This is a genomic window from Ensifer adhaerens (assembly GCF_002007205.1).
Lineage (GTDB): Bacteria > Pseudomonadota > Alphaproteobacteria > Rhizobiales > Rhizobiaceae > Ensifer > Ensifer adhaerens_D.
Genome location: NZ_LAZS01000009.1, coordinates 55669 through 286354, shown reverse-complemented (window position 1 = coordinate 286354; position 230686 = coordinate 55669). Strand labels below are relative to the sequence as shown.

Genomic DNA, 230686 nt, shown 5'->3' with positions numbered 1-230686 from the left:
GCGACGCCGCTGCCGCTATAGGGCTCGAAGCGGATCCCGCCCTCGGTATCGGTCGGCAGCGTCGATGCGTCGATGCCGTAGACCTGGACGCGCGCGCCGTGCGCGGAAACGTCCTCGATCGTCGCCGGATACCATTTGTCGGCGACCCCAAATTCGCAGCGGCGGCTGACCTTGACGCGCCGGGAGGCTGCCCGCTCGCCGCGCTCCGAAACGACGCCAAGCACGCAGCCGGCCATGATGAGGTTCAGGAGGTTCCAGCCGCCGACGACGAGCGTCACGTCTGCCTTGTACGGCTCGGTGTAGACCCGGTAGACGGTCATGAGCAGGGCGACGAAAAGCACCGCGAAGATGACGAAGAACGGCCGGGCAATCTCGGACAGCCGGCTTTCCAGGATCGATTCATCCTTTGCCGTCACCTTGAACGTCGGCCGGCTTGGGCGCAGCAGCACCGAAATGACGGCGGGCAGCAGATGTACCGTCTGGGCGAACTCGTAGAGTTCGGAGATCCAGGGCCAGCGGAACGAGCCGTAGAGATAGTTCTGCATCATCAGGTTCACGACCATGTAGGCCAGCGTATAGGCGAGAAATTCGCCGCCAGACGCCGTGAAAATCTCAAGGTCGAAGAACAGATAGAAGAGCGGCGCGAAAAGGAAAATCGTGCGCGGGATCGGAAACAGCCAGAAGAGCGTCGACGACATGTAGCAGAGGCGTTGCGGGATCGACAGGCCGCCCTTGAACAGCGGGAATCGGAAGATGAGGATCTGCATCATGCCCTGCGCCCAGCGGCTGCGCTGGCCGATGAAGCTTGCGAAGGTGGCCGGCTGCAGGCCGGCGATCAGCGGGCGATCGACATAGATGCTGTTCCAGCCGCGCCCGTGCAGGGCAAGCGCCGTTTCGCAGTCCTCGGTGATGCTCATGCCGCTGAAGCCTTCGGTATCCTCCAGCGCCTTGCGGCGCAGAACAGCGGCCGAGCCGCAGAAGAAGGCGGCGTTCCACTTGTCGAGACCGCGCTGGATGATGCCGTAGAACATCTCGTTCTCGCTCGGCATCTTCTCGAAGGTGCGCAGATTGCGCTCGAGCGGGTCCGGGTTGAGGAAGAAGTGCGGCGTCTGCACCAGGAACAGCTTCGGGTCCTGTTCGAAATAACCGACGGTCTCCAGCAGGAAATCGCGCGCCGGTGCGTGGTCGGCGTCGAAGACCGCGATCAGTTCACCATCGGAATGCAGCATGCCATTGTTGAGGTTGCCGGCCTTGGCGTGCTCGTTGCGCTCGCGCGTCAGATAGCGCACGCCGAGATCATCGCAGAGCGCCTGCAGTTCGGCGTTGCGGGCGGATGCGCGCTGCGCCTCGACGAGATTTGCCGAGTTGCGCTTCTGCAGGGTACCGCCGTCGTCGAGCAGCCAGACAGTCAGCCTGTCGGCGGGATAGTCCATCGCCTTGGCCGCCGCGAGCGTATTGGCCAGCAGGCCAGCGTCCTCGTTGTAGGAGGGAACGAAGACATCGACCTTCGGAAATTTGCCCTCGGAGATGGAGCTCGCCTTGCGCGGCGGCAACGGCATGGCCACCACGAACAGGCTGAGCGACAGCATCATCACGCTGTACATTTCAGCGAGGTAGAGCAGGAAGCCCGGGATGAAGTTTTCAAGCTGGTTGAGCGGCGGCAGCGTGCTTGTCGTGCGCCAATAGACATAACGCAGCACGATCGCCGTGCCGAAGGCTAGCGCGATCAGCCGCCAGCGGCCGCCGGCATTGGCAAGCTTGAGCACGGCCATGAAGGTAACGATGAGAACGCTGACGATGAGCTGCGTCTGAAGGTTCACCGGCAGTGTGATGACCGCCATCACACAAAGCGAGAAAAACGCCCAAGCGGCAACCGATCCGACCTTGCTCATACATTTGCCTTCCAGCGTTCGGCATCATGCCACTGGTATTGCCCGGCCCATTTTCGACCGAGTCTCCCGTACCGACACCAGCCCTTAACAAAGGATGGTTAGCGCTCGATTAAGGGCAAGCTCCTCCGGCCTGCTGCCCTACGCACGCCGGAGCCGGTACGATCACGTTCGGCAAGGGTTTCGTCGCAGTCTCCGTCTGCGGCATCGCCACGGTTCCATCAGGCTGCGGAACCGGGATCGACGTCACCGCGGCGGGCGCAACGACCTGCTGTTCGGCGCGCGCCGGGACGCTGCTGACTTCACGCCGTGCCACGGGCTGCACCTGGCGCCGCGGAACCGCCACCGGAGCGCTCGTGGTCACTGCCTCTTCCTTGTGATAGATCGGGTTGCCGGTTCGCCCGAGGCCCGCCTCCAGAGGGGGCGGCGCACCATAGGGGTTCCAGGCGGGATCGCCGAAGGTTCCGGTGATCGTATAGCCGTAGACCGGAGCGAGCAGTTCGGTCTCGCTCGCGCCCGTCGCGCAATAGCGAAGCCTCACCTGGATCGTACCGTAGCCCTTGAGTGGCGAGCGGTGGTTCTCCGGCTGGCGGATCTGCTGCCAGGCGAAGATACAGGCATCGTTCGCCCGCCCCCGGCCGAAGGCATAGCCGAACGGGCCGTAATTGTTCTGCAGAAAGTAAGGATTGAGCGACAGCGAAACGCCGGGCAGCGCCCGGCGCGCCTCCGCCATCATCCTGTTGTCGCGAACGCCGGCATAGTTCGAGCGCGACTGCTGGTCGAACTTCGCGTTCATCGGACCGAAGAACTGGGCGCGCAGCAGGTTCTGTCCCGGCGTCGCCGCCGAGGTGTAAAGATAGATATCCTGCTCGATCGCATTGGTGCTGCGCCGTTCGACGACGTTCAGCACGGCGGGCCCGCCGGGCGGCGGCAGGATCAGCGCGTTTTCCGACGGAACCATGATGCTGCCGGTCGGTGTGCCGACGTCCTGGCGCGTGTTGCAGCCCGACAGCACGGTCGCTGCCACCAGCGACAACGCAGCCACGCGCCAACCTTCCGCAGGGCGCAGCCGTCTCTCCGACGTGCCGAATCTCCGACTCAGATATCGTTGCATCATGGCTGAGCATTAGTTGATTCACCCCGTTTCGCAAACCCGAGAAGAATGGGGGCGCAGGTGCAGCAGGGCGACGGGACGTGGTTTCGCCCCCTGAAAACCGTTTGTTTTGTTGGGGCGACGACGCTCCTCCGGCACTCAGCGAAGGCTTCCGGCTGCACTTCAGCAAGCCTTTCCGGCCGGGCCGTTTCAAACCGCTGCTCGGGGACGGGCAAGATCGTTGACGCCCTCATCGTCCGGCGCCTGGCCATAGCTCATGCGGCGCATCTGCGCGATGACGCGCTCCATTTCATCGTCGGGCAGGACCGGCGGTTCTCCAAGCGTCAGCGCCTGGACATACATGCGCGACAGGGTCTCGATCTCGATCGCCAGCCACAGGGCGGACTCGAGCGTCTTGCCGAGCGAGATCTGGCCATGCTGGCCAAGCAGGCAGGCGGTGCGGTCCTTGAGCGCGACAAGTGCATTGTCGGACAATGCCTGCGTGCCGAAGGTCGCATATTCGGCGCAGCGGATCGTCGTGCCGCCGGCAATGCCGGTCATGTAGTGGAAGCTTGGGATGGTCTTGTGGTGGCAGGCAAGCGTGGTCGCATAGACCGAATGGCAATGCAGCACGACGTTGATATCCGGGCGCTCCCTCAGGATATCGCGGTGGAAGCGCCATTCCGACGACGGGCGCAGGCCGACATAGGTGCCGTCGAAATCCATCTCGACCAAGTCTTCCGGCTGCATCGTCTCATAGGGCAGCGACGACGGCGTGATCAGAAAACCGGTATCGGTGCGCACCGAAATGTTGCCGGCCGTGCCCTGGTTGATGCCGTTTAAGTTCATCCGGCGGCAGATGTCCACCATCTCGCGGCGGAGCGACAGAATGTCGGCCTTGGTCATCGATATGTCCTTTCGAAATCGCGACTGTAATTTTGGATTTGCCCGGCGCGGGCCCGCGCCCGCCATTGCGAGGCGTAGACGGCGACCGCCGGAGACAAGTGAGAAACCGCGGCCGGATCCGCGAGCGAAAGCGCGACTGGTTCCGACCGTTGTCCTTCCTGGGCAAGCAAGGCCGCACCCGATGCGACGCCGTAAGCGTCCAGATTGAAGCGGACCCGCCGGTTCGGCAGCAAGGCCGCCACGAGCCGGGCGTAGAGGGGATCGCGCAGGAAACTTCCATCGAGAACGACGACGTTTCCCGGCCCCAGCGCCTCGACGCATTCGGCCGTCAGAAGCGCACAGTAGAGGAGCGCCAGGGCCTTGCGCGCGACCGGCGTTTCCGGCGGCGGCCCGCCGATGCGGCCGCGGCCCGCACTTTGCGGAAACAGGCCATCATCGTCGCCGAAGGACGGCAGCGCCATGGTGCGTCTGGCGATGAGCCCGAGGACCACGTCGTCCGGTACCGGCGCCTCGGGCGGCTCATGGCCGGCGACATGCGAAAACTCGCGTCCGCCCATGGTCAGCACGCCGCCGAGCGGGCGACCGAAGACGTCGCTGTTCAGCGTCATGCCGCAGTGTTCGTCCAGCCGGTCGAGGGACGTTCGGCCGGAAAAGGCAACGATCCAGGTTCCAGTGGAGACCACGATGAAATCGCGAAGACCGGCTGCATGGTAGCGGTAGTGATTGAGGCTGCTGTCATGACCGCCCGCCAGCACCCGCAAGCCGTCCGGCAACCCGTAGCGGCGGGCAAGTTCCGGGCGAACCGGGCCGAGCACCTGCCAGGCATCGGCAAAATCAGGCATCAGTCGTCGCCATCCGCGCGCGTCCACGATCGGCGCGAAGCACCGTTCCGCGACGTTCCACAGATGCGATTGCGCACCAAGCAGGCTCGCTTCGGACGCGGCAATGCCCGACAGCCGCCAGGCCCAATATTGCGGCAGGCCGAGATACCAGCGCGCAGCCGCCACCGCCTCCGGCGCGTGCTCCTGCATCCAGTAAAGCTGGCGCGCCTGGTGGGTAGCGCTGTGCATGGTTGCGCTGCCACGGTCGAAAAAGGAGCCGGAAAGCGGCGCATAGCCGAGCCGGATCGCCTCCGGCACCGGCTGCTCATAATCGATCATCGGCAGAGCCGCGCCGGCGGCCCTATCCGGATCATCGCTGACAAGCACGCCGCCGGAGCCGTGACCGGCGGCAACGAAGGTCTGCAGCGGATGGCGACGGGCAAGATCGGCGAGACTGGAGAAGACCCAGTCGCCGAGCGCGTCGAGATCGTGATGCCGCCAGGGCGGGCCAGGCAGCACCGGATTGGCGACGCTCAGCGTTTCGAGCACGACGCCATCTGATGTGACCGCGTTCAGCTTGACGTTGGTCTTGCCGACGTCGAGCACGGCGACCGTCCCGGCTTTCCCATCCGCTGCAACTGCCATGAGGCGATCCTCCCGTCCTGGTCCAAGAGGCGCTGAAAGCGCACCCGCCTAGATCAATCCGTACTGCTTCGCCTTGTTCCGCAGGAACGGCAGGCCGTTGCCCATGACCTCCTCCTCGTTCTTGGCCACCGGTCTCCAGACGGCGAGACCGTAGGCGACCTCCGGCGGCATGTTGATGAAGCTTTCCATCGCCAGTCCACCCTTGAAACCGATCGCAGCCAGCGTCGCGAAGATCTCGTCCCAGGCGCAGTTGCCGTAGCCGGGCGTGCCGCGGTCGCTTTCGGACAGGTGGATGTATTTGATGAAATCGCGCGCATCGAGGATGCCGGTGCCGATGCCCTTTTCCTCGATATTCATGTGGTAGGTGTCGAGGTGAACGAAGACGTTGTCGGCACCGACCCGCTTGATCATGTCGACCGCCTGCCAGCCGGTGTTGATCAGGTGGTTCTCGTAGCGGTTGACCGCCTCGACCCCGAGCTCGATGCCGCGCGATTTGGCATGCTTGGCGGCAGCCTGCAGCACACGGGCGATGTTGTCGTATTCGGCTTCCGTCGGCGGCACGCCAGTGCGCTCGCCGATGCCGCCATAGATGACCCCGGACAGTGCTTCGCCTCCCAGATCAGCCGTCTTGTCGATCGCCACTTTCAGATGCTCGATCGCAGCATCCGGGCGAACCGAGGCCCAGGCGCGTTCCGGCAGCCCGAGTGAGCAGACCGCGCGCAACTTGTTCTTCTCGAGCAGCGCCTTTGTGTGGGCAGTGTCGACAGCTGGCGGATTGAGCATCGGGATCTCGATGAAGTCCACACCGTACTTCACCGCCGCCGCAACGGCGCGCTCGGCGCCGGGACGATCCCAATTCATGGTCCACATGCTCGTATGGACGCCAAAACCCTGCATGGTCATGTTTCCTTTCTGACAAATGAAATCTTGAATTTGGTGGCGACGAACCGCAGCACCATAACGCCGGCAAGCAGCAGCCCCCAGACGGCGGTCGCCAGATGCTGGTTGGCGCCGACAAGGTTGAGCCCGGAAGACAGAAGCTGAAGCACCACCAGCGCGACGAAGACGGGAATGACCCGGCCGAAGCCGCCGAACGGATTGACGCCGCCGAGGAAACAGGCAAGCACCGTGATCAAGAGGTAGCTTTCGCCGTGGCCGATGCGCACGGAGTTGAAGCGCGCCAGCATGATGATGCCGGCGATCGCGCACATGGCGCCGGAGAGCGCATAGACGAGCACGATCACCTTGCGGGTGTTGATGCCGGAATAACGCGTCGCCTCGAGATTGGAGCCGATCATGTAGGTGTTGAAGCCGAGCTTGGAGCGGGTGAGCAGCACGTGCCAGGCGAGCACGCAAAGGATGAAGACGATGAGCGGGATCGGCACCCCGAGAAACGATCCATGGCCGAGCGGACCGAGGAAGGCCGGGAAGCCGGAAACGTCACCGCCGCGCGTCAGGAACTCGCCGAGACCGCGCAGGAAGATCATCATCGACAGCGACACCAGGATCGGATGGGCACGGGTAAAGGCGATCACCAGCCCCATGACCACGCCGCTCGCCGCGCCGACGAGGACCGCCAGCACCGAGCCGAGCAGGAAGGCGCCGGGGCCGGCATCCACCCCGCCGCTTGCCTGCAACACCCAGGCAAGCGTCAGCCCGGCAATGTTGGCGGTGAAGGTGATCGCGAGATTGAGCCCACCGGTCAGGATCGGCAAAAGCATGGCGAGTGTCAGCAACCCGAGTTCGGGAAGCTGGAAGGCGACCGAGCCGAAGGTGGCAGCGCTCAGGAATTGCGGCGAGGCGATGCCGAAGACCAGTACCACGGCAAGGAAAGCCAGCCCCGGCCCCGCCATCTCCGGCCCGATGACTGCCTTCACGCGTTCGACGATCGCGCTCATCGACCTGTCCCTTTCTGGCTGACGAAGGGCAACAGCCTTTCGATGCGGGTGTTGGAGAGCGTGATTGCCACCAGAATGATGGCGCCGATGATCATCTTGAAGGCGAAGGGCGACACCCCCATCAGGTTGAGGCCGTTCTGGGTGATCGAGATCAGCAGCACGCCGAGCACGCAGCCGAGCACCGAGCCCTTGCCGCCGCCAAGCCGCGCGCCGCCAAGGACGACCGCTGCCAGCACGTCGAGTTCGCGACCATAGAGCGCGTTCGGCACCACCTCCTGCGCATAGTGCGCCTGGATGAGGCCGCCGATCCCGGCCATCAGGCCGAGCCAGCCGAAAGCGATGAACTGCATGGCACCGATGTTGATGCCGAAGCGGCGGGCGCCCTCCGGATTGTCGCCGAAGGCGTAGAGCTGGCGGCCGGTCGTGGTGCGGGTGATCAGCACCCAGGTGGCGATGACGCAGATGACCATCACCAGCACCGGCAAGGTGATCTCGATCCAAGTGCCATCAGGCATTTCGTGTTCGAACAGGATGACGCGGTCCGTCAGCCAATCCGGCAGGTCGTAGATCGACACGCCCTTGGTGAAGAACATCAACAGGCCGAAGTAGATGTTGAAGGTGGAGATCGTCGCGACGATCGAAATGACCTTGAACCGGTGGATCAGGAAGGCGTTGGTGGCGCCGAGCAGGACGCCGAGCGAGCCCGCGATCAGGAGCCCCGAAATCCAGCCTCCGCCACCGATCCAGCCGAGCGCGATCGCCGTGCCGTATTGCACGACCGAGGCGGCGACGGCGAAGGAGATATCAATGCCACCGGCGATCAGTACGACGAGCAGGCCGACGGCGAAGATGATGTTGACCGAGCTGATGTTGAGCAGGTCAAAGGCGTTGCCTAGCGAGAAGAAGTTGGCGGTCGAGACTGACAGGACGGCGCTGATCGCGACAATGACGGCAAGGAGCGACACTTCGGTCGCGTGGGTGCGAACGAAGCTACGCATAGACCGCTCCTTCGATCTCGGCGAGCGAAGCGCTGCGCGGATCATAATTGCCGACGATGCGGCCTTGCGCCATGTGCAGCACACGGTCGGCGTTGAAATAGACCTCTGGCACCTCATCGGAGATCAGAATGATCGCAAGCCCGCTTTCGGCAAGCCGCGCGACGATGTCGAAGATGCCGGCACGTGCGCCGACGTCGACACCGACGGTCGGAGCATCGAGGATCAGGAGCTTTGGGTCGGTCGCCAGCCACTTGGCGATCGCCACGCGCTGCTGGTTGCCGCCGGAAAGGGTCGAGATCGCATCCTGCTGCAGGCCGATCTTGACGCCGAGATCGGCGATCCAGCGACCGACGAGGCTGCCCTTGCGGTCTTCCGAGAGCAGGCCGCCCGCGAGGATCTTGTCGAGCGAGCTGATGACGAGGTTGTCGGCGATCGATTGCGGCTGGATGAGGCCGAGCGACAGCCGGTCCTCCGAGAGATAGGCGACACCCGCCGCAATCGCATCCCGGTTGGAGGAGAAGCGGACAGGTTTGCCTTCAAGTGCGATGGTGCCGGATGCAGGCTTCAGCATGCCAAAGAGGGTGAGCGCCAGTTCCGTGCGCCCCGCGCCGAGCAGGCCAGTGATCCCCAGCGTCTCGCCGCGATGCACGGTGAGCGACACGTCCTCGAACTGGCCGGGCCGTGAAAGCCCCTTGACGTCGAGCACGACCGGCTGCCCATCGCGTGGCTTCGCCCGCACCTGCTGGTCGAAGGTCTTGCCGGTCATCAGCTCGGTGATGCGCGACTGGGTCATGCCGGCGGCGGGATAGACGCCGACCAGCGCGCCATCGCGAAGCACCGTGATGCGGCTCGATATCTCCAGCACCTCGGCCAGGCGATGGCTGACGAAGACGACGGCGACGCCGGCGGCGGAGAGGCCGCGAACGATGTCGAGCAGGTGGTCGGTCTCCGATTGCGTCAGTGATGCGGTCGGCTCGTCCATGAAGACAAGTCGCGCTTCGCCGACCAGTGCCCGGGCGATCGCCACGATCTGGCGCTGGGCGATCGCATATTCCTTCAGCGGCAGATCGACATCGAGCGTCACGCCGAGGCGGGCGAGCGCGTCCTCGGCAATCTTGCGCATGCGGCCATAGTCGACGAGCTTCGGCCAGCGCCCGAGCACGGTCTGGAAGGCGATGTTTTCGGCGACACTCATCTCGGGAAACAGCGCCAGGTCCTGCCAGATCACCTGGATGCCGCGGTCCTGCGCGGTCACCGGTGACATGTGGGAATAGGTTTCGCCATCGAACTCGATCGAGGCGCCGTCGGCGGGACGGTAGACGCCGGTGATGATCTTGATCAGCGTGCTCTTGCCGCAGCCGTTTTCGCCGGCAAGGCAATGAACCTCGCCCGGGCGGACGTCGAAGCTCACATTCTTGAGCGCTTTGACGCCACCGAAGGTCATGTTGATGTCGCTGAGGGACAGAAGCGGCTTTTCGCCTCCTCCCGCGGTCGCAAGCTGGTGCATGAACTGCCCCTAAATCACGTTAGGTCGGAGCAAGATGCGGGCAGAAACCGCAGACACCTTTCCTCATCCGGCTCCAGTACGGTTGAGGGACTTGCCAGGCCGGCCGAAGCCGGCCCAGCAGCCGGGAGAACCCTTGGGGTCAGAGACCCATGGCCGCGAGATCCGCGACCGTGTCCTTGTTGATCGGCACGAGCTGGTCGACGATGATGTTGCGGTTCTCGAAGTCGGGCTTGACCTTGCCGAGACCTTCGATCTCGTCGCCGTCCTTGACCTCCTCGCCCTTCATCAGCTTGTCGGCGAGCGTGACGAAGACCTCGCCGGCCTGCTTCGGATTCCACATGAAGCCGCCAGAGATCGCGTCAGACTTCACCAGCTTCTGGCCCTGGCCGGGCGAGAAGGGACCGAGCACGAAAATCTCGCCGACCTTGCGGCGCTCTTCGACGGCGCGGCCGGCGCCGATCGGGCCCTGGCTGCCGAAGGCAAGGAAGCCCTTGAGATCAGGATGCGCCGAGATCAGGTCGAGCGCCGTCGACCGGCTCTTGTCGACGTCTTCGGCGACGCCGTAGCGATCGCCGACCAGCGTCATATCCGGAAAATTCTTCTTGATGTAGGCGATCGCCGCATCGGCCCAGGCGTTGTGCAGCGGCACCGTCAGCGAGCCGACGAAGACGGCATACTCGCCCTTGCCGCCCATCTTCTCGGCGAGCAGCTTGCCATGCGCCTCACCGAAACCGGTCGAGGATGCAAGCTCGAAGTCCCAGTCGGCGCCCTTCTGGCTCGGCGATTCATGGGTGATGACGATGATACCCTTTTCCTTGGCCTTGGTCAGAACCGGCTCGAGCACCTTGGCATCGTTCGGGACCACGCCGATCACCTTCACGCCTTGCGCAATCAGGTCTTCGATGGCGCGCACCTGCAGCGCCGGATCGGCGCTGGTCGGGCCGACCATGAAGGCATCGATACCGAGCTTCTGGCCGCGTTCCTTGATGCCCGCCTCCATGGCGTTGAACCACGGAATGCCGCCGATCTTGACGACGACGCCGACCTTGCCGGCATCCTGCGCAAAGGCAGCGGCCGAGCTGGCAAGCGCCAGCGATGTCGCCAGGGCGGCGACGAGAATTTTCCTGATCATGTTCTCTCCTCCACTCGTTCCCATGACGGGAACGCGCCCGGTCGCCTCGGCGCCGGCCTCCAGTTTCAAACCATCACTGGCGAAGCTAGCCCTCGCCTCCCTGAAACGCCGCCTCCTCAGACGGCACCGCCAATTTGCACAATCGATATTTCTTGTTTGCACAATCGATGGTGCAAGAACTATTGTGCAGACTTAATCTTTCGTCAAGGGGAAATCGGCACTAGAACGATCAGGGGAGAAAACGATGGCCAGCAGCGGCAAGAAGAAAGCGACGATCTACGACCTGTCGGTGCTATCCGGCAGCTCGCCTTCAACCGTAAGCGCTGTTCTGAACGGCACCTGGCAGAAGCGGCGGATCAAGGAAAGCACTGCGGAACTGATCCGGAGCCTCGCCGAGACGCACCAGTATACCGCCAACCGCCAGGCGCGGGGCTTGCGCAGTTCGCGCTCGGGCCTGATCGGCCTTCTCCTGCCGATCCATGACAACCGCTATTTCTCGTCGATGGCGCAAACTTTCGAGGCGCATGTCCGGAGCAAGGGGCAATGCCCGATCGTTGTCAGCGCCAGCCGCGATCCGGACGAGGAGCGCAAGACCGCCGAAACGCTGATCTCCTACTCGATCGACGAGCTCTTCATTTGCGGCGCAACCGACCCCGATGGCGTGCACGAGGTCTGCGAGGCGGCTGGCCTCAAGCACATCAACATCGACCTGCCCGGCAGCAAGGTCCCCTCGGTCATCAGCGATAACTACGAAGGCGGACGGATGCTGACGGAGGCGATCATCCGCCGCTTTGAAGCAGACAGGCCACTCTTACCGGACGAACTCTATCTTTTCGGCGGCCGCAACGATCATGCCAGCCGCGAACGCATCCGCGGCTTCCGCGCCGTCAAGAACGAACTTCTCGGCGCGGATCCGGACGAGTGCATTCAGCCGACGGGCTATGCGCCGAACAATGCCCGCCTCGCCTTCGAAGCCTTCTACGAGAAGCACGGCCGGCTGCCGCGCGGCCTTTTCGTCAACTCGTCGATCAACTTCGAGGGCCTGCTGCGCTTCATGGCCGGCCACCCGCACGAGAACTTCGCCGACCTCGTCGTCGGCTGCTACGACTACGATCCCTTCGCATCCTTCCTGCCCTTCCCGGTCATCATGATCCGCCAGGACGTCGAGGGCATGATCACCAAGGCCTTCGAAGTGATCGAGGAAGCCCGGCCGCAACCGCGTATCCACCTGATCCAGCCCGAACTGGTGCAGCCGCGCACGGCGCTGACCGGCCCGCTCGACGCCTTGAAGGATATCGAGTAACCGGGCTCACCATCGTTTCCTTGGCAAGATCGGCTACAAACAGAAAAATCATCTGTACTTTTCATTAGTATCAGCGTATTCATTGGCAATGGATAACGTTGACCGAAAAATCGTCGAAATTCTCGCCGCCGACGCGAGGCGATCGCTGACCGACATCGGCGCTGCGGTGGAATTGTCGCCGTCGGCCGTCAACGAGCGCATCCGCCGGCTCGTCGCCAATGGCGTGATCCGAAATTTCACCGTCGAGGTCGACCACCGCGCGCTCGGCCTCGACGTACTGGCCTTCGTCTGGGTCGGTCTGGCGGCGGATGCGGACGAGGAAGCGTTCCGCAGCTTCATGGCCGCGCATCCAGCGGTAACTGAATGCCATCACGTCACCGGCGCCTGGTCCTATTGCGTCAAGGTCCGGATGCCGTCGCTCGGCGACCTCGAGCCGTTCCTCGCGGAAATGAAGCAACGGCGGTTCCTGGCGCGAAGCGAAACGGTGATCGCGTTGTCGACCGTCCGGGAAAGCCTGGCAACAACCGCGCCGCGCGCCTGACCGGCGCGCAAACTGCTGCAACATTTTTGATTTGCCGGGCATGCGCCATCCTCGAAGCGGATCGGTGGAACCATGCCACGGTCGGAGCCCTGTGCCATGTCTACACTGCTTTTTGGAAAAAGCCTCCTCGTCGGCCTCGCGGTCGCGGCCCCTCTGGGCCCGATCGGGGCGCTCTGCATCAACCGCACGCTGGAGCGCGGTTTCTGGGCGGGTGTTGCCGGCGGTCTCGGGACCGCGGCCGCCGATGCGACCTACGCAGCCCTTGCGGCGATCGGCTTTGCCGCCTTTGCGGCGGTGCTTGCGATCATCGCAACGCCGCTGAGCCTCGCCGGCGGACTGTTCATGATCTGGCTCGGCTGGAGCGGATTGCGGCCAAGGCCGGTGACGGCGGCGGCCGATGTCGGCGGACGCGATCTGATCCGCACGACCATCGCCACCTTTTTCCTGACGATGACCAGCCCGGCGACGATCCTCTCCTTTGCCGCGATCTTCGCGGGCCTCGGCCTTGCCGAAGCGGGCGACGCGCTCAGCGCTGCCGTCGTCGTCATGGGCGTCTTCCTGGGCTCGCTCGGCTGGTGGTTTTTCTTGAGCGGCGGCGTGGCAATCGCCCGAACACGACTGCCCGACAGCTTCGTCGCCTGGGTATCCCGCATTTCGGGCCTGGTCCTGATCGCCTTCGGGACCATTGCCATCGGCGCCGCCGCGAAGGGGCTGCTCTAGCGCCTGTTGACGCAGCCCTCTGGCGGCTGCGTCTCGTCAGGTCGCGGGCTTCACCGCCTCCACGTGCCACCACTTGGGTCGGGCAGTGCGATAGCTGTGGCTCTTCGGGATCAGATCCGCAGCGCTCGTCTTGTCGAACACGCCGAGCAGAAGGGCAACCACCAGCGCATCGTCGATCGCGCCGAGGCTGCTGCCGCAGGTCGGGCAGAAGGCACGGCTGGAATAATCGGAGGAGCGGTAGACCGAGGGCACTCCGCCCGGTCCGGTCCAGGCAACGGCTTCGCGTGGAAACTCGACCCACGCCAAGGTCAAGGCGCCCGAATGGCGCTGGCACATCTTGCACGAACACGTATGCGGCTTACCCGCCGTGCCCTGCGCCTCAAATCGGATTGCTCCACAAAGGCACCCGCCCGTGTGCGGTTTGACCCTCTTGGCAACGGCGCGCGTCATACTCACCTCCAGTTGCAGCTTCGAATCGGTGCAGTATAAACAGCCGCGGCGAAAATAGAGGGCATCCATGCGTTCTATTCTGATGGTATCGGCCCTGATTAGCGTCGGCACCTTCACGAAGATCCGGTGAGCGCGGACATCGGCACGCCGGAGCCCGTCGGGCGCAGGTTCAATAAAACCACGCGCCGATGTCACGAAACGCTCGCTTGCTCTGGTCGCGCCTGTTGCCGTCCTTCGCCGCCTGGTCGTCGCCGATCGGCAGGCTGAAGCCGAAAGGTTCGGCCGGGACGCCGCCGCGATCGAGCCAATAGGCATCGAGATCGGCTCTCATCATCCGGCGTCGCTTGAGGCGGCGGCGGTTGATGACGTGCTTCTCGTTTGAGACCGCAAAGACGTGGCCAGCGTGGCCTTCCGTCACCAGACCATGAAGGACGAGCAGGGCCGCATCCTTGGGACGAAGCCCGCCGAGATCGCGTGTCGCCGTGATCAGGGATCGCTTGGCATCCTCGCCTTTCGGCCCCTGCATGCCGCCAACCGCCAGACTGTAGGTATCACCCTCGCAGCGTACGAAGATGAAGCCGACGGTGCAGAGTGCATGACCGTCGCTCTGCCGGCGCAGCCGGATCGCGAAGGCACCCTCATGGCGGGCGCCGCTATGGTCGGCCAGTTGCAGCTGGATGCGATAGTTTTCGCTGCGGCCGGAAACCGTGCCCATTTCCAGCGTGCCGCCGCGCCAGAGCGCCATCAGCGAACGGCGCGACAGAACCTCGCTCGCGACATCGAAGTGATTGAGCAGCAGGTCGAGCCGTGTCGCCGACGAGGCGCCGTGCAGGAAGAATGTCGGGATCGATTTGCGCAGGAGATCGTCGTGTGGCAGGCCCAGCCGATAGCGCTCGCCGAACTCGCCGAGAAAGCCGATCCAGCGGGCGGTCAGCAAGGGATGGCGTGCAAACCGCATGGAAAAGACGACGGCGCGTTTCAGGCTGACCCTCAGGCCGAGCTTGAGGACATGGCCCGCGATCGGCGTTTTCGCCCCTGAACGTTCACCGACGGCCGGCGCCAAAGCCGGCCGGCCCGAAGGCGCCAGCGGCTCGCCGATGAATGCCTTGCCGTCTTGAACCGGCAACCGCAGATCCGCGCTGTATTCCTGCCTGAATTCCAGGGACATGGTGCAATCCTTGAGAGCAAACGCTGCTGGCCGGGAGATCCGGCCAGCGCAGATGTGCCGGGGCACTGTCAAGGAATTGCGGAGAAGTGGTCGGCAGAAGACCGGCTGCGAGCGAGAGCTCAGACGGAGCAATCATTCGTCCCGCCGGCACGGACGGGAACGTGGGCGCCGAGGCGGCCGCGCAAGGCATTCAGGCGGCGGTTTCCCGCGGCAGGACGAGTGTGATCACGGCCCCGCCGCCGGCGCGCGACGCAAACTCCAGCCGCCCGCTATGCGCCTTCGCGATCGCCTGGACCACGGAAAGGCCGAGGCCGGTACCGCCCGTTGCGCGCGACCGCGAGGCGTCGCCGCGCCAGAACAGGTCGATCGAATAGGTCGAGACATCGTCCGGAAGGCCGGGGCCGCGGTCCAGTATCCGGACAAAAGCCTCGTCGGCGCCTCGCCGCCCGGTTTCGCAGCGCAAGACGCCGCCGCTTGCCGCATAACGGGTCGCATTTTCGATCAGCGCCAGAAGTGCCTGGCGCAGGCGCTGCGAATCCCCGGAAATTCGAACCGGCTGAAGCGCCAGTTCCACCGACATGCCGACGGAGCCGAGCAAGGCCCGCGAAGCTCCGAGGACCTGGGTCGCCTCGACGGCAAGATCCACGGGCTGGCGCTGGGTGACCAGCTTCTGGCCGGCGGCGAGCGACAGGGTGCGCAGATCCTCCACCAAGGCGGAAAGCCCCTCCACCTGCAGCAGCAGTTGCCGCACCCGCTCCTGCTCCAGCGGGAAGACGCCGTCGGCCATGCCCTGGAGATTGCCCTGAAGGATCGTCAGTGGCGTTCGCAACTCGTGCGCCACGGCCATCGTGTTGAAGCGCAGCCTGCTTTCCATGCTTTCAAGCTCGGCCGCCAGTTCATCAAATGTTTTCACGAGAGTAGCCACCTCCTTGGCCCCCTTGCGGATCGAGCCGACACGCACCGCAAAGTCGCCGGCCCTGAGGTCCTGTGTCGCCCTTGCCAGCACCTCAAGCGGGCGGCTGATCTTGCGTGCCAGCCAGTAGCCGACGAGCCCGCAGAAGGCGACGGCGATACCCCCGAAGCCGAGAATGAGCTTGTCGACTTCCCAGTTCCCCCACTCCTCAAGCTCTTTCGTGCTGGCCAGCAAGGCCTGCAGCGCGTCCGGCGTCGGCACCTTGCCGCTATTGAGATCCCTGTACGCCTGAGCCGCATTTTCCGGCATCCTCTCCAGCATCCGGGCCTCCAACTGCCCCTCCATGGAGTTCACGCCGCCGTAAACGATGACGACGCTGAAGACGAGCAGGACGACGATCACGAAGGCGGTCAGGATACCCAGCGGAAGGCGCGACAGACTGGCTTTCATCTCGGCTCCACGAAGCGATAACCAACCCCACGCACCGCGCTGAAGAACCCGCAGGCACCGAGGTCCTCCAGCTTGCGTCTGAGGTTGGCGATGTGGGTGTCGACCGTGCGAGCCAGCGCATCGCTGTCGGGCAGGCAGGCGTCGAGGATATCGGCACGGTCGAAGGCATGCGTCGGCCGGCGGATCATGTGGGCGAGAATTCGGAATTCGCTGAGGGTCAGCGGCACCGATTGCCGCTTGCCGCCCTTTTCGACGAAGGCGACATGGGCGTCGAGATCGACTTCGACTTTCTCGAAGCGAAGCACGGTGGCGCCGGCGCCGGCGCGGGTGCGGCGCAGCACCGCGTTGACGCGCGCCACCACCTCCTGCGGATTGAACGGCTTGACCACGTAATCATCGGCGCCGAGCCTCAGCCCGGTCAGCCGATCGAGGTCCTCTGCCAGTGCCGTGGTCATGATGACCGGCGTGTTGCCCTCGCGCCTGAGGCGGGCGAGCACTTCGAAACCATCGAGCTTCGGCATGCGAACATCCAGCAGCACCAGGTCCGGCGACAACACCGCATGATGGGTCAGCGCCGTCTCGCCATCGGCGGCACGCACCGTGCGGAAACCGTCGCGCACGAGATAGGCGTCCAGGATCTGCGCAATCTCCGGCTCGTCCTCCGCCAGAAGAATGAGACCCTTATCGACCATGTACTAACTCCTTGGGCGTGACGTTGTGATCAGCAGCTTATGAGACGAATGAAGCCGCGTTGCAATTCATCCGCACGGCGCGATGGCCGCTTGACCGACGCTCCGGATAGAGCCCCGGACAAATCTTCGCCGTTTCTTGACAATTGGCGACGGACGGGCCCCGCAACCGGCGAAACGGCGAACTCCGCCACTGGCAGGATGCCGAAACGGTCGTTGCGGGGCGCAAAACATCGCACGCCTCTCAATGTGCGCAGTCAACCAGAAGGCGCATCTCCCAGCCGCCCGCTCATGCGCGTCAAGCGCTCCCAATTCCTCCACGCGGCCTTGACAGAGCGGCGCAAGTGTCCGGCCCGCACACCCCGACAATTTGCGAGCGACCGGCATGTCCAGCTTTTATCCATCCACGGCAACCTCTTCAAGCAGCAACCGATGGCTGCGCGCCAACCCCCGCCTCTGGCCTGGGCAGGCGCGCGCCCGCCTTGAACACCAGCCGATCGCCGCCACCGGCACGCTCACCATCTGCGCGGCTTTCGTCTTCATGGCCTTTCCCGGCATCGATCTTGCCGTCTCGCGCTGGGCCGCTTTCTCAACCGGCGACTTCCCGCTCTCGCGCGAGCCGGCGCTGCGGGCCCTTCGCGATTTCAACCGTATCTTGCCGATGTTCATTCTGCCTTGCGTGCTGGCGCTTCTGGTCGTGCAGGCCCTAGCACCCCGGCCATGGCTGCTCCGCCCGCACAAAGCGCTGTTTTTCCTGACCTTCTTCGCCCTCGGTCCGGGACTCCTCATTCAGGCGCTGAAGCGGCTGATCGGACGTGCGCGCCCCAATGAGATCACGGATTTCGGCGGCAGCCTGCCCTTCACGCCGGCCTGGCAGGTCTCCGACGCCTGCGCGCGCAGCTGCTCCTTTGCGTCAGGCGAGTCCGCAACTGCGATCGCTCTCGTGGCGCTCGCGCTGCTTCTGCCCGCTCAATGGCGGCGGACGGCGATCATTGCGCTCGCGCCCCTGGTCCTCGCCTTTTCGCTGAACCGGATCGTCTTCGGCGCGCACTTCCTGTCCGATGTCGTGCTTGCGTGGTGCCTGATGCTGTGGTTGATGGCGTGGCTCTGGGCCGTGTTTGCCGACAACGGCGAACGGATCGATGCCGCCGTGCTGCGCCTCTCGCGCCGAAGGACGCCATAAACCGCTTAAGAAGCGGTCGCCGGCTCAGCGCGGAAAGACCAGCTCGACGGTCGTTCCGCGCCCCGGCTGCGAAAGAAGGCGGGCATCGCCGCCGCTTTGCCGGACGAAGCCGTAGACGACGGCGAGACCGAGGCCGGCGCCACCTTCCTCGTCACGGGTGGTGAAATAGGGTTCGAACGCCTTGTCCACCGCTTCCGGCGACATGCCGATCCCCGTATCAGTGACGGAAACGACGACATCGGCCTCAACGCTGCCAGCGCGGATCAGGATCGTGCCGCCGAGCGGCATCGCCGCGGCGGCGTTGAGGCAGAGATTGAGGATCGCCTGCTCGAAAAGGGCGGCATCGAGATGCACGTTGGGCAAACCGTCGGCGATCTCGAAGACCAGCCGACATTTTTCGCCGACGGCGATTTCCAAGACGTCGGCCATGCCGCGCAGCACCGCGCCGATTTCGAGCGCGCCCGGCTGCAACGGGTGCTGGCTGCCGACGGACAACATGCTCGAGGCAAGCGAGCGACCGCGATCGGCCGCCTTGCGGATGCGGGCGATGTGACGTTTCTGCCGATCGCTGAAGCCCGTTTCGCGCTCCAGCAGCCCCAGGCTCCCGGTGATGATGCCGATCATGTTGCCGACCTCGTGGCTGACCTGGTGCGTCATGCGCATGATCCCGTCCAGCCGCTGCGCCTTGGCCGCCTCGGCCTCCTGCCGGTCGATTTCCGTCACGTCCCGCGCCAGCAACACGATGCCGCGGTCCGGCTGCCGCGACAGCGAGACTTCCGTTACCCGACCCATGCCGGCCCGATGACGCAGCACGAGCCTGTCGTCGAGCGATCCCGCGTCCCGATCGGCAGGCAAGAGCAACGGGTCGATCTCCGGCATCGGGCTGACGAAACGGCGCAGCGGCAGCTTTCGCGCCGAACCTGGCCAGCCGACGAGCTCCATGACGCGCCGGTTCATCGTGATCGGCCTGCCGCCGGGATCGAAGAGCGCGATGCCCTCGTTCATGTTGCGGAAGGTCGAGCGAATCGTGCGCGCCGCCGCCTCGGCCGTGCGGCGGAGCCGCGATACGCGCTCGACGCTTTCGCGGAACGCGCTGAAGGCCTCGAGCAGCCGCAGGAATTCCGTTTCCGTCCCCTTGTAGCTCGGCGTATCGACATCGCGGCGCCCCTGCGCCAGTGCGTTCATGCCCTTGGAGAGCGACACGATCCCGCGCGAAACCCGCATGACGGAGCGGATGGAGAAGATCGCCATGACGAGCACAAGCAGCGCGGAGACGGCAACGATAACGAGCAGGCGGCTCAGCGCATCGGAGGTCGAGGCGAGATCCTCGTTGAGCCCGCGGGCAACCGCGTCGCTTTGTGTTTCCGTCGCGTGCGAAAGATCGCGCGACACGGTGTGCAGCCGCGCAACCGCGGCGCGGATGGCGAACATTTCCAGAAGATAGTGGGTCTGCGCCTCGAAGACCCGCTCATAGGGCGTAAGCTCGGCAGCCGAAATCCGGGCATCCGGTTCGGCAGGTGCCAGCCGCGGCGTCGTGACGGCAACGTAGCGGCGACGCAGTTCGCCAAGCTGGAACAGGCTGTCGGAATTGGATGCCGATTGCACGATCGCATTGAGGCTCTGGCGGACCTCGGCGTCGGCGATGCCGTTGCCGGTGGCGATCTCTCCGAGGGCTGCTGCCGCATCGGCCTTGTATTGCTGGGCCGAATCCGCGTCGGCGGCGAGTGTCACCGTCTGCGTGCGGATCGCCTCCAGCAGTTCGACGATGTGGGCGCTGGCAAAGCCCTCGACCGCCGTCTTGCCGTCCTCCGGCGCCATGGTCTGCAGCAGGACATCGACCTGCGCCACGACGGAACGGCTTTCGCTCGACACCCGATAGGGCGAGGTCGCGTTCATCAGGAACGGCGCGCTGGACACGAGATCGGAAACCTGGCGCGAAACCAGGGAGGCCCTGGCGAGGCTGGAAAAGGCTTGCAGCCCATAGGCCGCCATTTCGTCGCGCGCCCTTTGCAGGCCGAACACGGCAACCGTTGCCAGGCTGAAAACGAGGACGCAGATGAAGACGATCGCGAAAGGCAGGCGGAAGGCGATCGACGAAAGGAACGGGCGGCTGATCACGGCCGGGCCTCGCCGTCGTCGGTATCCAGCACATAGCCCTTGCCGCGCCGCGTCTTGATGTGGCGCGGAAGATCCGGATTGCGCTCGATCTTGCGCCGCAGCCGGAGCACGAGCACGTCGACGTTGCGGTCTATGTAGCGATCGCTTTCGGCCCCCAGCCGGTCGAGGATATGGGCGCGGCTGACCGGCGCATTCGGCGTTTCCGCGAGGATTTCGAGCAGCGCGAACTCGGCGCTGGTGAGCGATCGGGTCGCATCGGAAAGGCAGACTGCACGCCGGCTCTTGAGGTCGATCGACCAGTCGCCGAGCTTCAGCGCGGCGGGCTCGTGCGCGCGCTCGGTCTCCCGCTCCGGCTTCAGCGACGGATAGGTCCGTCGAAGCACGGCCTTGATCCGGGCCGTCAACTCGATCGGCTCGAAGGGCTTCACGACATAATCGTCGGCAGCCGTCTCCAGTCCCAGCACCCGGTCGGCGGCACTGCCTGCCGCCGTGACCATGACGATGCCGATATTGGTGCGCGCCCGTAGTCTCTGCGCAAAGGTCCGGCCCGATGTTCCAGGCAGGTTGTGGTCGACGAGCACCAGGTGCACCGTCTCCCGTTCGAGGACGACGGCGGCCGCCTCCGCCGAAGGCGCCGTCAGCGGCATCCAGCCCTCGGCCTCCACCAGATCGGAAACAAGCTCCGCCATGTCCGGATCGTCTTCGACGATCAGAATCCGTATTCTCTCACTCAGCATGCACGTCCTCCCGCTGCCATCATAGGCGGGGCTGGCGCAATGATCAAAGCGGCTCGCGTTATTCGCATTGTCACATTTGTAATCTTTGTAATCTTGAAGCAGTAAAGCCGCACCGGGGTTGTAAGAACGGTAACCATTCTACGGGTTGCGACCGGCAGGGAATGCCGACATCCTGATTGCGGAGATTGGGGCGGCAGCGCTCCAAATGGGAGGACATCGTGAGAGGCATCACCGCTTTCGGCGCGGGCGTGGCCCTGTGGCTGTGCGCCGCCACGTCAGGCATGACGGCACCGGCGCTCACCGTTTTGTGCGGTGTCGACGAGGCGTGGTGCGCGACGATGAAGGCCGCCTTCGAGGCAAAGTCGGGCATCGAGGTCGCCATGACCCGAAAGAGCAACGGCGATATCCTCACCCAGATCCGCGCCGAAAAGGACGCCCCGACGGTCGATGTGTGGTGGGGCGGGACCGGCGACACCCATCTGCAGGCGGGATCGGAAAACCTGCTCGAACCCTACCGGCCGGCGCACGAACGCGACATGCTGCCCTGGGCGCAGAATTTCTTCGCCATTTCCGGCGGCCGCTCGGCGGGCATTTATGCAGGCGCCCTCGGCTTTGCCTACAATTCAGACCTTCTGCGTGCGACGAAGCTGCCGGCACCGACCTGCTGGAAGGATCTCGCCGACAGCGCCTATCGCGGCCGTGTCCGCAGCGGTAACCCGAACTCGTCGGGGACCGCCTTCACCACGCTTGCGACGCTGGTGCAACTCTTCGGCGAAGACGAGGCTTTCCGGTTCATGGCGGCACTCAACCGCAACATCGACCAGTACACCACGGCCGGCTCGGCGCCGGTCAAGGCGGCAGCGCGCGGGGAAACCCTGATCGGCATTTCCTTCATGCACGACGCGGTCACGCAAAAGCAGGCCGGCTCGCCGCTCGTCATCGTCGCACCGTGCGAGGGAACCGGCTACGAAATCGGCGCCGTCAGCATCGTCAGGGGCGCGCGCCATCTGGAAAACGCAAAAAGCTTCGTCGATTTCGCGCTCACACCGGAAGGCCAGGCCACGGGTGCCGCCGCCGGCCAGAACCAGGTCCCATCCAACGCCCGCGCGGAGTTGCCGCCTGGGGCGCCCGACATCTCGTTGATCAAAATGGTCGATTTCGACTTCGCCACCTTCGGTTCGCCGGACGAACGAAGTCGATTGCTCAAACGGTTCGATGCGGAGATCGCCGCGACGAACTGAGCGCTCTGCAGGACGCTAGAAGACCCGCAAATCCGAAATCGTGAACGTGCCGCCGGCGGGCAGGCCGATGGCCGCGCCATGCCCGTTCACGCCCAAGTTTCAAACAGGCAACAGGAGGATGCCCCAATGAAAACAACGACGCTTTCCCTCATACTCTTTGCAGGCACGGCACTTGCCGCCCTGCCCGTCCAGGCTGCCGGCAGCCTCAACCTCATCTGCTCGGCAGACGTGGTGATCTGCGAACAGATGACCGGCGATTTCCAGAAGGAAACCGGCATCAAGGTCAACATGGTCCGCCTGTCCTCGGGCGAAACCTATGCGAAGATCCGCGCCGAAGCCCGCAATCCGAAGACCGACATCTGGTGGGCGGGCACCGGCGACCCGCATCTGCAGGCAGCTTCCGACGGGCTGACGCTCGAATACAAGTCGCCGATGCTGGACCAGCTTCAGGATTGGGCGAAGAAGCAGGCGGAAGGCTCGGGTTACCGCACCGTCGGCGTCTATGCCGGCGCGCTCGGCTGGGGCTACAACACCGAAATCTTCCAGAAGAAGGGCCTGAAGGAACCGAAGTGCTGGGCCGACCTGCTCGACGCCTCGCTCAAGGGCGAGATCCAGATGGCCAACCCGAACTCGTCCGGCACCGCCTATACCGCGCTCGCCTCGCTCGTCCAGATCATGGGCGAAGACCAGGCCTTCGACTATCTGAAGAAGCTCAACGGGAACATCGCGCAGTACACAAAGTCGGGCTCTGCACCGGTGAAGGCCGCTGCACGCGGCGAGGCCGGTCTCGGTATCGTCTTCATGCATGACGCGGTGGCACAGACCGCCGAAGGCTTCCCGATCAAATCGATCGCGCCCTGCGAAGGCACCGGCTACGAGATCGGCTCGATGTCGATCGTGCGCGGCGCCAAGAACCTCGACAGCGCCAAGGCCTGGTACGACTGGGCGCTAAAGCCGGAAGTGCAATCGCGCATGAAGGACGCCAAGTCCTTCCAGCTGCCGTCCAACAAGTCGGCCGAGGTGCCGAAGGAAGCGCCGCGCTTCGAGGACATCAAGCTGATCGACTACGATTTCGCCACTTTCGGCGACGCCGAGAAGCGCAAGTCGCTGCTCGAGCGCTGGGATCGCGAAGTCGGCGCCAGCGCCAACTGATAGCAGGATCAGCTGGCCGGAAATTCCGGCCGGCACCCCGGCATGAACGTCCGATCGCCAGCTCCGATTCTTGATCGGGGCGGCGCAACGGCAATCCATTTTCATCTCATTTCACGCGAGGACCGTCATGGAACATCGCAACCGCAGGCTCGACCTCACGCTCGGGCTCGGGCTGGCCGCATTCTTGGCTGTCCCCTGGTACCGCATCGAAGGTGGTTTCTTCGGGCTCGGCTGGCTGGCCGATTTCCCATCCAACCCGGCCGTCGCCCCCGGCCTGATGCAGATTTTCGCCCTTGGCCGGCCGTGGCTGGTCATCGCGCTAGCGCTGCTTAGCATCTGCGCGGCTGCGCGCTTTGTCCGGGACCCGGAACGCCGCGGGCTTCTGCTCGCCGTCGCTGGCGCAACGGGCGTGCTCTATCTCGCCCTGCAAGGGCTGGCGATCGGTTTTTCCGGCTGGACCTGGACGATCAGCGAGACCCTGTTCGGTCCGCTCTCGGACGGTCAGCCGTCGATGGGCGCCGGTGCTGTGCTGTCTGCTCTGGCCTTCGTCCTCATGTTCGCTTTCGGGCTTGCGGAGCGCGGCGTGCTCAAGGGCGACGCCTTCATCGTCGCGGCAATTTCCCTGCTCGTCACCCTCGTCATCGTCTTCGTCTTCTATCCGGTCGGCAGCATGTTCGCCGCCTCCGTTCAGGATTTCGACGGCTCGTTCAAGCCTGACGGTTTCATCCGCAACATCCAGGACGCCTCGATCTGGAGCCTGAGCTGCGTCGTCGGCGAAGGCCGCTGCGGCGTCGCCTGGCGCACCCTGTGGTTGGCGCTGATGACGGCGTCCGGCTCGACGCTGCTCGGCCTCGCCTTCGCGCTCGTCGCGACCCGCACGCGCTTCCCCTTCAAGAAGGGCATGCGGCTTTTGACGGTGCTGCCGATCATCACCCCGCCCTTCGTCATCGGCCTGGCGCTGACGCTGCTTTTCGGCCGCGCCGGCGTCATCACCGAGTTTCTCTCCGATGCCTTCGGCGTCGAACCCGGACGCTGGCTTTATGGCCTGACCGGCATCTGGATCGCCCAGGTCCTTTCCTTCACCCCGATCTCCTTCCTCGTGCTGATCGGCGTCGTCGAAGGCGTCAGCCCGTCGATGGAAGAGGCGTCTCAAACGCTCCGCGCCGACCGCTGGCGCACCTTCTGGACCGTCTCTCTGCCATTGATGAAGCCCGGTCTCGCCAACGCTTTCCTCATCGGCTTCATCGAAAGCATGGCCGATTTCGGCAATCCGCTGGTGCTCGGCGGCAGCCATGGCGTGCTCTCGACCGAAATCTTCTTCGCCGTCGTCGGCGCGCAGAACGATCCGTCCCGTGCGGCCGTGCTCGCCATCATCCTGCTCTGCTTCACGCTTTCGGCCTTCCTCGCCCAACGCTACTGGCTTGCCGGCAAGAACTATTCGACCGTGACCGGCAAGGGCGACTCCGGTGCCCACAGCGCGCTGCCACGCTCCATTTCGATCGGCGTCCACGCCATCGTCATTCCCTGGATGATCTTCACCGTCGTCGTTTACGGCATGATCCTCTTCGGCGGCTTCGTGAAGACCTGGGGTCTCGACAACTCGCTGACGCTCGACCACTACGCCAAGGCCTTCTCGATCTCGTTTGCCGACGGCGCAATCGCCTGGACGGGTGTTGCCTGGAACTCCTTCTGGACGACCATGGAGATCTCGCTGATCGCAGCACCACTGACGGCTATGGTCGGGTTGCTGACGGCCTATCTGATCGTGCGCCAGCGTTTCGCCGGCCGTGATGTCTTCGAGTTCGCGCTGATGCTGAGCTTTGCCATTCCCGGCACCGTCATCGGCATCAGCTACATCATCGCCTTCAACCTGCCGCCGCTCGAAATGACCGGCACGGCGCTGATCCTCGTCGCCTGCTTCGTCTTCCGCAACATGCCGGTCGGCGTGCGCGGCGGCATCGCGGCGATGAGCCAGCTCGACAAGAGCCTCGACGAGGCGTCGCTGACGCTTCGGGCAACGAGCTTCCGCACCTTGCGCAAGGTCATTCTACCGCTCCTGCGTCCGGCGATCGTCGCGGCACTCGTCTACTCCTTCGTCCGGGCGATCACCTCGATCAGCGCCGTCGTCTTCCTCGTCAGCGCCGAGTACAACATGGCCACCGCCTATATCGTCGGCCTTGTCGAGAACGGCGAGTTCGGCGTCGCGATTGCCTACTCCTCCGCCCTCATCCTGGTGATGATCACCGTCATCACCGGCCTGCAACTTCTCGTCGGCGAGCGCCGGCTGCGGCGGGAAAACCGCGTCCTCAGTGCCGCACCCGCCCGCCCGGCCGCCACCACCATCTCCCAGGAGAAAACCGCATGAGCACTCCCACGAACACCCCGCGAACCGGTTCGGTCGTCTTTGAGAACGTGCGCAAGCAGTTCGGTGCCTTCACCGCCATCCATGACCTGTCGCTGACCATCGAACCCGGCACGCTGGTCACCCTGCTTGGGCCCTCGGGCTGCGGCAAGACGACGACGCTGCGCATGCTGGCCGGCCTCGAACATCCATCCGCCGGCCGGATCCTGATCGGCGGCAAGGACGTCACCATGCTGCCGGCCAACGAGCGTGACGTCTCGATGGTGTTCCAGTCCTATGCGCTCTTCCCGCACATGTCGGCGCTCGACAATGTCGCCTATGGCCTTGAATCCTCCGGGATCAAGAAGAAGGAAGCGCGCGAGCGCGCTGAAGAGGGCCTGCAGCTCGTCGGTCTCGGCGGCCTCGGCCAGCGGCTTCCAGCCGAGCTCTCGGGCGGCCAGCAGCAACGCGTCGCCGTTGCCCGGGCGCTGGTGCTCGAGCCGCAGGTGCTTCTGCTCGACGAACCGCTGTCGAACCTCGACGCGCGGCTGCGCCGCAAAGTGCGCACGGAAATTCGCGAGTTGCAGCAACGGCTCGGCTTCACCGCCGTCTACGTCACCCACGACCAGGACGAGGCGCTTGCCGTTTCCGACCGCATCATCGTCATGAAGGACGGCGCAATCGCGCAGCAAGGCGCACCGCGCGACCTCTACGAGGCGCCGGCCTCCACCTTCATCGCCGACTTCATGGGCGAAGCCAATGTGCTGCCTTGCGAGATCACGGCCGCCGAAGCCGGTCAGGCGACGATCCGGATCGGCGGCTTCGAGCATCGGCTGCCGTCGAAGAGCGCCCGGCCCGGACCTTCGAAGCTGGCGGTGCGGCCCAACGCGATCACCCTGACGCCGGCCAAGGGTGCTGCCCTATCCGGCACGATCAGCAGCGCCGCCTATCTCGGTGGCCACGTCGAATACGAGGTCGAGACGGCGACCGGCCTCCTGTTTGTTGTCGATCAGGCAGTCGAGGACATGTTATCTCCGGCAACAGAGGTCGCGATCGGTTTTCGCCACCGCGGTCTGGCTTTGATTGACGCATGACTTTTTAAAGCTGAGTACGAAAAGGACACCTTGCATGACTGCTGAAATTGCCGGCCTCGACGCCCGGTTCGCGCTTGCCAAATCCATGGCCGAGGAGGCCGGCCGGCTCGCCTACGATTACTTCCTGAAGCGGGAAACGCTCGTCATCGAAACCAAGCGCGACGCCCACGACGTCGTGTCGATCGCCGACCGCAACGTCGAGACGTTGATCCGCGACAAAATCGCGGCCGCGTATCCGGACGATGGCGTGCTCGGAGAGGAGCATGGACTTCTCGACGGCACATCCGGCTTCACCTGGGTGCTCGATCCGATCGACGGCACCACGCCCTTCGTCAACGGCATGCCAAACTGGTGCGTCTCGATTGCGGTGGTCTATGCGGAGAAACCCGTTATCGGCGTGATCCACTCGCCCTGCCACCAGGAAATCTATGCCGCTGCAACCGGCCGGGGCGCGACGCTGAACGGCAAGCCGCTTCGTCTCGATGGCTCGCGCACGATCCGCAACGCCGTCACCGGGCTCGGCGCCAACGACCAGGTAAAACCCGGCGAGATGGGCGCGATCGTCGAGCGCCTGCTTTCGAACGGCGGCAACTTCATGCGCAACGGCTCCGGCGCGCTGATGATCGCCTACGTCGCCGCCGGCCGGCTCGTCGGCTACTACGAGCCTTACATGCATGCCTGGGATTGCCTCGGCGGCTATTGCCTGGTGAACGAAGCCGGCGGCTGGACCTTGCCGTTCCCGGCGCGCGGCGCGGCTCTCAGCGAGTGGGCGCCGGTCGTGGCGGCTGCACCCGGTGCTGTCGACGATCTGCTGAAAGTCGCCAGGCTCGACAAGGCGGCCTGATCAACCCTGCGGCTCACCGGTGGGCTTGTCGGTCTTCAGCCCGAACAGCCCGCCGATCTCCATCGGGAACGGGAAGACAATCGTCGAGTTCTTCTCGCCGGCAATAACGTTGAGGGTGCTCAGATAACGCAACTGCATTGCCTGAGGCTGCCGGGCGAGGATCTCGGCGGCCTCCAGCAGCTTGGCGGCCGCCTGCTGCTCGCCCTCGGCATTGATCACCTTGGCGCGCCGCTCGCGCTCGGCCTCGGCCTGGCGGGCGATGGCGCGGATCATGCTCTCATTGATGTCGACATGCTTGATTTCGACGGTCGCGACCTTGATGCCCCAGGCGTCCGTCTGGCTGTCGAGGATCTTCTGGATATCCTCGTTCAGCCGGTCGCGCTCGGCCAGCATCTCGTCGAGATCATGTTTGCCGAGCACCGAGCGCAGGGTGGTCTGCGCCAGCTGGCTGGTCGCCATCATGAAGTCCTCGACCTGGATCGTCGATTTTTCCGCATCGATCACCCGGAAATAGATGACGGCGCTGACCCGGACGGACACGTTGTCATGGGAGATGACGTCCTGGCTCGGCACATCCAGCACCCGGGTCCTGAGATCGACCCGCACCATCTGCTGAACATAGGGCACGAGGAGGATCAGGCCCGGCCCCTTGACCCCGGTGAAGCGGCCGAGCGTGAAGATCACGCCGCGTTCGTATTCGCGCAGAATGCGGATCGAGTAGGCGATGACGAGAATGACGAGCACCAGCAACGCGGCAAAAGGAGCAAGGCTCCCGAACATGTCCATGATCATTCCTCCATTCAGGGCGCTTCCGTGGCGGCCCCACCGGATCCGCGGCGCTATACCTTCTGCCCGTCGCGGATCACTTCGAGCGTCAGTCCGTTCCGCCCGATGACCTTTACATCCTCACCCTTCGACAGCATTTCCGTGCTGACGGCCTGCCAGCGTTCGCCGTGGGCAATCACGTAGCCGGCCGGCCCCGTCCAGCTCTCGACCTTGCCGGCAAGGCCGATCATCTGTTCGCCGCCGGTCACCACCGCATGGTGGCGCGAGCTGAAGGCGAGGCGCGCGACCAGCAGGCTGAAAGCGAGGCTGGCGACAGCGAGCGCCGCCAGCACGGACCAGGAGACCTGCAGCCCCGGCGTATCCGTGTCGAAGAGGATGGCGGCACCCAGAACCAGTGCCACGCTGCCGCCGGCGCCGAGCACGCCGAAGGTTGGCGAATGCGCCTCGGCGACCATCAATCCGATCCCAAGCAGGATCAGCCCGATGCCGGCGTAGCTGACGGGCAGCACCGAAAGCGCATAGAGCCCGAGCAGCAGGCAGATGCCGCCAATGGTGCCTGGCGCTACCGAGCCCGGAGACAGGAACTCGAAAATCAGGCCGTAAATTCCGATCATCATCAGGATGACCGCAATATTGGGATCGGTGATCACCGACAGCAGCCGGGTGCGCCAGTCCGGTACGAAATCCTCGACGGCTAGCCCCGCCGTATCGAGCGCAACCTCCTGCTGTCCGACGCGTACCGTCCGGCCGTGCGCCTGTTTCAGGAGGTCGGCGACATCGGCCGCGGTGAAATCGACGACCTTCTCCCGGACCGCAGCTTCGGCCGAGAGGCTTGCGGCCTCGCGCACCGCCTTTTCGGCCCAGTCGGCATTGCGCCCGCGCAATTCGGCCAGCCCACGGATGTAGGCGACGGCATCATTGACGAGCTTCGCCTCGGCAGCGCTCCGCGCCGCCGGTTGTTTGTCGGCGTCCTTGCCGGCATCGCCGTCCTTGCCCTGACCGAACATGTCGCCGCCGATCGCGATCGGCGTCGCGGCACCGAGGTTCGTTCCCGGCGCCATGGCGGCCACGTGGCTGGCATAGAGGATATAGGTGCCGGCGCTCGCCGCCCGCGCGCCGCTCGGCGCGACATAGCTCGCAACGGGCACGGGGGATGCAAGGATCGCGCGGATGATCTCGCGCATCGAAGTGTCGAGACCGCCCGGCGTATCCATCTGCAGGACCACCAGCGGAAGGCGGCGCTCTTCCGCCTTCGTCAGCCCGCGCTTGACATATTCAGCGGTCGCTGGGCCGATGGCGCCGTTGACATGCAAAACCAAGGCGACCCGATCGTTTTCGGCCCGCGGCGAAGCTGGAAACGCGAAGGACAAGATCAACAAAAACAACAGCGTGAGGGTTCGCAACATCCGTCGTCAAAGCCTCGCATGCCGGCACCTCCAAGGAAGCGCTCTCACGGCATAATAGCACAACACAAGGTTTGGACGAAGCGAGGGCTGCTACTGCCTCGGCAGCATCCTCGCGGCAACACGGTCTTGCTGCGACGTGATGACAAGTCCGGCGATCGGGGTTATCTGCTAGTTTCCTTTTCGCAATGATACGTCACTGCTTGAGCCTCCGCGATTTCGACCAGAACAGGATCCACAGGTTTGGAGACGACCCTCTATCAGCCGATCAAGAACTTCCTCGAAACCCGCGGCTATAGCGTCAAGGGCGAGATCGGCGGATGTGACATCGTCGCGCTCAGCGACGACGAACCGCCGCTGGTGGTCGTGTGCGAACTGAAGCTGAGCTTCAATCTCGAACTGATCCTTCAGGCGGTCGACCGCGCCACCGCCGGCGACGAGGTGTGGGTCGCCGCTCGTGTCTCGACCAAGGGCAAGGGACGGGAAAGCGACCGGCGCTTCCGCGATCTCTGCCGCCGGCTCGGGTTCGGCATGCTTTCGGTCGCCGACAACGGCCTGGTCGACGTCATTCTCGCGGCTTCCGCAGTGATGCCGCGCAAGAACAACAGGAAACGGGGGCGCCTGATCAGCGAGCACCGCCGCCGCAAGGGCGATCCGACCGCAGGTGGTGCCACCCGCACGCCGATCATGACCGCCTATCGGCAGCAGGCGCTTGCCTGCGCCGCCGCGTTGCAAGCGGGCCAGCAACGACCGCGCGACCTGCGCCCCGTCGCGCCGGATGCGGCCAAAATCCTGCTCAGCAACGTCTACGGCTGGTTCGACCGGGTCGATCGCGGCGTCTATGCGCTGTCGCAACAGGGCGCCGAGGCGCTTCGCCGCTGGCCGCCGCTCGAGGTGGCAACGGTTACAGCCGTCGAGGCATCCGAAGCATGACGCAGCCTGGAGCCATCCGGTGAACCCCGCGCTTCGCCTTCTCTACCTTTGCCTCGCATGGTTGATGGTCGGTCTCGGCGTCATCGGCGTCTTCCTTCCGATCCTGCCGACAACGCCGTTCCTGCTGCTGGCGGCCGGGCTCTTTGCCCGCGCCTCGCCGCGGCTGGAGCAATGGCTGCTCAACCACCGCGTCTTCGGGGCATCCTTGCGGCTGTGGCGTGAAAAGGGGGCGATCTCCCGCCGGGCCAAGACCGGCGCCGTGAGCCTGATGGCCGCAAGCTTCGGCCTCTTTCTCTTCTTCGGCAATCCCAGCCTCTTGCTCGCCGCGATGGTCGCAGGCGCGATGGCGCTGCCCGCCCTCTTCATCCTGACGCGCCCGGCGGAATAGCCGGTCGGCACGGGGCCAGAAAACCAGGCTCGCCCAAGCGGGAAACGATACTTTTATTCTCAAGTAATACTTGATCGCGCGCGAAATAGTCGAAATATTCTCGGCCGGCACACGCTATAAGCGCATCCATCGACAGTTAGTGTTTTTGTAAATCAAAATATACTTCGAACAACTCAAGAACAAAGTTGTACAAATGTGCAATTTCCGCAGCCGCGCACCTGCTCGCGCGTTTGCCCGGCCGTTTTCCCCCGTACCCGACCCGCGACCACGCAACGTGCAGTGGTTTCACACACCGAGAACGGCCGTGGAAACGTTTCGGCGGCCTTCACACGGACCTGCGAAACGCAGATAGACCCCCAAATCTGACGATTGGCGATTGACAAGCCAGTCCCGTTGGCTCCATCTATTGCATTACAAAGGCAGCAATTCCTTAATAAAGGAATATGTGGAGGAGCACATGCCTGACATGCTGGTGAGCTTGTACGCGCCGATCCTCGGTGAACTCAAGCGAAGAACCGAAACCGACAAGGTGACGATCCGTCCGGCCTTGCCGCCGGAAATGGGCCTGGTCGTCGACTGGGTGCGGGAGAATTTCAGCGAGAACTGGGCGAGCGAGGTGACTGTCGCCTTCACGCGCAGGCCCGTCGCCTGTCTTATCGCGGTTGATGACGGCAAGCTCGTCGGCTTCGCCTGCTACGACACGACCGCCCCCGGCTTCTTCGGCCCGACCGGCGTCGATCCCGCAACCCGCGGCAAAGGCATCGGCGTCGCCCTGCTTTCCGGCTGCCTCGACACCATGAAGACGCTTGGCCACGCCTATGCCTTCATCGGCGATGCCGGCCCCGTCGATTTCTACGCAAAGACCGTCGGCGCCGTGCCGATTCCCGCCCCGGACAAGGGGATCTACCAGGGCATGCTGCGTCGCCCTTCCAAGTAATTCTCAGTATCGGAGCCTCCCAATGTCCTCGACACCCCTCGCCCTTTTTGTCGGCCTTCCGAACCCTACGCTTTCGGACGACGAGTTCGCCCTGTTCCGCGAAACCAACCCGCTCGGCCTCTTCGTCGGCCGCCGCAACCTGCGTGATCCGCACCAGGCGAAGGTTCTGATCGAACGCTTCCGCGAAGCGGTCGGCCGCGAAGACGCCCCTGTTTTCACCGACCAGGAGGGCGGCCGCGTCCAGCACCTCGATGCCGGTCCCTGGCCGCTGTTCCGCTCCTTCGGCGAATTCGCCGAGCTCGCCCGCCACGATTTTGCCCTCGGCAAGAAGGCGCTGCGCCTGTCGAGCCAGGCCATGGGCACGATGATGACGGAACTGGGTCTTTCAAGCGGCTGCTCGCCGGTGCTCGACCTCGTCTTTTCGACGACGAGTTCGGTCATCGGCGCCCGTTCGTTCGGCGCCGATCCAGACTTCATCGCAGCGCTCGGCCGCGAAGTGGTCGACGGCCTGCTCGAAACCGGCAACATGCCTGTCATGAAGCACATCCCCGGCCATGGCCGCGCGACGCGCGATTCGCACAAGGAGCGCCCGGTCGTCGACGCCTCGCGCGAATTGCTGACCTCCACCGACTTCAAGCCCTTCGTCGCGTTGCGCGACACGCCCTGGGCCATGGTAGCGCACGTCGTCTACTCGGCTTTCGACAAGGATCTGCCGGCGTCGATCTCGCCGGTCATGCACGACGTCATCCGCAACAACATGGGTTACGACGGCGTGCTCGTCTCCGACTGCATCTTCATGGAATCGCTGCGCGGCACACTGCCGGAACGCGTTCGCCAGGTGCTCGATGCCGGTTCCGACATTGCGCTGCACAGCCACGGCACGCTCGCGGAAAGCGAAGCGGCAGCCAAGGCCGCAAGGCCGCTGACTGAAGCCGCCCAGAAACGCATCGCGGCAGGCAAGGCGCGCCTCGGCACGCTGAAGGTCGACGTGCGCGCAGCCCATGCCGAGGTCGAGGACATTTTCAACAGCGCCCTCGTCGCCTGACCGAAACAAGAAATCCTAGCGATCTAAAAGGGGAACTACCGTGAAAAAATCGCTTCTCGGCGCCGCCACCGCGCTCGCCCTCATCGCCGGTCCGGCCGCCGCACAGTCCGTGCTGACTGCCAATATCGAACCGGCGACCACCTGGGTTCGCAACTTCAACCCGTTCAACCAGACGTCCGCGCGCCAGAGCACGCTCGACTTCATCTACGAGCCGCTGGTCGTCTTCAACCGCTTCGACGGCAACAAGCCGGTCTTCCGTCTGGCGGAAAGCTTCAAGCTTGCGGACGACCTGAAGTCGATCGAGTTCAAGCTCCGCCCGAACCTGAAATGGTCGGACGGCAAGCCGCTGACGGCGGCCGATGTCAAGTTCACCTACGACTACCTGAAGAAGTTCCCGGCGCTCGACTTCGTCAGCATCTGGACCTTCATCACCGGCGTCGAAGCCGTTGACGGTGAGACCGTCCGCTTCACGCTCGCCAATCCGAGCTCGCTTGCCGCCGAGCAGCTGGCGCAGCTGCCGATCGTGCCCGAGCATGTCTGGAAGGACATCGGCGAGCCGGTCACCTTCGCCAACGAGACGCCCGTCGGCAGCGGTCCGCTGACCGAAATCCCGCGCTTCACCGGCCAGACCTACGACCAGTGCCGCAACCCGCACTATTGGGACGCGGCAACGCTCAAGGTCGACTGCGTGCGCTTCCCGCAGCTGGCCGACAACAACCAGATCCTGACGGCGACCGCGTCGGGCACGCTCGACTGGGGCGTTTCCTTCATCCCCGACATCGAGAACGTCTATGTCGCCAAGGATCCGGAGCACTTCCACTTCTGGTATTCGCCGAGCAGCATGGTCGCCTTCCTGTTCAACCAGGAAACCGCGAACGAAAACAACCGCAAGGCCTTCAACGACGTGAAGTTCCGGCGCGCTGCCTCGATGGCGCTTGACCGCGGCACCATGGTCGACGTCGCCGGCTACGGCTATCCGACGCTCAACGAAGATCCGGCCGGCATGGGCGAACTCTACAAGAGTTGGGCCGATCCGTCGGTCGCCGCCGATTTCGGGAAATACGGCAAGTACGACGCGGATGCCGCCAAGGCGCTGCTCGACGAGGCCGGCTATGCCGACAAGGACGGCGACGGCTTCCGTGACAATCCGGACGGCAGCAAGATCTCCTTCTCGATCATCGTACCGAGCTCCTGGACCGACTGGATCGACACGGTGACGATCGCCGTCGAGGGCCTGCAGGCCGTCGGCCTCGATGCCAAGATCGAAACGCCGGAGGAAGCCGTCTGGACCGGCAACCTGATCAACGGCACCTTCGACGCGGCGATCAACAGCCTGCCGGCATCGGCCTCGCCCTACTACCCCTACAAGCGCGCCTTCAGCGCATCGGACAAGGGCAAGACCCGCTTTACCTCGCAGCGCTGGTTCAGCCCGGAAGTCGAAGCGCTTCTGACCGAGTTCACCCAGACCGCCGACCCTGCCAAGCAGAAGGAAGCGATGAACAAGGCGCAGCGCATCGTCGCCGAAAACATGCCCATGATGCCGGTGTTCAACAACCCGAACTGGTACCAGTACAACACCAAGCGCTTCAAGGGCTGGGCGACGGCGGAAAACCCCTTCGTCAATCCGTCGATCACCCGCAACAACCCGGCGCGTCTCCTGCACCTGCTGGCGCTTGAACCGGTGAAGTAACGCGATCGCAGGCATGGTGCCCTCGCAGACGATGTTCCGCGAGGGCACCATGTCGTGATCCGGCAACTGTGGCGGCCGGCCTTCGTCCGCCACCCGGTCGTCCTGGGGCCTGCCCTGAAGACGATCTGACAAGAAGACAGCCCTGCCGCCTGACGCCCTCTGCGGCGGCCGCAGTCGATGGAGTTCCCGATGGCCTTTCTGCTACGCCGCCTCTGCTTCTACCTGGCGGCCTTCGTCGCGGCGGCGACGATCAACTTCTTCCTGCCGCGGCTGATGCCCGGCGACCCGGTGCAGATCATGTTTTCGAGCGCCGGCGCCGAGTTGCCGCCCGAAAGCCTGCAGGCCCTGAAACTCACCTTCGGCTTCGTCGACGGCCCGCTCTGGCAGCAGTACCTCACCTATCTCGGCAGCATCTTCAGCGGCGACCTCGGCCGCTCGATCAAATATTTCCCACTGCCGGTGACGACAGTGCTCGGCAATGCGCTGATCTGGACCGTCGGCCTGATGGGCACGGCCACCATCGTCAGCTTCGCGCTCGGCACCTTCCTCGGCATTCTCGCCGCCTGGCGGCGCGGCAGCCTCTTCGACGTCATCGTTTCCGTCGGCGCGATCTTTGCCACGTCGGTGCCGGCCGTCGTCACTTCGCTGATCGTCGTCTTCACCTTCGGCTTCACGCTCGGCTGGTTCCCGACCGGCTACTCCGCCGACCCGGCGCTCGATCCGGCCTTCACCTTCGAATATCTCGGCAGCGTGCTCTATCACGGCATCCTGCCGATGCTGACGCTCTGCGCCGTCCTGACCGGCGGCTTCGCTGTGACCATGCGCAACAACATGATCAACCTGCTCGGCGAGGACTACATCGTCATGGCCCGCGCCAAGGGGCTGTCCGACAGCCGCGTTATGCTCTGGTATGCCGCCCGCAACGCGCTGCTGCCGACCGTATCGAGCCTTGCCATCGCCATCGGCACGGTGCTCGGCGGTTCGCTGGTCACCGAGGTGGTGTTCAACTATCCCGGCCTCGGCAACATCCTCTACCAGGCGATCCTCGCCCGCGATTACCCCGTCATCCAGGGACAGCTCTTGATCATGACCGCCACCATGCTCATCGCCAATTTCGTCGTCGATGTCAGCTACGTGCTGCTCGACCCGCGACTGAAGAGGGCGTGATATGAAGACCTCCTCCTTTCCGCTCATCCACAACCGCAAGGCCATGGTCGGGGCGCTGATCGTAGCATTCATCTTGGCTGTCGCGATCGCAGCCCCCTTGTTGACCTCCTATGACCCGGGCGCGCGCGTCGGACGGCCGCATCAGTCACCGTCGCTCGAGCACTGGCTCGGTACCACCCGTATCGGCCAGGACGTCTTCGCCCGCCTCATCTACGGCGCACGCACGTCGCTCGCCGTCGGCTTCGGCGCCGGGCTTCTCATCACCATTGTTGGCACAGCACTCGGCATCATCGCCGGCTATCGCGGCGGCAAGATCGACGAGGTCATCAGCTTCTTCACCAACATGGTGCTGGTCGTGCCGAACCTGCCGCTGCTGCTCGTGCTCGCCGCCTTCATCGGCCAGGCAAGCCCGTGGGTCATCGCGCTCATTCTCGGCTGCACGTCCTGGGCCTGGGGTGCCCGCGTCACCCGCGCAGAGACGCTGTCGGTCAAACAGAAGGACTATGTGAAGTCCGCCGAGATGATGGGCGAGCCCCGCTGGCGCATCATGACCTTCGAGATCTTCCCCAACCTCATCTCTATCGTCGGCATCAACTTCATCGGCAGTGTGATCTTCGCGATCATCACCCAGGCGACGCTCGAGTTCCTGGGCCTCGGCGATCCCAAGGTCGTTTCCTGGGGCACGATGCTCTATGCGGCGCAGAAGGCGTCTGCCCTTTCGGTCGGCGCCTGGTGGGACATCCTGACGCCGTGCTTCGCACTCGCCTTCCTCGGCATCGGCCTGTCGCTGCTCAACTTCGCCGTCGACGAGATCGCCAATCCGCGGCTTCGCACCGGCAACCGGCTCGGCCGCTGGTCTGCCCTTATCCGCTCCGGGGAGGGCCGCCTGTGACCGCACCTCTGCTTTCGGTCAAGAACCTGACCATTGACTACATTGGGGAGACCGACGACTTCCGCGCCGTCGACAATGTCAGCTTCGACGTTGCCCCTGGCGAGGTCTTCGGCCTTGCCGGCGAGAGCGGCTGCGGCAAGAGCACGATCGCCTTTGCCATCAGCCGGCTGCACAAGCCGCCGGCGCTGATCCGCAAGGAAAGCGCGATCCTGCTCGATGGCCGCAATGTGCTCGACCTCGACCAGAGGGATCTCGCCGACTTCCGCTGGCGCGAAGTGGCGATGGTGTTCCAGAGCGCGATGAATTCGCTGAACCCGGTCCTGCGGATCGAGCAGCAGTTCTACGACGTGCTGAGGACGCATAAGCGCATCACCCGCGCGCAGGCGCGCGACCGAACCGCCGAGATGCTCAAGCTCGTCGATATCTCGCCGGACCGCATGCGCGACTATCCGCATCAGTTTTCCGGCGGCATGCGCCAGCGCATCGTGATCGCCATCTGCCTGGCGCTCGATCCGCGGCTGATCGTCATGGACGAGCCAACGACGGCGCTCGACGTCGTCGTGCAGCGCGAAATCCTGCAGCGGATCAACGAACTCCGCCGCAAGCTCGGCTTTGCCGTGCTCTTCATCACCCACGATCTTGGGCTGATGGTGCAGTTCTGCGACCGCATCGGCATCATGCTCGGCGGTAAGCTGGTCGAACAGGGCACTGCCGACGCCATCTACCGGACACCGGAGCACGACTACACGAAAAAGCTCTGGGCCTCCTTCCCCTCGCTGCACGGAGGCGTTCTTCGATGACCGGCATGTCCGCACCCATTCTGACGCTCGACAAGGTCAGCAAGACCTTCGGCAATGGCCCGGGCGCCGTGCGCGCCGCGCGTTCTATCTCGTTCTCGCTGCATGCCGGGCGGGCACTTGCCGTGGTCGGCGAGTCCGGCAGCGGCAAGACCACCTGCGCCCGCATCGCCATGCGCGAATACGAGCCGAGCGAAGGACGGCTGCTCTACAAGGGCAAGCCCGTCGACGCGGCCGGTGCCAGGGAAATCGCCGACTATCGCCGCTCGGTTCAGATGATCTTCCAGGATCCCTTCGCTTCGCTCAATCCGGCCCACACCATCGCCTACCACCTGAAGCGGCCGCTGATGCTGCATCGTGCTGACATCAGGGGTGCGGCGGTCGACGAAGAGATCAGGGCCCTGCTTCGGCAGGTGAAGCTCGATCCTGAAATCGTCGCGCCGAAGTACCCGCACGAGCTCTCCGGCGGCCAGCGCCAGCGCGTCAACATCGCTCGGGCGCTCGCGGCCAAGCCCGAGGTCATCGTCGCCGACGAGCCGACCTCGATGCTCGACGTTTCCGTGCGGCTCGGCGTGCTCAATCTCTTGAGCGAAATGAAGCGCGACATGAACCTCGGCCTGCTCTACATCACCCACGACATCGCGACCGCCCGCTATGTCGCCGAGGATATCGCGGTGATGTATGCAGGCCAGATCGTCGAATGGGGCAACACCGGCAAGGTCATCGACAACCCGGCCCATCCCTATACCAAGCTGCTGCTTTCGGCGGTGCCCGATCCGGACATCCGCTTCGACGATCCGAACGCGCAGGTCAGTTCCGCGGAAGCGGATGAAACCCGCCGCCGCTCGGCCGCGACGCAGGAGACGGTCCGCGAGGTAGGGCCCGATCATTTCGTGCGCGCGGCCTGAACCGCCTGCCGATAGCGTCAAACAAAAAACGCCCCGCAAACCGCGGGGCGTTTTTTTGTTGGTCGCGAAAAGCGCAACCCCGTCGATTTGGCCCGGCGCCCTCACGCGCGCCGGGCTCGAAAATCAGGCGGCTTCGCGCTTTTCGACGTCGGTCGGGACCTTGGAAATCGTCTTCAGGATCTGCGAGGCGATCTGGTAGGGGTCGCCCTTGGAGTTCGGGCGGCGGTCTTCGAGATAGCCCTTGTAGTCGTTGTTGACGAAGCTGTGCGGAACGCGGATCGACGCGCCACGGTCAGCCACGCCATAGCTGAACTGGTGGATCGAAGCGGTTTCGTGCTTGCCGGTCAGGCGCATGTGGTTGTCCGGGCCGTAGACGGCGATGTGATCGGCGCGAGCCTCGGCGAAAGCAGCCATCAGCTCTTCGAAGTATTCCTTGCCGCCGACTTCGCGCATATAGGCGGTCGAGAAGTTGGCGTGCATGCCCGAGCCGTTCCAGTCGGTTTCGCCGAGCGGCTTGCAGTGGTATTCGACGTCGATGCCGTACTTTTCCGTCAGGCGCTGCAGCAGGTAGCGGGCAAGCCAGATTTCGTCGGCGGCCTTGCGCGAGCCCTTGCCGAACACCTGGAATTCCCACTGGCCCTTGGCGACTTCGGCGTTGATGCCTTCATGGTTGATGCCGGCAGCCAGGCAGATGTCGAGGTGCTCTTCGACGATCTTGCGCGCCACGTCGCCGACGTTGCCGAAGCCGACGCCACAGTAGTAGGGACCTTGCGGCGCGGGGTAGCCGGCGTCCGGGAAGCCGAGCGGGCGGCCGTTCTGATAGAAGAAATACTCCTGCTCGAAGCCGAACCAGGCGCCGTCGTCATCGAGGACCGAAGCGCGGGTGTTGGTCGGATGCGGCGTCTTGGCATCGGGCATCATGACTTCGCAGAGGACGAGAACGCCGTTCTTGCGCTCCGGATCCGGATAGACGGCAACCGGCTTCAGCACGCAGTCCGAGCTGCTGCCTTCGGCCTGCATCGTCGAGGAACCATCAAAGCCCCAAAGCGGCAGCTGCTCAAGCTGCGGAAAAGCGTCGAATTCCTTGATCAGGGTCTTGCCGCGCAGGTTCGGGGTGGGCTTGTAACCGTCGAGCCAGATGTATTCGAGCTTAAACTTTGTCATTTCGTTCTCTCACATGACGCCAGGAATGGCTTGGTTCCGAAGCGGTTGGGCAATCCAGATTGGCTGCCCGACGACCGATGCCAATTAAGAAGCATTAATCGTGCCAACTCGGATTAAGCGTCGAGAATCCAGAAAAAAGCGTCATTAGAGGCAGGTGCGAGGGCTGCCGAACCGATACCACAGCGCAAGGAAGCAGCGATTCGCACAAAAAATAGGCAAAACCTGCCCGACTCCGCGGCAAAATAGGGCGGCAAGACTGCGATCGCCGATCCAGCGCCACCAGATGCCGGCGATTGCCTGCAAAACGTGCAGTGGCGCAATCAACCGAACAGCTCAGCTTCAACGCCCGACGACGCATTGGCGCATGATCGTGGGCAGAACCTTGAAAAGCCGTTCGTCATCGCATTGGGAAACGTTGAAGCGCAGGAAGTCGTTGGCCGTGCCGGCATGGGAAAAGACGTTTCCGGGCGCCAGCACGATCTCCTGCTGCAGCGCCTTCTGCGCCACCGCGGCCGCATCGATACCGGCGGGCAGGCGGCACCAGAGGAACATGCCGGCCTGGGGCTCGATCCATGGCGTGATGCCGATCTCGCCGAGCCGCGCCGCTGTGTCTGTCATCGCCCGCGTCAGGCGCTGGCGCAGCGCCTCCATATGCTTGCGATAGCTGCCGTCCTTGAGCATCGAAAAGACCAGCTCGGCCGCAAGGCTCGGTCCGCCGAAGGTGGTGGCGACCTTCAGGTCGATGAGCCCCTCGATCCAGTCGCGCGGCGCGGCAATGAAACCGCAGCGGATGGAGGCAGAGAGGGTCTTCGAAAAGCTGCCGATCTGCACGACACGGTCAAGCCCGTCGAAGGCAGCGAGCCGCGGCGCCGGCGTATGCTCGAAATCCGCGAAGATATCGTCCTCGACGACCGTCAAGCCGGCCTGTTCGGCAAGCTTGAGCAGACGATGGGCAATGACCGGCGAGAGCGTGGCGCTTGTCGGATTGTGAAGCCCGGAATTGGTGATGTAGAGCCGCGGCCGGTGGGTTGCGAGAACCTCAGCGAATTTCTCGAGATCGGGCCCCGAAGGCGTATAGGGCACGCTCACGACCTCTGCCCGATGGGCGCGCAGCAGAGCATGGAAATTGAAATAGCAGGGGTCGTCGACCACGACCGTATCGCCTGGCTCAATCAGGAAGCGGCAGAGCAGATCGATCGCCTGCGTCCCGGATTCCGTCAGGATGATCTGGTCGGGCGAGGCCTCGACGCCATGCTCGCCAAGACGACGCGCCAGAAGCTGGCGCAACGGCCGATGGCCAAGCGGCGTTCCATAATCCGTCAGCCCGCTCGCCTCCAGCCGGGAGGATGATTTGAGTGCGCGGCGAATGGCGGCCTCCGGCATCCAGCTCGGCGGCAGCCAGCCACAACCCGGCTTCAGCACGCTGTCGCCCGTTTCCAGCGCCTGGCGCGACACCCAGAGCGGATCGACGGCGCGGTCGAGCCGCGGTCCGATTTCGGCCAGAGACAGGGGTGCCAGCGGCGCCGACACGAAGAAACCGGCGCCGGGCTTCGAGCGGATGACCCCTTCGGCGACCAGCCGCTCATAGGCTTCGACGACGGTCGACTTGGAAACGTGCATGGTCTTGGCGAAGGCGCGGATCGACGGAAGCTTGGCGCCGGGCGTCAGGACGCGCCCCGAAATCCGCTGCCGGATCGTCGCCATCACCCCTTCGAGCAGCGTTTCGCCACCGATCTCCATCCCCTGAATCGTCATCCGTACTGCCCATCTATCCAATACAGTTTTGTGCAACTGTACCGCATTGTCTCTGGCAAGACCACTCTTTCCGGCCGATACAGGCGAAAAGGAGAATGCTATGGACAAGAGCGCAGACGGTTGGGTGAGCGGTTTTCTCGGGGTGCTGATCTTCAGCGGATCACTGCCGGCGACCCGCGTCGCAGTGATGGACTTTGATCCGGTGTTTCTGACGGTCGCGCGCGCGGCGATCGCCGGCCTGCTCGGCCTGCTGCTGCTTATCGTCTTCCGCCAGCCGCGTCCCGCGCGGGCCGATCTCGTTTCGCTGGTAATCGTCGCCTTCGGCGTCGTGCTCGGTTTCCCGCTGCTAACCGCGCTCGCCTTGCAACATGTCACCTCGGCGCATCTGATCGTCTTCGTCGGCCTTCTTCCGCTGGCAACCGCAATCTTCGGCGTGCTTCGCGCCGGCGAGCGGCCGCGCCCGGCCTTCTGGCTCTTCTCCTCCCTCGGAAGTGCTGCCGTCGTCGGCTTCGCGCTGGTGCAGGGCTTTGCCGCATCGCCCGTCGGCGACCTCCTGATGCTCGGCGCCATCATTGTCTGCGGCCTCGGCTATGCCGAAGGCGCCAGCCTTTCGCGCAAGCTTGGCGGCTGGCAGGTGATCTGCTGGGCGCTGGTCCTGTCCTTGCCGATCATGCTGGCGTTGACGCTCTTCACGCTGCCGGCCTCCTTCGCAACCGTCACGAACGGCGCCTGGGCGGGCCTTGCCTATGTCTCGCTCTTCAGCATGCTCGTCGGCTTCGTCTTCTGGTATCGCGGCCTCGCACTCGGTGGCGTCGCCGGCGTCGGACAATTGCAGTTGCTGCAGCCCTTCTTCGGCCTTGCGCTTGCGGCAACGCTCCTCGGCGAGCCGGTCAGCTGGAGCATGCTGGCCGCGACCGGCGCGATCGTGCTCTGCGTTGCCGGCGCCAAGAAATTCGCGAAATAGGCGGCTTTCGCAGTGCTCCACAGCTCGAAGCGCCTAGGTCACCGACTCATAAAGCGCATCCAGATTTGGCTGAAGGGAGTTTGACGAGAACAAGGTAGTTTATCGCTTCGACGGTAACTACACGTTCCAGATCGTCGACCGGTTCGGCACCGGCTACGTCACCGTGGATCAGATGGCCAGCACGACGCCGATCCCGGAAAGTTCAACGCTACGCCTACGCCGAAGGCCCTACCCTTCAACGACTTCGCTGATCTGCACGATGGGGGCGATGTCGGTATAGCGGGTGACGTCCGCGGCGATCTCTGCGCGGTGGGGACCCAACGCCTCCTCGAATGTCGCCAGACTCGGCGAGTAGACGTGGCACGCCGCGACGAACTCCGGCGCGCTTCCAGGTTCGCGACCCGCAAGGCCCTTGTCGATCTCGTAGCGCAGGCAGGCATCGCCGAGCCGTTCCTGGATCAGCGGCATATGGCGGGTGCGGTAGTAGTCGTGATCGAACTTCGAACCGCCATCGGCCGGATAGTAGACACTCATCTTGATCATGGTCGGGCCCTGCCTGAACGCCTCTCCGAGCGTTCGAGGGGCCTTTCTAGCTCACCGACTCGCAAAGCGCATCCAGATTTTGGCTGAAGCGAGTTTGACGAGAGCAAGATAGTTTTCGCTGTGCTCTTCGATGCGGGTGGCGACGGCACGGAAGTGCTTGAGTTTGCTGAAGAAGCGCTCGACGAGGTTACGGTACAGCTACCGCCAGCAGTTTATGAGTGCGCGACCTAGAGGCGATCGAGCTTCAGCCGGTCGCCGAGCAGATCGAGAAAGCGGCGGATCTTTGCAGATGGGCTCCGCCCCTCCAGCCAGAGCGCATGGATCGGCACCGGAGCAGGCTCGAAGTCTTCAAGGACGGTTCCGACCTTGCCCGCGTCGATCAGATGCTTGATCTGCCAGAGCGGCGAAAAGCCGAGGCCAAGCCCCTCTTCCACCGCCGAATAGATCGCGTTCATCGAGTTGGTGCGAAACGCGCCGCTCACCTTGACCGCACGGGCGCGGCCGTCGACGGTGAACATCCAGACGCCGGGCCGTTCATCGCCCGTGCGCGTGACGCAACGATGCTCAGCGAGGTCCAGCGGGTGCAAGGGCCGGCCGAAGCGGGCGAAATAGGCTGGCGCGCCGAAGACGACGCGGCGAAGCGCACCCAGACGCTTGCCGGTCAGCCCGGAATCCTGGAGATCGCCGATCCGCACGGCCAGATCGAGGCCACTTGCCGCAAGATCGACGAAGGCGTCGGAGAGGTCGAGATCGACCTCGACCCCTGGATATTTCGCCATGTACTCGGCAATAACAGGCATCAGGAACCGCGGCGCAAACAGGTTGGGCGCTCCGAGCCGCAACACCCCTGACGGTTCGGATCGCCGCTGCGCCGCCTCCTCGCGCGCCTCGTGGATCTCCTCCACCGCGGACTTGATACGCCGATAGAAGCTCTCGCCCGCCTCGCTCGGCATCGAGCGGCGGGTCGTACGGTGCACCAGCTCTACTCCGACATCCGCTTCGAGCATGGCGAGCGACCGGCTGACGGTCTGCAGCGGCCTTCCCAGCCGCTTGGCAGCAGCCGTCAGGCTGCCGTGCTCGACGATTGCCAGAAAGGCCTCCAGATCTTCGATGCGGCTCATAAAACAATCCCGTTTTCCGAGAGAATAAATCACATTCCGCGCTGATTGTCCGTCTTCTTGTGCGTCATTAGCTTGATGTCATGACTGATCGACAGCATGAAAGGCAAATCAGATGAAGCAGCGTTCCAACACGGTCCTCGTCGTCGGCGCTACCGGCCGCTTCGCCGGCCTCGTCGTCCCGGAACTGGCGCGACGGGGCGCAAGAGTTCGCGCCCTCGTCCGCGACGAAACGCAGGGCGCGGTTGCAAGATCTCGTGGTGCTGCAGAGGTCGTACTCGGCGATCTGCGCGAGCGCAGAAGCCTCGACCGGGCGCTCGCGGGTGCCGCGGGCGTCTTTCATATAGGCCCCGCCTTTGCGCCGGACGAGGCGGCGATGGGCGTATCGATGGTCGAAGCCGCCGTGCGCGCCGGCGTCAGGAAATTCGTCTTCTCCTCGGTCATCCAGCCGACCCACACGCGACTGAAGAACCATGCGGCCAAGATCCCGGTCGAGGACGCGCTCTATTCTTCACCGCTCGAATACACCATCCTGCACCCGGCAAACTTCATGCAGAACCTTCGCTCCGCCTGGGCGAACGTGCTCGCAACCGGCACCTTCGCCGAACCGTTTCCGACGACGGCGCGCATCGCCCGTGTCGACTACCGCGATGTCGCCGAGGTTGCGGCGATCGCGCTCACCGAGGACCGGCTCGCCTATGCGACGCTGGAACTCTCAGCCGAGGGCCGGCACGACCGCGAGGAAATCGCCCGCATGATGAGCGAAGCGCTCGGGCGCCCGATCTTGGCTGCGGACATCGGCTTTCATGAGTGGGCAAAACCGTTGCGCGGAACGTTCACCGATCATCAGCTCGAGCTGCTCGGGAAAGTCCATGCGCACTATGCGGAGGTGGGGCTTGGCGGCAACAGCCTGACGCTACGCGCAGCCCTTCAGCGCGAACCCCGCAGCCTCGAGCGTTTCATCCGCGAGCTGGCGCAAGCCTAGCGACAAGGACCGTCGGCGCGGCCGGCGGACGGCTAATTCCCTCTTCTTCAAAATCCCGGAGTACATCCCCATGCCAAAGAAACTTCCACACCGGTATCAGGCGATCGTCATGCCATTGGTCCTCTCTGTCCTGATGTCCGCCATCGTCTCCTTCGTCTCGACCGCGAGCGGCAGCGGCCTTCAGCCCGGCCTGTTGGCCTTGTGGCTCAAGGCCTGGATCTTCTCCTGGCTGGTCGCGTTCCCGAGCCTGCTTGTGGTTCTTCCGGTCGTGCGCCGCATCGTGGCGGCGACGGTGGAGCAACCGCGCAGCAGTTCCTGAGGCGGCAGCGTGGTACCCACTCACTCTCGGCGGTCACCCGCCGAGCGCTGCCCCTTCACCGTTCCGGCCTCCCGCTGCCGTCGAGATTTTTAGGATATCTAAAAACGATTGACAGGAAATCGGCGTGCATCCTAGCTTGAGGAGAGACGAGAGGGGACAGACAGTGACGACGGACCATGCCAGCGGCGCATCGACCGGCGAGGCAGAGGCCCCGTCGCTCGGCGATCGCCTGCGCCAGCGGCGCAAGACGCTGAAAATGACGCTTCAGGAGGTCGCCGACGAGGCAGGCTTTTCCGTCGGCTTCATCTCGCAGATCGAGCGCGGCATCACCGTTCCGTCACTGACCTCGCTGATCGCCGTCTGCCGGACCTTGAAGGTCGAGGCCGGCAGCTTCCTCAACCCGCCGAAGGTGGCGACGCCGTTCACCCGCCGCGAACACCGGCCGGTCTATGGCCTCGGCGGAGAAAGCCTCAACGCGGTCTCCTATGAGCGGCTCTCCGCCTCCTTTCCCGGCAATGTGCTCAGAAGCACGATCATCCACGAACCGCCCGGCCATCGCAGCGAGCCGATGTCGCATGAGGGCGAAGAAATCTTCTTCATTCTGAAGGGCGCGCTAACGCTGGAAGTGGACGGCGAGCCGATGGTTCTCGAAGCGGGCGACTCCGCCCATTTCCCGTCATTGCGCGTCCATACGATGTGGAACCACACCAGCGAGCCGACCACGATCCTGCACACCTGCACCATGGACGTCTTCGGCGACGGCGACCCGTCGGGAAGCCCTGCCGGCAGCCTTGCGGTGACCCGCGCCGAGAACCGGCGGGGCGCTTCCGGCAAGATCGAAAGCGAACAAGGAAACTGAGTGGAGAGTGGTGGCGGCCCCATGCGGAGCCAGGCGCCATGCACCCCGGCGCTCGCCGCCAGACGTGGCGCCGGGACACAAATCGGGATGTCGCGCAACGCCCGTCGATAATACCAGTTTAAAACCGACGAAAAATTTTGCATAAGGAATCATCTCAAAAAGGTGATCCTCATGAGCGATCAGGCAACTCTCGATTTTCTTGCACGTGCCATGTCGGGCGACAGCGGTGAGCCGCTCTATCGTCGCCTGGAAGAGGCGATCAAGCAGGCGATCAATGTGTCGACCCTTCGCCGCGGCGCGGTCATCCCCAGCGAACGGGACCTGAGCGAAGGTCTTTCGATCTCGCGCGTGACCGTGCGCAAGGCGATCGAAGGCCTCGTCGCCGACGGCCTGCTCGACCGCCGCCAGGGGGCAAAGACCGTGGTTTCCTCGCGCGTCGAGAAGTCGCTGGCGACGATGACCAGCTTCTCCGAGGATATGCGCTCTCGCGGACTTGAGCCCGGCTGCACCTGGATTTCGCGCGAAATCAGCCGCCCCTCACCCGCCGAAATGATGGCGCTCGGCATTCCCGCGGGAGAAAGGATCGTACGCCTTCGGCGTCTGAGAACCGCCAACGACACCCCGATCGCGATCGAAACGGCATCGCTTCCCGCCCGCTTCGTGCCGGATCCCGACGCCATCGGCGCGTCCTTGTACGAATATCTCGCAGCCCACGGGGCGTTGCCCGTCCGGGCGCTGCAGCGCATGCAGGCAAAGCCTGCGAGCGACGAGGAGCGCCGCCTGCTCGGAACACTCGACGATACGAGCCTGCTCGTCATGGAACGGCGCTGTTTCCTCGCCGACGGGCAGATCGTCGAGTTTACCCAGACCAAGTACCGGGGCGACGTCTACGACTTCGTCATCGAACTGATGCGATAATACCAGTATAATTCCTGTTGCAATCTGGTCTTACACTGTTACCGTGAGGCCTCCATTGGGAGAGCCTGCGTGACCTTCGACATCCACAGCCTCAAGCACGGCCTCATCGTTTCCTGCCAACCGGTGAAGGGCGGCGTCATGGACAATTCCGCCATGGTTGTCGGTTTCGCGCTGGCAGCACTCGACGGCGGCGCAACGGCCCTTCGCATCGAATCCGCGGACTATGTTCGCGCCGTACGCCAGGCGACCGATCGTCCGATCATCGGCCTCGTCAAGCGCGACCTTAAGACTTCGCCGGTGCGCATCACCCCCTTCATCGAGGACGTCGAGGCGCTGGCGAAAGCCGGCGCCGATATCATCGCCTATGATGCTACGGCCCGCGAAAGGCCTGTCGCGACCGGGACGCTGATCGAGCGCATCCACGCCGCCGGCAAGATAGCCATGGCCGATTGCTCTGTTTTCGCCGACGCCGAGCGCGCCCTGGCGGAAGGTGCTGAGATCGTCGGCTCAACCCTTGCCGGTTACACCGGACCGATCGAGCCGACGGAGCCGGACTTCGCGCTCATCGCCGCCATGCGCAGGCTGACCCCCCACGTGGTCGCCGAAGGCTGTGTGCGCACGCCCGAACAGGCCGCTCAGGCGCTTCAGGCCGGGGCCTTCACCGTCGTCGTCGGTTCCGCGATCACGCGGCCCGAGCATGTGACGTCATGGTTCAGGCAGGCCCTCGATCAAACGCTTGCCGGACGCGAGGCCTGAACATGGCTGAGCCCCGGACCGTTCTTGCGATCGATGTCGGCGGCACGAAGATGCTGGCCGCCCTCGTCCGCGGAGCAGAGATCATCGACACGCTGCGGATGCCGACACCGCGTGAAGGCGATCCGGCGCAGTGGCTCGCCGCGCTCTTCGGCGCGATCGCGTCCTGGCGCGGCGCCTACGGTTCGGTCGGCGCTGCGGTGACCGGCATCGTCGACGACGGCCATTGGTCGGCACTCAACCGCAAGACACTCGACATACCCGATCGGTTTCCGCTGACGGCGACGATCGAGCGACTGGCCGGCGTGCCGGTGCTGGCTGCAAACGACGCCCATGCGGCTGCCTGGGGCGAATACGCCTTTGGCGCCGGCAACCGCGAGGACATGGTTTTCCTGACGATCTCCACCGGTATCGGCGGTGGCATCGTTCTGAATGGACGTCTGCTCGGAGGGCTTGCCGGACACTTCGGCCAATCGCGCAGCGCCGATTGGCCTGATGATACGCTCGAAGATCGCGTGTCCGGCCACTGGATCGCCAGGGAGGCGGCCCCCCACCAAACGGGCGCCACGGCGCGCGACGTCTTTTCCGCCGCCCACGATGGACACGCTTGGGCCAAGCGCATCATCGAAACATCCGCAGAGCGAACCGCTCTGCTCTGCCGCAACGTCCAGCTCACGCTGGACCCGAGGCGCATCGTTATCGGCGGCAGTATCGGTCTGGCCGAAGGTTATCTCGTCGCCGTCGAACGCGCACTGGAAACCGCGCCGCCACGACTTCGGCCATCGCTACATGCCGCCGCCCTTGGGGAGAATGCAGGGGTGATCGGCATTGCTGATCTTGCAGAGCGTCAACAAGACTTGAGGGAGAACCAAAAATGACATTTGCGACCACGAAAAGACGTGCGCTGCTTACGGCAGCGGGCATTGCTGGGTTGCTGGCGGCGACGCCAGCCCTTGCGGAAGTAACAGTGCTCGGCTGGCCGGGCGGACCGGAAGAAACGGCCCTGCGTGCCGCTGCCGATGCCTACAACGCCAAGCCCGACGTTGCCGAGAACGACAAGGTCGAACTCCTGTTCTTCAACCGCGACGGCTTCTGGGACAAGTTGCAGGCCGATCTCGCCGCCGGCTCGAAGGCCTTCGATCTCAACCTGCTCGCCACCTATTCGATCGGCCGCTACGCGCCGTTCATGGAGCCGGTCGAACTGTCGGACGAAGCCAAGGCGGTCTATGGCGACTCCGTGCTGGCGACCATGCAGTACCAGGGCAAGCAATATGGCGTGCCGACCGATCTCTCGCTGCACTTCATGTACTTCCGCAAGGACCTCATCGAGGCCCTGCTGAAGGATGACGCCGGCAAGGCGAAATATGCCGAGATCTCGGAAAAATACCTCGGCAAGAAACTGGAGCCGAAGACCCCGGACGAATGGACCTGGGACGACTACGCTGCTACCGCGCTCTATTTCACCCAGGCGGTCAACCCGGACAGCCCGACGCGCTACGGCACGGTGCTGCAGCTCAAGAACCTGCTGTTCAACATCATGGTCTGGCAGTCGGTGCCGCGCGCCTATGGTGCGAACTGGATGGACGACAGCGGCAAGATCACCGTGAATTCCGATGCCTATCGCAAGGGCCTCGAGATCTACAAGCTGCTTTATGACAATGGCGCAACGCCGAAGGACTCGCTGTCCTACGAGTTTGCCGAGGCGAATGCCGCCTTTGCCTCCGGCCAGGTGGCCGCCATGCTGCAATGGAACGCGGCCGCTGGTGATCTGACCAGCAAGGAGAAATCGCCTGCTGTTGCCGAAGTGACCGAAACCGTCGCCCCGCCCGCCGGCCCGGAAGGACGCTTCACCCATATCCACGGCCTCGGTTTCGGCCTCAACAAGAACGCCGAAAACAAGGAAGGTGCGGCCAAGTTCCTGAAGTGGCTGTCTTCCAAGGAAGCCGCGCTGACCTACGCCAAGAACAGCGGCGCACCGGCCCTGACGCCGGAGGTGGTTACCGAGGTCGCAGTTGCTCGGCCTGACCTAGTCAAGCTCGGCGAATTCGCCGGCAAGTACGGTTACGTCATGAACGGGGCCACCTCGGCCAAGGCACTGTCCGTCTACGAACTGCAGGCCAAGGAGTTCACCGGCTACTGGTCCGACCAGCAGTCGATCGACGATGCCCTCGCCAACACCGAAAAGGGCATGGCGGACCTGCTGAAGTAAGGGACGGGGTTGCGGCGTCTCTCGGGAGGCCGCAACCCTCCACCACAGGCGCGGATACTTCTCCGCCTTCATCCCTGTGCTCCACATGGGATCCAGGTGCTCCGTGGTGTGGATGGGTCGCTTTCATGCCAGCAATCTGGGCTGGATGCATTCCTGCAAGGCACGGGAATGAGAGCCGAGGAAGTACCCTTGGCCTCCCTTCGCCCGTCCGGACAACAGACACAGATCGGTGCCATGACGATAGCCAGACCGCAATCCAATGCCCCCGAGTTCCGGCTGCTCGCCACGCCGCTCGTTCTCTTCCTGCTCGTGTTCCTGGGGTTCCCGGCGCTCGTCAATCTGGTCTATTCGGTCTCCGAGGTTTCCTTCGAGACCCTCCGCCAACCGAAGTTCACGGGGCTCGCGAACTTCCTCTCGGTCTGGAGCGATGCGGCGTTCTGGCAGGCGAGCTGGTTTTCCCTGCGTTTCGGCGTGCTGACCGCTATTCTCGAATGTCTGCTCGGCCTTTTTCTCGCGATTTTCCTGTCGCCGCTGATCGAAAGGCGGAGCTGGCTGATGGCGATCCTGATGCTGCCGCTGATGGTTGCGCCGGCGCTGGTCGGGCTCATGTACCGCCTTGTCCTGCACGAATTCGTCGGCCCTGTGCCCTACTATCTCTGGACCTATTTCGGCGCCAGCGTCTCGTTCCTCGGCCCCGGCTCGGCCTTCTGGACCCTGGTCGTCGTCGAAACGCTGCAATGGACACCTTTCACGCTGCTGCTTTTCTATATGGCCTATCAGGCGATCCCCTCCGAGATTGCCGAAGCATCCGCGATGGATGGGGCACGAAGCCTGCAGCGCCTGTGGTTCATCGAGCTGCCGATGATGGGCCCGACGATTGCCGCCGCCCTGCTCATCCGCTTCATCGACGGCTTCCGGGTCTTCGACAACGTCTATGTGCTGACCGGCAGCGGCCCGGGCGGATCGACGGCGTCGCTGTCGATCTACATCTACGAGGCTTTTTTCAAGCAGGGCGCCATCGGCAAGGCGGTAGCCGCCTCGGTTGTCCTGTTCGTGGCCTCCTTCGCCGTGCTCTATAGCCTCAATGCTCTCGCCAGCCGGCGGAAAGGAGCCAAGCGATGATCACTGCACTCCGTTGGTTCGTTTTCGCTGTTGCCGCCATCGCCTTGAATTTCCCGGTGCTGGTGACGCTTTCCACCTCGTTCAAAAGTGCGCGCGAACTTTCCGGCAATCCCGGTCTCTGGGTCCAGGCCCCGACATTCGAGAACTACCGCGCCGTCTTCGAGGTCTCCGACCGGCTGAACATCTTCCTCTATCTGTTCAACAGCCTCACTGTCGCGCTGATGGGCACGGTGCTTGCAGTGGCGCTAGCGCTTCCCGCGGCCTACGCAATCGCCCGCGGCCGGATCGGCGAACGCACGCTTCTGCCCTTCATCGTCAACCTGCGCGCCGTGCCGCTGATCATCTTCGCCATCCCGCTCTACATGATGTTCCAATGGCTGGCGCTGCTCGACACGCGCCTCGGCCTGGGGCTGATCCTGACGATCGTCAATCTGCCGCTAGCACTCGTCATTCTCGTCAATGCCATCCGCGACCTGCCCGCGGAACTGGACGAGGCTGCCCTTATGGATGGTGCGAACCGCACGCAGATCCTCATCAAGGTCGTGACGCCGCTCTGCCGACCAGCAATCGTCACCAGCCTGATCTTCGGCTTCATCACCGCGTGGAACGAATTCCTCTTCGGCCTGATGCTGACGACCTCAAAGGCGGTTCCGGTCACGGTCGGGGCATCGTTCTTCTTTGCCGCAAGCGGCGGCGGCGTGCAGTGGGGCGTCGCCTCCGCCGTGATGATCGTCGGCGCCCTGCCGCCAATGCTGCTCGGCCTCGTCATGTACCGCCAGATCAGCGGATCGATGACCGCCGGTGCGGTCAAGGGTTGATACTCCAGGAGACATGCATGGGTACGATTTCGCTCAAGAAAGCCGGCAAGCGCTACGGCGCGGTGGAGATCATCCGGGAGCTCGACCTCGAGATTGCCGACGGCGAATTTGTCGTCATCGTCGGGCCTTCCGGCTGCGGCAAGTCAACGCTGTTGCGCATGATCGCCGGCCTCGAGGCGACGACCGCCGGCCAGATTCTGATCGATGGACGAGATGTGACGTCCGCTTCGCCGGTCGATCGTCAGCTGGCCATGGTTTTCCAATCCTATGCGCTCTATCCGCATATGACCGTGCGGCAAAACATGGGCTTTGGCCTCAGGCTCGCCAAGGTACCGGCGGCAACCGCCAAAACGAAGATCGAGGCAGCGGCAGAAACGCTGAAGCTCACGCCACTTTTGGACCGTTACCCGAAGGAACTCTCGGGCGGTCAGCGCCAGCGCGTCGCCATCGGGCGGGCGATCGTGCGCGAGCCGGTCGGCTTTCTCTTCGACGAGCCGCTTTCGAACCTCGATGCGGCGCTGCGCGTCGACATGCGGCTCGAGATCGCCAAGCTGCATCGCACGCTTGGCGCCACCATGATCTATGTGACCCACGACCAGGTGGAGGCGATGACGCTCGCCGACAGGATCGTGGTGATGAAGGACGGGCGGATCATGCAGCAGGGTCGCCCGAGAGAGCTGTATGAAAAGCCGGCGAACCTGTTCGTCGCGCAGTTCATCGGCAGCCCGAAGATGAACCTTTTGCCCTGCCGACGCGACCAGGACGACCGCCTCGACCTCAGCGGCGAAGGCAACCTGACGCTTGCCATGCCGGGGATGGCCGCGCCCGAGCAACTGGGGGCAAGGCCCGAACACCTGGCGCTGGTTGCGCCGGAAAGCGGACATTGCCGCGGCGTCGTCGAGGCGAGCGAATATCTCGGCGGCAATATGAGCGTCTTCGTTCGTGCCGGCCGGCTCGGCCTCATCAATGTCAGCGCGCCGGCCGACACGCCGTTCCGCGTCGGCGAGGCCGTCGGGATCCGCATCGACGAGAGCCGGTCTTCACTGTTCGATGGTGCGGGCGCCGCAATCGGCGCCCATCACTAGGGTACAGCCCGAATAGGCAAGGACCGCGTGGACGGCATTAAGGCAAAAGCACCATGGCGCCTGTCGTCTGCCGTCCCTCGAGCCGGCGATGGGCCTCGGCCGCCTCCGAAAGCGGCAGGCGTGCGTGCACGGGGATCTTCACCGCGCCCGTTCCCACGACGTCGAAGAGATCCTTGCTCATCGCGATCACGTCCTCGCGCCGCGCCAGATGCGCCGGCAACAACGGCCAGGTGGCATAGAGCGATCCCTTGAGTGCCAGCGTCGTGATGTCGAATGGCGGGATCGATCCGGAGGCGGCACCGAAGCTGACGAAGTGGCCGAAGGGGCGCAGGCTGTCGAGCGAGCCCTCGAAGGTCGCCTTGCCGATGCCGTCATAGACGACATCGACCCCCTCGCCTTTGGTGATTTCGCGAACACGGGCAGCGAAATCCTCTAAGCTGTAGTCGATCACGTGGTCGGCGCCATGGGCCCGTGCCAGTTCCGCCTTCTCGGGCGAGCCGACGGTGCCGATGACGGTTGCCCCGAGATGCTTGGCCCATTGCGTCAGGATCAGGCCGACACCGCCCGCCGCCGCATGGACGAGGATGGTGTGCCCGGCTTCGACCCGGAAGGTGCGGCGCAGCAGATATTGCGCCGTCAGGCCCTTCAGCATCATCGCCGCACCCGTCTCGAAATCGATACCATCGGGCAGATGCACCAGGAAATGCGCCGGCACATTGTGTTCGTCCGCATAGGCGCCGAGCGCCTCCGCATAGGCGACGCGGTCACCGGGCTCGAAGCCCTCGACGCCAGGCCCGACGGAAATCACCTCGCCCGCTCCCTCCTTGCCGGGAATGAACGGCAGTTGCGGCGGCGGATAGGAGCCACGGCGGAGATAAACGTCGACGAAATTGACACCGATTGCCCCGTTGCGCACCCGGACCTCGCCGGGGCCGGGTGCGCCGAGTTCGACATCTTCATAGGCGAGCACATCCGGCCCGCCGTGCTGATGCACGCGGATTACTTTCATGGATTTTTCCTCTAGTTGGGTTGGCTGGCGCTGGCAGCCTCTAGCCGACGGTCGATGCCGATCTGCCCGACGCTGCCATGTCGTTTCGAGCCTTCCTCGCTGTCACATTTGATAGATAGCCACCCGCGAGTTCCCGTTGTAGATTGATATCGCTGACAGACAACAGAGTTCAATTTTCATGATATCAGATCAGATCGGCATCGACCTTTTGCGCAGCTTCGTCGCGGTCTGCCGGCAAGGCAGCTTGAACCGCGTCGCCACCCAGACCGGCCGCACACAATCGGCACTGAGCATGCAGATGCGGCGGCTCGAAGATCTGCTCGGGCGCCAACTCTTCAACCGCACCGGTCGCGGTGTCGTTCCGACACCTGAAGGCGAATTGTTCCTGGGATACGCAACCCGCATGCTGGCGCTTGGCGACGAAGCGGCGGTGCGGCTGCGCCAAGCCGATCTCAGCGGCGGCGTGCGGGTCGGGCTTGCCGAGGAAGTGGCGACGACCACGCTGCCCGAGGCGCTCGGGCGGCTGCGGCGCGGCTATTCCGGGATCCGGCTCGACGTGGTGGTCGAGCAGTGCGTGACGCTCGGAAAGACCTGGCCCGAAGGCGACCTTGACATCATGGTCGTGCCGACCTCTGTCGTGACGGCCGACGCCCTCACCACCTGGAACGTCGAACTGCAATGGGTCTGCGCGACGGACTATGCGTTCGACGAGACGCGGCCGGTCGACCTCGTCGCCTTCGCTGCACCCTGCCTCTGGCGCCGGCGTATGATCGAGACGCTGGCGGATGAGGGCCGGGATCACCGGATCGCCTTTACCAGCCAGAGCATCACGGCGCTTCAGGCCGCGATCGAGAACGGGCTCGGCATCGGCCTGCTTCCGCCGGAAGCGACGCGCGCCGGCACGATGCGGGCGCTGCCGGCTTCGTCAGGCGTTCCGAAGCCGCTTGCCGTCCAGTACGGGCTTTTCGCTAGGGATCGGCGATCGGCCGCCGTCGATGCGGCGATCGGTGTGCTGCTCGAAGCCCTGCCGGTCGCTTCAAGAACATAACGGGGGCCGGATCAGGGGCGCGCGAAACGCGCCGGCCTCGACCGGAACGTCCTCGGGCTCATTCGCCCCAGGTCGTCTCCAATACGCGGATCCAGTTGCCGTGGCAGATTTTGGCAAGTGCCGCGTCGTCATAGCCGCGCGTGCGCAGAAGGTCGACGAGCAGCGGCAAATCGGCCGCACTGCGCATCGCCGCCGGGATCGTCGTGCCGTCGAAGTCCGAGCCGAGCGCGACATGCTCGATGCCGACACGATTGACGATATAGTCGATGTGGTCGGCAAGCAGCGTCAGCGGCGTATCCGGGTTCTTGACGCCGTCCGAGCGCAAAAACAGGACGCCGAAATTGATGCCGGCGAGGCCGCCGGTGTCCTTGATCGCGTCGAGCTGGCGATCCGTGAGGTTGCGGCTGTGCGGGCAAAGCGCATGAACGTTGGAATGGGAGGCGACGAGCGGCGCCTTTGACAGCGCGGCGATATCCCAAAAACCCTGCTCGTTCATGTGCGAGAGATCGAGCATGATCTTCAGCTCGTTGCAGGCGCGCACCAGATCCTTGCCGGCCTCGCTGAGGCCCGGCCCGATATCGGGCGAGGAGGGAAAGCGGAAGGGAACGCCATAGGCGAAGATGTTCGGCCGGCTCCAGACGGGACCGAGCGTGCGCAGGCCGGCGGCATGGAGCACGTAGAGCGCATCGAGATCGGCGCCGACAGCCTCGATACCTTCGATGTGCAACACCGAAGCAAAGGCGCCGCTCGCCATGGCATCACGGATATCGGCCGCACTGCGGCAGATCTTCAGGCGCCCTTGCGCCTGCCGCTCGATCCGCATCAACAGGCTCGCCATGCCGAGCGTCGCTTCGAGCGCGCTTTGCTGATCAGGCGTCGCGAACTCGCCGCTGCCATCCTTGGCAAGCCCCGGCGAGGCCACGTAGACCGCGCAGAGGCCGCCGGCAAGGGCACCTGCCTCTGCTTTGTCCAGATCGATATGCCCGGTATCGACGCCATCGAGGAAGCGGCGCTCGGCGGCACCTCCTGGCGAACGCCAGAGCCGCGACAGCACGTCGTTATGTCCATCAAAGACCGGGATTTTCACTTGCGTCGCCAATTCTGGATCGCTTTCTCAACCTGTTGTCTTGCGCGCGACTCATCGATAGTCGCCGGCGGACCATAGACACTGGGGACCGGAACCGCACCCCTTTTCCCCCCGCTGCCCTAACCCGGCGCGGGCGGGCCGGGCAAATGCAAACCGTGCATAGACCCTGCCGGAATCGGAATTGGCGGCAGGCCCGGCTGTCGTGCTTAGTCAGAGAATGCGCGGGGTCGCTCCGCGAACGGGACGGAGAATGCATATGACGAAGCCGGCAACGCTTAATTGGCACGCCGCCGAAGCAACAGCAAAGCGGCTGACCGCAGCATGGGCGGCGGACGAACCGGGCGGTGCCGTCATCGGTTTCGATGCCTCCGGATTGCGCTTCTCGCATGCGGGCGGCGTCGAGAGCCTCGCAACGTTCGCGCCGTTCACGGTCGACAGCGTCGTGCGTTATGCGTCTCTCACCAAACACGTCTTCTCGGCGATGGTGCTCGCGCATTCGGATATCATCAGCCTCGACGATCCGCTCGGCCGACACCTTCCGGAACTGCGCTCACCGCTTGCCGAAGTAACGGTGGGACAGGCGCTCGACATGAGCGGCGGCCTGCCGGACACGCGCGAATGCCTGTCGCTGCTCGGCCTTTCCGTCTACACGGAAACCAAGGCCGGACCGCTGCTCGAATACCTCTCACGCCTGGAACGACTGAACTTTGATGCCGGCACCGAGGTCTCCTATTCGAACACCGGTTATCGCCTCGTCGAAGCGGCGCTGGAGCGCAAGGGTTTCCGCTTCGACAATTTCGTGCAGAGCGAGATCGCAGGCGCGCTCAGCATCGCACTGAAGGCGCCGGACGTCTGGAACGATGCGGTCAAGGACCTGGTCCCCGGCTATTGGCACTCGGGCGAAAGCTGGCAGCTCTCGGCCGCCGGGCTGCACATTTCCGCCTCGGGCAACCTCACCGGCAGCGCCCGGGCGCTCGCCGCCTGGCTGCAGGCCCTCGTCGGTGGCGAAGGCCGCTTCGCCGGCCTTCTGCAGAAACTGCAGGCGACCCGGTTTCTTGCCGACGGGCGACCGACCGGCTACGGCCTCGGCCTGCGCAACTCCTTTCTCGGCGGACACGAATTCGTCGGTCATGGCGGCTCGCACCCGGGCTACAAGACGTACTTCCTGCTCGACCCCGAAACCCGCGCCGGCTTCGTTGTCGTCTCCAACCGGGAGGACACCAACGGCTACAAGATCGCCCTCGAAAGCATGGCGTCGCTCACCGGACTTCCGTTGCCTGTTCCAGCAGCCGACCTCGGCGACGGTCTCTACGTGACGGAGAGCGGTCCCTGGTGGATCGAGGTCATGGGCAGCACCTGCACCTATCTCGACGCCGACGAGACGCTCTATGACGACAGTGACGGCTGGGCCTCGTCGCGGTCAGCCTCTTCCCCCCTCCGGCTTCGTCGCGAAGGCGCCGCCCTTGTCGGCGAGGTCGGCCATGCCGCACGGCGTTTCCTTCCGGCCGCAACGGACGGGTCGGTGCCGGCGTCACTGTCCGGTGTCTGGCGCTCTGACGAAGGCGCGGAGTTCACCATCGAGAACGGTGCGGTCCTGATGGGCATCGGCCCCACCCGCCAGGTCGTGAGGCTGACGGCACTCGGCAACGGTCGCTTCCTCTTCACCCTGAACGACGGCCCCTGGGTCAAGCGCGTCTGCCTGCATCGCCTCGGGCCCGATCACCTCGAACTGGTCACGAGCCGCGCCCGCATGATCGAATATCGGCGCGGCGCCTGATTTTTCTTGATGACGCGCGGGCGCTGCCGCAAAGAAGCCCGTTCCCCGGCAGATGGCTGAGCGGACCGGACTTCTGGAGTGCATGCCCGTGGAAATCAAATGGCTTGAGGACTTCCTGGCGCTCGCCAGCACGCTGAACTTTTCCAAGGCGGCAGACGAGCGGCATGTGACGCAATCCGCCTTCAGCCGCCGCATCCGGCAGTTGGAGGCCTGGCTCGGGGCAACGCTCGTCGATCGGGCGACCTATCCCTCGCGCCTGACAGAGGCGGGCGCGAAATTCGTGCCGGTGGCGCAGGAAACGCTGAAGCAGCTCTATCAGGCACGGCGCAACCTGCAGCAGGAGGAAGGCTCCGATGCCCGCACCATCAAGCTGACGGCGCTGCACACGCTTTCCTTTACCTTTTTTCCGGAGTGGATGAGCCGCGTCAACGCTCGGATCGGGCCGCTGTTCTCCCGGCTTCGCCCGGACTCCGGCAGCATGGAGGAAAATCTCAATTCGCTCGTCGACGGCGAATGCGATTTCCTGCTCACCTACGCCCACACCCAGGTCCCGCACCTGCTCGACCCGCAGGCCTTCGAACATCGGGTGCTCGGCCACGAACGCATCGTTCCCGTTTCGGCGACGAGTGAAACGGGCGAGCCCCTGCACCGGCTGGAAGGCGGGACGAAACCGTTCCCGCATCTGAGCTACGAAAAATCGTCCTTCTTCGGCCAGCTTCTGGATGAATTGATCGGGCGCGACCTGCCCGCGGCGCAAAGGGTGCACGAAGGCAGCATGTCGGTCGGGCTGAAAGCCATGGCGGAGGCCGGCTGGGGCATCGCCTGGGTTCCCGAGAGCCTGATGACGGACGAATTGGCAAAGGGCGCGCTGGTCAGGGCCGCCGACCCGCGCTGGGACGTCAGCGTCGAGATCCGGCTCTATCGCGCCAAGGATAATCGCCGTCCGATCGTCGGCCGCGTCTGGCAGAGCCTGGAGGCAATTGCCGAAGCGGACAGCCCAGACTCGCAAGGACGAACTGCGAACGATCCCAAACCTAAGTATCGGTGAGTTTCTTCTGGCCGGATGTCACTTTCGGCGCGGCTCAATCGTCATGACATTGCGAAAACCAAAAAAGGAACGCGCAATGACCGTTAGACTCGACCCCCTTGCTGCCGCCCCTGCCCTGATGAAAGAGTGGTACGGCAGCTCAGTCAGCCTCATCGCCAAGGCTGATCCCAACCTTGCGGAACTCATCAAAATCCGCGCGTCACAGATCAATGGCTGCGCCAACTGCATCAACATCCATTCGTACATAGCTCGCGAGAACGGTGAAACCGAACAACGCATCAACCTTGTTGCTGCCTGGCGTGATGCGCCCTGCTACAGCGAAAGGGAACGTGCCGCGTTCGGTTGGACGGAAGCGCTCACTCGGCTCTCCGAGACCCATGCCCACGTAGAAGCCTATGAGGGGTTAAAGAAGTACTTCTCGGACGAGGAGCAGGTGGTCCTCACGATGACGATCATCGTCATCAACGGCTGGAACCGTATCGCCGTCGGCTTCGGCGGATGGGCCGATCCGGCCGCACTGAAGGCCCAGGCGGCCTCCGCAGCTTGAGCTCGAATGAAAATGTTTCGGATGCGGCAGCGACATTCAAGCTGCTGCATCCCAAACTCGTCCGCGTTGCATATCGCATGCTCGGCTCAGTTCATGATGCGCAGGACATCGTGCAGGAAGCGTTTGCTCGCTGGATTAGCATCGATCGCAGCGACATTCGCGAGCCCGAAGCCTTTATGCGCCGAACAGTCACACGGCTCTGCCTGGACCAGCTTAGATCCGCACGCCGCCAGCGCGAGACTTACCTCGGCCCCTGGCTTCCTGACCCGATCGTTGGCGATAACGAAGAGGAAGACGTCACACTCCCGCTTATGTTGGCTCTTGAACGGCTCACGCCGCTCGAACGCGCAGCGTTTTTGCTGCATGATGTCTTCGGCCTCGCTTTCGATGAGATTGCACAAACTCTCGAACGAGACATCGTAGCCTGCCGACAACTCGCGGCACGCGCCCGTAATCATGTCCGCAAGGCGAGGCCGCGATTTCAGATTGAGAAGCAGCGCGGCCTTGAGATCGCGCAGGCATTCTATACCGCTTCCCGCAGCGGCGATTTAACGGCGCTCCGGGAAATGCTCGCCGCCGACGTGAGCGTACATGCAGACGGTGGTGGTAAGCGCCCTGCAGCAGCAGCGCCCATCGTGGGACACGAAGCGGTCATGAAGCTTCAGGCCGAACTCGCGAGGCTGTTCGGAGTAAATGAATCGCGACTTGTTCGTCTCGCGTTCATTTGCGGACTACCTGGGTTCATCACAAAAGAGGCCGACGGCGAATTCTCGACGACGGCTTTGGATATCCAGGGGGACAGCATTACGGCAATTTACATCGTTCGAAATCCCGACAAGCTTAAGCACCTGCACTAGATCGCCGTCAGCCGCGCGTGCTCCAGATAGAGTTCGCGCAGACGCTTGACGATCGGTCCCGGTTCGCCGCTTCCAACGGGCTTGCCGTCGATGCGGGTGATCGGCGCGACGAAATTCGAGGCGCTGGTGAGGCAGGCTTCGCGGGCGCTCAGCGCCTCGTCAAGGGTGAAAGGGCGTTCTTCGAGCGTCAGCCCGTGCTCGCGCGCCAGTGCGAGCGCGGCAAGCCGCGTGCAGCCGGGCAGCGTCTTATGGCTGTTGCCGCGCGTGACGATGCGATTGTCCTTAGTGACGATATAGGCGGTGGAGGACGCGCCTTCGGTCACGAACCCGTCCTCGATCATCCAGGCCTCATCGCAGCCCTCGGCCTTGGCGATGCGTTTGGCGATCACCTGCGGCAGCAGGCACACGCTCTTGATGTCGCGGCGCTCCCAGCGCTGATCGGGCACGGTCTTGACCGAAAGCCCCTTTGTGGCGGCGGCCACGTTCACCAGTGTTTTGGCCTGGGTGAAGAGCACCAGCGTGGGCTTGATATGCTCCGAAAACAGAAAGTTGCGATCCTCGGCGCCGCGGGTGAGCTGCAGATAAACCATGCCTTCGACAAGGCCGTTCTCTTCCACCAGCCGCTTCTCGATGGCGACGATCTCATCGGTCGACACCGGCAGCGGCACATCGATTTCACGCGCCGAGCGTTCCAGCCGCGCCATATGCGATGCGCTGTCGATCAGCTTGCCGTCGAGCACGGCCGTGACCTCATAGATACCGTCGCCGAAGAGGAAGCCGCGATCGAAGATCGAGAGGCGGGCCTCGTTCTCCGGCAGAAACTCGCCGTTGAGATAGACGGTGCGGATGGGCGACTGGGTCATGCGGACTCCGTGCGTGTTGGTTTGGCGTGAGATGATGGATCGCCACACCGGTCGCGATCGGTGGGCGCAAAGTCAGTGTTTTCCGAGAGCGCGAAGCCGTTCGAGCGAGATCGCCTCGACCGTGCTCGGCTTGCCGTTCACGGCGTTGAAGCCCTGCGTCGTGCACGCCATGGTCAGAGAATTGAGGATCGCCTCCTCGCTCGCCTCGATCGCTGCTTCGAACAGCGGCGACATCAGGTCGTTCGGCAGGTCGGGGTAATCGGTGATCGCAGCCCGGCGTGCCTTGGTGCGGCGGACGGCAGGCGCCGACGAGAAGGCAAGCGCATAGTCGCCGGAACCGTTGCTGAGCGCCGCCCCCGTGCAGGCTAGACCGCCGAAGGCGCGCGCGGCAAGACGCTTGAGATTGCGGGCCGAGAGCGGCGCGTCGGTTGCAACCACGATGACGATCGAGCCGTCGCGATCGTGGGCCGCGGGCGCTTCATAGGCGCGGCCGCAGACGGTGAGCCGGCCGCCATAGTTGGATTGAACGAGCACGCCGAGCGTGAAGATCTCACCTGCCGCCTTCACAAGGCGCGAGCTCGTGCCGACGCCTCCCTTCAGGCCGAAGGTGACGGTGCCGGTTCCGGCACCGACAGCCCCCTCTTCTACGGCGCCGGTCTTCGCAGCGGCAAGGGCGGCGCCGATCTCATCGATCGTCGGGCGACCGGCGCGGATGTCGTTGAGGCGGGAATCGTTGGTCTCGCCGACGACCGCGTTCAGCGACACCACCTTCTCGTTTCCGGGCTGCGCCAGCGTCCAGCGATTGATCGCCTCTATGGCGCGTCCGGTCGCCAGCGTATTGGTGAGAACGATGGGCGTTTCCAGCTCGCCGAGTTCCTCGACCTGGGTAGAGCCGGCGAACTTGCCGAAGCCGTTGAGCACGGCGAACCCGGCGGGCACCTTGTCCTGAAACAGGTTGCCCTCGTGCGGCAGGATCGCGGTCGCGCCGGTGCGGATGCGGTCCGCCTCGACAACGGTGGCGTGGCCGACGGCGACGCCGATGACATCGGTGATCGCGTTGAGCGGTCCAGTCTCGTAGACGCCCGGTTGAAAACCAAGTTCCCGAAGTCGCAAGTGCTTGATATTTGTCATTTTTTCGTCGTTTCCCCTGCCCATCGGCCCGGTCGCGAAGCAGTCATTTCGTCGCAGGCGACCCTACCTTCATCGGCGGCAAAACGGCATCGCAAAAATGGAATAGTTTCATGAGAAGCCTGCAACGCCGGCCGTCGCGGTCGATCGTCGGCCTATGAGCCGAAACCGGGTTCTCCGTATGAGGATACGGCGGCCCTGCGACGACTGATAGTCGAGTGAAATAAAGCAGTTGCAACCATAAGAAACAGTTCATAAGTTCGCCTCGTCTTTGGCAAGGGAGCAACCCAATCCATGACGAAGCCGCTTGATGCAACCTCAGGCAGGACTGCGCAGACCACCTCCGAAGCGACGGTACGGCCGAGCCTCGGCATCTGGGCCTGCTCCGCCCTCGTCGTTGGCAACATCATCGGCTCCGGCTTCTACCTCTCGCCCGCAGCACTCGCGCCCTATGGTGCCGCCGCCCTCGTCGGCTGGATCGGCATGGCGGTCGCGGCCATGTGCCTCGGTCTCGTCTTTGCGAGGCTCGCCACCGTCAGGCCCGCCACCGGTGGCCCCTATGCCTATAGCCGCATGGCCTTCGGGAACTTCGCCGGCTTTCTGGTCGCCTGGGCCTACTGGATTTCGATCTGGGCCTCTCTTCCGGCGATCGCCATGGCCTTCACCGGTTATCTCGGGGTGTTCTTCCCGCAACTCCAGCATTTGCCGGGCGGCTTCACGGCGGTTTCGCTCGCCGCCATGTGGCTGGTTGCCGCCATCAACATGTTCGGCGTGAAAAGCGCCGGCCGTTTCCAGATCGTGACCGTCGGCCTGAAGCTCGTGCCCTTCATCGCCATTGCCCTCCTCGGCCTCTTCTGGATCGAGCCGCAGAACCTGACACCGGTCAACCCGAGCGGCCTTTCCATCCTCGGCCTGATCTCCGCGACCGCGCCGCTGACGATGTTCGCCTTCCTCGGCATAGAATCGGCAACCGTGCCGGCCGGCGATGTCGACGATCCGAAACGCACGATCCCGCGGGCGACGATCCTCGGCACGCTCTGCTGCGGACTGGTCTTCATTCTCGGCACGCTTGTCGTGATGGGCACGGTCCCGCGCGAGACGCTTGCGCGTTCCGCCGCGCCCTTCTCCGATGCGGCCTTCATGATGTGGGGCTGGTGGGGAAGCAAACTCGTCGCAGCAGCCGTCGTGCTTTCGTCGATCGGCGCGCTCAACGGCTGGACGCTGCTGATGGCGCAGGTGCCGATGGCCGCGGCCCGCGACGGACTGTTCCCTCCGGTCTTCGGCCGGCTTTCCAGCCGCGGCGTGCCGCGATGGGGCATCGTCGTGTCGATGCTCTTCGCTTCGGCGCTGCTCATCCTCCAGACATCAGGCGTCTCCGGACTGATGGCCGTCTATCGCTTCGCCGTCGACCTTTCGACCACGGCGGCCATGGTGCCTTACGTCTTCTGCAGCCTGGTCGAGGGCGCGCTTTTCCTGACGCTCTTGCGCCCGCGGGACGAGGAATGGGCCGGCATCCGCCTCGGTCCCTACAAGCCCTATGCGCTGGTCGCCTTCATCTTTTCGCTTTGGACGGTCTACGACAGCGGACCTCAGGCAGGCCTCTGGTGCCTGCTCCTGCTGCTCGTCGCACTACCCGTCTACCTGTCAGTCGAGAGGAAGGAGCCATCCAAAGGCTGACGTCAAAACAATACCCCCACCTGCACCTAGCACCGAACTAGAGAGAGGATTGGATATGAGCACGTTGAACAGGGGTCACCGCCGTCTCGGCATGAAAGCACTCGTTCTCGACGACGAGATCAGCGAGGAAAGTGCTGCCGGCCGCGCCGTGCGGTCGCTGATCGCAGAGCTCGAGCGCCGCCAGATCGAAGTGGTCACGGCAGAAAGCGCCGATGACGGCATTGCCGTGATCAGGTCCGACCCCGCTCTCCAATGCGTGCTGGTCGACTGGGACCTCGGGCCCGAAGGCCACGAGCAATCGATCGGCGTCGTCGAGGCGTTGCGCAAGCGCAACGGCACCGTTCCGCTCCTCCTGCTTGCCGACCGCAGTGTCGCCTCGACCGTTCCGGCCGACATCATGGCGAAGGTCGACGACTTCGTCTGGATGCTCGAAGACACGATGGATTTCGTCGGCGGGCGCATCCAGGCGGCGATCGAGCGTTATCGCGCAACCGTGCTGCCGCCGATGTTCAAGGCGCTCGCCCAGTTCTCGCAGGTGCATGAATATTCCTGGCACACGCCGGGGCATACCGGCGGCACCGGCTTCCTGAAATCGCCGCCCGGCCGCGCCTTCTTCGAGTTCTTCGGCGAACCGCTGCTGCGCTCGGACCTGTCGATCTCGGTCGGCGAACTCGGATCGCTGCTCGACCACTCCGGGCCGATCGGCGCCAGCGAGAAATATGCCGCCCGCGTCTTCGGCTCGCACCGCAGCTATCACGTCACCAACGGCTCCTCGACCTCCAACCGCGTCATCCTGATGGCGAGCGTCAGCCGCGACCAGATCGCGCTTTGCGACCGCAATTGCCACAAGTCGGCCGAACACGCGATGACCATGTCGGGCGCCGTGCCGACCTATCTGGTGCCGACCCGAAACCACTACGGCATCATCGGGCCGATCCCGCCGGAACGACTGACAGCCGTCGCCATCCGCAAGGCGATCGATGACAATCCGCTCGCCGCTGACCTAAAGGACCGGGAACCCAAGCACGCCATCATCACCAACTCGACCTATGACGGCCTGTGCTACAACGTCACCCGCGTGGAAGAACTGCTCGGCGCCAGCGTCGATCGCCTGCATTTCGACGAGGCCTGGTACGGCTACGCCCGCTTCAACCCGATCTATCGCGACCGGCACGCCATGCATGGCGACCCGAAGGCGCATACGGCCGACAAGCCCACCGTCTTTGCCACCCAGTCGACGCACAAGCTGCTGGCCGCCCTTTCGCAGGCGTCGTTCATCCATGTGCGCGACGGCCGCAAACCGATCCCGCACGGCATCTTCAACGAGACGTTCATGATGCACGCCTCGACCTCGCCGAACTACGCGATCATCGCCTCGAACGACGTCTCGGCGGCGATGATGGACGGGCCGGGCGGGGCGGCGCTCACCAACGAGTCGATCGAGGAAGCCGTGGCCTTCCGCCTGATGATGTCGCGGCTTGCCAACGATGCTGCCGAACGCGGCGACTGGTTCTTCGATTGCTGGCAGCCGGACACCGTGAGCGATCCGAAGACCGGCCGCACCAGCGCCTTCCATGAGGCTTCGCCGGAAGCGCTCACAACCGACCCGTCCTGCTGGGTATTGAAGCCGGGTGCAGCCTGGCACGGCTTCAGCGAGATCGAGGACGGCTATTGCATGCTGGACCCTATCAAGGTCTCGATCGTCACGCCGGGTGTTGCACCGGGCGGCGGGCTGATGCCGGTCGGCATTCCCGCAAGCCTCGTCACCGCCTATCTCGATGCCCGCGGCATCGTTGTCGAGAAGACGACCGACTTCACCATCCTGTTCCTCTTCTCGCTCGGCATCACCAAGGGCAAATGGGGCTCGCTTGTCAGCGCGCTTTGCGACTTCAAGCGCGACTACGACGCCAACCTCACGCTCGAAGTGGCGATCCCGTCGCTCGTCGAAGACCACCCGGAACGTTACGCCGGCATGGGTCTCAAGGATCTCGCCGACACAATGTTCTCGGCGATGGACCAGCTGAAGACCACCGCCTCCATGGCCGCCGGCTTCTCGGTGCTGCCGCATCCGGACCTGAGCCCGGTGCGCGCCTATGAGCGGCTGGTGCGTGGCGAGGTGGAACAGGTGACGCTCGACGAGCTGACCGGCCGCACGGTCGCAACCGGCGTCGTGCCCTATCCGCCGGGCATTCCGCTACTGATGCCGGGCGAAAACGCGGGCCCTGCCGACGGCCCGGTGCTCGGCTATCTGAAGGCGCTTGAAGCCTATGACCTGAGGTTCCCCGGCTTCACCCACGACACGCACGGGGTGGAGGTCGAGGACGGCCGCTACCGCGTCTATGTCTTGACCCGTTGAACCGGCTTCAGGAGCGACAAACATGGCTGCTGTCGATACCGCATCCAAAGCCACATCCTCGGGTGTGGCGGACTCCGCCAAGATCGGGCTCGTGCCCGCGACCTTGATGGTCGCGGGCAACATGATGGGCTCGGGCGTCTTCATGCTACCGGCGAACCTTGCCGCAGTCGGGTCCATCGCCGTCTTCGGATGGCTGATCACGATTGCCGGAGCGATCGCGCTGGCGTTGACCTTTGCCAAGCTGGCGGCGATCGATCCCGCCGCCGGCGGACCTTACGCCTATACGCGCAAGGCCTTCGGCGACTATATGGGCTACCAGACGAACCTGATCTACTGGCTGGCAAATGTGGTCGGCAACGTCGGCCTTGCGGTCGCCGGCCTCGGCTACCTCACCGCCTTCTTCCCGATGCTGCGCGATCCGCTCGTCTCGGCGCTGGCGCAGGTGGCGCTGATCTGGTTCTTCACCTACGCCAACATCCTCGGGCCGAACGTCGTCGGACGGCTGCAGTCCTTCACCACCTCCTTCGCACTGGTGCCGATCCTCGGCATGGCGATCTTCGGCTGGTTCTGGTTCTCGCCGGCAACCTTCTCCGAGGGCTGGAACGTATCCGGCAAGGACAGCTGGGCGGCGATCATGGCGACGCTCAACTTCACGCTCTGGGCCTTCATCGGGGTCGAAAGCGCATCGGTCTCGGCCGGCGTCGTGCGTGACCCGCAGCGCAACGTACCGATCGCCACCGTCGGCGGCGTCATCCTTGCCGCCGTCGCCTACATCCTGTCCTCGACCGTGATCATGGGCATGATTCCAAACAAGGAGCTGATCGCATCCTCCGCACCCTTTGCCGATGCAGCGCGCCTGGCGCTCGGCGATACGGCGGGCGCCGTCGTCGCAATCTGCGCGGCCCTCGGCTGCCTCGGGTCGCTTGCGGGATGGACGCTGCTCGTCGGACAGACGGCAAAAGCCGCAGCCGATGATGGCCTCTTCGGCTCGATCTTCGCCAAGGTCAATTCCAAGGGTGTTCCCTCGGCGGGCCTTGCGATCGTTGCGGTCATCATGACCGTGCAGGTCTTCGCGACGATGTCGCCGACCGCCAGCGAGCAGTTCGGCAAGATCGCCTCGATCGCGGTGATCATGACGCTCTTGCCCTATATCTACTCGGCGATCTCCATCAAGGTGCTCGGCTACAAGAAGATGCCGGCAAGTACCTACAATTGGTACGTGATCATCGGCCTGGCGGCGGCGATCTACAGCCTGGTGGCGCTGATCGGCTCGGATGGCGAGCAGACGCGCTGGTCGCTGATCTTCGTGATCTCGACGATCGTGTTCTACTCGGCCGCGATCACCCGCAAGCGCGAGATCGACGAGAAGCACATCGACCCGGGCGGCCACGCGCCGACCTGGATCCGCTATGTGACCGTGACCGTGACGGTCGCAGCCCTCGTCGCGCTGTTCTGGGTCTCGGTCGGCCGCCATCGCGCCGAAACGCTGCGCACCCGCTCGCCGGTACCGCCGGTGGAAAGCACCGTTCAGCCCGCGCCCGGATCGCCGGCGGCCGTGCTTCCGGCAGAAAGCCAGCCGGCGCAATAGTCAGGGACAAGGGGGCGGTGGCCCAGGTCCGCCGCCCTTTCTGACCATGAAGCTATTCTCGGGGGATCGCTGAACGTGATGGCACGCGAAGCACCGCCGAGAGGATTCAAGTGGGCGGCAACGGACCGTGCGTCGAAACGGCGATCGATTGCAGGCACGGCGTGCAGTCACGACCAGCGAGCTCGACGGACCATACCCCCCGCAATTCGACCGGCAGTTCGACACGAACTACGGCAACTGCCGTATTTCGTTGGCCGGTTCCCAAGGATAGTTTCGCGCGGCTCGCGCCGTGAACTCCATGTCCTTTCAACGTCTTGCGCCCCCGCGCCACGTCGCCGGCCATTGGGGACCTACCTTGAACAAGAATTTCCGCACCGTCATCCACCTGGCAGCGCTGACGCTGTCGACCGCCTTGTCATCTGCCGCGCTCGCCGCAGACAGTGGCGATCCCCGCGATCCCGCGACATGGCGAACGCCGGAATTCAACGCGCAATGGGGGCTAGCGGCGATCCATGCGGAATATGCCTACATGCTCGGTTACGACGGCAGCGGCATCAAGGTCGGCGTGGTGGACAGCGGACTAGACATCACTCACCCGGAATTTTCTGGACGCTATGCGGAGGGAATAACCTACGATCCGGCAAAGCCATGGCATCTCGACTCCGATGGTCACGGGACGTCCGTAGCCTCCGTCATCGCTGCCAATCGCGATGGGATCGGCATGCACGGCATTGCCCCTGGCGCGACGATCGTTTCCATAGGGGGATCGGGCAACCCCGGCCAGGTCAATTTTGATGCCACGAACTATGGCATTCGTAAACTTGTCGACCAAGGCGTTCGGATCTTCAACAACAGCCATGGCGGAAGGTTCATTACAGACGTCACCGTCGAAGATATCGAGAAAGATATCAAAGAAAATCTATCAACCTATCGCTACGCCGTTTCGCGAGGAGCGCTGCTCGTCTTCGCAGCGATGAACGAGGGCAATACTCAGCCGTCTGCGCTGGCTGGTCTTCCGCACCTCTTTCCCGAACTGGAGCATGGTTGGCTTGCGGTGGTGGCGACGGGCCCATGGCAAATGCCAGTTTGGTCGAACATGTGCGGCGTCGCCCTGAACTTTTGCCTTGCCGCCCCCGGTGGCACCGACGGTTGGCGATGGGATCAGGAGAAGAGCGAATGGGCGTGGGTGGGAGATGCGGACGATATTCTCGTCGCCACTCCTGGCGGCGGATACAGCAAGCAAACAGGCACATCGCTGGCCGCCCCGTTCGTCGCGGGGACGGCAGCGCTGGTCGCGCAGGCGTTTCCCTACATGACCATGGCTCAGATCAGGCAGGTCTTGCTGGGCACGGCCACCGATTATGGTCGTCCGGGCGTCGACCCTGTGTTTGGCTACGGCATGGTCAGCGCCGGCCGGGCAGTGCGCGGCCCCGGAAAATTCGACTGGGGTGATTTCCATATCACGATCCAGGATGGCGAAAGCGAGTGGTCAAACAACATCACCGGTGCCGGAGGGCTGATCAAATCAGGTGACGGCGTATTGAAGCTGACCGGGAACAGTACGTATCAGGGCCCCACGCGCATCGATGGCGGCATCTTGGCGATTGGCGGCAGCATTGCCTCTGAGACTTTCGTCGACGGTGGCGGCATGCTTTCGGGCAATGGCACGATCCGTGGCAACGTCGACAATCGCGGTGCCGTCAATCCTGGCTGGGGTCGCAAGGGCGGCACCCTCACAGTAGACGGCAACTATCGCCAGTCGCGCGATGCCTGGTTCCTCGTCAATCTCGACGCACCCGATGGCACTAGCCGGCTCGATGTCACCGGCACGGCCGATATCGCCGGTGCGGTCGATGTCATGATCAGGCCTGAAGACTACAAGGGCGACGGCCGCCATACCATCCTTTCCGCCCTTGGCGGCGTAACCGGGCGTTTCGAGGATGACTGTGGCTGTTATGCCTTCCTTGATCTCACGTTGTCCTACGACCCCAACGCCGTCTATCTGGATGTCACCCGCAACGGCGTCGCCTTCGCGGATTTGGCGGAAACCCGCAACGGGGCGGCAGCCGCCGCCGCGATCGAGCGCCTCGGTATCGGCCGATCGCTCCACGATCTCGCGGTCACGCTCGATGCCGGCATCGCCGCCGACCTTTTCGGCCAGCTTCCCGGCGAGGTCTACGGCTCGACCGTGACCGGCCTGATCGAGAACAGCCAGGTCGTCGGCAACCAGATGAACGACCGGCTGCGCTCGGCCTTCGAGACCGTCGGCGCGAAGGCGCTGCCGATCGTGGCGACGGACGATCTCACCACCGGGTCGATCGCGACTGCGGAACGCTTCGGTGCCTGGGGCTCGGCCTTCGGCTCCTGGGGGCATACTGATGGCAACGGCGACACCGCCAGGCAGTCGCGCTCGACCGGCGGTTTCGTCGTCGGTCTGGACGGCCTCGTCAACGACGACTGGAGGCTCGGCTTCCTCGGCGGCTACAGCTCGTCGAGCTTCGAGGTCGACGACCGCCGCTCTTCGGCCTCCAGCAACAATTACCATCTCGGCGCCTATGGCGGCACGCAGTGGGGCGTCCTGTCGTTCCGCTCGGGCTTTGCCTATACCTGGAGCGATATCGACAGCAGCCGCAATATCCTCTCGCCGGCGCTCGTCGACAGCCTGAGCGCGGACTATCGCGCCGGCACGACCCAGGTATTCGGCGAACTCGGCTACGGCTTGCAGGCGGACGGTCTCTCTTTCGAGCCCTTTGCCAACCTCGCCTATGTCAACGTGCATACCGACGGTTTCACGGAGAAGGGCGGCGCGGCGGCGCTTTCCGTGCGCGGAGTATCCGACGACGTGACCTTCACCACGCTCGGCCTGCGCCTCGCGACCGATTTGGCGCTCGGACCGGCCAAGGCCACCGCCCGCGGCCTCGTCGGTTGGCGGCACGCCTATGGCGATGTCACGCCGGCGGTCGTTCAAGCGTTTGCGGGCAGCGACGCCTTCTCCGTCGCTGGCGCGCCGATCGCGCGCGACAGCGCCCTCATCGAGGCCGGCGTCGATTTCGCCGTCACTCCTGCGGCAACGCTTGGCATCTCCTATCAGGGGCAGATCGCCTCGACGGCGCAGGACCATGGCGTCCGGGCCGATCTGGCCGTCAGGTTCTAGAGCATGTCGCCCAAAAGTGCGCAGCGGTTTTGCGACGACGATATGCGACAAATCAATCACTTAAAGCGCGAATCTGAAAGGTCGCGACGCGCTCTAATGCCCGTCGGCGCCGCGCGGTTCAGGAAGCGATCTGCTCGGGAGCCGACATCAGGTTTCGCGAATGGCTTGGCGGCGCGCCCATGATCTTGCGGAAGGCGCGGCTGAACGACGCCTCGGAATCATAACCGAGACGGTTGGCGACATGGGCGACACGCTTTCCTTCACGCAGCCACTGATGCGCCTGGTGCATGCGCATGCGGGCGACATAACGGGCCGGCGTTTCGCCGACCGTATCGGCGAAACGTTGGGCGAAGCCGGAGCGCGACGCACCCATCAACTTGGCAAGCTCCGGCACCGTCCAGTCCTTCGTCGGGTCGAGGTGAATGGCGGCAAGGACCCGGCCCACTTCCGGGTGGCGCACCGCGGCGAGCCACCCCGTCGCCGTGCCGCAGCCATGCTCGACCCAGGCGCGGATGATCGTGGCGGTCAGCACGTCGGCAAGCCGCGCCAGGATGCCGCCCGAGCCGACGCGCTGCATCGCCGCCTCGCGCGTCATGGTATCGAGTAGCGACGGGATCGACGGCTCGCTCGAGGCAAGGTCGCTCGTGCGCATCACCGACGGCATCAGTTGCAGGAGCGGGTGCAGCCGGTCGACGTTGAACTGCATCACCGCGAAAAACAGAAGGTTCTGGCTGTCCGAGTTGGGGCACTGCACGTCGACGATGCCGTCGCAAAGCTGCCGCTTCGGCAGGTCGCGGATGGAGATCGTCGGCAGGCCGGGCTTGCTGGCGAGCACATGCGCGTCGCCGCGCGGCAGTAGCACGGCATCTCCCGGCGCCAATTCAGTCCAGGTGCCGTCGGGCATCTGAAGATGGGCCGAACCGGACGCCAGAAAATGAAAACGTGCCGGTTCCTGGGCCGGATAAGACGTTGCCCATGGCGCACAGGGCTGACAACGCCCATATTCCACTCCGTCCAGTCTCAGGCCGCGTAGGATGTCGGTCAGCGCATCGGTCATGGGCCACTCCAGCTTTGGACAAACGGCATAGTGTTTTGGATTTTCTAGCATAGAAACTCCATCTGGCCATGCATATCTTCATCACTACCTGCAATGGAGATGAAAATTATGGATGGCATCGTCGCACGGCCCACGGGCGAGGCGGATGAACAAGAAAAACCGCTATGGGCCGCTGTCGTGTCCCTGTCGCTCGGCGTTTTCGGTCTGGTTACAGCGGAATTTCTGCCGGCAAGCCTGCTCACGCCCATGTCGGCTGATCTCGGCGTTACCGTTGGCGCGGCCGGGCAATCGGTGACGACAACGGCCGTCGTCGCGGCCATCGCCGGCCCTGCGATCGTCGTCTATACCGGTCGCTTCGACCGGCGTAACGTCCTTCTGGCACTGACAGCACTTCTCATCGTTTCCAGCCTGATCGCCGGCTTCGCATCCAGCCTTTCGATGCTGCTCGTCGCCCGCTTCCTGCTCGGCATCGGCCTTGGCGGTTTCTGGGCGCTGTCGCTGGCGCTTGCCATGCGGCTCGTTCCCGGCCGGCTGATGCCGCGAGCCATGGCGATCGTGATGTCGGGCGTATCGATCGCAACGGTCTGCGCGGCTCCCGTCGGAGCATGGATCGGCGCGACGCTCGGCTGGCGCTATGCCTTCCTGCTTGCCGCCGCCGTCGGCATCGTCACCTTCATCGTCCAAGCGCTGACCGTGCCGCGCCTGCCGCCGAAGGGGACGACCGGCCTTGACACTATCCTCAACGTCCTGAAGCGCCCGGCGATCCGGCTCGGCCTTGCAACGATCCTGCTCGTCGTCACCGGTCACTTTGCCGGCTTCACCTATGTTCGCCCGTTCCTTGAGCAGGTGCCGCAGTTCGGCGTCGAAGGCATTACCGCCATCCTGCTTGCCTTCGGCGTCGGCGGCTTCTTCGGCAACATTGCCGGCGGCTTCCTTGCAGAGCGCAGCACGCGCTTAGCGATGATGTCGGCCGCCGCCGGCGTCGCCGTCACCACTCTGGTGCTTGCGCTTGCCGGCGCGCTGCCGGCTGTCGCCATCGTCGCGACGGCCGCCTGGGGCTTCGCCTTCGGCGCCCTGCCGGTCAGCGTCCAGTCGTTCCTGAGCCGGGCGGCCGGCGACGAGGCCGAAGGTGCGGGCGCTGCAACGCTCACCACCTTCCAGATCGCCATTTCCACCGGCGCAATCCTCGGCGGCCTGCTCGTCGAACTGCAGGGGCCGGCCGGCGTCTTCCTCTTTGCAGCGGTGGCCGCGATGCTCGGGACCTCGCTGGTCTCGGTCTATCGCGAGCGCGCACTGCAAGCGGCGGAGTAGCTGACCCAAGAGATCAGTGCGGGAGTGGCAACTCGCATCTGAGCCTGCCGGGTCTCCAAAGGCTCGGCAGGCGAAACCGTGCAAGGCACGCGTTCGGCGGGTGCCGGCCTAGACGGAGGCACGGGACTGCCGCGGATGATAGGTCCGAAGCGGCTGCAAGAGCGTCGCTGCCAGCAATTCCGTATGAGGCGTCAAAGGATCAGCCCGGTGGCTGTTGCAGGCGACGTTCCTTCCATGTCGACTTAGGCACGATGTCGTTGCCGATGGCGATGCTGAAGGAGATCACCTCCGTTGCATCCTCGTTGAGCAGGCACTTAAAATCGACATCATACCAATTCGACTTGTTGTGATAGGCGCCGCCGCTGGCGTCCATCCGGTTCTCGAAGATGAACCCTCCCTTGGGGCCGAATGGCACCAGCCCCTGGGGCGGATTATTCGGACGCTGGTGCCGGATCTGTTCGAAAGCCTCGCCGGTGCAAAGCTGCCTAATCCGCACCTTCAGTGGCAATTGGAGCAGCGCCTGCTTGAAACGCGGGTCGGTAATTGCCTTCTCCGAATAAAGGACTTTGGCCTCTGTCAGTTTGCTTGGCGCGGGAACTAAATCGACCTTTGCCGCAGCTTCGGTCGGTTTCATCTTGGTTTTATCCCCGAGCGGCTCGGCCCCAGATCTTTGCACGTCCTTCGCCTCAGTTTTGGCCTCGGCCACCGTCACGGGCGGCTTTTGGTCCGTCGCCGCCTGTGGTGTTTTCCCCGGCACAGCCAAAGTCGGCAACGGCTTTTTTTGCTGTGCCGGCGCTTCGTCCTGTTTCGCCGACACCGTTGCCGGCTTATCCGCCGGCTTTGCCTTGTCATCCACGGCCTTTGCCGGCTCGGAAGCCTCGGTCTTTTTCTCCGTCGCGCGCGCAGCCGGCGGAAGCTCTGCCTCCTTGTTGTCCTGCTTGGTCTTGGCCATGGCCGAGGCGAAGGATTGCGGCAGTTGCTGCGCCGGCTTGGGTTGCGGCTTCGGGTCTGCCTTCGGCTGGGGCTTGGGTTTGGGCTGCGGCTTTGGCTGTTCAGCCTTCTTCTCTTCGCCTTTTTTCGGTCCCGCCTTCTTTTGCTCTGCCTGTTTCTGCTCGGCCTTCTTCGGCTCCTTTGCCTCTGCAGGCGGCGGAACGAGCTCGACGTTGACCGTTTGTTCCTTCGGCGGCTTCGGCAGTTCCAGCGGCAGATCGAACAGCAGGAAGAAGGCAACGACGAGGTGCAGCGCGACCGACACCGGCGCGCCCCATCCCATCCGTTCCCGCCATTTTCCCGCAAAAAGCTGCATCGCCAAGGAGATAAACCAATCGACGGGCGGAACCTAGGAGCTTCCACCGATCTCAACAAGAGGCTCAGCCAGCATCTACAGCCGGAGATCCGCGCTGCAGTCTGCGGGCCATCGATCGATGGCGAATGCAATCCACACCTTGCGCGGCCGCTTTGCCGTCTACTGATGGTCTCTTGTCAAAAACGTTCCCGGCAAAAACGAGGCGGCGAAATCTGTTTCGGGTCCCACGCCAATTTCGCACAAAAATACCTATTATATAATTTCTATAGATTTAATTTTTAAACACGCCTCGAGCGGTTCTGGCCGGTGGCGCGCAATGACATTCTTTTTTGGCTTGGGGGCCTACATGCAGCGAAATTCCAATCACCGAAAACTTTTCACAAAAGCCTTTGCCGCAACCGCGGCGCTGGCGGCGGGCCTCATCGCCACCTCGGCGCTTGCCGGCGAAACGCTCGACAAGATCAAGGCGCGCGGCGTCATCAAGGTCGGCGTCGGCACCACGCCGGGCTTCTTCTCACCCGACAGCAACGGCCGCTGGCAGGGCTTCTTCGTCGATTTCGGCCGCGCCATCGCCATCACCGTCTTCAACGATGCCGAGAAGGTCGAGTTCACCAACTCGTCGCCGCAGCAGCGTCTGCCGGCGCTGCAATCGGGCGAGTTCGACATCCTGTTGTCCGGCGTCACCCAGACGGTGAGCCGCGCCTTCAAGCTCGGCTTCCATTTCGGCCCCGTCGTCTTCTACGACGGCCAGGGACTGCTGGTGCGCAAGGACCTTGGCGTAGCCAAGGGCGAGGAACTCGACGGCGCGACGATCGGCGTGCAGAGCGGCACCACCGGCGAACTCAACATCGCCGACTTCTTCCGCAAGACCGGCAAGGCTTTCACGCCCGTCACGATCGAGGAGACCGGCGAGTTCCTGAAGGCGTTGGATTCCGGCCGCGTCGATGCGCTGACCCAGGATGCGACCGACCTTGCCGCCAAGCGCACGCAGCTTTCCAAGCCTGACGACTATGTGCTGCTGCCGGAGCGGCTGTCGAAGGAGCCATTGGCGCCGGCGATCCGTGCCGGCGACGACCAGTGGCTCGAAATCGTCAACTGGACGGTCTACGCGACGATCCAGGCGGAAGAATTCGGCATCACCAAGGAGAACGTCGACACCTTCTTGAAGAGCGAGGATCCGGCGATCAAGCGCTTCCTCGGCGTCGATCCGTCGCTCGGCGAAGCGATCGGCCTCGATCCGAAATTCGCCTACAACATCGTAAAGACCGTCGGCAACTACGGCGAGATCTTCGAGCGCAACGTCGGCAAAGGCACGCCGCTCAACTTCGAGCGTGGCTACAACCAGCCCTGGACCGCGGGCGGCCTGCTCTATTCGCCGCCGTTCCGTTGAGCCGGTTCATGGTCCTTCCCATGACACGCCAACTCCAACCGGGCCCCTCGGGGCCCGGACCTGTCTCGCGCCTGCGCACCTGGATTGGGCCGCAGCCGCTGCAGCAATTCGCGCTCTTTTTCGGCGTACTTCTGCTCTTCGTCTTTCTCGGTCAAAATACCGCCGAGAGCATGCACCGCATGGGACTGACGCCCGGCTTCGCCTTCCTCTCTCATCAGGCAAACTTCGAGATCGGTGAGAGTGTGCTTTCCTATTCCGCCGGTGACAGCTATGCCCGGGCGCTTGGCGCCGGCATCGCCAACACCGTCAAGGTTGCGGTTGTCGGCTGCCTGCTTGCAACCGTGCTCGGCGTCGCGCTTGGGATCGCCCGGCTCTCAGGCAATCTGCTGCTGGCGAGTTTCGTTCACGGCTATGTCGAGCTTTTGCGCAACACGCCGCTGTTGCTGCAACTGTTTCTCTGGAGCGCTATCATTCACGCGCTGCCGCCGCCGCGCGGCGCCTATACGTTTCTGGGCAGCGTCTATCTCAGCAATCGCGGCGTCTTTCTGCCCTCGCTTTCGGTCGACGGCCTGCCGGCCTCCGTATGGCTGCCCGCGGTGCTCCTGACCGTCTTCGCGGCACTCGTCATTTCCAGGCGCCTGCTGGCGGGCGCGACGTTCTATCTGCCGAAAACCGCCGGCACCGTACTCGGCGCGTTGGCAATCTTCTATTTCGCTCTCGTATCCCTCGGCTTCAGCGCCTCGGTCGAAGTGCCTGCAAAGGGCGGCTTCAACATTCGTGGCGGCCTGTCGCTGACGCCGGAATTCGCGGCATTGCTGATCGGCCTGGTCGTCAACGCCTCGGCCTCGATCTCCGAGATCGTGCGCAGCGGTATCCAGTCGGTGAAATCAGGGCAATGGGAGGCCGCCCGGGCACTGGGCCTGAAGCCCGCCCAAATCATGCGCCTCGTCGTGTTGCCGCAGGCGCTCAGGGTGATCACGCCGCTGATGATTTCCAGCTTTCTCGATCTGACCAAGAACTCGAGCCTCGCGGTCGCGATCGGCTACCCCGATCTCGTCAGCGTCGCCAACACCACGGCCAACACCACTGGCCAGGCGCTGGAGGCGATCATCATCATCGGTACCGTCTACCTGACGATCAGCCTTGCGGTTTCGGCCGTCATGAACCTCTACAACCGACGGGTGGTTCTGCGCGGAGAAGGAAAGCGATGAGCCAGATCGAACTCGCACCGCCCGTAGCACCCGACTGGCAGCGCTGGCGCGAAGGCCTCTTCAGCGGCTGGGCCAATGGGCTCGTCACGCTTGCCACCCTCGCCGCAATCCTCTGGCTTGCTCTCCCCTTTGTCCGCTGGGCCGTCATCGATGCTGTCTGGACCGGCACGGCGGCCGATTGCGCCGGGGAAACGGCCGGTGCCTGCTGGGCCTTCGTCGGCGCGAAGTTTCGCTTCATGCTCTTCGCCTTCTTCCCGCCTCACCTGCAATGGCGCCCGGCGCTGGTTCTCGCCCTCATTGCAACGCTCCTGACGCTCTCCGCCCTTCCCCGCTTCTGGAGCTACCGCCTGGTGCCTATCTCGCTGCTGGCTCTCGTCGGCATCTGGATGCTGATGGCGGGGGCATCAGGTTTGGAACCGGTATCGACCAATCACTGGGGCGGCCTGCCGATCACCCTCACCGTCTCGATCGCCGGCCTCGCCTTCGCCTTCCCGCTCGCCCTCTCTTTGGCGCTTGCCCGCCAATCCGACATGGGTATCGTGCGGTGTCTGGCAATCGCCTTCATCGAAGTGCTGCGCGGCGTGCCGATGATCGCCGTTCTCTATGTCGCGATGCTGATCGTGCCGATGGCGCTGCCGAGCGGGGCTGCGATCGACAAGCTGCTCCGCGCCCAGATCGGCGTCACACTGTTCTTCTCCGCCTACCTCGCCGAAGTCATCCGCGCCGGATTGCAGGTGATCCCGCCTGGCCAGATGGAGGCGGCGCTGTCGCTGGGCTTCAGCCGTATCCAGATGCTGCGGCTGGTCGTGCTGCCGCAGGCGCTGACCGCCGTCATCCCGGCGATCGTCAACCTGTCGATCGGCATCGTGCTCAACACCTCACTGCTCGCCGTCATCGGCATCCACGATCTCCTGAATGCCGCCAAGACTTCGGCAACCGATCCCATCTGGCTCGGCTTTTACAGCGAGGCCTATATCTTTGCAGCGCTCACCTATTTCGCGATCTGCTTCACCGGCTCGCGCTACAGCCTGTGGCTGGAGAGGAAACTCAAGGCCTCCGATCGTCACTAGCGCACCACTCGGGCACCGGGGCGGGGTTGCGCGCCGCACGTCGCCGGGCCAAGAGTGCGGCAACGTGAAAACTGTGACCGGGCAAGCGCATGGGACAAAACAACATCGCCATTATCGGCGGCGGGCCAAGCGGGCTGATGGCCGCCGAGGTCCTGTCTGAGAGCGGCCACGCCGTCACCGTCTACGAGAGCATGCCCACGGTCGCGCGCAAGTTCCTGCTCGCCGGCAAGTCGGGCCTGAACATTACCCATTCCGAAGACTACGCCGCCTTCGCCGAGCGCTTCGGCAGTGCCTCGTCCCGATTGCGTTCGGCCCTTGACGGCTTCACGCCCGACGATGTCAGGCAATGGGCGAAAGCGCTCGGCACCGAGACCTTCGTAGGCTCTTCGGGCCGGGTCTTTCCCGAGGTTATGAAGGCGTCGCCGCTGTTGCGCGCCTGGTTGAAATCGCTCGAAGGCCGTGGCGTCAAGATCCTGACCCGACACCGCTGGACAGGATTTCAGGGCAAAGAGCTCGTCTTCGATACGCCCGATTGCAAAAAGCAGGTCAGTGCTGATGCGACGTTGCTCGCGCTCGGCGGCGCCAGCTATCCGCGCCTTGGGTCCGATGCCGCCTGGATCCCCTGGCTGGATGAGAGGGGCGTGACTGTTGCCGGCTTTGAGCCCGCCAATTGCGGCTTCGATGTCGACTGGAGCGAAACCTTCCGCGACCGTTTCGCGGGCGCGGCGCTCAAGGCCGTTACCGCGACTTCAGAAGCCGGCACCATCCCGGGCGAATTCGTCGTCAGCAAGAGCGGTATCGAAGGCAGTCTGGTCTACGCCCATACGAGCGCGCTCAGAGACCGGCTGTCGCGCGGAGAAACGGCCAACCTGGTGATCGACCTCGCCCCCGGACGAACCGTCGAGAAACTGGCGAAAGATCTTGGCCGCTTCGACAGCAAGACCAGCTTTTCCAACCGCCTGCGCAAGGGGGCCGGGCTCGAAGGGGTGAAAGCGGCGCTGCTGCGCGAGGTTTCGCCCGATGCCGCGCGTTTGGCGCCGCTCGATCTCGCCGCCTTGATCAAGGCTGTGCCGATCCCGCTCAAGCGCCCCCGCCCGATCGCCGAGGCCATCTCGTCTGCCGGTGGCGTGACCTGGTCCGCAATCGATGACGACTACATGTTGAGGGCCCTGCCCGGCACCTTCGTCGCCGGTGAGATGATCGACTGGGAGGCGCCGACCGGCGGCTATCTGCTGAGCGCCTGCTTCGCCACCGGCCGTGCGGCTGCCCGCGGCATCGACCGCTGGCTTGCCCGGCGAGTATAAAATCGCCGCGCCCTTAGTAGGCGCGGCGATTGGTTTTAGTAGGCACGCCGACGTGCTTACTGGTCGTTCAGCACCAGTCCCTTGGTCAGCTCCAGCGCCTGGCGCTCGAAGAGACCGCGGTAGATGCCGCCGTCGAGGCGGATCAGCGCGTCGTGCGTGCCCTCCTCGGCGATCCGGCCGTGGTCGAAGACCAGCAGCCGGTCGAGCGCCCGGACCGTCGAGAGCCGGTGCGCGATGACGAGCGTCGTGCGCCCAAGCATCAGCCGCTCCATCGCCTGCTGGATCAGCACTTCCGATTCCGAATCGAGGCTCGATGTCGCCTCGTCGAGGATCAGGATCGGCGCGTCCGCGAGGAACGCGCGGGCAATGGCGATGCGCTGGCGCTCGCCGCCCGAGAGCTTGACCCCGCGTTCGCCCACCAGCGTGCCGTAGCCTTTCGGCAGGGACGTGATGAAGTCGTGGGCGCTCGCAAGCTTCGCCGCCTTCTCGATCTCGCTCTGCGTGGCGTCCGGTCGCGCATAGGCGATGTTCTCCGACAGAGAGCGATGGAACAGGATCGGCTCCTGCTGGACGATCGCGATCTGCTGGCGCAGCGACGTCTGCGTCACCGATGCGATGTCCTGGCCGTCGATCCGGATCTCGCCGGCTTTCAGGTCATGCAGACGCTGGATCAGCTTGACGAAGGTCGTCTTGCCCGAACCTGAGTGCCCGACAAGACCGACGCGTTCGCCCTCCCGGATCGTCACCGAGAAGCGGTCGTAGAGCGGCTTGCGGTGCGCACCGTAGTGGAACGTCACATCCTTGAAATCGATGCGGCCGTCGGTGATGCGGATCGGCTTGGCATCCGCCTTGTCGTCGATGCCGAGCGACTGGCCATGGATGTCGACAAGCTCTTCCATGTCGTTGATCGAGCGCTGCAGGTTGCGGATGTGCTGCCCGACTTCACGCAGGTAACCCTGCAGGATGAAGAACGAGGTAAGCACGAAGGTGATGTCGCCGGCCGTCGCCTGGCCTTTCGACCAGAGGAACAGCGCAAAGCCGATCACCGCCGCGCGCAGGATGAGCAGCATGGCGCCCTGCGACGTGCCGTTGGTCGTGCCGCGGATCCAGGTGCGGCGCGTACGGTCACGCCATTTGGCGAGCACCTTGGCAAGGCGTGCGTCCTCGCGGCTTTCGCCGCCAAAACCCTTGACGACGATGTTGCAGCTCACGGCATCGGCGAGCGCCCCGCCGAGCTTGGTGTCCCACCGGTTGGCAAGGCTTGCCATCGGCGCGACGTAGCCAAGCGACAGCACGATCGTCATCAGGATGAAGACGATCGACCCGATACCGATGATGACGCCCATCATCGGCCAGTAGAACGACATCAGGATTGTCGATCCGACCAGCATCACGACGGACGGAAACAGGGCGACGAGCAAGGTGTCGTTCAAGAGATCGAGCGCCCACATGCCACGCGTCACCTTGCGCACCGTCGATCCGGCAAAGCTGTTGGCATGCCAGTCGGTCGAGAAGCGCTGGATGCGGTAGAAGGCAGCCGACGCGATGTCGGTCATCATCTTGAGGGTCAGATCGGTGACCCCCAGGAAGGTGAAGTGCCTGAGAATGATCGCGCCGAGCGACAGCGCCATCAGCATCCAGAAGGCGGCAAGCGCCGCATCCCAGGCAAGCTGATCGGTCGCCACACCGGAAACGACGGCGTCGACGAGCCGGCCCGAATAGAGCGGCGTCAGGACGTCAGCGAGCGTCGACAAGAGAACCATGCCTAGAATGACGCTGATGCGCAGCGGCTGCGCTTTCCAGTGGGACCAGGTGAATCCAAGAACGCTGCGGAACGCACCACCGCGCAGGTCAATACGAGTAAAAGCCATAACAATCGCCCGATGCGCGACGCATCGGCCTCAAACAAGATCAGGATGGAATATGCCGTTAAAAGGAACCCAGCTTCCGATGCGGCATCATTAGAGTGACCGTATCCTCAGGAGAGGAAGGGCCAAGGTCAGCGAAACGAAATCCGACCTGGAAAAGACGGAAAGGCGAAAATGCCCTTCCCGGCCCAGTTCAAGACTGCACGCCGCCCCGTAGGGAGAAAGAAAAAGCTGGCATCTTTTGAAACCTCCCTGATTGGTTGCCGGAAGACGACCTATAGGCGAATCGCGCGCAACCGCCAAGTGCAGAAATCTTGCCATGGCGCCAATCGTCGCGGCTGCGACCTGTTTGCAACAGTCTCCGACATGCCTCCCGGGGTTTACGGCGGTGGGCTCTTCGTAGCAGAGTACGCCGCGATCGCCGACCGTGCATGCACGAAACGGCGGCATCTTGGGGAGGGTCCGCGACAACCGGCACCGGCAATGACCGGACGGCGATGCGCGGTGGGAGTGAATTGACAAGGTTCCGGTTCGATATCGTCGCGGCCCTGCTGCCGCTGATCACCCTTGGCTTCATGGCGTTTGCGGGGCCCGCGCGTGCTGTCGAGAAGCAGGAACTCGTGGTGGTCACCTCCTACCCGCCCTCCTTCTTCGAGCCCTTTCGCGCCGCTTTCGAACGCGCCAATGCCGACATGCGGGTGACGATCGTGCAGCGCAACACGGCGAGCGCCAGCCGCTTCGTCATTGAGAAGGCGGACGTGCCGGCCGATATCTTCTGGGCATCGGCGGCCGATGCGTTCGAGCTTTTGAAACGCAACGGCAGCCTGCGCCCGATCGCTCCGCGCAACACGGGAGCAGCCGACAGGATCTTCGGCTATCCGGTCAACGACCCGGAAGGCTACTACCTCGGCTTCGCGCTGTCGGGCTACGGCTTCGTCTACAACCCTGCCCACCTTGCCAAGAACAACCTGCCGGCGCCACGCAACTGGCAGGATCTGCTGAACCCCGTCTATTCGGGCCAGATCGGCATCACCACACCGTCGCGTTCCGGCACGACGCATCTGATCGTCGAAGCTCTGTTGCAAACCTATGGCTGGGAGGAAGGCTGGGCAATGCTGTCGAAGCTCGGCGGCAATCTCTCGACCGTCACCGCCCGCAGCTTCGGCGTTGCCTCCGGCGTGGCGCAGCGACGCTTCAGCATCGGCGTCACCATCGATTTCCTCGCCACCACGCCGGATTTCGCCAGCGCCGGCAATGTCTTCGTGCTGCCGCCCGACACCGTGTTCGTGCCGGCGAGCATCGCCATCCTGTCACGGGCGCGCAACGTCCCGGCCGCGGAGCGCTTCGTCGATTTCGTACTTTCTGAGCCGGGCCAAAAACTCCTGCTGTCGCCGGCGATTGCCCGCATTCCCGTCGACCCCGCACTCAACCGTGGCCTGCTGCCGCGTGAAGACGGCGAGCGGCTGCTGAAATCCGGAGGCTTCGACGCGGCGCTGTCGGCTCGCCGATATGGTCTCGTCAACCTGATCTTCGACGACTATATCGTGCGCCGCCGGGCGACGCTCGCCCGGCTGTGGAAGAGGGTCGCCGAGCTGGAGACAATGGAGATAAAGGACGCGCAGCGGCTGAGCATGTTGGCAAGAGCGCGGCGCCTGTTGGCAACACCCCCTCTTTCTGCAAGCGAGATCGCGAATGTCGCGGCGCCGCTCCAAGGCGAGTGGCCGCGCGGCGTTGCCCGCTCGGCCGCCCACACAGAACTGGCGAGCCGGCTGCGGGCAAGGATCGAGCAGAACCTTGCGGAAGCGGAAGGGCTTCTCTCTTCGGCCTCCCGCCCCGGCGGCAGCATCAACCTCCACCCTTGGCGGCAATGATGGACAGGACGCTGGAAACGACGGCATCGTCTCCGCAATGGCGGTTCGGCATCGGCGCCCGCCTCGTGCTCGCTTTCGTCGCGATCGTCGGCTTTGCGGTCGTCGCCTGTATCGTCGGCTGGCTTTCCTACGAACGGCTGTCCGGTGAACTGTCGCGCATGACGGACGAGCAGATGCCGCAGCTTGCCTTTGCCTCGCGCCTGTCGAAGGCCGGCGCCGACATCGGCTCGGTGACAGCCGTACTGGCCGGCGCCGAGAGCCGCACCGATTACAACGAGATCCGCAACACATACACCATGCGGCTCGCGACGCTGCGCGCTCTGCTCGAAGAAAATGCCGCCCAGCCCGGCACCGCGGCGCTGCTGCCGCTTTCCGAGGCGATCGCGGCGAACCTGAAAAAAATGGACCTTGCCGCCGGCAAGCGTTTCACGCTGCGCGAGGCGATGCGCTCCGACATCGACGAGTTGCGCTGGGTGCAGGCCGACCTTCTCGAGGAGGCCGACCCGCTCGTCGACGATATCCGCTTCAACATCGAGACGGAAACACGCAACGGACAGGGCTCGGCTGCTCTTGCCGAGCAGCAGAAAAGCGAAGCGCTTTTGACGGTCGTCTCCCAGGCAAATCTCGCGACAGGACTGATCGGCCGGCTCGTCAACGCCACGACCGAGGAGGAGATGCAGGAGACCAACGCCTTCCTCGGAGACAGTGCCGACGAACTGGCAGGCCGCATCCACTCTCTCGACGGGTGGCCCGACAGCATCACCGTTCGGCAACTCGCCCGGCGGATTCTCGACCAATCCAACGCCGCGACCGGCATACCCAATCGCAAACGCTCGGAAATGCTGCAGGCAGGAACCCTTGCCCAGCTTGCCGGCGAAAACGCTCGGCTGGTCGAAGAGCTTGGACGCAAGATCGAGACGGAGGTGGTCGCGATCGAAGCGAGCGCCGGCGAGGCCGCACGGCGCGCTGCCGCGGCAATCGAAACCGGGCGCAGCCTGCTGGTGGCGATCGCCGTCCTCTCGGTGCTTGTCGCAACCGCGATCGGTTACTTCTACGTCCACCGGAACCTCATTGCCCGCATCCGCCTGCTGGCCTCAGCCGCCGGCGCCATCAGCGGCGGCCGCCCGGCCGCTCCGATCCCGCCTGCGCAAGCCGACGAGCTCGGCGACCTCTCCCGCGCCCTGACCCTCTTCCGCCAGACCCGCGACGAATTGGTACAATCGGCCAAGCTCGCCGCACTCGGCCAGATGGCGGCCGGCATCGGTCACGAACTCAACCAGCCGCTGGCAGCACTTCGCGCCCACATCCACAGCGCCGCCACCCTGATCGGGCGCGGCAAGGGCGACCAGGCCGCCAACAACCTCGAGAAGATGAAGGGGCTGACGGGACGCATGGCCGACCAGATCAGCCATATCAGGCGCTTCGCCCGGCGCCCGGACGCGCAGCTGCGGCCGGTCGACCTCCTTGCCGCGGCGCGCGACGCATTGAGCCTGCTCGAACATCGGTTCGAGGAAGAGGCCGTCGAGCTCGACCTCACCGTGCCACAGAACAATCAAGTGATGGTAATGGCCGAGCCTGTGCGGCTCGAACAGGTCGCCGTCAATCTTATCGGCAATGCCCTTGATGCCGTCACCGACCGTCCTGAGCGCCGCGTCAGCGTTGCGGTCGATGCGACCGACGGTAACGCCCGGCTGATCGTCGGCGACACCGGGCACGGCATCGCTCCGGAGAATCTGAGCAGCGTGTTCGACCCGTTCTTCACCACCAAGCCGGTGGGCTCGGGGCTCGGTCTTGGCCTGTCGATCTCCTACAACATCGTCAAGGATTTCGGCGGCGATATCACGATCCTCGACACCGGCCCGACCGGCACACGATTCCTCGTATCCCTGAAAGGACCGGAATGAGACCGGAAGCGGACATCATCCTGATCGACGACGACGCCAGCGTGCTTGAGGCCTGTTGCCAGGTGCTCGAACTCGAGGACTTCAGCGTCGCCCCGCACGCCTCCGTCGTCTCCGCGCTTGCGAACCTTCGCGCCGACAGCGAGACGGTGATCGTCTCGGACGTCCGCATGCCCGATCATGACGGCTTCGACCTGGTCGCGGCCGTGCGCAAGATCGATCCCGACATCCCGATCATCCTGATGTCCGGGCACGGCGACATTCCGATGGCGCTGCGCGCCATGCGCGAAGGTGCCTGGGATTTCCTCGAAAAGCCGGCCGATCCGGTTCACCTGATCGAGACCGTGCGCCGCGCCCGTGAACACCGGCGCCTGCTGCTTGAAAACCGGCGGCTGCGCCTGTCGGTCGACAAGGATGGCTGGGAGACGCGGCTGATCGGACATTCGGCGCCGATGGTGGCGTTGCGCGAAAAGCTGCAGCGCATCGCTGCCGCCAGCGCCGACGTTCTGATCATCGGCGATACCGGCACCGGCAAGGAAGTGACGGCAAGGGCGCTGCACGATTTCAGCGGTCGCAAGGGCCGTTTCGTCGCCGTCAACTGCGGCGCCATCCCCGAGACGATGCTCGAATCCGAGCTTTTCGGCCATGAGGCCGGCGCGTTTACCGGCGCGCGGGAAAAGCGCATCGGCAAGATCGAATATGCCGATGGCGGCACGCTGTTTCTTGACGAGATCGAATCAATGCCGCTCGCAGCCCAGGTGCGGCTGCTGCGCGTCCTGCAGGAGCGCGTCATCGAACGTCTCGGCTCGAACGTCGAATTGCCGGTCAACATATACGTGGTGGCGGCGACCAAGGCCGATCTGCACGACGCCGCCCGGCGAGGAGAATTCCGCGAGGACCTCGCCTATCGCCTCGATATCGCCAGGGTCGAACTGCCGCAGCTCGCGCGCCGCAAGGGCGACGTCGGCCTCTTGTTCCAGCACTTCCTCGGCCTTGCGGCCAAGCGCCAGGGACGCACGCCGCCGCCCGTCGGCGCCGATCTTTTCGCCGACCTCAACGCCCGCCCCTGGGCCGGCAACGTGCGCGAGCTGCGCAACGTCGCCGAGCGCTTCGTGCTCGGGCTCGAAGAGCACGTCGGCACTGCCCCCGCGACCGCGGATGACGAGACGCTGGAAGCGCAGATGGACCGACTGGAGCGAACCATCCTCGTCAACAGCCTCGCCAGAAACGACGGCCGGGTCGGAGCCACCGCCGATGCGCTCGGCATCTCCCGCAAGACGCTCTATCTGAAGATGCGCAAGTTCGACATCGATGCCCGGGGCGACGGCGACGAGGGGTGATGTTACCTTTTTGACCCCGCTGTCCCGGCCGCAATGTTACCTTTCTTTCCCATTTTCAGCATGAAACGCCCGGAATCACGGGCATCCTGATCTGGCACGGGCCTTGCTCTCCATAAGGCAGCCGCCAACAACCGGCGGTCTATTGGGAGGAGATACCTATGTTGAAAACCATCGCAGCAGCGATGTTGATGTCGGCTGCGTTCATCGTGACGGCGCACGCCCAGGACGGCGGCAAGGTGACGATCGTCACCTCGTTTTCCAAGGACGTGACCGATCCGTTCAAAGCGGGCTTCGAGGCCGCCAACCCCGGCTTCACCCTCGACGTCCAGAACAAGAGCACCAGCTCGGGCGTGAAATACATCGACGAGACCAAGGTCAACAACCAGGTCGACCTGTTCTGGGCGTCGGCGCCTGACGCCTTCGACAGCCTGAAGAGCAAGGAACTCCTGGCCAAGTTCACCCCGTCGGTGACGGGCCTGCCCGAAAAAGTCGGCTCCTATCCGGTCAACGATCCGGACGGCTTCTACTTCGGCTTTGCCGCGTCGGGGTACGGCATCATGTCGAACGACCGCTACCTGGAAGCCAACAACCTGCCGAAGCCGGCCGAATGGGGCGACCTCGCCAAGCCGGAATACTTTGACCACGTCGCCATCGCCGCCCCGTCGCGCTCCGGCACCACGCACCTGACGATCGAGACGATCCTGCAGGGCGAAGGCTGGGACAAGGGCTGGGGCACGCTCAAGGGCATCGGCGGCAACCTGCAGCAGGTGACCGAGCGCTCCTTCGGCGTTCCGGACGCCGTCAACTCGGGCCAGACCGGCATCGGCATAGTCATCGACTTCTTCGCCTTCTCGGCCCAGGCGAGCGGCTTCCCGGTGAGCTTCGCCTATCCGTCGGTCACGACGGTCGTGCCGGCCAATATCGGCATTGTCGCCAATGCCCCGAACCAGGCCGGCGCTGAAGCCTTCGTCAACTACATCCTGTCGGAGAAGGGCCAGGAAGTCCTGCTCGAGCCGGCGATCCGTCGCCTGCCGATCAACCCAGCGCTTTATGCGAAGGCGCCCGAAGGCTTCCCGAACCCGTTCAAGGATCCGCGTTTCCAGTCGATGATCACCTTTGACAGCGACGTTTCGAAGAAGCGCACGGATGTCGTCGACACGCTGTTCGACCAGCTCATCTCCTTCCAGCTCGAAAACCTGAAGGGCGCCACCCAGGCGATCCATGCGGCCGAAAAGGCGCTCGCTGCCAACGAACAGCCGGCGGCCCGCGCGCTTCTTGACGAAGCCAAGGCCCTGGCTGCCGCCATGCCGATCACGGCGGAGGAGGCAGCCAGCAAAGAAACGCGCGACGCCTTTACCGGCGGCGAAGAGAAGACCGCACGCCAGGCGGAACTGGAGCAGAAGTGGGCCGCGTTCGCGACGGAGAAATATGCCGCCGCCAAGGCCAAGGCTGAAGAAGCACTGAACCTCGTCGACTAACGCGCGACAGCGACCGCCTGCCCAACTGGCGGGCGGTCATGCTCCCAAAACATCATAGCTTCGCCGACCCTGGCGCGCGCTTTGCGCGCCGGGCTGGCCGAACTCACTCCGGAGTCTGCTCCATGGCGCTCGTCGCTTCCGTTCCCATCAGGCCCGCCGCGGCCAAACCAGGCCAGATCCTGGCGGTCTCGGTGATCGCCCTGTTCCTGGCGATCTTCCTGGTCATCCCCGCCGGCACGATCATCTACACCGCCTTCACCGAGAAGGGCACCGGTGCGCTGACCATCGTCAACTTCATCGACTTCTTCAACACCGACCTCTTCCGCCGGTCCTTCTTCAATTCGGTCTATGTGTCCGGCATGTCGGTCGTCTGGGCGAGTGCCATTGCGCTGCCGCTCGCGGTGCTGACGACCCGCTTCGACTTTCGCGGCTCGCTTGTTATCCAGACCCTCGGCTTCGTGCCCCTGATCATGCCGCCCTTCGTCGGCGCGGTGGCGATGCAGCTGCTCTTCGGCCGCAACGGCACGGTGAACCTGCTCTTGAACGACTGGTTCGGCATCCGCATCCCCTTCATGGAGGGGCTGAACGGCGTCATCTTCGTCCAGTCGCTGCACTACTTCCCCTTCATCCTCATCAACCTGTCGACCAGCCTGCGCAACATCGACCGGTCGATGGAGGAAGCGGCCCAGAACCTCGGCTCGTCCGGCTTTCGCCTGTTCCGCCGCATCGTCTTCCCGCTCGCCATGCCCGGCTATCTCGCCGGCGCCTCGCTGGTCTTCGTCAAGGTCTTCGACGATCTGGCGACACCGCTGCTCCTCAACGTCAAGGACATGCTGGCGCCGCAGGCCTATCTCCGCGTCACCTCCGTCGGCCTCACAGACCCGATGGGCTATGTGATCTCGGTCATCCTCATCGCGGTCTCGATCTTCGCCATGTGGCTTTCGGCGGTCGCCATGCGCGGCAAGGACTATTCGACCGTCCAGCGCGGCGGTGGCGGCCTTTCCAGGCGCAAGCTCAGCCGCGGCGAAAGTGCGATCGCCTATGGCGTCGTCGCGCTGATCCTGCTGCTCGTGCTGTCGCCGCATATCGGCCTGCTCTTGCTTTCCTTCGCAACGGTCTGGTCGTTCAGCCCGCTGCCCGACGCCTATACCGTCGCCCACTACGGCCGGGTCTTCGGCGAAAGCTCGCTCTACATCAAGAACACGTTGATCTATGCGAGCCTTGCCGGCCTGATCGACGTGGTCATCGGCGGCGCCATCGCCTATCTGGTGCTACGCACCAAGGTCGTCGGCCGTCGCTGGCTCGACTGGGCGGCAACAGCAGCGCTCGCCATCCCCGGCGTCGTGCTCGGCATCGGCTATCTCCGCACCTTCTACGGCATCACGCTGCCCGACGGCACGCCGCTCGCAACCCTCTGGGTGATGGTGGTTCTGGCGCTTGCCATCCGCCGCCTGCCTTATGCGCTGAGGGCCTGCTACGCCGCACTGCAGCAGGTGTCGGAATCGCTCGAAGAGGCCGCCGAGAACCTCGGCGCCACCAAGCAACGAACGATCCGCCGCATCGTTCTGCCGCTGATGACCGGTGGCCTGCTCGCCGGCTTCGTCACCAGCTTTTCGACCGCCGCCGTCGAACTGTCGGCGACGCTGATGCTGATCCAGAGCAATTCGGACGCACCGATCGCCTACGGTCTCTATGTCTTCATGCAATCGCCGGCCGGTCGCGGTCCGGGTGCAGCCCTCGGCGTCATCGCCGTGATCATGGTCGCGCTCTGCACGCTTCTGTCCCACTACGTCATCGAGCGCCGCCAGAAGGCGCTCGGGACGGCAAAATAATTCGGGAGGAAACAATGACAGTGAACATCAACAGCGCAGCACTTGCCGCCGGCCCCGCCAAGGCGATCAGCATCAGTGACGTCAATCTCTACTACGGCGCGCTGCACGTGCTGAAGGACATCAACCTCGAAATCCGGCCGGGCGAGTTCTTCGCTTTCCTCGGTCCGTCCGGCTGCGGCAAGACCACGCTGCTGCGATTGATCGCCGGCTTCAACAATGCCCGAAAGGGCAAGGTCGTGATCGGCGGGCAGGACGTGCTCGACATGCCGCCGTGGAAACGCGACATCGGCATGGTCTTCCAGTCCTACGCGCTCTGGCCGCACATGACGGTCGCCGCCAACGTCGCGTTCGGGCTGGAAGAACGGCGGCTGCCGCGCGCCGAGGTCGATCGTCGCGTTCAGGCGGCGCTGGAACTCGTCGGGCTCAAGCACCTCGCCGACCGCCGGCCGTCGCAGCTTTCCGGTGGCCAGCAGCAGCGCGTGGCGCTCGCCCGCACCATCGCGATCGAGCCGAAGGTGCTTCTGCTCGACGAGCCGCTTTCCAACCTCGATGCCAAGATGCGCGTCGAAGTCAGGCGGGAGCTGCGCGAGCTGCAGCAGCGGCTGCAATTGACGACGATCTTCGTCACCCACGACCAGGAAGAGGCCAACACGGTCTGCGACCGGATCGCCGTCTTCAACGAGGGCAGCATCCAGCAGGTGGGAACACCGATGGGGCTCTATGAAAAGCCGGCCAACCTGTTTGTCGCCAACTTCCTCGGCACCGCCAACATTCTCGACGGCAAGGTGGCCGGCAGCGGCGCTGCCAGAAGCTTCGAGGTCGTGGGCGGTGGCTCCATCCCCATCCCGGCCGGAACCGACGTGCCCGCCGGCGCCAAGCTCGTCTTCCGTCCGCAATATGCGACGATCGGCAGCCTCGAGCCCGGCGCCGTCGCGCTCGAAGGCATCATCGCGCATCGCGAATTCCTCGGCGCGACCGTGCGCTATGGCGTTCGGATCGGGGCCGCGACGGTGCTGATCGACGCGCCCTTCCATTCCGGCGACGCGTTGCTCGAACCCGGTGCAGCTACGACGCTCGGTCTCAAGCCGTCGTCGGCGCAATGGCTCGCCCACTAGAGACCACGACGAGCGTCCGCCGGGATCCACCGGCGGACGCCACCTTCCCCATTTCAAGCAGCGCCAGATCGCTGACACCGAGTTCCGCATGACAAAAGATCTCCCAAGCCTCATCCTCATCCGCCACGGCGAAACCCAATGGAACGTCGCCGGCCGCCTGCAGGGCCGCAAGGATACGCCGCTGACCGCCAATGGCGTGCGCCAGGCGCTCGCCGTCGGCCTGCGCCTTGCCGAACGGATCGCCGACGAGGAAAAGAACCTGACCTTCTGGGTGAGCCCGCTCGGCCGCGCCCGCCAGACCGCATCGATCCTCGCCGACACCTGGTCGATCCCCTTCGATCGCTTCGTCGAGGCGCCTTCTCTTGCCGAGCGCTCCTATGGCGCCTGGGAGGGCCTTGTCCATGACGAGATCGAGCGCGATCTTGCCGATCAGTACGACGCGCACAGCGCCGACCCGTTCGACTATTCGATGCCGGGCGGCGAAAGCCGGACGGCGCTTTCAGCGCGCCTCGAGGCCTGGCTTGCCACGCTCGACCGCGGCCGCCGCCATGTCGTCGTCACCCATAGCGGTTGCCTCAGGGCACTGCGCGGCATCTACACTGCCGCCTCGCGCGACGAGATCCTCGCCTATCGCGAGCCGCAGACAGCCTCGTTCCTTCTGACCGCAGGCTGCGAGACCATGTTCGACGTTCCGCTCAACATCCTGCGCGCGCTTGGCTGCGACGGCGCCGGTCGGACGGTCTGGATCTGACCGGCCACACGGTCGCGACCACCAACTAGAAACGCCGCGCATGGAAGCCATGCGCGGCGTTCGAACTTTCAAGCAAGGGCATTGCCGCTGATGCCCATCGCTTCAGAAGCTAACCTTGAGCTTGGCGTTGACACCGTGGTCGGAAACGCCGGAGGCGATCTGGCCGGTGTAGTTGACGCCGAAGGTCGCGGCCGGGGCGATCTTGAAGTCGATGCCCGCTTCCACGAGCGCTGCGTCCCGGGCGATCGGTGCACCGCCAACCGCAAAACCCTGGCCGCCGGCGAAGGCAAGCGTCGAGGTCGGCACGAGATCGCCGAAGGCATGGCGCCAGCCGACGGTGCCGCTCAGAACCGCCGCCGTCTCACCGAAGGAAACGTCGGTCGACGTGCGCACGCCGATCGTCGTGAACGTCGTGTCGGTATTGTCGGAGCGACCCGAAAGCGCCGCCGCCCCGCCTTTTTCACGGAAGCCGTCGGTGTCGAGGTTGAGATAGGCAAGGTTGGCGAAGCCTTCGAAGTCGAAGCGACCGGCGCTCGTCGCATAGCTCGCCTCGCCGAAGATCTGGGCGGTGCGGGCATCGTAGGCCGCCGTCAGGCTGTCGTCGAAGCCGCCGAACGCGACGCTGCGCGCCGTCTCGATGCGGTGCCAGCTATAGGTCGCGCCCGCCGTCAGCGACAGCGCGCCGAACCCGGCACCGGCATAGGCACCGATGTGGTAGTTGTCGCTGTCCCCGGAGGAACGACGGTCGACCACATCGAAGGACGAGCGGCTGTAGCCGCCGAAGAGACCGGCGCGCCAGTTGTCGCCGACGAGGCCATCGGCGCCCATGAGAAAGCCGCCGACGTTACGCTGGAAGCCCGCCGCATTGCCGTTGCCATCCGTATCGCCCCAGGTGCCGAAGGCCTGGCTCCAGAAGGCGAAGCGGTCGGTGTCGGCGGCGACGCTCTCGATGCCGCCCTCGCCATAGGCGAGCACCGACACCTGCTTGGTGCTGGCATCGCCGAAGGCCGCGCGGATGCGGTTCGTCGCGGCACTGTTCAGAAGCAGGCCATCCTGCAGCAGCATGCCCTTGGTCGAGGCGTGGATTTCGCCCGAGAGCTGGTCGAAGGCGAAACGCGCCTGGTCGCGATCGAGATTGGTGAGCGCCGTATAGGCGGCATTGGAGAAGCCGAGGTTTTCAGCGCCAACTGCGGCTGCCCGCTGGTTGGCCGTCGTTGCCACATCGGCGAAGCGGATATCGTTGCGGCTGAGCGTCAGCGTGACGGTGTTGGCGTCGTAACCGAGCGTTGGGTCGAGGAAGACGAGGCTTGATGCGACGTTGCCAAAGGTGCCGGTCACACCGCCCGCTGCCGTCAGGATCGTGTAACTGGTCTGCGGCGCGTAGCTGCCATTGGCGGCGAGCGCCAGCACCGAACCGCCGTTCAGCGTCGCCTTGCCTGACGCGATGATCTTGTCGCTCTCGCCCTTGTCGTTGACTTCGACCTCGTAGGTTGAGCCAGACGCAAGATTGATATCGCCGGCAACGTTGAGCGTCCCGATCGAATTACCAGGCGCGACCACCCCACCATCGGCAATTGTGATGCTGCCGAACGTGCCGATGCCGCCGATCGCGCCATCCTTTTCAATGGTGAGCCCCGAGGACGACGCGATCGAACCCTGGACCGAAAGCAGGCCGGATTTGACGATGGTCGCGCCGGTATAGGTGCTCTGGCCGTTGAGTACCAGGGCGCCGGCGCCGAGCTTGATGAGCCCGCCGCTGCCGCTGATCGCCTTGTTGACGGCGACGACGTTTGCCGCATCGGCGACATCGAGCGCACCGCCGCCTGCTTCGAGCACGATATCGCGGTTGATGTGGTGCATGTCGCGGCCGGCGATCCTGAGCGCCCCGCCGTCGAGCCGGAGCTTGGCCGAAGCGCTGCCGAGGGCGGCGTCCTCTTCGACCACCACCGTGCCGCCGTCGGTCACCAGCGTTTCGCCGATGAAGGAGTGATCGTCGATGCAATAGTCGCGGATCGCCTGCTGGAAGCGGGCGTCCGTGCTCTTGCAGTCGAGCAACGTCTTCTTCTCCTGGTCGGTCAAACCCGAGAGTATCGGCAGGCCGTTCTCGTCGGCGATCTGGCCGAGATAGACGTCATTGCGCATGTTGTTGCGGCTGAGCGTGAACACCCCACCCTTCTCGGTAAAGGTCGACGCTTCGTCGCCCCAGACGATCCGGGTCTTGGCGGCCGCCGTCGCCGGATCGGTGTAGTTCTGCAGCACCGGGCCGACCCAGCGCACCGTGTGGGCGACCGGCTCGTGGTCCGAAAGCGGCGTCTTCGATCCATCCGGATTGGTCACGTAGCTGGCATCGGTGATGACGCCGGAATAGGGGTCCTTCGGATCGTCGTTGAGCGTCCACCATTTGCCGAAGGGACGCGACGCCAGGAAATGGTCGATCTTCACCCGGTGCCAGCTCGCCCAGGTGTTGGTGGCGTCCTCGCCGTGCGACGGCCAGGTGACGCTGCCGTCGTTCAAGCCATGCGGCGAGAACTGCTCGCGCTCGTTCGGAAGCTGCAAGATCTGGAACTGCTTCTTCAGGATGTTCATCGTCTGCGGCAGGTTGCCGGCAACCGGATACATCTCGTCGGCAAAGAGGCCCGAAGGCACCGTCGAGGCGTTGATCGCCGAAGCGCTCTTGCCCTTCCACGCGGCGATATAGGCGTCCAGCTTCTGCTGGTCCTTTGCATAATCGCGCAGCAGGCTCATGTAGAAGCTGTTGGTCGGGTTCTTGACGTAGGTTTTCAGCAGCAGTTCCTGCTGGCTGACCGAATGCAGGCCGCGCTCGGAGACGTCGCCGGCATTGAAGTCGCCGGTGAGGATGATCGGCCGCGTCTCGGACTTCGCCCATTGATTGATGCCCTTCGCCTCGCTGATGCGGGTCGTCGGCGGGTCGTAATAGTTGAGGTGAGTGGTGCCGACGACCACCTGCGGCTTGCTGACGGTCGGGTCCACCACCGCGTAGGTCACGATGTCGCCAAGGGTGCTGGCGCCGAAGGTGCCGGGCAGACGCGAGAACACGCCGGTATCGCCGTCCTGACGCGTGCCGTAGGTTCCGAGACCGGCATTTTGAAGAATGCCCGGAATATCACGCGCGTAGGTGCTGTTGGCGCGGAACTCCTGGAAGGTCAGGATGTCGTAGTTCCCCTTGATGAAGAAGTCCGACATGACGCTCGGATTGGCCTTGAAGCGGTCGAGCCAGGTGTTGAGCGTCAGGATCTTCATGCTGTCGTCGGCGGCGCGCGCCTCGGCCGCCGAGAGGGTCAGGCTCGTTCCGCACAGAAGGATCGCCGTCGCGAGGCGCAACGGTTGTTTGAGGCGCGCAATAGCCCGCACCCCGCGGAGGTCGTGTCCACGTTGTTTCATTATCTTGCTCCAATGTCGCGATGCGAACACGCTCCGTCACAAGACCTTCATGGCGATGGTGTTGATGAGCGGAAGAGTTCGATGAAATGTACGATTACGGACATTAGGCGAGTCAAATGTCAGTTTTACAACATTTCATCGGGCGCCATAAAATTTCGCGCGGCGGATCGGTGCAACGGCGATTTCCTTGGAGATTGACCGAGGCCCTGTGTTAGCAAGGCGTGCCTGGGGGAATGAGATGAGGGCAATGGACGGCGATCGGGATGCTGCATCGGGAGACAAGAAGACACGCCGGCAGGCGCAGCTTCTCCGCCATCTCGAAAAGAACCATTATATCTCGATCGAGGAGATTACCGGCCTGTTCGGCGTCACGACGCAGACGGCGCGGCGCGACATCATGGCGCTCGAACAGGAGGGTAAGGTGCGGCGTCTGCATGGCGGCGCGACCATCGCGACCCCGGTGGATCCCAACATCTACCGTCAGCGACGCATCGACAACGCCGCGCTGAAAGAGCGCATCGGACAGTTGACCGCCGATCTCGTCGCCGATGGCGCGGCGGTCTTCCTCGACACGGGAACCACCTGCGAGGCGGTGGCGCGCGGCCTGCTCAAGCGCCGCGACCTGCGCGTCGTTACCTACAGCCTGCGGGTCGCGACCACGCTCAGCGAAAGCAGCAGCTTCGCCGTCGCCGTACCCGGCGGCTTCGTGCGACAGGTGGATGCCGGCGTGTTCCGCGAGGAGACCGCCGACTACATCCGCAAGTTCAAGTTCGACGTCGCCGTCATCTCCGTCAGCGGCATCGACCAGGACGGCGATATCGGCGACGACGACCATGCCGAAGTCGCCGCCGTCTCGGCCGCCATGCGCCAGGCGGAACGCGTGATCCTCGCCGTCGACAGCAGCAAATTCGGCCGGCGCGCGCTCGTGCGTCTCGCCTCGCTCGCCGATATCCACGCGCTGGTCACCGACCGGCTGCCCGACGAGCAGATCGTCGCCCTGCTGCACGAACACGGCGTCAGCATTCATTGCTAGCGCAAGGGTCGGGAGCGATGGATGCCCGCGGCGATCTTTTGGCAGGGGCTTGAAACCTCAGGCGCGGCACCACACATAGGCATCAACGAATTGCCCGTGGAGCCTGACGGACATGATCAACCGAAGGCTCCGGGCGTAGTTCGCACGCAAACGCTGACCACGGATGTACTGGCAGTGTAACGCAGCGAGCGGGAAAAGGTCGGCATTGCCGGCCTTTTTTGTTTTGAACGCCGGCAAAGGCTCGCATGGCCGGTCCTACCAGCGAACGGCCCAGCGGCCGCCCAACGCCCCAGACACCGTCAGTATGAGGACCGCGATCGTGTACCACGTTGCGGCGAAGAGCGGCGAATCGTCCGGGCAGTGGGCCGCATAGAAGGTCGCGGCGATGCCGCCGGCGGCGAGCCCTGCCAGGGCGCCGGAGAGTTCCGGACGGGACGGCGCGCCATGGCGCAGTGCCAGCAGGAACAGCGCCAACGGCGCGAGCCCTATCAACGGTATGAACGTCAGGCAGAGGAGACTGTTCGTGCCGATAAGCCTCGTCGCCCAGGTGTCGGAAGGCACGGCGAAAAGTTCGAGCACGACGCTCACCGCCACCAGCGCCGGCGCAATGGCGAGATAGGGCAGCAGCCGGCGCAGGTCCGCCTCAGGCCAGGCCGCGACACGCATGGCCGCAAAGGCGGTCGCTGCCAGCGCGATGGCGACCACGAACTTGAACAGGAAGCGAAGCGTCTCGGCGGCAGCGGCAATGTCCGGCCGCGGCCCGAGAAGGACCGAGAATACGAGCCCGGCGAGAACGAGCGCACCGATGGCAGCCCCCGCCCAGGTGGCAGACATCGACAATCCGGGTCGCCTTGTATCGGCGGCAAGAGCCTTGATGAGGTCGTTCGTGTCCATCTCAGTTTCGTCCAAATCGGCGGGCGATTGCAGCAAGGCCGCGGTGAAGCGCCACGCGAACCGCCGTTTCGTTCATGTCCAGTCTTTGCGCCGTCTCCGCGACCGTGCAGCCTTCGATCGAGATCGCGTTGACGACGGAGCGCTGACCCGGAGCGAGCCCCTCCAGCGCCCGGCCGATTTCCCAATCCCTGGCCTTCTCCGTCTCTACGCTTGCCAGCGTGTCTTCAAGTCCCTCGATGCCCACTGTCGGGCGGCGGGCCTGACGACGCACGGCATCCACGTATTTGTGCCGGGCGATGGCATGCAGCCACGGGATGACCGGCGCATCCTCCCGCCAGGTGTGACGCTTGACGTGCACCGCCAGGAGAGCCTCCTGCACGACGTCCTCAGCATCGACGCCTGCGCCGATGGTCCAGCGTCGGGCCCAGCCACGGATCGCCTGTGCTGCGTCCCGCAGGAAGTCGGCATAGGCTTTTTCGTCGCCGGCCACGGCCGCGCGAAGGAGTCTTGCGAGATGTTCGTCGTCCGCGCCGCTCACCCGCGCCTTTCCTCCCCATTCGCCGATTCCCGGTGTTTGTTACACGGCTATCTCAAATTCGCGGCTGCTGTCTGCTCAGACCAACCTCGCGCGCCCATCACGAAAGCGTGTTGCCAACGTTATGTAACGCCCGGCGCCGCCGCGGCGAAAGACCCGATGTGCGCCTCAGACAGGACGCACGGGAACAGTTCAACACGGAGACAATATGATGTCCATGAAGTCCACGATCAGCAGCGCAATGCTGGCAAGCGCAGTGGCCGCCGCCCTGTCGTCGCTCGCGGTTGCGAGCCCACTGACTGAAGCGCAGGTCAAGTCCGCCATGGATGCGGGCAAGGAGAAATGCTTCGGCGTCGCGCTCAAGGGCCAGAACGATTGCGCCGCCGGCCCGGGCACGACGTGCCAGGCAACGTCCACCGTCGACTATCAGGGCAATGCCTGGAAATTCGTCGACGGCGGTACCTGCACGACGATGAAGCTGCCCGACGGCCGCATGGGTTCGCCCGAGGCGCTTTCCCGCGACATACCTTCCTGATCGATCACAGTTGCGGAACGGGGCGCGGGGCGATCGCGTCCCGTTCCGCCTCGGTTTTCAAGGGGTAGCGGTCCGGGGACGTTCCCGCCCGCCATCCAGGGTCTCAGGATTATGACGGGATTGGCAATGCGCACATCAACGGACGACGGCAGCAGACTTGCCCCGGTAGGCCCTCGCCTGCCGAAACACGAAATCGCCGGGCTCGCCGGAACGAGCTTCAAGCACCAGCACCTCCAGGCGATCCTTGCCGATGATGCCTGCGGCGGCTTCTTCGAAATTCATGCGGAGAACTACATGGGTGCCGGCGGACCGCCGCATGCGGCGCTCGCCCGCATTCGCCAGGATTTTCCGGTGTCTCTGCATGGTGTCTGCATGTCAATCGGCGGTCCGCAGCCGCTCGACAAGGCGCACCTCTCCCGCTTCAAGGCGCTGGTCGACCGCTACGAACCGGCGCTCGTTTCCGAGCACCTCGCCTGGTCGACGCACGAGACCACCTTTTACAACGACCTTTTGCCGTTGCCCTATACCGAGGCAACTCTTGCCCGCGTTGCCGAGCACATCGACGAGGTCCAGGAAGCGATCGGCCGCCGGCTGCTGCTCGAAAACCCGTCAACCTACGTCACCTTCCAGGATTCGACGATGAGCGAGACGGCATTCATCCGAGAACTGGTGAAGCGCACCGGCTGCGGGCTGCTGCTCGACATCAACAACGTCTTCGTTTCCGCCACCAACCAGGGCTATTCGGCGCTTGCCTATCTCGATGACTTCCCACTGGAACATGTCGGAGAAATCCACCTTGCCGGGCACGCCGAGCAGCAAGACGACGAGGGCGACCTGCTCCTGATCGACAGCCATGACGGGCCGGTTGCCGACGCCGTCTGGAAACTCTACGATATCGTCATCGGCAGGATCGGCGCCATCCCGACGCTGATCGAGTGGGACAGCGCCATTCCGGATTGGCCGGTCTTGAAACGCGAGGCCATGGCCGCGCAGGTGATCCTCGACGCCCACGGGCAGCGGACGCTGCGGGAGAAGATCCATGCCGTCGCCTGACGGAACGCACCCCATGCCCGCCGGCTGCGTCGGCAGTTATGCCGCCGGCTTCGTGCCGCCGCTCTTGGCACCTGACCGGCCGACGCCGGCGCTGGTCGCCGGCCCGAACGGCAAGGCGGCAGTGAAGCGCTTCAACGTCTACCGCAACAACGTCACCGTTAGCCTGATCGAGGCGTTGGCGGCGACCTTCACGGCGACTGCGCGTATTACCGGCGAGGCCTTCTTTCGCGCCATGGCGCGCTTTCATGTGCGCGAAACGCCGCCGACCTCGCCGCTGCTTTTCGAATATGGCCGCGACTTTCCCGATTTCATTGCCCGCTACGAACACGCGCAATCGATGCCTTGGCTCCCCGACGTGGCGCGGATCGAACGCGCCTGGCTCGACGCCTATCACGCCGGAGATGCCGCGGGGCTTCCGCCTGCGGCACTTTCGCTGATTGCGCCCGAGCGGCTCGGCGACGTCCTGTTCGAAGCGCATCCGGCAACCAGGCTTGTCCGTTCCGATTATCCGGCCGTTACGATCTTCGCCGCCAACCGCAGGAGCGGGCCGGTGGGGCGCATCGAAACGTCCGCGCCGGAGAGCGCACTGATCACCCGGCCCGACCTGGAGGTCGTCGTTCGCCACCTCGCACCAGGAGCGGATCTCCTGCTTTCACGGCTGCTGACAGGCGTTCCCCTCGCCGTGGCGGCAACGGAGGCGGGGCGGCTTTGCCCAACACTCGACCTTAGCGCAGCCATCGCCACGGCGCTCGACGCCGGTGCCTTCACGGCCATTCATCACGGAGGATGAACCATGATGTCCGCATCCAGACTTTCGCAGAACGGCAATTCCGCCGACCTGTCGCAATGGACCCGTCGGGCGAACCGCGTCGTCGGCGCGCTCGCGCCGCTCTGGCTCGCGCAGCTTGTCCTGCGCTTCGGCCTCGCCGTTCCGTTCTTCCGATCCGGCATGAGCAAGTGGGACGGGTTCCTGCAATTGAACGACGTGGCGCTCCTGCTTTTCAACTCGGAATTCCGGCTGCATCTGCCGGGCGGTCCCTATCCCTATCCGGCTCCGGCCGTCATGGCCTTCGCCGCCGGCTCGGCGGAAATCGTTCTCCCCATTTTGCTTGTCTTCGGTCTGGGGACGCGCTTTGCGGCCCTCGGCCTGCTGGTCATGACGATCGTCGTGCAACTGACCGTGCCGGACGGCTGGCCGATCCACATCACCTGGGCCGCCATGGCACTCGCTCTGATGGCCTCCGGTCCCGGCAGGCTGTCGCTCGACCACATGCTGTGCGCCTGGCGCAGCGGCAGGCGATAGGCCCGCACGATTGCAATGCCAACGTTCACCGCAGGCGGCGCCCTTCAATTCGGGCGCAGCCGAACCGGCGTATCGACGATCAGCTTGGTCCAGTCTTCGATAAAGCGCGAGCGTTGCAGCCGGTCCTGCGCAGCAAGCAATGCCGGGCCGATCCGGATCGGCCGGCCGATGCCCGACTCCACCAGCTTCGCCGGCCCGTCGACCTCGGCGGGCAAGGCGCCGCCTCGCGAAAAGAAAAACGCCTCCCGCCGTGCCATGTCCTGTCCTCGTTCGGACAGCAGATAATCGAGAAAACGACCGGCGAGATCCCGGCGCTTGGCACCGACCGGAATCAGCGCGCCGCGGCTGAGGATCAGCGTGTAGTCGCGCGGCAGCACGATCCTGAGCTTGTCATTGCGTCGCGCCGCGGCATAGGCGTAGGAGCCGAGGATGTTGTAGCCGATATAGACATTGCCGCTGTCGAGTTCAGACAACACCGCATTGTTGCAGCAGCGCAGCACCGCCTGCGCGCGGCTGAGACTTTCGAGCAGCCGGCCGTAGGTGGTCGAGGCCTGCTGCGCGTCGAGAAAGGCGAGCAGGTAGCCGATGCCGGACTGGCGCAGGTCGTAGGTGCCGATGCGGCCGCGATAATAGTCCGGCTTGAAGCGCAGCAGATCCGTCAATTCGCCATGGGTATGCGGCACGTCCTCGGGCGGCACGAAATCCTTGTGATAGACCATGACCGAGGGTTCGAAGGTAAAGCCGAAGACCTCGTCGCGCCAGTTCGCCCAGGCCGGCACGCCGCGGGTTGCCGGCGAGACATGCGCCAAGGCACAACCGTCGTTTGCAAGCTTCACCAACTGGTCGACGGAGGACGACAGCAGCAGATCGCCGAAGAGCTGCTGCAATCGGCAGGCGATGTCGGCGTCCCGATAGAGATCGTTGGTCACGTAGTCCGTATAGTCGATGGCGACATCCCGCGCCGTCTCCTGAAAATCGCGGATCAGCGGCTCCATCGCCTCGATGTCGGTCGCGCCGTTGATGACGAGCCGGCCGCGCTCGGCCTCGAGCGCCGGAAAGAAGGCCCGCGTTCCCTCGACCGCACCGGCCGGGCTGGCAAGGCCCAGGATCGCGCCGAGCGCCAGTGGCCCGAACTGCCGCCACATGCTCATGTTCCCTCCTGATAAAGGGGAATATCGAGAACAACGGTGAAGTCGCCCTCGCCTTTTTCCAGAAACCGGACCGTGCCGCGATGCGCCACCGCCACCTCCGCAGCGATTGCAAAACCAAGCCCCATGCTTCCCTCCCCCGTCTTGGTACTGACGAACCGCGCCGTGACGGCGGACCATTCGTCCGGCGGAATGCCGGGACCGTCGTCGGCGACCTCCACCAGGGCCCGGTCATCCTCGCGCCTCACGCGCACGGCCAGCCGTTGCTCGACACCATGCTGCAGCGCGTTGTCGATGATATTGGCTATCGCCTCACGCAGGCTCACCGCATCGCCGCGCACGAAGACCGGCTCGGCACTGTCCTCGAAGGAAACGACGACGTCCGGGTCGACTGTAATCGGCACCGTCGAGCGGAAAGCCTTCCGGGCGATATCGCCAAGGTCGACGGGCTTGAAGCGCACGGAATCGGACCGGTGGATGACCATGGCATGGCTGAGCAACTGGTTGGTGAGACGCGCCAGCTGGCTGACGCGGTCCCGCACGCGCCCGAGATGCCGCTTGCGGTTGACGTCGAGGTCGTCGTCTTCGAGCATGTCGACCTGCGCCGAAAGGGCCGTCAGCGGTGTGCGTATCTGATGCGCCGCATCGGCGATGAAACGCTGAAGCAAGGTGACGCGCTCGTCGAGGCGGCCCATGAAGTGATTGATCGACCCGACGAAGGGTTTGAGCTCCCTTGGCATGTCGGCATCGACCGGGGTCAGGTCCTGAGGATCGCGGGCGCGCAGCGCCGCGGCGAGCGCATCGACGGGCAGCAGCGAATAGCGGATGGCAAGCACGGTACCGGCAAGCGCAAGCAGGCTCATGATGCCGACAAGGATCATGGCGCGGCTCGTCAGTTCGCCGGCAAGCGCGCGCCGCGCTTCGGTCGTCTGCGCCATGACCACATAGGCCCAGCCGGAAAAGGACGGATCCGATAGCGCCCGCGAGACCACGGCCACGCGGACCGGAACGTTGCGGTATTCCGTCGTCAGGAACACCGGCCCGGTCCGCGCCGCGGTGACGTCGACGCCGGTGTCGAGATCGTCGTAGCCGGTCAGGGTTCGACCATCAGGGCCGACCACGCGATAGAAAATACGGTCGCGCTCGGCCAGGCCAAGCAGCTCGAAGGCCGACGACGGCAGCGTCACGCCCAGATTGCCCGCGTCCACCGTCATGTTCGCGGTGATCTGGATCGCCGCGCCGAGCAGCAGCCGGTCGTAGGCATCGTCGGCGGCGGCGCGGGCGTAGTACCAGGCGGCGGCGGAAAGCAGCGCCGCACCGCCGCACAGCACCAGCGCCACGCGTAGCACCAGCCGCCAGAAGAGGGAGGTCTCACGCCGCTTCATCGGTCACCAGTTGATAGCCGAGGCCGCGGATGGTGACGATGCGCACCGACGAGCCCTCGATCTTCTTGCGCAACCTTCCGACATAGAGTTCGACGGCGTTGGAGTTGACGTTCTCGTCGAAGCCGAAGAGCCGGTCGAGCAGTTCGTCCTTGCTGAAGACCCGGCCCGGCCGCGCGGCAAGCACTTCGAGTAGCGTGATCTCGCGGCGCTTGAGCTGCACCTCACGGTTGCCGACCCGCACCGAGCGGCTGTTGCGGTCGAGCACCAGATCGCCGCACTCGATCAGATTGGTCGGATCGCCCTGGCGGCGGCGCAGCAGCACGCGCGTGCGGGCTTCAAGTTCGCGGAAATCGAACGGCTTGACGAGATAGTCGTCGGCGCCGAGATCGAGCGCGCCGACGCGGTCCTCGATTTCGGAACGGGCTGTCAGCACCAGCACCGGCGTCGTCTTTCGCCTGGATCGCAGATGGCGCAGGATCTCGAACCCGTCGAGCCCCGGCAACATGACGTCGAGGATCACGAGATCATAATCGGTAAATTCGAGTATGTCGGCGGCGGCTTGACCGTCCGTCTGCCAATCGACGGTGTGCCCGACCTTTTCCAGTCGCCGGCTGATTGCCTCCCCGACATCCCTCGTGTCCTCCACCAGAAAGATGCGCATGGGCAAGCAGTGACACGGAAGATTTCACCGATCAACCCGGCGGATATGACCGCTTTCGTGACAGCGTGGTGACAGGTTCGGGGAGGAAAGAGGGTTGCCTGATCGCGACAACGGGAGATGCGGCCAGGATCTGGAGGACAATCATCGCCGAGGCATTTTCAGGCGGCCGCCCACGCGGTCCGTCAATGCTGCTCGATGCCGTCAGGATCCTGGATGTCACGCTCGGGCGGAAGCGCGGCAGCGCCTTCGAAAGAACAACTCATGGATGGGAGAGAGACCATGACCCGAACCTTTGTGAAGACCCTTCTGGCGGCCGGCCTTTTAGCCGCCGTTGCATCGCCGGCCGGTGCCGAACCCTCGAAGCCCGAGTGCCTGGCCGGCGCCAAGCCCGGCGGCGGCTTCGACCTCACCTGCCGGCTTGCCGCCAATGCGCTGCTCGAAGCCAAGATCATCGGCAAGCCGATGGCCGTCACCTACATGGAAGGCGGCGTCGGTGCCGTTGCCTACAACCATGTCATCGGCAAGCGCGGCGCCGACGGCAACCTGATCACCGCTGCCTCATCCGGCTCGGCGCTTCTCATCGCCCAGGGCAAGTTCGGCCTGTATGACGAGACCGCCGTGCGCTGGCTCGGCGCGCTCGGCGCCGACTACGGCGTGCTCGTGGTCGCCGCCGATTCGCCTTACAAGACCCTCGAGGAACTGATCGCCGCCTACAAGGCAAATCCGACCGACTTTTCGGTCGCCGGCGGCGGCGCCGTCGGCTCGCAGGACTGGATGAAGGGCTCGCTCCTGGCAAAGGCGGCAGGACAGGAGCCGAAGCAGATGCGCTACGTCGCGCTCGAAGGCGGCGGCGCGGTGCTGACAGCGCTCGAAGGCGGCCACGTCAAGGTCGGCGCCGGCGATGCGGCGGAAATGTCCAAGCATCATGCGGCCGGCAAGGTCCGGGTGCTCGCCGTCATGGCGCCATCGCGCCTGCCGGGGGAACTTGCCGAAGTACCGACCGCCAAGGAGCAGGGCGTCGACATCGAATGGCCGGTCTGGCGCGGCTATTATGTCGGCAAGGAGGTCTCCGACGCCGACTACAAATGGTGGGCCGATGCCTTCACCAAGCTCGTATCGACGCCGGAATTCGTGAAAGAGCGCGAGGCGCGCGGCCTCTACGAATATACCCAGGTGGGCGATGCCTTCGACCAGCAGGTCAAGGCCGACGTGGCGCGCTTCAAGATCATCGCCAAGGAAGCCGGCATGTAAGCCGGAAGGCGGAGCGGGACAGTCTCCCGCTCCGCTTGTTTGCCACCACTTTACGGGCTCCCCCTGCCGGTCGTCTCATCCGGTCGGATTGAAGACCCGTTCCCTGACGTAAACATCGGGAACCGAACCATGTCAGACACCACTTCCTCATCCTCCCGCATCGGCAGGATCGGCGGGCTCTTGATGCTCGCACTGGCGATTGCCTACGGCATCGGCGGCAGCCAGATCGAATATGCCTTTGCGTCCGATCCGCTTGGCCCACGCGTCGTGCCGATGCTGCTCGCCATCATCCTTGCCGTGCTGTGCCTCTTCTATCTGAAAAATCCCGGGACGGCCGAAGCCTTCCCGACGGGACAGCTTCTCGTGAAGATCGTCGCGGTACCGCTCCTGCTTCTCGCATCGGCACTGCTTCTGGAGCCGGCCGGCTTCGCCGCCTCGATCTTCCTGCTGACCTTCAGCGTCGGCTGGATCTTCGGCGCGCCGCTGCGTCTCGCGCTGATCGGCGGCGTCGGACAGGCGGCCCTCTGGTGGTTCGTCTTTTCCTACCTGCTCGACGTCTATCTGCCCACCGGCCAATTGTTCGGCTGACCCGCCGGTTATGGAGTGATCTCAATGAATCTCGATTATCTCTGGAACGGTTTTACCGTCGCCCTGACGATGCAGAACTTGCTGATCGGTCTTGCAGGCTGCTTCATCGGCACGCTGGTCGGCGCGCTTCCGGCGATCGGACCGATCAACGGCATCGCGCTGCTGATCCCGATCGCCTATACGATGGGACTGCCGGCCGAAAGCACGATGATCCTGCTCGCCGCCGTCTATTGCGGGGCCGAATATGGCGGCCGCATTTCCTCGATCCTTCTCAACGTACCGGGCGATGCCGGCGCCGTCATGACGGCGCTCGACGGCAACCCGATGGCCCGCCAGGGCCGCGCCGGCGAAGCTTTGATGCTCTCCGGCCTCTCCTCTTTCGTCGGCGGGGTCTTCGGCGCCGTCGGGCTGGCGCTGTTCGCGCCGCTGCTTGCGGGCCTCGCCATCGGCTTCGGCCCGGCCGAATACTTCGTGCTGATGGTGTTCGCCTTCGCGACCCTTGGTTCCATGGTCGGTAGCCAGCCGGTAAAGACGCTGATCGGCTGCACGCTCGGCCTGATGCTTGCGACCGTCGGTCTCGACGCCACCTCAGGCGCCTACCGCTTCACCTTCAACGAGCCGGAACTCGGCGACGGCATCGAATTCGTCGTGCTGGTCATCGGCCTGTTCTCCGTGTCCGAGGCGCTGCTGATCCTCGAACACCAGGCAAGCGGCGTGACCGTCATCCGCGAACTCGGTCGCATGACCGCCCGCCTCGACGACATCCGCAAGTCTGTTGGCGCGACGCTGCGCGGCTCCGTCATCGGCTTCATCGTCGGCGTGCTGCCCGGCACCGGCGCCTCGGTTTCGAGTGCCGTCTCCTACACCACGGAAAAGCGCATCTCCGATACCGAGGGCACCTTCGGCAAGGGCGACGTGCGTGGCCTCACGGCACCGGAAGCGGCCAACAACGCCACGGCCTGCGGCGCCTTCGTGCCGATGCTGACGCTGGGCGTGCCCGGTTCCGGCACGACCGCCGTCATGCTCGGCGCGCTGATGCTCTACAACATTCAGCCCGGCCCGATGCTGATCACCGAGCGGCCGGAAGTGGTCGGCGGTCTCGTCGCCTCGCTGTTCATCGGCAACGTGCTTTTGCTTCTCCTCAACCTGCCGCTCGTCAACATCTTCGCCCGCGTCTTGACGGTGCCGAACTGGCTGCTGGTTCCGGGCATCCTCGTGCTCTCGGTCGTCGGCGTTTATTCCACCCACGCCTCGGTGTTCTCGATCCTGCTGATGCTCGGCATCGGCATCATCGGCTGGCTGCTTCGAAAGGCCGGCTTCGACATGGCGCCGATCATTCTCGGCTTCGTGCTCGGCCATGTCATGGAGGTGAACCTGCGCAATGCGCTGGCGATCAGTGGTGGCGACATCTCGATCCTGTTCCAGAGCAAGATCTCGATCATTCTGTGGATCCTGGCCGGCGCCATGGCCGTGATGCCGTTCATCGCCGGCTGGAGGCGGACAAAAGTCGTCAAGACCGCCACGAGCTAGCTGCTCCACCTCCCTGTCGGCTGCTTGGACAGCGGCGTGCGAGCCCATCGCACGCCGCTGTTGTCGTATAGGGCGAAACTCAGACTATAAATCCAATATAGACTTTTTCGTCTACGCATGATTTATGGATTGCTATCGAAGAAGAGGAACGCCGTGACCCCAGAACTCCGCCCCCATTGCCTGGTCTGCGACGCGATCGCCTTGCTGTTCCAGCCCTATGCCGAGGTCGTGCTGCACGATCTGGCGACTGAAACCGTCGTCCATATCGCTGGCAACTTCTCTAGGCGCGAGATCGGCGAAGCTTCGCTGCTGAGCGAAATCGGCTTCAGCCAAGGCGATGCGATCATCGGCCCCTACGAGAAGGTCAATTGGGACGGCCGCTCGATCAAGGCGATCAGCGCCGTACTGCGGGACTCCGTGGGGAAAGCAATCGGCGTACTCTGCATCAATGCCGACGTCTCGGACTTTCACGCAGCACTCCGCACGCTCAACGCGCTCGTCCGCGTCCCGGTCGATGCCGACAAGCCGGAGAGCCTGTTCAAGGAAGACTGGCACGAGCGCGTCAACGAATATGTCCAGCAATGGACCGTGGCGCGCGGGCTGACAGTCTCGAGCCTGAGCCGCAACGACAAGCAGGCGCTGGTGATCGCCCTTTCCGCTGATGGCGCCTTCGGCGGCAAGAATGCCGCCTCCTACATCTCGCGCATCCTCGGCATGGGCCGGGCGACCGTCTACAAATATCTGAGCCAGGGGAGCGCGCCATGATCGTCATCGATCGAGAAAGACTGGCCGAGCTGCCGTTGCTGACGCTCGCGGCACCGGCCGTCCGCGACGCCTATATCGCCGTCACCGACGGTCGCGCCAATCTGCCGCCGGTCGGCTATCTGCCGCTTCCCGGTCGGAATGCGGATTGCCACATCAAATACGGCTACATCGAAGGCGATCCGATCTTCGTCGTGAAGATCGCCTCCGGCTTCTACGACAATCCGGCCAAGGGACTGTCGTCGAGCACCGGCATGATGGTCGCGGTATCCTCGGAGACCGGCGACGTGGTGGCCGTGCTCGAGGACAAGGGCCTGCTCACCGATCTTCGCACCGGTCTCGGCGGTGCGATCGCGACCACGGCGCTCTGGCGCAAGGACGCCTGCTCGATCGGGATCGTCGGCACCGGCACGCAGGCGCGCATCCAGATCCGGGCGCTTGCCTCCATCTCGGATCGTCCATTGCGGTTCACGGTCTGGGGGCGATCAATGGAACGGGCGAACGCCGTGCTTGCCGACCTCGCAGACCTCGACCTGTCCATTGAGGCGACAACTGACCGCGAAACGCTCTGCCGCCAGTCCGATGCGATCGTCACCACGACGCCATCGAAGGAGCCGCTGATCCGATCGGAATGGATCGCGCCCGGCACCCATATCACCGCCATGGGCGCGGACGCACCCGGCAAGCAGGAACTCGAAACTTCCCTCGTTGCCCGCGCCGACCGCCTCTTTGTCGATCTCGCCGAGCAATGCCTCGACCATGGGGAAATTTCCGCAGCGGCTCGGGCCGGGGTGATCCAGGAGGAACGCTGTGTCGCGCTCGGCGCTGTCCTTTCCGGTGCGGCCGAAGGTCGGCGTTCGGAAAACGACATCACCATCGCCGACCTCACGGGGATCGCGACGCAGGACATCGCCATCGCCCGCACCGTGCTTGACGAACTCGGCCTGCTCGGCCGCACGCAAGGAACGGCCCCATGACCAACGACGTCCTCGAAACGGCCGCACGCTCCGTCGGGGCGCGCCAGCGCATCCGCCCCTTCATCTACGAGACGCCACTGATCCCGTCGCGCACGATCGGGCGGCAGACAGCCTCGACGGTGCTGTTCAAGGCGGAAAACCTGCAGCTGACCGGCCCCTTCAAGATCCGAGGTGCTGCGAGCAAGATAACCTCGCTGCCAAGAGACCAGCAGGTGATCACCGCCTCCTCCGGCAATCACGGCATCGGCGCTGCCCATGCGGCAAGCGCGATCGGCCAGAAGCTGACGGTCGTGCTGCCGGAGATCGTCAAACCGGCGAAGCTGGAGCGCATCCGCGCCTATGGTGTCGACGTCGTACTGCACGGGGCCGAAACCGGGCTTGCCGAGCAGCATGCGCAAAAGCTGGCCGCAACCGAAAGGCTTGTTTACGTCTCGCCCTACAACGACCCTGACATCATCGCCGGACAGGGTACGATCGCGCTTGAACTCATGGAGCAGGCCGAACGTATCGACAATGTCTTCGTCGCCATGGGCGGCGGCGGGCTGATCAGCGGCATAGGCTCGGTGCTGAAGAGTTTTAGCCCGCTCACCCGCATCATCGGTGTTTCGGCGGCGCACTCGGCAGCGCTTGCCGCTTCGATGACGGCTGGCCGCGTGGTCGAAACCGAGCATCTCGACACGCTGGCCGAGGCGGTTGCGGGCGGGTTGGATGAGGACAGCGTGACGCTCGGGCTGTCGATGGCCGTGATCGATGAGGTCGTGACCTGCACGGAAGCGGAGATCGCGGCGGCGATGCGAGACCTGCTTCTCGACGAGCATATGCTGGTGGAAGGTGCGGCGGCGCTGGCGCTTGCCGGCTTCCGGCAGGTTGCGGAGAGATGTGCCGGCCGGACCAACGTCATCCTGCTTTGCGGCGGCAATGTCGACGGTGCGAGCGTCCTGCCTTCCCTGCTCGGGTAGGGACGCCGCTTGAATCGCACGCCCGCGGACCGGACACCGTTTCTCAGCGCTAAAGGCTGACGCGCTCCACGTAGTAGCGCGGGATCTTCACCCGGTCCCGGTCGCGGTAGAAATCGATGCAGAAATCGACGAAGGCCTTGAAGCGCTTCGAGACGTGGCGGCGGCGCGAATAGATGAGGTTGATCGCCGTCTGCGGCGAGCGCCAGTCCGATAGCACCGGCTCCAGCAGGCCCGCCTGCCGCTCTGTCTCGACGAAGAAATCAGGCAGATAGGCGATGCCCTCGCCGGCGACGGCGAAATACTTGATCGTCCAGTAGTCGTTGGTGGTGCAGGTCGCCGTCGGCAGCAGGTCCACCTCGTCTTCGCCAGGCTGCGTCAGATACCAGGACTGCAGCCGCGTCGGCTGGCGGAAGACGAGGCCGCGGTGGCCGGCAAGCGCATCCGGATTATCCGGCTGCCCATGCCGGGCGATGTATTGCGGGCTGGCGAAGAGACCATAGGACGAGACCGAAAGTCTGCGACTGATATAGTCGACATCGGACGGCTCGCCCCAGTGAAAGATGCCGTCGAGCGCCTGCTCGGTGACATCGGAGAAGGGCTGGCGCGAGGTCAGGAACACGACGTCGAGATTGACCTGCGGATATTGCTGGCGAAAGGCGTAGAGCAGTTCCGAGGTGATCGTCGTGCCGAATTCGCCGGTCGAGCCCACGCGCAGCGTGCCCGCCACCTCCTGGCGCATCTCCGCCATCGCCGTTGCCGCATCGTCGCAGTTCGACTGGATCAGACGGGCATAGCGCAGAAATTCGGCGCCGGCATCGGTCACGTGCAACTGGTGCCCCTCGCGCACGAAGAGTTCGATGCCGAACTCGTCCTCCAACTGCCGAATCTTGTGGCTGAGCGTCGATTTCGGCAGGCGATGGCGGCGCGAAGCCGCTGAAATCGAACGGGAATCTGCAACTTTCACGAAGCAGTCGATGAGCGAAAGATCCATAATTTCGTCCAAAATCTTGCACGATATGTTCAGAAACTAGCCTGTTTCGGCCCATTGTGCAAACGGTCCGGAATTGGGAATATTCACTGGAGCTAAGGGAGAAGAGGTTCCAGTGAGCGATATCAGAGAATTCATTCGCGCCGCATCCGGCACCGGCGGCAAGGCAACATTGGCGATCCGCGGCGGTCGTCTGGTCAACGTCGTCTCCGAAGAGATCTATCAGGCCGACGTCGCCATCTACGGCGAACGCATCATCGCCGTCGGTGACATCTCCGACTATATCGGCCCGGCAACGAAAATCGTCGACGCCACGGGCAAGTATCTGGCACCGGGCATGATCGACGGGCACCTGCATGTCGAATGCTCGAAGATGTCGCTGACGAGCTTTGCCAAGGCCGTCGTCCCGCTCGGCACCACCTCGATCGTCACCGGCCTCGACCAGATCATCGTCGTCGGCGGCCCGGCTGCGGCACGCGAGTTCCTCGACGAGGCGAAGCAGACGCCGCTCAAGGTGTTCTGGGGCGCGCCGTGCAAGACGCCCTACACCATGCCGCGCTCGACCGTCGGCCACTATTTCAGCCCGGCCGATCACAAGGCGACGCACCACTGGCCGGAATGCGTCGGCATCTGGGAGACGGTACGCGAATTCATCCAGGAGGAAGACGCCGACGTGCTGGCGGCGCTGGAACTTGCCGAAAAGAGCCGGCTCCCGGTGCTCGGCTGCTGCCCGATGACGCGTGGCGCAAGGCTCAACGGCTACCAGCAGTCGGGCGTCCGCGCCGACCATGAGAGCTATACGCCCGAGGAAATGCTCGAAAAGCTGCGCGCCGGCATGCATGTCGTCGTGCGCGAATCCTCGATCTCTCACTTCCTCGCCGACAACCTGCGCATCGTCACGGAAATGGGCGCTAAGGCGCTTCGCCGCATCAGCTTCTGCACCGATGACGTGGTGGCGAGCGACATCCTGAAGCGCGGCCATCTCGACAACATGGTGCGCATGGCGATCGCCATGGGCATTTCGCCGATGGCGGCGATCCAGATGGCGACGATCAACGGCGCCGATGCGCTCCGCATCGACGACAAGGTGGGCTCGATCTCGCCCGGCCGCGCCGCCGACATCCTGCTCGTTAACGACCTGCGCAATTTCAACATCGAGACCGTCGTCGCCAAGGGCGAAGTGGTCGCCCGGAACGGCAAGATGGCGATCGAGCTGACGCCGCCGGAACGCAGCGTCGCCCTCCTCAACTCGGTCAAGGTAAAACCGCTCCAGCCCGGCGACCTCAAGGTCGCCTATGAAGGCGCCGGCGACACGGCGGACGCGATGGCGATCGCCGTCACCCCGGAAAAGATCTTCGTGCGCACCCGCCGCGATGTCACGCTCGCGGTCAAGGACGGCCAGGTCCTCGCCGATCCCGCGCGGGACGTGCAATACGTCACGGTCGTCGAGCGCTACGGCAAGACCCAGAACCGCCCGGTCGCCTTTACCTCCGGCTTCGGCCTCAAGCAAGGCGCGATCGCCAGCTCCACCGCGCCTGACGACAACAACATCATCTGCATCGGCGCCGATCTCGAGGACATGCGCATCGCCATCAACCACCTGATCGCCAACAATGGCGGCCAGGTGGTGGTCAGGAACGGCAAGGTCGAAGCCTTCCTGCACCTGCCGATCGGCGGCATCGTCTCCGACATCGAACCGGCCGAGATGGCGGCGCTGGAGGATCAGCTCGACGATGCGGCCCGCGCGCTCGGCTGCCCGCTGCCCTGGCCCTTCATGTACATGTTCGTGTTGCAGATTACGGCGATCCCGGAATATGCGATCACCGATCTGGGTGTCGTCGACTGCGTCCGGCTGAAGGTGATCTCGCCGTTCGCACCGGCAGGCGGGGACGAGCGCGCCGAAGCCGCGGAATAATGCTCAGGGAGGGGGCCGGTCATACCGGCCCCCTCTGCCGTTTCAAAAAAGGGGAACAAAATGAACATTCAGAACAAGACCGTGGAGGCGGCGCCGGGCCGGGAGACATCCTGGCTCGGCGCGCTCCTCGACCGCTACTTCCAGATTTCGCGTTTCGGCTCCACCCTCCGCACCGAAATCCTTGCGGGGCTCACGACCTTTCTCGCGGCCTCCTACGTCATTGTCGTCAATCCCTCGATCCTTTCGCATGCCGGCATTCCGTTTTCGGCAGGCGTGACCGCGACCGTGCTCGTCAGTTTTATCGGCAGCTGCGCCATGGGACTTTATGCGCGCAGCCCCATTCTGGTGGCACCCGGCATGGGCATCAACGCGCTCTTTGCCTACACCATGGTGGTCGGCGCCAAGGTGCCGCTTGAAATCGCGCTCGGCTGCGTCTTCTGGGCCGGCGTGCTCTTCACCGTCATGGCCTTCTTCAACCTGCGCCAGACGATCATCGAGGCGATCCCGGTCGATCTGCGCTATGGCATCGCCTGCGGTATCGGCCTCTTCATCGCGCTGATCGGCCTGGAAAACGCCAAGTTCATCGTCGCCAACCCCGACACGATCGTCGGGCTGACGCAGTTCAACCCGGTCACGCTCACCTTCATCGCCGGCTTCATACTGACGGTCGCGCTGGTGGTGCGCCGCGTTCCCGGTGCGATGATGGCCGGTATGATCCTGACGACGATCCTTGCGATCCCGATCGGCCGCTGGTGGGGCGACGGCAGCGCCTTCTCGCCGGAGACGCCTGACGTGCACACGCTGGTCAACTGGAGCGGCTTCTCCGCCGCACCGGATTTCAGCTTCGTCGGCCAGATCGATCTCTTGGGCGCACTGAACCTGATCTACCTGCCGTTCATCTTCGTCTTCCTGTTCACCAATTTCATCGAGGCGCTCTCGACCTTCCTCGGCCTCGCGGAAGCTGCCGACCTCAAGGATGAAAACGGCATGCCGCGCAATATCCGCGAATCCATGCATGTCGACGCGATTGCAGCACTGATCTCCGCGCCGCTCGGAACAAGCCCGGCGACCGTCTATCTCGAATCCGGCGCCGGCATTCAGCAGGGCGGGCGGACAGGTCTCGTCGCGCTGGTCGCGGGTCTGCTCTTCGTGCCCTTCCTGTTCCTGTCGCCGCTCTTGTCGCTGGTGCCCGCGGTTGCGACAGCACCCGTCTTGATCCTCACCGGGCTCTTCATGTCCGAACCGATCAGCAACATTCGCTGGAGCGCGCTCGACGAGGCGATCCCGGCCTTCCTGGCGATCGTCCTGATCCCGCTCACCTTCTCGATTACGCTGGGCCTGTCGCTTGCGATCATCGCCTACGTGCTGGTCAAGCTGGTCTGCGGCCGGGCGCGCGATGTAAGACCGGTCATGTGGTTCGTGGCACTGCTTGCCGCAACGCTCGTCGCCCAGACCCAGTAACCGGCAGAAAATCCGACGGCGCCCTTAATGCAAGGGCGCCGACATCGCCCATCCGAAGGAAACAGTCATGCTTCAATCCTGGTCGAAGACCGCACCCGAACTGGTCGACGTCGCCATGGGCCGCAAGCCCGCCGATCTTGTGATTCGCAACGGCAAATGGGTCAACGTCTACTCCGGCGAAATCATCCCCGGAACCGATATCGCCGTCAAAGCCGGCCGATTCGCCTATGTCGGTCCGGATGCCAGCCACACGATCGGCGAAGGCACCAAGGTCGTCGACGCCGCTGGGCGCTATCTCGTTCCCGGCCTCTGCGATGCCCACATGCATGTGGAGAGCGGTCTCGTCACCGTCACCGAATTTGCCCGCGCGGTCATCCCGCACGGGACCACCACGATGTTCATCGACCCGCACGAGATCGCCAATGTGCTCGGCCTTGCCGGCGTCCGACTGATGAATGAGGAGGCCCAAAGCCTGCCGGTCAACGTGCTGGTGCAGGTGCCGAGCTGCGTACCGAGCGCGCCGGGGCTCGAGACCGCCGGCGCCGAGCTTTCGGCTCAGGATGTCGCCGAGGCGCTCGCCTGGCCGAACATCATGGGCCTTGGCGAAATGATGAACTTCCCCGGCGTTGCCGGAAACGACCCGAAGATGATGGCCGAGATCGCCGCCACTCAGGATGCGCGGCTCACCGTCGGCGGGCACTATGCCTCCCCCCATCTCGGCCGCGAATTCCACGCCTATGCCGCCGGCGGGCCAGCGGACGATCATGAAGGCACGACGGTCGACGACGCGATCGCCCGCGTGCGCCAGGGCATGCGCGCCATGCTGCGGCTCGGTTCGGCCTGGTACGATGTTGCCGCGCAGATCAAGGCGGTGACGGAATCCGGCCTTGATCCGCGCAACTTCCTGCTCTGCACGGACGACAGCCATTCCGGCACGCTGGTACACGACGGCCACATGAACCGCGTGGTGCGCCACGCGATCGCGCAAGGACTGAAGCCGATTACCGCCATACAGATGGCGACGCTCAACACCGCCCAGCATTTCGGCCTCGAGCGCGAACTCGGCTCGATCGCACCGGGTCGCCGGGCAGACCTGATCGTCACGTCGGACCTTGCCGCGCTGCCGATCGAGATGGTCTTTGCCCGCGGCGAACTCCTGGCCGAAGGCGGCACGCTGGTGCGCGATATCCCGGCCTATGTCTATCCGGAAAGCGCCTGCAACACTGTGCATCTCGGCCGGATGCTGGCTGCCGCGGATTTCGACATCCCCTCGAATGCGCGGGCGACACGGGCACGCGTGAACGTGATCGGCGTCGTCGAAAACCAGGCGCCGACGCGGGCGCTGGAAGCCGACGTCGCGATCGATAACGGTCTCGTGCAGATGGACCGAGGCAACGACATCTGCCAGATCGCGCTCGTCGAACGCCACCGCGGCACCGGCGACGTGGTCAACGCCTTCGTCTCCGGCTTCGGCTATGACAGCGATTGCGCTATGGCCAGCACGGTCGCCCATGACAGCCACCACATGATCGTCGTCGGCACGAACAAGGCGGACATGGCCAAGGCCGCCAACCGGTTGCACGAGGTTGGCGGCGGCATCGTCGTCTTCAAGGAAGGCCGCGAGCTGGCCCTGGTCGAACTTCCCGTTGCCGGCCTGATGTCGGATCAGCGGGCGGAAATCGTCGCCGAAAAGGCCGCTGCGATCGTCGAGGCGATGCGCGCCTGCGGCTGCCGGCTCAACAACGCCTATATGCAGCACTCGCTGCTGGCGCTCGTCGTCATTCCGGAACTCCGGATTTCCGACAAGGGCCTGATCGACGTCCGGACCTTCCAGAAGACCGACGTGATTCTGAGCACGCACTGAGTCTAATAGCGATTGGCCACCGGCAACCCCGGTGGCCAACTCGCCCGTGGTTGTTAATTCCGGGTGATCTCGGGATGGGTGAAGCCACATAATCCCCTGAAAACTTCCTTTATGGTTAACCGATATTTAAACGGAACCCGACGGCCCCGTTGCCCGGGCGTATCTGCCGTTTGCTTAACCGCGACCGGCCGCAGTAGACACCCGAAACCCCTGTTGATATGGCGTCCCACAATGGAACATGCGTGCAGGCGGAGCCCAAACGCCCACAGCTGTTCCGCCCCAAATTGCATGCAATGATGGCAAATGATACAAGAGGAAGCTTATATACAACCGTGTGGGGCAAAGGATATCGAGCAGCGCTCGCCATGCTCCGAAGCGAGGTTTCCACAGGTAAGATCGCAAGCAGCCTATTGGCATTGACCCGGGCGGGCGACGCGGTAGCTTTGCAGAAGGACGAGCCGAACCGGAGCGCCGTTGGAGCGGGCTTTTACATTCTTCCGGCGCGTTCGAAATAGAGAGGGAAAGGCAAGCATGCCGGACACTGACGCAACCTTGTCTGCTTCAGCTTCAGTGCAAGATCCCGTTGCGGCCCATCTGGACGAAGTCCTCTCGTTCTATGACGAAGCCTTTCATCTGACCGGCGCCTCGCCGGCGCTGCAGGAAACCTACGAGGTCGGCACGCTCGTCGATGCCACCTTGTGGCATCTCTATCCCGAATTGCTTGCGCCGGTGTCGAAGGCCGCGGTTGAATCCGTCATCGCTCACGGCGTGCCGCGCAGCGTCGAAGTCGTCGACGCCACCACCAAATCACGGCGCACGCTGCTCGTCTTCCGCGCCATGCGTGGCATCGGCGTGCTCGAAACGAGCGGCCGCTCGACCCGCCGCGAGGTCGGCAGCCATGGCGAAAGCGAGCGCGCGCTGCTCCTGCACCAGGCGACGCACGACGTGCTGACCGGCCTGCCCAACCGGCGGCAGTTCAGCGACGATCTGCAAAGCATCCTGCCGACGCCGGGCGAGAAGCTGGCGCTGATGCAGATCGACCTCGACGATTTCAAGCCGGTCAACGACACGCTCGGCCACGGCGCCGGCGACGCGGTCTTGAAAATGGCCGCCGAGCGCATCCGCGGCACCCTTCGCGACGGTGAAGTCGCCTATCGCCTCGCCGGCGACGAGTTCGCCGTCATCCAGCGCCACAGCGACCAGCCGGCGGACGCCGAATATCTCGCCGAAACCCTGATCCAGGCGTTCAGCGAACCTTTCACGATCGACGGCATCTCCGTCTTCGTCGGCGCCAGCATCGGCATTGCCATTGCGCCGAATGACGGAAACGACATCGAACAACTGATGAAGGCGGCGGACATCGCGCTTTATGCCGCCAAGAAGGACGGACGGGGCCGGGCAAAGACCTTCAGCCGCTCCATGTTGATCGTGCTCGAACAGCGCGAGATGCTGCGCCGCAGTCTGCGCACTGCGCTGCAGGACAAGCAGTTTTCGATCGAGTACCAGCCGCTCGTCGAGCCGCCATTTTCGATCGTCGGCTTCGAGGCACTGGTGCGCTGGCACCATCCGCTGGTGGGCACGATCCCGCCCAACGTCTTCATCCCGATGGCGGAAGCCGACGGCCTGATGAACGAGATCGGCCAATGGGTGCTGGAGGAGGCCTGCCGGCAGGCTGCCACCTGGCCGTCGCACTTCACCGTCGCCGTCAACCTGTCGCCGGCGGAGTTCCTGCGCGAGGGCCTGACAGACCGGATCGCCCAGGCGATCGACATGGCAGGTTTGAGGGCCGACCGGCTTGAGCTCGAGGTCACAGAATCGGTGCTGCTTGAACGCACGACCAACAACCTCGACACGCTGAACACGCTCAACGTGCTCGGTATCCAGATCTCCCTCGACGATTTCGGCACCTTCTATTCGTCGCTCAGCTACCTCAAGAACTTCCCCTTCGATACGATCAAGATCGACCGCTACTTCATCAAGGATCTGGAGAGCGACGAAAAGAGCCAGACGATCGTCCGGTCGATCATCGGCCTTGCCCACGGTCTTGGCATGCGCGTGACCGCCGAGGGCGTCGAGACGATCGGGCAGGCCGTCTGGCTTCGAAAAGAGGGTTGCGACCGCCTGCAGGGTTATTTCCTGGGCATGCCCATGCCTGCAGACGCGATCGGCGCGTATCTTCGACGCTCATCGGCAATGGCGACGCTGTAGCCTACGCATCTATGCGTTGCACCTCATGCGGCGCGGGGCAAAACCTGGGTTGTTTGATGCGAGATCCGGGGGGTACGTGGTTAGAAATCATTATAGAAAGTGGTTTATGGCCGTGGCAGAGTTCGGGGTGCGGAGGGCATTGCTGCATGGGTGCTAGTGTCAACAAGACCACGGAGACGGCTTTCGAGCCCTTGCTTCAGTTCGATATGGAGATGGAAGATTTCCTCTCGGACTGGCACCATTGCGACCATGTTTCGAGCTACCTCGCGCGTATGATCAGCCACAACCGGACCGATCCGGTACGGCATTCGAACTTCTTTTCCTCCGCGCTCAACGAGCTTCTCGAGGTTTCATTTCGCGGCGGCACCACCGACGGCAAGATCGGGTTGTCGATCTATCGCCAAGGCGCCACGGAGCGGGTTCAGCTGAGCTTCCCCTGCCCGCCGGGCCAGGCGCGCTTCTATCGTGAAGCGGTATCGAAAACCCGTGAGAGCGATGCCCAGGCCCGCTATCTCGACGCCATTTCCAACGACCTTGCCCCCAGCCGGGAATCGGTGCTTCTGGACCTCGCTGTGAACTACGACGCCCGCCTCCGGCTTGACGAGGATGCGGCTCCGGCTATCACCCTGATCGTGGATCTTCCTCTTGAAGGAATGGTGAGTTGATCGCGGCGGGCCTTCCTCAGCGTTTCAAGGTCGGTTTTGACCCGAACAGCCAGATCTTCTCGCTTGCCGGAACGATTCGACCGCGTTCGATCGATGAAATCGCCGAGAGCATCCATGCGCTGAGGGAAGCGATCGATGCGGTGCGCGGCGTTCTCTATATCGATGTGAAGCGCCTCATCCAGATGAACAACACGGCCTTCCAGGCCTTCATCCGGGTCGCCCTCGACGCCTGCCGCGAGCGATCGGACCTGCGTCTGGTCATCGTCACGTCAAGCGTCGTCAGCTGGACGACGCGCATGTTCCGGCACCTGAGCACGATCGAGCCGCAGATCTCCGTCGAGGTCTATGATTCGATGTTCTATCCCGGCCAGGACTACTTCGAGGATACGAGCTTCATTCCAATTCTCCGCGCGCAGACGAAATTGACCTGGCGCCACGAGCGCACTATCCTGCCGCGCCACGGCATGCGGCCCGGCATCGCCGTGGCCGACATCTGCTGCGGCATCGGCGATTTCGCCGTGCTTGCGCAGAAGGAGTTCCAGCCGGCGCGGATCGTCGCGCTCGACCACTCCAAGCCGAGCCTCGCCTATGCCCGAAAGGTGGCCGCCGAGTTCGGCGTGACGGGTATCGAATACACCTACGGCGACGCGTCGGAGATGCTGCTTGAGGACAACCAGTTCGACTTCGTGGCCTGCCGCCACTCGGTGCAGGTCTTCAATCAGCCGGAGCTGCTTCTCAAGGAACTCTACAGGATCGTGAAGCCGGGCGGCCGGGTCTACATCACCAACGAGAAGAACTCGCACTGCCTCGGCGAGCCGCGGGCGCAAAGCATCCAATGGACCTACAATGAGCTCGCACGGCTTTTGAGTAATTTCGAGATAGATGTGGAGTTCGGGCCAAAGAGCCGGCGCTATCTTGCCGACACGGGCTTCGACGACATCCTGGTCGAATCCTTCATGGTCACCAATCTGGATGGTGACCCACAGGATTTCGCCGATATCATCGCCGGCTGGGAGAAGATGTTTGCGGACATGGCGATGAGACACGGCGAAGCACCCGAATTCATCGAGCGGTTCCGCCAAGGCTTCCGGGATCACATCTTCGCTGCGCTGCATCCGAAGGGCTATGCGGGCTGGCCGATCTGGGCGGCGTCCGGGCGCAAACCACTATGAGCGCAAGCAATATCCAACGTCCCTGGTTTGGTTTGAGATCCTTTCGCGCCAAGTTCGTGCTGGTGGTCGGCAGCGCCGTGCTCTTCGACCTCCTGCTAACAGGCGGTCTGGCGCTCTGGAACGTTCAAAGATTGTCGCGTGACGCGACGACGGAGGTCGGACAGGGCCTGCAAAAGGCCAACGAAGATTACATGCTCACCTACGCGGTTTCGACCGCCGCGCGGGTTAATCTTCTGCTCGGCCAGGTTCACGCCGACGTCGCCACGCTCGCGGGCGTGCTGCAAGCGCAGATCGACCGCCCCGTGCGCAGGTCCGACGTGGGGGAGGCACTTGCCCGGCATGCACCGGAATCCGTTACCGTCACTTACGATCCCAAAGGTGGGTGGGCGCAGAACCTTCCGGGACAGCTCTCGAGCGTAAGCGTTTGGAGCTATCTCCTTGGCCCCGACCACCGGCCGCTACCCGAGGTGCAGACCGATATCGAGAACAGCGCCGTTCTCGATCTGGTTGCTCCCGCCCTGCTTGCGCACGGCCGCTCCAAACTGCAGATGTACTATGTCGGGCCAAAAGAACGGCCGATCTTGCGGATGGCGCCCTATGCCGATCAGGCGCAGACGTTCGACCGTCTCTACCCCGGTCACAACGAAGCCAACTTCTGGAGCTTCTTCTTCCCCGGCCTCTACGAGTCCTGGGAGGAATGGGCGAAGCATCCGAACCTCAGGCCCGTTGCAGCCGATACCACGCAAACGCAACCTTACACCGATGCCGCCTCGGGCAAACTGATCGTCAGTTTCTTCCAGCCGCTCTGGACGCCCGACCGCAAGGGTGTCGCCGGAGCGACCGGAACCGATATCACGCTCGATCAACTGGCCGAGGTTGTCGAAAGCGTCAAAGTCGGCGACAGTGGCTTCGGATTTCTTGTGATGTCCGACGGCAATGTGCTTGCCATCAATCCAGTCGGCGAAAAGGTAATCGGCCTGCAGCGGTCGAGCGACACTGGTGGACAAGGCGTCACGGGGTTGGAGCGCTCGCTGCGCCGCAGCGTACAGCCCGCGATCACAGAGCTGCCGCTTGGCTCCGATGGCGCCATTCAGCGGGTACTACTCGACGAGGGCGGTGAGAAGGTCCCCTATCTCATTCTCCTGAAGCAGCTCGAGCCAGAGAACTTCTGGGTGTCCGGTCCGGTGCGCCGCGAGACCATGTCGATTGGCATCGTCGTGCCGGAGCGGGAAATCTATGCCTCACTGTTTGCGGCGCAGGCGAGTATCTCTGAAGCGACGAACCGCATCCTCATCTATCAGATCCTGGCCCTGCTCGCTTCGCTGCTGTTCGTCACGCTCGCCGTGTTCGGCATTTCCAAGCGCGTTACCCGCGGCATCAGCGCGCTCGCCGGAGCGGCGACCCGCATCGAAGCGAAGGATTATTCCGTCCGTGTGCCCATTACGACGCGCGACGAAGTCGGTGAAGCCGCCATCGCCTTCAACCGCATGGCCGAAGAGATCAGCTACCACACCGAGAACCTCGAAAACCTGGTGACCGAACGCACCAAGCAGCTCGAGGACGCCAACCACCAGATTTCGACGCTGAATACCCAACTGCGCAGTGAGAACCTGCGCCTTGGGGCCGAACTCGCCGTCGCCAAGCAGATCCAGATGATGGTGCTGCCGAAGGCCGGCGAGCTCGCGGAAATCGCCGACCTCGAGATCGCCGCCTATATGCGGCCGGCCGACGAGGTGGGAGGCGACTACTACGACGTGCTGCGTGACGGCGAGCGGCTTAAGATCGGCATCGGCGACGTGACCGGTCATGGCCTTGAAAGCGGTGTGCTGATGCTGATGGTGCAGTCGGTCGCCCGCGCCCTGCAGGAAGCCGGCGACATGGAGCCGGAGCAGTTCCTCAACCGCCTCAACCGCGCCATCTACAAGAACATCGTGCGCACCAACACCGACAAGCACCTGTCGCTAGCCTTCCTCGACTACGACCACGGCCGCCTGACGCTGTCGGGGCAGCACGAGGAGCTGATCGTGGTGCGCAAGGGTGCCGAAATCGAGCGGATCGACACGCTGGACCTCGGCCTGCCGATCGGTCTCGAATCGGATATTTCGCGCTTCGTCGCCACCCGCGAGATATCCTTCGGCCGCGGCGACATGATCGTGCTACACACGGACGGCGTGACCGAGGCGGCGAACGCCAAGGGCGAACTGTTCGGCATCGAGCGGCTGTGCGCAAGCGCCGGAAAGTTTTACGGACAAAGCGCCGAGGACGTCAAAGCGGGCATCATCGACGACCTGATGGCGCATATCGGCAAGCAGAAGATATATGACGACATCACGCTCGTCGTCATGAGACACAGGTGATCAGATGACCACGCTCTACGGACTGGCGGACCTGACGATCGGTGCCCACCAGAAGATGACCCGGCTGCGTCTCTACGACGGGCCGCTCGATCTCAGCTGGAAGCATTGCGCCATGGCTTCGGATTTCGTCGCCGAACTGGCGGCGCTGCGCTACCGCGCCTCGCGCAACACCTATCGGGAAGTGCGCCACAATATCGGCTACCTGACCAACGAGCTGGTCGAGAATGCCGTGAAGTTCCGCGCCTCCGGTTCTGTCGTCGTCGAGGCTGCCCTCGAGGGCCACAGCTTCCGCACGAAGGTGTCGAATGTGATCGACAACGAAGCGGCCGCCCGCTTCCAGGAACTGCTTTCCGAGATCGCCGACGGCGATCCCGGCGACTTGCTCATCGAGCGTATCGAGGCAAACGCAACCGGGCTCGGCAAGAGCGGCTCGGGGCTTGGTCTTTTGACGCTGATGAGCGATTATGGCGTTCGTTTCGCTTGGGTTTTTGGCGCTCAGGGTGACGACGGCGAAACCTCCTTGGAGACCTATGCCTCCATTGCGGTCCCAGACCTCTCGAACTGATGAGCCGGTGAACATGGAAAACAAGGACGAAGAAGAGTATCGCGTTTGGTCCGAAGGCAACGATATTCATTTCGAAGGCACCATGCGGTTGCCGGGAACGGAAGCCTATGCCCCGATCTTCTCGACGGTGATGGGCGTACTGGAAACCGAGCCTGAGCACGTCACGATCGACCTCACCGAACTGCAATTCCTGAACTCGTCCGGGATCAACCTGCTCGCCAAGCTGACGATCGAGGCGCGCAACCGCCCGAACGTGCAATTGACGGTGCGCGGGACCTCGGAGATCCCCTGGCAGTCGAAGTCGCTGCCGAACCTCAAGAAACTGCATCCCGGCCTCGATCTCAAGCTCAACTGAGATCGCCGGGCTCTCGGCACTAAGCGCCCTGGCTACAATCCAGACGACTCCTGGTGCGCCGGCATCCGGCGCGCCTTGGTAGCTAGCGCTCGCATCAGGGATGCTTTGCGCCCCGCGCGGGGCCAACCGATTGGCGTGCGTTTCGCCAGGTTTGATGGCTTCGGCATCCATTGCCGTGCTTGACTCCCGTGGTGCGCGAGCCTAAGCCTCAAATCATCTGATGACTTGATGAGCAGACGATGCAACCGATCAATCGCACCAATCTCACCGAGAGCACGGCCGAAAGCCTCAGGGTGGAAATCTTGAGCGGCCGCTGGGCCATCGGCGAACGCATTCCCAACGAGACGGCGCTGACCGAACTTCTGGCGGTGAGCCGTGGTACCGTGCGTGAGGCCGTTCGGGTGCTGATCTCGAAGGGCCTTCTCGACGCCCGCCAGGGTTCCGGCACCTATGTCCGCTCGACGGTCGATACCTCGGGCGCGCTCGACCGCGTCAAGCGATCGGGCTTGCGCGACCAGTGGGAAGCGCGCGCGGCCCTTGATGTGGAAGCTGCAAGACTGGCGGCGCTGCGTCATACGCCCGAAGACCTCGAACGCATGATCCGCCTGCTGAACGCGCGCGGCAACGTTGCAAATGGCGGACGCGATGCCTTCGGCCGGCGTGACATCGCCTTCCACCGATCGATCGTCGAGGCCTCCGGCAACAGGGCCATCGTCGAGCTCTATGATTTCTTCACATCGGCCATCCTCGAAACCATCCACTCGACGCTGTCAGGCGATCTGCCGGAGCCGGACGACCGGGCCCATGCGGCGATCGTCGAGGCCATCGCGACCGGTGATCCGGACAAGGCTGCGGCCGCAGTCCGATCCTTCATGGCCCCCGTCCTTGCTGAACTCGAACGGCTCCTTTCCCAATGAACCAGAGCTTCCGTGAACCGCACAAGGCCGAGGCCGCCGAAGGGCTGGAGCTCGAGGACCAGCTCATCGACGCCGAGGCCGACAGCCTGCCGGCGCCGCAGCCGCCGACCTTGAGCCGCAGCGCCCGCATCCTGCTCGGCGCCAGCCTCGTCCTCATCGCCTTCAATCTCAGGCCGCTGTTTTCAAGCCTCTCGGTGCTGCTACCCGAGGTGATGCAGGCGACCGGCCTTTCCACCGCCGGCGCCAGCGTGCTCACCACCCTGCCGGTGCTTTGCCTCGGGCTCTTCGCCCCGCTTGCGCCGAAGCTCGCCCAACGTTTCGGCGCCGAGCGCACCCTCCTCGGCGTACTCGTCCTCCTGACGCTCGGCACGGGCCTGCGCGGCGTTCAATCCGTGCCGCTGCTTTTCCTTTCGACCTTTGCAGCGGGTGCCGCGATCGCGATCGGCAATGTGCTGCTTCCCGGCCTCGTCAAACGCGACTTTCCCGACCGGGCCGCGATGATGACGGGCCTCTACACCATGGCGCTCTGCGCGGGTGCTGCCAGTGCGGCCGGGCTGACGCTCACGATCGAACACCATGTCGTCGGTTCCTGGTCCGGTGCACTTGCCGCCTGGGCGATCCCGGCTTTGGTCGTGCTTTTGATCTGGGCGCCGCAGGCACTGCGCGGCAAGGCGCAAGCCCGCCACAGCGGTTTCCGCGTCGTCGGTCTCTGGCGCGATCGGCTTGCCTGGCAGGTGACGCTGTTCATGGGACTGCAATCGGCACTTGCCTATTGCGTCTTCGGCTGGATGGCACCGATCCTAAGGGAGCGTGGTCTCGATGCGGCAACCGCCGGTGCGGTCGTCTCGATCTCGATTATGATGCAGGTCGTCACCTGCCTTGCTGTGCCCTCCTTCGCCGTCCGGCGCCGGGACCAGCGGGCGGTCTGCGTGGCGCTGGTGGCCGCCGCCGTCATCGCGCTGATCGGCATCCTCTTCGCGCCGCTTTCGACGGTGCTCGTCTGGGCGGTGCTGCAGGGCGTCGGCCAGGGCGGCCTGATCGCCGCGGCGATGACCCTCATCGTACTGCGCTCCCCCGATTCCCATGTGGCAGCGCACCTCTCCGGCATGGCCCAGGGCGTCGGCTACGTGCTCGCCGCCATCGGCCCCTTGCTCGTCGGCTTCATCCGCAGCTGGACCGGCAGCTTCGCCGCCAGCGCCGTCCTCTTCATCGCACTCGGCATCGGCGTGGCGATCATGGGCCTCGGCGCCGGCCGGGCGCTCCATGTCGGCGCACGGACGGTGAGAATCGACGAACGCTGAGACGGACACGTATCGCTCGGCTATGGCCTACAACGACCCGAACGGGCTCCGCCTTCCCAGGTGGAGCCCTTTTTCTCTGTCAGCGCACTCATATTACGCCGCAGCAACCGCCGGCTGGTAGCGCGGTGCCGGCCTGAAGGTGAGCGCGATCAGGAATGCGCCAAGCCCGATGCCCCAGGAGCCGACATAGAGCCAGGTATAGCTCGCCATCGCATCGTAGATTAGGCCGCCGGCAACCGGTCCCGTCGCCATGCCGAGGCTGCCGGCCATGGCCGTTCCGCCGATTACCGTCCCCATCATCCGCAAGGGGAAATTCTCGCGGGCAAGCACCGCATAGAGCGGCATGACGCCCGCATAGATGAAGCCGAACAGCGCGGCGACCGCGTAGAACGAGCCGAGCCCGGCGGCAAAGACATAGGCGAGCGCTCCGAAGGCCTGGGCGAGCAACCCTAGAACGAGAACGCGCTTGGCTCCGAAGCGATCGCCGAGCAGACCGAAGACGACGCGGCCGCCCATGCCGGCGAGCCCCTCGACGCTGTAGATCGACACAGCAGCCATGACAGGAATACCGCAGGTGATGGCGTAGCTCACCGTATGGAAGATCGGGCCGGAATGGGTGGCGCAGCAGAAGAAGTTGGTCAGGAGCAGGATGATGAAGAGCGGCGATTTCAGCACCTGGCTGGTCGTCATCGATGACTGCGGCTCTTGCTCGGGCGAGGCCGCGGCAGCGTCCCCGGCAAGTGCCGGCGCCTGGCGGACGAGAAACGAGAGCGGGATCATGATGACGGCAACGACCAGCGCGATGATCTGTAGCGCGGTTCTCCAGTCGTAGGCGGAAACCAGCCAGGCGGCAAAGGGCGACATCGTCATCGGCGCCATGCCCATGCCGGCCGAGACGAGGGAGACGGCGAGGCTCCGATGCGTGTCAAACCAGCCGGTGACGCAGGCCATCATCGGCGCGAAGATCGCCGCCGTCGCGGTGCCGACGACGACGCCGAAGAGGATCTGGAAGGCGATCAGCGAGGTCGCCCAGCTTGCTGCCATCAGGCTGACGGCCAAGAGCACCGAGCCGATGAGCACGATCGGACGCGCGCCCCAACGGTCGGAAAGGCTGCCCCAGGCGATGCTGGCAAAGGCCATGGCCAGGAAACCGATGGTCATGGCGCTCGAAACGCCTGTCACCGACCACCCGGTCTCGCGCGAGATCGGCAGCAGGAACACCGGAAGCGAAAACATGGCGCCGATCGCCAGACAGCCGAGCAGGCCGCCTGCCGCCACGATGACCCAACGGTAATGCGAATTGGTCATTGCAATCTCCTTTAAGCCGCCCGGCCGGACATCCGGCCACGCCGATAAATCTGCAACCTGGTCGCACGGCGGACCACGTCGGGATCTCTCCCCTTCTCCGCCCCTGTGAAAGACGCTCCGTCCGTCGCCAATCCGACACGAGCTTCGCAAGAATTTCATGATAATTGCAGATTCACGGTCGACGCAGCCTTCGAGACGCGCGTCCGGCTGTTTCCGCTTGATTGTGCGACAAAGCTTCTCTCTGTTGTCCGTTGCCACCGGAGAGATAGATAAAGGCTGGCACACGGCTTGCGGGAGTGACAAGTGTGACGGGATTTCGATGGATTCGCTGATCACCGCCGCGGCGCGGGCGCTGGCCGCAGGCGATCCGCTCGGCGCGCTGAAGCGGGTGGCGTTGCGCGACGATCCGCCGGCACTGGCGCTGCGCGGCATCGCCATGGCCCAGCTTGGAGACTTCGTCCGCGCCAAGGCCCTGTTGAAGAGCGCCGCACGCGCTTTCGGCCCACGGCAGCCCGTGGCGCGAGCGCGCTGCATCGTCGCCGAGGCGGAGATCGCCATCGTCTCCCGCGATCTTTCCTGGCCGATGAAAGCGCTCGACGCTGCCCGTTTAACGCTCGAAACCCATGGCGACTACCTCAATGCCGCCCACGCCAGCAATCTTGGCGCGCGGCGGCTGCTGCTCATCGGCCGGCTGGACGAGGCTGAGCGCCTGCTTGCCGGCATCGATACGGTGCGGCTGACACCGCCGCCGAGGGCCGCCCACGAACTGGCGCTCGCCGGCATCGCCGTGCGCCGGTTGCGAACCGAGGCCGCAGCCGCAGCCTTCAGGCGGGCGATGGACGCCGCAACCGCGAGCGGCATTCCGGCTCTGATCCTGGAGGTAGAAAACGCGGCTGCCGTCCTCGAAGCGCCGGCCGCCCGCCTCCTGACGGATGGGGAAGAACGCTCGCTGCGGCTTCACGAGGTCGAGCAGCTTCTTGCATCCGGCGCCCTGGTCGTCGATGCCTGCCGGAACCTTGTCCGTCGGGAAGCGACGGTGTGCTCGCTTGCCACCCGTCCGGTGCTCTTTGCGCTGGCGCGCGCGCTCGGCGAAACCTGGCCAGGAGACGTCTCGCGCCGTGCCTTGCTCGCAAGGGCCTTCGGCGCACGGCATGTCGACGAATCCCATCGGGCAAGGTTGCGCGTCGAAATCGGCCGGCTGCGCGAGGAACTGCGCCCGCTGGCGGATATCAAGGCGACCAGCGAAGGCTTCCGGCTGGTACCGCACGGCAAGCACAAGGTCGTCGTCCTTGCACCGCCCGTCGACGAGCGGCATGCGACGATGCGGGCGCTGCTGGCGGACGGCGAGGCCTGGTCCAGTTCGGCGCTCGCGATCGCACTCGACGCCAGCGCGCGCACCGTGCAACGGGCACTTGAAGAACTCGCCGCGCAAGGCAAGGTTCTGCCGATCGGGCGCGGGCGGGCCAGGCGCTGGATCGTGCCGCCCGTTGCCGCTTTCCCGACAGTCTTGTTACTCCCCGGCCCTTTGCCAAACGAATAGGATCAGGCCCATGAAACGATCCGAAGCAGAAATCCTCCAAGAATATGGCCCGTTCCCCGGGGCAGCCCAAGTCCACGGTGTCACCTTCGACGGACGCAACGTGTGGTACGGCGCTGGCGACACCATCAACGCCTTCGACCCGGCAAATGGCGCGCCGGTTCGCTCGCTCGATGTCGCGGCACATGCCGGCACTGCCTTCGACGGCAAGCACCTGTTCCAGATCGCCGAGGATCGCATCCAGAAGGTCGATCCCGAAACCGGCCGGGTCTTGGCGACGATCCCCGCGCCCGGCCGAGGCGGCGATTCCGGCCTCGCCTGGGCCGAAGGCACGCTCTGGGTCGGACAGTACCGGGACAGAAAGATTCACCAGATCGATCCCGAGACCGGCGCGATCCTGCGCACGATCGAATCCAAGCGGGTCGTGACCGGCGTGACCTGGGTCGACGGCGAACTGTGGCACGGCACCTGGGAAGGCGACGAGAGCGACATCAGGCGCATCGACCCGGAAACGGGAACAGTGCTGGAAACGCTCGTCATGCCATCCGGAACAGGGGTCTCGGGGCTGGAGTCCGACGGGGGCGACCGCTTCTTCTGTGGCGGCGGTCCAAGTGGCGTCATCCGGGCCGTTCGCCGGCCGAAACGCCCGCGCTGAAGACACTCACGATGGATTTCCGGGCGACCGGCGCGGCAGCGCACCGCTGTCAATGCGGCGCCGGCACTACAGCGCCGAGCGCCGTCTCAGGCGCATAAAGGCGCTGTAGCGCTTCGAAGCGCTGCATGTCCCATCTGCAGAACCGGCAACGAGTTGCGGAAACATGCAGTAGCGTTGTCCCGGCACGGTCCGCAATACCCGGACATCGCGGACCGTGCCCGAGCTTTAGGCCTTAATGAAGGCGAGCAGGTCGGGATTGATGACATCGGCATGGGTTGTCAACATGCCATGTGGATAACCTTCATAGACCTTGAGCGTGCCGTTCCTCAGGAGCTTGACAGACAGTCGTGCGCTGTCGTCGATCGGCACGATCTGGTCGTCGTCGCCATGCATGACCAGCGTCGGCACGTCGATCGCCTTCAGGTCTTCGGTGAAGTCGGTTTCGGAGAAGGCCTTGATGCCTTCGTAGTGCGCCTTGGCGCTGCCCATCATGCCCTGGCGCCACCAGTTCCGGATGACGCCTTCCGATACCTCGGCACCCGGGCGGTTGTAGCCGTAGAACGGGCCGGCCGGAACGTCGAGGAAGAACTGGGCGCGGTTGGCGGCAAGCGCCGCCCGGAAGCCGTCGAACACCTCGATCGGCAGGCCGCCCGGGTTGTTCTCCGTCTTGACCATGATCGGCGGCACGGCGCCGACGATGATCAGCTTGGAAACCCTGCCGCCGCCGTGGCGCGCCACGTAAGCCACGGCTTCGCCGCCACCGGTGGAGTGGCCGATATGGATGGCATCGCTGAGGCCGAGCTTGGTGGTCAGCGCCGCAACATCCTTCGCGTAGTGTGCAATGTCGTGGCCCTCGCTCACCTGCGTCGAACGGCCATGGCCGCGGCGGTCATGGGCGATGACGCGGTAGCCCTTGCTGACGAAGTAGAGCATCTGCGTATCCCAGTCGTCCGCCGAAAGCGGCCAGCCGTGGTGAAAGACGATGGGCTGGCCCGAGCCCCAATCCTTGTAGAAGATATCGACGCCGTCTTCAGTCCTGACGAAGTTCTCGGTCATGGGAACGGTTCCTTTGTTTGGGTTGGGTGTATGTCTTCAAGATGTGCTCCCCGGCGCGGGATCCGCGCCGGGACGTGCGGTCCGCGTCAACCGAGATGGGGGTGGTTGATCGCGAGAAAGTGGTTGACGACCGGCGCGGCCGGTCCCCTGTGATAGCGGCGAACATCGTCCTGAATGTCGGCATCGGCCTTGGAGACGCGCTTGTGCTGGCGCAGATGCTCCGCCCAGGATTCGACCATGAACCATTCGACCAGCCGTCCGGGATCGGCAGCATCCTCGGTCACGCCCCAGCCATAGGCACCGTCGCGCCGCCGCTCGTGCGACAGGCGGGCCAGCGCCTTCAGGAACTCGGACCGATCCGCCTTGTCGACCGTGTATTCGATCAGGACGAGAACCGGGCCGCGGTCGTGTTCGACCGGCTCGCTGGTCAGGGGCTCCGGCCAATGGTTGGAAGGCACCAGGTCCGCCTCGCCTTTCGGCAGTTTCATGGCGTGGAAGGCCAGCCCGACGCAGAGAAGGCCGATGGCCGCCACCGCCAGGGTAAAGGGCACGCCGATCGCCTCGGCGGTCGCGCCCCAGGCTAGGCTGCCGCCGGTCATCGCACCGTTGAAAACGGTCAGATAGACGGCGAGCGTGCGGCCGCGCACCCAATTGGGAAGGATCGATTGCGCGGTGCTGTTCAGCGTCGTCAGCGCCGTGATCCAGGCGGCACCGCAGACGAGCAGCGCCGCCACCGCCACCCATTGCGCCGGCGCGAAGGAGAGCACGCCCATGACGGCGGCGGTAAGGATCGCGGACAAAAGCAACAGCCCGTCGGCATCCGTCCGGGCCCGCAGGCGCGGCATCACCAGCGCGCCACCGATCGCGCCCGCGCCGACGGCGCCGAGCAGGATGCCGTAGAAGCTGGCGCCACCGCCAAGGAGCTGACGGGCGATCAGCGGCAGCAGCGCCCAGATCGCGCTCGAAAAGGCGAAGAACACCGCCGCACGCAAAAGCACCACATGCAGCTCACGGCTGGCGCGCGCATAACGCAAACCGGCGCGGAAGGCGCCGAGGAAGCGCTCGGCAAGCACGTCGTCCTCCGGCACCTGCCGCCGCCACCAGGCAAGAGCGGCTATGACGAAGACATAGCTGATGACGTCGACGCCATAGGTCACGGCTGCGCCGAACCAGGCAAGCAGCAGGCCGCCAAGCGCCGGACCGATCGCGCGGGAGATGTTGATGCCAAGCGAGTTCAGCGCGACCGCGCCCTTGACGTCCTGCCGCGACACGAGCTCCGGTACGATCGCCTGCCAGGTGGGCGCAACCAGAGCCGCACCGATGCCGCCGACAAAGGTGAGCGCGATCAGCGAGGTCACCGATTGCAGCCCGGAGGCGGAAAGCAGCAACAGGCAGAGGCTCGCGGAGGCGAGCAGGAACTGCACGACGATCAGGAACTTGCGCCGGTCGAGAATATCCGAGAGCACGCCGGCGGGAATGGCGAGCAGAAAGATCGGCAGCGTCGCGGCCGCCTGGATCATCGACACGGCGGCGGGCGTTGCCGACAGGTCGGTGACGAGCCAGGAGCTCGCGACATCGCGGATGAAGCTGCCGGTGTTGCCGATGATCGTCGCCACCCAAAGCACGGCAAAGACCTTCTGGCGCAAGGGCGCGAAGGTGCCGGCATTGCTGGTCGCTGCCTGCGTCACTGGCCGGCCCTCCCCGCGGATACGCGTTCGCGCAGATCATACAACGCAACGAGCACGAATGCGCCGGCTAGACCGATATGTTCGAAGAAGCCGTTGGTCGTCATCGCACGCTCCATGCCGGGCGGCAGCTCCCAGAAGCGGAACGCGAGAAAGGTGGCCGCAAACGTGAAGGCGGCAAGCGCGCCTGCCGCCGCCCAGCGATAGACCCCTGAGAGAATGAGCGCGGACATCGCAAGCTCGAAAACGATGACCCCGACAGCAAAGAGCGGCGCCGGATGCAGACCGAAGTGGTCCATCTCGGCCAGCGCACCCGGGAAGTCGAATATCTTGGTCAACGGTCCCTGTATGTAGGCGGAGCAGAGCGCCAGCAGCCCCAGAAACATGACGCGGTTACCAGAAGGGCCCGGCCGGAAGCGAGCGACGATACGGTTTTCGAGGGAGGAGAGGCTCAATCTTTGTATCCTTGATTTGTTTCCTTGTCAGGCGGCCTTCAACAAACGGGCGGCAGAGCCGCCCTCGTCGGTCTTTCGGCCAGGCGACGGAGTGATCGCCGTCTCGCGGTGGCTGCCGGACCAGCGCGATCAAGTGTCGGCATCGTCAGGCCCTTTCATCCCGAGCAGTCTCGTCGATCGCCTTGCCGGTCGTTGTCTGAGCGCCCGGCAGATGTCCGAACACATGCGGCATGCACTGGCGATTAAACCAGCTGACATTGATCGGCTCGCCCGCGAAGATGCGCTTGAGCAGCGGCACCGACTGCTCGCCGATCAGAATGCCGAGCAGCCCCACGAGCGCAATCACCGGCGGCGCTGGCGAGCGCACGTTCAAGAGAGAATAGATGACCCCGACGAGCAGACCGGCGCCCAGCGAAAGAAGATACATCTTCACCGCCAACTCCTTTGCGGATGACAAGGTCGCTCCGCGCCGTTTCAACGCGGCCGGAGCGTAAAATCCAGATGTCGTGACCTCTTGCTGTTGAAATCGAACTCCGTCTGGAGGGCTTCAACTATGCCGCCGACCGGCGACCGGTTCTTGTCGCCAAAGGTGGATTTTTGAAAATTTCGCTCGCCATGCCGGAGACCGACAATCTGATCCGAGCCGCTTGGCCGCACAACTATACCGACTGGTAGGCCTAGGCTTGTCGGCTGCGGCGCCACAGGCGGGGCGTTGCCCCCGCCGCCTGCACGAAGGCGCGGGTAAAATGGCTCTGGTCCGAAAAGCCACAGGCCGTGGCGATTTCGCTGAGCGGCGTCTGGGTGAACTGCAACAGATCCTTGGCCTTCTCGATCCTCTGGTTCAAAAGCCAGCGATAGGGCGTGCTCCCAAGCGTCTCCCGGAACGCCCTGAGGAACGTCGCCTGCGACAGATTGCAGGTCGCGGCCAGTTCCTCGACGGTCAACTCGCCGTCTAGGCGATCGCGCACGAGATCGCGGATCTTTGCCTGGCAGCGCTGCGACAGTCGCCTGCCGCCGGAAGCCGCATCGCCGCGACCGTTGCCGTACTGGCGAACCACATGCACGCCGATCGCCACCGAGAGCTGGTCGACGAAGAGCGCACTGCGGTCCGTGCGACCGTCGACGCTCGCAAACAGGGCGCACAGCAAGCCACCGAGAACCGGGTCGGCAGGACCGGCAAGCGCGCGCAATTCGCTGACGCCTGCGACATTTGCAGCATCGGCAATGCGGTCGAGCCCGCCGCGGCCGATCTCGAGCAAGGCGAAGTCAAAGGATCCGCTCAAGTCCGCTTTGTAGTCGTCGGCGAAATTCCTGACATAGATGGAATTGGATGCATATTCCTGGACGGTCGAATGATGCGCGCCATGGACGCGGCGCTTGTGGCCTGCGGCGAGCGATAGTCCGATCAGATATCCGCGCCCATTGGCGGGCGTGGCGACCCTGTCGGGCGGTCCAAGGGCCGATCGCTTGCGATAGAAGACCATGTCGCGGCCTTCGATCATCCGGTCGTCGTCGAGACGATCGAGCGAGCATCCGAGACTATCGCGTGGCTGCGGTCCAACCGAGGCAGCGGAGGCATCCATTTTCGTCTTCGCTCCTTGTCCGAACCGACCTCCCAACCCCGATGCCACCATCGAAGCCGCGCGCCGAAAGAGACGAGCGAACGCGGTGCGCATGGGAAGCCTCGGCGCCGTTCATTCTAAGGCTCGCCGGATGGTCCGCTGCGAGCAGCTTCATCATCGCCCGGGCCGCCGCATCATTCTTGCACGTTGTTCATGTGTTTTGAACAATCTGCGCGAGGGCGCGCCCTCTTTACCCGCTATTGTGCCGAGCGATCGACGGCAATGCCGGAGGACCGGTTTCTCCGCCTGAAGCGCGCGGGCGTCTCGCCCGTGTGGCTGGTGAAAACCCTGGTCATGTGGCTCTGGTCGGCAAAGCCGCAACTGATCGCGATTTCGGCGAGGGAGACGTCCTGCGACAGGCACTCCTTGACGCGAGCGACGCGATACTCGGTCAACCACTTCGAGGGTGTGCACCCGAAGCTCTCCTTGAACGCCTTGTTGAAATAGCTGCGCGAGAGCTGGCATCGGGCGGCCAGGTCGCCGATGGAGAAGGGCACGTTGAAGGACGCGACCAGAAACTCGGTCGCCAGCTTTTCCTGCCAGGGTGCGAGTGTGCCCTTCTTGTCGGTGGGAAAATGCAGCCCGCCATAGGTCTGGCTGAGATGGGCAAGCGCGGCCAGATTGATCTGCTCGATGAAAAGCCGGTTGGCGTGCTCGGGCTCGTCGAGCGAGGGCAGCAACGCCTGGGCAAGGCCGAACATGACGGGATCGGCTCGCCCCCTGACCGGCGACAGCGACACGTATTCGCCCCGGCCCGTTCCCTCGGCAAAAGCGCGCATCGAGGTGAAGGGGATCTCAAAGCGGACATTGTCGAAAGGAGAGAGATGGTGGCATCGCCATTGGTCGCGCAGATCCGTGATCGCGATCGAGGCCTTCGCGTCTCCGCCCTCGAAGACGAGTTCGCCACGGCGCCACAGCCGATGCGCCTCGAAGTCACGCATCTCGACGATGACGTTGAAGGCGTCCGAGACCGGCATCTCCGGCGCGACCTCCAGGTCGAACCGATCGGAAAAAGTCCTTGTGACCGTTATGTCGCCGGCGCTGATCGACCTGACCGTGGGACTTGGCGCACGATCGCCTGTGTTCAATCCGTCAAGCAAGGCCATCGGTCGCCATCTCCCGCTTTCCTGCACCGGTTGGAACAGTGCCGCGGATCCTACAATGGCGAGCCGTCGTGAAACAGCGGCAATTCGTTGACGCTGCGTCAAGGGTCAGATGGGCGTTCGTCATTGCAGCCAACGCGCACGCCAAACGGAAGGGGAGACGCCCGTTACCGCGCGAAACGCTTCCGCGAAGCGCTCCTCGTCGGCAAAGCCGCATCGGCGCGCGATATTCGCGGGCGTTCCATCGCCCTCGATCAGATAGCGCTTGGCGCGGCTGATCCGATATCGCATCAGCCATTGTTGCGGCGTCCTGCCGGCGACCGCCTGGAATCCCGTAATGAAACCGTCCTCCGGCACGCCGGCGGCCGCCGCCGCAGCGGCGGACGGGAAATCCTCGTTCCAATGATCAATCATGAAGTCCTTCGCGGCCTTCTCCTGCCACACGGACAGAGCGCTTTCGCCCGAGGCTGTCGCCCGGTCCGGGTAGGCATGCAGGAGATGCGCGCAGATGGCGACGGCGATATGACCCAGGACCGGATCGGCGCCACGGCCGTCTCCTGCAAAGAGCGGCAGCAGAGCCTGGGCAAGGTTCAGCATCACGTCGTCGATTTCACCACGGCGGCAGCGCAGGCTGGTCAACGTCGGGGCGTTCGAATACCCGGCCACTTCGCGAAACAGCGCCCGCGGCAGACGAAAGCCAAGCGAGTCGAGATCGCTGACGAGCCGGACGCTGGCACCTTGCGCCAGGTCGACAAGGCAGATCGACCCCTGCCTGTAGCGCCGCACTTGACCGCCGCCGCCGTCGGGCAACACGTCGCAATGGGCAGCGTCGTCGAAATAAAACATCAGAAAATAGGCATCGTCGGCGGGCAAGGACACAAGGCGACCTGGCGCCCCGTTCAACCGGCACTGCAGCCGCGTTACCGAGAAGCGGGCGTCGCGGACCGGGCGCGCGACGAGAAACGGAGCGTTCGGCTCGCCAAAACATGCTCCAACACCGTTTGGCTCTGTCATTGTCTATCCACCCTCGCCTCCGGGCGATGGAGCACGTTGTTTCCGGCAGACCGCTTCGGCACGCGGGCGATAGCCGCCCCGTGTACCTGCGCAGACTGCCAATCATCGAGAGGAAACATGTCGGCAGCGGCGGTCGATTTCTTGTACCTTCTGCTCACATTTAGCCCGAAACGACCGCTTCGGTGCGAACCCATGTCGGCGTGGTGAAGCCTGAAACGCTGCGGGCCGCGTCGTTGACGCGGCCCGCGATAGGTTTTTACTGCGCTGTGGCTTCGAGGTCGACCTTGTCGAGCAGAAGCGCCGGGTTCTCCGCCGCCCCCATCAATTCGAGGGCTCCGAGGCCGGCCGGCTCCTTGGCCTTGACCGTCAGCGTGAAGGTGCCGGGCTTGCTGATGAACTGGGTAAACGCCGTTGCCACGTCCTGCAGTTTCGGCTGCGTGGCGGCAAAATGCTGGACGCCGGCGCTCGTCATCAGCACCAGCAGGCCGCGCACGCTTTCCTCGGTCATGTGGTTCTCTTCAGCGTAGAGCTTGATGCCCTTGGCAACGATACCCTTGTCTTCCAGCGTGAGTTTCGCCTCCCGCGCGGTCAGGCCGAAGAGCCCGATCTGCGCAGCGTTGAGATCGCCGGAGAAGAAGTCCTTCGAGACGCCGCCCATCAGGCCTGCGAAGGAGAAGCTGCCCATGTCCTTGCCATCGAGCGAGATGTCCTTGATGACGAGGTTCTCGTTGGGCTCATCCCACGACAGTTCGACGTTGGACGAGAAGACCAGCTTGTCGAGACCGATCTTGCGCAGCGTCTTGAAGCCCTCTTCCTGCGTGTCCGCAGGGATCGGAACGCTGAGGTCGCGGTAGCTGACGCGGACGTCCGTCGGGATACCGTTGCGCGGCTTGGTCAGCGCGATTTCATAGGTGTCGAGCGTGAAGCGAACGCGTTCCGGAACGGAAGGCACCGCGGCCTCATCGGCAGGCACCGTAGCCTCTTCTGCTGGCACCGCGGCCTCATCGGCAGGTGTCTCGGCCATCGGGTCTTCCGCCACATCGCCAGGAACTGCCGCATCGCCGGGAACTTCCGCGTCGCTGGCAGCTTCGCCGTCCGTCGCGTCATCCGGCACCTGCTCGGCTTCCGGCGCCTGTTCGGCGCTGACCGACGGATCGGCTTCGGTTTCGGTCGCGCTCTGGTCGTCCTCGACGGCTTCGCTGTCCGTCACGGCCGCCGGGTCGGTGCCGGGCATGTCCACGTCGAGCCCGGCGATGCGGATCGTGCCGAATTCCGGCATCAGCGTGGTGTAGGGGAAGGTCTCGAATTCTTCCTCCTTCAGGCCCGCGAGCTTCGTCAGCGCCTCCATGGTCGGAGCCCAGGAGAAACCCTTGATGCTGGCTTCGGCAAACTTGAAGTAGTCGGTCCCCTCGCCCGCGGTGACACCGTTCATCGTGCCGTCGAAGCTGCGGCCGTTGAGCTGGAACGCCATCTTGTCGACGGCGAGCTTCACAAGCTTGCCCTCAGCACTGTCCTGCTCCGGCACTTCCATCTTCAGGCCGAGCAGTTCCATGTCGCCCTTTGCCAGCATGTCGACAAGCGAAAGGATGCGCTTGAAGAATGCCTGGCGTTCCGCCGGCGGCAGGGCTTCCGGGTCGGTGACAGCCTGGAGTTGCTCGAGCGTTTCGACCAGCGGTTCGGTCGGCATGCGGACGCTGAGGCCGCTGCTGCGCACCTCGTCGTAGCCGAAGCGCGACTTGCTGTCGGAGAAGGCGAGGTTCTTCACCGAGATCGGGCCATAGAGCAGCTTCGGCTCCTTGTCTTCAGGACCGGCCTTTTGCGTGTAGATCCGGGCCATGTAGGCCACATCGAAGCCCTCACCGGTGACGGCGCCCATGGTGCCGTCCATCTTTTCCCGCTTCGTCGCGCCTTCGCCGTCCGGAACGTCCATGGTAAAGGCAAAGGTGGCAGCGCTCGCCGAATAGCGCGCGACGCGGCCGCCGGCGATCTCATCGAGCCGAACATCCTTGTAGACCGTCTTCTGCTCGGAACCGGCAACGTTCTGGACGACGGCGACTTCCGGCGCGGCGACCTGCTTTGCCGCGAAGCGCTCGATGCGCTTCAGCAAATCAGCCTTTTCGCCCTTTGCCGTCAGGCCGGCTGCCAAGAAGTCGGGATCTTCCAGTGTCGCCTCGGGCACGGATAGCTTGGCCGCCTTGAGGTCGAGTTCAAGGCCCTTCACATCGAGCTTGCCGCTTAGCGAGAAGATCTTCGGACGCCCGTCGATTGCCGCGATGCGCGCGCTGACGCCGTCGGCGAAGGGCAACGTGACGTCACGCAGATGAATGCGCCCGAAGAAATCCGCTTCGACCGAGCCGGCCTTGCCACCGCGTTCGGCGATGAAGGTTCCGACCGCCTTTTCAAGCATGAACTTGCCGCCGACCACACCGGCGGCCGCGATCGCGATAACCGCGACTGCAGCCCAAAGCGCTTTGCGACGGCCTTTGCCGGCCCCAATTTCTGTCTCAGCCACGATTTCTGTCCTTTCGTCACACGAAAAATGGAAAGCTCTTGAGTCGTTGGGGTGTGACTAACCATTGGCGCTCTCTTCCGCAAGTTTGGCGGGAGTACAGTGCAACAATATTCTTGTGTGGGCTGCAATCGGCAAGCGCTCGTGCGTCATCAAGGATGCATGGAGGCTGCAAGCATGGGCCTATGGGACCGCGTCCATTAGCCATAGGATTGCCTTATCGCCACAATCAGGAAATCCAACTTAAATTAATGGAACCAGTTTGCTAGAGTCCGCGGCACAATGAGGAGACGCAGCCAGTGGCGACACCGCTTCGCGGAACGACAACCACCGACGGCACCAGACATGCCGGGTCACGGGCTCGGCTGGCCGCCGGTCGGCGCCTTACGCCTTTCCTCTGATCCGCCCCAAATTCACGCCATCCTGAAGGGAGATAAAAAATGGACGCGAAAGCCGAAAAAACGGGCAAATGTCCCGTCATGCACGGAGCCCAGACGAGCGCTCAATCGCCCGGCACCTCGAACCGCGACTGGTGGCCGAACCAGCTCAACCTGAAGATCCTGCACCAGAACTCCTCGTTGTCCGATCCGATGGGCGAGACGTTCACCTACGCCGAAGAATTTGGGAAGCTCGACCTGCAGGCGCTGAAGAACGACCTCAAGGCGCTGATGACCGATTCGCAGGATTGGTGGCCCGCCGACTTCGGCCATTATGGCCCGCTCTTCATCCGCATGGCCTGGCACAGCGCCGGCACCTACCGCACCGGTGACGGCCGTGGCGGCGCGGGTGCCGGACAGCAGCGCTTCGCGCCGCTCAACAGCTGGCCGGACAACGTCAATCTCGACAAGGCGCGTCGGCTTCTCTGGCCGATCAAGCAGAAATACGGCAACAGCATATCCTGGGCCGACCTGATGATCCTGACCGGCAACGTTGCGCTCGAATCGATGGGCTTCAAGACCTTCGGTTTCGCCGGTGGCCGTCCTGATGTCTGGGAGCCGGAGGAAGACATCTACTGGGGCACGGAAAAGACCTGGCTCGACGACAAGCGCTATTCCGGCGACCGGGATCTCGAGAACCCGCTGGCAGCGGTGCAGATGGGTCTGATCTACGTCAACCCGGAAGGTCCGAACGGCAACCCCGATCCGCTCGCAGCCGCCCGCGACATCCGTGAAACCTTCGCGCGAATGGCCATGAACGACGAGGAAACCGTGGCGCTGATCGCCGGCGGCCATACGTTCGGCAAGACCCACGGCGCCGGCGATGCCGCCAATGTCGGCCGCGAGCCGGAAGGCGCCGGTATCGAGGAACAGGGTCTCGGCTGGGCCAGCACCCACGGCAGCGGCCGTGGCGGCGACACCATCAGCAGCGGCCTTGAAGTGACCTGGACGACGACGCCGACCAAGTGGAGCAATAACTTCTTCTGGAACCTCTTCGGCTACGAATGGGAACTGACGAAGAGCCCGGCCGGCGCGCACCAGTGGACCCCGAAGCACGGCATGGGCGCCGGCACCGTCCCGGATGCGCATGACAAGTCGAAGCGCCACGCGCCGTCGATGCTGACGACCGATCTGGCGCTGCGGGTCGACCCGGCCTACGAGAAAATCGCACGGCACTTCTACGAGAACCCGGACGCATTTGCCGACGCCTTTGCCCGTGCCTGGTACAAGCTCACCCACCGCGACATGGGCCCGCGCGCCCGCTATCTCGGCCCGGAAGTGCCGGCCGAAGAATTGATCTGGCAGGATCCGATCCCGGCCGTCGATCATCCGCTCGTCGATGCGAAGGATATCGCCGACCTCAAGGGCAGGATCCTAGCCTCGGGCCTTTCGGTTTCCGAACTGGTTTCGACCGCCTGGGCGTCGGCCTCGACCTTCCGCGGCTCGGACAAGCGGGGCGGCGCCAATGGCGCCCGTATCCGCCTTTCCCCGCAGAAGGACTGGCAGGTCAACCAGCCGGCACAGCTGGCGAAGGTTCTCGAAACCCTGGAAGGCATCCAGCGTGGCTTCAACGATGCGCAGTCCGGCGGCAAGAAAGTGTCGCTTGCCGACCTGATCGTGCTTGGCGGCGCCGCTGCCGTCGAAAAGGCGGCCAAGGCGGCCGGCCACGACATTGACGTTGCCTTCGCACCGGGTCGCATGGATGCCACGCAGGAGCAGACCGATGTCGAGGCCTTCGCGGTTCTCGAGCCGATCGCCGACGGCTTCCGCAACTACCAGCGGGCCCAGTACTCCGTTTCGCCGGAAGAGCTGCTGATCGACCGGGCGCAACTGCTGACGCTGACCGCGCCTGAAATGACGGTGCTCGTCGGGGGCCTGCGCGTTCTCGGCGCAAACCATGGCCAGACCGCCCACGGCGTCTTCACCGATCGCCCGGAAACGCTGAGCAACGACTTCTTCGTCAACCTGCTCGACATGGGCACGGCCTGGACGGCGACGTCGGACGCGAAGGATGTCTTCGAGGGGCGCGACCGCAAGACCGGCGACGTCAAGCGGACAGCCACCCGTGTCGATCTCGTCTTCGGTTCGAACTCGCAGCTTCGGGCGATCGCCGAAGTCTACGGCCAGGCAGATGCCAAGGCGAAGTTCGTGCGGGACTTCGTCGCTGCCTGGAACAAGGTGATGAACGCCGACCGTTTCGATCTCGTCTGACGGCTCGGTCCGGCAACCATACCGACCTCGGGTCCCGGCATCGCGCCGGGGCCCGTCTGTCCGACGGTTTCGCGAAACTGTCACCGGAGGTTGCAGACCCGCCCCGTCAATTGTGACGATGTGGCACACGTAAAACGTTCGCCTCCACGCAGCTCCCTCAACCGAAACCCGACAAAATCAGGCCGAAGCGTCCCCCTGCCCTGAGCCGAAGCGGCCCGGCAAATCATTGCTTTTGTGACAAGTTCTCTCTGAACGCGCCCCTCGCGGGTATTTGCGTCATCTTTGCAAGCCCTCGCTTAAATCAACCTTTGATTGCGTGACTTGGCGCGGAGAACATGTTCTGATTTCAATGCACTGCCAAGGACTGATCTTATCTCCAGCTGTTTCGTTCAGGGGGAACGTTGCATGCGTCGTTCGCGAATTCCGGCCTTTTCACTATCATCAGCGTTGCTTGTCGCGATCGGGTTTTCCGCGCAAACGGCATTTGCGCAGCAGGCGCCGGCCGTGGTCGTGGCCCCGGCCACCATCATGGACCTGCGCGAGAGCGTGGATCTGACGGGCAAGGTCACGGCAATCCAGAAGGTCGACATTCGCGCCCGCGTTTCGGGTTTCCTCGAAGCGGTCAACTTCACCGAAGGGCAGAAGGTCACGGCTGGGACGGAACTTTACCGGGTCGAGGACGGCGCCTACCGCGCCGCCGTGCAGGAGATCGAAGGGCAGATCGAGGCGGCCGAAGCCGCCAAGGAATTCGCGATCCTCGAGCGCGACCGCGCCGAGCAGCTCCTCACCAGCAAGACGATCAGCCAAGCCAAGGTCGACGAAGCGCACGCGCAGGTCAGGAAAGCCGAAGGGGACCTGATCCGGCTGAAGGGCAGCAAGGACAACGCCGACCTCAACCTCTCCTATACGAAGATCACAGCGCCTTTCGACGGTATCGTCGGTCTGACGGCGGCCGATGTCGGCGCCCTCGTCGGCCCGGACAGCGGCCCGCTCGTGACGCTGACCCGGCTCGACCCGATCTATGTCCAGTTTCCGGTGGCGACCGCACTTTACCTCACCTATCGCGAACGGGTGCTGAAGGGCGAGATCAGCGGCGGCGCCAATGTCGGGCTCGGCCTTCCGAATGGCACGGAGTACAAGCAAAAAGGCACGATCAACTTCATCGCCAGCAACGTCTCGCAAGGGACGGACACGGTGACCGTGCGCGCCGAGTTCCCCAATCCGGACAGCATCCTGCTCGACGGCGCGCTGGTGCGGGTGATGCTCGAACAATCCGACAAGCAGGACGTGCTCGCCGTGCCGCAGCAAGCGGTTCAGCGTGACCAGCAGGGTGCCTTCGTCCTGGTGGTCGACGCCAGCTCCAAGGTGGAGCTTCGCCGTATCGACGTGGCGCGCAACGCCCGCGGCCAGGCGGTCATCAGCAAGGGTCTCAAGGAAGGCGAAAACGTCATCACCGAGGGCGCCGGCAAGGTTCGCCCGGGCATCACCGTCGATGCCGCCACGGCAGCAGGTGGCTAAGCGATGATTTCAGAGATCTTTATCGATCGCCCGCGCTTCGCCACGGTCATTTCCATCGTGCTGACGCTGGCGGGTCTGCTTGCGCTCACCCGTCTGCCGATTGCGCAATTCCCCGACATCGTACCGCCGCAGGTGAGCGTCACCGCCAGTTATCCCGGCGCCGGCGCCGACGTGGTCGAAACCACCGTCGCCCAGCCGATCGAAAGCAAAGTCGTCGGCGTCGACGACATGCTCTACATGAAATCGACGAGCGGCGCCGACGGCTCCTATACGCTGACCGTCACCTTCGCCGTCGGCACCGATCCTGATATCGCCACCGTCAACGTGCAGAACCGCGTGTCGCTCGCCGAGGCCGGCCTGCCCTCCGAGGTCAAGCAGAGCGGCGTCAGCGTGCGCAAGAAGTCCTCGGCGCTGATGCAGGTGGTCACCATCTATGCGGCCGACGAGAAACAGGACTTCGATAGCCTGTTCCTGTCCAACTACGCGACGATCAACGTGCTCGATACGGTCAAGCGCGTGCCCGGCGTCGGCGATGCCCAGCTCTTCGGCGCCCAGGACTACTCGATGCGCGTCGTGCTCGACATCGACCGGATGACCAGCCTCGACCTGACGCCGACCGATGTGATCAACGCGCTGAAGGCCCAGAACGTCCAGGCCGCCATCGGCCGCATCGGCGCCCAGCCGATGACCGACGACCCGCTGTTCCAATTGAACCTGCAGACGCAAGGGCGCCTGACCGATCCCAAGCAATTCGAGGACGTGGTTTTGCGCGCAAGGCCCGACGGGTCCTATGTGCGCATCCGCGACGTCGCGCGCGTAGACCTCGGCGCCGCAAGCTCGGATTCGAACGCCCGGATCAACGGCAAGCCCGTCGCCATGATCGGCACCTACCAGGCGCCAGGCGCCAACGCGCTTGCCGCCGCCAAGGGCGTGCAGGATGCGATGGAGCGGTTGTCGAAGTCCTTCCCGCCGGGCCTCACCTATTCGGTCGCCTACGACACGGCGCAGTTCGTCGAAGCCAGCGTCGACAACGTCGAGGAGACGCTCTTTGAAGCCTTCATCCTCGTCATCATCATCGTCTTCCTGTTCCTCGGAAACTGGCGGGCGACGCTGATCCCGCTCGTTGCCGTTCCTGTCGCACTCATCGGCACCTTCGCCGTGCTGCTCGCCATGGGCTTCTCGCTCAACACCGTGTCGCTGCTCGCCATGGTGCTGGCGATCGGCATCGTCGTAGACGACGCGATCGTGGTGGTCGAAAACGTCGAGCGGGTAATGGAGGAAAATCCAGGCCTATCGGCTGCGGAAGCGGCAAGGCGGGCGATGGGCGAAATCACCGGCGCCATTGTCGCCATCACCCTCGTGCTGCTCTCCGTCTTCGTGCCCGTCGCCTTTATCCCGGGTCTGAGCGGCCAGCTCTTCCAGCAGTTTGCCGTCGCCGTCTCGGTGTCGATGGTGATCTCGGCGATCAACGCGCTAACCTTGAGCCCGGCGCTCTGCGCGGTGCTCTTGAAACCCCATCATGGGCCGAAGCGCGGCATCCTCGGTTACATCTCGCGCACCATCGACAAGGGGCGCGACGGCTATGCCTTTGTCGCCGGACACATCGCCCGGCGCGCCATCATCGGGCTCGCACTGCTGGCCGTCGCCTTCGTCGCCACGGGCTTCCTCTTCAAGGTCGTGCCGACCGGCTTCCTGCCGGCGGAAGACCAGGGCGCTTTCTTCACGGAAATCCGTCTGCCGGAAGGCGCCTCCTACAACCGTACCGACGAAGTCGTGAAACAGGTCGAGACGATGCTCGGCGGCATCGAGGGCGTTGCCAACGTCATCACCGTCACCGGCTACTCCTTCCTCGACGGTTTGTCGAAGTCCAACTCGGCCTTCGCGATCGTCACGATGAAACCCTTTGCGGAGCGCCTGAGCGATGCGGCCGGCGTCGAGGCGGCGATCCGCACGACCATGGTCAAGGGCCAGGCGATCCGCGGCGCGCAGATCTTCGCCTTCAACCTGCCGCCGATCATGGGCCTCGGCACCGGCTCGGGCTTCGAGTACCAGTTGCTCGACCTGCAGGGCCGTTCCGTCGCCGATCTGTCGGCAACGGCGGGCGGGCTGATCATCGCCGCCAACCAGAACCCGGCGCTCGGGCCGACCTTCACCACCTATTCGGCAAGCTCGCCGCAGCTCTATCTCGATATCGACCGCGACCGCCTGCAGGCCCTCGGCGTCTCGGTCAGCGATCTCTTCACCACGCTGCAGGGCACGCTCGGCAGCTACTATGTCAACGACTTCAACCTGTTCGGCCGCACCTGGAAGGTGACGATGCAGGCGGCGCAAGCCGACCGCAACGCCGTCGACGACATCCAGCGCCTGCACGTGCGCAATACGAGCGGCGACATGGTGCCCGTCGCCTCGGTCGCCAAGGTCGACTATATCGTCGGCCCACAGTCGATCGTGCGCTACAACAATTATCGCTCGATTACGCTGAACGGCCAGCCTTCCGCCGGCCACTCCTCGGGCGAGGCGCTTGCGGCCATGGAAGCATTGTCGGCCTCGACCCTGCCGCCCGGCTACAGCTACGAATGGACCGGAACGGCGCTGCAGGAACTGGAGGCGGCCGGCAAGACCACCGCCATCCTGGCGATGGCCGTGCTGTTCGCCTACCTCTTCCTCGTCGCGCTCTACGAAAGCTGGACGATCCCCGTGCCGGTGCTCCTGTCGGTTGCCTTCGGCGTCTCGGGTGCGCTCTTGTCCGTGCTCGTCGCGGGCCTGTCCTTCGACATCTACGCCCAGATCGGCCTCGTCGTGCTGATCGCGCTCGCCTCGAAGAACGCGATCCTGATCGTCGAGTTCGCCAAGGCGCACCGCGAGGCTGGAGCGAGCATCGTCGATGCGGCGATCGAGGGCGCGCGCGCCCGCTTCCGCGCCGTGATGATGACGAGCTTCGCCTTCATCGTTGGCCTGGTGCCGCTGGTGGTCGCCAAGGGCGCCGGCGAGCTCAGCCGTCGCGCGGTCGGCACCGGTGTCGCTGGCGGCATGCTTGCCGCAGCGCTCGTCGGCATCTTCGTCATCCCGGCGCTCTACGTCGCCTTCCAGTGGCTGCGGGAACGCGGCCACAAGCTCGTGGGCATTTCCCGGCATCCGGCCGTTGAAGGCGAAGCAGCGGAAGGCAAGGTCGAGACGCCGGCCGGCCACTGACGGCCGGTCGAGTTCATGCCCACAAAGGGATCGTGTCTCTCGTCTCGGCTTGACGCCCCTTGCGACCAAACATCGGCGGCACACCGCGGCCGTCTCGGGAAATCTCAAGCCGGTGCCGACAGGCGGATCCCCTGTTCGGCGAAGTAGGTTTCGAGGGCTTCCGGCATCGCGCGATCCGCAACCACCGCCACATAGGTGTCCGGACGCAACAGATAGGCGGCATCCCGCGCCAGGCCGGCGGCGGCCTGTTGCTCGCCCCATGGGAAGACGTGAAGCGGCATGTGCTTGGCCGCGCACCAAGCTCTTATGTCGTTATGCGCCTCGCCATAGATATGCACCTGCCAGGCGATGGCCGCCAGCGAAGCGTAATTGTCGAGGCCATTGATGCCTAGCCAGGGCAGCCGATCGCCGCCCTGCACCCGGCCGCGCGCACTCCGGCTCAAGGGGCCGCCGCGATAGTTGAGCTGCGTCTGCGACAGGATGCGAAACAGGAACTCCCTGACACCGCCGACGCGGTAGGCGACACCAGCCAAGGCTGGGGCGACGTGGACGCGCAGGAAATCCGCGACGCTGCCTTCGGCCGTCACGAAGGTGAACAGCCGGTCGGTCGTTTCGACAAGCTGGCGGGCAAATGCGATCCGTTCGCCTTCATAGCTGGCGAGCAGGCGGTCCGGCGCCTGTCCCTTCAGCACCGCTGCAAGCTTCCAGGCCAGATTGATGGCGTCGCCGATGCCGGTGTTCATGCCCTGGCCGCCGACAGGACTATGCACATGCGCAGCGTCGCCGAGCAGAAACACGCGCCCGCGCCCGAAGCGATCGGCGACACGATGATGCACACGGTAGGTGGAGAACCAGTTGACCTTGTCGACGGTGAGGCGAAGGCTTTCGATGGCGCGATGGCTCACATCGGCGAAGGTGAGTGCGTCTGCATCCTCCCGCGTCTCCCGCACCAGACCGATGAGGCGGCCCCGCCCCTCGGCATAGGCGAGCAAGGCGACGAAATCACCGGTTTCGAGCGAAATATGGACTTGCCCGTTGGCCGTCGAGCCGCTCGCTTCGACGTCGGCGACGTAAAAGGTCTGGTCGTAGGTTCCTCCGGCGAAATCGATCTCCAGCCCGTGCCGGACCGGCGAGCGCGCCCCGTCGCATCCGGCAAGATACTGCGCCGCGCAGACCTCCGAGCCGCCACCCGGCAACCGCAGGCGGGCGCTCACCCCGGCGGCGTCATGTTCGAAGTCGACCAACTCGGTCTGTCGTTCGACCTTCACGCCCAAGGCCTCCAGTCGCGCCTCAAGCAGCCGCTCGTGATGGTCCTGCGGATAGACCAGCACGAACGGATAGGGCGTCAGTTTCCCGCCCGTCGGGCTGAAGGATATGCGCGCCCTGACCCTGCCCTTCGCCCAGAGATTGACCGAAGGGTTGCGGTGCCCCGCCTCGACCGCCGCATCGGCCAGATCAAGCTGTCGGTAAAGTTCGAGCGTTCGCGCATGCACGACCATCGCCCGCGACGTCGGGCCGGGGCCAGTGTTCTTGTCGATGATCCGGACCTTCACGCCCTGGGCCGCCAGCCAGAGGGCAAGCACAAGGCCGGTCGGTCCCGCGCCGACGATCAGAACATCCTGTTCCGTCACCTTGCCCTCTCCGCTCGCTCTGGCTCCGACCTCGCCGCATCGCCCTGTGGCTTCGCCGCCCACCGCAGCCTACGCCCACATGGCCGGTGAAGCCAAGCGGCACCGCGCGCACGTCTAAGCTCGGCCAAGTGCCTTCAAGCTTGCGATCAGCTGCTGCTGCCCGACGCGGATCACGTGCTCCATGGCGTCTCGCGCGCCTTCCTCGTTGCGAAGCCGGATCTGCTCGACGATGCGGATATGCGCGACGGCGACCCGGTCGATCTCGGCGCCATCGGTTGCAGCATTGCTCAGCCGGAAAACGCCGATCAGCGCCGCCTCGATCAGGCTGCCGACGGTCTGCATGAAAGGATTGAGCGACGCCTCGAGCAGCCGGAGGTGGAACTCGAGGTCGGCGCGCGCCAGCGTCTGCGCGCTATGGCCGGCATCGCCCATGGCGACAGCCAGCCGCATCATCTGGGAGATATCGGCGTCCGTCGCCCGCCGCGCCGCCAGCCCGGCCGCGTAAGGCTCAAGCGCCAGGCGAACCTCGCTGACATGGCGGAGAAACGCCTCGTCGACACCGGCCCGGAAATGCCAGGAAAGCACGTCGCCGTCGAACAGGTTCCAGTTCGCCCGCGGCATGACGCGGGTGCCTATGCGGGCGCGGGCAATGACGAGCCCCTTGGCGGCGAGTGTCTTCATCGCCTCGCGCAGCACCGTACGGGAGACGTTGAAGCGCGCAGCAAGCTCGACGTCGCCAGGCAGGATGTCCCCGACCGCGAATTCCCCTCCGACGACCGCCTGGCCGAGTTCCTCGACGACGAGCCGGTGGCTCGTGCGTTTGCGCGGCTGATGGAGGGACGGCCACATCGCGCGACCCCTGCCTCACGCCCGCTGCTGGCGGTGACGCGAGACGAGGATGATGCCTTTCTGCAGAAGGATGAAAGCAAAGAGCAAAAGGCCGATCAGGATCTTCGTCCACCAGCTCGACAGCGATCCGTCGAAGGTGATGTAGGTCTGGATCAGGCCCTGGATGAGGATGCCGACCAACGTGCCGGCGACGAAACCCGAGCCTCCGGTCAGGAGCGTCCCGCCGATGACCACGGCGGTGATTGCATCCAGCTCGACGCCGACGGCGGCAAGCGAATAGCCGGCCGAGGTGTAGAGCGAAAAGACAATGCCGGACAATCCCGCAAGCAGGCCCGAGAGCGCGTAGATGCGGATCGTCGTTGCCGCGACCGGAACGCCCATCAGCCGCGACGTCGCCGTGCCGCCGCCGAGCGCGTAGACATTGGTGCCGAAACGGGTTCGGTGCGCGATCAGGATACCTGCCGCGAAGACGAGCAGCATCAGCCCGCCGATCAGCGTGATGCGCCCGCCACCCGGCAGCTTGAAGTAAAGCCCCTTCAAGGTCGCGTAGAAGGGATGCTTGATCGGAATGCTGTCGATCGACAGCACGAAGGCCATGCCGCGGGCGAGGAACATGCCGGCAAGCGTGACGATGAAGGCCGGCATCTCCAGATAGTGGATGACCGCCCCCATCGCGGCGCCGAAGAGCGTCGCGATCGCAAGAACCAACGCAAAGGCGATGAGCGGATGAAGGCTCGTGTGTTCCAGCACCACGGCAAGAAACACGCCGGTGAAGGCGATGACCGAGCCGATCGACAGATCGATGCCGCCCGAGAGGATGACGAAGGTCATGCCGACGGCGGCAATGCCGAGAAAGGCGTTGTCGGTCAAGAGATTGCCGATCACCCGTGTCGACAGCATGTTCGGGTACTGTGCCACGCAAATCACGTATCCAAGCAGGAAGATCACCAGCGTCGCCGTGAGCGGAAGATATTTCGGCTTCATTTTGCGGCTCGCTCGCTCGGTTTGCTCGCACCGCGCGCCGGCACGAGGAAGGCAAAGGCGGTGCGGAACCGCGGCGACTGAAGCACCAGGATGAAGACGATGATCGCGGCCTTGATGATCAGGTTGAACTCCGGCGGAAAACCCGAGAGCAGGATGCCAGTGTTGATCGCCTGGATGATGATCGCGCCGAGCACCGATGCGGCGATGCTGAAGCGGCCGCCGAGCAGCGACGTGCCGCCGACGACGACGGCAAGAATGGCATCAAGCTCCAGCCAGAGCCCGGCATTGTTGGCATCGGCGCCGCGGATATCGGCGGCGGCGATAATGCCGGCGATGGCAGCGCAGAGACCGGAAAGCACATAGGCGACGATCAAGAGCACAGGCGTCAGCACGCCGGAGAGCGTGCTCGCCTGGCGATTGATGCCGACCGCCTCGATCAGCATGCCGAGCGCGGTGCGCCGGACGAGCATCGCGACCAGTGTGCCGAAGACCAGCCAGATCACGACCGGCATCGGCAGGCCGGCAAAGGAACCGCTGCCAATGAAGATGAGCCCGGGATCATTGAAGGTCAGGATCGCGCCTTCGGTGACGAGTTGGGCGATGCCGCGCCCGGCGACCATCAGGACCAGCGTCGCGATGATCGGCTGGATGTCGAGCACCGCCACCAGCACCCCGTTCCAGAGACCGCAAAGTATACCGACGCCAAGCGTGATCAGCAGCGTTGCAGCGAGCGAGTGTCCCGACGTGATCGCCGCGGCGGCCGTTGCGCCGCAGATCGCCATGACCGCGCCGACCGAGAGATCGATGCCCTTGGTGGCGATGACGACCGTCATGCCGATCGCCAGAAGCACCACGGGCGCGCCGCGGTTGAGGATATCGACGAGGCTGCCATAGAGGCGGCCGTTCTGGATCTGCAGGTTGAGGAAGCCGGGAAAAACCAGCGACACCGCCACAACGATTATGCCGAGCGCGATCAGTTGCGGCAGCAACCGGTTGAAATAGAGCCTGAGGAACGACGTCACGACGTCCTCCTTTCATTGGTTGCGGCGATCGCTTCGACGATCTGATCGGCCGTGATCCGGGTGCCGTCGAGTTCGGCGACATGGGCCCGGTCCCGAAGCACGATGACCCGGGTGCTGTAGGCAACCAGTTCCTCGATTTCCGAGGAGACGACGATCAAGGACAGGCCCTTCTCGCGTAGCGCCTCGATCAGCTTGACGATTTCCGCATGGGCGCCGACATCGATGCCGCGCGTCGGCTCATCCAGGATCAGAAATTCGGGCTCGGTCGCGAGCCAGCGCGCGAGGATCGCCTTTTGCTGGTTGCCGCCGGACAGAAGCTTGATCGGCTTCTCCCGATCGGCCGTGCGGATATCGAGCGCGCGGATATAGTGGTCCGCCAGCCGGTTCTGCTCCGCCCGCGAGATCGGCCGGGTCCAGCCACGGCGGGCCTGCAGCGCCAGCACGATGTTCTCGCGCACCGAGAGATCGCCGACAATGCCTGAAGTCTTGCGATCCTCCGGGCAGAAGCCGAAGCGATGGCGGATGGCGGCGCGTGGTGACGCAAGATCGACCGCGCGGCCATCGATCTCGGCTTCGCCGCTGTCGGCGCGATGGGCGCCGAAGAGAAGCTCCGCCGTTTCCGTTCGCCCGGAGCCAAGCAGGCCGGCCATGCCGACCACTTCACCGGCGCGGACATCGAGGTCGAAGGGGCGGACGCGGCCCTTGCGGCCATAGTTGCGAAAGCGGTAGCGCAACGGCCCTTGCTGGGCCTCAGCGCGCGGCGCGTGGATTTCCGCCGCCAGCTCACGCCCGATCATCATCGCGATCAGCTCGCGGCGATCGAGACTGGCGGTTTCACGCGTTCCGACGAGTTGCCCGTTCCTGAGAACCGTTATCCGATCGGAGATCTCATAGACCTGTTCGAGGAAGTGGGTGACGAAGACGATGCCGAGCCCGCGTGCCTTGAGGCGCCGGATAATGCGGAACAGCATCGCCACCTCATGCGCATCGAGGCTCGCCGTCGGCTCGTCGAGGATCAGCACCTTGCCGGAGAGATCGACGGCGCGGGCAATGGCGACCACCTGCTGGATCGCCACCGAATAGCTGGCGAGATCGCGGGTGACGTCGATGTCGAGTTCATAATCGGCAAGCAGATCCCGTGCCCGCCGATTCATGGCACGGGCGTCGACCATGCCGAAGCGGCGCGGCTGGCGCCCGAGGAAGAGGTTCTCGGCAACCGTCAGGTTCGGCAGCAGGTTGACCTCCTGGTAGACCGTGCCGATGCCGAGCGCCTGGGCCTCGAACGTGTCGCGCGGGTCGACCTCGGTATCATCGAGCAGGATGGCGCCGCCGTCGCGGCGATAGGCGCCGGTCAGACATTTGATCAGGGTCGACTTGCCGGCGCCGTTTTCGCCAAGCAGCGCATGAACCTCTCCGCGCCTGAGGTGAAAATCGACCTTGTCGAGGGCTCTGGTCCCCGGAAAGGTCTTTTCGATCCGGATCGCCTGGAGAATGTCGTCATTGGTCTGCATCGATACCGTCTCCGCGATGCTGGTATCTGCCGGACATGAAGCACAGCGTCTCGCCGCGGCAAGCGGCACGCTTCAGCCGAAAACGTGGAAAAGAGCGTGGCCCGCGCGAGAAGCAGCGCGGGCCACGGCCGACATCAGTAGCCGAGGCCCTTCTTTTCCTCGTAGACCTTCAGCGGCTCGTCGGCCTGAGTGTAGAGTTTCGATTCCGTCTGGATCCATTTCGGCGGCGCCGTGCCATCCTTCTGGTAAGCGGCAAGTGCGTCGAAGGCGGGACCGGCCATGTTCGGCGTCAGCTCGACCGTGGCATTGGCCTCGCCGGCGGCCATCGCCTGGAAGATATCCGGAACAGCATCGATGGAGACGACAAGGATGTCCTTGCCGGGCTTCAGGCCGGCTTCCTTGATCGCCTGGATCGCGCCAACGGCCATGTCGTCGTTATGGGCATAGAGCGCGCAGATGTTCTTGCCGCCGTCCTCGGCCTTGAGGAAGCTTTCCATGACTTCCTTGCCCTTGGTGCGGGTGAAGTCACCGGTCTGGCTGCGGATGATCTTCAGGTTGTCGTGCCCGGAAAGCGCCTGTTCAAAGCCCTTCTTGCGGTCGATCGCCGGAGAGGAACCGGTCGTGCCCTGAAGCTCGACCACGTTGCAGGGCTTGCCCGCGGTCGTGTCGACCAGCCATTTGCCGGCAACATTGCCCTCGTGCACGAGATCGGAAGTCACCGCCGTCAGGTAAAGGTCCTTCGACGAATCGACCGTGCGGTCGAGCAGGATGACCGGAATTTCCGCGTCCTTGGCTTCCTGCAGTACCTCGTCCCAGCCGGTTGCGACGACGGGGGCCACGAGAATGGCGTTCACGCCTTGCGCGATGAAGGACCGGATCGCCTTGATCTGGTTTTCCTGCTTCTGCTGCGCATCAGCGAATTTGAGGTCGATGCCGCGCTGTTCGGCCTGCTGCTTGGTCAGCGTCGTCTCGGCGGCGCGCCAGCCGGACTCCGAGCCGATCTGCGAAAAGCCGACGACCAGCTCGGCGGCCGATGCGCTGCCGAACGTACAGGCAGCAAGGATCGTTGCACTCGCAAGTGCCTTGGCGATTGTCATGATTTCCTCCCAAAGAAAGCTGCCTCCACGCAGCCAAGGAGAAAAAATCATATAATATTACTTTTGTAAACGGGCACTTTTTGCCTGAGGTGCACAAAGGGCGCCGAAAATGGACCGAGGTCGTAGCCGCTCGCACCCAAGTCCCTCACCCCGCCGACAACGCGGCCGGAGCCTTCAGAAGAGTGAGAGCGGGGCGCGGCGCTAGGCTCTGGCCAGCAAAGTCCCGGCGGCGCTGGCGATCATCACGAGCACGACGCCGAAGATCTGATTGAGAGAGAGAACCTGCCCGAGGACGACGAAGCCGGCACCGGCGCCGATCGCCGGTTCGAGGCTCATCAGGATGCCGAAGGCCGACGGCTGCATGCGCCTGAGCGCCATGAACTCGAGCGCGTAGGGCAAAAGCGGCACCAGAATGGCGAGCCCGGCCGTCATCAGCAGCATGTCGAAGGAGAAGCCGGATTGCACCTGGTGCAGGCCGAACGGCGTTGCGAATAGCGCGGCAAACAGCAGCGAAACGGCAAGCCCTTCCAATCCCCTGAAGCGCTGGCCCGCCTGCTTCATCAGCACGATATAACCACCCCAGCCGATCGCCGCGCCAAAGGCGAAGAGGAGCCCGCGCGTATCCGCCACCCAGGCCGAACCGTCCCAGGAAAGGCAAAGCACGCCGGCGGCGGCGATGACGGGGCAAAGCAGGCGCCAGCCGCGGCCACCGAAAATGGCGGCGACGGTCAGAGGGCCGAGAAACTCGATTGCCACCGCAAGGCCGAGCGGGATGCGCGCGATCGCTGCGAAAAAGCAGAGCGTCATCACCGCCATCGTCGCGCCGAGGCAAAGCGCGGAAAGCCACTGCGCCCGGCTGTAGCTGAGGAAAGGCGGCCGGACGATAAGCAGCAGGAATGCCGCCGCCCAGGAGAGCCGCAGCCAAGTTGCTCCAAAGGCTCCCACAGTTTCCATGGCCGGCTTCGAGAGCGCGGCACCGAACTGCACGCTCGACATCGAGAGCAGGCAGAAGACGATGGCGACCGTGACGCGGCCGTTGGCGTCGCCTGTTGCTCCCGGCCTGCTCCACGCGCTATCGGCTGTCGTCTCCGTCTCCGCCATATCCGTTCTCCTCCTGGGCTTGAACAGACATAGCAATCCCGGCACAATAAAGAACGCTAATAATTGTGATGCCTCCATAAGAGATCATTATATGCATGACCTCGATATCGCCCTTCTGCGCGCCTTCGTCGTGACCACCGATTGTGGCAGCGTCAGCGCCGCGGCCCAACGGCTCGCAAGAACCCAGGCCGCCGTCAGCATGCAGTTGCGCCGCCTTGAGGACGATCTCGGCGCTCGGCTTCTGAACCGCAGCACCAGAGGCATGGAACTGACGGACGCCGGGCATGTGCTCCTGCCCTACGCCCGGAAAATGCTGGGGTTGAGCGCCGGCGCCAGGCAGGCGCTTGCTGGGCACGCCGTCCAGGGGCCGATCCGCTTCGGCATGATCGAGGACATTGCCGTCGGCTCGCTGCCGAGAGCGTTGCAGCGCTTCGCCGAATACCATCCGAACGTGGCGCTCGAATTGACCGTTACCGAAAGCACCGTGTTGTCGGAGAAGCTTTCGCAAGGCGGGCTCGACGTCGCGATCGGCGACCCGGCCCTGATTCGTGGCGAGCCGATCCTCACCTGGCGGCTGCCGCTCCGCTGGGTCGCGGCGCGCGGTTTCGAGCTGCCGGCGGAAGGGCCCTTGCCGCTCGTCACCTTTGACGGGATCTGCACCTGGCGCCAGAAGATGATCGAGGCGCTGAAGGACGGCGGTCGCCCGTGGCGCACGGTGCTGACGAGCGCCAGCCTCTCCTCCATCCAGTCGATGATCGAGGCGGGTCTCGGCATCGCCGTTCTCCTGGATCTTAACATTCGTCCCAACACGATGCGGGTGCTCGGGGCCGAAGAGGGCTTGCCACCGGCCCCGGTGATCGAACTCGGGCTTTTCGCGGCCGACGATCAGGGCCTGTCGTCCCGCCCGATCTCGGCACTCTGGGCATTCCTTTCCGAAGAGCTTCAGGCGCAAGCATTGGCAACCGGTCGCGCCGCGTGATTGCGGCTGTGGTTGTGTCACGATCGATGAACGAAATATGACGCCCAGAGATTGAAAAAACCCAGGCAAAATTTTACTAAATAATGATTGCGCCGCGCCCGAAATGGGGACACAGCGGCGGGCAGGACGTGGGACATGGTCACAATCAAGGAAATCGCTTCGGCTGTCGGGGTCTCTTCGGCAACAGTCTCTCGGGTGCTGAATTACGATCCGACCCTTTCGATCTCCACCAAGAAGCGGCAGGCGATCATCGAGACGGCCGAGGCGCTGAACTATGCGACACCCCGCAACCGCGGCCGCGGTGCCGGCCCGCTGCAGGGCCTGAAATTCGCACTGGTGCATTTCCTCCAGCCCGCCCAGGAACTGATCGATCCCTATTATGTCGGCGTGCGGCTCGGGATCGAAAACCGCTGCCAGGCGCTGAAGATCGAGGTGGTCAAGGTCTTCCACAATGGCAACCTGCCGGAGGCGGCGATCTTGCAGGGCGCGAACGGCGTCGTCGCCGTCGGCCACCACTACGGCGAAGAGGTGCACTGGCTGCGGCGGCACAGCCGCCACCTGGTCTTTGCGGACTTTGCCCCCGACGATGACATCGACGACAGCGTGATGAGCGACGTCTCGATCGCGATGAAACGCCTGCTTGACGGCGTTTACGGCATGGGCTACCGCCGCATCGGCTTCCTCGGCTGGATCGACGCTTTCAGGGACAAGGACGACATCCATTCGGAACGGCGCTGCCGCGCCTTCATCCACTTCATGACCAAGGCCGGCCTCTACGATCCGGAACTGTGCATGGTCGAAAAGCTGACGCCGGACAGCGGCTATACGCTCGCCAAGGCGATGCTGTCGAAACCCAACCCGCCCGAAATCCTCGTCACCTGCAACGACAACATGGCGATCGGCGCCTACCGCGCCATTCACGAGATGGGCCTGCGTATCCCCGACGATGTCGCCGTCGCCAGTTTCAACGACATTCCCGTCGCCCAGTTTCTCGGGCCGCCGCTTTCGACGGTGAAGATCCCCGCCGAAGTAATCGGCGAGACCGCCGTCGATCTCCTGGTCGAGCGGCTGACCGGGCGAGACGTGGCGAAGAAGGTGATCCTCGGAACCGAGATGGTCTGGCGCGGCAGCACGATGGCGGCAGCCGCCGTCCCCGGTGCGTAAAACGGTCGGTAAAAAACGCGTGGTAAAAATTTACTGAAATATTGCCTTCTTCAGAATTTTGCGAAATACTCCGCGCCGGGACCAGGAGGAGCGTCTCGGGGAACGAAATTACGAGGGAGGAGAAAACAATGGATATGCGTACCTATCTGCCGCGCTTTGCCGCGATCGTACTTGCAGGCGCCAGCCTCATGGCGGTAACCGCGGCGCAAGCCAAGGAAATCACCGTCTGGTGCTGGGATCCGAACTTCAACGTCGCGATCATGAAGGAGGCCGGCGCGCGCTACACCAAGGCGCACCCTGACGTCACCTTCAACATCGTCGATTTCGCCAAGGCCGACGTCGAGCAGAAATTGCAGACCGGCCTCTCGTCCGGCACCGCAGACGCCCTGCCGGATATCGTTCTCATCGAGGACTACGGCGCGCAGAAATATCTGCAGTCCTTCCCCGGCGCCTTTGCGCCGCTCTCCGGCACCGTCGATTACTCCGGCTTCGCTCCCTACAAGGTCGAGCTGATGACGCTGGACGGCCAGGTCTACGGCATGCCGTTCGATTCCGGCGTCACCGGTCTCTACTACCGCAAGGACTATCTGGAGCAGGCGGGCTTCAAGCCGGAGGACATGCAAGGCATCACCTGGGATCGCTTCATCGAGATCGGCCAGCAGGTCGAAGCCAAGACCGGCAAGAAGATGATGGGGCTCGATCCCACGGATGCCGGGCTTGTCCGCATCATCATGCAATCGGCCGGGCAATGGTATTTCGACAAGGACGGCAAGGCCAACATCACCGGCAATGCCGCGCTGAAGGCGGCGCTGGAGACGATCAACAAGATCATGTCGGCCAACATCTACAAGCCCGCCGCCGGCTGGTCCGACTGGGTCGGGACCTTCACGTCGGGCGATGTCGCGACCGTCATCACCGGCGTCTGGATCACCGGCACGGTCAAGGCGCAGCCGGACCAGTCGGGCAAATGGGGTGTTGCGCCGATCCCGGCGCTTTCGATCGACGGTGCGACGCATGCATCCAACCTCGGCGGATCGAGCTGGTACGTGCTTGAAAGCTCTGCCGAAAAGGCCGAGGCGATCGACTTCCTGAACGCGGTCTACGCAAAGGACGTCGATTTCTACCAGACGATCCTTACGGACCGCGGCGCCGTCGGCTCGCTGCTCGCCGCCCGCAGCGGGGCCGCCTACGGCGAAGCCGATGCCTTCTTCGGCGGCGAAAAGGTCTGGCAGAACTTCTCCGACTGGCTCGCGAAGGTGCCCTCGGTCAATTACGGCGTCTTCACCAACGAAGCGGACACCGCTGTCACCGCGCAACTGCCAGCCCTGACGCAAGGGACGCCGGTTGACGAGGTGCTGAAGGCGATCGACGCCGAAGTCAGCGCCCAGATCCAGTAATCGCTCCCGCGACTGACCGCACCTGGCCGTGGCGACCAAGCCACGGCCAACGGCTCCTGCTACCCATGAGGATGATGATGGCTCTCGCGCGTCGCGGCGGTATCGGCCGATATTACAACGTCAATGGCTGGCTCTTCGTCGCGCCGGCGCTCGGGCTGATCGCCCTCTTCATGATCTATCCGATCCTCTGGTCGCTCTGGATGTCGTTCCAGTCCGGCCGCGGCATGATGCTGAAGTTCGCCGGCTTTTCCAACATCATCCGTCTCTGGAACGACCCGGTCTTCATCAAGGCACTGACGAACACGCTGACCTATTTCGTGGTGCAGGTGCCGATCATGATCCTCCTGGCGCTGATCCTGGCGTCGCTGCTCAACAATCCGAAGCTCGTCGGCCGCGGCTTCTTCCGCACCGCCATTTTCCTGCCCTGCGTCACGTCGCTGGTTGCCTACTCGGTGCTCTTCAAGGGCATGTTCGCCCATGACGGCATCGTCAACTCGACGCTCGAGGCAATCGGCATCATCGGCGAACCGATCCCGTGGCTGACACATCCCTTCTGGGCCAAGGTGCTGGTCATCCTCGCCATCACCTGGCGCTGGACCGGCTACAACATGATCTTCTACCTCGCGGCGATGCAGAACATCGACAAGTCGATCTATGAAGTCGCGCGTATCGATGGGGTGCCCGCCTGGGCGCGCTTCACCCACATCACCATCCCGCTGTTGAAGCCCGTCATCCTGTTCACCACGATCATTTCGACGATCGGCACGATCCAGCTCTTCGACGAGGTCTACAACCTGACCGAGGGAAAGGGGGGACCGTCGAACGCGACGCTGACGCTGTCGCTCTACATCTACAACCTGACCTTCCGCTTCATGCCGAACTTCGGCTACGCGGCGACGGTCTCCTACGTGATCGTCGTGCTCGTCGCCCTGCTCGCCTGCCTGCAATTCTTCGCGGCACGGGAGCGCGACCGATGAACAACGGAACCACACGTATCGCCGGCACCATCGTCACCTACGGCTTCGTCGGGCTGATGGCCTTTCTCTCGATCTTTCCCTTCCTCTGGATGCTGCTCGGCGCGACCAATTCGTCGATCGACATCATTAAGGGCAGGATGATGCCGGGCAGCGCGCTTGCGACCAACATCGCCACCTTCTTCACCCAGGTGAACGCGCCGCTGGTTTTCTGGAATTCCGCCAAGATCGCCATTCTGGCGACAGTGCTGACGCTCGCCGTCTCGTCGCTTGCCGGCTACGGCTTCGAGGTGTTCCGCTCGCGCCACCGCGACCGGATCTACAGCGCTTTGCTGTTGACGATGATGATCCCGTTTGCGGCGCTGATGATCCCGCTCTTCATCATGATGGGCAAGGCGGGCCTCATCAACACGCACTTCGCCGTGGTGCTGCCGACGATCGGCTCGGCCTTCGTGGTCTTTTACTTCCGCCAGACCACCAAGGCGTTCCCATCCGAGCTGCGTGACGCGGCCAAGGTCGACGGGCTGAAGGAGTGGCAGATCTTCCTCTACATCTATGTGCCGGTGATGCGCTCGACCTATGCCGCGGCCTTCATCATCGTCTTCATGACAGCCTGGAACAACTATCTCTGGCCGCTGATCGTGCTGCAGTCGAACGAGACGAAGACGATCACGCTGGTCATCTCCTCGCTCGCTTCCGCCTACTACCCCGATTACGGCGTCGTCATGGTCGGCACCATTCTCGCGACGCTTCCCACCCTCGCGGTCTTCTTCTTCATGCAACGCCAATTCGTCCAGGGAATGCTGGGCTCAGTCAAATAGGAATGATCATGCGTTCTGTTACTCCATTCAACGACACCTGGGTCTTCTCCGAGGGCTTCACTGCCGCCAGCGCCGGCCGCCTGCAGGCAGGCAAGCGCGTCAGCCTGCCGCACAATGCGGTCGAACTGCCGTTCAACTATTTCGACGAGACGTCCTACCAACGCGCCTTCACCTACCAGAAGGTGCTTGCCTGGCGCCGCGAGTTCCACGGTCGCGAAGTCTCGCTCGTCTTCGACGCCGCCATGGCCGATGCCGTTGTCTACCTCAACGGGGAGGAGATCGTCGCCCACAAGGACGGCTACACGCCCTTCGAAGCACGCCTGACGGACAAACTTCGGGAAGGCGACAACCTGATCACGGTGAAGATCGACGGTAGCGAGAACCCCGAAATCCCGCCCTTCGGCGGCCGCATCGATTATCTCACCTATGCCGGCATCTATCGCGACGTCTGGCTGAAAGTTACCGACGCGATTTCGATCGCCAACATCAAGATCGAGACCCGCGACGCGCTCAGCGACAACAAGTCCGTCTCGATCCGCTGCGACCTCGCCAATCCGCAGGGACTGACCTTCACCGGCACATTCACCGCGTTCCTCAAGGATGCGAATGGCAAGGTGCTCGCAGAAGCGACCGGCCAGACCCGCGGCGAGAGCGTCACGCTTGAGATCACTGGCCTGAAGGGCCTTTCGCTCTGGGATATCGACAGCCCCGTCCTCTACGAGGTCGAGGCGCAGTTGCGCAGCGATCGCGGCAGCGACCGGCTGTCGTCGCGTTTCGGGTTCCGCACGGCCGAGTTCACCACGGATGGCTTCAAACTCAACGGCCGGCCACTCAAGATCCGCGGCCTCAACCGCCACCAGGCATTCCCCTATGTCGGCTACGCCATGGGCCGCACCGCACAGGAGCGTGACGCGGAGATCCTGAAGAACACGCTGCACTGCAATCTCGTGCGCACCTCGCACTATCCACAGTCCAAGTGGTTCCTCGACCATTGCGACCGCATCGGCCTCTTGGTCTTTGAGGAAATCCCCGGCTGGCAGCATATCGGCGGCGAGGCCTGGAAACAGGAGGCGATCGAAAACGTTCGCCGCATGATCGAGCGCGACTGGAACCACCCCTCGATCATCATCTGGGGCGTGCGCATCAACGAGTCGCAGGACTCACACGATTTCTACGTCGAGACCAACCGGCTCGCCCGTGAGCTCGACCCGACGCGCCAGACTGGCGGCGTGCGCTACATCACCGACAGCGAATACCTCGAAGACGTCTACACCATGAACGACTTCATCCTCGGCAACGAGGAACTGCCCGGCGCAAACCGCCCGCGCACGGCGCTGAGGCCCCAGCAGGAATGCACCGGGCTTAACCGCAAGGTGCCTTACCTCATCACCGAATTCGGCGGCCACATGTTTCCGACGAAGATCTACGATCAGGAGCAACGGCAGGCGGAGCACGTGCGCCGGCATCTGGAGGTGCTGAACGCCGCCCATGGCGACCCAAGCATTTCCGGCGCCGTCGGCTGGTGCATGTTCGACTACAACACCCACAAGGACTTCGGTTCCGGCGACCGGATCTGCTATCACGGTGTCATGGACATGTTCCGCCAGCCGAAATTCGCAGCCTATGTCTATGCCAGCCAATGCGAACCGTCGGAGGCGGTGGTGATGAAGCCGGTCACCTTCTGGGCACGCGGCGAGCGCAACATCGGCGGCGTGCTGCCGCTGATCGTGCTTACCAATTGCGACGAGGTCGAGCTGAAATACGGCTCGCTCGTCAAGCGCGTCGGCCCAGACCGCCAGAATTTCCCGCACCTGCCACACCCGCCTGTCGTCATCGACCACCGTCACTTTACCAAGGACGAGCTCGGCGTCTGGGGCATGAAGTGGGAAGACGCCGCCTTCACCGGTTTCATCGACGGCAAGGCCGTTGCCAATCTCCGCATGGCCGCCGATCCGGTGCCGACGACGCTCGAGGTTGTGGCCGACAGCACGACGCTTCGGGCTGAAGGGCGCGACAGCGTCCGCGTGATCGTGCGCGCCCTCGACCAGGCCGGCAACATCCTGCCCTTCCTCAATGACGCGGTCGACGTCACGATCACCGGCCCCGCCCGACTGCTCGGGCCTGAGCGCCTAGTTTTCCAGGGCGGTTCGACCGGCTTCTGGCTGCAAACGACGGGTACTGCCGGCGGCATTGCCGTCGTGGTAACCTCGACGCGGCTTGGAACCGTGAGACTGGAGCTTTCGGCAGTGGCGGACGAGGCGGCGGCTGCATGAGCGAACTGCAACTCAACGACGTCAGAAAGTCCTATGGCAACTTCGAGGTCATCAAAGGGGTCGACCTCGACATCAAGACCGGTGAGTTCGTCGTCTTCGTCGGGCCGTCCGGCTGTGGCAAGTCGACCCTGCTGAGAATGATCGCCGGCCTCGAGGAGATCACATCAGGAGACCTCACGATTGACGGCGAACGGATGAACGATGTCGATCCGTCGAAGCGCGGCATCGCCATGGTGTTCCAGTCCTATGCGCTCTATCCGCATATGACCGTTCGGGAAAACATGGGCTTCGCGCTGCGCTTTGCCGGCGTGGCGAAGGCCGAGATCGAGAACCGCGTCGGCGAGGCTGCGAACATCTTGGAGCTCGGGCCGCTGCTCGACCGCAAGCCGAAGCAGCTTTCCGGCGGCCAGCGCCAGCGCGTGGCGATCGGCCGGGCGATCGTGCGGCATCCGAAGATCTTTCTCTTCGATGAGCCGCTCTCCAATCTCGATGCGGAACTGCGGGTGCACATGCGCATCGAGATCGCGCGGCTGCACAAGAAGCTCGCGACCACGATCGTCTACGTCACCCACGACCAGGTCGAGGCGATGACGCTCGCCGACAAGATCGTCGTCATGCGCGGCGGCGTGGTGGAGCAGGTCGGCTCGCCGCTCGACCTCTACGACGACCCTGCCAATCTCTTCGTCGCCGGCTTCATCGGCTCGCCGAAAATGAACTTCTTGAAGGGGATCGTCGAAGCCGGAGCCGATGGAACATCGCACGTCCGTCTGCCGGATTTCGGCAATGCTACCCTTCCGATTGCGGCCGCGGGAGCAACACCCGGAAGCACGGTCACCATCGGCATTCGCCCCGAGCATTTCGGCGAGAGCGGTTCTGCGAGCCTCGATCTCACGATCGACATGCTGGAACATCTCGGCGGCGAGACCTTTGCCTATGCCCGGCACGGCGACGGTGAACTGATCATCATCGAAACGAAGAACGGCCGTGACCTGAAGTCCGGCGACGGCATCGCCGCCCGCTTCGATCCCGCGGAAGCGCTGGTGTTCGACGCCGATGGCCGGCGTCTGCGCTAGAGCGTCCTTTGTGCGTTCGTATGAACGCACGGCGCTCTAAGCGATATCCACCATGAGAAGGACGGCGCCACCTGCGGAGGTGGCGCCGTTCGTTGTTGTTACAGGAACATGCCCTTCGGCGTCTCACCCTTCAGGAAGGGCTCGATGAAGGCTAACAGCAGGTCCGTCTGATTGATCACTGCCGTGTGTGACGTTGCTGGCAGGATGGCGAGACGCGAAGCCGAAAGCGGCTTGCCCATGTCGCCCATCGCGCCGCCGCCGAGCAGGCGGAACATCGCGACGTTGTGATCGAGCGTCGAAACGTCGGCATCGCCGGCAATGATCAGAACCGGCGCCTTCAACGCCTTGACGTCAGCCTCCCAGGCCATCGGCTCCTTTTCGAGCTGGATCAGCTTGCGGGCCAGCTCCGGGAAGCCGTCCGGGTTGGCGGCGAGCTTGCGATAGTCCTCGGCAAAGGGCAGGCCGACGATCATCTCGACCGTCATCTGCGGGATGACCGCCTTGAACTCCGGCTGCCAACCTTCGGCATCATAGGCGACGGATGCGGCGGCAAGCTTGTTGACCTTCTCCGGGTGGCGGATCGCCAGCTGCAGACCGGCGGCGGCACCCATCGAATAGCCGAAGACATCGGCCTTCTTGAGATCGACGGCGTCCATAAAGGCGGCGACATCGTCGGCGAGGTTCGGATAGGTGATCGGGCGGTCGATATCCGTGGTGCGGCCATGGCCCTGCAGCTCGACCGCATAGACCTTGTGGGTCTCGGCCAGCTTCGGAATGATTGCACCCATCGACGGAATGTTCATATAGGCGCCGTGCAGCACGACCAGCGGTTCGCCCTCGCCCGAGACCTCGTAATACATCTTCATGCCGTTGACGTCGACGCGATTGCCCACCGGCTCGGCTTCGGCAAATGCGGTGCCGGAAAGCAGCAGCGCGCCTGCAATCAAAGCGGTACGAAACATTCTCAATCTCCTTGTTGTCTCCGGTCCAACACCGGCTTCGAGATTAAGACGCGCGGCGAATGCGCATCCCGACACCGCGGATCAGAAAATTCGCGCCTTCGTTGTTTTCCAGCTTCAGGCGATGCTCGCCGGCATTGCATGGAGTGCTAAATTAGCAAAGATGGATTGCGGCGACGCAATGGCGGGTGCAGGCGATGATCCGGCCGGAGGGATCGGAGGATGACGAGCGCCTATCGGTGGTCCAGCACATATGCCTTGAGAAGTTCCGCGTGATTGTGCGCCTCGTCCTTCACGCTGTAGAGCAAGGTCACCGGACCGCCGGCGATCCGCTGGCGCAACAGATCCACGGCAGCCTGGTTGCCCTTGAGCTCCGCCAAGTAGCGTTCGCCGAATTCGGCCCAGTTGCCCTCGTCTCCGTGAAACCAGCGGCGCAGCTCCGTCGACGGAGCGATCTCCTTCAGCCACACGTCGACCGCGGCCTCCGCCTTGGTCATCCCGCGCGGCCACAGGCGATCGACGAGAATGCGCGTGCCGTCGCCGTCGGCCTTCGGTTTGTAGACACGTTTCGTCTTCACTTGCATGGCCGTCTCGCCCCCCGCGGGTGTTGCCCACCTTTGGACCATAGAGGAAGATTATTGTCCAATCGGTCATCGCGGGACGGCGCTGGCCGCCTACACGCCGCGCCGGTTGCCCCACAGCAGGACGTGCAGCTGCGGCAAAACACGCGCCTCGAACCAGCGATCCTCCGTCACCTTGCCGACGAGCCAGAGCATGCGGTCCATGATGCCGTCGATATCCACCGTGGCGTCGTCATCATCGGGCGGCGGCGGCGTATGATTGCCGGGCTGCAGGTAGAGCGGCAGATGCGGGTAGCGCGCCGCCGCATCGCGGGCGTAGGCATAGTCGCGCTCGTCGAAGACGACGACCTTCAGCGCCAGCTCTGGGCCGCCCGCCGCCATCCGAAGACAGTCGTCGAATGCCCGCCAGTCCGTTTCCATGCCGCTCGACGGCGGTTTCGGGCTCAAGACCAGCACGTCGAGATCGGCAAACCAGCCCTTGGCGATGCTGCCTTGCGTCTCCAGGGCGAAGCGGTAGCCGTCTTCCCGTCCGCGCGAAATCAGGGGGCCAAGCGGCTGGATCGCCGGATTGCCGCCGGAAAGTGACACTGTCAGCGGCTTGCCGCCGGACAGCCTGACGACCTCTCGCCAGATCTCTTCGACGCCCATCGGCAGCCATTGGTCGCGGTACTCGCTGTCGACGGCGTGCAACGTGTCGCACCAGCTGCAGCGATAGTCGCAGCCGCCCGTGCGCACGAACACGGTCGGAAGCCCGATCAGGATGCCCTCGCCCTGGATCGTCGGCCCGAAGATCTCGCTGACACGGATGCGCGTTTCTGTCGGCCCGGTCATGGCCGGTATTCCGCCCAGGTCTTCGGCGTCTCGCTGACGCGCACGGCGGATGTTTCCGGCAGCCGTGCCTTGCACCAATCGTAGAAGTGCTTGGCCAGACATTCGGCCGTGACCCGATCGTGGCCGAGAACATCGTTCAGATGACGGTGATCGAAGCTTTCGTCGATGTAGCGCTTCAGCGGCGAGAGCTCGTGATAGTCGCGCACGAAGCCGTGCTCGTTGAGTTCCGCTCCAGAGAGTTCGACCTCGACGACGTAGTTGTGGCCGTGCAGCCGGGCGCATTGATGTTCGGCCGGCAGGCTCGTCAATTGGTGCGAGGCGGAGAAATGGAATTCCTTGGTGATCCGGAACATCACTTCACCTCCTCGGCTGAAAAAGCCGATGTCGCCGACACCCAGAAATCCGGGTCCTCGTAGTCGGTCGGATCCGCGACACCAGCCAGATGGAAGGCCTCGCGCCGCTCGACGCAGGTGCCGCAGCGGCCGCAATGGCGATCGCCGCCCTTGTAGCAGGACCACGTCTCTTCAAAGGGCGTCGCATGGCTTTCGCCGTCGCTGACGATCTGCGCCTTCGAGATCGTCACATAGGGCGCATAGAGCCTGACGTCGGCATAGCCGTCGAGCGCATGGTTCTGCATCGCCTGAAAGGCGTCGATGAAGCCGGGGCGGCAATCGGGATAGATGAAATGGTCGCCGCCATGAACGGCGACCGCCACCGCATCCGCCTTTTGCGCGGCGGCAAGCCCGAAGGCGATGGCGAGCATGATGGCGTTGCGGTTCGGAACCACCGTCGCCTTCATGGTTTCCTCGGCGTAGTGGCCGTCGGGCACGTCGACATTATCCGTCAGCGCCGATCCGGTGAGATGGGCCCCGATGGCACGGATGTCGATGATCTGATGCGGAACATCGAGCCGCCTTGCACAGGCGGCGGCAAAGTCCAGTTCCTTGCGGTGCCGTTGGCCATAATCGAAGGAGAGCAGGCCGATGAGTTCCTGCTCGGCTGCGACCTTGTGGGCAAGCGATACCGAGTCCAATCCGCCGGAGCAGATGACAATCGTCTTCATGATAGGTGTCCTTGTTTTGACCGGGTAGGCTGCGACCGGATTACGGCGCGCTTTCTAGGCCAAAGCAGGACAGATGGGAAGCGTTATCTTGAATCGCAGGTAAAGCGGGAAACGAATGAACTCTCAAGCAACGGCGCCATCAGCGCAGCGATTTTTTCTCGATTATTCATCAGAACAGGCAGGTTGACGCGCGAATTCACAACACTGATCCCCCAAACAGGTGATTAGCGACTGCGCGAAACTTGCGTATATTTGCAACCCAGACTGTCGCCGCTCGCCGGCTGACCTCAGTGCTTTTGCAGACCCAGGCAGTGCGAACTTCCAATCGACAGTGATACGGGGAGAGGGTTCATGGTCAGCCAGGCAACAGATGTCCGAGCGGGAGGCCTTCTTTCTCTGGCGGTGCATATCCTGCTTTCAGTGTTCATCGCCGCTGGGCTGATCAGTACTGCGGCGGCAACGGAGAAGCCCAGGTGGCGTACGCTGCCCGCCACGCCGCAGCTTCCGACGACGAACGATCACGGCTTTGTATCGGTTGACGGAGCCAAGATCTGGTATGCGATGTTCGGGTCAGGCGAGCCCGTTATCATGTTGCATGGCGGCCTCGCCAACTCCAATTACTGGGGACATCAGGTTCCCGACCTTGCCAAGAACTATCGCGTTGTCGTCATGGACAGCCGCGGCCATGGACGCAGCACGCGCGACGAACGTCCCTTTAGCTACGATCTCATGTCGTCGGATGTCGTTGCGCTCATGGATCATCTGGACATATCTCAGGCTGCGATCATCGGCTGGAGTGACGGCGCGATCATCGGCCTCAAGCTGGCGATTCACAATCCGGACCGGATCAGAGGCGTCTTCGCTTTTGCGGCAAACAGCGATCCGTCCGGTATAGAGGATATTTCCGACAGTATTGTTTTCGACCAATACCTCCAGCGCGTTTCCAAGGAATACAAGGACTTGTCTTCAACTCCAGACGAATATGATGACTTCCTCGGCAAGATGAGCGCGATGTGGGCCTCGCAACCGGAGATCACGCCGAAAGATCTCCGAAGCATCGGAACTCCGGTCTGGATTGTCGATGGCGACCACGAAGAAGTCATCAGGCGCAAGAATACGCTGTTGATGGCCGATAGCATTCCGAATGCCGGTCTGTTGATCCAGCCCGAAGTCAGCCACTTCTCGCTTTTGCAGGGTCCGCAGCAGTTTACTGCGGATATATTGCGGTTCCTGCAGGCGCATTAGTGCGCATTCGAGCGTCGGTCGACACGGATTGATGGCCGATCGCGGCCCGGTGCAGCGGCGCCGGGCCGCGACTTCTCTCACTCATCGTCATGCATGCGCATGCGGATGCTGCCGTTCGTCCCAGACAGCCCAGATCGCGAGTGCGGTCACCAGCGCCCCGAGGACGACATGCGTCCACATTGCGTTGGGACTGGTCGAGAATCCAAGCAGCCAGGGCGAAGCGATCACCCAGAGCCCGACGATGAGGCTTGCCCATTCTTCCCATTCCGCGAACATGGCAAGCGTCGCGATCGCCAGAATGGCGAGCACGACACCGGCGGCCCAAGCGTTCCAGGCCGGAACGCTTTCGACAACGAAGCCCATGATCCAGGGGGAGACGAACAGGCAGAGGGCAAGAACCAGATTGATCCAGTCCTGTGCTTTCTTTCCTTCCATCAGTGCCATGACAACCTCCACGAATGAAGCTTGACCAAAGCGTACGGACGCGTGCGCCCGCACGCTCTGAAAACATAATAAATTCAACCGAAACCGCTTTCAAATCTTTTTCGCGCGAGCGCGCGGTGATCGCACGCGCGAAATAGCGCGGCGAAACGCCGATCCGCCGCTCTTTCAGGGGATGTCGCGCATGTCTCGCCGCTGTTTCGCCGGGCTCTAGTAGCCGCGCGCAGCGCCCGCGCCGATGCGGCTGTCCACGGCGCCATTGTAGCGGGCGCCGCCGCCAGCCTCGATGTCGGCGAGGCTCTCGCCGCCGACGAGGATACCGGTCGCCTGCCCCCAGATCGTCCAGCTTTCGTCGATCTCGACGTCATGGCCCATAGCCGAAAGCAGCTTGCGGGTATCGGGCGAAAGCGCATAGGGCTCCATGAACACCTTGTCCGGCAGCCACTGGTGATGGATGCGCGGCGCGTCCACCGCTTCCTGGATGTTCATGCCGTGATCGATGACGTTGAGGATCGCTTCGAGCGTGATGGTAATGATGCGCGCACCGCCCGGGCTGCCGATCACCATGAAGGGTTTGCCGTCCTTGGAGATGATCGTCGGGCTCATCGACGACAGCGGCGTCTTGCCTGGTGCGATCGCGTTGGCCTCGCCCTGCACGAGCCCGTAGAGATTGGGAACGCCGGGCTTGGCGGTGAAGTCGTCCATCTCGTTGTTGAGCAGGATGCCGGTTCCAGGCGCCACCACGCCGGCGCCGAAGGAGCCGTTCAGCGTATAGGTGACGGCGACGGCATTGCCTTCGTCATCGATGATCGAATAGTGCGTCGTCTCCTTGCTCTCACCGAAACCCTTGGGGATCAGCGTCGCGGAAACGCCGGCGCGGAACGGGTCGATCCTGCCTCGGATTTCCTTGGCATAGGCCTTGTCGGTGAGCTTGGAGACCGGGTTTTCGACGAAGTCCGGATCGCCGAGCGCGGTGTTGCGATCGACATAGGCATGACGCATGGCCTCGATCATCACATGCACGGTCTCGGCGGCGCCGTAGCCCATGTAGGAGATCGGATAGCCTTCGAGCACGTTGAGGATTTCGCAGATGATCACGCCACCGGAGGATGGCGGCGGCGAAGAGACGATGTCATAGCCGCGATAGTTGCACTTGACCGGCTCCAGTTCGCGCACCGCATAACGCTCGAAATCGGCTTTGGCGAGCACGCCGCCCTTCTCCGCACTCGCCTTGACGATCTGATCGGCGATCGCGCCCTTGTAGAAGGCATCGGTCCCCTTTTCGGCTATGCTCGAAAGCGACGCGGCAAGATCGGCCTGGACCAGCTTCTCGCCGACCGCGAACGGCTTGCCGTCATTCAGGAAGATCGCCGCTGCGGCCGGATCCTTGGCAAGCCTATCGGTCCTGCCCCGGAACGCATTGATATCGCCCTCCTCCAGCACGAAACCCTCTTTGGCGAGCGCGACCGCAGGCTCGATCAGCTCGGAAAGCGGCTTGGTGCCATAGCGGCTGCGGGCGACCTCGAAGCCCATGACCGACCCGGGCACGCCGACGGCGAGATAGCCATCGGTGCTCGCCCCTTTGACGAAATCTCCCTTCGCATCGAGATACATGCTCTTGGTCGCCGCCTGCGGCGCCCGTTCGCGGAAATCGAGGAAGGTGGTCTTGCCGTCCTTGAAACGGATGGTCATGAAGCCACCGCCGCCGATATTGCCGGCGGTCGGATAGGTGACGGCGAGCGCGTAACCGACGGCAACCGCGGCATCCACCGCATTGCCGCCGTTCTTCAGCACCTCGACACCGATATCCGTTGCCAGGTGCTGTGCGGTCACCACCATGCCATGCACGGCCTTCACCGGCTCCGGCGAGGCCGCCTGCACTGCCCAAGGCGGAAGACTTAACGAAACAAACAGCGTGACGGACAGGCTCTTCAAGCGGGAACTCGGCATGCGTCTCTCCCTCGCAGGCTCGCGGCGCATTGCCAAAGTTCCACGGCCATAACCTCGCCGCGTCGAGCGCGGTGGCAACGATCGTTCGGCAGGGGCAAGCACCAGATATCGGCGGCTATGAAGTGCGGGAAGTATAGCCATGCCCGACCGGCGATGGCAATTCACGTATGCTGTCACGCACAGGCGGCAATTTTCCCCCTGTGCCCGTGATCCGCCGCAACGATGGTCCAGCCCGTTTGGCCCGGAGCATCGTTCCGCCCTAAGCGGCATCCGCAAGGATCAGGTCGGCCGCCTTTTCGGCAACCATCATCGTCGGCGCATTGATGTTGCCGGCGGTGATGTTGGGGAAGATCGAGGCGTCGACGACGCGCAGACCGGGTACGCCGTGGACCCGCAGGTGGCTGTCGACGACAGCGCTCGTCTCATCCGGCCCCATCGTGCAGGTGCCGCACAAGTGATAGATCGATCCGGAGTTTTCGCGGAAATAGTCCATTAGTGCTTCGTCGCTCTGAACCACGGGCGCCGGTGAGATTTCTTCGGCGGTCAGCGAAGAGAGGGCGGAGGCGGACGCGATCCGTCGCACCAGACGGCTCCCCTGCAAAACTTCATCGATGTCGCGCTCGGTCGTCAGATAGTTCGGCCGGATCAGCGGCTTTTGCGCGATATCCGCGGAGCTGATCGAAATGCTGCCGCGGCTCGTTGGCCGGCAGGAATTGAAGCAGATCAGGTAGCCCGGATAGGGTTCCGGCTTCAGGCCCGCCTTCGGGTCCTTGGGGATGCGATAGGAGAGCGGGTTGAAATAGAGCTGGATGTTCGGCCGCTCTTCGTCGGGCCTGCCGCGGAAGAAGCCGCCGGCCTGATTAACGCTCATCGAAAACGGGCCCTTGCCGGTGAGCAAATATTGCAAGCCCAGGCGCATCTGGCCGAACAGGCTACCGAACTCATCGTTGAGCGTCGGGATGGTGGCGCGATAGTAGAAGCTGGCGCAGAGATGATCCTGGAGGTTCTGCCCGACGGCCGGCAGATGCCGCCGTGTCTCGATGCCGAGCGACGACAGCGTCTGGCCGTCGCCGATCCCGGAGAGTTGCAACAGTTGCGGGCTGCCCACCGCGCCGGCAGCCAGGATGACCTCGCGCCCGGCGGTGAAACGACGGCGCGCGCCATTCTGGATGACGTCGACACCGGTGACGCGACCATCTTCCCCAAAGACCAGTCTCTCGGCCTGAGCATAACGTTCGATCGTGAGATTGGGCCGCTTGAGGGCGGGCCTCAGATATTCCGCGCTCGAATGCGAGCGCCGGCCATGGTTGGTGTTGACGTCGTAGACCCCGGCACCTTCGATCGAGGCGCCGTTGAAATCCTCGTTCAGCGGCAGCTGCAGCGATCCGCAGCTTTCGAGGAAGGCATCGGTGATCGGATGCGTCATGCCGCGCATCGGCGTGATGTGGATTGGTCCTTCGCCGCCGTGCCATTCGGACGATCCGCGCGCATGGGTTTCGAGCCGGCGGAAATAGGGAAGCACGTCGTCATAGCCCCAGCCCGCATTGCCGGCGTTTTTCCAGTCGTTGAAGTCGTCGCGCGCGCCGCGCACATAGATCATCGCGTTGATCGATCCGGAGCCGCCCTGGACCTTGCCGCGCGGCACGTAAATGCTGCGATCCTGAAGCTCGGCCTCCGGCTCGCTCGAATACATCCAGTTGACTTGAGGATTGTAGTAGCTGCGGGCGTAGCCGACCGGGATCTTGAACCAGAAGGAATTGTCGCTGCCGCCGGCCTCGATCAGCAGAACCTTATGGCGGCCATTTTCGCTGAGCCGGCTCGCAAGGATGCAACCCGCCGACCCGGCGCCGACGATGATGTAGTCGTAGATCATCTCGAAGTCCTATCGCCGGAGTTAGCCGCGCGCCGGGGCGAAGGCCTTCACGTCGGCCGGCCGGCTGTCCATCTGCAGGTGGAGGCGCTCGCCGGTATAGGGCGTGTGCTTTTCCACCACATCCATGTCGAGCTCGATGCCAAGGCCGGGCTCGCGTGACGGGATGATATAGCCGTCCTCGACCACGAGCTTGGTCTTCAGCACGTCGGCATGGAAGCCGGAGAAATCGAGGATCGCCTCGTGGATGAGGAAGTTCGGAGTCGCGGCTGAAAGCTGGATGCTGGCGGCAGCCCCCACCGGGCCGTTATAGAGGTGCGGGGCGATCTGGGCGTAATAGGCCTCGGCCATGCCGGCGATCTTCTTCGCCTCGAGCAACCCGCCGACACGCGCCACGTTCATCTGCAGGATCGACGCTGATTTCAGTTCGAGCACGCGCTGAAACTCGTACTTCGTCGTCAGGCGCTCGCCGGTCGAAATCGGGATCGAGGTCGCGCGTGCCACCTCGGCCATCGCCGCTTCCTGCCCCGGAGGAACCGGCTCTTCGAACCAGAGCGGATCGTATTTTTCGAGACGACGCGCCAGCCGGATGGCCGAGGACGGAACCATCTGGCCATGGGTGCCGAAGAGCAGATCGGCACTGCTGCCGACCGCATCGCGGATCTTGCGGCAGAATTCTTCGCAGCGGTCCATCACACCGAGCGAAAGCTGATGCCCGGAATAGTTGGTATAGGGACCGGCCGGGTCGAACTTGACGGCGGTGAAGCCCATCTCGACCATTTCGACGGCGCATTCGGCGGCAAGATCCGGGTCGTTGAAATCGAACTCGCCGGCCGCATTCTTCGGGTAGAGATAGGTATAGGCGCGGAGCTTCTCGTGCACCGTCCCGCCGAGCAGGTCCGCGACCGGCCTGCCAGCGGCCTTGCCGATGATATCCCAGCAGGCGATTTCGAGACCCGAGACGATACCCATCATCGTCGGATCGGGGCGCTGGGTGAAGCCGCTCGAATAGGCCGAGCGCCAGAAGCGCTCGATCTGGTGCGGATCATGGCCGAGCAGATGCCGCTCGAAGACGTCTTCGATCAGCGGCGTCAGCGCCTTTGGATGAAACGAGGTCGCGTAGATCTCGCCGATGCCCTCGATGCCGCAGGCGGTCGTGAGGCGCACGAAGATCCAGTACATGCCGCCCACATGCGGTGGCGGGACGGCGACGGCGTAGGTCTTGAGAGACGCGATCTTCATTTGTGTCAAGCCTTTTTCTTGAGGCGGGCCATCAGCACCAGGGTGGCGATGGCGCCGAGGACGCAGATGGCGGCGATGTAGCCGAAATAGAGCTGGTAGCCGGTGATGCCCGGATAGGTATCGGAGAGGTATCCGTTGACGAGCGGCAGGTAGGTGTCGGGCGCGTAGCCGACGAGCGAGATGATGCCGATCGCCAGACCGGTGATGTTGGCCGGCACGTGGCAATCGTCGAGGATCGCCCAGTAGAGGCCACGGATCGTATAGGTGATGAGGCCGACCAGAAGCACCAGCCCGACGAACAGCACCGTGGAGCCGATGCCCGGCAGGGCGATCATTGCCACAAGGCTGGCGATCGCAACGATGAAGCTCAGCAAGAGGATGACGGTCTTGCCGTAACGGTCGCCGAGGAGCCCGCCGCCGATGCCGCCGACCGGGCGCAGCCACAGCTTGATGGTGACGATCAGGCCGGCCATCGCGGCGGAAATGCCGAAGCCGCCTTCCTGCAGATAGGCCGAAAAGCTGTAGGTCGCGAGGAAGACGTGGTAGCCGCAGAAGATGATTGCCGCAACCAACCACACCTCGGGGATACGGAGCAGCGTCCTGAGGTCGGCAAGCAGGTTGCCTTCACGCTTGCGCCGCGCCTTGTCGGCAGCAACCGGCGGCGACACGGCGAAATAGGCGATGCCGACGACAATGCAGAAGATGGCGTAGAGGAGAACGACGTCGCGGAAACCGGTGCCAAGCCCGGCGCCGCGCGTTTCCGTGGTGAAGACGAAGAGCGCGATGGCGACGCTGGCGAGCAGCGCTTCGACCAGGCCGCGACCGCCGTCGAGGATGCCGAAGAAGCGCCCCTGTTCGTTGGCGCCGGCGATCAGATTGACCTGCTTCAGCGTCGCCGCCCAGAACGTCAGTCCAGTGGTGACGCCGAAGCCGCAATAGATGACGAGCAGCGCCGGATAGCCGGGCAGCGTCGCGTACCAGAGGCCGAGCAGACCGGTGCCGACCATGGAGATGAGGATCAGGATGCGCGGCTGAACGCGGTCGGCGAGCCAGCCGCTCGGCAGGTAGCCGACGAGGAAGCTGGTGCCGAGAATGGAATAGAGCACGCCAAGCTCGGTGTTGCTAAGCTTCAGCACCTCCAGCATCGTCGTCTGGTAGGACTGGCGCAGATAGAGGATTGGATAGATCGCGCCGGCGGCGATCACGATCAGCGCCAGCTGCAGGTAGCGGCTGCGGGCCGACACGGCCGGCGCGGCGATTTCGGATTCGACAATTGAGCTCACGGGCAGTCTCCTCCCCGGCCGACGGCGAGAGCATTGCCATCGGCCCGGTCTTGATGTGGGTGTCGGAGCAATTCCGGTTTAGGAAATTGCGCCATTTTCAAATGATCAGTGTTTCAGAACGACGAGGCGCGTCTGGGTGAATTCCAGCATGCCGTGCTTGCCGTCGTCGCCGCCGAGGCCTGAGCGTTTCCAGCCGGCGTGGAAGCCCTGATAGGGATCCGCCGGGAAACGGTTGACATAGAGTTCGCCGGCCTCGATCGCGTCGCTGGCGCGCATGACGGTGCGGTAGTTCTCGGTGAAGAGCACCGAACTCAGCCCGAACTGATGGTCGCTCGCCTTCGCCAGCGCCTCCTCGAAGGTGGAATAGCGGATCACCGCGAGAACAGGCCCGAAGACCTCCTCGCGCACGATCTCCATCTCTTGGGCGCAGCCGGAAATCAGCGTCGGCGGATAGAAGTAACCCGGTCCATCCGGCAGATAGCCGCCGGTCTCGACGACGCCACCTTCCGCCTTCGCCTGCTCGACCATTTCATGCACGCGCTTCTGCGCGGCGACGTTGGCGAGCGGTCCCATGCGGGTCGCATCCTCGGCGCGATCGCCAAAGGCGCGGGCAGCAAAACCTTCGCGCAGCTTGGCAAGCAACCGGTCGTGAACGCTTTCGTGCACATAGAGCCGCTCGGCGCTGGTGCAGACCTGGCCGCAATGGGTGGTCTTGGCAGCGAGGATCATCTGGGCGACCGCATCGATATCCACATCCGGCTCGACGATCACTGGCGTCTTGCCGCCAAGTTCGAGCGAGGGCTTGGCGATGTTTTCCTTGCAGTATTCGAGCACGATGCGGCCAGCCGAAACGCTGCCGGTCAGCGTGATCATGCCGACGCCGGGATGGGTGCAAAGCGTCTTTGCAACATCGTGCGACATGGTCAGGATGTTGACGAGGCCCTCGGGCAGGCCGGCCTCGACAATCGCTTCTGCAACTGCAAAGGCCGACGTCGGCGTGTTGTTGCTCGGCCGCACGACGACGGCGTTGCCTGATATCAGCGCAGGAGCGATTTTCCGCACCAGCGTGTAGATCGGGTAATTGAACGGGATGAGGCAGGCGGCGACGCCGATCGGCACGCGCTTGAGCAGCAGCGTCTCGCCGGGATTGTCGCTCTCGATCACCTCGCCCTCGATGCGGCGCGCCCATTCGGCATGGTAGCGCATCAGTTCGGCGCCGTAGATGACTTCGTCGGTCGCGTCGGCGAGGCTCTTGCCGGATTCCAGCGCCAGGGCCGCACCGATGCGTTCTGCCCGGCTCTCCAGCACCGCAGCCAACCGACGCAGGGCATCGCCGCGCTGGATGGCCGGCAGCGCCGCCCAGTCCCGCTGCGCCTTTACCGCGGCTTCGACCGCCGCTTTTGCCTCGTCGTGCGTTGCCGCGGGCACCGACGTGAACACCGCGCCGGTTGCCGGGTTGCGAACGTCGATTGAGGCCACAGATGCGCTTTCGATGAAGCGTCCGCCGGAAAAGTTGCGATAGGGGCTCATGGCATCTCGGAATGGTTTGCCGCAACCGGCGCCTAAAGGCGGCGTGAGAAGCGGACGGGTCGGGAGAGAGCATCACGAGCGACGACCCGACCTCTCTCCCACGGCGGATGCGTCATGAAAGTGATGCGACGATGCAGAGCACCGCACAAGCGAGTAATTTTCGGTGAGAGCATTCCAAAAAGGAATGCTTGGCTCAGGCGGTCCGGTCGGCGGCGACTTCCTCCAGCAGCCAGGTACGGAAGGCATCCACCTTGCGGTCGTTTCCGGCCTGCGGTCGCGTCACGAACCAGTAGGATTCATGGCCCTCGACCTCGACATCGAAGAGCTGCACCAATTGCCCGGTTTGCAGCTGGTTGCGCACCATCGAGCGGTCGGCGACGGTGACGCCCAATCCCGCGCAGGCCGCTTCGATCGCGAGGTCGAGCAGGTCGAACTCGAGGCCGCCGCGGGTGTCGACATCCTGGAAACCCGCCGCGTCCAGCCAGTGGCGCCAGGTCAGATAGCGCCGGTCGGGCGAGGCGAGCACATGCAGGAAGGTGAAGCGTTGAAGGTCGGATGGTCCCTCGACATTCGCCCCTTCGAGCAGCGAAGGCGCGCAGACGACGACGTGCCGCTCCGTCATCAAAATGCTGGCGTCCAGCATCGGCCACTCGCCGTCGCCGAAGCGGATGGCGCAGTCGAGAAGCCCGCGCTCGGCAAGCGTATCCGTGCCGTCGGTGCTGAGGCTGATGTCGACGTCGGGCAAGGCTGCGCGCAGCCGCGGCAGGCGCGGCAGCAGCCAGCGCTTGGCGAAGGTCGGCGGGACGTTGATCCGTAAGCGGTTCTGGTTGCTCTTCTCGGTGATGCTGCGCAGCGAAACCTCGATGTTGTGAAACGCCTCCTGGATGGTCGCCAGCAGCTCGGCGCCGGCCGGCGTCAGTTCGAGATGGTGATGGCGGCGGATGAGCAGGTCTTCGCCAAGCTCGTCCTCGAGGTTGCGGACCTGTCGGCTGACGGCACTTTGAGTGAGGTTGAGCCGTTCGGCCGCCCGCGTGAAGCTGCGGGTCTGCCCGACCACCTCGAAGACCTTCATCGCCGACAGTCCAGGAAGTCTTCGCATCGATAATTTGGCCTCAGGAAAATTTACATCCCCGCGGATCGTCGCGGGATCGATGCTTACTTTTGCGTGCCATGCTCCGGCGCACAAGCGCGAAAATCCAAATCGCACCTGGCTGAACACAGGCACGCGCCCGGTTATCTCGCAACGACAAACGGCGGCTCTCGCCGCCGTTTACCTATCCAATCGATCGCCCGGCCAAGCCCAGGCGAAAACTGGAAACTTAATCGCTCCTACTCAGCAGCGTAAAAACCGTAGAGCACCGGCATCAGCCCGACCAGCGCCTCGAAGCGCTTGAAGGACTTGCGCTCCGGCCGCGTCCAGCCGGTTTCGGCGAGCGCCGAAAGGCGGGGGAAGACGAGCCGATCGAAGACAGCGCGGTCGGTCATCGGCTCGGACCAGATGCAGCATTGCACACCGAGCAGATGCTTCTTCTGCGCGTCCGTCCAGCCCTCCACGGGATCAAACGTATAGAGCTTTTCCGGGTCCGACCAGCCGGCCCAGCTGCCGCCGGGCTCCGACCAGGCCGGGCTGTTGGCCATGTCGAGATAGTAGACCTGGCCGGGGCAGACGACGATGTCGTAGCCCTCCTCGGCAAGTGCCGCGGACGCCTCCACCGTGCGCCAGCCGAAGAGTAGCGACTTCGCCTTGTCGATGACGTTGCCGTGGGCTGCCTCCTGCCAGCCGCCGGTGACGCAGCCGCGGCTTACCAGGAATTTCTGGACGCGTGCCAGGAACTCGGCCTGCAGCACCGCCGCACCGGAGCCGTCGATCTCGTCGGCGCCGTGGGTGTTGGTGATGACGTTGAGGCGCTTGGCGTGGGTTTCGGCAACCTCATCACCGGCAACGGCCCGAAGCCGCATGAGTGCTTCCGGCGACCCCGACCAGGCACCGAGCGGCACCTCGTCGGCGCCGACATGGATCGCCCGCATCGGGAAGAGCTCGATCAACTCGTCGAAGATGATTTCGAGCACGCGATAGGTTTCTTCCCGCGCCGGGTTGAGGCAATTGTCCGGGAAACCCTGCACCGAATGATAGCTTCCCTTTTCCTCAGGATCGCGCAGCTCCGGGATTGCCTGCAGCATCGCATAGGAGTGTCCGGGAATGTCGATCTCCGGCATCACCTCAATGCCGAGGCTGGCGGCGAGCGCCACGATCTGGCGGACCGCCGTCTTCGTGTAGTAGCCGCCGGTCGGTTCAGGTCCAGAGCCGAGCAGCGGCGGGATCTTGCGGCCGTGGCCGCGCCAAGCGCCGATTTCCGTCAAGGCGGGATAGGCGTCGATCTCGACGCGCCAGGCCTCGTCGTCGGTTAGGTGCCAGTGGAAGCGGTTGAGCTTGTTCCAGGCCATCAGCCGCAGGAAGCGCTCGACTTCCGCGGTGCTGTAGAACTGTCGCGCGACGTCGAGATGGGTGCCGCGCCAGGCGAGCGCCGGCTCGTCCCTGATCTCGCCGCCCGTCGGAAACACGAAGGTGCCGGGATGCGACCGCGCACCGCGCAGGACCTGGCCGAGCGTGACCAGGCCATAGAGGATGCCCGTCTGGCTGCCGCCAGAAACGGCAACGCCGGCTGGCGAGAAGCGGATCGTATAAGCCTCCGGACCAAGGTCTGTCGCCTGTGACAGAGCGACCGGGAAGCCGCCCTCGGCCGCCGGCCGGACGATGCCCTCGACCGGGAAAAGGCTGGCGGTGAGATCGGTGAAGGCCTTCGCGGCCTCAGAAGCTTCGCTGCCTTCAGCCCGAAGATCTAGTCCGGGAGGCGCCAGCAGCTGGCCGGAGACCGCAACTGCCTGCGGCCAGGGCACGATCGAGACCGGCACCGGTGCCACCTTCGGCACGGGATAGACGGCGGCGCCGCGCTTCAGCTCGGCATTGTCGCCATGCGCCCGCGAGGCAAGTACCGCCACCGGCGCATTCGTGCCGTCGGACAGAACGAGGAAAGCGGCATTCGCGCCGTCGGTCCAGTGGCGCGGCTCGAAGCTCATGCCATGGGCCTTGAGCGTCCAGGTCGCGCCGGGCTTCAGTTCAAAGCCTTCCGGCGGCGCGAACTCCGCATAGTTGGAAAGCCGGACCAGAAGCTGCCCACCCTCGACCTCGGCGGCCGGATCGATCCGCGCCGGGCCGGATACGCCGAGGCGAAAGCCCTTGATCGGCCGGTCCGAATTGTTGGTGAGGGTCAGCGCATAGACCGACCTGTCGGCGGTGCCGACCGGCACCCAGAGCGTTTCCAGCAGGAATTCAGATTTGGCGGCAAACGTCATCGAATGGCTCCATGAAAGGTTGATCTCTGCGCCGGCTCTAGCGGCCGGTGGGCTTGGTGGGAAAGGGCTGTCTTCGGCTTACATAGCTCACGTCAAGGTCTGGCCATGGGCTGGCTTGAAGCTCCACTCGCCGGACTCGTTTGCTCGTGCCGGGCGAGCAATGCGTCGGCGCGGCCTCGGTCGCGCCGATCCTCACCGGCGCGGTAGCGACCGTTACAAAAGGCTGTGCCGTTCGCTCCTCCCGTCCCATGACGCACGGCGCAAAGGCCGCATTTCCTCGACTGCCGTCACGACGAACTCCCCTCCAGGTTTCGTAGACCGAACTATTAAGTCAAGCAGCTTGACTTAACGATAGGTCCGGCAAAGACGCACTGTCAATCGAGGTCCGCTGCGCTGGCGAAAGATATGGTCAGAGCCCTCAATTGGTATTTCTCATGGCAATACCAATTGCCCAACTACGACTTTACGCTGGCGCTTCAGCCAGCAGATTTTGGTCTCAGGACGGCTTGGCAGAGCATCGCGACCAGAATCACAGCGCAGCCCAGGATCTGGGAAAGGCTCAAGGGCGTCCCGAGAAAGCCAGCACCAGGATCGGGACCCACACCGGTTTACAGCACATGATCACCGACGCCCGCGCCGCCGAGATCATCCTGCTGGCCGCGAACTGCAGAACGAAGCCCAGGCAGGTCGAGATCAGGATATTGATGTTGGGCGGAACGATCTAAGACATCTGTTCGACAAGAAGACCGGTTCGGCAGGCCGCAACGAGCGGCCGACCGACTCCTGCGTCAGTTGATACCGAGATCTGCCACTGATTGTCCCCGGCCATGGCGATCCGGGATTGTGACGCGCAGGCGGCCTATTGGTTCGCCTTGGCGTAGTCCTTCATGTTGTCGGGCGTCACCAGTTCGAACGGAACCCAGATCTGCCGTTCGGTCTTTTCCTCTCGCGCCAGGGCGACCGCCGCATCCATCGCCGTTGCGCCCTGCGCGATGGCGTTCTGGAAAACGGTGACGTCGAGATCGCCGGCAGCCATGGCGGCAAGCCCGTCCGGCGTCGCATCGATGCCGCCAACGACCACCGTCGACATGTCGGTGCCCGCCGCCTTCATCGCCTGGATAGCGCCGATCGCCATCTCGTCATTGTTGGCAATGACGGCGTCGAACGCGCGCCCGGTCGACAGCCAGTTGGTCATGATGTTGCTGGCCTCCAGGCGATCCCAGTTGGCGCTCTGCTCCTCGATCACGCTCATGCCCTTGCAAGCGTCCGTGGCGATGACGTCGTGGATGTCCTTCGTCCGGGTCAGAGACGAATGATTGTTGAGCGGCCCCATCAGGACGTAGACGGCGCCCTTGCCGCCAAGAAGCCGGCACACTTCCTTCGTTTCCAGCGTACCGGAATCGATCTCGTTCGAGCCGACGAAGGCGGCAGTCTGCGGAAGCGTATCGACATCGGCCGGCGGGTGGTTGGCGTAGACGATCGGAATGCCGGCGGCACTTGCCAGTTTCGTCAGCGCCGGCGTGCTGTCGCCATCGACGGCGACCACGACGATCGCATCGACACCGGAGGAAATGAAGTTCTGCACCTGATCCAACTGCTTGCTCGGATCGTTCTGGGCGTCCTCGACCTGAACCGACACGCCGTCAAGTTTGGCGGCTCGATCTTCCATGCCCTGACGCAGGATCGTCAGAAACGCGCTGTCGGAACGGGCGACAGTAATGCCGATGTTCTCGGCCTGCGCCGTGCCGGCGAGCAGGGTCGCCACTGCGGCGAGCAACAACTTCCTCATTCGAAACCTCCCAGGGAAACAGATGATCAATGGACGACAAACGGAATACACAGTCCACAAAGAGTCAATAGTGAAACATACATTTCATTACTGTCGAAACACGGAGCGATCAAAACCCCGCCAAACTCAGGATTTTCCGCGTGCGCAATCCTGCTATTATCCACCTATGCGTGTATTGCCTTGATACACGCATCCCGATCCCGGAGAGATTTCGACCGTGCTTCGAACTTTGGGAACCGAGGGTGCCGCTTTCGCTTGTCGCCCCACCGAGAATGCCGGCGCAGTGCGCCGCGCATCCGTGAGATCACGCCTAGAACCCGCGCAGCCGAAGCTGCCGACAGGAGATCCCGATGACCGTGAAGGAAACAATCCTCAACTTCGGCTATGATCCTACGATCAGGGAAGACGGCCCGCTGCTCCGGCCACCCATACCCGCATCGCTACCGAGTGCAGCGACGGTCAACGCGCTCTACCTGCCGCCGCCCAAGGCGCAGGGTACAGCGAGCCATGTCGGCAGCCCCGGCAGTTGCGCCGCCTGGGCCACGACCTACGGGCTTGCCACCTATTGGGCGGCCGTTTCGACCGGCGAGGCGCCAGTGCAGGCCGCGCGGCAGGCAAGCCCGGCCCATATCTACATCGAGGTGATGAAGAGCTACGGGAAGACGGGCTGCGCGGGGTCGCAACTGGCCTCCTATCTCAACCTGCTCAAAGAAGGTGGCACGCCGAACTGGCAGACGGCTCCCTATTTTCCGAATTGTGATGGGCTCTGGTCGCACTACGACCCCGACGCCACTGCTGACGCCAGTTTCCAGATCCCCGGCTGGAAGACGGTCGAGACCAGCGATCTCGATGCGATCAAGGCCGTCATCGTCGCAGGCGGAGCGCTCTGCTACGGCACGGCGCTGAACAAGGGCTTCATGCAATATGAAGGGCCGGGCGCATTGAGAGGGCCTCTGGAAAGGTTGCCGAACACCGGCCATTGCATGTTGATCATCGGCTATGACGACGAGCAGCAGACCATTCTCATCCAGAACAGCTTCGGTGAGAATTGGGGCTGCGAATGGAACGGGCGTCGCGGCTATATCTGGATGGGTTACGAGCTGTTTCAATGCCTCGCCCAGGGCCAGGCGATGTACATCACCGGCTGACGTCGGGCGGCTTGCCCGCCGCCCGATCTACGATCCCTGAACGGAGCCGTGGCCCTACTCCGCCGCCACGGCTGCGGGATAGGCCACGGTCTTTGCGTCCTCAATGTCGATGTTCTCCACCGTCTGAGGTTCGACGGGACCCTTCTTCGGCTCGCGGCCGAAGAAGAGGGCGTAGCCCGCCGGCAGCACCAGGATGGTCAGCACGGTCGCGACCAGAATGCCGCCCATCATCGCGTAGGCGAGCGGCCCCCAGAAGACGCCGCGTGAGATCGGGATCAGCGCCAGCACTGCCGTCAGGGCCGTGAGCGTGATCGGCCGGAAACGCCTGACGGCGGAGCCGATGATCGCCTCGGCACGGTCCATGCCTGACGCAATGTCCTGGTCGATCTGGTCGACGAGGATGATCGAGTTGCGCATGATGATGCCGAGCAGTGCGATGACGCCGAGGATCGCGACGAAGCCGAAGGGCGCACCGCTGACCAAAAGGGCGGCCGCGGCACCGATGATGCCGAGCGGACCGGTCGCGAGAACCAGCATCGCCTTGCCGAAATGCTGGAGCTGGATCATCAGCAGCACGACGATGACGCCGAGCATGATCGGCGCCTTGGCCGCGATCGAGGCCTGGCTTTCAGCCGAATCCTCCGCACCGCCCTGGATGGCGATCGAGTAGCCGGCGGGCAGGCTGTCGCGCAGCGGCTGCATCTCGCCGAACATCTTCATCGCCACGTCGTTCGGCTGCACGCCGTCGGGCAGCGTGCCGCGCACGGTGATCGTCGGCAAGCGGTCGCGACGCCATTCGATGCCCTGCTCGAGCACGGGCACGACCTTGGCGACCTGCGAGAGCGGCACGAAACCGCCGAAGTCGGTCGGGATGTATATGGAGTCGACCGAGCTCAACAGCTTGCGGCTTTCCGTGGGCTCGCGGGCAACGATCGCCACCGTCTCCTCGCCATCGCGGAAATTGTCGAGCGGCGCACCCGTGACGCTTGCCTGCAGTATCTGGCGAATGCGCTGCGAGGTGACCCCGAGCGCGCGGGCGCGGTCCTGGTCGATCACCAGTTTCATGCCCGGCACCGGCTCCAGCCAGTCGTCGTGCACGGCGCCGAGCAGCGGGTTCTCGTGGAACTTCGCCTTGACGCGATCGGCAATACGCCTGACTTCGTCGCGATCCGGCCCCATGATGCGCATCTGCACCGGCCAGCCGGTTGGCGGGCCCAGGAACAGGCGATCGACCTTGGCGCGGATCGAGGGGAAGTCGGCTGCTAGAATTCCGCGCATCTTGGCGATCAACCGTTCGCGTGCCGGCTCGTCCTTGGCCATCACGAGAAGCTGGGCAAAGTTCGGATTGCGAAGCTGCTGGTCGAGCGGCAGGAAGAAGCGCGGCGCGCCCTCGCCGATATAGGTGGCGATGAAGCGCTTGTCCTCGTCGTCCATCATGCGAGCTTCGAGTGCCTTGGCCTGCTTCTCGACTTCCTTGATGCTGGTGCCCTCGGGCAGCCAGAGATCGACGAGGATCTCCGGCCGCGACGACTGCGGGAAGAAGTTCTTCGGAATGAACTGGAAGGCCCAGAGGCTGACGAAGAAGAGGGCGAGCGTCGTCGACAGCACGATGATGCGATGGCGCACGGCCCAGGTGACCGTCGTGCGCAGGCGACGGTAGAAGCGCGTGTCGAAGACGTCGTGATGATTGCCGGCGTGGCTGCGCTGCTTCAGGAGCATATTGCCGAGCCAGGGGGTGAAATAGACGGCAACGAACCACGAGACGACGAGCGCGATGCCGACCACGTAGAACAGCGAGCGCACATACTCCCCGGCGGTCGAAGCGGCAAAACCGACGGGAATGAAGCCGGCCGTGGTGATCAGCGTGCCGGTCAGCATCGGGAAGGCAGTGGAGGTATAGGCGAAGCTCGCAGCCTCGACCTTCACCAAGCCCTCTTCCAGCTTTCGTTCCATCATCTCGACCACGATCATGGCGTCGTCGACCAGAAGGCCGAGCGCAATGATCAGTGCGCCGAGCGAGATGCGCTGCAGGTCGATGCCGAGCTCGTACATGATGGCGAAGGTTGCAGCCAGCACCAGCGGAATGGTGATCGCGATCACCAGGCCCGAGCGCCAGCCGATCGACAGGAACGACACGACGAGCACGATCGCCAGCGCCTCGCCGAGCGCCTTCATGAATTCGCCGACGGCTTCCTTGACCACTTCAGGCTGGTTGGAGACCTGGTCGACCTTGACGCCATAGGGCAGCGACGCCTCGAAGTGCTGATAGGTCGCCTCCACCGCCTTGCCGACATCGGTCACCTTGAAGCCTTTGGCCATGACGACCCCGAGCTGCACGCTATCCTGCCCATTGAAGCGGAACTTGCGCGAATAAGGGTCTTCGAGACCGGAGCTGACCGTGGCGATATCGCCGAGCCGGGTAATCTGGCCGCCGGCGCGAAGGCGAAGGTTCTTCAGGTCCTCGACCTTGTCGAGGCTGCCTTCGACCGAGACGCGCACCGAGCGCGTGCCGGTATCAACGGAGCCGGCCGGATCGATGTTGTTCTGGCCGGCAATCGTGCTGCGCAGGTCATTGAGCGTCAGCCCGCGCTCGGCCAGCGCATTGGACGAGACGTCGATATAGATCTTCTCCGGCTGGTCGCCGATGATGACGGCCTTTTCGACGCCAGGCGTCGTCAACAGCATGTCACGCGCCTGGATCGCGAACTTCTTCAGTTCCGGATAGCTGTAGCCTTCGCCGCTCAGCGAATGCAGCGTGATGAAGGTGTCGCCGAACTCGTCGTTGAAATAGGGACCGAGCAGGCCTTCGGGCAGCTCGCTGGAGATGTCGCCGACCTTCTTGCGCACCTGATAGAAGGCGTCCGCCACCTGCTGCGCATTCGTGTCGCCTTCGACCTGCAGCGTGATGATCGCACTGCCGGCGCGGGTATAGGAGCGGACGAAATCGAGATGCGGCGTTTCCTGCAGCTTGCGCTCGATCTTGTTGACGACCTGGTCCTGCATCTCCTCGATCGAGGCGCCCGGCCAGAAGGCCTGCACGACCATGACGCGGAAGGTGAAATCCGGGTCTTCCTTCTGCCCCATGCGCATCAGGCCGAAGACGCCGGCGAGAATGATGAGGCCGAACAGGAAGCGCGCCATGCTCGGATGCGCAATCGCCCAGCGCGAAAGGTTGAAGGGTCGCTTTTCTTCAGAAGAGGAGGTGGTCATCGGCTCGGTTCCGCGGTTCTCGGGTCAGCGCACGAGGGAGGCTTCGGTCTTCACCGAAGCGGAAGCTTGCGTTGTCGCGTTCGAGATCGTCACCTTGAGATCGTCGGCCATGAACTGCGTACCCGCGGCGACGACGAGATCGCCCACTTCAAGACCGTCGGTGACGCGCACGCCATCGGCGGTGAAGTCCGACAGCGTGACGGGACGGCTTCGCACGGTTTCCGAGCCGCGATCGACGACCCAGACGATGGTGTAGCCGTCCTTCTGCGCAAGCGCGCTCAATGGAACCGAGACGTAAGGCTTGCCACTGGCGGCCGAGGCCTGGACGGTCGCGGTCATGCCGAGCAGGACACGCGGATCGTCCGGCAGGCTCACCCGCACGGAAAAGGTCCGCGACTGCTGGTCAGCGCTGCCCGCCACCTCGCGCACCGTGCCGTCGAGCGACAGCCCGGTGTCGGACCAGAGCCCGACCGTCACCGGCAGGCCCGCCCTGAAATTGGCGATCTCCGTCTCGGGCACGGCAACCTGCACTTCCTTTTCGCCCTCGACGGCGACGGTTGCCACGGGCGTGCCCGAACCGACGACCTGGCCGACATCGGCATTGATCGTGGTGACGATGCCCGGCCGATCGGAGACGAGGTTTGTATAGGTGACCTGGTTCTGCGCCTGCGACAGCGCCGACTTCGCAGCGTCGCGCGTCGCCACGGCCTGGTTGTAGCTCAGCACTGACTGGTCGAACTGGGCCTGCGAGGCAAATTTCCGGGCGAGCAGTTGCTCGGCACGATCGCGCACCAGCTTGACCGTCTCGACCTGGCGCTCGGCCGCTTCCAGATTGGCCGAGGCACTGCGCACGGCAAGCTCATAGTCGGTGGCGTCGACGCGGGCGAGCAGATCGCCGACCTTCACGCGGTCGCCGACATTGACGACCCGCTCGACGATCTTGCCGCTGACGCGGAAGCCGAGGTTCATTTCGGTCCGTGCCCGTACGGAGCCGGAATAGCTGAGCTGGCGGGCCGTGTCGGCCTGAGCGATCTCGACCACCTTGACCGGGCGAACGACATCGGCGGTCTCGGCCTTTTCTTCAGAGCAGCCGACAAGCGTCAGCGAGAGAACCGAAAACAGGGCTGCGGTAGCAAAAGATGAAATATGGCGACGAAATTCTATGGGCTTAAACATGCTCGCACTCCCAAAAACAGGCTGGCGCCACCCGAGGCTGCGCCGGAAATCGTTCTGCTAGGCTTTGAGCGCCTTGATCGCGAAATCGACCAGCTCTTCCGGGCTGGCACGGTTCGTCTTGCTGAGGCACTGCGCAACCATTTGCGGATGACAGAGGGTAACGGTCGCAGCCCCGAAACAGCGGGATGCCGCGTCGGCGTCCTGTTCGGCAAACTCTCCTGCCGCGATCCCTTCGCGGATGACGTCGGCGAGAAGCGCATCGATCCTGTCGATATGCTTGTCGATGACGTGCCATTCACGTTCGATGGCAACGACCACCATCTCGTGCACCTTCGTGTCGTCGAGCATCAGTTCGACCGTCATCTTGTGCTGGGCAAGGACGTAGCGGCGCAGGCGCTCGCTCGCACTCAGCGGCAATTGGCAGATCTCCTGGGCCATCTGGTAACTGGCCGCGAGCATGCGCGCGCAGAGCGCCTGGTGGATCTCGGCCTTCGAGGCAAAGAACCGATAGATGTTTGCCGGCGACATGCCGAGCTCGCGGGCGATATCGGCAACATTGGTCTTGCTGTAGCCGAAATGCCGGAACAGCACCTCCGCGGCATCGAGAATGCGCGTGATGTTATCCTGCCGCGTCTGCTCCGCAACGGTATCGCTGTTCACCGGCATCGCTTGCCTTTCGATTTACGACTGACGAATTTCTTATTTCGTCAATCGTAAATCGAAACGAGGTGTGCGTCAATGGCACAGTCGGACGCGGCGATCACGATTAGATGCAACGAAGTTTGGCGCTTGGGGACATGTGCCTGACTTATGCCAGGCGGCGAAAGAGGGGCCCCTATGGTTAGCAGAACAAGTCTCATCGGCACGATCGTCGCCACTTTGGCCTTGAGCAGGTGCGGCCATCGGCCCGAGGAAGCATCCACGCGCAAGCAGCGGTTATGTTCGCGACCGTCGAGATCAACGGCAAGTCATATGAAGCACCGCTCACCATTACCACTGAGGGCTCCGCGCTCATCGAAGGTGACCTGATCGTCGCCAGCGCGGAGGAATTGCAGCAGAAGGGCCTTTTCATCTCCGAGACGAGTGCTTTGTGGCCCAAGGGGGTTGTCAGATAAAAGATCGATGGCAACCTCCCAAACAAGACCCGCGTCCGAGAAGCTATTGCCGAATGGGAAAGGTCGACCAGTATCCGATTTGTAGCTGCGAACGCCGCCGACAGATCCTACCTCCTGTTCGCACCAGCCCAAGACGCAACGAACTGTTCGACGCGGGTCGGCTATAGCGGGGCAGTGCAGGTTTTGGACCTTGGCTCCGCCTGCAAGCGCGGCAATGTTGCCCACGAGATCGCCCGCGCGCTCGGCGTGGCCCACGAACACATGCGTTCCGACCAGTCGCGATACATTTCCATCCAATGGGCGAACATACCGACAGGAGCCAAACACAACTTCGAACGCAAGCCCCGCAAGTACTCCACATCGGCCCCCTACTGTTACGGGTCCATAATGCCTATCCGCGCAATGCCTTCAGCAAGAACGGAAGAGACACGATCGTCCCAAAGAGAAACGTCCGGATCGGCCAGAGGGACGCATTGGCGGCGTGCGACATCAGGCTGGTCGAACGCATGTTTCGCGACGAATTTCGCAAACGGTAGCTTCCAAAGGCTGCCATGGATCGATCGGTGCGAGGCTAGCGGGCCGCCGCTTCGAGGGCATCGTGGGCCAGGAAGGTTTCGCACTGGAGCGGGTCGCTCCAGGCGTCCCAATCGCTGATTTGAACGATCACCGTGTCGCGATCTGGATAGATATGCACGAACTGACCGTCGCGGCCGATCGCGGTAAAATCGTTCCGCTTTTCCCGGAGCCACCAGAAATAGCGGTACTCCAAGAGGCAGCCACTGTTCTGGGACTGGCTATCATCCGGTATCTTGTCGCCGTCGCCGGTCCGTTTCGTCGCAATCTCGAACCAACTCCTGGCGATGATCTGACGCCTGCCCGGGGCCCGCCCCTCATTCAGGACGAGGAGACCAAAGCGCGCAAGGTCGCCGACGGTTGCGCGCAGACAGCATGGTCCGATGGCCGTGCCTGTCTTGTCCACGCCCCAGCTTGCATCGGCCTCGGCCCCGATCGCAGCCCAGAACTCCGTTTCCATGAAGCTCACCAAAGATCTGTTCTCAAGCAAGCGTTCCGCAGTGGCAGCTGCGATCGCTGCGTCGAGAGCCGAGTAGTTGAATGCGGGAGGCGCTCCGTAGCGACGAAATGGATACCGGTGGGCAAAAGCAAGAATACTCTGCGCCATACTCTTCCTGACCATCAAGGCGAAGAAGTCGGCGCCGGAGAAGAGCCCATGCCAGCCGTACTCGCTCCATCGGACGCCGGACCGCATCCGCAAGACATGGTCCAGGGGAACGTTGACGTAGGCGCTCGGGATGCCCTCTGCGAGTTCTGGAATAAAGCCCCCGATGGATCGAGTGAGTATGCGGTCGAAGTCGGCTCGCGTCCTTGCACGATACTTTGTCGTGATCACTTGCCCCAGCAGCGTCGAGGTGATCGACTTGGCGACCGACGCCACCCCGTACTTCTTGGTCCTTCCATCGGGTTCACTGCTCTCGTCCTTGCAGATTTCCTTGTCCCTGTTGAACGCCTGAAACCGAACAGCTCCGCTTTTGACGACCAACAGTGCGCAGACCTTCGCATGCTTCATGAATTCGGAGATGCGACAGCGAGAAGAGCTCCCCCTTCCGCAGTCGTAGTAGACGTCGCCGATGTTCAACCTTTCGGGCAGCGCGCTTGCGACGGCTGGGGCGTGGATCGTTCGGTTCCGCCCCATGGCGGCGTCGGCTGCCCCCAAGAACAGTAGAACCGCCACCAGCCGGATTAGCACGTCTTTCAAGGCCGCTCTCCCAGTCCACTCGACGCGCCTCACCTCCAAGCTTGGTCGCAGTCGGCACCCTCAAGGAATGCACAACCTAGCGGAGCAATTCGCATCTGCCAACGATCCCTAATATTTATCGCGGCTAAAATTACGCGTTTAGGTGCTTTCCATTGCCGGCCGGGCGCAAAATCGACTCGCCTTCCTATGCAACCTGTGGAAGCATTGGGATTACAGCGTGCGGCGAACGCAGGGGAGCACCCGTCGCAGCTACTTGGGGGAAACGATGAGGTTACTTCCTGTGCTTGCAGCCTTGGCGGCTGCACTCCCGATCGGCGGTTGCGCAACGACCCAGTCAGATCGGGTTCAAGCGATAAAGAGTTCCAGTATTCAACGCGTCGTGGACGACATGAAGCGTCAGGTGAGCGTCTACGTCGCCTATCAGAACTCGCCACAAGGAACGCGCAGCGTGATCGATGCATCGGCCACCAAGGCATGTGGCAACGGCCTTATCGATTTCGACATCAAGTCGGTAAAGCTGGAGGTTCTCACCACTCTTGAGAGCAGCATCGATGGAGGCGTTGAGGTCGGCCCAGTTGTATCCGGCGCAGCAACTTGGTCGGGCGGGCTCGGGGCGGGGCGTACCATATCGAATACCCAGGAACTTGTCCTTGCTGTGGACGCTCTGCCGAATCGGTCCTTCGTTTACGCCGGGAGGGAGAATATCGAGTCCGCGCCGATCGCCGGGACGCTGATCAATCTCAGAGATGCCCTCATAAAGGCTGGCGAACTACAGAACCGCATCTGCTTCAAGACCACCAAGGATGCCGACGATGGCAACACCTACAAGATCGCGCTGAGTATCGAAGACCGTGGCGGCGGCAACATCGCGCTGGGCCTTGCACCGCTCGGCGTGAGCCTCTCCGGCGAAACGAAAAGTACGACAGGCAACACGCTGACCGTTTCTTTCGAGCCACATGTGTTCACGCAGCAGGAGGTCGCCAATGTCAGACGACATGGCGGCCGCGGAAGGATCGATACCGGTCAAAGCGGCATCTGGTCGACACCGGTGAAACCTTCAAAACACGCTGGTTCAGGGAACGACTGCCCTCCCGGCAGCACCGATCCCGCCTGCCAAGGTACCTTCAATCGGAAGGAGCCGGAGATTTGACGCGCACTCGATACCAATCACCGTCGATATCTAGTGGGGGGCTGACATTCCCGTCCGGCGGTGCTGTCCGGTTCATACGACGTCGTACCCACCGGCTACCACTGCCTTAGCGGGCCACGCCTCGGCAGCAGGAGGCGTTGAACCAAACTTCGGTGCTTTTTGCAGAAATGAAGACTTGGCCGGCGGCCACGGGCCGCAGGAGCGCCTCCGCCATGCAAACCACGACCCTGGCGGCCGTTGACTCGACACGCCATGGTGGTTACTGCCGACCTGACAGCCGCCGCTTTTCGGATTTCTCTCAAAGGGTTCCGCCATCAATGGCCACAGGTCTCATCGCCCTCCTCGACGACATCACCGTGATCGCCAAGATGGCTGCCGCTTCGCTCGACGACGTCGCCGCCCAGACGGTGAAGGCCAGCACCAAGGCCGCAGGCGTGGTGATCGACGATGCGGCGGTGACGCCGCGCTATGTCGTCGGCCTGACGCCGGAACGGGAACTGCCGATCATCGCGCGGATTGCCTACGGTTCGCTCAAGAACAAGCTGCTTTTCCTTCTGCCCGGAGCACTTCTTCTTGGTTACTTCGCGCCCTGGGCGATCACGCCGCTTCTCATGATCGGCGGCATCTATCTCTGCTACGAGGGCGCCGAGAAGCTCTATGGTGCCCTCTTCCCCCATGCCGCCCATGCACATGAGGAAGCCGTGCTCGGCGCGACGAGCGATCCGGCAGCGCTCGAAAACGAGAAGGTTGCGGGCGCTATCCGAACCGACTTCATTCTTTCCGCGGAGATCATGGCGCTGACGCTCTCGACCGTGGCCGACGCCAGCATCTACATGCAGGGCGTGGTTCTGGCCGGCGTCGGCATCCTGATCACGCTCGCCGTCTACGGGGCGGTCGCCTTGATCGTCAAGGCCGACGATGCCGGCGTCGCGCTTGCCAAAAACCCTGTCGCGCTCCTGCGGCCGCTCGGCCGCGGGCTGGTGCTCGGCATGCCGGTGTTTCTCAAGTTTCTCGCCGCCATCGGCACGGCGGCCATGCTCTGGGTCGGCGGCAGCATTCTCGTGCACGGCATGGCGCAGATGGGCCAGGCCGGACCGGAACACTGGATCCACGACATTTCCGAGAGCGTCGCCCACGCGCTGACAGTCGCCCCCGGGCTCGTCGGCTGGCTTGCGACTTCGGCACTGCAGGCCCTGCTTGCCATCGTCGTCGGCGCGGTGACGATCGTCATCATGGGCAATGTCGTCGCGCCGATCTGGAGCCGCCTGCGCCCGGCAAAGCGCTAAGGGCGTTCGAAAGGTTTTCGGAAAGGAGGCCGCCTCCGGCCTCCCGCCAATCCGAATTCAAGCTCGCCGCAACCATTACCGCTTGTACTTCACACCCGGCAGCACGCAGAGCATCTCATAGAGCAGGTTCGCGGCAGTGATCGCGGTCGTACCCGTGGTATCGAAGGGCGGGCTCACCTCGACGAGGTCGGCGCCGACCAGGTTGAGGCCGCGGCAGCCGCGGATGATCTCGATCGCCTGGATGACAGTCAGTCCACCGATCTCCGGGGTGCCGGTGCCCGGCGCATAGGCCGGATCGAGGCTGTCGATGTCGAAGGTGAGGTAGGTCTTGTGATTGCCGATCTTCGCTCGGATGCCTTCGATCAGCGGCGCGAGCGACTTGTGCCAGCACTCCTCCGCCGGCACGACGGTGAAGCCCTTGTCGCGCGACCAGTCGAAGTCGTCGGACGCATAGCCTGTGCCGCGCAGGCCGATCTGGAAGACGAGGTTCGGATTGAGGCAGCCGTCCTCGTAGGCGCGGCGGAACGGTGTGCCGTGCGCGATCCTCTCGCCGAACATCGTGTCGTTGATATCCGCGTGGGCATCGACGTGGATCAGCGCCACCGGCCCATGCTTTGCGGCGATCGCCTTCAGGATCGGATAGCTGATCGTATGATCGCCGCCGAGCGTCAGCGGGATACAGTCATGTTTCAGGATCTCGCCGATGTTGCGGGTGATGATCTCCATATTGGCCGGCAGGTTGAAGGTGTTGATGGCGATGTCGCCGACATCGGCAACCTGCAGGCTTTCAAACGGCGCCGCACCCGTCGCCATGTTGTAAGGCCGGATCATCACGGATTCCGCTCGGATCTGGCGCGGCCCGTAGCGCGTGCCCGAGCGGTTGGACGCGCCGATATCCATGGGGATGCCGACGAAGCAGGCATCGAGACCTTCAGCCGAGGTCGCGGTCGGAAGACGCATCATCGTGCCGGGGCCGCCGAAACGGGGCATGTCGTTGCCGCCGAGCGGCTGGTTGAATTTTTCGTCCATGGAAGTTCTCCCTTTCTGTCGCCGGAACCCTAGCAGCCGTTGCCATCCGAGAAATGCCCGTCGATCGAACGTTACTTCGAGCGCGGTCAAACAAACATGGCCGATGCAGCCAGGCCTCGAATGCCATTTACGATGCTGCCCCGCCCGCCGCACCTAGCCAAAGGGAGTGTTGCCCTTAGAGGACCCGCCAATCACTTTGGCGAAAACAAAAATACGCTGTCCTTGGGAGGAACCATGCAAAACTTAACCCGTACCACCCTGCGCACCCTGTTCGCGGCATCGCTCGCCGCCCTTGCGGCCTCGACGACCGCCCAGGCGCAAGACAAGCTCTTCATCTACAATTTCTCCGACTACTTTGCCGAAGATACCGTTCCGAGCTTTCAGACGCGCACCGGCGTCGAGACGCGGGTCGACTTCTACGACAGCCTCGAAGTGCTCGAAACCCGGCTGCTCGCCGGCGGCAGCGGCTTCGACGTCGCCTTCCCGAGCGCGACCGTCGGCGAACGGCTGATCCAGTCCGGAGCGCTGAAACCCATCGACCCGGCAAGCCTGAAAAACTACGGCAACCTCGACAAGGATCTACTCAAGCTCGTCGCCGAGCACGATCCGGACAACAAGTATCTCGTTCCGTACATGTGGCTGACGACCGGCGTCGCCTATAACGCGAAACTCGTCTCTGAGCGCCTGCTGGATGCGCCCACCAACAGCCTAGACATGTTCTTCAAGCCCGAGGTCGCCGCCAAATTTCAGGATTGCGGCATCGGCATCGTCGACGCGCCGAACGAGGTGATCCCGATCGCGCTTAACTATCTCGGCCTCGATCCCTATTCCACCAAGCCTGACGATCTCGACAGGGCCAAGGAACTGCTACTCAAGCTCCGTCCCTTCATCCGCCACATGCAGAGCGGCCAGCTCGTGGCTGACATGGCCTCCGGCCAGCTTTGCCTGGCGCTGATGTGGAGCGGCGATGCCGGCATTGCGGCGGCCCGTGCCAAAGAGGCGGAGACAGGCGTTGCGGTCGACTATGCGATCCCGAAGGAAGGCACGATCATCTCCTTCGACACGATGGCGATCCCCGCCGACGCGCCGGATCCGGAACAGGCGCTCGCCTTCATCGACTACATTCTCGAGCCGAAGACGGTCGCGGCCATCAGCAATCACGTGTTCTACGCCAATGCCAATGCCGCAGCGACCGCGGAAGTCGATGCTGCGATCCGCGACAACCCGAACATCTATCCTCCTGCCGAGGTCCGCGCGAAGCTCTTCGTCGACAAGTCGCTGCCGCCGCGCCAGACGCGCGAACGCACCCGCGTCTGGTCCGCATTCCGGGCCGGCCAATAGGCGAACCGTCAACAGCAGGATCAGACCCCGTGCAATCCTACATTTCGATCGAGAACCTGGCGAAGTCCTATGGCGTCGTCACCGCTGTCAACAACATCAACCTCGGCATCGAGAAAGGCGAGTTCTTCTCGCTGCTCGGACCGTCGGGCTGCGGAAAGTCGACCCTGCTCCGAATGATCGCCGGGTTCGAAACGCCGACCTCGGGCGCGATCAAGTTGGAGGGAGCCGACGTCACCGACGTTCCGGCGCACAGGCGCCCGACCAACATGATGTTCCAGTCCTATGCGCTGTTTCCGCATCTGACCGTTGGCAAGAACATCGCATTCGGATTGCAGCAGGACGGGCTCGAAAAGAGCGAAATCAGGAAACGCATCGACGAGGTCGCCGAAAAACTGCAACTGACCGCACTTCTCGACCGCAAGCCGGCGCAGCTTTCCGGTGGCCAGCGCCAGCGCGTGGCGCTGGCCCGGGCGCTGGTCAAGCGGCCGAAGGTACTGCTGCTCGACGAGCCCCTGGGCGCGCTCGACAAGAACCTGCGCACCGAAACCCAGCTCGAACTCGTCCGCCTTCAACGCGAACTCGGCCTCACCTTCATCATCGTCACCCACGACCAGCATGAGGCGATGACGGTTTCGACCCGCATCGCCATCATGAAGCAGGGACAGGTGCTGCAGGTCGGCTCGCCGGCGGAGGTCTACGAAACCCCGCGGTCGCGCTATGTCGCGAAGTTCCTCGGCGAAACCAATGTCTTTGCCGGCGGGCGGGCGGAGCGGAGCGGCGAAGAACTGCGGATCGAAAGCGACGAGGCCGGCGGCGGCGTCCGCGCCGCCTTTACCGACCGGGTGGCCCTCGACCGGCCGTTCTGGGTTTCGGTCCGCCCGGAACGGGTGGAGCTTTCGACTTCGGGCAGCGGCCTCGAAGGCACCGTCGAACAACTCACCTACACAGGCGTCGAGCGGCACTACCGGGTGCGGCTGAACTCCGGCGCAACACTCGATGCGCGTCGGGTCAATCTCGGCGCCGAAAGCGATCTTCGCGTCGGCGACCGCGTCTTCGCAAGCTGGTCGCCGCAGGCGAGCCGGCTGCTGGCCGAATAGGAGGTCGCCCCTTGTCTTCCGTCGTCCTTTCTTCCGCAGCCGCCCCTTCCGCAAAGACGAATTGGGGCAAACGCCTGCTGATCGCCATTCCCTATGCCTGGCTTCTGGTGCTCTTCCTGGCGCCCTTCGCGCTGGCTGCCGGCATCAGCCTCTCGACCGTGCGGCTCGGCATGCCGCCTTTCGAGCCGCTGACCGCCTGGGACGGCTCGATCCTCAATCTCCGGCTCAACTTCGAGAACTTCCTCTACGTTCTCACCGACGACACCTATCTGCTGGCCTATCTGACGAGCCTCAAGATCGCGGCGATTTCGACCGCCGCCATGCTCTTCATCGCCTATCCGCTTGCCTACGGCATCGCCTCCTGCGCGCCGTCCTCAAGGTCACTGTTGGTCTTCCTGGTGATCGTGCCGTTCTGGAGTTCGATGCTGATCCGCGTCTATTCCTGGATGAGCATCCTCAGAAACGACGGCCTATTGAACGCGCTGCTGTTGAAGATCGGCCTCATCAGCGAACCGCTGCGCATCCTTAACACCGAAACGGCGATCTATATCGGCATCGTCTATACGTACTTGCCCTTCATGGTTTTGCCGATCTACTCGACCTTGAGCAGCGCCGATAAGACATTGATCGAGGCCGCGCGCGATCTCGGCTGCTCGCGGATCTCCGCCTTCTGGCGGGTCACCTTCCCCTTGAGCCTGCCCGGCGTCCTGGCCGGCTGCGCCCTGGTCTTCATCCCCGTCGTCGGCGAGTTCGTGATCCCCGACCTGCTCGGCGGCGCAGACACGCAGATGATCGGCCGCGCCATCTGGCTCGAATTCTTCAACAACCGCGACTGGCCTATGGCCGCCGCCGTGACGATCGTCCTGCTCGCACTCCTGGTCGTGCCGATCGTCTACTTCCAGTCGCGCCAGGCGCGCACGCAGAACTGAGGGGAACGCCATGACCAAACCAAGCTGGTTCAATCGGCTGTCGATCCTGTTCGGCCTTGCCTTCCTCTATCTGCCGATCGTCGTGCTTGTCGTTTACAGCTTCAACGGCTCGAAGCTCGTGACCGTCTGGGGCGGCTTTTCCACCCAATGGTACGCGACCGTTCTTGCCAACCCCTCGATCATCGAAGGTGCGAAGGTGAGCTTCCTGGTGGCCGCGGTCTCGGCAACGGCTGCGACCATCCTCGGCACGCTCGCGGCGGTCGTCATGGTGCGGCTGCGTCGGTTCCGCGGCCGGGCGCTTCTGAACGGCATGCTGCTTGCGCCCATGGTCATGCCGGAAGTGGTGATGGCGGTGTCGATGCTTCTGATGTTCGTGACGCTCGGGATCGATCGCGGGCCGCTCACCATCACGCTGGCGCACACCACCTTCACGCTCTGCTTTGCGACCGTCGTCTTGCAGTCGCGACTGGTCGAGCTTGATCCTTCCTTGGAGGAAGCTGCGCGCGATCTCGGCTGCCCGCCGGCCAAGGCCTTCGTCAGCGTGGCCTTACCGAACATGGTCCCGGCGCTCGTCTCCGCCTGGCTCCTGTCCTTCACCCTGTCGCTGGACGACCTCGTCATCTCGAGCTTCACCACGGGGCCGGGCGCCTCAACCCTGCCGATGAAGATCTATTCGCAGATCAAGTTCGGCGTGACGCCGGAGATCAACGCGATCTCGACGATCATCCTCGGCATCGTGGTGCTGGGATTGGTCGCCGCTCAACTGGTCTCGCGGCGCTCGGAACAACGGGTAAGTGCCGCTTAAAACAGTCCCCGGGGAGGGCGTGGGCCGCTCTTCCCGGGGTTGCCGACGCAGTGGGTGGGGTCAGTGCGGCCTCAGCGCGCCGCCCGGCGAAAGATACGTGGCCAGCGGATCCTCGAAGGCATTGCTTGCCGACGACACGGCGTCGATGAACAGCGAGAACAGCGCCGTCTGCGAGGTGATGTCGAGCTTGGCGTAGAGGTTGCGGCGATGCAGCTTGACGGTCGCCGGCGAGATGCCGAGCTTTTCGGCAGCACCCTTCACCGAGTAACCGCGCAGGATCATCTGCGCGACCTGGCATTCGCGGTCGGTGAGCAGGCTGCGGCCAAAGTTTCTGACCGCCTGCGCCAAGGCGCTCTGCAACGGCGAGCCTTCGTCGCTGAGGCTTTCGGGGCTGATATCGCGATAATGCCGCAGCACGGCCATGCTGATGAGCGGCGCAGCACTCTGCAGGAAATCCTGATCTTCTCCACTGAAGGCCGCGTGCGAATGGCGCCGCGCCAGCGAGATCGCGATCTTCGTGTCGGCATCGATGCCGATGAAGACGTTGAATTCGTCGTGCAGGCCGGAATGCCGGTAGTAGTCGCGGTAATATTGCGACCGGTCGAAGGACGGATCGATCTGCCTCAAGCGATAGAGACCGTCATCGCCATTGTCGAGCGCCAGCCGGTAGAACGGGTCCATCCGGTACGGTCCCTGTAGATAGGCGCGGATATCGGAAAGCCCCCTGTCCGTGCGCCAGTCGTTGAACAGGATCTTCGGCGCCGCGTCGCGCCGGTAGAGCAGCATCAGGCCGGCATCGATCGCGATGTGCCGCTTCAGCGACTGCGCAAGGCGATCCTGAAAGTCCGATCGGCCGACCCCCTCCATCAGCGACAGTGCCAGATCACCCACGCCCGGGGTCTGCTGCGCCGGCGCGCAGACTTTGATGATCGTATCGTTGTTCATGATGTTCTCCTCCAGGCGCAGACTAGGCGAAGGTTCGACTGGTCGCAAGTAACGGATTTTCACTACGGGTTTTGCAAAACTATCATTTGCCGAACCAAAACAACGGCATGGTGGCGGAAATCCTGCCGTGCAAGGCCTTGCGGCGCGGCACGGATGGCCCGCCCAGGACCGAACCTAGCCCTTTGGCGTATTCCGGGCAGCGATACCGACGCCTAGAAAAATGATGCAAGCCGCACAGTAGATCCGCGGCGGTGCAAGGCGGCACGTGACTGTCGAGACGGCACACTGATCTCGGACATCCCGTCATTCCGCAGAAGATTGAAGCAACGAAACCCTGGCGCGCGGCCGATAACCTTGCCGCTCGTCATCTTGGAACTGGAGTGAACATGTCAAAGGTCATCAAACTCGGGCGCGATGGTGTCGGCCTCAACGCCCTTGAAAAATGCAGCGTCGTGCCGCCGGAGGCGATCCTCTCGGGCTTTGCGGACGAGCTCGGCGACGTTCATTTCGAAAGCCCCGACAAGGCCGTGGTCATCGGCACCTGGCAGTCGACGCCCTATGCGGAGATGCTCTCCTACCCCGACGGCAACGAATACAGCGTCATCCTCTCGGGCAAGGTCGCGATCACCAATCCGGACGGGTCGATCGAGACCTTTTCGGCCGGCGAAAGCTACGTGCTTCCGGCCGGCGTCGAGGTGCGTTTCGAAGTGCTGGAGACGATGCGCAAGGTCTACGTCCTCTACACCGCACCAGCCGCGAAGTGATGTGAGGGATCCCCATGACCAAGGTCAGAAGCAAAGCCCTTGCAGATGTGACGATGACGCCCTTCTGGCTCGACCGGCCGGACGCGCCCGAGCCGCGAGAGCGGCTGACGCGTCATCTGAAGGCTGATCTGCTTGTGGTCGGTGGCGGCTTTACCGGGTTGTGGGGCGCCATCCAGGCCAAGCAACGGCAGCCGGAGATCGACGTCGTGCTGATCGAAAAGGGATCGGTCGCCAATGGCGCCTCCGGCCGGCCCGGCGGCGTCGTTTCGACCTCGGTCATGCACGGGCTTTCGAATGCCGTGCGCATCTTCCCCAAGGACATCGCCGCGCTCGAAAAGCTCGGCCAGGAAAACATGCACGGCTTCCTGCAGACGCTCGACGAACATGCGATCGACTGCCACGCCGAATGGGGCGGAGAGCTGACGGTCGCCGTCGACGACGCCCATATCGAAGCCCTGCACGAGGAGCACGAACTTCACCTCAAATACGGCCACCAGGCCGTCTTCCTCGATCAGAGCGCCGTGCGCGCCGAGATCAACTCGCCGCGCTACAAGGCCGGCGTCTGGTCGAAGCACATCTGCGGCACCGTTCACCCGGCATTGCTCGCCTTCGGGCTGAAGCGCGCTGCGCTCACCCTCGGCGTGCAGATCTTCGAAAACACCGAGCTGACCGGCCTTGAAGACCTCGGTGACCGGATGAAGGCGCATACGCCTTCAGGCAGCGTCACCGCGCCGAAGGTGTTGCTCGCCACCAACGCGTTTACGTCAGGACACAGGAAGATCAAGCACCGGGTCGTTGCCGTGCGCGACCGGGTGCTGGCGACGGAACCGCTGTCGGCGGAACAGATGGCATCGATCGGCTGGAACCATCGCCAGGGCGTCTACGATACCCGCACGCAGATGAACTACATGCGGTTGACGAAGGACAACCGCATCATTTTCGGCGGACGCCTTGCCTATGCCTTCGCCGGCGATCCGTTCCCGTCGATCGACAAGGAACTCGATACCTACGAGCCGCTCGCCGCCGCCTTCTTCGACACGTTCCCGCAGCTCGAAGGCCTGCGCTTCAGCCACGCCTGGAGCGGCCCGATCGATCTCAGCACCCGCATGGCGGTGCATTTCCAGCGCTACTACGACGAAAAGGTCGTCTATGCCGGCGGCTACTCCGGCTTCGGCGTCTCGGCCTCCCGTTTCGGCGCGCGCATCGCGCTCGACATCCTCGACGGATCGAAGACGCCGGAGAGCCGGCTGGACTTCGCGACCAGCCTGCCGAACGCCATCCCGCCGGAGCCGTTCCGCTGGCTCGGCGCGCAGATCACCATGTATGCGCTCGACACTGCCGACAAGTCCGGCGGCTGGCGCAGGCCCTGGTTGAAGATGGTCTCTGCCATGGGCTTCCCGCTCAGTTGACGAACCGCCTCCAAAGACGAGCAGAGCCGAAATTCTCGGCCCTGCCGTCCGGGTGGCGGCGATTGCCCCGTCCCCTTGCCGGCAGGGCTGGTAGTAAATCGTTAACCATGATTGGATAGCCAAAGCTACTCATACCGCTGGCTGATTCGCGAGCGTTCGTAGCACCGGCGGCATCCATGCGACAAACACCGCTCGCGGTCCTTTCCAAACGCCTCGGCCTTTTCACGGCACTCGCCTCTCTTGCGCTCACGGCGCCGTCGCTTGCCCAATCCCTCTGGACCGGAGCCGCCGACAACGAATTCGGCAACGGCGCGAACTGGGCGCCGGCGCTTCCGGGCTCCGGCGACACGGCAGACGTCAACGCCGGTTCTCCGCAGGTCAACGACGGCCGCACGATCCGAAAGCTTGGCGTCAACGGCGGCAATGTCACCATCACCAATACGGGTGCGCTGACCGTCACGAACGGCAGCACGATCAACTCCGGAACGGTCAGCATCAACGCCGGCGGTGCACTCACTTCGGACGTCGAGATGAACGGCGGCAACCTGTCCGTCGATGGAGACCTCAACGGGCGACTGACGCTGAACAATGGCAACGTCTCGGTGAACGGAACGCTGGATAGCGCCAGTGTCGGCAGCGCCACGGCGCTCTCCAACAACGGCCAGGTCGGTGATGTGAACGTTTCGGCCGGCGGCACGTTCGTCAACAACACCGGCGCCGTCGCTGGCGCGGCCGTGAATGCCGGCACCGCCTCCAACGCCGGAACCATGGGATCGCTGACGAATACCCAGGGCAATTTCACCAACAATAGCGGCGGCACGATCATCGGGAAGACGACGGTTTCGGGCGGGACCGTCACCAACAACTTCGTCGTCACCGATGCAGACGTCGCGGCCGCGGCCGCCTTCGTCAACAACAATGGCGCCACGGCGGGCGCGATCACCAACGCCGGCACGGTCTCTAACGCCGGTACTATCGCGTCCGTGCGCAACGACGCCGGAAGCTTCACCAACAATTTTGGCGGCGTGGTGACCGGCGAGACGACGGTCTCGGGGGGAGCCGTCACCAACAACGCGACCCTTGGCACGGTTGCCGTCGGCGCGGGCGGCACCTTCACGAACGCTACGGGGGCGAGCGCCGGAACGGTCACGAACAGCGGCACCGCGTCAAATGCCGGCACGATCGCCGCGCTCAGCAACACGGCAGGGCATTTCGCAAACAATGCAGGCGGCACGATCACCGGGAAGACGACGGTGGCGGGCGGCACCGTGACGAACAATTTCGTCGTCACCGACGCGGACGTCGCGGCCGCGGCCGCCTTCGTCAACAACAGCGGCGCGGTGGCCGGCAGCGTCACCAACGCCGGCACCCTGTCGAATGCGGGCACCATCGCCTCCCTGCACAATAATGCCGGATCCTTCACCAACAACGGCAACGGCACGGTGACCGGAAAGACCACCGTTGCCGGCGGCAGCGTCGTCAACAATGCGGCACTCTCGGACGTGGAGATTGGCGCCAAGGGCACTTTCACCAACAACAGCGGCTCGACGGCCGGGGCCATCTCCAATGCGGGAAGCGGATCGAACGACGGAACCATCGCTTCGCTCGCGACCAGCGGCGGCCTTTTCCGGAATACCGGCACGATCAGTGGCGCGGCCAACATCGCGGGCGGCACTTTCGTCAATCAGGGCACGGTCATCGGGACGGTCGACGTCTTCGCCGACGGTCTCTTGTCCGGCAGCGGCATCGTCGGCGGCCTCACGGTCAATGCCGGCGGCGTGGCTTCCCCCGGCCCGGGCATCGCGGTCGCCACCGTCGACGGCGATTTGACGTTTCGTTCGGGTTCGACCTATCAGGTGGATGTGGATGCGGCCGGACAATCCGATCGCCTAGCCGTCTCGGGCGCGCTTGTGCTTGAGGGCGGCGGGCTCTCGGTCCTCGCCGGCAGCGGCATCTATGACCCGTCGACGAGTTACACGATTCTTTCGGCCGGCACCGTCAGCGGCCGGTTCGACGACGTGACCAGCAATCTTGCGTTCCTGTCGCCGACGCTCAGCTACGGTGCCACGGGTGTCGACCTGAGGCTCGATCGCAACGACGTTGCCTTCGCGGACTTCGCAATCACTTCCAACGGGCGCGCCACGGCGAGCGCCGTCGAGGCATTGGGTATCTCGAACCCACTCACCCTCGCCGTCCTGTCGCTGGATGCAGCAACGGCCGGAAGCGCCTTTTCGCAACTGAGCGGCGAGGTGCATGCCTCGGTCAAGAGCGCCCTGATGTGGGACAGCCGCTTTCCGCGGGACGCAATTCTGGAGCGGGCGGGCAGTGCGCCGGCTTATCAGGAGACCGAAGACGCCGTCTTCTGGACATCGGGCTTCGCTGGTACGGGCCAATTGTCCGGTGACGGCAACGCGGCCGATATCGACAGCCGCACGGCGGGCGTCCTCCTCGGTGCGGATACGGCAGCTTCCGATGATTGGCGCTTCGGGGGCATTCTCGGCTACAGCCATCTCACCCTTCAGCCGCAGGCGCGCGTCGATGCCTACCATGCCGGCCTCTACGGTTATGGCAACGTCGGGCCGCTGAACCTCACGGGCGGCGTGATCTATAGCCATAACGAAGTCTCGTCCGAACGCGACCTCTCCTTCGGCTCGTTCAGCGATCACCTGACCGCCGACTACGACAGCACGGTTGCACAGATCTTCGCTGAGCTTTCCTTCACGCTCGACGCCGACGACATCAGGTTGCAGCCGTTCGCAAACGTCGCCTATGTCTATCTCGATACCGATGCGTTCAAGGAAAACGGTGGTGCGGCGGCACTATCGGCAGAGAGTGCCACGGACGATGCCACGCTGACGACCATCGGTCTGCGCTGGTGGGCGGATCTGGCGGTAAGCCAGATGCCGGTCACTGCCTCCGGCATGCTCGGCTGGCGCCATGCCGCGGGCGACCTTGCGCCGTCCGTGCGTCTCGCCTTTGCCGGCGCCAATCCCTTTACGATCGCCGGCGTTCCTATCGCGGGCGACGGCCTGGTGGTGGAGGCGGGTATTTCCGCCCGGCTCTCCCAATCCGCACGCCTGGCGATCAGCTATCTCGGTGAATTCGGCGACAGCGTGCGGTCAAGTGCCGGCCGCGCAAACCTGATCGTGGATTTCTAGCGACCGGAACACCGACCATCAGGCCTTGCTTCGGCAACCTCACGGGTGAACGTTGGCGACCGATCCGGTCTCGGCGAAGAGCGCCGGAAAGGAGCGCTCCAGCGTTCCGGCGATCGCAGCGGCGAAGCGCTCGTTGGCGATCCGGTTCGGGTGAGCATCGGACGGCGACACCCAGAGCGTTTCCGGCACGAGATCCTCGACCGACGGACGAAGATCAAGGAAGGGAACGCCCTCGTCCTGGGCCAGCTTCTCGACCGCGCCGGTCACTTCAGGGAATGGGTAGTTCTTGAGTTCATGCAACTCGGGATAGTTGACGACCACGAGCTTGATGCCTCGCTCGCGGCAGAAGCCCGCGAGCCGCTTGATCGCCTCCTGCCCTTCCGCCCAACCGGGCTGCCCGTCTTCGTAGAGACCCCGATAATAGGCCTTCCAGTCGGCCCGGCCGAGGAAGATGCGCGAGACCTTGTCGACAGCAGAAGCAAGTATGACGTAGGCCTGCGAATATTCCCCCCAGCCGACCTGGTGACGACGCGGTGTCGATTCGGCATCGTTGATGAAATAGTTGAGAACGACGACATCGGGCTTGAGCTCGAAGCCTTTGGTCATGAAGTAGGCGACTTCCATCTGCGTGTTGTAGTTGCCGACGCCGGTGTTGATCACCTCGTAACTCCGCGCCCCGGCGCTGGCGCCGTTGAGGACCGTTTCCAGCAGCCTGGACGGCGTATCCTCCTCTTTCACGCCCCAGCCGAAGGTCAGCGAATCCCCGAGCATCATCACCCGCGTCGTCCCGTCGGCGACCGGGCCGACTTCCCTGTTGCGCAGGCCAATCGAGTTGATGCTGACCGGCACACCCATGAAGACGCCGCTGGCGTTCGGAATGTGCTCGTGGCCGATCGCCGGCTCGGCGCTGACGCGTTTCAGGTCGCGGGCGTATTTCCACATCTCGAGGTCGAAATCCATGCCGTTGTCGAAGACGGTGCGCGCCATGCCTTCGATCATGAGACCGAAGAGAGCAAGGCTGAAAGCCGTCGCGAGCACGGCGAGTGGTGCTCGCCTGAGTATAGAGGACTTCCGGCCGCTGTTCGGTTCCATCTGAACGGCTCTTGATGCATTGGTGTTCATCTGATCTTCCTTTCAGGCCCGCCGATCACGGCGCGACCTGCGAGAGCTGCAGGCAGTCAGGCTGGATCGCAGCGCTTTGTACGAATTGATGCTTGCCGCTCGTGAGACCCTGGCCGCCGTGCCAGTTGTTGAGCAGCCACTTGTCGATCGCCTCGGCCACGACGAAATGCCCGAGCGGGGAAAGGTGCTTGTCGCCGATGCCATAGGTCTTCATCGGGTCGCTGGCAGAAAGCTTCGCCGTCGGATCGACCACGTAGACCCCGGGCGTCGCGGCGGCAAAGGCGTTGACCATCTCGCGCTGCTTTACCGGCTGCAGACCGTCGTCGCGGCCCGCAAGTTCCGCCCAGCCGGGCAGGATGACGATGAGCAGCTCGGCACCGTTCGCGCGCGCGTCGCCGGCGAGCCGCACGAACAGACGGCGCGTCAGCTCGATCGCGTGGTCCATGTCCCGCCGGGACGCCCTGTCGCCGATATAGGGCCGCAGCAGCGTCAAATAGAACCAGTTGTAGAGCTTGCTCTTCTGCCACAGGTACAGGTGCGCCTGTAAAGCGAGGCTGGGCTTCTTTGTTCCAGTCCCCGCCGGCTCGACCGTGATATCGACCGACGATGGCGTCAGCACGGCCCGCTCGGCGTTGTCCTCGACATCCGTGCTGAGCGAAAGGCCGACAACGACCAGCTTGTGTGGAATGGCGGGACCCCTGTCCTCGTAGAGCCGGATCTCGTTCGGCTGGCCGTAGCCGCCTGTGCCGTAGTTCTTGAAGAGGAGTTGCGGATGCCAAGCGTTCAGAAGCGCGCTGAAGGTCTCACTCTCCCTGACGAGCGAACCGCGCACCATGGAATCGCCAAGGACCAGGATCGGCGCGCCGTTGCCGGTCGCATTGTCGCGGAAGCCCTCATCGTTGATCTGGATATGGTTCCACGGGTCAAACGGGCTGAAGCGTTCAAAATAGCTGTTGCCCGGTATTTCCGTGTAACCATAAAGGCCATGTGACTGATGGCGCGCCCGCGGCACGCCGCAATAGACATATTCGCCCTCGCCGACCGGCAACTGGAGGCTCGGCACAAACCGCAACACCGTCTCGCAGATGAGAATGGCAGCAATGCCCGAAACGAGGATGATCAACCCATCCATCACGCCGCCGAAATTGCGCGAACGGCGCATGCGCTGCAGGATTCCGCTCGACTGGGGCCTGTTGTGGCCGATGAAATCCGAGGGCGTGGCCGTCGGATTGTTGAGATCGAGCGCATCCGGACGTTCGACTTTTCGGGACATGTCAACTGACACCTTGATTGAGCGCTCTGTGTTGAACCATTTCGGGTTAATGTCGCACCGCCCAGTTCAGGCGCTTCCGGCCTCGCGCCAATAGGACCGCGCCAGGCTGGCGAGATAGGTGGTCGTTCGTCTCGGCGCTTTCGCCACGGACGGCGCACGCTTCTGTTCGCCGGCGTCCGCGAGCCTGATGCGCTTGGAGGAATCCGGCCGCAGAAGTTCGACCGGTCGGAGCAGTCCGGGCAAGATCCCGTAACCCGTCAACAGGTCGCGAAACAGACTGGTGGCGGCATAGACGACCTCGGCGGTCTCGACGGCCTCGCGCACACGGGCATCATCTGAAATCTTGACGTAGAGCACGCCGGGAATAAGAAGAGGCAACGTCGGGACCACGGGATCCAGGACGCGATTGACCGCGGCCGGCGTCACCTCGTTCAATACGAAGACGGTAAGCCGCTTCTGGCTCAAACGATAACCCTTTATGATTATCTCGACCGGAAGCCGACCGTCTGTTTCCGCTATTTCAATAACACTTTGAACATGCATAGTGGCTCTCCGGAACAGAGAAGAACACCGTCAATATTTTCAGAATACGACAACATGAATCTATTTCTTATACAGCGACATGAGCTTCGGCGATTTCTCTTCTCTGCCGGAGACGCCTTACAATTCCGAACTCTATCTCAGGATTTTCGTTCTGAATATATCCAGATGGATATACTCCGGCCTTGTTTCTTCGGGTTTTCTTGAGGCAAAAGACACCGGGCACAGCGTCCCGTCGCTGCGGATTGATGTTTCTTGAAGGGGAACCTCAGAGCGTCGGCGCGGTCATCACGGGCTTTTCGGCAGCCTGTTGGCCAGATTGGCCAGCTCGACACGCGTCGAGATGCCGAGCTTGCTGTAGATGCTGTGGAGATGCAGCTTGACCGTGCCCGGCGATATGCCGAGGCGGGCGCCGATCTCCTTGCTTCGAATGCCCGAGGCCGCAAGGCGCGAGACTTCGATCTCGCGCTGTGTCAGGAGGTCGACGCCCCGGGTCTCTACGGCCTCCTGTGCGCGTATCCGCTCGATCGCGGACTTGAGCGCCTGGTCCTGGAAGTAGGTCTTGCCGGCGGCCACGACATTCATGCAGTCGAGCAGGGTGTCCGGCGCCTGCTCCTTGAGAACGATCCCGTTCACCCCAAGTCTGATCGCTTCGCCGAGCTGATCGTCACCGATGTCCGCCGTCAGGATGACGATCGCGACTTGTTGTCCATGGGCACCGCGCAACCGGCGTATGAATTCGAGCCCATCCATTTGCGGCATGCGAAGGTCGGCGACGACGATGTCGGCCGCCCGCTCGGACAGGACCTGCAACGCATCGGTCGCCCGCTCGCAGGTCGCCACCACCTCCCAGCCGGGCACGGTCTCGATCAGCCGGCGCAGCCCGTCGAGCACGATCAGATGATCGTCGACGACGACCGCGCGCAGCGCTATTGCGGCATTGGCAGCATGACCACCACCCGAGTCCATTCCGCTATCCTTTCTATCGCAAGCTTTCCACCACGCGCCGTCGCCCGTTCCCGCAGGCTTCGGGGGCCGATTTTTTCACGTTCCAGCTCGGCATGGTCAAGACGCTCGGAATAACCGAAGCCGATCCCGTTGTCGTCGATCGTCAGCACGATCGATCCGTTGTCGATCCTGACCGTGATCCTGACCTTCTGCGCTCCGCCGTGCCTGACCGCGTTAGCGGTCGCTTCGGAGGTCATGCGCGCAAGCTCGTAGGTCAGCGCCAGCGGCAGATCGATGCCGGACGGCGGGTCGAACGCGATCGAGACGTCGATTTGCCATTGCTGCCGCAGCCGCGCGGCAACCGCTTCAAGCTGCCGCTCAAGTTGCATTTCGCCGGCAACCTGGAGATTGCCGCCCGGCTCGAGCGCGCGGATGAAGCCGCGAAGTTCCCGCTGCTCTTCGAGCAGCATCGTCTGGATCGCCTCCAGGCGTTCGGCAATTACATCCGGGCCCGCATCCTTGAGCTTGCGCAGCGACTGAAGCTGCAGCGCAGTGCCCGCAAGCGCCTGAAGCACGCCGTCGTGCAGATCGCGACCGATGCGGATGCGCTCGTCCACGGCCGCCTCGTCGCTCAGTCGTCGCACCAGGATCGCCTGTTCGAACAGCGCCTTCACCCTGTCGGCGATGATTTCCGCGATCGCCACGTCGTCGAGCGTGAGCGCGGGCGGCTCCAATACGAAGAGGCGTGCCTGCAGGTCGTCGACCTGGAAAAAGGTCGAGACTGCCGAGTTGATCTTGAAAGCCTCGACGAGAGCCGGCGAGATCGGCGGCTCGGGGTCCGTCCATTGATGAAACCGCCCCTCGCCCGCATGGACGAGAAGGCGACCGCGGGTGGCCTCGATGATCAGCAGGCTGCTGCGCAGCAATTTCTCGTCGGTCCAGGAGCCGAAGGCATCGGGCGGCATCTGCGTGACCTCGAGTTCGCCTTCGTTCCACAAGGCCACATAGGTCCAGGGCTCCTCCGCGTCGGTCCACAACAGGAGCGCCCGCGGCACCAGCATCACATGAGCGGCATAGTCGAGTGCCGCGCGCGCGGGCCACTCGCGGCCGCGCGGCTGGCTCGGTGTCCTCTGGACCAGTCGCAGGAGCTCGGCCCGGACGGCTTCCTGGTGCGCGCCGAGCCAGACGAGCAACGTCGCAGCGACGAGTATGAAGAGAATCCGCGATGCGTTCGTGGTCGTATCTTGATCCGGATCGAACAGGTCGCCGGTGTCGAAGTAGCCGAGGTAGAGCAACGCCGCCAGACAGACGAGACCGGTATAGAGCGCCCCGCGCCAGCGCCAATGCAGCGTCGCGGAAAGCAACGTGAACGGCATCAGCATGAAGAACGGGCTCGCCGGACCGTCGGTCATCGACATGAAGGTCGCGAAGGCGGCGACATCGATGATGTGGCGCACCAGCGTTCCCCGCACCCGGGAAATCTCCGTGCGCCAGACGAGGTAGGCCGCCGCGAGCGCGTAGAAGAGATAGCCCATCAGCAGGAAGTAGATGGGCTCGGGCGGCAGCGGTACGTGAACGGAATCAAGCCAGGCGATCCACACGCTGCCGGCGGCCAGCAGGATCCGCCCGACGGCGATCACCTTGTCGGAGCGCGCCCGGAAGGTGTTCGCCCAGACCTTGCGGCCGGAGGCCTGGTCCACGTCTATCGGCGCGCCTGCCACGTGCGGCGGCGGGGCCGCCGCCGGGCTCACGGGGCGGGCGCTGAAACGATCTGACGGCTCAGGCTTCATGCCATGTCTCCGCTCTGCGCCGCCCCTCGGAAAACAACCCTGCGCGTGACGAGCGAGAATAAATCATATCGCGGCCCTGGACCGGCGCCAGCCGCATCTTCGACGAAGGCGACGGCACGGCCCTGGCGGCCGCTACAATCTGCATATTCAAGTGTCGCCAGCATACGCTCGTCCTGTCCAGCGCTCAAATGCATTCGCCACCAGTATAGCCAAGGTTACGGACACGCGCCCGGACCTCACGAACCTTGCCTCCTCGCAGGCATGCCTTGGAACAAGACCGACCAGCGGGCATCGGCCCGAGTATCAGGCGCCTGCGCCAAGAATCGGAAGGCGGCTATGACCTTCTATATCCATTGGCATATTGACCTATCCGAGTATTTGCCGCTCATATTCTCTCAATATAAATGACTAAAAAGTTTTTCATTCGTCGGCACAGTGAAAATTGTGCGTTTTTTAGCTAACCGCTTTGAGGTGGGAAGCAATGAGCATTTCTCACGGATCACTCAACGAGAAGCTCCCGGAAGGACCGTCGAACAGAAGTTTCGGCTATACCGTCGGCGGCATCCTCATACTGATCGCCCTCGTGAAATGGTGGCGGGCTTCCGAGATAACCACGGTGACGGCGGTCATTGCCGTGATCGGCGCGGTTCTTGTCGTCCTGGCGTTCATCGCGCCCTCGACCCTGACGCGCGCCAACCACCTCTGGATGCAGCTCGGTCTCGTCCTTTTCAAGATCGTCAATCCCGTCGTGATGTTCCTGATCTACGTCACGACGTTCTTGCCGATCGGCTTCTATCTCAGGCTGCGCGGGCATGACGCGCTGGCCGCACAGTTCGACAAGAACGCCAAGACCTATTGGATCGACAAGCCACAGGGCGAAGCTGCCCAGGCAACGATGAAAAACCAGTTCTGAATTTTGAAGAACCTATCCCTTATTGTATCGGACAGAGGACACGAAAATGGACCTTGCTAGGGAACTCCTGTCTTACATGGGCCACCGGAAGAAATACTGGTTGCTGCCGATCCTGGTCATGACGACCATCTTCGGAACCCTGGTGGTACTGACGCAGGGAACGGCTGTCGCCCCCTTCATCTACACGCTGTTCTGAGGCGGCTCGATCGTGCGTATCCTCGGTATCTCGGCCTTTTACCACGATAGCGCGGCCGCGCTCGTCGAAGACGGGCGCATCGTAGCCGCCGCGCAGGAAGAACGCTTCACGCGCCGGAAACACGACCCGGATTTTCCGGCGCGGGCAATCGAATACTGCTTGTCGGAAGCAGGCTGCACCATGAACGACATCGATCATGTCGTCTTCTACGAAAAGCCGTTCCTGAAGTTCGAGCGGCTCGTCGAGACCTATCTTGCGACAGTGCCGCACGGCTTCAGTTCGTTCCGCGTGGCGATGCCGGTCTGGATCAAGGAAAAGCTGTTCCAGAAGACGATGCTGCGAAAGGATCTCGGCAAGCTCGCCGGCAAGAAGGAATGGGACGGCTCGCTGCTTTTCACCGAGCACCACCAGTCCCATGCGGCCAGCGCCTTCTTCCCCTCGCCCTTCGCATCCGCCGCCGTCCTCACCATGGATGGCGTCGGCGAGTGGTGCACCACGTCGCTTGCCCATGGCCACGACAATCGCCTCGACTTCCTGAAGGAAGTGCATTTCCCGCACTCCCTCGGCCTGCTCTATTCGGCCTTCACCTACTATACCGGCTTCAAGGTCAATTCGGGCGAGTACAAGGTCATGGGGCTCGCGCCCTATGGGCGGCCGCGGTTCGCGCAGACGATCCTCGACAACCTGATCGATCTCAAGGAGGACGGCTCCTTCCGTCTGGACCAGCACTATTTCGGCTATTGCACGGGCCTGAGGATGACCTCGCCGGCCTTTCACGATCTCTTCGGAGGCGAGCCCCGCAAGCCGGAAGCGCCTCTGACCCAGCGTGAGATGGACCTGGCGGCCTCGGTGCAGGTCGTGACCGAAGAGGCGGTCATGCGGCTCGCGCGCTTTGCCCGGCGCCAGACGGGCGAGAAGAACCTATGCCTTGCGGGCGGCGTCGCACTCAACTGCGTCGCCAACGGCAAGCTGCTGAAGGCCGGGATCTTCGACGACATCTGGATCCAGCCTGCCGCCGGCGATGCGGGTGGCGCGCTCGGAGCAGCGCTTTCCGTTTGGTACGAGTACCTCGGGAGCACGCGCACGACGAAGGATGGCGACGCGATGTCCGGCTCCTATCTCGGACCTGCTTTCGAGCAGGGCGAGGTCGAACAGCGGCTTGCCGCCGCGGGCGCCAAGTTCGAGGTCCTCTCGGACGAGGACGTTACCTCGTCCACGGTTTCGGCGCTGGCCGAGGAAAAGGCCGTCGGTTGGATGCAGGGTCGAATGGAATTCGGCCCGCGCGCACTCGGCGGGCGCTCCATCCTCGGCGATGCACGCTCTCCGACCATGCAGAAGATGCTCAACCTTAAGGTCAAGTACCGCGAGAGCTTCCGCCCCTTCGCTCCGTCGGTAAGGCGCGAGGACGTCGCCGACTGGTTCGACATCGACAAGGACAGCCCGTACATGCTGCTCGTCGGCGACGTGCTGGAAAGCCGGCGCCTGCACGCCAACCATCCGCAGGAGAATCTGTTCGGCATCGATCTCCTCAACGTGCCGCGATCGGAAATTCCGGCTGTGACGCATGTCGATTACTCCGCCCGTATCCAGACGGTGCACCGCGAAACCAATCCGCGCTATTGGGAGCTTTTGACACGCTTCAAGGCGCGCACCGGCTGCCCGGTGCTCGTCAATACGAGCTTCAATGTGCGTGGCGAGCCAATCGTCTGCAATCCGGAAGACGCCTATCGCTGCTTCATGGGAACGGAGATCGAGCGCCTCGTCGTCGGCAATTGCGTGCTGAAGAAGGAAGAACAGCCGGCGCATCTGAAGCAGGATTACAAGGAAAACTTCGAGCTCGACTAGGACGGCCGGGCTAAGTTGCTGCCATTCAAGACACCGGGTCGCAAGCGGCGGCCCGGTGTCTCATCATTCTGCGCGCATCCGCGAAGCGCCTCGGCCGGACTGCGGAACGCCGAACTCGCTCGTCAGCAGTTTCACGAAGAACGGAACCAGGCCGGACTTGGCGCGCGACTTGTCGAAGGCGACCTGGAACGGCGCCTTGTAGCTGAAGAGATCCGGGCGGATCGGCCGCAGCAGCCCCTGGCTGACATAGCGGCTGGCGAAGTGATCGGGCAGGTAACCCAGATAGCGGCCCGACAGGATCAGCCGCGCCTCCGCCTCCATGTCGCTGACCGTCGCGCGCGGATTGGCGATCGAGAAGATCTTGAGGTCGCGGGCATTCCAGTAGGAGCGACCGATCAGATTGTAGGACCGGATGTCATCGATCTCGATCGTGCTGTCGTCGCGGGAAAACAACGGATGTTCTGCGCCGCAATAGAAGCGCTGCGTCTCCTCGTAAAGATCGACATATTCGAGCCCCAGCGTCGTGCGCGGGAAGCTGGCGATCGCGATGTGAAGCTCGCCCGTTATCACGTCGCGCAGCAGTTCATGCGGCGGCCGGGTGACGATCGAAAGCGCCACTTCGGGTGCTTCGTCCGTCATCCGGGCAAAGACACGATTGAGGCGGGAGGCCGGGTCCGAAAGGGTGTTGTCGATGAGGCCTATCGAGAGCGTGCCGTTCAGCCGGTGCTGCAAGCCCTTCATGCGGATATCGAACTGGTCGATCGTACCGAACAGCCGCTTCGCCTCCTCGTAGACGGCGCGCCCCTCCTCGGTGAGGCGGAAACCGGACCGGCCCCGCTGGCAGAGGATCAGGCCCAGGCGGCTCTCCAGCGCCGAGATATGGTTGGAAATCGTCGAGAGCGACAGGTTGAGCTCTCCCTGCGCTGCCGCAAAACCGCCTGCCTCGACAATCGTCACAAAAATCCGCAGCAGCCGCACATCCAACGAATCCAACGCCATTCCAACGCGCCTTTAGCTTCAAAGATCTCAAAGTGAAGCACAATTATTATGTATTTTCATGCACTAAGCTACTGCCTGTTTCCTTTAATCGTAGCCGATTAAAGGATAAAAACATGCAGCAACTCAAAGTTCTACAGCGACCTTTGCGCGTCTGATAAGACGCGCGGCGCTGTAGTGTCGCCAGCCGTCCCGGCATGACAAATCGGCCGGCGCCATGGGCGCCGGCCGAACTGGTCAAGACAAGGTACGGTCTACCGACCACAGGCTTCCTGCCTCGATCGCCGTCACCGCGCAGGCGATAAATCGGGACGGACGCCTCCGCTCCGCAGTCAGGGCCGGCGATAGACCTCGTTTCCGGCGAGATAGGTCGCCTCCACCTTGCGTTCGCGGATCGAGCGGTCGAGCGGATCCGGCAACGTGCCGTCGATCACGACGAAATCCGCCCACTTGCCGACGCTGATCGAGCCGATCTCAGCTCCCCAGGGCGTCATGTCCGCACCGGCCTGCGTCAGGCCATGCAGCGCCTGGTCGAAGCTGACGGCCTGTTCCGGATGCCAGGGACCGTCACCGAGGCCGAACGGGCTCTCGCGGAAGACGGCGTCGTTGATCTGGGTGAGCGGGCTCAGCGGCGATGTCGGCCAGTCCGAGCCGAACACCAGCGGCACGCCGGCATCGAGCATCGAATGCCAGACATAGGCCCGCGGCTCGCGATCCGTGCCGATGCGTTCGGTGATGTATTTGCCGATCGTACCGGTCGCATGGTTCGGCTGCATCGAAGCGACGACGCCGAGATCCTTGAAGCGCTGGATGTCCTTGGTCTCGACCACTTCGATATGCTCGATGCGGTTGGGCTGCTGCCGCGGCACCGACGCTTCGGCGAAGGCGTCGAGCACCAGGCCGACGCCGCCGTCACCGATCGCATGCACCGCTGTCGGGAAGCCGTTTTCGTTGGAGGCCCTGATGGCTGCCGCCAACTGTTCCTTGGTTTCGAAGGGCTTGCCCTTCCAGCCGTGCTGGTCGGAATAGTCCGCATGCATATAAGCGGTGCGCGTCGAGAGCACGCCGTCGATCACCGACTTGGTGTAGCCGAGCTTGAGCAGCGGCCCCTTGACCTCCTGCTCGCCGGAATCGGCAGCCACCTTGTCGACCTCGTCGCGATCCTTGACCGCTGCCGCGATCTTCTTCGGGTCGCCCTCGAAGAAGCCGTACCAGACGCGGAGCGGCAACTTCTTCTCGGCGAGGATGGCAGCATAGTCATGGACGGCAGCGAGATCGGACATGTCGTTGACGCCGGTGATGCCGAGGCTGTTGGCAAACTTCATCGTTTGCAGCAGGGCTTTGCGGCGCTCCGCATCGGGAACCACCGGCCGATGCTTCTCGACGAGATCGCCGGCGCTTTCAAGCAGAATGCCGCTCGGCTCGCCCTTGTCATTCAGCACGACCTCGCCGCCCTCCTCGACCTTGGAGGTCGCGGTCACACCGCCCACTTCGAGTGCCTTGGAATTGACCCAGTAGGAATGGAAATCGATGTCGCGCAAAATCACGACGCGATCCGGCACCACTGCGTCGAGATCTTCCTTGGTCGGCAGCTTGCCTTCGCCGAGCGTGTAGTCCCAGCCGCCACCCATCAGCCATACGCCCTTGGGTAGGCGCTGATCGGCCTCCTTGATCTTTTGAAGCCAGGTCTTCTTGTCCGGGATGTAGGAGAGGTCGACACCGGTCACCATGTCCATGCCCGACGTCAAGTGCGTGTGGCCGTCGATGAAGCCCGGCGTCACCGTCTTGCCGCCGGCGTCGATCACCTTGGTCTCGGCGTCGGCCAGCGCCTTGATCTCGTCATTGCTGCCGATCGCGGTGAACTTGCCGCTCTCGACGGCGAATGCCTGGGCCTTCGGTTTGCCCTGATCGACGGTGCGCACGTCGCCGTTGAGCACGATCAGGTCAGGTGCTGCCCAAACCGGCTGCGCCGTGCAAACCATGATTGCCAGAACGGACGTTGCGCCCAGGGCCCGGGTTACTGCTGCCAATGTCATGAAATCCTCCTCCCGCGGCTGCATCCCTCCACCCCCGGCGAGCCGCGCGGCACCGGCGTTGTCAGAATGATGCGGCAAGGGAGGAGGATAGCGATATACTCCCTCGGGCTAGGTTTGCGGCGTGCGGCATGTAGACGGGACGGTGGCGCCGCTTTCATGTCTCCTGCTGAAGACACAGCAACGCCGGCGCCCGAACGAGACGCATCCAGCGTTACAAGCGGCTGTCCAAGGCGGCAGCGCACCTCAAGCGGCGCAAAGGCCCGCACGGCGCGAGTGAACATCCCGCAACCCGCGAGAGACGAGGAGGTTAGGGAAGCGTCCGGCTGGCGCCCTGGCTTCCCCTTGGCCGGCCGACCGGCTCAGCCCTCAGCTAAAGAGCGCCTTCAGGCGCGGCCAAAGACCAATGGCTGCGCGCACCCGCCGGGCGGCATAGGCGGCACGCACCGAACTGCCGAAATTGCAGTCGCAGACGATGTCGTGCAGCTGATGATCCGATATTTCGAAGAAGCGTTTTGCTTCGCCGTAGCTGTCGTCGGCGAGCCCCGCGAGCCGCAATTGCGGATCCTCGAAAGCGACGGTCATGGGGGAACCGTTGACCTGCATGGCCTGGCGAACGGCAGCGGTCGCACGCTCGGTTCCGGAAAGCGTGCCCAGCCGACGGTCGGGGTTGCTTTCCAGGAGTTCGGCCCACCGCTGGAGCCGTTCCGTTCTCGTCATGACGGGATCGGGACGAATTTCGGCGAGCGCCTGCAACTGTTCAAGTGTTTGATGCTTCATCGTCGTCTCTCCTAGTGCGAAGATGCGACCGCGGTACGCGCCCCTGCATACCGGGGTCGCCGTTCCTCAAACTCGCCAGGGGGAACCGCAGTTCCCTGGCCGGAGAAAAAAAGACTGCTTGCGCGTACCGCTGCGCGAACAGCGCCAGAAGACCCAACTTCCGCTGGCGGAAACGCGCGAAAATACCGCCTCGAAGAGGCGCCCTCGCCGCTAGAAGCGCGCCCCCGTTGCTATTCCGATTGTCGCTGGCGAGACGTATGCTTTCTCGGGAACGTTTTTGCCGGATCCGCATCTAACGGCGGTTTGGAGGTGGATGATGAAGGATGCTTTGCGGACAATGCGCGCCACGGCGGAAGCGGACCATTTGACGGACGAGGCTCTCGTCGAGCGTGCGCTTGCCAGGGATCCGGACGCCTTCCGGATCATCATGACCAGGCACAACCAGCGGCTTTTTCGCATCGCACGCGCTGTCGTGCGCAACGACAGCGTCGCGGAGGATGTGGTGCAAGAGGCCTATCTGCGCGCCTTCGAACATCTGGAAACGTTCCGTGGCGACGCCAGCCTCGCCACCTGGCTGCATCGCGTCGTGCTGAACGAGGCGCTCGGGCGCCTGCGCAGGTCGGCGACGCGACGGGAGGTTCCGCTTCCAACGGACGGGGCCGGCGCCGAGATCGTGCCTTTTCCCAATGCCGCAAGCGCAGACGATCCGGAACGCAGCCTCGCGCAGCGGCAGATCCTGCGGCTGGTGGAAGAGGCCGCCGACGCGTTGCCGGAGGCCTTCCGCCTGGTCTTTATCGCCCGGGTGATCGAAGCGATGAGCGTGGAGGAAACCGCAGCCCTCCTCGGCATCAACCCGAAGACGGTTAGAAGCCGTCTGCACCGCGCCCGCCAGCTCCTGCGCCAGCAGATCCATCGCCAGGTCGGACCGGTGCTCCTGAACGCCTTCCCCTTTGCCGGCCGCCGCTGCGCCCGGCTGACGGAGGCGGTCATGAACCGGCTCGGACTGTCAGGCTGACATTTTCGGGAACCTTCGCGGGCGGCGCGCATCCAACGGGTGTCATCCACCAAGACCGGCAGCAAGCCTCGCCGGAAAAGGAGTTTCCGATGTATGCCCGCCTCACTTCAGCCCTCGCCTTCGCCTGCCTCATCAGTGGCGCTGCCCTTGCGGCCGACACCAAGGTCACCGATCCGCAGATCGCCCATATCGCCTACACCGCCGGCGTCATCGATATCGAAGCCGCCAAGCAGGCCCTGAAAATCTCGAAGGACAAGGAGGTCATCAGCTTTGCCAACGACATGCTGCGCGACCACGAAGCCGTGAACCAGCAGGCCCTCGATCTCGTCAAGAAATTGAAGGTGACGCCCGAGGACAACGACACCAGCCGCGCACTGACGAAAGCGGCAACTGAAGAGCGCGAAGAGCTGGCGAAGCTCAGCGGCGCCGACTTCGACAAGGCCTATGTCGCCAACGAGGTAGCCTACCACAAGCAGGTCAATGGCGCGCTTGAAACCCTGCTCATTCCCTCCGCGAAGAATGCCGAGCTCAAGGACCTGCTGGAGACCGGCCTCAAGCTGTTCCAGGGTCATCAGCAACATGCCGAGCATGTCGCGGCCATGATGAAATAGGCGGCGCCAAGATGCAGACGCTGAGCCTTGGTGCCCTTTGCGGCCTGGCGTTGATATTGGCCGTGCCGCCGGCGCAGGCGGAAACCATCCGGATCACGATCGACAAGCTCGTCTTTTCGCCGGTCGAGATCAGCGCCGCCGTCGGCGACGTGATCGAGTGGCAGAACAACGACGTCATGGCCCACACGGCGACGGCCAAGGGTGACTTCGACGTCGTGATACCGCCGAAAAAGACCGCCACGCTTACGGTCGGCAAGGCCGGCACCTTCGACTACTACTGCCGCTTTCACCCGAACATGAAGGCGCGGCTGCAGGTGCGACAATGAGCTGAAAGATGCTGAGGACGGCGGTGCGACAGGATCGACGCGCCCCGCCGTTCACGGCGAAGTCACCGGAGGCCGTCTGTATCCAGAACTGGAATCGTGCCATGAAGCGGTCGGTTTCATTCGACAGGCGGCACACGACCATGAAGAAGATCGGCTTTCTTTCCTTCGGACACTGGACGCCCTCGCCGCAGTCGCAGACGCGATCGGCGGCCGATGCCCTGCTGCAATCGATCGACCTTGCCGTTGCGGCCGAGGAACTGGGCGCGGACGGTGCCTATTTCCGCGTCCATCACTTTGCCCGCCAGCTCGCCTCGCCGTTCCCGCTCCTGGCAGCGGTCGGCGCAAAGACGAGCCGGATCGAGATCGGCACCGCCGTCATCGACATGCGCTACGAGAACCCGCTCTACATGGCCGAGGACGCCGGTGCCGCCGACCTCATCGCCGGCGGACGCCTGCAGCTCGGCATCAGCCGCGGCTCGCCGGAGCAGGTGATCGACGGCTGGCGCCACTTCGGCTACCAGCCGTCCGAGGGCGAGACCGAGAGCGACATGGCGAGACGGCACGCGGAGGTGCTGCTCGACGTGCTGCGCGGCGAAGGTTTCGCCGAACCCAATCCGCGGCCGATGTTCCCCAATCCTCCCGGCCTGCTGCGGCTCGAGCCGCATTCCCAGGGCCTTCGGGAGCGCATCTGGTGGGGCGCAAGCTCGAATGCCACGGCCGTCTGGGCCGCCAAGCTCGGCATGAACCTGCAGAGTTCGACACTGAAGGACGATGAAACCGGCCTGCCGTTCCACGTCCAGCAGGCCGACCAGATCCGCGCCTACCGGGAAGCCTGGAAGGCGGCGGGGCACATACGCGAGCCGCGTGTCTCGGTCAGCCGCAGCATCTTCGCGCTGGTGGACGATCGCGACCGCATGTATTTCGGCGGCGGCAACAAGCAGGAAGACCAGATCGGCTTCATCGACGACAAGACGCGGGCGATATTCGGGCGCAGCTACGCTGCCGCACCGGATGTGCTGGTCGAGCAACTGGCGAAGGACGAGGCAATTGCCGAGGCCGATACGTTGCTCCTGACCGTGCCGAACCAGCTTGGCGTCGAATACAACGCCCACGTGATCGAGGCGATCCTCAAGCACGTCGCGCCGGCCCTTGGCTGGCGCTAGCGACAGGCGACGCCTCAAACTCCAGGCATCTGCAATAGGCATCTGAATTCAGGCGCCCGGCCGGGAGCGCGGCTGTACGGCCGCGCCCCTTCACTTAGCTGCTCCTTCAAGGAACCTGCGGCGGATGTGCGACGCCCAGATAGTAGTCGCCCTGTCCGCCGCTCTGGTACTCACCCGTATAGCGCTGGCGGGCGTCACCCAACGTGCGTGGCGGCGGGCGATAGATGTAGCCCGGCGCCGGGTCGACATACGGGTCGACATAGATGCTGCCGGTCGGCATCGGGTCGACGTAGACCTGCGGTGCGGGCTCTACATAGACCGGGCCGGGCGCGGGTTCGACATAGTAGGGTTGCCCGTAGAGAACCCGGTTCTGGGTGCCCGGCGGATTGTGCGGATCGATGCCGGTGTAGAAGCCGTTGGCGAGCGCCGGTGCTGCCGTGCCAAGGGCAAGAACGATTGCGGCGAATTGCATTCCCTTCGAAAGCTTCATGACGTTGCTCCTGTCTCGGCTCGGCATCCGGCCCACCGGGCAGCGTCGCCCCCGGTGGATGCGGATTGCGACAGAATAACGCGTGATCGCTGCAACCGTTCCGCAAGCGGCCTTAGTGCAGTCCGAAGACGCCGAGCAGTTCTTCGCGCTGTCGCACGAACGCGCGGGCGCTGCGATCGCGCGGCCGCGGCAGGTCGATCTCGATCAACCGGGGTTCGCCGCCCTTTTCGCGCGGCAGGATGAGGATGCGATCGGCGAGATAGATCGCCTCCTCGAGGTCGTGGGTGACGAGCACCGTCGTCACGTCCTCGTCGCGCCAGATGCGTGCGAGCTCCTGCTGCATGCTGATCTTGGTCATGGCGTCTAGCGCACCCAGCGGTTCGTCGAGCAGCAGGATTTCGGGCTGGACCGCGAGCGCGCGGGCAATGCCGACGCGCTGGGCCATGCCGCCCGACAGTTGCCGCGGATAGGCGCCTTCGAACGGTTGCAGGCCGACCAGCTGGACGTAGCGCCGCGCCCGATCCCGCGCCTCCGCTCGGGAGAGACCACGCGTCTCCAGCCCGAAGCCGACATTGTCGAGTACGGTCAACCAGGGCAAAAGCCGCGGCTCCTGGAAGATCACCGCCCGGTCGGTGCCGACGCCTCGCGTCAGCTTGCCATCGATCAGCACTTCACCATCATCCGGATCTTCGAGCCCCGCCAGCACCCTGAGCAAGGTCGTCTTTCCCGAACCGCTGGCGCCGACGATGGCAAGTGTCTCGCCGGAGCGGATATGGAGGTTGATGTTCCTCAGAACGGGCAATGGCGCGCCGTTCAGGCGGTAGGACTTGGAGAGGTGACGGATCGTCACCTCTCCGCGGCCGAGGTTTTGGGCATCGCTCATGGGAGATCCTCAGTTGCTGGCCGCTGCGCCGTCGACGGCAAAGAGCACGTCCTTGGGCGCCAACTGGCCCTGCTTGAGCTTGCCTTCACGCACAAGCACGTCGATCCAGAACTGCAGGTCGCGCTCGACCGGCAGACCGCCGGCACGCACGCCATAACCGCGGAAATACTGCGCGATATCGGGGTTTTCACCGCGCGCCTTCAGCGTCTTGGCAAGAAGATCTTTCGTTTCTGCCGGGTGCTCGCGGGCATAGTCGAGCGCGCGGGCCGACTGCAGGACGAAGGTCTTTGCGGCCTCCGGGTGCTCCTTTACGAAATCCCGGCGCAGCACGACGAAACCGCCGGCGATCTCGCCGAGCACATCCGTATCGTCGAAGATCGCGCGCAGGCCGCCGTTCTTGCGGGCGGCACCCTCGAAGGTCGTCTGCCAGTAGCCGAAGGCGGAGATATCCACCTGGCCCGAGCGCAGAACCTGCTCCAGTTGCGGGCCGGGAACGACGACCTGATTGGCCGCATCGGTCGGCAGGCCGACCGAATGCAGCGCCTCGCGGATCGTATAGTCGAGGTGCGCGCCCAGCGTGTTGACGGCAATGCTCTTGCCGGCAATGTCCTTGATGCTTTTGATCGGGCTGTCTTCCAGCACGTAGAAGATCGACTGCACCTCGTCGTTGATGCCGTTGGAGGGATAGGCGGCGACGAAATCGTTGCCGCTGATGATCGAGTTGAGGACGGCGGAGGTTGCTGCGCTGCCGATCTCGACGTCGCCGGAGGCCAACGCGATCAGCGAAGCCGGCCCGCCGGTGGCGTAACCGACGCTCTCGATGGTGATCCCGGTACCATCGAAATAGCCGAGCTCCTGGGCGAGCTCATGCGCCGACAGGCCGCCTTGGCTGGCGAGATAGCGCAGCGTGACGGCGTCGGCGGCAACAGCCGGTGCCGCAAGGCCGAGCGTGACTGCTGCCGAGAGAAGGAGATTGCGGGGATGGAAAGTCATCTCGATATCCTTTCGAGGGAGAGTTGGAAAAGGCGGTCAGGCGTTCGGTGCAGACCAGCGGCAGAGATTGCGCTGGACGAGAACGAGCAGCGCGTTGGCGGCGAGCCCGAGCAGGGCAAGCAGCAGGATCGACGCAAACATCAGCGGGATCTGGAAGTTGTACTGGGCGTTCATCACCTGGAAGCCGATGCCCTTGTTCGCGCCGATCATCTCGGCGGCAATGAGGAGAAGCAGCGCCGTGGTGGCCGAGAGCCTGAGGCCGACGAAGATCGCAGGCACGGAGGCGGGCAGAACCACGCGGCGGAAGACGGCAAGCGAACCGGCACCGTAGGTGCGGGCCATCTCGATCAGCTTCCTGTCGACCTCCTTGACCCCGCCAATCGTCGACAAGAGGATCGGAAACAGCGTCGCCCAGAAGATCACGAAGACCTTCGACGTTTCGCCGAGACCAAGCAGGAGGATGAAGACCGGGTAAAGCGCCAGCGCCGAAGTCTGGCGGAAAAGCTGCAGTATGGGGTCGAGCGCCTGCTCCACGAGACGAACCTGCCCCATGAACAGGCCGAGCGGAATGCCGACCGCGACGGCGGCGGCAAAGGCGATGCCCGATCGCTGCAGGCTGATGGCGATGTCGTCGAGCAGCGCACCGCCGGCAAGGCCGTCCCAAAGGGCAGAGAGGATCACGTCGAGCGGCGGAAAGACCGCCGCATTGACCCAGCCCACGGTGCTCGCAATCTGCCAGAAGGCCAGAAACGCGAGCACGAGGCCGTAGCGGGCGACGATCGCGCCGAGCAGGCGCCGCCCGCGCGGCTCGACACGCGGCCTCTGATGCGCGACTGGCGGGATCGAGCTCCTGGCGTGCACCTCGCGGCGCGTCGTCCCGAAGCCTGCGGCAAGCGAGGTGTTGACGGTTTCATAGGACATGATCGAACCTCATTCCGCTGCCTGAACGGCCGAGCGGGCGGCGGTCCAGCGGTTGACGGGAACGGGCAGGCCGAGATTTTCGCGCAAGGTTCTACCCTCGTATGCGGTGCGGAACAGGCCGCGACGCTGCAACTCCGGAATGACCAGCTCGACGAAGTCGTCGAGCGCCGTCGGGAACCATGGCGGCAGGATGTTGAAGCCATCGGCGGCTTCGTTTTCGAACCATTCCTGCAGCGTGTCGGCGATCTGCCCGGCGGTACCGACGATCGTGTAATGGCCACGCGCCGACGCGATCCACTGATAGAGCTGGCGAATGGTGAAGTTGTTCTCGTCGGCGATCTGGCGGATCAGCGCCTGCCGGCTCTTCATGCCCTCGGTCGGCGGCGCCGGCGGCAGCGGCCCGTCGAGATCGTAGCCGCGAAGATCGAGCGTCCCTCCGGTCAGGCCATTGAGCAGGCCGATACCGTCCTCTTCGACGATGAGCGAGGTCAGCCGCTCGTATTTCTCCCGCGCTTCGGCCTCCGTCCGGCCGACGAAGGGCGAGACACCGGGCATCACCAGGATATGGTCGGGATTGCGGCCAAGACCGCGGGCGCGGGCCTTGATGTCGCGATAGAATTCCTGCGCCGTCTCGATGTGCTGGTGTGCGGTGAAGATGACCTCCGCCGTTGCCGCCGCGAGCCCGCGGCCGTCGTCGGACTGGCCGGCCTGCACGATGATCGGATGCCCCTGCGGCGAGCGCGAGATGTTGAGCGGGCCGCGCACCTTGAAGTGTTCGCCGCGGTGATCGGTGTCGTGCAGCTTCGCCGGATCGAAGAAGACGCCCGTTTGCTTGTCGCGGATGAATGTATCGTCCTCGAAACTGTCCCACAGCTTCTTGACGACATCGACATGCTCGGCCGCGCGCCGGTAGCGTTCGGCATGGGGAAGCTGCGTGTCGCGGTTGAAATTCTGCGCCGTCGGATCGCCCGTCGTCGTCACCACGTTCCAGCCGGCGCGGCCGCCGGAGATGAGGTCGAGCGACGCGAACTTGCGCGCCGTCGTATAGGGCTCCTCATAGGTCGTCGACGAGGTGGCGATGAAACCGAGATGGGTGGTCAGCGGCGCCAAGGCGGAAAACAGCGTGACCGGCTCGAAGCCGGCGACGCGGGCGTTGCCGCCCTCTCGCGCGCCGCCAAAGCCGATTGCCAGCCCGTCGGCAAGAAAGTAGGCGTCGAACAGGCCGCGTTCCGCGGTCAACGCCAGTTGCTTGTGAAACTCGAAGCTGGTCGCCCCGTCGGCTGGCTGGTCGGGGTGACGCCAGGCCGCGACATGCTGCCCGCCACCGGGAAGAAAGGCTCCAAGCCGGATCTTGCGTGTCATCTCAATCCTCTCCTGTTCTCGCTGCAAACTTGAGGAGATCGCCCCGCCGGCGGCGGAGCCCACATGGCGCCCCGCAACACGCGGCGAACTCCGGCCACGACGGACAGATTACATTATACACTATTTTTATAGAGAAAGGAGATTTCAACGAAGTGCGGCGAGATTGAAATGTTTTTCGTCACTTCGCCGAGTTTGGAGATCGGCGACCGCTGCGCCGCCCGCAAAGTCAATCCGGCCGAAGCGACAGCGCGTGGTTGCTCCGCGAAAATATTCCACTCGGAGTACCTTTCGAGACAAAGGGTTTCTTATCTCGACCAGAATACTCGACTATTTTTCGGACACTTGCGGCGACCGTTGCCAAAAATGCGGCCGCCGCCACACAATGAGAGTGAAAGACGTGTCCCAAGCAACCACCCAATCCTCACCAAAGCCGATTTATGCCTCCTTCGGCTTCCAGGTCCTGGCAGCCATGGTCATCGGCCTGCTGCTCGGCCTCATCGCCCGCAACATCGGCGTCGATGCCAGCGGCAATGCCAACTGGCTGACCGTGACCCTGCAGACGATCGGTTCGATCTTCGTCCAGCTTCTGCGCGCTCTGGTGCCGCCGCTCGTCTTTACCGCCATCGTCGCCTCGATCGCCAATCTGGCGACGCTGCAGAATGCCGCAAAGCTCGTTTGGCAGACGCTGCTGTGGTTCGCGATCACTTCGCTGATCGCCGTCGTCATCGCCATCGCGCTCGGCCTGATCATTCAGCCCGGTGTCGGCTCGGCCGTTTCGCAGGAAGCCGCGAAAGCCCCGTCCTATTCCGGCTCGTGGCTCGATTTCCTGAAGGGCCTCGTGCCTGCCAACATGCTCGGCCTGGAAGCCAGCACCAAGGTCACCGACACGGGTGCCACCACCTCGCTCAATTTCAACGTACTGCAGATCCTCGTCGTCTCGATCGCCGTCGGCGCCGCGGCGCTGAAGGTCGGCGATGCCGCCAAGCCGTTCCTCGCCTTCAACCAGTCGCTGCTTGCCGTTGTGCGCAAGATCCTCTGGTGGGTTATCCGGCTGACGCCGATCGGCACGATCGGCCTGCTCGGTCGCGCCGTCGCCCAATATGGCTGGGAAACCCTGGCGCAGCTCGGCTGGTATGCCGCCGCCGTCTATATCGGCCTTGCGATCGTGCTCTTCGTCGTCTACCCGGCGCTGCTCGTCGCACACGGGCTGAAACCCTCGCGCTTCTTTGCCGGTGCCTGGCCGGCGATCCAGCTCGCCTTCGTCTCGCGCTCCTCGGTCGGCACCCTGCCCGTTACCGAGACGGTGACCGAAAAGAGCCTCGGCGTGCCGCGCGAATACGCCGCCTTTGCCGTGCCGCTCGGCGCGACCACCAAAATGGACGGCTGCGCCGCGATCTACCCGGCGATTTCGGCGATCTTCATCGCACAGTTCTTCGGCCTGCCGCTCGGCATTCAGGAATATGTGCTGATCGTCTTCGTCTCGGTGCTCGGCTCCGCCGCAACGGCCGGCCTCACCGGCGCCACCGTCATGCTGACGCTGACGCTCTCGACGCTCGGCCTGCCGCTCGAAGGCGTCGGCCTGCTGCTCGCGATCGACCCGATCCTCGACATGGGCCGCACGGCGGTCAACGTCGCCGGCCAGGCGCTGGTGCCGACCATCGTTTCCAAGCGCGAGGGCATTCTTAACGAGACCGTCTACAACGGCGACAAGGTCGTCGACGACCTCGAGCCGGTTGGAACGGCGGCGCAGGCTGCCTAACGGCAATGAAAAGGGCATGCGGGCCGTCGGGCCCGCATGCCGTGTTATACTCCAGACATCCGCCTGTTGAGGGATCGGCGATGTCGTCGGCCAGTTTTCATCTTGTCACGGAATGGACGATCGACGCCCCTCTTGAAGACGTATGGCGCGAACTCAGCGCGCCGGAGCGCTGGCCCGAATGGTGGCCCTCGGTGAAACAGGTGACGCTGCTGCAACAGGGTGACGAGCGCGGTGTCGGCGCCATCAGGCGCATGCGCTGGTCGACAGCGCTACCATACGAGCTGGTCTTCGACATGGAGACCGTGAAAGTCGAGCCGCCCTTCCTCATCGAAGGCCGGGCACTGGGCGAACTCGACGGCATCGGCCGCTGGACGCTGCAAGGCGACGGAGCCAGCTGCCGCGTTCGCTACGACTGGATCGTAGAGGTCACAAAACCCTGGATGGTCCGGCTTTCCTTCATCCTCAGGCCCGTCTTTCGCTGGAACCACGGGGTGGTGATGGAGCGCGGACGGCGCGGTCTCCTGCAGCGACTGGCCTGAAAGCAACTACCGGCACGGCCCGAAGGACGCATGGACAGGCGGCTACGGCCCCAGGGCGCGCGCCTCCTGCCTGATGATTTCGCCCAGGCGCCTTGCGCCCGGTCCCGCCGCATCCGGATCCGGGTAGACCAGATACATTGCGCCCCAGCGCTCCGACCCTTCCTTCAGCGGCAGGGGCTTCAGCTGGCCGGCGGCAAGCTCCTCGCGAATCCAGTCCTCCGGATACCAGGCAAAGCCCATGCCCATGCAGGCGGCGCGAATGGAGGTTGCCTTGTGGCTGACCGTCAGCCGCCGCTCCGTCACGCTCCAGACGCTCGGGCGTTGCCTAGCCAAGCCGCTGTCGCGGATCACCAGATGGCGGTGACCCTTGAGGTCCTCGATCCCGAGCTCCCGTTCCAACCGGTGCAACGGGTGGAAGGGAGCGGCGGCGGCAACGGCCCGATAGCGCAGGAGAACCTCGCCCGTGTGACCGGCCGGCAGATTGTCAGCGCAGATCGCAAGGTCGACGGCACCCGCCAGCAGCAACTCGTCCGTTCCGCCCATCACGCTCTCATGGAGCTCGATCCGGGTCTCCGGCGCCTCCTCGCCGAACCGCTCGATGCAGCGCAGGAGCAGCCAGGAGGGAAACAGCCCCTCCACCGCCAGGCTCAGCATCTGCTCCTGACCCTTGGCGAGGTTTTCGGCCGCCCGCTCCAGGCGCGTCGCCTCGTCGACCAGCGACTTGCCGCGTCGGTAGAGAATACGCCCCTCGGTGGTCAAGAGCGCCTTGCGCCCCTCGATCTCGAACACGGCGACACCGAGTCTCTCTTCGATCTGGCGCACCGCATAGCTCACCGTCGACTGCGACTTGTTCAGCGCCTGCGCCGCCTGCGCGAAGCCGCCGGCATCGACCACCGCGATGAAAGTCCGCCACTGATCCAGGGATATACGCAGCATTGATCGATCCAATAGATAGATATACGCCAAAATTCGAACTTTTTTATCGCCTTGGCAGATGTTTGTATAGTTCCAACGAACACAGACAAGCGAGGCCGACATGAACATTCTTCTCGTCACCGCCGATCCGGAAGGCCAGTCCTTCGCCAGATCTCTGGCCGACCGCTACGTCGCCGGCATCCGCGAAACGAAGACCGCAGCGGTCGAACTGGCCGACCTTGCCGCCGAAGGTTTCGACCCGCGCATGACCCGCGCGGATCTGGCTTTCTATCGCGGGCTTGGACCGTTGCCGCAGGACGTCAGGCGCGAACAGCAGCGCGTCGAACGGGCCGACCTCCTGCTGCTGGCCTTTCCGATCTACTGGTGGTCGCTGCCGGCAGTCGCAAAGGGCCGGATCGATCGTGTATTTACCAAGGGCTGGGCCTTCGGCAGCGACGATCGCTTCACCGGACCGCTTTCTGCGAAGCGCGTTCGCCTGATCGCCACCGGCGCCGGGAACCACCGGCTCTACCAGAAGCACGGCTATGAAAGCGCGCTGACCGCCCAGATCGCCCATGGGATCTTCAATTTCAGCGGCGTCACCAATGTCGAGTCGCACCTGTTCCTGGACGTGGAGAGCGGCGACCGCGCGGCGCGGCTGCGCAATCTTGCCACCGCCCACGATCTGGGCCGCGCCTATGCGGAGGGCCAGCACCAGCCTTCCCCCGGGCAACCCCGCCTGCTGCCGGCGACGGCCTGAAGCCGACGGGTCGGCGACCCCCCGAGATCTCATCTTCCATCGTGCACCACCGAACCGAACGCCGCCACAGGCGGCGCGCGAACGAACCCACGCATCCCCTCTCAACCGAACCCCAGACGACAAAGGAAAAAACCATGTCTACCGAAACCCGCGAAATCCATCTGAAGAGCCGTCCGACCGGACTTCCGACCGCAGAAAATTTCGAGATCGCCAGCCGGCGCCTCGACGATCCGAAGCCCGGCCAGCTGCTGGTCCGCAACACCTGGATGTCCGTCGATCCCTATATGCGAGGCCGCATGGACGACCGGAAAAGCTATATTCCGCCGTTCCAGCTTGACGCAGCCATGGATGGCGCCGCCGTCGGCGTGGTCGAACACTCGACCGATCCGGCCTTCTCGGTCGGCGACGCCGTCGTGCATTTCGCCGGCTGGAGGGATTATGCGGTCATCGACGCGGCGACGGCGCGCAAGATCGATCCGGGTCTTCCGGCCCAGGCCTATCTCGGCGCGCTCGGCTTTCCCGGCCTCACCGCCTATGTGGGGCTGACGCGCATCGCCAATGCCAGGCCAGGCGAGACCATTTTCGTTTCGGCGGCCAGCGGCGCCGTCGGCAGCATCGTCGCCCAGATCGCCAAGCTCAGCGGCTTGCGGGTGATCGCCTCGGTCGGCTCATCGGATAAGGCCGCCTGGCTGAAGAACGAGATCGGCGTCGATGCCGTCATCAACTATCGCGAGACGCTCGATCTGACCGAAGCGCTTGCCGCCGCAGCACCTGACGGCATCGACATCTACTTCGACAATGTCGGCGGGGACCATCTTGAGGCGGCGCTTGCGCTCGCCAACGACCACGCCCGCTTCGTGCTTTGCGGCATGATCGCCGGCTACAATGCCGGCGGCGCGGCCGGGCCGCGCAACATCTTCCAGGCGATCGAGAAGCGCATCCGCCTTGAGGGGCTGATCGTTTCCGATCACGTCGATCTGATCCCCGAGTTCGATCGCAAGATGAGCGTCTGGATCAAGGAACGGAAGATCCAATTGCGCGAAACCATCGTCGCCGGCCTGGAAAATGCGCCTGAGGCTTTCCTTGGCCTTTTCAAGGGCGCCAACACCGGCAAGATGCTCGTGCGCCTCTAGAGCATCCTGCCTTCAAGTGGAATCACTTACGGGCGGAAAGATGCTCTAGAATCAAAGTGCTCGAGCGCCCGGCTCCGCATCGGCGAACCGGGTAACGCCTCTCGCAAAGCCAAACCTATGCCCCGCCCGATGGCGGGGCATAGGCGCACCATTTGAGGCGCGGGCGAAGCGCGCGTTCGGGTCGGCGGCACTGTTCGCAGAGACGCCGAACGCATGGTCGCCCATGAACACCGCCAAAAACTCCTCCCTTGAATTATCCTATCCAGGGGGATAGGATACTGGAATGAGCGAGCATAGGCACGACACCCACCCCGATATTGTCAAGCGGCTGAAGCGCGCCGAGGGGCACCTGAAGAGCGTGATAGCCATGATCGAGGGTGGTCGGGCCTGTCTCGACATCGCTCAACAGCTCCACGCGGTGGAGAAGGCGATCAGCCAGGCGAAGCGCACCCTGATCCAGGACCATCTGGACCATTGCCTTGAAGACACGATCGGCGCGCTTCCGCGTGACCAGCGCCACTCCATCGACGAGTTCAAGGCGATCACGAAATACCTCTGAGCGGCGGACGCGCCGCCACTAACCGCCCACCGAGCGAGCCCAACCACCATGCTGCAGACCCTAGCAAACCGGACGTACCGCCGCCTGTTCCTGGCGCAGGTGATCGCCCTGATCGGAACCGGTCTTGCGACCGTCGCGCTCGGGCTTCTCGCCTATGATCTGGCCGGCGCCGAAGCGGGCGCGGTGCTCGGAACGGCGCTCGCGATCAAGATGATCGCCTATGTCGGCGTGGCGCCGATCGCCGCCGCCTTCTCCGAACGGCTTCCACGTCGCGCCATGCTCGTCAGCCTCGATCTCGTGCGCGCAGCCGTTGCTCTCTTCCTGCCGTTCGTGACCGAGATCTGGCAGGTCTATGTGTTGATCTTCGTGCTGCAGTCGGCGTCGGCCGCCTTTACTCCGACCTTCCAGGCAACCATTCCGGATGTGCTGCCGGACGAAAAGGAATACACGCGCGCCCTGTCGCTCTCGCGGCTTGCCTATGACCTCGAAAGCGTCGCAAGCCCGATGCTCGCCGCAGCGCTGCTCACGGTCATCAATTTCCACAGCCTCTTTTCCGGCACGGTGATCGGTTTCCTCGCTTCCGCCGCCTTCGTTGTCTCGGTCGCGCTTCCGAGCCCAAAGGCGACGGAACGGCGCGGCATCTACGACCGGACGACGCGGGGCCTGCGCATCTACCTCGCCACACCGCGGCTCAGGGGTCTGCTCGCGCTCAATCTCGCGGTCTCGGCGGCGGGGTCGATGGTCATCGTCAACACGGTGGTGCTGGTCCAGGCCAAATTCGGACTAACCCAGTCCGACACAGCCGTCGCACTCGCCGCCTTCGGCAGCGGCTCGATGATCGCCGCGCTGCTGTTGCCGCGCCTGCTCGACAGGACACCCGATCGCGTCGCCATGTTTTCGGGCGCGGTGATCCTCACCGCCGGCCTGTTCATCGGCGCCCTCGCTCCAAATTTCGCTTCGCTGCTGCCGCTGTGGCTCGCCATCGGTCTCGGCTATTCGCTGGCGCAGACGCCATCGGGCCGGTTGCTCCGCCGCTCCGCGCAGCCCGAA

194 protein-coding genes and 2 pseudogenes (2 of these 196 running past the window's edge) are annotated in these 230686 nt (G+C 63.9%); 110 read left to right on the top strand and 86 right to left on the bottom strand.

Features of this window, described 5'->3' with window-relative positions:
• From bcsA to XB14_RS21985, 9 genes are all read right to left on the bottom strand, one after another.
• A protein-coding gene (bcsA, locus tag XB14_RS22025; protein WP_077964008.1) for a UDP-forming cellulose synthase catalytic subunit crosses the window boundary here: on the bottom strand, positions 1-1892 show its 5' portion. Its footprint begins 286 nt before the window's first position; only the first 1892 of its 2178 coding nucleotides appear in the window; the start codon lies at positions 1890-1892; the stop codon falls past the left edge of the window.
• A 109-nt stretch (positions 1893-2001) separates the two neighbouring features.
• Positions 2002-2934, bottom strand: coding sequence for a cellulose biosynthesis protein BcsN (gene bcsN / locus XB14_RS22020; protein ID WP_234804108.1), 933 nt, complete (start codon positions 2932-2934; stop codon positions 2002-2004).
• 258 nt (positions 2935-3192) lie between these two features.
• Complete coding sequence (locus tag XB14_RS22015) at positions 3193-3888, bottom strand: class II aldolase/adducin family protein (protein WP_077964004.1); 696 nt, start codon at positions 3886-3888, stop codon at positions 3193-3195.
• A complete protein-coding gene (locus XB14_RS22010; protein WP_077964002.1) occupies positions 3885-5354 on the bottom strand; it encodes an FGGY family carbohydrate kinase in 1470 nt (489 codons plus the stop codon). The genes XB14_RS22015 and XB14_RS22010 overlap by 4 nt, the downstream gene beginning before the upstream one ends.
• A gap of 48 nt (positions 5355-5402) precedes the next feature.
• Positions 5403-6251: a sugar phosphate isomerase/epimerase family protein gene (locus tag XB14_RS22005; RefSeq protein ID WP_077964000.1), complete on the bottom strand. Its 849-nt coding sequence runs from the start codon at positions 6249-6251 to the stop codon at positions 5403-5405.
• A 2-nt stretch (positions 6252-6253) separates the two neighbouring features.
• Positions 6254-7252, bottom strand: coding sequence for an ABC transporter permease (locus XB14_RS22000; RefSeq protein WP_077963998.1), 999 nt, complete (start codon positions 7250-7252; stop codon positions 6254-6256).
• Complete coding sequence (locus XB14_RS21995) at positions 7249-8250, bottom strand: ABC transporter permease (RefSeq protein ID WP_077963996.1); 1002 nt, start codon at positions 8248-8250, stop codon at positions 7249-7251. The genes XB14_RS22000 and XB14_RS21995 overlap by 4 nt, the downstream gene beginning before the upstream one ends.
• Positions 8243-9757 (bottom strand): sugar ABC transporter ATP-binding protein, encoded by a 1515-nt coding sequence (locus XB14_RS21990; protein WP_077963994.1) that lies wholly within the window; start codon positions 9755-9757, stop codon positions 8243-8245. The genes XB14_RS21995 and XB14_RS21990 overlap by 8 nt, the downstream gene beginning before the upstream one ends.
• Positions 9758-9896: 139 nt before the next feature.
• Entirely contained in the window at positions 9897-10889 is a 993-nt protein-coding gene (locus tag XB14_RS21985) for an autoinducer 2 ABC transporter substrate-binding protein (RefSeq protein ID WP_143348488.1), read from the bottom strand.
• A gap of 244 nt (positions 10890-11133) precedes the next feature.
• Here XB14_RS21985 and XB14_RS21980 point away from each other — a divergent pair, with 244 nt between their 5' ends.
• From XB14_RS21980 to XB14_RS21970, 3 genes are all read left to right on the top strand, one after another.
• On the top strand, positions 11134-12192 hold the full coding sequence (locus XB14_RS21980) for a LacI family DNA-binding transcriptional regulator (protein ID WP_077963992.1): 1059 nt from the start codon (positions 11134-11136) through the stop codon (positions 12190-12192).
• Between the two features lie 88 nt (positions 12193-12280).
• Positions 12281-12733 carry an Lrp/AsnC family transcriptional regulator gene (locus XB14_RS21975; protein WP_077964079.1) on the top strand — a complete coding sequence of 151 codons (453 nt, stop codon included), beginning with the start codon at positions 12281-12283 and terminating at the stop codon, positions 12731-12733.
• Between the two features lie 96 nt (positions 12734-12829).
• Entirely contained in the window at positions 12830-13453 is a 624-nt protein-coding gene (locus XB14_RS21970) for a LysE family translocator (protein ID WP_077963990.1), read from the top strand.
• Between the two features lie 36 nt (positions 13454-13489).
• Here XB14_RS21970 and XB14_RS21965 read toward each other — a convergent pair whose 3' ends face one another.
• The 4 genes from XB14_RS21965 to XB14_RS21950 form a co-directional block, all read right to left on the bottom strand.
• A complete protein-coding gene (locus XB14_RS21965; RefSeq protein ID WP_077964077.1) occupies positions 13490-13903 on the bottom strand; it encodes a GFA family protein in 414 nt (137 codons plus the stop codon).
• A gap of 169 nt (positions 13904-14072) precedes the next feature.
• Positions 14073-15071, bottom strand: a complete 999-nt coding sequence (locus tag XB14_RS21960) for a DUF535 family protein (protein WP_077963988.1) — start codon at positions 15069-15071, stop codon at positions 14073-14075.
• A 190-nt stretch (positions 15072-15261) separates the two neighbouring features.
• Positions 15262-16434, bottom strand: a complete 1173-nt coding sequence (locus XB14_RS21955; RefSeq protein WP_077963986.1) for an ATP-binding protein — start codon at positions 16432-16434, stop codon at positions 15262-15264.
• Positions 16431-17126, bottom strand: coding sequence for a response regulator (locus XB14_RS21950; RefSeq protein ID WP_077963984.1), 696 nt, complete (start codon positions 17124-17126; stop codon positions 16431-16433). The genes XB14_RS21955 and XB14_RS21950 overlap by 4 nt, the downstream gene beginning before the upstream one ends.
• A 382-nt stretch (positions 17127-17508) precedes the next feature.
• Here XB14_RS21950 and XB14_RS21945 point away from each other — a divergent pair, with 382 nt between their 5' ends.
• Positions 17509-18306, top strand: coding sequence for a phosphatase PAP2 family protein (locus XB14_RS21945; protein WP_077963982.1), 798 nt, complete (start codon positions 17509-17511; stop codon positions 18304-18306).
• Positions 18307-18330: 24 nt separating this feature from the next.
• Here XB14_RS21945 and XB14_RS21940 read toward each other — a convergent pair whose 3' ends face one another.
• The gene (locus tag XB14_RS21940) at positions 18331-20424 is read right to left on the bottom strand and encodes a two-component system sensor histidine kinase NtrB (protein ID WP_077963980.1); all 2094 of its coding nucleotides are present in this window, start codon (positions 20422-20424) and stop codon (positions 18331-18333) included.
• Positions 20421-21161 carry a response regulator gene (locus tag XB14_RS21935; protein ID WP_077963977.1) on the bottom strand — a complete coding sequence of 247 codons (741 nt, stop codon included), beginning with the start codon at positions 21159-21161 and terminating at the stop codon, positions 20421-20423. The genes XB14_RS21940 and XB14_RS21935 overlap by 4 nt, the downstream gene beginning before the upstream one ends.
• A gap of 218 nt (positions 21162-21379) precedes the next feature.
• Between XB14_RS21935 and XB14_RS21930 the strand changes: the two genes are divergently transcribed.
• The 5 genes from XB14_RS21930 to XB14_RS21910 all read left to right on the top strand — a co-directional run bounded on the left by XB14_RS21930 (position 21380) and on the right by XB14_RS21910 (position 27833).
• The gene (locus XB14_RS21930; RefSeq protein WP_234804107.1) at positions 21380-22402 is read left to right on the top strand and encodes an ABC transporter substrate-binding protein; all 1023 of its coding nucleotides are present in this window, start codon (positions 21380-21382) and stop codon (positions 22400-22402) included.
• A 126-nt stretch (positions 22403-22528) separates the two neighbouring features.
• Positions 22529-23554: an ABC transporter substrate-binding protein gene (locus XB14_RS21925; protein WP_077963975.1), complete on the top strand. Its 1026-nt coding sequence runs from the start codon at positions 22529-22531 to the stop codon at positions 23552-23554.
• 127 nt (positions 23555-23681) lie between these two features.
• Positions 23682-25919: an ABC transporter permease gene (locus XB14_RS21920; RefSeq protein WP_077963973.1), complete on the top strand. Its 2238-nt coding sequence runs from the start codon at positions 23682-23684 to the stop codon at positions 25917-25919.
• Positions 25916-26989, top strand: coding sequence for an ABC transporter ATP-binding protein (locus XB14_RS21915; RefSeq protein WP_077963971.1), 1074 nt, complete (start codon positions 25916-25918; stop codon positions 26987-26989). The genes XB14_RS21920 and XB14_RS21915 overlap by 4 nt, the downstream gene beginning before the upstream one ends.
• Positions 26990-27023: 34 nt before the next feature.
• Complete coding sequence (locus tag XB14_RS21910; RefSeq protein WP_077963969.1) at positions 27024-27833, top strand: inositol monophosphatase family protein; 810 nt, start codon at positions 27024-27026, stop codon at positions 27831-27833.
• Here the strand turns inward: XB14_RS21910 and XB14_RS21905 are convergent, their stop codons facing one another.
• Both XB14_RS21905 and XB14_RS21900 read right to left on the bottom strand, forming a co-directional pair.
• Positions 27834-28619: a slipin family protein gene (locus tag XB14_RS21905; protein WP_077964075.1), complete on the bottom strand. Its 786-nt coding sequence runs from the start codon at positions 28617-28619 to the stop codon at positions 27834-27836. It lies immediately after the preceding gene.
• A gap of 53 nt (positions 28620-28672) precedes the next feature.
• Positions 28673-30025 (bottom strand): NfeD family protein, encoded by a 1353-nt coding sequence (locus XB14_RS21900; RefSeq protein WP_077963956.1) that lies wholly within the window; start codon positions 30023-30025, stop codon positions 28673-28675.
• 240 nt (positions 30026-30265) lie between these two features.
• On the opposite strand from XB14_RS21900, the gene XB14_RS21895 reads away from it, so the two are divergent.
• From XB14_RS21895 to XB14_RS21855, 9 genes are all read left to right on the top strand, one after another.
• Entirely contained in the window at positions 30266-30955 is a 690-nt protein-coding gene (locus XB14_RS21895; protein WP_077963947.1) for a DUF2161 domain-containing phosphodiesterase, read from the top strand.
• Between the two features lie 19 nt (positions 30956-30974).
• Positions 30975-31343, top strand: a complete 369-nt coding sequence (locus tag XB14_RS21890; RefSeq protein WP_179119639.1) for a YbaN family protein — start codon at positions 30975-30977, stop codon at positions 31341-31343.
• Between the two features lie 457 nt (positions 31344-31800).
• Positions 31801-32280, top strand: coding sequence for a GNAT family N-acetyltransferase (locus XB14_RS21885; protein WP_077963943.1), 480 nt, complete (start codon positions 31801-31803; stop codon positions 32278-32280).
• 22 nt (positions 32281-32302) lie between these two features.
• Complete coding sequence (locus XB14_RS21880) at positions 32303-33325, top strand: glycoside hydrolase family 3 N-terminal domain-containing protein (protein ID WP_077963941.1); 1023 nt, start codon at positions 32303-32305, stop codon at positions 33323-33325.
• 40 nt (positions 33326-33365) lie between these two features.
• The gene (locus XB14_RS21875) at positions 33366-35015 is read left to right on the top strand and encodes an ABC transporter substrate-binding protein (protein ID WP_077963939.1); all 1650 of its coding nucleotides are present in this window, start codon (positions 33366-33368) and stop codon (positions 35013-35015) included.
• A 189-nt stretch (positions 35016-35204) separates the two neighbouring features.
• Positions 35205-36182 carry an ABC transporter permease gene (locus tag XB14_RS21870; RefSeq protein ID WP_077964074.1) on the top strand — a complete coding sequence of 326 codons (978 nt, stop codon included), beginning with the start codon at positions 35205-35207 and terminating at the stop codon, positions 36180-36182.
• Between the two features lies 1 nt (position 36183).
• Positions 36184-37074: an ABC transporter permease gene (locus XB14_RS21865; protein ID WP_034790082.1), complete on the top strand. Its 891-nt coding sequence runs from the start codon at positions 36184-36186 to the stop codon at positions 37072-37074.
• Entirely contained in the window at positions 37071-37874 is an 804-nt protein-coding gene (locus XB14_RS21860; RefSeq protein ID WP_077963937.1) for an ABC transporter ATP-binding protein, read from the top strand. Before XB14_RS21865 ends, XB14_RS21860 begins: the two co-directional genes overlap by 4 nt.
• A gap of 5 nt (positions 37875-37879) precedes the next feature.
• Positions 37880-38779 carry an ABC transporter ATP-binding protein gene (locus tag XB14_RS21855; RefSeq protein WP_077964073.1) on the top strand — a complete coding sequence of 300 codons (900 nt, stop codon included), beginning with the start codon at positions 37880-37882 and terminating at the stop codon, positions 38777-38779.
• Between the two features lie 123 nt (positions 38780-38902).
• On the opposite strand, the gene XB14_RS21850 is transcribed toward XB14_RS21855, so the two are convergent.
• Both XB14_RS21850 and XB14_RS21845 read right to left on the bottom strand, forming a co-directional pair.
• The gene (locus XB14_RS21850) at positions 38903-39943 is read right to left on the bottom strand and encodes a glutamine synthetase beta-grasp domain-containing protein (RefSeq protein WP_077963931.1); all 1041 of its coding nucleotides are present in this window, start codon (positions 39941-39943) and stop codon (positions 38903-38905) included.
• Between the two features lie 339 nt (positions 39944-40282).
• Positions 40283-41698: a PLP-dependent aminotransferase family protein gene (locus XB14_RS21845; protein WP_077963930.1), complete on the bottom strand. Its 1416-nt coding sequence runs from the start codon at positions 41696-41698 to the stop codon at positions 40283-40285.
• Positions 41699-41798: 100 nt separating this feature from the next.
• On the opposite strand from XB14_RS21845, the gene XB14_RS21840 reads away from it, so the two are divergent.
• Positions 41799-42662, top strand: coding sequence for a DMT family transporter (locus XB14_RS21840; RefSeq protein WP_077963928.1), 864 nt, complete (start codon positions 41799-41801; stop codon positions 42660-42662).
• A 228-nt stretch (positions 42663-42890) separates the two neighbouring features.
• Here the strand turns inward: XB14_RS21840 and XB14_RS21835 are convergent, their stop codons facing one another.
• From XB14_RS21835 to XB14_RS21825, 3 genes and pseudogenes are all read right to left on the bottom strand, one after another.
• Positions 42891-43205: an EthD family reductase gene (locus XB14_RS21835; protein ID WP_077963926.1), complete on the bottom strand. Its 315-nt coding sequence runs from the start codon at positions 43203-43205 to the stop codon at positions 42891-42893.
• 51 nt (positions 43206-43256) lie between these two features.
• Positions 43257-43397: pseudogene (locus XB14_RS33960) on the bottom strand (IS5/IS1182 family transposase); the annotation flags it as partial.
• A gap of 35 nt (positions 43398-43432) precedes the next feature.
• Positions 43433-44326 carry a LysR family transcriptional regulator gene (locus tag XB14_RS21825; protein WP_077963924.1) on the bottom strand — a complete coding sequence of 298 codons (894 nt, stop codon included), beginning with the start codon at positions 44324-44326 and terminating at the stop codon, positions 43433-43435.
• 112 nt (positions 44327-44438) lie between these two features.
• On the opposite strand from XB14_RS21825, the gene XB14_RS21820 reads away from it, so the two are divergent.
• The 9 genes and pseudogenes from XB14_RS21820 (at position 44439) to XB14_RS21775 (ending at position 53391) form a co-directional block, all read left to right on the top strand.
• The gene (locus tag XB14_RS21820; protein ID WP_077963920.1) at positions 44439-45308 is read left to right on the top strand and encodes an NmrA/HSCARG family protein; all 870 of its coding nucleotides are present in this window, start codon (positions 44439-44441) and stop codon (positions 45306-45308) included.
• A gap of 70 nt (positions 45309-45378) precedes the next feature.
• Positions 45379-45627, top strand: coding sequence for a DUF2798 domain-containing protein (locus tag XB14_RS21815; protein WP_077963918.1), 249 nt, complete (start codon positions 45379-45381; stop codon positions 45625-45627).
• 163 nt (positions 45628-45790) lie between these two features.
• Entirely contained in the window at positions 45791-46486 is a 696-nt protein-coding gene (locus XB14_RS21810) for a helix-turn-helix domain-containing protein (RefSeq protein ID WP_210190037.1), read from the top strand.
• A gap of 171 nt (positions 46487-46657) precedes the next feature.
• Positions 46658-47404 (top strand): GntR family transcriptional regulator, encoded by a 747-nt coding sequence (locus XB14_RS21805; protein ID WP_077964060.1) that lies wholly within the window; start codon positions 46658-46660, stop codon positions 47402-47404.
• 138 nt (positions 47405-47542) lie between these two features.
• Positions 47543-49035, top strand: a pseudogene (locus XB14_RS33955) (putative N-acetylmannosamine-6-phosphate 2-epimerase).
• Complete coding sequence (locus XB14_RS21790; RefSeq protein ID WP_077963914.1) at positions 49032-50366, top strand: extracellular solute-binding protein; 1335 nt, start codon at positions 49032-49034, stop codon at positions 50364-50366. Before XB14_RS33955 ends, XB14_RS21790 begins: the two are co-directional and overlap by 4 nt.
• Positions 50367-50600: 234 nt before the next feature.
• Entirely contained in the window at positions 50601-51488 is an 888-nt protein-coding gene (locus XB14_RS21785; protein WP_077963912.1) for a carbohydrate ABC transporter permease, read from the top strand.
• A complete protein-coding gene (locus XB14_RS21780; RefSeq protein ID WP_077963910.1) occupies positions 51485-52306 on the top strand; it encodes a carbohydrate ABC transporter permease in 822 nt (273 codons plus the stop codon). The genes XB14_RS21785 and XB14_RS21780 overlap by 4 nt, the downstream gene beginning before the upstream one ends.
• A gap of 17 nt (positions 52307-52323) precedes the next feature.
• The gene (locus XB14_RS21775; RefSeq protein ID WP_077963908.1) at positions 52324-53391 is read left to right on the top strand and encodes an ABC transporter ATP-binding protein; all 1068 of its coding nucleotides are present in this window, start codon (positions 52324-52326) and stop codon (positions 53389-53391) included.
• A 37-nt stretch (positions 53392-53428) separates the two neighbouring features.
• Here XB14_RS21775 and XB14_RS21770 read toward each other — a convergent pair whose 3' ends face one another.
• Entirely contained in the window at positions 53429-54400 is a 972-nt protein-coding gene (locus XB14_RS21770; RefSeq protein ID WP_077963906.1) for a quinone oxidoreductase family protein, read from the bottom strand.
• A 178-nt stretch (positions 54401-54578) separates the two neighbouring features.
• Between XB14_RS21770 and XB14_RS21765 the strand changes: the two genes are divergently transcribed.
• The gene (locus XB14_RS21765) at positions 54579-55448 is read left to right on the top strand and encodes a LysR substrate-binding domain-containing protein (RefSeq protein ID WP_077963905.1); all 870 of its coding nucleotides are present in this window, start codon (positions 54579-54581) and stop codon (positions 55446-55448) included.
• 58 nt (positions 55449-55506) lie between these two features.
• Here the strand turns inward: XB14_RS21765 and XB14_RS21760 are convergent, their stop codons facing one another.
• Positions 55507-56547: a dipeptidase gene (locus XB14_RS21760; protein ID WP_077963903.1), complete on the bottom strand. Its 1041-nt coding sequence runs from the start codon at positions 56545-56547 to the stop codon at positions 55507-55509.
• 244 nt (positions 56548-56791) lie between these two features.
• Here XB14_RS21760 and XB14_RS21755 point away from each other — a divergent pair, with 244 nt between their 5' ends.
• The 4 genes from XB14_RS21755 to XB14_RS21740 all read left to right on the top strand — a co-directional run bounded on the left by XB14_RS21755 (position 56792) and on the right by XB14_RS21740 (position 60764).
• The gene (locus tag XB14_RS21755; protein ID WP_077963901.1) at positions 56792-58312 is read left to right on the top strand and encodes a serine hydrolase domain-containing protein; all 1521 of its coding nucleotides are present in this window, start codon (positions 56792-56794) and stop codon (positions 58310-58312) included.
• A gap of 88 nt (positions 58313-58400) precedes the next feature.
• Entirely contained in the window at positions 58401-59360 is a 960-nt protein-coding gene (locus tag XB14_RS21750; protein WP_077964056.1) for a LysR family transcriptional regulator, read from the top strand.
• Between the two features lie 76 nt (positions 59361-59436).
• Positions 59437-59907 carry a carboxymuconolactone decarboxylase family protein gene (locus XB14_RS21745; RefSeq protein ID WP_077963899.1) on the top strand — a complete coding sequence of 157 codons (471 nt, stop codon included), beginning with the start codon at positions 59437-59439 and terminating at the stop codon, positions 59905-59907.
• Positions 59904-60764, top strand: coding sequence for a sigma-70 family RNA polymerase sigma factor (locus tag XB14_RS21740; RefSeq protein ID WP_234804105.1), 861 nt, complete (start codon positions 59904-59906; stop codon positions 60762-60764). Before XB14_RS21745 ends, XB14_RS21740 begins: the two co-directional genes overlap by 4 nt.
• Here XB14_RS21740 and XB14_RS21735 read toward each other — a convergent pair.
• Both XB14_RS21735 and XB14_RS21730 read right to left on the bottom strand, forming a co-directional pair.
• The gene (locus XB14_RS21735) at positions 60761-61627 is read right to left on the bottom strand and encodes a D-amino-acid transaminase (protein ID WP_077963895.1); all 867 of its coding nucleotides are present in this window, start codon (positions 61625-61627) and stop codon (positions 60761-60763) included. The genes XB14_RS21740 and XB14_RS21735 overlap by 4 nt on opposite strands.
• Before the next feature lie 72 nt (positions 61628-61699).
• Complete coding sequence (locus XB14_RS21730) at positions 61700-62758, bottom strand: P1 family peptidase (protein ID WP_077963893.1); 1059 nt, start codon at positions 62756-62758, stop codon at positions 61700-61702.
• A gap of 291 nt (positions 62759-63049) precedes the next feature.
• Between XB14_RS21730 and XB14_RS21725 the strand changes: the two genes are divergently transcribed.
• The 4 genes from XB14_RS21725 to XB14_RS21710 all read left to right on the top strand — a co-directional run bounded on the left by XB14_RS21725 (position 63050) and on the right by XB14_RS21710 (position 71530).
• On the top strand, positions 63050-64432 hold the full coding sequence (locus XB14_RS21725; protein ID WP_077963891.1) for an APC family permease: 1383 nt from the start codon (positions 63050-63052) through the stop codon (positions 64430-64432).
• Between the two features lie 55 nt (positions 64433-64487).
• On the top strand, positions 64488-66788 hold the full coding sequence (locus tag XB14_RS21720; protein ID WP_077963889.1) for an Orn/Lys/Arg decarboxylase N-terminal domain-containing protein: 2301 nt from the start codon (positions 64488-64490) through the stop codon (positions 66786-66788).
• Positions 66789-66810: 22 nt separating this feature from the next.
• Entirely contained in the window at positions 66811-68376 is a 1566-nt protein-coding gene (gene adiC, locus XB14_RS21715) for an arginine/agmatine antiporter (RefSeq protein ID WP_077963887.1), read from the top strand.
• Between the two features lie 355 nt (positions 68377-68731).
• A complete protein-coding gene (locus tag XB14_RS21710) occupies positions 68732-71530 on the top strand; it encodes an autotransporter domain-containing protein (RefSeq protein ID WP_179119638.1) in 2799 nt (932 codons plus the stop codon).
• A gap of 118 nt (positions 71531-71648) precedes the next feature.
• Here XB14_RS21710 and XB14_RS21705 read toward each other — a convergent pair whose 3' ends face one another.
• Entirely contained in the window at positions 71649-72587 is a 939-nt protein-coding gene (locus XB14_RS21705; protein WP_077963883.1) for an AraC family transcriptional regulator, read from the bottom strand.
• 108 nt (positions 72588-72695) lie between these two features.
• Between XB14_RS21705 and XB14_RS21700 the strand changes: the two genes are divergently transcribed.
• A complete protein-coding gene (locus XB14_RS21700) occupies positions 72696-73898 on the top strand; it encodes an MFS transporter (protein ID WP_143348485.1) in 1203 nt (400 codons plus the stop codon).
• A gap of 199 nt (positions 73899-74097) precedes the next feature.
• Here XB14_RS21700 and XB14_RS21695 read toward each other — a convergent pair whose 3' ends face one another.
• Complete coding sequence (locus XB14_RS21695; RefSeq protein WP_234804118.1) at positions 74098-75204, bottom strand: DUF930 domain-containing protein; 1107 nt, start codon at positions 75202-75204, stop codon at positions 74098-74100.
• Positions 75205-75550: 346 nt separating this feature from the next.
• Between XB14_RS21695 and XB14_RS21690 the strand changes: the two genes are divergently transcribed.
• The 4 genes from XB14_RS21690 (at position 75551) to XB14_RS21675 (ending at position 80179) form a co-directional block, all read left to right on the top strand.
• On the top strand, positions 75551-76594 hold the full coding sequence (locus XB14_RS21690) for an amino acid ABC transporter substrate-binding protein (protein ID WP_077964052.1): 1044 nt from the start codon (positions 75551-75553) through the stop codon (positions 76592-76594).
• 20 nt (positions 76595-76614) lie between these two features.
• Positions 76615-77805, top strand: coding sequence for an amino acid ABC transporter permease (locus XB14_RS21685; protein WP_077964054.1), 1191 nt, complete (start codon positions 76615-76617; stop codon positions 77803-77805).
• Entirely contained in the window at positions 77802-78875 is a 1074-nt protein-coding gene (locus XB14_RS21680) for an amino acid ABC transporter permease (protein ID WP_077963877.1), read from the top strand. Before XB14_RS21685 ends, XB14_RS21680 begins: the two co-directional genes overlap by 4 nt.
• A gap of 89 nt (positions 78876-78964) precedes the next feature.
• Positions 78965-80179: a TIGR03862 family flavoprotein gene (locus tag XB14_RS21675; RefSeq protein WP_077963875.1), complete on the top strand. Its 1215-nt coding sequence runs from the start codon at positions 78965-78967 to the stop codon at positions 80177-80179.
• Positions 80180-80235: 56 nt separating this feature from the next.
• On the opposite strand, the gene XB14_RS21670 is transcribed toward XB14_RS21675, so the two are convergent.
• Positions 80236-82050, bottom strand: a complete 1815-nt coding sequence (locus XB14_RS21670; RefSeq protein WP_077963873.1) for an ABC transporter ATP-binding protein — start codon at positions 82048-82050, stop codon at positions 80236-80238.
• A gap of 512 nt (positions 82051-82562) precedes the next feature.
• On the opposite strand from XB14_RS21670, the gene XB14_RS21665 reads away from it, so the two are divergent.
• The 7 genes from XB14_RS21665 (at position 82563) to XB14_RS21635 (ending at position 92335) form a co-directional block, all read left to right on the top strand.
• A complete protein-coding gene (locus XB14_RS21665; RefSeq protein WP_179119637.1) occupies positions 82563-83918 on the top strand; it encodes an ABC transporter substrate-binding protein in 1356 nt (451 codons plus the stop codon).
• On the top strand, positions 83918-85822 hold the full coding sequence (locus XB14_RS21660) for an ATP-binding protein (RefSeq protein ID WP_077963869.1): 1905 nt from the start codon (positions 83918-83920) through the stop codon (positions 85820-85822). The genes XB14_RS21665 and XB14_RS21660 overlap by 1 nt, the downstream gene beginning before the upstream one ends.
• Positions 85819-87159 (top strand): sigma-54-dependent transcriptional regulator, encoded by a 1341-nt coding sequence (locus tag XB14_RS21655; protein ID WP_077963867.1) that lies wholly within the window; start codon positions 85819-85821, stop codon positions 87157-87159. Before XB14_RS21660 ends, XB14_RS21655 begins: the two co-directional genes overlap by 4 nt.
• 158 nt (positions 87160-87317) lie before the next feature.
• Positions 87318-88637, top strand: coding sequence for an ABC transporter substrate-binding protein (locus tag XB14_RS21650; protein WP_060643977.1), 1320 nt, complete (start codon positions 87318-87320; stop codon positions 88635-88637).
• 122 nt (positions 88638-88759) lie between these two features.
• On the top strand, positions 88760-90469 hold the full coding sequence (locus XB14_RS21645; RefSeq protein ID WP_077963865.1) for an ABC transporter permease: 1710 nt from the start codon (positions 88760-88762) through the stop codon (positions 90467-90469).
• A gap of 14 nt (positions 90470-90483) precedes the next feature.
• Positions 90484-91584, top strand: coding sequence for an ABC transporter ATP-binding protein (locus XB14_RS21640; protein ID WP_077963863.1), 1101 nt, complete (start codon positions 90484-90486; stop codon positions 91582-91584).
• 88 nt (positions 91585-91672) lie between these two features.
• Positions 91673-92335 (top strand): histidine phosphatase family protein, encoded by a 663-nt coding sequence (locus XB14_RS21635; RefSeq protein WP_077963861.1) that lies wholly within the window; start codon positions 91673-91675, stop codon positions 92333-92335.
• A gap of 102 nt (positions 92336-92437) precedes the next feature.
• On the opposite strand, the gene XB14_RS21630 is transcribed toward XB14_RS21635, so the two are convergent.
• Positions 92438-95737: an autotransporter domain-containing protein gene (locus XB14_RS21630; RefSeq protein WP_077963859.1), complete on the bottom strand. Its 3300-nt coding sequence runs from the start codon at positions 95735-95737 to the stop codon at positions 92438-92440.
• A gap of 238 nt (positions 95738-95975) precedes the next feature.
• Between XB14_RS21630 and XB14_RS21625 the strand changes: the two genes are divergently transcribed.
• Positions 95976-96770, top strand: a complete 795-nt coding sequence (locus tag XB14_RS21625; RefSeq protein WP_077963857.1) for a DeoR/GlpR family DNA-binding transcription regulator — start codon at positions 95976-95978, stop codon at positions 96768-96770.
• Between the two features lie 255 nt (positions 96771-97025).
• Here the strand turns inward: XB14_RS21625 and XB14_RS21620 are convergent, their stop codons facing one another.
• Together XB14_RS21620 and XB14_RS21615 are read right to left on the bottom strand one after the other, a co-directional pair.
• Positions 97026-97664: an NrsF family protein gene (locus XB14_RS21620; protein WP_077963855.1), complete on the bottom strand. Its 639-nt coding sequence runs from the start codon at positions 97662-97664 to the stop codon at positions 97026-97028.
• Position 97665: 1 nt separating this feature from the next.
• Complete coding sequence (locus XB14_RS21615; RefSeq protein WP_077963853.1) at positions 97666-98202, bottom strand: sigma-70 family RNA polymerase sigma factor; 537 nt, start codon at positions 98200-98202, stop codon at positions 97666-97668.
• Between the two features lie 208 nt (positions 98203-98410).
• Between XB14_RS21615 and XB14_RS21610 the strand changes: the two genes are divergently transcribed.
• The 4 genes from XB14_RS21610 to XB14_RS21595 all read left to right on the top strand — a co-directional run bounded on the left by XB14_RS21610 (position 98411) and on the right by XB14_RS21595 (position 101090).
• Positions 98411-98734 (top strand): DUF2282 domain-containing protein, encoded by a 324-nt coding sequence (locus tag XB14_RS21610; protein WP_077964050.1) that lies wholly within the window; start codon positions 98411-98413, stop codon positions 98732-98734.
• Positions 98735-98860: 126 nt separating this feature from the next.
• Positions 98861-99787 (top strand): DUF692 domain-containing protein, encoded by a 927-nt coding sequence (locus XB14_RS21605; RefSeq protein ID WP_077963852.1) that lies wholly within the window; start codon positions 98861-98863, stop codon positions 99785-99787.
• The gene (locus XB14_RS21600) at positions 99774-100577 is read left to right on the top strand and encodes a DNA-binding domain-containing protein (RefSeq protein ID WP_077963844.1); all 804 of its coding nucleotides are present in this window, start codon (positions 99774-99776) and stop codon (positions 100575-100577) included. The genes XB14_RS21605 and XB14_RS21600 overlap by 14 nt, the downstream gene beginning before the upstream one ends.
• 6 nt (positions 100578-100583) lie before the next feature.
• Entirely contained in the window at positions 100584-101090 is a 507-nt protein-coding gene (locus tag XB14_RS21595; RefSeq protein WP_234804104.1) for a DoxX family protein, read from the top strand.
• Between the two features lie 44 nt (positions 101091-101134).
• Here XB14_RS21595 and XB14_RS21590 read toward each other — a convergent pair whose 3' ends face one another.
• Genes XB14_RS21590 through XB14_RS21580 form a run of 3 tightly spaced genes read right to left on the bottom strand, consistent with a single transcriptional unit; the run spans position 101135 to position 104284 of the window.
• The gene (locus tag XB14_RS21590) at positions 101135-102241 is read right to left on the bottom strand and encodes an ABC transporter substrate-binding protein (RefSeq protein ID WP_327326959.1); all 1107 of its coding nucleotides are present in this window, start codon (positions 102239-102241) and stop codon (positions 101135-101137) included.
• The gene (locus XB14_RS21585) at positions 102238-103623 is read right to left on the bottom strand and encodes a sensor histidine kinase (protein ID WP_077963838.1); all 1386 of its coding nucleotides are present in this window, start codon (positions 103621-103623) and stop codon (positions 102238-102240) included. The genes XB14_RS21590 and XB14_RS21585 overlap by 4 nt, the downstream gene beginning before the upstream one ends.
• Positions 103610-104284 carry a response regulator transcription factor gene (locus XB14_RS21580; protein ID WP_077963836.1) on the bottom strand — a complete coding sequence of 225 codons (675 nt, stop codon included), beginning with the start codon at positions 104282-104284 and terminating at the stop codon, positions 103610-103612. The genes XB14_RS21585 and XB14_RS21580 overlap by 14 nt, the downstream gene beginning before the upstream one ends.
• Positions 104285-104563: 279 nt before the next feature.
• Here XB14_RS21580 and XB14_RS21575 point away from each other — a divergent pair, with 279 nt between their 5' ends.
• The 6 genes from XB14_RS21575 (at position 104564) to XB14_RS21550 (ending at position 110351) form a co-directional block, all read left to right on the top strand.
• Entirely contained in the window at positions 104564-105535 is a 972-nt protein-coding gene (locus tag XB14_RS21575) for a Bug family tripartite tricarboxylate transporter substrate binding protein (protein ID WP_077963834.1), read from the top strand.
• Positions 105536-105664: 129 nt separating this feature from the next.
• The gene (locus tag XB14_RS21570) at positions 105665-106123 is read left to right on the top strand and encodes a tripartite tricarboxylate transporter TctB family protein (protein WP_077963832.1); all 459 of its coding nucleotides are present in this window, start codon (positions 105665-105667) and stop codon (positions 106121-106123) included.
• 24 nt (positions 106124-106147) lie between these two features.
• The gene (locus XB14_RS21565; RefSeq protein WP_077963830.1) at positions 106148-107653 is read left to right on the top strand and encodes a tripartite tricarboxylate transporter permease; all 1506 of its coding nucleotides are present in this window, start codon (positions 106148-106150) and stop codon (positions 107651-107653) included.
• Positions 107654-107806: 153 nt separating this feature from the next.
• A complete protein-coding gene (locus XB14_RS21560; RefSeq protein ID WP_234804103.1) occupies positions 107807-108418 on the top strand; it encodes a helix-turn-helix transcriptional regulator in 612 nt (203 codons plus the stop codon).
• On the top strand, positions 108415-109392 hold the full coding sequence (locus XB14_RS21555; protein WP_077963826.1) for an ornithine cyclodeaminase family protein: 978 nt from the start codon (positions 108415-108417) through the stop codon (positions 109390-109392). Before XB14_RS21560 ends, XB14_RS21555 begins: the two co-directional genes overlap by 4 nt.
• Complete coding sequence (locus tag XB14_RS21550) at positions 109389-110351, top strand: pyridoxal-phosphate dependent enzyme (RefSeq protein WP_077963824.1); 963 nt, start codon at positions 109389-109391, stop codon at positions 110349-110351. The genes XB14_RS21555 and XB14_RS21550 overlap by 4 nt, the downstream gene beginning before the upstream one ends.
• Positions 110352-110400: 49 nt before the next feature.
• On the opposite strand, the gene XB14_RS21545 is transcribed toward XB14_RS21550, so the two are convergent.
• The gene (locus XB14_RS21545; protein WP_077963822.1) at positions 110401-111342 is read right to left on the bottom strand and encodes a LysR family transcriptional regulator; all 942 of its coding nucleotides are present in this window, start codon (positions 111340-111342) and stop codon (positions 110401-110403) included.
• Between the two features lie 112 nt (positions 111343-111454).
• Between XB14_RS21545 and XB14_RS21540 the strand changes: the two genes are divergently transcribed.
• The 11 genes from XB14_RS21540 to XB14_RS21490 all read left to right on the top strand — a co-directional run bounded on the left by XB14_RS21540 (position 111455) and on the right by XB14_RS21490 (position 126119).
• On the top strand, positions 111455-113254 hold the full coding sequence (locus XB14_RS21540) for an adenine deaminase (RefSeq protein WP_077963820.1): 1800 nt from the start codon (positions 111455-111457) through the stop codon (positions 113252-113254).
• A gap of 60 nt (positions 113255-113314) precedes the next feature.
• Positions 113315-114715, top strand: a complete 1401-nt coding sequence (locus XB14_RS21535; protein ID WP_077963818.1) for an NCS2 family permease — start codon at positions 113315-113317, stop codon at positions 114713-114715.
• Between the two features lie 67 nt (positions 114716-114782).
• Positions 114783-116579, top strand: a complete 1797-nt coding sequence (gene ade, locus XB14_RS21530; protein WP_077963815.1) for an adenine deaminase — start codon at positions 114783-114785, stop codon at positions 116577-116579.
• Positions 116580-117110: 531 nt separating this feature from the next.
• Entirely contained in the window at positions 117111-118787 is a 1677-nt protein-coding gene (locus XB14_RS21525) for a putative bifunctional diguanylate cyclase/phosphodiesterase (RefSeq protein WP_077963813.1), read from the top strand.
• Between the two features lie 146 nt (positions 118788-118933).
• Entirely contained in the window at positions 118934-119452 is a 519-nt protein-coding gene (locus XB14_RS21520) for a hypothetical protein (RefSeq protein ID WP_034790260.1), read from the top strand.
• The gene (locus XB14_RS21515) at positions 119449-120624 is read left to right on the top strand and encodes a class I SAM-dependent methyltransferase (protein ID WP_077963812.1); all 1176 of its coding nucleotides are present in this window, start codon (positions 119449-119451) and stop codon (positions 120622-120624) included. The genes XB14_RS21520 and XB14_RS21515 overlap by 4 nt, the downstream gene beginning before the upstream one ends.
• A complete protein-coding gene (locus tag XB14_RS21510; RefSeq protein ID WP_077963810.1) occupies positions 120621-122981 on the top strand; it encodes a SpoIIE family protein phosphatase in 2361 nt (786 codons plus the stop codon). Before XB14_RS21515 ends, XB14_RS21510 begins: the two co-directional genes overlap by 4 nt.
• Before the next feature lie 4 nt (positions 122982-122985).
• Positions 122986-123546, top strand: a complete 561-nt coding sequence (locus XB14_RS21505; RefSeq protein WP_057255453.1) for a slr1658 superfamily regulator — start codon at positions 122986-122988, stop codon at positions 123544-123546.
• 13 nt (positions 123547-123559) lie between these two features.
• Positions 123560-123901, top strand: a complete 342-nt coding sequence (locus tag XB14_RS21500) for a slr1659 superfamily regulator (RefSeq protein WP_077963808.1) — start codon at positions 123560-123562, stop codon at positions 123899-123901.
• 239 nt (positions 123902-124140) lie between these two features.
• Complete coding sequence (locus XB14_RS21495; RefSeq protein ID WP_077963806.1) at positions 124141-124818, top strand: FadR/GntR family transcriptional regulator; 678 nt, start codon at positions 124141-124143, stop codon at positions 124816-124818.
• Complete coding sequence (locus tag XB14_RS21490) at positions 124815-126119, top strand: CynX/NimT family MFS transporter (RefSeq protein WP_077963804.1); 1305 nt, start codon at positions 124815-124817, stop codon at positions 126117-126119. The genes XB14_RS21495 and XB14_RS21490 overlap by 4 nt, the downstream gene beginning before the upstream one ends.
• Positions 126120-126212: 93 nt before the next feature.
• On the opposite strand, the gene XB14_RS21485 is transcribed toward XB14_RS21490, so the two are convergent.
• Positions 126213-127427: an MFS transporter gene (locus tag XB14_RS21485; RefSeq protein WP_077963802.1), complete on the bottom strand. Its 1215-nt coding sequence runs from the start codon at positions 127425-127427 to the stop codon at positions 126213-126215.
• A 319-nt stretch (positions 127428-127746) separates the two neighbouring features.
• On the opposite strand from XB14_RS21485, the gene XB14_RS21480 reads away from it, so the two are divergent.
• Complete coding sequence (locus tag XB14_RS21480) at positions 127747-128967, top strand: helix-turn-helix domain-containing protein (protein ID WP_077963800.1); 1221 nt, start codon at positions 127747-127749, stop codon at positions 128965-128967.
• A 10-nt stretch (positions 128968-128977) separates the two neighbouring features.
• Positions 128978-129619 (top strand): DUF5074 domain-containing protein, encoded by a 642-nt coding sequence (locus XB14_RS21475; protein WP_077963798.1) that lies wholly within the window; start codon positions 128978-128980, stop codon positions 129617-129619.
• Positions 129620-129844: 225 nt separating this feature from the next.
• On the opposite strand, the gene XB14_RS21470 is transcribed toward XB14_RS21475, so the two are convergent.
• The 8 genes from XB14_RS21470 to XB14_RS21435 form a co-directional block, all read right to left on the bottom strand.
• Positions 129845-130675: an alpha/beta fold hydrolase gene (locus XB14_RS21470; protein WP_077963796.1), complete on the bottom strand. Its 831-nt coding sequence runs from the start codon at positions 130673-130675 to the stop codon at positions 129845-129847.
• Positions 130676-130761: 86 nt separating this feature from the next.
• A complete protein-coding gene (locus tag XB14_RS21465; RefSeq protein WP_077963794.1) occupies positions 130762-132363 on the bottom strand; it encodes an MFS transporter in 1602 nt (533 codons plus the stop codon).
• Positions 132360-132746 (bottom strand): DoxX family protein, encoded by a 387-nt coding sequence (locus XB14_RS21460; RefSeq protein WP_077964048.1) that lies wholly within the window; start codon positions 132744-132746, stop codon positions 132360-132362. Before XB14_RS21460 ends, XB14_RS21465 begins: the two co-directional genes overlap by 4 nt.
• A 214-nt stretch (positions 132747-132960) precedes the next feature.
• Positions 132961-133248 carry a XapX domain-containing protein gene (locus XB14_RS21455; RefSeq protein WP_143348482.1) on the bottom strand — a complete coding sequence of 96 codons (288 nt, stop codon included), beginning with the start codon at positions 133246-133248 and terminating at the stop codon, positions 132961-132963.
• A gap of 244 nt (positions 133249-133492) precedes the next feature.
• Complete coding sequence (locus XB14_RS21450; protein ID WP_077963790.1) at positions 133493-134398, bottom strand: helix-turn-helix domain-containing protein; 906 nt, start codon at positions 134396-134398, stop codon at positions 133493-133495.
• Positions 134399-134634: 236 nt separating this feature from the next.
• Positions 134635-135543, bottom strand: coding sequence for a helix-turn-helix domain-containing protein (locus tag XB14_RS21445; protein WP_077963788.1), 909 nt, complete (start codon positions 135541-135543; stop codon positions 134635-134637).
• Between the two features lie 120 nt (positions 135544-135663).
• Positions 135664-136554 carry a helix-turn-helix domain-containing protein gene (locus XB14_RS21440; protein ID WP_077963786.1) on the bottom strand — a complete coding sequence of 297 codons (891 nt, stop codon included), beginning with the start codon at positions 136552-136554 and terminating at the stop codon, positions 135664-135666.
• A 256-nt stretch (positions 136555-136810) separates the two neighbouring features.
• Entirely contained in the window at positions 136811-139066 is a 2256-nt protein-coding gene (locus tag XB14_RS21435; RefSeq protein WP_077963784.1) for a hypothetical protein, read from the bottom strand.
• A 437-nt stretch (positions 139067-139503) separates the two neighbouring features.
• On the opposite strand from XB14_RS21435, the gene katG reads away from it, so the two are divergent.
• From katG to XB14_RS21420, 3 genes are all read left to right on the top strand, one after another.
• The gene (gene katG, locus XB14_RS21430; RefSeq protein ID WP_077963782.1) at positions 139504-141711 is read left to right on the top strand and encodes a catalase/peroxidase HPI; all 2208 of its coding nucleotides are present in this window, start codon (positions 139504-139506) and stop codon (positions 141709-141711) included.
• Between the two features lie 405 nt (positions 141712-142116).
• Positions 142117-143229, top strand: a complete 1113-nt coding sequence (locus XB14_RS21425; RefSeq protein WP_077963780.1) for an efflux RND transporter periplasmic adaptor subunit — start codon at positions 142117-142119, stop codon at positions 143227-143229.
• Positions 143230-143232: 3 nt separating this feature from the next.
• Complete coding sequence (locus XB14_RS21420) at positions 143233-146421, top strand: efflux RND transporter permease subunit (RefSeq protein WP_077963778.1); 3189 nt, start codon at positions 143233-143235, stop codon at positions 146419-146421.
• Positions 146422-146525: 104 nt separating this feature from the next.
• Here the strand turns inward: XB14_RS21420 and XB14_RS21415 are convergent, their stop codons facing one another.
• From XB14_RS21415 to XB14_RS21385, 7 genes are all read right to left on the bottom strand, one after another.
• A complete protein-coding gene (locus XB14_RS21415) occupies positions 146526-148052 on the bottom strand; it encodes an FAD-dependent monooxygenase (RefSeq protein WP_077963776.1) in 1527 nt (508 codons plus the stop codon).
• Between the two features lie 114 nt (positions 148053-148166).
• On the bottom strand, positions 148167-148901 hold the full coding sequence (locus XB14_RS21410) for a FadR/GntR family transcriptional regulator (RefSeq protein ID WP_077963774.1): 735 nt from the start codon (positions 148899-148901) through the stop codon (positions 148167-148169).
• Between the two features lie 15 nt (positions 148902-148916).
• Positions 148917-149885, bottom strand: a complete 969-nt coding sequence (gene yjfF, locus XB14_RS21405; RefSeq protein WP_077963771.1) for a galactofuranose ABC transporter, permease protein YjfF — start codon at positions 149883-149885, stop codon at positions 148917-148919.
• Complete coding sequence (locus XB14_RS21400; RefSeq protein WP_077963769.1) at positions 149882-150907, bottom strand: ABC transporter permease; 1026 nt, start codon at positions 150905-150907, stop codon at positions 149882-149884. Before XB14_RS21400 ends, yjfF begins: the two co-directional genes overlap by 4 nt.
• Positions 150904-152418 (bottom strand): galactofuranose ABC transporter, ATP-binding protein YtfR, encoded by a 1515-nt coding sequence (ytfR, locus tag XB14_RS21395; RefSeq protein ID WP_077963767.1) that lies wholly within the window; start codon positions 152416-152418, stop codon positions 150904-150906. Before ytfR ends, XB14_RS21400 begins: the two co-directional genes overlap by 4 nt.
• Positions 152419-152552: 134 nt before the next feature.
• Positions 152553-153515, bottom strand: a complete 963-nt coding sequence (gene ytfQ / locus XB14_RS21390; protein ID WP_077963765.1) for a galactofuranose ABC transporter, galactofuranose-binding protein YtfQ — start codon at positions 153513-153515, stop codon at positions 152553-152555.
• A 201-nt stretch (positions 153516-153716) separates the two neighbouring features.
• Positions 153717-154616 (bottom strand): EamA family transporter, encoded by a 900-nt coding sequence (locus XB14_RS21385; RefSeq protein WP_077963763.1) that lies wholly within the window; start codon positions 154614-154616, stop codon positions 153717-153719.
• 91 nt (positions 154617-154707) lie between these two features.
• Here XB14_RS21385 and XB14_RS21380 point away from each other — a divergent pair, with 91 nt between their 5' ends.
• The 7 genes from XB14_RS21380 to XB14_RS21350 all read left to right on the top strand — a co-directional run bounded on the left by XB14_RS21380 (position 154708) and on the right by XB14_RS21350 (position 163297).
• A complete protein-coding gene (locus XB14_RS21380) occupies positions 154708-155595 on the top strand; it encodes a LysR family transcriptional regulator (RefSeq protein WP_077963761.1) in 888 nt (295 codons plus the stop codon).
• A 135-nt stretch (positions 155596-155730) separates the two neighbouring features.
• Positions 155731-156759, top strand: coding sequence for a LacI family DNA-binding transcriptional regulator (locus tag XB14_RS21375; protein WP_077963759.1), 1029 nt, complete (start codon positions 155731-155733; stop codon positions 156757-156759).
• A gap of 128 nt (positions 156760-156887) precedes the next feature.
• Complete coding sequence (locus XB14_RS21370) at positions 156888-158156, top strand: ABC transporter substrate-binding protein (RefSeq protein WP_077963747.1); 1269 nt, start codon at positions 156888-156890, stop codon at positions 158154-158156.
• A 77-nt stretch (positions 158157-158233) separates the two neighbouring features.
• Positions 158234-159133: a carbohydrate ABC transporter permease gene (locus XB14_RS21365; RefSeq protein ID WP_077963745.1), complete on the top strand. Its 900-nt coding sequence runs from the start codon at positions 158234-158236 to the stop codon at positions 159131-159133.
• A complete protein-coding gene (locus XB14_RS21360; protein WP_077963744.1) occupies positions 159130-159951 on the top strand; it encodes a carbohydrate ABC transporter permease in 822 nt (273 codons plus the stop codon). Before XB14_RS21365 ends, XB14_RS21360 begins: the two co-directional genes overlap by 4 nt.
• A gap of 8 nt (positions 159952-159959) precedes the next feature.
• The gene (locus XB14_RS21355) at positions 159960-162224 is read left to right on the top strand and encodes a glycoside hydrolase family 2 protein (protein ID WP_077964046.1); all 2265 of its coding nucleotides are present in this window, start codon (positions 159960-159962) and stop codon (positions 162222-162224) included.
• Complete coding sequence (locus tag XB14_RS21350) at positions 162221-163297, top strand: ABC transporter ATP-binding protein (protein WP_077963743.1); 1077 nt, start codon at positions 162221-162223, stop codon at positions 163295-163297. The genes XB14_RS21355 and XB14_RS21350 overlap by 4 nt, the downstream gene beginning before the upstream one ends.
• 98 nt (positions 163298-163395) lie before the next feature.
• Here XB14_RS21350 and XB14_RS21345 read toward each other — a convergent pair whose 3' ends face one another.
• The 5 genes from XB14_RS21345 to queC form a co-directional block, all read right to left on the bottom strand.
• The gene (locus XB14_RS21345) at positions 163396-164259 is read right to left on the bottom strand and encodes an alpha/beta fold hydrolase (protein ID WP_077963742.1); all 864 of its coding nucleotides are present in this window, start codon (positions 164257-164259) and stop codon (positions 163396-163398) included.
• 230 nt (positions 164260-164489) lie between these two features.
• Entirely contained in the window at positions 164490-164840 is a 351-nt protein-coding gene (locus tag XB14_RS21340; protein WP_077963725.1) for a DUF488 domain-containing protein, read from the bottom strand.
• Between the two features lie 90 nt (positions 164841-164930).
• On the bottom strand, positions 164931-165668 hold the full coding sequence (gene queE, locus XB14_RS21335) for a 7-carboxy-7-deazaguanine synthase QueE (RefSeq protein ID WP_077963723.1): 738 nt from the start codon (positions 165666-165668) through the stop codon (positions 164931-164933).
• Complete coding sequence (gene queD, locus XB14_RS21330) at positions 165665-166021, bottom strand: 6-carboxytetrahydropterin synthase QueD (protein ID WP_077963721.1); 357 nt, start codon at positions 166019-166021, stop codon at positions 165665-165667. The genes queE and queD overlap by 4 nt, the downstream gene beginning before the upstream one ends.
• On the bottom strand, positions 166021-166731 hold the full coding sequence (queC, locus tag XB14_RS21325; protein ID WP_077963718.1) for a 7-cyano-7-deazaguanine synthase QueC: 711 nt from the start codon (positions 166729-166731) through the stop codon (positions 166021-166023). Before queC ends, queD begins: the two co-directional genes overlap by 1 nt.
• A gap of 351 nt (positions 166732-167082) precedes the next feature.
• Between queC and XB14_RS21320 the strand changes: the two genes are divergently transcribed.
• Complete coding sequence (locus XB14_RS21320) at positions 167083-167976, top strand: alpha/beta fold hydrolase (protein WP_077963716.1); 894 nt, start codon at positions 167083-167085, stop codon at positions 167974-167976.
• 87 nt (positions 167977-168063) lie between these two features.
• Here the strand turns inward: XB14_RS21320 and XB14_RS21315 are convergent, their stop codons facing one another.
• The 8 genes from XB14_RS21315 to XB14_RS21280 all read right to left on the bottom strand — a co-directional run bounded on the left by XB14_RS21315 (position 168064) and on the right by XB14_RS21280 (position 179646).
• On the bottom strand, positions 168064-168420 hold the full coding sequence (locus tag XB14_RS21315; RefSeq protein WP_077963715.1) for an SPW repeat protein: 357 nt from the start codon (positions 168418-168420) through the stop codon (positions 168064-168066).
• A 207-nt stretch (positions 168421-168627) separates the two neighbouring features.
• Positions 168628-170367 carry a gamma-glutamyltransferase gene (ggt, locus tag XB14_RS21310; RefSeq protein ID WP_077963713.1) on the bottom strand — a complete coding sequence of 580 codons (1740 nt, stop codon included), beginning with the start codon at positions 170365-170367 and terminating at the stop codon, positions 168628-168630.
• A 259-nt stretch (positions 170368-170626) separates the two neighbouring features.
• The gene (locus XB14_RS21305; protein WP_077963694.1) at positions 170627-172240 is read right to left on the bottom strand and encodes a GMC family oxidoreductase; all 1614 of its coding nucleotides are present in this window, start codon (positions 172238-172240) and stop codon (positions 170627-170629) included.
• A 21-nt stretch (positions 172241-172261) separates the two neighbouring features.
• Complete coding sequence (locus tag XB14_RS21300; RefSeq protein ID WP_077963692.1) at positions 172262-173479, bottom strand: mandelate racemase/muconate lactonizing enzyme family protein; 1218 nt, start codon at positions 173477-173479, stop codon at positions 172262-172264.
• 5 nt (positions 173480-173484) lie between these two features.
• Entirely contained in the window at positions 173485-174762 is a 1278-nt protein-coding gene (locus tag XB14_RS21295) for an MFS transporter (RefSeq protein WP_210190036.1), read from the bottom strand.
• Positions 174763-174867: 105 nt separating this feature from the next.
• Complete coding sequence (gene aldA, locus XB14_RS21290; RefSeq protein ID WP_077963690.1) at positions 174868-176292, bottom strand: aldehyde dehydrogenase; 1425 nt, start codon at positions 176290-176292, stop codon at positions 174868-174870.
• Between the two features lie 193 nt (positions 176293-176485).
• Positions 176486-177391: a LysR substrate-binding domain-containing protein gene (locus XB14_RS21285; RefSeq protein ID WP_077963688.1), complete on the bottom strand. Its 906-nt coding sequence runs from the start codon at positions 177389-177391 to the stop codon at positions 176486-176488.
• A 230-nt stretch (positions 177392-177621) separates the two neighbouring features.
• A complete protein-coding gene (locus XB14_RS21280) occupies positions 177622-179646 on the bottom strand; it encodes a beta-N-acetylhexosaminidase (protein WP_077963686.1) in 2025 nt (674 codons plus the stop codon).
• A gap of 506 nt (positions 179647-180152) precedes the next feature.
• Here XB14_RS21280 and XB14_RS21275 point away from each other — a divergent pair.
• Entirely contained in the window at positions 180153-180371 is a 219-nt protein-coding gene (locus XB14_RS21275; RefSeq protein ID WP_143348480.1) for a hypothetical protein, read from the top strand.
• Positions 180372-180505: 134 nt separating this feature from the next.
• Here the strand turns inward: XB14_RS21275 and XB14_RS21270 are convergent, their stop codons facing one another.
• Positions 180506-181435, bottom strand: coding sequence for a substrate-binding domain-containing protein (locus tag XB14_RS21270; protein WP_077963683.1), 930 nt, complete (start codon positions 181433-181435; stop codon positions 180506-180508).
• A gap of 350 nt (positions 181436-181785) precedes the next feature.
• Here XB14_RS21270 and XB14_RS21265 point away from each other — a divergent pair, with 350 nt between their 5' ends.
• Entirely contained in the window at positions 181786-182583 is a 798-nt protein-coding gene (locus XB14_RS21265; protein WP_077963681.1) for a C1 family peptidase, read from the top strand.
• 54 nt (positions 182584-182637) lie between these two features.
• Here the strand turns inward: XB14_RS21265 and XB14_RS21260 are convergent, their stop codons facing one another.
• The 3 genes from XB14_RS21260 to XB14_RS21250 are packed head-to-tail and all read right to left on the bottom strand — an operon-like array spanning position 182638 to position 187629.
• Positions 182638-185793, bottom strand: a complete 3156-nt coding sequence (locus XB14_RS21260) for an efflux RND transporter permease subunit (protein ID WP_077963679.1) — start codon at positions 185791-185793, stop codon at positions 182638-182640.
• Positions 185794-185817: 24 nt separating this feature from the next.
• Complete coding sequence (locus tag XB14_RS21255) at positions 185818-186969, bottom strand: efflux RND transporter periplasmic adaptor subunit (protein ID WP_077963677.1); 1152 nt, start codon at positions 186967-186969, stop codon at positions 185818-185820.
• A 57-nt stretch (positions 186970-187026) separates the two neighbouring features.
• Positions 187027-187629 carry a TetR family transcriptional regulator gene (locus XB14_RS21250; protein ID WP_419178613.1) on the bottom strand — a complete coding sequence of 201 codons (603 nt, stop codon included), beginning with the start codon at positions 187627-187629 and terminating at the stop codon, positions 187027-187029.
• 278 nt (positions 187630-187907) lie between these two features.
• Between XB14_RS21250 and XB14_RS33325 the strand changes: the two genes are divergently transcribed.
• The gene (locus tag XB14_RS33325; RefSeq protein ID WP_179119635.1) at positions 187908-188084 is read left to right on the top strand and encodes a hypothetical protein; all 177 of its coding nucleotides are present in this window, start codon (positions 187908-187910) and stop codon (positions 188082-188084) included.
• 3 nt (positions 188085-188087) lie between these two features.
• Positions 188088-188738 (top strand): M12 family metallopeptidase, encoded by a 651-nt coding sequence (locus XB14_RS33950; RefSeq protein WP_077963670.1) that lies wholly within the window; start codon positions 188088-188090, stop codon positions 188736-188738.
• Here XB14_RS33950 and XB14_RS21240 read toward each other — a convergent pair.
• Complete coding sequence (locus tag XB14_RS21240) at positions 188656-189849, bottom strand: serine hydrolase (protein ID WP_234804115.1); 1194 nt, start codon at positions 189847-189849, stop codon at positions 188656-188658. The genes XB14_RS33950 and XB14_RS21240 overlap by 83 nt on opposite strands.
• Positions 189850-190258: 409 nt before the next feature.
• Here XB14_RS21240 and XB14_RS21235 point away from each other — a divergent pair, with 409 nt between their 5' ends.
• Together XB14_RS21235 and XB14_RS21230 are read left to right on the top strand one after the other, a co-directional pair.
• A complete protein-coding gene (locus XB14_RS21235) occupies positions 190259-191008 on the top strand; it encodes a hypothetical protein (protein ID WP_143348479.1) in 750 nt (249 codons plus the stop codon).
• 317 nt (positions 191009-191325) lie between these two features.
• Positions 191326-192294 carry a DUF808 domain-containing protein gene (locus tag XB14_RS21230; protein ID WP_077963665.1) on the top strand — a complete coding sequence of 323 codons (969 nt, stop codon included), beginning with the start codon at positions 191326-191328 and terminating at the stop codon, positions 192292-192294.
• A 75-nt stretch (positions 192295-192369) separates the two neighbouring features.
• Here XB14_RS21230 and speB read toward each other — a convergent pair whose 3' ends face one another.
• Positions 192370-193323 (bottom strand): agmatinase, encoded by a 954-nt coding sequence (gene speB, locus XB14_RS21225; protein WP_077963664.1) that lies wholly within the window; start codon positions 193321-193323, stop codon positions 192370-192372.
• Positions 193324-193557: 234 nt separating this feature from the next.
• On the opposite strand from speB, the gene XB14_RS21220 reads away from it, so the two are divergent.
• Genes XB14_RS21220 through XB14_RS21205 form a run of 4 tightly spaced genes read left to right on the top strand, consistent with a single transcriptional unit; the run spans position 193558 to position 197495 of the window.
• Complete coding sequence (locus tag XB14_RS21220) at positions 193558-194664, top strand: extracellular solute-binding protein (protein WP_077963663.1); 1107 nt, start codon at positions 193558-193560, stop codon at positions 194662-194664.
• Complete coding sequence (locus tag XB14_RS21215; protein WP_143348491.1) at positions 194646-195761, top strand: ABC transporter ATP-binding protein; 1116 nt, start codon at positions 194646-194648, stop codon at positions 195759-195761. The genes XB14_RS21220 and XB14_RS21215 overlap by 19 nt, the downstream gene beginning before the upstream one ends.
• Before the next feature lie 11 nt (positions 195762-195772).
• Positions 195773-196690 carry an ABC transporter permease subunit gene (locus XB14_RS21210; RefSeq protein WP_077963662.1) on the top strand — a complete coding sequence of 306 codons (918 nt, stop codon included), beginning with the start codon at positions 195773-195775 and terminating at the stop codon, positions 196688-196690.
• Positions 196691-196700: 10 nt separating this feature from the next.
• Complete coding sequence (locus XB14_RS21205; RefSeq protein ID WP_077963660.1) at positions 196701-197495, top strand: ABC transporter permease; 795 nt, start codon at positions 196701-196703, stop codon at positions 197493-197495.
• A 60-nt stretch (positions 197496-197555) separates the two neighbouring features.
• Here XB14_RS21205 and XB14_RS21200 read toward each other — a convergent pair whose 3' ends face one another.
• Complete coding sequence (locus XB14_RS21200) at positions 197556-198440, bottom strand: helix-turn-helix transcriptional regulator (RefSeq protein ID WP_077963658.1); 885 nt, start codon at positions 198438-198440, stop codon at positions 197556-197558.
• Between the two features lie 386 nt (positions 198441-198826).
• Here XB14_RS21200 and XB14_RS21195 point away from each other — a divergent pair, with 386 nt between their 5' ends.
• From XB14_RS21195 to XB14_RS21185, 3 genes are all read left to right on the top strand, one after another.
• Complete coding sequence (locus XB14_RS21195; RefSeq protein ID WP_077963657.1) at positions 198827-199204, top strand: cupin domain-containing protein; 378 nt, start codon at positions 198827-198829, stop codon at positions 199202-199204.
• Between the two features lie 14 nt (positions 199205-199218).
• Positions 199219-200613, top strand: coding sequence for an NAD(P)/FAD-dependent oxidoreductase (locus XB14_RS21190; RefSeq protein WP_077963655.1), 1395 nt, complete (start codon positions 199219-199221; stop codon positions 200611-200613).
• Positions 200614-200789: 176 nt separating this feature from the next.
• A complete protein-coding gene (locus tag XB14_RS21185) occupies positions 200790-203771 on the top strand; it encodes an autotransporter outer membrane beta-barrel domain-containing protein (protein ID WP_077963654.1) in 2982 nt (993 codons plus the stop codon).
• A gap of 39 nt (positions 203772-203810) precedes the next feature.
• Here the strand turns inward: XB14_RS21185 and XB14_RS21180 are convergent, their stop codons facing one another.
• The 5 genes from XB14_RS21180 to XB14_RS21160 all read right to left on the bottom strand — a co-directional run bounded on the left by XB14_RS21180 (position 203811) and on the right by XB14_RS21160 (position 209444).
• Entirely contained in the window at positions 203811-204893 is a 1083-nt protein-coding gene (locus XB14_RS21180) for an SGNH/GDSL hydrolase family protein (protein WP_077963653.1), read from the bottom strand.
• Positions 204894-204918: 25 nt separating this feature from the next.
• Positions 204919-206166 (bottom strand): hypothetical protein, encoded by a 1248-nt coding sequence (locus XB14_RS21175; protein WP_077963652.1) that lies wholly within the window; start codon positions 206164-206166, stop codon positions 204919-204921.
• Positions 206167-206232: 66 nt separating this feature from the next.
• Positions 206233-206631 (bottom strand): hypothetical protein, encoded by a 399-nt coding sequence (locus XB14_RS21170; RefSeq protein WP_143348478.1) that lies wholly within the window; start codon positions 206629-206631, stop codon positions 206233-206235.
• A gap of 363 nt (positions 206632-206994) precedes the next feature.
• On the bottom strand, positions 206995-207675 hold the full coding sequence (locus XB14_RS21165; protein ID WP_234804101.1) for a response regulator: 681 nt from the start codon (positions 207673-207675) through the stop codon (positions 206995-206997).
• Positions 207636-209444 (bottom strand): sensor histidine kinase, encoded by a 1809-nt coding sequence (locus XB14_RS21160; RefSeq protein WP_077963650.1) that lies wholly within the window; start codon positions 209442-209444, stop codon positions 207636-207638. The genes XB14_RS21165 and XB14_RS21160 overlap by 40 nt, the downstream gene beginning before the upstream one ends.
• 481 nt (positions 209445-209925) lie before the next feature.
• On the opposite strand from XB14_RS21160, the gene XB14_RS21155 reads away from it, so the two are divergent.
• Genes XB14_RS21155 through XB14_RS21150 form a run of 3 tightly spaced genes read left to right on the top strand, consistent with a single transcriptional unit; the run spans position 209926 to position 212398 of the window.
• A complete protein-coding gene (locus tag XB14_RS21155) occupies positions 209926-210357 on the top strand; it encodes an SxtJ family membrane protein (protein WP_077963649.1) in 432 nt (143 codons plus the stop codon).
• A 46-nt stretch (positions 210358-210403) separates the two neighbouring features.
• Positions 210404-210553 carry a DUF5989 family protein gene (locus XB14_RS33320; RefSeq protein ID WP_179119634.1) on the top strand — a complete coding sequence of 50 codons (150 nt, stop codon included), beginning with the start codon at positions 210404-210406 and terminating at the stop codon, positions 210551-210553.
• Positions 210554-210565: 12 nt separating this feature from the next.
• Positions 210566-212398 carry a carbamoyltransferase gene (locus XB14_RS21150; protein WP_077963648.1) on the top strand — a complete coding sequence of 611 codons (1833 nt, stop codon included), beginning with the start codon at positions 210566-210568 and terminating at the stop codon, positions 212396-212398.
• Positions 212399-212461: 63 nt separating this feature from the next.
• On the opposite strand, the gene XB14_RS21145 is transcribed toward XB14_RS21150, so the two are convergent.
• From XB14_RS21145 to XB14_RS21130, 3 genes are all read right to left on the bottom strand, one after another.
• The gene (locus tag XB14_RS21145) at positions 212462-213397 is read right to left on the bottom strand and encodes a LysR family transcriptional regulator (protein WP_077963647.1); all 936 of its coding nucleotides are present in this window, start codon (positions 213395-213397) and stop codon (positions 212462-212464) included.
• Positions 213398-213726: 329 nt separating this feature from the next.
• Positions 213727-215430 (bottom strand): amidohydrolase, encoded by a 1704-nt coding sequence (locus XB14_RS21135; RefSeq protein WP_077964038.1) that lies wholly within the window; start codon positions 215428-215430, stop codon positions 213727-213729.
• Between the two features lie 366 nt (positions 215431-215796).
• Positions 215797-216207 carry a hypothetical protein gene (locus XB14_RS21130; protein ID WP_077963645.1) on the bottom strand — a complete coding sequence of 137 codons (411 nt, stop codon included), beginning with the start codon at positions 216205-216207 and terminating at the stop codon, positions 215797-215799.
• A gap of 316 nt (positions 216208-216523) precedes the next feature.
• On the opposite strand from XB14_RS21130, the gene XB14_RS21125 reads away from it, so the two are divergent.
• The 4 genes from XB14_RS21125 (at position 216524) to XB14_RS21110 (ending at position 219322) form a co-directional block, all read left to right on the top strand.
• Positions 216524-217222 carry an RNA polymerase sigma factor gene (locus XB14_RS21125; protein WP_419178612.1) on the top strand — a complete coding sequence of 233 codons (699 nt, stop codon included), beginning with the start codon at positions 216524-216526 and terminating at the stop codon, positions 217220-217222.
• Between the two features lie 89 nt (positions 217223-217311).
• Complete coding sequence (locus XB14_RS21120) at positions 217312-217833, top strand: DUF4142 domain-containing protein (RefSeq protein WP_077963639.1); 522 nt, start codon at positions 217312-217314, stop codon at positions 217831-217833.
• Between the two features lie 11 nt (positions 217834-217844).
• Positions 217845-218159 carry a cupredoxin domain-containing protein gene (locus tag XB14_RS21115; RefSeq protein WP_077963638.1) on the top strand — a complete coding sequence of 105 codons (315 nt, stop codon included), beginning with the start codon at positions 217845-217847 and terminating at the stop codon, positions 218157-218159.
• Between the two features lie 140 nt (positions 218160-218299).
• Positions 218300-219322 carry an LLM class flavin-dependent oxidoreductase gene (locus XB14_RS21110; protein WP_077964034.1) on the top strand — a complete coding sequence of 341 codons (1023 nt, stop codon included), beginning with the start codon at positions 218300-218302 and terminating at the stop codon, positions 219320-219322.
• 106 nt (positions 219323-219428) lie between these two features.
• On the opposite strand, the gene XB14_RS21105 is transcribed toward XB14_RS21110, so the two are convergent.
• The 5 genes from XB14_RS21105 to XB14_RS21085 all read right to left on the bottom strand — a co-directional run bounded on the left by XB14_RS21105 (position 219429) and on the right by XB14_RS21085 (position 223971).
• Complete coding sequence (locus XB14_RS21105; RefSeq protein WP_077963637.1) at positions 219429-219812, bottom strand: hypothetical protein; 384 nt, start codon at positions 219810-219812, stop codon at positions 219429-219431.
• Positions 219813-219924: 112 nt separating this feature from the next.
• Positions 219925-220695 carry an ABC transporter ATP-binding protein gene (locus XB14_RS21100; RefSeq protein WP_077963636.1) on the bottom strand — a complete coding sequence of 257 codons (771 nt, stop codon included), beginning with the start codon at positions 220693-220695 and terminating at the stop codon, positions 219925-219927.
• Between the two features lie 9 nt (positions 220696-220704).
• On the bottom strand, positions 220705-221688 hold the full coding sequence (locus XB14_RS21095) for an ABC transporter substrate-binding protein (protein WP_077963635.1): 984 nt from the start codon (positions 221686-221688) through the stop codon (positions 220705-220707).
• A gap of 36 nt (positions 221689-221724) precedes the next feature.
• On the bottom strand, positions 221725-222609 hold the full coding sequence (locus XB14_RS21090) for an ABC transporter permease (RefSeq protein WP_077963634.1): 885 nt from the start codon (positions 222607-222609) through the stop codon (positions 221725-221727).
• 9 nt (positions 222610-222618) lie between these two features.
• On the bottom strand, positions 222619-223971 hold the full coding sequence (locus XB14_RS21085; RefSeq protein ID WP_077963633.1) for an LLM class flavin-dependent oxidoreductase: 1353 nt from the start codon (positions 223969-223971) through the stop codon (positions 222619-222621).
• Positions 223972-224368: 397 nt separating this feature from the next.
• Here XB14_RS21085 and XB14_RS21080 point away from each other — a divergent pair, with 397 nt between their 5' ends.
• On the top strand, positions 224369-225730 hold the full coding sequence (locus XB14_RS21080) for a dicarboxylate/amino acid:cation symporter (RefSeq protein WP_077963631.1): 1362 nt from the start codon (positions 224369-224371) through the stop codon (positions 225728-225730).
• Positions 225731-225810: 80 nt separating this feature from the next.
• Positions 225811-226269: an SRPBCC family protein gene (locus tag XB14_RS21075; RefSeq protein WP_077963630.1), complete on the top strand. Its 459-nt coding sequence runs from the start codon at positions 225811-225813 to the stop codon at positions 226267-226269.
• 42 nt (positions 226270-226311) lie between these two features.
• Here the strand turns inward: XB14_RS21075 and XB14_RS21070 are convergent, their stop codons facing one another.
• Positions 226312-227205: a LysR family transcriptional regulator gene (locus tag XB14_RS21070; RefSeq protein WP_077963629.1), complete on the bottom strand. Its 894-nt coding sequence runs from the start codon at positions 227203-227205 to the stop codon at positions 226312-226314.
• Between the two features lie 100 nt (positions 227206-227305).
• Here XB14_RS21070 and XB14_RS21065 point away from each other — a divergent pair, with 100 nt between their 5' ends.
• From XB14_RS21065 to XB14_RS21050, 4 genes are all read left to right on the top strand, one after another.
• On the top strand, positions 227306-227944 hold the full coding sequence (locus XB14_RS21065; RefSeq protein WP_077963628.1) for an NAD(P)H-dependent oxidoreductase: 639 nt from the start codon (positions 227306-227308) through the stop codon (positions 227942-227944).
• Between the two features lie 134 nt (positions 227945-228078).
• On the top strand, positions 228079-229077 hold the full coding sequence (locus XB14_RS21060) for an NADP-dependent oxidoreductase (protein ID WP_077963627.1): 999 nt from the start codon (positions 228079-228081) through the stop codon (positions 229075-229077).
• Positions 229078-229360: 283 nt separating this feature from the next.
• Complete coding sequence (locus tag XB14_RS21055) at positions 229361-229636, top strand: metal-sensing transcriptional repressor (protein WP_077963626.1); 276 nt, start codon at positions 229361-229363, stop codon at positions 229634-229636.
• Between the two features lie 48 nt (positions 229637-229684).
• On the top strand, positions 229685-230686 hold the 5' portion of the coding sequence (locus XB14_RS21050; protein WP_077963625.1) for an MFS transporter. The gene runs 321 nt beyond the window's last position; 1002 of the gene's 1323 nt are visible here — the first part of the coding sequence; its start codon is at positions 229685-229687; its stop codon lies beyond the right edge, outside the window.

What these genes read in the sequence shown, in the direction of transcription:
- XB14_RS21660 (WP_077963869.1), top strand. Translation starts at nt 83,918, where the DNA reads ATGGACAGGACGCTGGAAACGACGGCATCGTCTCCGCAATGGCGGTTC.
- XB14_RS21105 (WP_077963637.1), bottom strand. Translation starts at nt 219,812, where the DNA reads ATGAAGCTTTCGAAGGGAATGCAATTCGCCGCAATCGTTCTTGCCCTT.
- XB14_RS21620 (WP_077963855.1), bottom strand. Translation starts at nt 97,664, where the DNA reads ATGGACACGAACGACCTCATCAAGGCTCTTGCCGCCGATACAAGGCGA.
- XB14_RS22005 (WP_077964000.1), bottom strand. Translation starts at nt 6,251, where the DNA reads ATGCAGGGTTTTGGCGTCCATACGAGCATGTGGACCATGAATTGGGAT.
- XB14_RS21785 (WP_077963912.1), top strand. Translation starts at nt 50,601, where the DNA reads ATGACGATAGCCAGACCGCAATCCAATGCCCCCGAGTTCCGGCTGCTC.
- XB14_RS21820 (WP_077963920.1), top strand. Translation starts at nt 44,439, where the DNA reads ATGAAGCAGCGTTCCAACACGGTCCTCGTCGTCGGCGCTACCGGCCGC.
- XB14_RS21915 (WP_077963971.1), top strand. Translation starts at nt 25,916, where the DNA reads ATGAGCACTCCCACGAACACCCCGCGAACCGGTTCGGTCGTCTTTGAG.
- XB14_RS21340 (WP_077963725.1), bottom strand. Translation starts at nt 164,840, where the DNA reads ATGCAAGTGAAGACGAAACGTGTCTACAAACCGAAGGCCGACGGCGAC.
- XB14_RS21370 (WP_077963747.1), top strand. Translation starts at nt 156,888, where the DNA reads ATGGATATGCGTACCTATCTGCCGCGCTTTGCCGCGATCGTACTTGCA.
- XB14_RS21520 (WP_034790260.1), top strand. Translation starts at nt 118,934, where the DNA reads ATGGGTGCTAGTGTCAACAAGACCACGGAGACGGCTTTCGAGCCCTTG.
- XB14_RS21460 (WP_077964048.1), bottom strand. Translation starts at nt 132,746, where the DNA reads ATGTTTCTGGGGCTGCTGGCGCTCTGCTCCGCCTACATACAGGGACCG.
- speB (WP_077963664.1), bottom strand. Translation starts at nt 193,323, where the DNA reads ATGGACGAAAAATTCAACCAGCCGCTCGGCGGCAACGACATGCCCCGT.
- XB14_RS21780 (WP_077963910.1), top strand. Translation starts at nt 51,485, where the DNA reads ATGATCACTGCACTCCGTTGGTTCGTTTTCGCTGTTGCCGCCATCGCC.
- XB14_RS21300 (WP_077963692.1), bottom strand. Translation starts at nt 173,479, where the DNA reads ATGAAGATCGCGTCTCTCAAGACCTACGCCGTCGCCGTCCCGCCACCG.
- XB14_RS21720 (WP_077963889.1), top strand. Translation starts at nt 64,488, where the DNA reads ATGAGCACGTTGAACAGGGGTCACCGCCGTCTCGGCATGAAAGCACTC.
- XB14_RS21650 (WP_060643977.1), top strand. Translation starts at nt 87,318, where the DNA reads ATGTTGAAAACCATCGCAGCAGCGATGTTGATGTCGGCTGCGTTCATC.
- XB14_RS21730 (WP_077963893.1), bottom strand. Translation starts at nt 62,758, where the DNA reads ATGACAAATATCAAGCACTTGCGACTTCGGGAACTTGGTTTTCAACCG.
- XB14_RS21265 (WP_077963681.1), top strand. Translation starts at nt 181,786, where the DNA reads ATGACCGTGAAGGAAACAATCCTCAACTTCGGCTATGATCCTACGATC.
- XB14_RS21980 (WP_077963992.1), top strand. Translation starts at nt 11,134, where the DNA reads ATGGCCAGCAGCGGCAAGAAGAAAGCGACGATCTACGACCTGTCGGTG.
- XB14_RS22000 (WP_077963998.1), bottom strand. Translation starts at nt 7,252, where the DNA reads ATGAGCGCGATCGTCGAACGCGTGAAGGCAGTCATCGGGCCGGAGATG.
- XB14_RS21865 (WP_034790082.1), top strand. Translation starts at nt 36,184, where the DNA reads ATGAAGACCTCCTCCTTTCCGCTCATCCACAACCGCAAGGCCATGGTC.
- XB14_RS21090 (WP_077963634.1), bottom strand. Translation starts at nt 222,609, where the DNA reads ATGTCCTATGAAACCGTCAACACCTCGCTTGCCGCAGGCTTCGGGACG.
- XB14_RS21775 (WP_077963908.1), top strand. Translation starts at nt 52,324, where the DNA reads ATGGGTACGATTTCGCTCAAGAAAGCCGGCAAGCGCTACGGCGCGGTG.
- XB14_RS21095 (WP_077963635.1), bottom strand. Translation starts at nt 221,688, where the DNA reads ATGACTTTCCATCCCCGCAATCTCCTTCTCTCGGCAGCAGTCACGCTC.
- XB14_RS21695 (WP_234804118.1), bottom strand. Translation starts at nt 75,204, where the DNA reads ATGCAGCTTTTTGCGGGAAAATGGCGGGAACGGATGGGATGGGGCGCG.
- XB14_RS21850 (WP_077963931.1), bottom strand. Translation starts at nt 39,943, where the DNA reads ATGACAAAGTTTAAGCTCGAATACATCTGGCTCGACGGTTACAAGCCC.
- XB14_RS21420 (WP_077963778.1), top strand. Translation starts at nt 143,233, where the DNA reads ATGATTTCAGAGATCTTTATCGATCGCCCGCGCTTCGCCACGGTCATT.
- XB14_RS21920 (WP_077963973.1), top strand. Translation starts at nt 23,682, where the DNA reads ATGGAACATCGCAACCGCAGGCTCGACCTCACGCTCGGGCTCGGGCTG.
- XB14_RS21535 (WP_077963818.1), top strand. Translation starts at nt 113,315, where the DNA reads ATGAACATTCAGAACAAGACCGTGGAGGCGGCGCCGGGCCGGGAGACA.
- XB14_RS21135 (WP_077964038.1), bottom strand. Translation starts at nt 215,430, where the DNA reads ATGACATTGGCAGCAGTAACCCGGGCCCTGGGCGCAACGTCCGTTCTG.
- XB14_RS21630 (WP_077963859.1), bottom strand. Translation starts at nt 95,737, where the DNA reads ATGAAACAACGTGGACACGACCTCCGCGGGGTGCGGGCTATTGCGCGC.
- XB14_RS21345 (WP_077963742.1), bottom strand. Translation starts at nt 164,259, where the DNA reads ATGTTTCGTACCGCTTTGATTGCAGGCGCGCTGCTGCTTTCCGGCACC.
- XB14_RS21925 (WP_077963975.1), top strand. Translation starts at nt 22,529, where the DNA reads ATGAAAACAACGACGCTTTCCCTCATACTCTTTGCAGGCACGGCACTT.
- XB14_RS21685 (WP_077964054.1), top strand. Translation starts at nt 76,615, where the DNA reads ATGACACGCCAACTCCAACCGGGCCCCTCGGGGCCCGGACCTGTCTCG.
- XB14_RS21625 (WP_077963857.1), top strand. Translation starts at nt 95,976, where the DNA reads ATGAGGGCAATGGACGGCGATCGGGATGCTGCATCGGGAGACAAGAAG.
- yjfF (WP_077963771.1), bottom strand. Translation starts at nt 149,885, where the DNA reads ATGAAGCCGAAATATCTTCCGCTCACGGCGACGCTGGTGATCTTCCTG.
- queD (WP_077963721.1), bottom strand. Translation starts at nt 166,021, where the DNA reads ATGTTCCGGATCACCAAGGAATTCCATTTCTCCGCCTCGCACCAATTG.
- queC (WP_077963718.1), bottom strand. Translation starts at nt 166,731, where the DNA reads ATGAAGACGATTGTCATCTGCTCCGGCGGATTGGACTCGGTATCGCTT.
- XB14_RS21145 (WP_077963647.1), bottom strand. Translation starts at nt 213,397, where the DNA reads ATGGCGTTGGATTCGTTGGATGTGCGGCTGCTGCGGATTTTTGTGACG.
- ytfQ (WP_077963765.1), bottom strand. Translation starts at nt 153,515, where the DNA reads ATGACAATCGCCAAGGCACTTGCGAGTGCAACGATCCTTGCTGCCTGT.
- XB14_RS21755 (WP_077963901.1), top strand. Translation starts at nt 56,792, where the DNA reads ATGACGAAGCCGGCAACGCTTAATTGGCACGCCGCCGAAGCAACAGCA.
- XB14_RS21155 (WP_077963649.1), top strand. Translation starts at nt 209,926, where the DNA reads ATGAGCATTTCTCACGGATCACTCAACGAGAAGCTCCCGGAAGGACCG.
- ytfR (WP_077963767.1), bottom strand. Translation starts at nt 152,418, where the DNA reads ATGCAGACCAATGACGACATTCTCCAGGCGATCCGGATCGAAAAGACC.
- XB14_RS21945 (WP_077963982.1), top strand. Translation starts at nt 17,509, where the DNA reads ATGTCCAGCTTTTATCCATCCACGGCAACCTCTTCAAGCAGCAACCGA.
- ggt (WP_077963713.1), bottom strand. Translation starts at nt 170,367, where the DNA reads ATGCCGAGTTCCCGCTTGAAGAGCCTGTCCGTCACGCTGTTTGTTTCG.
- XB14_RS21365 (WP_077963745.1), top strand. Translation starts at nt 158,234, where the DNA reads ATGGCTCTCGCGCGTCGCGGCGGTATCGGCCGATATTACAACGTCAAT.
- XB14_RS21065 (WP_077963628.1), top strand. Translation starts at nt 227,306, where the DNA reads ATGAACATTCTTCTCGTCACCGCCGATCCGGAAGGCCAGTCCTTCGCC.
- XB14_RS21985 (WP_143348488.1), bottom strand. Translation starts at nt 10,889, where the DNA reads ATGATCAGGAAAATTCTCGTCGCCGCCCTGGCGACATCGCTGGCGCTT.
- XB14_RS21070 (WP_077963629.1), bottom strand. Translation starts at nt 227,205, where the DNA reads ATGCTGCGTATATCCCTGGATCAGTGGCGGACTTTCATCGCGGTGGTC.
- XB14_RS21120 (WP_077963639.1), top strand. Translation starts at nt 217,312, where the DNA reads ATGTATGCCCGCCTCACTTCAGCCCTCGCCTTCGCCTGCCTCATCAGT.
- XB14_RS21935 (WP_077963977.1), bottom strand. Translation starts at nt 21,161, where the DNA reads ATGCTGAGTGAGAGAATACGGATTCTGATCGTCGAAGACGATCCGGAC.
- XB14_RS21805 (WP_077964060.1), top strand. Translation starts at nt 46,658, where the DNA reads ATGAGCGATCAGGCAACTCTCGATTTTCTTGCACGTGCCATGTCGGGC.
- queE (WP_077963723.1), bottom strand. Translation starts at nt 165,668, where the DNA reads ATGACCGGGCCGACAGAAACGCGCATCCGTGTCAGCGAGATCTTCGGG.
- XB14_RS21280 (WP_077963686.1), bottom strand. Translation starts at nt 179,646, where the DNA reads ATGACGTTTGCCGCCAAATCTGAATTCCTGCTGGAAACGCTCTGGGTG.
- XB14_RS21790 (WP_077963914.1), top strand. Translation starts at nt 49,032, where the DNA reads ATGACATTTGCGACCACGAAAAGACGTGCGCTGCTTACGGCAGCGGGC.
- XB14_RS21965 (WP_077964077.1), bottom strand. Translation starts at nt 13,903, where the DNA reads ATGACGCGCGCCGTTGCCAAGAGGGTCAAACCGCACACGGGCGGGTGC.
- XB14_RS21655 (WP_077963867.1), top strand. Translation starts at nt 85,819, where the DNA reads ATGAGACCGGAAGCGGACATCATCCTGATCGACGACGACGCCAGCGTG.
- XB14_RS21195 (WP_077963657.1), top strand. Translation starts at nt 198,827, where the DNA reads ATGTCAAAGGTCATCAAACTCGGGCGCGATGGTGTCGGCCTCAACGCC.
- XB14_RS21600 (WP_077963844.1), top strand. Translation starts at nt 99,774, where the DNA reads ATGCCGTCGCCTGACGGAACGCACCCCATGCCCGCCGGCTGCGTCGGC.
- XB14_RS21200 (WP_077963658.1), bottom strand. Translation starts at nt 198,440, where the DNA reads ATGAACAACGATACGATCATCAAAGTCTGCGCGCCGGCGCAGCAGACC.
- XB14_RS21675 (WP_077963875.1), top strand. Translation starts at nt 78,965, where the DNA reads ATGGGACAAAACAACATCGCCATTATCGGCGGCGGGCCAAGCGGGCTG.
- XB14_RS21735 (WP_077963895.1), bottom strand. Translation starts at nt 61,627, where the DNA reads ATGACCCAGTCGCCCATCCGCACCGTCTATCTCAACGGCGAGTTTCTG.
- XB14_RS21575 (WP_077963834.1), top strand. Translation starts at nt 104,564, where the DNA reads ATGACCCGAACCTTTGTGAAGACCCTTCTGGCGGCCGGCCTTTTAGCC.
- XB14_RS21350 (WP_077963743.1), top strand. Translation starts at nt 162,221, where the DNA reads ATGAGCGAACTGCAACTCAACGACGTCAGAAAGTCCTATGGCAACTTC.
- XB14_RS21480 (WP_077963800.1), top strand. Translation starts at nt 127,747, where the DNA reads ATGGATTCGCTGATCACCGCCGCGGCGCGGGCGCTGGCCGCAGGCGAT.
- XB14_RS21475 (WP_077963798.1), top strand. Translation starts at nt 128,978, where the DNA reads ATGAAACGATCCGAAGCAGAAATCCTCCAAGAATATGGCCCGTTCCCC.
- XB14_RS21470 (WP_077963796.1), bottom strand. Translation starts at nt 130,675, where the DNA reads ATGACCGAGAACTTCGTCAGGACTGAAGACGGCGTCGATATCTTCTAC.
- XB14_RS21870 (WP_077964074.1), top strand. Translation starts at nt 35,205, where the DNA reads ATGGCCTTTCTGCTACGCCGCCTCTGCTTCTACCTGGCGGCCTTCGTC.
- XB14_RS22015 (WP_077964004.1), bottom strand. Translation starts at nt 3,888, where the DNA reads ATGACCAAGGCCGACATTCTGTCGCTCCGCCGCGAGATGGTGGACATC.
- XB14_RS21270 (WP_077963683.1), bottom strand. Translation starts at nt 181,435, where the DNA reads ATGAGGAAGTTGTTGCTCGCCGCAGTGGCGACCCTGCTCGCCGGCACG.
- XB14_RS21450 (WP_077963790.1), bottom strand. Translation starts at nt 134,398, where the DNA reads ATGGATGCCTCCGCTGCCTCGGTTGGACCGCAGCCACGCGATAGTCTC.
- XB14_RS21180 (WP_077963653.1), bottom strand. Translation starts at nt 204,893, where the DNA reads ATGAACACCAATGCATCAAGAGCCGTTCAGATGGAACCGAACAGCGGC.
- XB14_RS21230 (WP_077963665.1), top strand. Translation starts at nt 191,326, where the DNA reads ATGGCCACAGGTCTCATCGCCCTCCTCGACGACATCACCGTGATCGCC.
- XB14_RS21130 (WP_077963645.1), bottom strand. Translation starts at nt 216,207, where the DNA reads ATGAAGCATCAAACACTTGAACAGTTGCAGGCGCTCGCCGAAATTCGT.
- aldA (WP_077963690.1), bottom strand. Translation starts at nt 176,292, where the DNA reads ATGAGCCCCTATCGCAACTTTTCCGGCGGACGCTTCATCGAAAGCGCA.
- XB14_RS21845 (WP_077963930.1), bottom strand. Translation starts at nt 41,698, where the DNA reads ATGACGATTCAGGGGATGGAGATCGGTGGCGAAACGCTGCTCGAAGGG.
- XB14_RS21385 (WP_077963763.1), bottom strand. Translation starts at nt 154,616, where the DNA reads ATGGCGGAGACGGAGACGACAGCCGATAGCGCGTGGAGCAGGCCGGGA.
- XB14_RS21320 (WP_077963716.1), top strand. Translation starts at nt 167,083, where the DNA reads ATGGTCAGCCAGGCAACAGATGTCCGAGCGGGAGGCCTTCTTTCTCTG.
- XB14_RS21840 (WP_077963928.1), top strand. Translation starts at nt 41,799, where the DNA reads ATGGACAAGAGCGCAGACGGTTGGGTGAGCGGTTTTCTCGGGGTGCTG.
- XB14_RS21645 (WP_077963865.1), top strand. Translation starts at nt 88,760, where the DNA reads ATGGCGCTCGTCGCTTCCGTTCCCATCAGGCCCGCCGCGGCCAAACCA.
- XB14_RS21725 (WP_077963891.1), top strand. Translation starts at nt 63,050, where the DNA reads ATGACGAAGCCGCTTGATGCAACCTCAGGCAGGACTGCGCAGACCACC.
- XB14_RS21680 (WP_077963877.1), top strand. Translation starts at nt 77,802, where the DNA reads ATGAGCCAGATCGAACTCGCACCGCCCGTAGCACCCGACTGGCAGCGC.
- XB14_RS21955 (WP_077963986.1), bottom strand. Translation starts at nt 16,434, where the DNA reads ATGAAAGCCAGTCTGTCGCGCCTTCCGCTGGGTATCCTGACCGCCTTC.
- XB14_RS33320 (WP_179119634.1), top strand. Translation starts at nt 210,404, where the DNA reads ATGGACCTTGCTAGGGAACTCCTGTCTTACATGGGCCACCGGAAGAAA.
- XB14_RS22010 (WP_077964002.1), bottom strand. Translation starts at nt 5,354, where the DNA reads ATGGCAGTTGCAGCGGATGGGAAAGCCGGGACGGTCGCCGTGCTCGAC.
- XB14_RS21285 (WP_077963688.1), bottom strand. Translation starts at nt 177,391, where the DNA reads ATGCGAAGACTTCCTGGACTGTCGGCGATGAAGGTCTTCGAGGTGGTC.
- XB14_RS21550 (WP_077963824.1), top strand. Translation starts at nt 109,389, where the DNA reads ATGACCAACGACGTCCTCGAAACGGCCGCACGCTCCGTCGGGGCGCGC.
- XB14_RS21880 (WP_077963941.1), top strand. Translation starts at nt 32,303, where the DNA reads ATGTCCTCGACACCCCTCGCCCTTTTTGTCGGCCTTCCGAACCCTACG.
- XB14_RS21510 (WP_077963810.1), top strand. Translation starts at nt 120,621, where the DNA reads ATGAGCGCAAGCAATATCCAACGTCCCTGGTTTGGTTTGAGATCCTTT.
- XB14_RS21545 (WP_077963822.1), bottom strand. Translation starts at nt 111,342, where the DNA reads ATGGATCTTTCGCTCATCGACTGCTTCGTGAAAGTTGCAGATTCCCGT.
- XB14_RS21495 (WP_077963806.1), top strand. Translation starts at nt 124,141, where the DNA reads ATGCAACCGATCAATCGCACCAATCTCACCGAGAGCACGGCCGAAAGC.
- XB14_RS21075 (WP_077963630.1), top strand. Translation starts at nt 225,811, where the DNA reads ATGTCGTCGGCCAGTTTTCATCTTGTCACGGAATGGACGATCGACGCC.
- XB14_RS21360 (WP_077963744.1), top strand. Translation starts at nt 159,130, where the DNA reads ATGAACAACGGAACCACACGTATCGCCGGCACCATCGTCACCTACGGC.
- XB14_RS21565 (WP_077963830.1), top strand. Translation starts at nt 106,148, where the DNA reads ATGAATCTCGATTATCTCTGGAACGGTTTTACCGTCGCCCTGACGATG.
- XB14_RS33325 (WP_179119635.1), top strand. Translation starts at nt 187,908, where the DNA reads ATGTTCGCGACCGTCGAGATCAACGGCAAGTCATATGAAGCACCGCTC.
- XB14_RS21765 (WP_077963905.1), top strand. Translation starts at nt 54,579, where the DNA reads ATGATATCAGATCAGATCGGCATCGACCTTTTGCGCAGCTTCGTCGCG.
- XB14_RS21885 (WP_077963943.1), top strand. Translation starts at nt 31,801, where the DNA reads ATGCCTGACATGCTGGTGAGCTTGTACGCGCCGATCCTCGGTGAACTC.
- XB14_RS21970 (WP_077963990.1), top strand. Translation starts at nt 12,830, where the DNA reads ATGTCTACACTGCTTTTTGGAAAAAGCCTCCTCGTCGGCCTCGCGGTC.
- adiC (WP_077963887.1), top strand. Translation starts at nt 66,811, where the DNA reads ATGGCTGCTGTCGATACCGCATCCAAAGCCACATCCTCGGGTGTGGCG.
- XB14_RS21855 (WP_077964073.1), top strand. Translation starts at nt 37,880, where the DNA reads ATGTCCGCACCCATTCTGACGCTCGACAAGGTCAGCAAGACCTTCGGC.
- XB14_RS21960 (WP_077963988.1), bottom strand. Translation starts at nt 15,071, where the DNA reads ATGTCCCTGGAATTCAGGCAGGAATACAGCGCGGATCTGCGGTTGCCG.
- XB14_RS21950 (WP_077963984.1), bottom strand. Translation starts at nt 17,126, where the DNA reads ATGGTCGATAAGGGTCTCATTCTTCTGGCGGAGGACGAGCCGGAGATT.
- XB14_RS21055 (WP_077963626.1), top strand. Translation starts at nt 229,361, where the DNA reads ATGAGCGAGCATAGGCACGACACCCACCCCGATATTGTCAAGCGGCTG.
- XB14_RS21355 (WP_077964046.1), top strand. Translation starts at nt 159,960, where the DNA reads ATGCGTTCTGTTACTCCATTCAACGACACCTGGGTCTTCTCCGAGGGC.
- XB14_RS21440 (WP_077963786.1), bottom strand. Translation starts at nt 136,554, where the DNA reads ATGACAGAGCCAAACGGTGTTGGAGCATGTTTTGGCGAGCCGAACGCT.
- XB14_RS21815 (WP_077963918.1), top strand. Translation starts at nt 45,379, where the DNA reads ATGCCAAAGAAACTTCCACACCGGTATCAGGCGATCGTCATGCCATTG.
- XB14_RS21490 (WP_077963804.1), top strand. Translation starts at nt 124,815, where the DNA reads ATGAACCAGAGCTTCCGTGAACCGCACAAGGCCGAGGCCGCCGAAGGG.
- XB14_RS21700 (WP_143348485.1), top strand. Translation starts at nt 72,696, where the DNA reads ATGGATGGCATCGTCGCACGGCCCACGGGCGAGGCGGATGAACAAGAA.
- XB14_RS21990 (WP_077963994.1), bottom strand. Translation starts at nt 9,757, where the DNA reads ATGCACCAGCTTGCGACCGCGGGAGGAGGCGAAAAGCCGCTTCTGTCC.
- XB14_RS21160 (WP_077963650.1), bottom strand. Translation starts at nt 209,444, where the DNA reads ATGAAGCCTGAGCCGTCAGATCGTTTCAGCGCCCGCCCCGTGAGCCCG.
- XB14_RS21975 (WP_077964079.1), top strand. Translation starts at nt 12,281, where the DNA reads ATGGATAACGTTGACCGAAAAATCGTCGAAATTCTCGCCGCCGACGCG.
- XB14_RS21125 (WP_419178612.1), top strand. Translation starts at nt 216,524, where the DNA reads ATGAAGGATGCTTTGCGGACAATGCGCGCCACGGCGGAAGCGGACCAT.
- XB14_RS21525 (WP_077963813.1), top strand. Translation starts at nt 117,111, where the DNA reads ATGCCGGACACTGACGCAACCTTGTCTGCTTCAGCTTCAGTGCAAGAT.
- XB14_RS21085 (WP_077963633.1), bottom strand. Translation starts at nt 223,971, where the DNA reads ATGACACGCAAGATCCGGCTTGGAGCCTTTCTTCCCGGTGGCGGGCAG.
- XB14_RS21910 (WP_077963969.1), top strand. Translation starts at nt 27,024, where the DNA reads ATGACTGCTGAAATTGCCGGCCTCGACGCCCGGTTCGCGCTTGCCAAA.
- XB14_RS21555 (WP_077963826.1), top strand. Translation starts at nt 108,415, where the DNA reads ATGATCGTCATCGATCGAGAAAGACTGGCCGAGCTGCCGTTGCTGACG.
- XB14_RS21375 (WP_077963759.1), top strand. Translation starts at nt 155,731, where the DNA reads ATGGTCACAATCAAGGAAATCGCTTCGGCTGTCGGGGTCTCTTCGGCA.
- XB14_RS21260 (WP_077963679.1), bottom strand. Translation starts at nt 185,793, where the DNA reads ATGACCACCTCCTCTTCTGAAGAAAAGCGACCCTTCAACCTTTCGCGC.
- XB14_RS21640 (WP_077963863.1), top strand. Translation starts at nt 90,484, where the DNA reads ATGACAGTGAACATCAACAGCGCAGCACTTGCCGCCGGCCCCGCCAAG.
- XB14_RS21115 (WP_077963638.1), top strand. Translation starts at nt 217,845, where the DNA reads ATGCAGACGCTGAGCCTTGGTGCCCTTTGCGGCCTGGCGTTGATATTG.
- XB14_RS21445 (WP_077963788.1), bottom strand. Translation starts at nt 135,543, where the DNA reads ATGGCCTTGCTTGACGGATTGAACACAGGCGATCGTGCGCCAAGTCCC.
- XB14_RS21635 (WP_077963861.1), top strand. Translation starts at nt 91,673, where the DNA reads ATGACAAAAGATCTCCCAAGCCTCATCCTCATCCGCCACGGCGAAACC.
- XB14_RS21220 (WP_077963663.1), top strand. Translation starts at nt 193,558, where the DNA reads ATGCAAAACTTAACCCGTACCACCCTGCGCACCCTGTTCGCGGCATCG.
- XB14_RS21505 (WP_057255453.1), top strand. Translation starts at nt 122,986, where the DNA reads ATGACCACGCTCTACGGACTGGCGGACCTGACGATCGGTGCCCACCAG.
- XB14_RS21585 (WP_077963838.1), bottom strand. Translation starts at nt 103,623, where the DNA reads ATGAAGCGGCGTGAGACCTCCCTCTTCTGGCGGCTGGTGCTACGCGTG.
- XB14_RS21825 (WP_077963924.1), bottom strand. Translation starts at nt 44,326, where the DNA reads ATGAGCCGCATCGAAGATCTGGAGGCCTTTCTGGCAATCGTCGAGCAC.
- XB14_RS21905 (WP_077964075.1), bottom strand. Translation starts at nt 28,619, where the DNA reads ATGGACATGTTCGGGAGCCTTGCTCCTTTTGCCGCGTTGCTGGTGCTC.
- XB14_RS21255 (WP_077963677.1), bottom strand. Translation starts at nt 186,969, where the DNA reads ATGTTTAAGCCCATAGAATTTCGTCGCCATATTTCATCTTTTGCTACC.
- XB14_RS21995 (WP_077963996.1), bottom strand. Translation starts at nt 8,250, where the DNA reads ATGCGTAGCTTCGTTCGCACCCACGCGACCGAAGTGTCGCTCCTTGCC.
- XB14_RS21745 (WP_077963899.1), top strand. Translation starts at nt 59,437, where the DNA reads ATGACCGTTAGACTCGACCCCCTTGCTGCCGCCCCTGCCCTGATGAAA.
- XB14_RS21835 (WP_077963926.1), bottom strand. Translation starts at nt 43,205, where the DNA reads ATGATCAAGATGAGTGTCTACTATCCGGCCGATGGCGGTTCGAAGTTC.
- XB14_RS21500 (WP_077963808.1), top strand. Translation starts at nt 123,560, where the DNA reads ATGGAAAACAAGGACGAAGAAGAGTATCGCGTTTGGTCCGAAGGCAAC.
- XB14_RS21380 (WP_077963761.1), top strand. Translation starts at nt 154,708, where the DNA reads ATGCATGACCTCGATATCGCCCTTCTGCGCGCCTTCGTCGTGACCACC.
- XB14_RS21425 (WP_077963780.1), top strand. Translation starts at nt 142,117, where the DNA reads ATGCGTCGTTCGCGAATTCCGGCCTTTTCACTATCATCAGCGTTGCTT.
- XB14_RS21485 (WP_077963802.1), bottom strand. Translation starts at nt 127,427, where the DNA reads ATGACCAATTCGCATTACCGTTGGGTCATCGTGGCGGCAGGCGGCCTG.
- katG (WP_077963782.1), top strand. Translation starts at nt 139,504, where the DNA reads ATGGACGCGAAAGCCGAAAAAACGGGCAAATGTCCCGTCATGCACGGA.
- XB14_RS21595 (WP_234804104.1), top strand. Translation starts at nt 100,584, where the DNA reads ATGTCCGCATCCAGACTTTCGCAGAACGGCAATTCCGCCGACCTGTCG.
- XB14_RS21305 (WP_077963694.1), bottom strand. Translation starts at nt 172,240, where the DNA reads ATGATCTACGACTACATCATCGTCGGCGCCGGGTCGGCGGGTTGCATC.
- XB14_RS21705 (WP_077963883.1), bottom strand. Translation starts at nt 72,587, where the DNA reads ATGACCGATGCGCTGACCGACATCCTACGCGGCCTGAGACTGGACGGA.
- XB14_RS21190 (WP_077963655.1), top strand. Translation starts at nt 199,219, where the DNA reads ATGACCAAGGTCAGAAGCAAAGCCCTTGCAGATGTGACGATGACGCCC.
- ade (WP_077963815.1), top strand. Translation starts at nt 114,783, where the DNA reads ATGCTTCAATCCTGGTCGAAGACCGCACCCGAACTGGTCGACGTCGCC.
- XB14_RS21185 (WP_077963654.1), top strand. Translation starts at nt 200,790, where the DNA reads ATGCGACAAACACCGCTCGCGGTCCTTTCCAAACGCCTCGGCCTTTTC.
- XB14_RS21580 (WP_077963836.1), bottom strand. Translation starts at nt 104,284, where the DNA reads ATGCGCATCTTTCTGGTGGAGGACACGAGGGATGTCGGGGAGGCAATC.
- XB14_RS21315 (WP_077963715.1), bottom strand. Translation starts at nt 168,420, where the DNA reads ATGGCACTGATGGAAGGAAAGAAAGCACAGGACTGGATCAATCTGGTT.
- XB14_RS21110 (WP_077964034.1), top strand. Translation starts at nt 218,300, where the DNA reads ATGAAGAAGATCGGCTTTCTTTCCTTCGGACACTGGACGCCCTCGCCG.
- XB14_RS21570 (WP_077963832.1), top strand. Translation starts at nt 105,665, where the DNA reads ATGTCAGACACCACTTCCTCATCCTCCCGCATCGGCAGGATCGGCGGG.
- XB14_RS21900 (WP_077963956.1), bottom strand. Translation starts at nt 30,025, where the DNA reads ATGTTGCGAACCCTCACGCTGTTGTTTTTGTTGATCTTGTCCTTCGCG.
- XB14_RS21175 (WP_077963652.1), bottom strand. Translation starts at nt 206,166, where the DNA reads ATGTCCCGAAAAGTCGAACGTCCGGATGCGCTCGATCTCAACAATCCG.
- XB14_RS21590 (WP_327326959.1), bottom strand. Translation starts at nt 102,241, where the DNA reads ATGAGCATGTGGCGGCAGTTCGGGCCACTGGCGCTCGGCGCGATCCTG.
- XB14_RS21410 (WP_077963774.1), bottom strand. Translation starts at nt 148,901, where the DNA reads ATGTGGCCGTCCCTCCATCAGCCGCGCAAACGCACGAGCCACCGGCTC.
- XB14_RS21670 (WP_077963873.1), bottom strand. Translation starts at nt 82,050, where the DNA reads ATGGCTTTTACTCGTATTGACCTGCGCGGTGGTGCGTTCCGCAGCGTT.
- XB14_RS21610 (WP_077964050.1), top strand. Translation starts at nt 98,411, where the DNA reads ATGTCCATGAAGTCCACGATCAGCAGCGCAATGCTGGCAAGCGCAGTG.
- XB14_RS21205 (WP_077963660.1), top strand. Translation starts at nt 196,701, where the DNA reads ATGACCAAACCAAGCTGGTTCAATCGGCTGTCGATCCTGTTCGGCCTT.
- XB14_RS21060 (WP_077963627.1), top strand. Translation starts at nt 228,079, where the DNA reads ATGTCTACCGAAACCCGCGAAATCCATCTGAAGAGCCGTCCGACCGGA.
- XB14_RS21690 (WP_077964052.1), top strand. Translation starts at nt 75,551, where the DNA reads ATGCAGCGAAATTCCAATCACCGAAAACTTTTCACAAAAGCCTTTGCC.
- XB14_RS21100 (WP_077963636.1), bottom strand. Translation starts at nt 220,695, where the DNA reads ATGAGCGATGCCCAAAACCTCGGCCGCGGAGAGGTGACGATCCGTCAC.
- XB14_RS21165 (WP_234804101.1), bottom strand. Translation starts at nt 207,675, where the DNA reads ATGGACTCGGGTGGTGGTCATGCTGCCAATGCCGCAATAGCGCTGCGC.
- XB14_RS21605 (WP_077963852.1), top strand. Translation starts at nt 98,861, where the DNA reads ATGCGCACATCAACGGACGACGGCAGCAGACTTGCCCCGGTAGGCCCT.
- XB14_RS21770 (WP_077963906.1), bottom strand. Translation starts at nt 54,400, where the DNA reads ATGAAAGTAATCCGCGTGCATCAGCACGGCGGGCCGGATGTGCTCGCC.